We start from the raw sequence: 230,686 nt of genomic DNA on the forward strand, positions 1-230,686 counted from the left end.
TAATTGTGTATCAGCATTAGTATTATTCCACCCTTGAAAACTACCTGCTATATACCATTTACTTTTTCCACCAGGTTGTGCTATAAGTTCATCTGCTTTAATAATTTCATCAACTTTAACAATTTTATTTACAAGATTAATTGTTTTAGTTAAAGTTTTATCCCCTTTTATTGCAGAAACTACAATTGGCAAACTTTTTATGCCCTCTGGTACTGCTGTAATCTTAGCTTTTAAAAGTCCACCTTCACTAATTTCAACTTTATCATTATTGTCAACTGTCCACTTAACATCCTGTGCTTCTTCTGTTTTTCCGTCATCTTTTAACATAACAGCTTTAAGTTGCAACGTTTGTCCAACTTCTAAATCTGAAGATATACTATCAATTTTATAATATCCAGGTGTTATAAGTACCGGGTTACCATTTGTTGCTTTTATAGTATTTAAAGAATCTCCCTTCCAAACTCCACTTTTATAAAAGGCATTAAATCCATATTCTTGAGACCCAACCTTACTTGGAGTTGGTAATGTAATAGACCATATATTTTTATCATTAACAATAGCATCTTTATCCGCCCAATCAGTAAATTCACCTTTAAGTATTACCTTATCTTCTGTACCATCTCCTTGATAATTAAAAGTAACAGTACCATCCGAATTAATTACTGGACTTTTTAATAAGCTTTCTGCACTAACTACTTTAGCTTTAATAGGTACTAAAGTTAGACAGAAGAATATTACAGTGAAAATACTTAATTGAGACCGGTACTTAATCACTCCTTTTCTCCTCATAAAATCCCCTCCTTTTTTATTTTAGGAAACGTTTCCATTTTAGTGCTTGCAGTTTTACTTAATCAACTTTAACAACTACTAATATTAGAACTTCCCCGTTATTATTATATATTATCCCCCATACGGTTGTATACATGTTTTGGTATCTTTGTATTTAATTACAATAAAGGTTTCTAAATTTGTAATTATTCAAATAAAAGTAACTCATTAGAATTATATCTTGTTTGAGTTAAATAAAAAAATACAATTTTCATTATAATCCTTCTAATATTACTTTTAAATTTTCTTTTACAGAATCTAAATTATTTTTATTCTCAAGTTCTTTACATGTCCATACAAATTTATCATCTATATATCTTGGGAATACATGCATATGATAATGTCCAAAATCAGTAAATATACCTCCATTTTGCATAATTGTATATCCATCAGGATTAAATGCTTTTTTTATAACTTTAATAAGTGTTATAGTTAGTTTTGTAATTCTTAGTAAAGTCTCATCATCTAACTCATCAACATCATGGTAGTGTTTTTAGGTACTATCAATACATGTCCTTCATTTATTGGGTCTATATCTAAAAAATAACAAACAAGTTCATCTTCATAAATAATGTTTGAAGGCGCTTCTTTATTTACTATTTTGCGAAACATACAGTCTTTATTTTCTATCCTTATTTCTCCCTTTTTGTACATACTCAATATAAAATTATTACAAATTAATTATAACATATTTTGTAAATATCACATTGTTGAATTTTTAAATACCATTTTATAGAGATAGTCTTAATAGTGTACCCTATCATTGAATTACGAACTAAAAAAATACCGCATATTCATTTTTGAATAATACGGTATTTTAATTTAATTATGCGCAGTTAATTTTTCATTTATTAAAATATGAATCTTCTACATCTTCTACATCTTCTACATCTTCTACATCTTCTACAACATCTATTACATCCAAAGTTGAATACGTCAAATCCAAAACACATATTAATCACCTTCTTCTTTTGTGTACTATAATATATTCATGAAATTACATAATTGTGCGTTAATATGCATTTATTTTTTATTACATTCCTATTTTAACTCCATGTAATTGTAATTACTTTTCGTACCGTACTATTCAATTTTCAAAAAACCTAATTTACTCTCTAATTCGCAATATCTACATACTCTTCATTTTCCTTGAATTGAGAAGGAAAAAACGCCTCATATTCATTTGAATAATACGGTATTTCTATAGGTATGTTTTTTCATTTTAAATTTTCACACTTTTCTTTTATAAATATTTTAAAACCATTAACTTTCCCTTCACCTAAGCAATTTTTAAATATAATAATAAACTGATTGGCTTTTGTAAAAATAACATATACATTAGGTGTCTCCACAAATCTTACAAATATATTATATTTCATATGGCCTTTTGCTGCTGTGTCTAAATTATTTACTATCGCACCTACCTCATCAAAATATACTTTGTACTTAGTTTCCATTTTACCAATAGTTTCTTCCATTCGGTGCATAACTGTTCTATAAAACTTATTGATAGCATAAAAATATTCTGCAATAAAAAATACCAGCTGCCAAAAAGAAAATAACGGCCGATACTATACTTATAAAAATATTTATTAATCCTAATAGAGCACATATAATAACCATTATTTTAATAAAACTCTTTAATTTAGATGGTACTAAATAATTTTTTAATTCCTTTAACAGTTCATCGTTGATTATTCCAGTAGTTTCAAACATATAAAATCCTCTCCTTTTTTAAAATTACTAATTAATTCATAATATAATGCAACTAAGGTTTATCAATATACAAATTATACCATTTTTTTGTAGTTAGTTAAATAATTCTATATACAGTATTATTCAGTTTTCAAAGAACAATTTTTCCATTTATTATTCTATCTCTCACTATAAAATATGCAGCAATTTAACTTTCTAAAAATTATTTAAAATTTATTTTCCTTATCAATTTATCTTTTTAAATTGATTTATTCTGTCTAAAAGACTATATATTTATATATATTAAATTATAAGTTGTATTATTATCCTTAAATCTTTCAACACACCTCCTTTTAACTCCCAACATACCCTATTACATAAAAAAACTATAACTCCTAGATGATAAGATAATTGTCGTAGGTGATAAGAATATTATTCTTCACCTTTATTTAACCTACCAAATCCTTAAGTTTTACTTTTTATAAAAATAGATATGGCAGTTACTATATTCAGTAACTGCCATATCTATTTGCTCTATCTAAATTCACTTTAATTAAACAATTAAAATAAATTTATTTATTAGCATATATCTTAACTATATTTAATATTACCTCAACTGCTTTTTCCATAGACTCTACTGGTATATATTCATATTTACCATGGAAGTTTTCTCCCCCAGTAAATATATTTGGTGTAGGTAATCCCATGTAAGAAAGTCTTGCTCCATCTGTTCCGCCTCTAATAGGTTTTATTTTAGGAACTACATCAGCATCTTCCATTGCTCTTTTAGCCACTTCAACTATATGCATAACTGGCTCAATTTTTTCTTTCATATTTTTATATTGTTCCTTTATGATTACATTAACAATTCCTACTCCGTACTTTTCATTTAATTGTTTTTCTATTTCTTTAAATTGAGATTTTCTTTTTTCAAATGTATCTTCAAAAAAGTCTCTAACTATAAAGTGTAGAGTAGTATTTTCTACTGATCCTTTTATATCTGAAAGATGTGAGAAACCTTCATATTTCTCTGTTTTCTCTGGCACTTCATTTATTGGAAGCATATTTATAAATTCATGAGCTACCATAATAGAGTTTATCATTTTATTTTTTGCATGACCCGGATGAACATTAACACCTTTAATTTCAATATTTACTCCAGCTGCATTGAAATTTTCATACTCAAGCTCTCCTACTTCTCCACCATCTAAAGTATATGCAAAGTCAGCACCAAATCCTTCAACATCAAAATGGTCTGCACCTTCTCCAATCTCCTCATCTGGTGTAAATCCAATTTTAATAGTTCCATGTTCTATTTCTGGATTATTAACTAAGTAATTAATAGCTGTCATAATTTCTGCTATTCCAGCTTTATCATCTGCACCTAAAAGAGTATTTCCATCTGTAGTTATAAGTGTCTTACCTATATATTTTTTTAATTCAGGTGAGAATTTTGATGATAATGTTACATTTTCATTTAATTTTATATCTTCACCATTATAGTTTTTAACTATTTGAGGGTTTACATTTGTTCCACAATAATCTGGTGCTGTATCCATATGTGCTATAAACCCTATAGTTGGTATTTCCTTATTACAATTTTTCTCTAAAGATGCATAAACATATCCATGTTCACTTATCTTTGCATTCTTAATACCCATTTCTTTAAGCTCATTGCAAAGTATTTCTGCTAATTTTAATTGTCCCTTTGTGCTAGGCGTTACCTTAGTATTTTCATCTGCTTTAGTATCAACCTTAATATATTCTAAAAATCTTTCTTCTACCTTTTTCATAATTTCACACTCCATTTTTAATATATTAAATTTACTGTAATATAACTATTTCTATTATACCCTAAATTTATGAAAAACTAAAAACACATATTCTAAAAAAGATAATTCTCCTTCACCCCTTATTATACTATTAAATTCATTTTTTAAATTAATATCTATAACAGCTATATATATTAATCTTTATAAACACCTTTTAACAATTTTATTTCCTCTGCATGACCTTCAACTTCATTTGGTGTTTCAAGGAAAAATGGTAAATGTCGTAGTTTAGGATGATTTATAATTCTAGTAATAGCTTCAATTCCAATAAATCCTTCTCCAATTATCTCATGTCTATCTTTATGACTTTCAAATGGATTTTTACTATCATTTAAATGTATTGCACGTAATTTATCTAGCCCAATTATTCTATCAAACTCGTCTAATACACCATCTAAATTGTTAACTATATCATATCCTGCATCATAAACATGACATGTATCAAGACATACTCCCATATGATCTTTTAGTTCCACTCTACTAATTATTTCTGCTATTTCTTCAAATTTTCTACCAACCTCTGTACCTTTACCTGCCATAGTTTCTAATAATATAGTTGTTGTTTGCTCTGCTTTAATAACAGTGTTAAGCATTTCTACAATATAGTTAATTCCAACTTCAACCCCTTGTTTAACATGACTACCTGGGTGAAAATTATAAAAACTATTTGGTAAATATTCCATTCTCACTAAATCATCAATCATCATTCCTAGTGCAAATTCCCTAGTTTTTTCATCTGCGGAACAACCGTTTAATGTATACGGTGCATGAGCTAATAATGTTGCAAAATTATTGTTTTTTGTTATTTCTAAAAGAGCTGCCACATCTTTTTCATCTATTGCCTTTGCTTTTCCACCTCTTGGATTACGTGTGAAGAATTGAAAAGTATTAGCACCAATTTTAAGTGCTTCCTTTCCCATATTTTCAAATCCCTTAGTTATTGATAAATGACATCCTATATTTAACATTATTGTATCCTCCAATTTGTATTAGGGCTTGTAAAATAAATAATATACCCATATACCCTAAATCTATTCTTAATTTATTATTCCTATTATTTTTTGATATAACTCTTAATTTTTGATATAATTCTTAATAGGTAATTAATTTGCATTTAATTAAAATAATACTATAATATAATTAGGTTATGCAATGAATAATTTTTATTATTTAAAAATTTTTATTATATTAAACTTTTAAAATAAGGAGCGATACATTATGGAAAATTTATTTGATAAACTACCAGAAGCTAAAGATTTATTAGTAAAAAGAAATGCTAATAAGGAATCTCAGATGACAGAGCAATCAGAATTAATTATGAAAGAAATAGGAACTCTTACTAGTGAAGATAGCCTAGTTCTAAACTTCCCTATAATTAGTGAATTAAGAAGTATGTTATATAAAAAAGGTTATACAGTTAGAGTCCATGGTAATGAAAGCACTATAACTATAAGAGATCCAAAGGAAGATATGAAGGATGAATGGGCTAGCTATGATTGTGGTAATTAGCCATTTTTAGACTGAATTTATAAATATAATTTTGAATTATAAAAGCCTTCACCGAAATGTGAAGGCTTTTATTTTTTATTCTTTTTTAATTTACTCAGAATAGCAAATAATAGGTATTCCATCCTCAATATTTTCAAATATCTTTTTTGCTAAATATTCTGGAGCATTTACACATCCATGAGTTCCACTTTCCTTATATATATTACCTCCAAAGGAATATCTCCAACTTGCATCATGAATACCAATATTGCCATTAAAAGGCATCCAATACTTAACTTTAGAGCTATAATTTTCACCTTCTAAAGTTGCATTTTTTTGTTTATAATTCAACATATAAGTACCCAAGCTCGTTTTAAATCCTTTACTTATATCGCCTGTAACAATATCTCCTTCAGCAACAATTTTGCCATTTTTATAAAACCATAAATATTGCCTATTTATACTAATTTCTACATAGGTATCTCCTATATCATTCTCGCCCTTAGATACTGCACTTTGTAAATATAATGGTTCTTTAGTTATCTCTTCTCCATTTCTTATATTTTCAATTAAGGCTTCAACTTCGGCTGGTGTATTAATCTTCCATCCGTAATAGCCCCCGTGTACTTGTATTTCATTTCCATAAGAAGTCTTAAAATCTCTAGTTTTACCAACTGTATTATATTTAGTAGCTAATGTACCTACATACTCCTTTACCTTTTTTTCATCAATCATTACATCTAAATCTTCATTAATATTAATCCAATTATTTATTGTAGAACTATCTACAATGTCCTCTTCTTCATCAAATGTGTATATAATTTCTGATGAGTTATATTTATCAAGTATCTCTTTAGCTTTTATGGCTTCTTTTGAACTAGAAATATATTTAGGGTTTTCATAGCAATTTATTGCTTCTAAATCAAGGATTATTTCCCCATAAGTAATTGCATTTTCTACATTCTTATATAAAACTTCTTCATTAATTTTGTTTCCATAAACTTCATCTATCATTGTATATGCCCCATCTCCATATTTAAAGCTTACACTTTTAGGATCAACTATATTTCCACCATTAATACAAGAAAGATTTAATAACTTCTCTCGTAATAGTTCTTCATCATACAAACTTATTTCTGGAACCTTATAATAAGTTTTAGTAACAAGTCCAAACATCCATTCAAATTCATTCTGTTTTTCTTTTATATGTTGAATTGTACTATCTGAATTGTATTTTAAACCAATATCATTTACTAAAATTTCTTCCGTAACACCTCCTCGTTCTTTTAACTCTAATTTATACCCATTAATTTCATTAGCTATTTTTTCACTTGCTTTGTTAATAGTTTTCCCAGAAACATTAACACCATTTATTATAGTTCCAAAATTGAAATGCTTTATAAAATATATTGATCCCCCCACATATACAAGTATTAAAACACAAATTACAATTATAATATCTCCAACAACTTTATTAGGTTTAATTTCTTTCATACTATTTTATTCCTTCCTCATAACTCTTCTTAGTAGCTAGTACTCTATCTATACTATGTAGCTAGATTAACATTTAAAACTTATACTAATGTTTTTTATAAAATTTATAGATATAAAAAATAAGCAAAATATCTACCTTAGTAAATTTCTTGCTTATTAAAATACTTTATGCCTAATAAAAATAACCTCCAATTTTACAATTGAAGGTTATACTGTACTGTTGAATTTTATTGATTACTATAATAGCAAAATCAAATTTGTCTATTATTTTTTTGAAAGCAACTTATATTAAGTTATCTTCTTTTAATAATTTAAATAGTGTTGGTTTTAAATTAAATTGATTCATTAAATTATTAACTTCTTCTAATGATTTTTTCTTTTGTTCTTTAGATATATTATCTTTTGATGCCCTAATTAATAGGTTTTTAGGTGAATGTGCTATATCTATAAATTCTAGAAGCTGAGTTTTATAGCCCATACTCTCTAAAAGGTTAGCTCTAACTGTATCTGTCATAAGTGCTGCAATTCTTTCTTTCACTATCCCATATTTAGTTAATATAGATAATGAATCTGTTTCTATTTGCTTATTAAATTCATGTTGACAACAAGGTACAGAGAAAATCATTTTACTATTCCATTTTATAGCATTATATAAAGCATAATCTGTAGCTGTATCACAAGCATGTAATGTAATTACCATGTCAACATTGTTATTATATTTAAATCCATTTATATCTCCAAGTTCAAAATGTAAATTTTCATACTTATAACGTTTTGCTATATCATTGCATTTTTTAATTACGTCTTCTTTAAGATCAAGCCCTATCATTTTAACCTTAAGCTTTTTAATTTCTACAAAATAATAATATAGAACAAATGTTAAATAAGACTTTCCACAACCAAAATCTAATATTGTAAGTTCTTCTAAACCACTTTTTTTAACTTCATCGTCAATCATTTCTACAAATCTATTTATTTGCTTATACTTATCATATTTTGAATTAATTATTTTTCCTTCCTTTGTAAAAACACCTAAATCTATAAGAGGTTGTATTATAGTACCCTCTTTAAGCATATAATTTTTTTCTTTATTATGTTCTTTATTAACAAGTTTTATATTATCTTCTTTTTTCTTACTTAAAAGAAGTTTACCTTTTTTAGATATCTTAACTTCAAATGTATCGCTCTTTGACCAAGCCGAAACCTGCTTATAATTTCCGCATACATATTCTAAAACTTTTTCTTCTAATTTATCTATATCTATATTTTCATGAAAAACCTGCTTCTCAGTATATTTTTCAACTTGATAATATTCTTTTTCCTTATTTTCTTTAAGTACAAAGGTTATTTTATTATATGTAACATCTTTATTCATTTTATTGCTAAGAACTATCTTTATAATATCTTCTTTTATAATTTCATTAATTACCTTTTTTAAATCTTCCATTTAAACACACCTTCTTATTTATTTTTACATTAGTTAATATCTTCATCATCTACTGATTTAGTATTATTAGTTATCCATTTTCTCTTTCCATATACCATTATAGCACTACTTTCATTAATATTTTTTTCGCTAGTAAAATCATCATCTATTTTCTTTTCTATATTGTTACTAATATTATATAATTCCACTAATTTCTCTTTATAATATACAGGGTAAATAATATTAGCCTGTATTACTATAGTATTTTTTTTAGGAGCTTTGAAACTATATGTATAATCGGATATATTATATTCAAATTTATATTTATCCTCATTAGGAAAATACGCCTTATTTTTTGCCGAATTATTTTCTACTATAATGGAATTATTATTATAAATAAATATATTATTACTATAATATATTGAATCATAAATCCCTATCATTATGCCTATTGCAATTATTGTCCAAAATATACAACCATATATTGATTTAAAATCCATTAAATTATTAATAGTCATAGGAATCAGATAGCTTCCACATATCCATGGTGATACATTTTGATTTCCTGCAAAAAACACTGTTTTATCCTTATTTAATGTTTCAATTAATTCTCTTAATAAAGGTTTATCGCCTTCTTTTACATTTACAAACCTGCATACTTTAACCTTTTTCCCATATAGTATTTTTATAGTATACTCATCATTCATATACGCTGCTCTAATTTTCTTTAATTCAAGAGTTCGCTTACCAAAAAATCTGTAAAATATAATTTTGTCCTCTGTTAATTCAATATACTTCTTATCGAAATGATTATTTATTACCATAAAATTTATCCTCCTACTCTTCCTAGTAATTACAGAAACTCATTGCCGCCTGTTATCACTCTGTTTCATGAATTTAACTTTTTATCATTTTCCCCATAGTTGTTTACATTTTAAAGAAACCTAAATCTTCTGTATTTTAGCTTACATATTGTTACTAATATTATATAATTCCACTAGTTTCTCTTTATAATATACAGGGTAAGTAATATTAAACGGTATTACTATAGTCTTATTTTTAGAAGGTTTGAAACTATATGTATAATTCGATATATTATATTCGAATTTATATTTATCCTTATTGGGATAATACTTCTTATTTTTTCCCAATCTATTTTCTACTATAATTGAATTATTATTATAAATGAATATATTATTACTATAATAAGTGTCATGATAAATGCTTATTATCATTCCTATTGCAATTATTATCCAAAATATACAACTATATATCGATCTAAAATCCATTAAATTATTAATAATCATAGGAATATAGCACACGAATATCCATGGTGATAAATTTTGATTTTCCGAAAAAAATACTGTTTTATCATTATTTAATATTTCAATTAACACTTTTAATAAAGGTTTATCCCCTTCGCTTATATTTACAACCCGATATGATTTAATCTTTTTTCCATATAATATTTTTATATTATACTTATCATCTATATAAGCACCTCTAATTTTTTTAATTCAAGAGTTCTCTTACCAAAGAATCTGTAAAATATAAGTTTGTCCTCTGTTAATTCAATATATTTCTTATCGAAATAATTATTTATTATCATAAAGCTTATTACCATAAAATTTATCCTCCTACTCTTCCGAGTAATTACAGAAACCCAATAACGCCTGTTATTACTCGGTTTCATTGATTTAACTTTTTATCATTTTCCCCATAGTTATTTACATTTTAAATAAGCCTAACTCTTCTGTGTTTTCGCTTCCACATTGTTACTAATATTATATAATTTGCTTAACTTCTGTCTATAGTACGCTGGATATATAATATTAGTCGGTATCATTACAGCCTTACTTTTATTAGCTTTGAAAACATATCTATCCCCTGATGTATTATATTCAAATTTATACTTACTTTCATTAGGAAAATATTCTTTAACTTTTTTAGAATTTCGCTCTAATATAATTGAATTATTAATACAATCATAAATAAATATTTTTTGATATTTTCCAATTATAATCATGGTTACACTAGATATTATAAAAAATGTTGAAAATACATAATCATGTATTGACCCACCATCTATTAAATTACTAATACCAAAAATCATATAAGCTACCCATATCCACCGTGGATAATATTGACTTGAAAAAACTAATTTTTCATCTTTATTTAATGTTTCAATTAATTCTCTTAATAAATTTTTATCCCCTTCTTTTATATTTGCAATCTCATATTGTCTAACCATTTTTCCATATAATATTCTTATAATATAATTATCATCCATATACGCGGCTCTAATTTTCTTTAATTCAAGAGTTCGCTTACCAAAAAATCTGTAAAATATAATTTTATCCTCGGTTAATTCAATATATTTTTTATCGAAATGATTATTTATTATCATAAATCCTATCCCCCTAGTTTTATAATTATGTATATTATACCATATTATTCATAACAAAAAAATTTGAGCTCAGAAGAGACTAACTTAAAAACCCCTTAAATTAAAAATAGAAAATGAATTGTTATTTCATTTTCTATTTAACACTATATATTTTTTATCCTTTTAATTCTTCTTGTCTTTCTTGATTCTCTAGCTCTTGATATTCTATTTCATAAACCTGATTTTCTAATTCTTTAATTTTATTATTTAACTCTTCAATTTTCATTCCACTATTCCAAGATTTAGTATCTTTTTCCCAAAGATATTTTTCCTTGTTGCGCTTTCTAATTTCACTTTTGATTTCACTTTTAATTTGTTCCATTAATAACGCCACCCTTAAAGTTGTATATTTTTTTGGTAAATCAAATTAGCATTTCCAATATATATCATATACATGATTAATTGTATTTATACTCAAAATAAGTTATCTATTCTTGTATATTTTAGTGTACATAATTATCACGACAAATTTTTAACGTGTTTATTAAGGGAAGCCAAATGACTTCCCTTAATATTTGCTATAATATCAACACTATTTTTAAATATAGCCTAAATGGAAAATATATTTTCAAAACTTTATCAATAATTATGATTCGCATTAGTTCCCTACTTTAATTTTTTTTATAAAATTTAGAGGCACTAAATTTTAGTGCCTCTAAATCTTTAATTAATTATATTATTATAGACAATAGTAAGTCCTGTATACTGACTTTTCCATATACTCACTATTAAAAGATTTTACTATGCCTAACTTATTCTTGTTAGTTTTAAAGTTTCTCTATTACCTATAACAACAGGAACTTTTTCTATCTCAACATTGCTTGTATCTATTCCAAACCATTTCGCTGGTGAAACAGTTAATTTCTTAATCGCTAATTTTGAGCTAATAATAAAACTGTCCCAAGCTGAAATTTCACTTTCATTAGAAAGTATTTCTTCTAATAATACAAATTTAAAATCTCCAACTGAACATGTTTCACTATTATTAATCATGTATTCCTTCGCAGTAGATTTTAATTCACCACTAGAAACAAGTTCCTTAATAATTTGACGTAAGAACACATTAATTCTTTGGTCAACACGGAATCCAAGATTAAATTGAATGCTAAAAGTTTCATTTGGAATAATAGTTTTAACTCTATAATTTGTTGTATATGGTTCATCTGTTACATTAACATTTATAAACCAATAATACTTAGCACGTTTAGGTTGCTTATTAAATATAGAAAAAGCTATCTTATTTTCAATTTTATTATAATTAGGTGATTGTGTTAAATATACAAGATTAGTAGAGTAAAGAGGAAGCTCTTTATCTTCCTTTATTTCCTTAAATTGAGAATGATAATCTGATAAATCAACATATTCATTAAGCCTTCGCTTTATAATTGAACCATAAATCCAAATATACATAATAAACATAATTGCCCCTGCAATTAGAACTGTTATGTATCCACCATTTAAAAATTTAAATAAGTTACCATATAAGAAACTTAATTCTAATATCATAAATACACCAAAAACTATATCTGCCATAACTCTTTTTTTCTTATTATATTTCAAATATTGAGTTAATAAAATAGTTGTCATAAGCATTGTTATTGTAATTGATAATCCATATGCTGCTTCCATATGTTCTGATTTTTTAAAATGAAGTACTAGTAATACACAGCCAATATAAAGTGCAAAATTTACTGCTGGTATATAAATTTGACCTTTTTCATCATTTGGATATCTAAATTGCAATTTTGGAAAAAGATTTAATTTAATAGCTTCTGCAACCAATGTAAATGATCCAGATATAAGTGCTTGGCTGGCAATTACGGCTGCAAAAGTAGCTATAATTGTCCCTGGTATAATAAACCAACTTGGCATAATTAAGAAGAATGGATTTTCTTGAATCACCATTCCTTGTCTTAACATAAGGTAAGCACCTTGGCCTAGATAGTTCATAACTAAACATATTTTTACAAATATCCATGTATAATGAATATTTTCCCTACCACAATGGCCAAGATCTGAATAAAGAGCTTCTGCCCCTGTAGTACAAAGAAATACTGCTCCTATTATGTAAACACCTTTAGGATTACTCATCAAAAGACTAATTCCATAATATGGATTAAACGCTTGAACTATTTGAGGATATTTAATAATTTGACTAAATCCTAAAATTGCTAGCATTGAAAACCATATAAACATCATTGGCCCAAACATTCGTCCTATTACTAATGTCCCAAACCTTTGGAGTAAAAATAATACAGTTATTATACTTAATACAATTATAACTATACTACTTGTATTAAGTGGAAAAACCATAGATAAACCTTCTATAGCTGATGTTACGGTCATTGGTGGTGTAATCATTCCATCTGCAAGCAATGCAGCTCCCCCAATAACAGCAGGCACAATTAACCATTTTGCCTGTTTCCTTACAAGAGTATATAGGGAGAATATTCCTCCTTCTCCATTATTATCAGCTTGAAGAGTTAGTATTACATATTTTATTGTTGTTTGAAGTGTTAATGTCCAAAACACAAGAGATACGCCACCTAAAATAAGGTCTTTAGATATATATCCGCCACTTGTTCCTAGTATTGCTTTCATAACATAAAGTGGAGAAGTTCCAATATCTCCGTAGACAATACCTAATGCCACTAAAATCGATGCTATACTAATTTTATTTTTAATGTTTTTCTTTATATTATTATCCATATCGTTGTTTAAGTCTCCCTTTAATTTTATATTGAAACGAACCATCAATCATTATAATCCTACAAATTTTTATTGTCTATCTCCTAAAAGGAACGATTCTGTCAATATTTGCTCAATATACATTGTTTAATAACATAGGAATCTATTTGCTCACTATATCATTGATAATATCTAGTTTTCTAGATAACACTATATATTGTACTCTTTATCAAGGAAATTATACAATATATTATAAATTAGGTATTTGATATAGAAACTCCACATATGATTTTTATAACATTGCAAAAGTGCTTGACACTTGAATAAAAATTATTTATAATTATGTAAAAAAATAACTAATTATACTTACTAGTTATTTTGCAATATTATTAATATAATAACTTCGTATAACTCCAATAATATGGTTTGGGGGTCTCTACCAGGTACCAATAAATCCCTGATTACGAAGAATATACACTATAGGTGCGTATTCTTCATAATCAGGGGTTTTTTTGCGAATTTTTTATCATCTAGTTTTTCAAAATAAAATATATTTATAAATTTAGGAGGATTATTATGAATTTTTTTAATTTACCAAAAATTGAACTTCACTGTCATTTAGATGGTAGTGTTAGGGCAGAAACAATAATTGATATAGCTAAAAAAGACGGAATCCCTATATCATCTTTTAATATTGATATAATAAAAAATCAGATTACTGCTCCATTAGAGTGTACATCTCTTGATGACTATTTAAAGAGTTTTTCATTACCAAATTTAGTAATGCAATCAAAAGAAAATATAAAAAGAATTACATTTGAGCTTTATGAGGATGCTGCAAAAGAAAATGTTAAGTATATGGAAGTTAGGTTTGCACCATTACTTCATACTGCTAAAGGTTTAACTATTGACGAGATAATAGAAAGCGTTATAGAAGGAATTAAGTATGCTGAAAATATATATGATATAAAAGGAAATATAATATTATCATGTATGAGAACTATGTCCTCAGCTAAGGCTCTAGAAGTAATTGAAAAAGGCAAGAAATTCCTTGGTAAAGGAGTTGTTGCTGTTGATTTAGCAGGGCCTGAAAAAGCAGGCTTTGCAGCTCAGTATATAGACGCTATAAAAGTAGCTAGAGATTATGGCTACAGAGTAACTATTCATGCTGGGGAAACTGGAATAGGTGAAAATGTTCTTGATGCCGTTGAACTTTTAGGGGCTGAGCGGATAGGACATGGAGTTTATATTAACGACTGTATCGAAGCCTATAATATTGTTAAAGCTAAAAATATTGTTTTAGAAATATGTCCAACTAGTAATGTTCAAACTAAAGCAGTACAAGAATATAAATCTCATCCAATTCATAAATTTTATAACGATGGAATAAAAACAACAATTAATACTGATAACAGAACAGTATCAGATACGAATATGACTAAGGAATGCCAATCTATATATGATGCTTTTAATATAACCCAAGAAGATTATAAACAAATTTATTTAAATAGTGTTAATGCAACATTTACTACTGAGGATGTTAAAGAATGGTTAAAGGACAAATTAACTGAAACTATAAAAAATAATAAGCCAACGTGCTAGTTATAACCTTTTATAGTGTACTAATAAAATTTATTTTTTAAAGATGAAACAGCTACATAGAATTCTATGTAGCTGTTTAGTTTATACATATTTTTTACTATTATACATAACCGGATCTCCAACCTTATAGTTTTCTAACTTTTTTCATTCAACTATATTGGAATTTAATGGTTTAAGTTTGTTTAGCCCTACTGGAGCTATTTTTGTACTATCTATAGAAACTCCATTTACAGATATATTATAAATGTTTTGCCCTTTAGAATTCCCTTCTAGACTACCTCCTATTACTACTGATTTTTTAGCATCTATAATATTATTCCATTGAGAACCCTCTATTCTATATCTATTATTTCCTAAAGAAGTTAGCTTTCCATCCCAAATAGAATTTATTTTTTTATCAAAGGAAAATTCTATATTCCATTCCTTTAAAGCCTTATTACTATTATTAGTTATAGTCAAATTAAAGTTAGCACCAGTCCCCCAATCAGAAATAATATCAAAGTTTGTATTTATTTCATTCCCAGGGTTTGGAGTTGGTGGTGTATTCTTTTCAACAACTACTTTTAATTTTGAAGCCAATGTCTGATTCCCATCACTAACCTCTACTAAATATATATATTCTCCCGGTGTCTTACCCTTTATTTCTTTATTTATTTTAACATCACTATTTGAACTATCTATTTTTTGATCTAATATAACTTTATCATTCTCTATAAGTCTTACTGTTTTAGCTGATGTTTTTCCTGGTACTAATATACTTAGATTGAAGTTCCCATCATTAACTTGATTGTCTATAGTTAATGTAGCTTCCTTTAATTTTAAGTTATCAGCTGGATTTTTGCCAGGATTTTCTCCTGGATTATTTCCTATACCAACATCGTAAAATCCTTTTCCCACAGCCCACTTTTCTTCTGCACCATATAATTGACTAGCTGATTTCTCTAAAGCCATTCTAGCATCTATAAATACAGACTTTCTATTCATATAGGTTGTTAATGCTCTATAATATATAGCTGAAGCTTTTTCTACGCCCACAGATGTCATAATATTATAAAAAGCTTTATTTGGTATTCCTGAATTTGTATGAACACCGCCATTATCTCGTGATGTTTGATAATAATCTTTCATATTAGCTGGTTGTTTATAAAGAGTTGGATCCTTTAAACTTCTTCTTAAATCAACCTTATTGTTTGGCAGCGCTACATCCTCTCCAATAATCCAATCATTTTTTTCTTCTATAATACAACCAAATACATCTGAAAATGATTCATTTAAAGCTCCACTTTCTCCTCTATATTCTAAATCAGCAGAATTTTTAGTTACTCCATGAGTAAATTCATGTGCTACTACATCATATGCTTTAGCAAAATTAGTAGCCATTACATTATCCCCATCACCAAAAAACAAGGTATCTCTTCCATTAAAATAAGCATTAACTTCATTGCTTCCATAATGTACTGATACTTTTAAAGTTCCTCCTAAGTTATCAAAACCTTTTCTATTAAAATTATTTTTAAAATAATCATTTGTTTTTACTACATAATAATGAGCATCAATAGCAGCTTTTTGTCTTTCCTCATTAAAATTTGGTGTATCTGATACAATTAATTTTCCTGGTAATGTATTAGCTAATTTTACATTACTAGCATTGTTAGCATCATAAGTTGATATCCTTCCTGTTGTAGAAATATCTTCAAGGTAATATTTATTTCCTTGCTTATTTACATTCAATTCTCTAGCTTTGCCATCTTGTCCCATACCACTACCATTAACATTTTCAGAATGCATGTTATTAATCATCTCTAGAGCTTGTCCATTAATACTATCTATAAATATATTATAGTTATAATCATCTCCAACAACATTAACTAAATAACAAGGCTGCCATTTTTCTTTATAATTATAAATCACTTTAGTTATATCGTTTTCTTTTAAGCTATCCCTATCTTTTTTTATAAAATTTAAAGCTTCATTTGTTAGATTATCGTTATTAAGTTTAAATTTTTTTGAATATTCTTCATTTGGTACGTCTGATTCTAAAAGCCCATTAATATCACACACAAAATTATTTTTATCTGTATGCAAAATTATATCTGATCCATATACTCTTATCCCCTCAATTTCATACTGATATTTATAGTGAGTATATCCTAATGAATCTTTTTCCACTTTTAATAACTTAAATGATCCAACGTTTAAATTAAAAGCATCCAAATTTTCTTCTAAATATTTTAGCGCCTCTTTCTCTGTACTTACTGGTTGTAAACTTAATTTCCCTTCAATAAACCTAGGAGTTTTTTCATCATTATCCCATTGTACTGATATATTATTATCTGATACATATGATTCTTTTTCTATAAGGCTTTTTAAATAACCCTTATTTTCATCAGCTTGTACACTAATAGGTGATATTACGGTTGTTAATATTACCGCTAGTAAAAGTGCTATTTTTTTCATTTTTACCCCTCCATTTTTATTTATTTAAAAGATATCTTTAGTAAATTATACAATTAATGTTATAAATTTACAATAGTTTTTTAAAAAATAAAAAGAGTTGAACTTAGAATATTACTAAGTTCAACTCTTTACAAAACTAATTATATTATAATTTATTTTTTTAAAAATTCATATTAAAATAAACCTTGTTTACTATTTACCTTGAGCAGCATTTACTCCTGAAATTCTACCAAATACTGTTATATCAGTAATAGCATTTCCTCCCAGTCTATTAGTTCCGTGAACTACTCCTGTTACTTCACCAGCTGCATATAATCCTGGTATTATTTTACCATCTTTATCTAAAACTCTTGTTTCTGTATCAATTACTAATCCACCCATTGTATGATGAACTGATGGAATTGCTTTTTGGATGTAGTATGGTCCTTCTTCAAGAGATACTAATTTACCTCTGTGCTTAAAGTCTTCATCCTTTCCATTTTTAGCGAATCCATTTACTCTTTCAGCTGTTTTCTTTAATTCATCTACTGGTATATTAAAGAATTTAGCAGCATCTTCTAATGTATCTGCCTTATATAATAATCCTTGTTTTATTAACATTTCATATTCAGACTTATGAACATCTATAGTATTAGATATTTCACCTATTTTTTCATTCCATAATAGATAAGTATGTTTACCTGTTTGATTCAATATTGCTTTAGAAATAACATCTCGTCTTTCAAGTTCTTCTACAAATCGCTTACCTTCTTGATTTACTAATATACCACCATCAAATCTTGAATCAGCTACTAGTGATATTACCCCTGTTTCTGGATTACAGATAGGATAAGTTTGAATATATTCCATATTCATTATGTTCGCACCAGCTTTTTCAGCCATAACTATACCATCTCCAGTAGTACCTGGAGTATCTGTTGACATATATTTTTCATCAAGCTCTGCATTATATTTTTTTCTCATTTCAACATTTGATCCAAAACCACCTGTTGCTACAATAACACCTTTTGTAGCCTTAAATGTTAAGTCTTGTCCAGCTAAATTTTTAGCCTTCACCCCAGTTACCTTTCCATTTTCAACTATAAGCTCTTTAACTTCAGTTTCAGTCTTTACTGGTATTTCTTTTTCGTCTGCCTTTATTTTAAGTTTACTAATCATTTCAGCACCAGTATGTCCTTCTGGAATAAGTGCTCTTTTAACTGAATGTCCACCAAATTGGAATAATTTATCGTCAATGAATTTAACATTAACTTCATCTCTTAACCACTCTGCTGCATCCTTTGCATTATCAGTTAATATTTTAACCATTTCTGGTAATCCTTTGTTGTCTCCGCCCTTTAATGTGTCATTATAAAATGTTTCTGCACTATCATTTTCTATGCCAACATTTTTTTGAACCCAAGTTTCAGGCGCATTCATTTCTCCACCTGATATTAATGTATTTCCACCTATTGAAGGCATCTTTTCTAATATAACCACCTTCGCCCCAGCCTTTTCCGCTTCTAAAGCTGCACTAAATCCGGCTCCACCAGACCCTATAACAACAACATCATATTCTTGTGTTGTTTCTTCTTCTTTTAGATGTTCTACTACTATTTTATCACCAACACTCTTAATTCCTGCTTTTTCTAAAGCATTTTGAACAGCCGCTATGTATCCTTTACTTGTTTCAGTAGATCCTGATATAGCATCTACATTAGAATTATTCTTCTCAACCATAACATCTTTGATTTTATTGAACACAGGTTCAGATAATACTACATTTTCACTACTTTCAATAACCTTAATATCTTGAATTTTTTCATCTTTAATTTTAACTTCTACTTTTATGGCACCATGTTTTCCATCAGCTTGTCCCGTAAAAGTTCCGTTAGATCCACAACCCACTAATGACGATAACGTTATCACCAAAGCTAAGGCTACTCCTAGTATTTTTTTCTTTTTCATTATTTTTCCTCCTTCATTTGTTGAAAAATCATTTCACTTAATAATACATTTAATATCCTTCATTGTAAAATTTTATACTCATTTTATTAATTTTATATAAATGCCAAATTCTTATAAGTCATTTCTTACTAAATTATCAACAAAATAATTTGTTTATTAATAATTTATCATGGTATTTTTTAACTTTTAGAAACTATTTTATGTTTGCACAAAAAAAGGAGCCCAAAAGGCTCCTTTTTATAAAATCTATTATTCTTCAAGTAAACTACGTATTACTTGTGTTGCATCCATATATTTTGAAATAGACTTTCCATAATTTAATCTATTTATGATTTTACCTAAGAACTCTGACATATCAACAGCCTTAAACCATTTAGCATCCTTTAATTCTTCGGATACATAAGTTAAATTAGTTGAGTAAACTTTAGTTATTATTCCATCTTCATATAATTTATTGAACTTTTGTAGCCCCTCTGTAAAGAAAGCAAATGTTGCTGCAACATATACATTTCTAGCATTTCTTGCTTTTAGCTCTAATGCAATATCTAAAACAGATTCTCCAGATGCTATCATGTCATCAACTATTAAAACATCTTTGCCTGCTACATCTTTACCCATATATTGATGTTCAACTATAGGATTTTTACCATTTACTATTAATGAATGATCTCGTCTTTTATAAAATAGACCAACATCTACCCCTAAAACACTAGAGTAATAAATTGCTCTATCCATAGCTCCAGTATCAGGACTAATTACAAGTAATTTTTCCATATTTAACTCTAATGTATCTTCATTAGATATAAGTGATTTTACTATGTTATATGTAGGATATATATTTTCAAATGATAATAAAGGAGTAGAATTTTGAACATTAGGGTCATGAACATCAAAAGTAATAATTTCATCAACGCCTAATCTCTCAAGCTCTTGAAGTGCTAATGCACAATCTAAAGATTCTCTTCCTTTACGTCTATGTTGTCTTGATTCATACAAAAGTGGCATAATTACAGTTATTCTTGTAGCCTTACCCTTTATAGCTGAAACAGTTCTCTTTATATCTTGGAAATGTTCATCTGGTCCTTTATGGTTTTCAAATCCAAACATTTTATATTTACAACTATAATTTCCAACGTCACATAAAATATAAATATCTTTACCTCTAACAGTCTCAGAAATTCTAACCTTTCCTTCACCATTTGAAAATCTTATTTCATCAATAGGTATTAAGAATGATTCAGTACAATTTCTTTTATCTTGGATGTACTTGTCTACAGCATTACCTAGTTCTTCACAACTCTCTAATACTATTAATCCAAGTTCATGATTTAATTCACTCATTTTCCACACTCCTTATTAGCTAAAGAATTTATTTTTATAAAATTCCTAACATATAACAGTATATATCAAAATCATGTATCTATAAATATATTTCAGCAATATTTTTTTCATCTTACTATTTATTTTTTAAATATCCCTTAAATTAATATTATTATTTTTTTATAGCATCCATTATTTCATCTAACATTTTATTTGTAGATATAAATCCTCCATCACTTAAATACCAAGAGTGAGTATCTAAATAAATAATTTTCCCTTCTTTAGCTACATTGGTATTATTTACCAATTCATTATTTAATATTTCTTTTGCTGGTTTTTGATTTCCTTCTTTAGCTATAACTGATTTATCAATTACAAACATATAATCTGGATTTTGGCTTGCAACATATTCAAAAGATATATCTTGTCCATGATTTGCAGCTTCTATATTCTCATCAGTATTTTTAAATCCAAGATTATTATATATTAACCCAAATCTTGATGTTTCTCCAAAAACACTTAACTTACCATCGCTAACCATTAATGTTGTTGCCTTATATGCATTTTTAGTTACCTCTTTATTTATCTCTTCTATCTTTTTATTTATTTTAGCTAATTCTTTTTCCACTACTTTATCTCTGTTAAATATTTTACCTAAAACCTCCATGTTGTGGGCAAATGACTCCATATATTTTCCATCTTCTTTACTTAAAGATATAGTCGGCGCTATTTCATTAAGCTTATCATAAAAACTATGCTGTCTTCCATTTATTATTATTAAGTCTGGTTTAAGTTCATTTATCTTTTCTAAATCTGGCTCTTTAAGAGCTCCAATGCTTGCATATTCATCACCATTATATTTTTTTAAATAATCAGGTATTGATGTGCCCTTAGGAACCCCTACAATACCTTCAACTTCTAATACATCCATGGCATCTAATGCAGCATAATCAAATACTACTATTTTTTTAGGATTAGATTTTACCTCTGTTGTTCCAAGAGAATGTTCTACTTTTATTATTTCTTCTGTGCTTTGTTTTGCATCACTTTTTTTTGAACTTAAAAATACTGTTCCTCCAATTAATCCTACTATTACTATCCCTACTATTAAAGCTATTTTTTTATTCATATTATAAATCTCCTTTTTAATAAATATTTTTAATTTCATCGATTCTCATTATCAGTAGTTTTTAAAATTTTTTTAGAAATAAATACATATCTTATCTCCATTTATTTCTCTAACATCAAATTTAATTTCATAGATTTCTTCTAATATTTCTTTTTTTATTATATCTTCTGTTTTTCCATACTTAACTAGTTTGCCATCCTTTAGTGCTGCTATATAATCTGTGTAACAAGATGTATAGTTTATATCATGCATAACTAAAACCACAGTTTTCCCAAGTTCATCACAAAGATTTCTAAGTATTTTCATCATTTCAACAGAATGTTTCATATCTAAATTATTAAGTGGTTCATCTAAAAACACATACTCTGTATTCTGTGCTATAACCATGGCTATATATGCCATCTGTTTTTGTCCCCCACTTAATTCATCTATATACTTATCTTCAATATCCTTAAGTTTCATATATTCTATAGCTCTATCTATATATTTATTATCTTCCTTTGTAATTCTTCCTTCACTATGTGGAAATCTTCCAAAAGTAACAAGTTCTCTTATAGTAAGCTTTAAATTTATGTTATTAGATTGTTTTAATATGGCTATTTTTTTAGAAAGTTCTTTTTTATCCCATTCTTCTAATTTTTTCCCTTCTATAATAACTTGTCCATTATCTTTTTTTATAAGTCTAGTTATTATAGATAATACTGTACTCTTTCCAGCTCCATTTGGCCCTATAAAAGAAGTTATTTTACCCTTTTCTATATTAACAGATACATTATCCACAACAGTTTTACTGGAATATTTTTTTATTATATTTTTCACTTCTATCATAACTATTTACTCTCCTTTAACAATAAATATATAAAGTATAATCCACCTATAAAGTTTATAATTACACTTAAAGTTGTATTAAAGCTAAACACTCTTTCAACTAATAACTGTCCGCCCACTAAAGTTACTATACTTATTAATATGGATGCTATTATTAAATAGCTATGTTTATAAGTTTTAAATAATTGTTTAGTTACATTAGTTACTAAAAGGCCTAAAAATGTTATAGGACCAACTAAAGCAGTTGATATTGATACTAATATAGCTACTATAACTATCATTTTTTTAACAACTTTATCATAATCTACACCTAAATTAATTGCCTGGTCTTTTCCAAGCCCTATTACATCTAAAGTTTTTATATCATCATATATAAAAGGTATAATTCCTATTATTATTACACTAGAAATTAATAAAATTTCTGTATTTACACTTGCGAAACTTGCATACAAACTATTTTGAAGTGCGGCATACTCATTTGGGTCTATTACTACTTGCATAAAAGTTGATATGCTTTTAAAAAGAGTTCCTGAAATAACACCTACAAGTAGTAAAAAGAATATGTTATTATTACTTTTTTCAAATAATATTTTATAAAGTAATACTGATGCAATAATCATTATAATTACCGCTAATAAAAAATTATTACTTTTACTTACAATAAATTTGCTATCAACAGAAGCAAAGAATACTATCATAGTTTGAACTAATATATATAATGAATCTAGCCCTAGTATACTAGGTGTTAATATATTATTATTTGTTATAGTTTGGAATATAATAGATGAAAAAGCTATACATCCACCAGTAATAATTATTGCTATTAACTTTGGTATTCTTTGACTCATGGCATAGTCTAAATGTTTGAAATTTATTCCTACTGTTAAAAACAGGAATGAGAATACAATTATCATCAAAGCTATTATGCAAATATTCTTTTTTAATTTACTTTCTTTTTTTAAATTATAATTGCTTTTTCTTTCAGAAATTCTTTTTATATTTGCACTAGCTTTCATATCGATTCCTCCTTAATATCATATAAAGGAAAATTATACTTCCTATAACCCCAACTGTTAGACCTATTGGAATTTCATAAGGATATATTATAATTCTTGAGAATATATCGCATACTAGTACAAATATCCCTCCAAATAATCCTGTGTGCCATATAGTATCCTTTAAATTGTCGCCCTTATAAATCGCAACTATATTAGGAACTATAAGTCCTATGAAAGGTATGTTTCCAACAGTTATAACAATACTAACTGTTACTATCGATATAATAATTAATCCTAAATTAATTGTTTTATTATAATCTAGACCTAAATTTGTGGCAAAATCTTCTCCCATTCCCGCAATAGTAAATTTGCTTGCATACATATAAGCAAGTATAATAAGCGGAATTGTTATATATAGCATTTCATAATTTCCTTTAAGTATCATAGAGAAATTACCTTGCATCCAAGCTGTAAGATCTTGCATAAGATTATATTTATACCCTATGAACGTTGTAACAGACCCTATAATATTTCCAAACATTATACCTACCAATGGAACAAACACTACATTTTTAAATTTTAATTTTTTTAACACTTTCATAAATATAAATGTTCCAACTAATGCAAATATAAAAGAAGTTACCATTTTCCCTACCATGCCCACACTGGGCATAATTAGCATTGCAAAAACCAGTCCAAGTTGTGCAGAATCTATTGTACCTCCTGTTGTTGGTGATACAAATTTATTCATACTTATTTGTTGCATTATAAGTCCACATATACTCATTCCTATTCCTGCAACTAATATACTTATTAATCTTGGTAATCTACTTATGAATAATATATCAATTTTTTCTTGATTTAAACTAAGTATGTCTACTATTCCTATATCCTTAACTCCTACAAATAAAGATATTAACGACAGTAATATTAATATTATTGATAAATATCGCTTTTTCATCTTTTATCCAACTTTCGAAACTATTGTTAATTGATAATCAATTTCATTTATCATTCTACTGATAATCATTCTCTTTGTCAAGCTTTTATTTATTATACCTCCTTGTATTTAGTTATTTAAAAAATATTCTTTATGTCTTTTTTTAAAAAGCGTAAAAAAAAGCACCATAAAATTTAATTTTATGGTGCTTTTTGCTGGTTTTATTATGCAAGGGCTGACTCAGAGTAGACTTGCATACTTACTATTTTTTCAAGCTAACTTATACATCAAACCACCCTTTACGTTTAAACCATGAAAACATCGTTATTGCAATAATAGCCATAATTAATAAAACTATAAAATAACCATATTTTGAGCTAAGTTCAGGCATGTTTTGAAAATTCATACCATAAACCCCTACTATAAATGTTAACGGTATAAATATAGTTGTTATAACAGTTAGAACCATTGTATGTTTATTCATACGAATTGAATTTATAGATAAATAATTATCCCGCATATCAGATGTTATTTCCCTATTAGAATCTACCATGTCCGAAAGTTTAACTAAGTGATAATAAATATCAGAAAAATATAATTTATGATCATGAAAGCCTTCAAGTCTAGTAGAGTTTAATATTCTATACAATAGATCACGCATAGAATTTACTGTTCTTCTTAACTTTAACAAATCACTTCTTATACTAAAAATTTCATCCATCAAATCATGAATTGGCTTTCTTTTAACATTACTTTCAATTTCATTTAATTTTTCTTCAAGTTTATAAATAGCAGGAAAAAAGTAATCAACTATATTATCTAATATTTGATGCACAATATAAGAAGGACCTTTTTCCCAACTTCTTTCACTTGTCTTTGCTAGTTCCCAAGCTTCATCTAGTTCATTTAATTGAGTATCATGATATGACACTATATAATTATTTGCTACAAAAAGAGAAACTTCTGTTGGTTCTAAATTATCTCCAGTTAAAGCATTAAGTATAAAAAAGTTATAATTATCATAATAATCTAACTTAGGTGTATTTAATGAGTTAATACAATCCTCTATAGCTAAATGATGAAAATGAAAATAATTGTCTAGCAAAGATTTTTCTTCTTGGCTAGGCGCATTAAAATCCATCCAATACCACAAAATATTTTCCTTTGCTAAATCCTCTAAAGGCAAATCATAAATTGGTTTTAAATCTTTTGTAATAGCTATAATACGAATCAAATAAATTCACCCTTTCTTCTCACAGTCTATTTCTAATATAACCACCTTATATATATTCAAGGATGTTCATTCATAATTATTATGAACAGTCTTAATATTAATTACTAAAATGATTTTCTATTGTATAATAGCCTTGGCCTTCATACCTATATACATTTAAATAGTATTTACCTGGCTTTAAATTCATTTTATTACACACTTTTTTTCCTTCTCTATGAGGATATGCTATATATTTATTAAAGTCCTTTTCAGAATGCAAAGTCCAAGCCACACCCAAACCTTCACTATCCGGTGTTAACGATATATCTACAGTTCCTTCTTCTGAAACTTCAAAACTATACATATCTAGGTTATCCTCTTGAGAAAAGCCGCCCTTAACTACACTATCATTAATATGAATAGTAGTTGCAGTATCGAAATCATTATTATTTTCCTTTTCCATTATAACATTATTATCAATTTCTTCAATTTTTCCTCCACCTATATTACCATCAATACTTAATGTATATTCTTCTTTAACTTGTGAAAATCCATAAACAACTATATAATATCTGCCCTTAGTAGCTTTATAAGTACCCTTATAATTATTTTCTTCCCTTTCATTTGCATATGCTATATAGTTCTCTGCATCAGAACTATCGTATAATACCCAAGTAATATTAGCCTCTCCTGATTTTTGCACATTTATATCTAACTCTGAATCTGATAATACATCAAAATAGAAAGTATCGCTATCTCCATTTTCCATATTACCTTTAACTAAAGTATCATTTAATATAGGTCCATTAGCCTTTTCAATAGAATCATTAACTTCAAATTCATTTAAAGTTTTAGGTTTTATTACTGACATATTCTCAACTTTTATTTTAATTGATTTATTATCTGAAAGACCTTCACTATCTTTAACCTTTAAAGTTACTGTATAATCACCTATTTTTTCATATTTATGACTTGGATTAGCTTCACTACTAGTATTCCCATCACCAAAATCCCATAAATACTCAATAATCTTATTATTATTATCCATAGTTACATTACTAGTAAATTTAATTTCTTTATTCTTATATACCTTATCTGGTACATTTATATTTACCACAGGTTTTTCAGATGGTTCTTCTGTTATTCCCTCTTTTAATATTCCATTGAACACTAACTCCCAAGTAACATTACTATTTCTATCAACATTATAATTAACCATATAAGCTGTAACAGTCTTATATCCTGACCATGAATATCCATCTAGTGTATTTAATATTTCATTAAGATTATTATTCATTTTATTATAATCATTTTCTTTGCCTTCTGATTTTCCTGCATCATAAGTACCTCTTAAAACAAAGCTATCAAAAAATTGTGATTTCTTATTTTCTGTTTTAACATTTGTAACTCTTGCAGCATTAGTTATATCATCATAAATTTCTTTAGAATCTTTAGTTTTATGCTTAATAGCATAATCAGCTGCTACTAAAGGTGTAGTTAGCTTATCATAGTCTTTAATTAGACTATCCATATAGTTTTGATAAGATTCTTCTAAATTAGAGTTACTACTATAATTTTTTATTAATTCATCATATTTAGCTATATCATTAGACTTAACAGCTTCAAAAATAGCATTTAGTTTTCCTAAATCTTTATTATACATATAGCTTTGTAATGCAAAACTATAATGATAAAAATCAAAGCTTCCATATTTTGAATGCATTGTCTTATCTACAGTATATCTATCTGATTTTTCTGTACGAACTATATTACTTACTACTGACTTTCTAGGCATTATATTTTCGGTTCTAGTAGCTCCAGCAAAAAGCTCTGCACCACCTTCTTCAAGCCAAGTAAGTCTATTTCCTTCATAAATCCCACCTGAACCCCACATACCAGGAACTAAATATCTACCTTGTAGATAATGAGTAAATTCATGTCTAAATAACTCTTCTAAAGTATATATGCTCTCATCAGAAGTCCTTTCATAAGTATAAAATGTTCCATCTCCTTCTATATACATACCACCATTTTCAACATCTAAACCATTTATTAATCTATTAAGCTTGTACTCTTTAGGGCTATTATATATTACTATAGTTAATACATCATCTTTATTTCCATTCTCTAAAGCTTTATCCGTACCTAAAACTCTAAAAAATTGTGCTTGAACCTCTTTAGATGCCCAATATACACTATTTATTTTTTCTTCAGTAACTTTATCTCCAGCCTTTATTACTACTTGTCCATCATCAAACTTATAAGTTTTAGATAAATATTTTTCTCTTGCTTCAGCTTTTACTTTATCATAATCAATTTCTTTTCCGGTATCATCAGTAGAATTATAATTATCTGCTATTGAAGATACAACTTGAAGATATTGTTCACTTAAATAAGGGTATATTTCCATACACCTAGTTAAAACGCTTAAGCCTTCCTTTGGGTTACTATGAACTGGACTAAGTTTAGCTATAGAATACAATCCATTATTTATTAGCCAGGCATTATCTTCTGTTAACTCCCCTTTCAAAGCTAAATAAGATATAAAATCTATAAAGCCATCTATTTTTCCTGTCCAAGAAGATTTACTATAGTCATTACTATTTTCATACCCATATACAGTTATGCTATATTGTACCCCTGTAATTATATTATATATAGCTTTTCCTTTAAGTGGATCTTTTATAAATTCATCAAAATTTTCTTTATATTGGTTTAAAATTGGCACAAAATTATTAACAATATCTGCATTTGATGTTGTATTATTTATTAATACTCCTAATGTACTTAGAATATTATCCTGTGCGTCTGTACCAAACTTAAAATTCGGATTACTTTGAATTGCTAATATAGCCGGAATACATTTTTTATGGCCTTCTTTACTTTTTAGCTCTGGTATTCCATTATTATAATATGCTAAATAGTATCCAGCTCTTATAACTTCTATTAAAGTAGGTATCCCTAAGTCATCCTCTGGGGTAAACTCTTTCCCTCTTCTACTTAAATCATTTAATAAATATTCCATACGATTTGTATCACTATAAAATTCTACAGCATCTTCATTGTACTCAAATAAATCAGTTATATTATTCCAAGGAATAACAGAAATTTTTCCAACTAATTCTTCATACGATAAAGCGTTTAAATCCTTCATAGAATATTCTTCATTTGACTTTTCATTAGCAACTATTACATTTATATCATCTGGTATCTTAGGCTTTACACTTCTAACCTCAGCTTCACTATTTGCATGTTTTACCTCTTCTATATTTTCCTTAACTTGTCCCCCAATTTGTTTATCTTGTTGTTCATAAGAGCTATTACTTTGTTGAGCTTCCACATTTTTGTCTAAAGCAAACACCCTTTGAGTAGATAAAGTAGTACTAATTATTGTAACAGCTAAAAAGCTTGCTACTCCCCTTATTCTTTTATTCATTTTTTCCTCCTAAATGTTAATATTTTTATATAATTATTCAATATCATCTATTATTTTACATCTATTCGCGAATTTTGTAAACAATATTTGATAAAAATATAGTTGTATTAACTTTTTGATTAAAGTTAACACTTTCACTTCGATCTATATATATTCATTTGAAAATTTTATCAATTAAGGTTATAATTTAAAGTGAATATTTTATATTTAACTATAAAAGGGGTGGATTTATGATTAAGGTTGAAAATTTAACTAAGGAATTTAAAACAAACAAAAAATTCCCTGGATTTAAAGGAGCTATTAAATCCTTTTTTTCTAATGAATATACTAGTAAAGTTGCTGTGGACAATATAAGTTTTGAAATTAAAAAAGGAGAAATAGTTGGATATATCGGTGCTAATGGAGCTGGTAAATCTACAACAATAAAAATGATGACTGGTATTCTTACTCCCAGTTCTGGAACCGTTTCCGTTAATGGTCTTATTCCTTATGAAAAAAGGGAAGATAATGCTAAAAATATAGGTGTAGTCTTTGGTCAAAAGACTCAGTTATGGTGGGATCTACCTATTTCAGAGACATTTACATTACTTAAGGATATTTACAATGTGAGTGATGATGATTTTGAAAAAAGAATGGCTTTCCTAAATGAGGTTTTAGACTTACAACCTTTTTACTTAAGCCCAGTTAGAACATTATCTTTAGGACAAAGAATGAGAGCTGATTTAGCAGCTGCATTAATCCATAATCCAAAAATTTTATATCTTGATGAACCAACCATAGGGCTTGATGTTGTAGTAAAAGAAAAGGTTAGAAAAGCTATTAAACTTATTAATGATGAGTTTAATACAACAATTATATTAACAACTCACGATTTAATTGATATAGAGGAGTTATGTAGCAGAATTATTATTATTGACAATGGACAGAAAATTTATGACGGTAAAATTAATGATATAAAAACTCTTTATGGCTATTTAACAACTATAGAAATTCAGTTTAAAGAAGATATAAAATTAGAGGATTTAAATCTTACTAATGAAATTGAACTACATGATGATGAATTTAAGATAGAAGTCATTGAAAATAAGTTTATGATAACCTTTAATAAAAATAAAACAACGGTAGCTGAAATTATGTCCAAGGTTATGAAACAATTTACTGTTTTAGATTTTTCAATTAAGGATACAAGCATTGAGGATATTATTAAAAAGATGTACCGAAGAGGGGTGTAGGTTATGAAATGCTTAAAAAATTTAAAACCCTATTTACCATTTGCCACTAATACATTCCAAAGACTTATATCTTATAAAGCAAATGTACTTATATTTATATTTGGTGAATCACTAATGCTTGCAGTAACCTATTATTTATGGAAAGCAATATATGGCAGCACTGAAGGTGCTTCTATACATGGTTTTAGCTTTAATGAAATGATAATATATGTATTTATTTCCTTTTTGACAAGCTTAATAATAGCTGTTGATATTTCTTATGATATTGCAAGAGAAGTTAAGGATGGTTCTATTGCGATTAATTTAATTAGACCAATTAGCTATGAAAAAAGAATGTTTTTCCAAAGCCTAGGAACTGTATTTTACTATTTTATCTTTATATTTATAGGTACATTCGCAGTTACAACAACCATGTTTTATAATTTTTTTGGGTATGTAGATATAGCAAATATTTTATTATATTTATTTAGTATAACGCTTGGAATACTTCTTAATTTTTATTTTAGTTATATTTTCGGATTATTATCTTTTAAAATAACTAATATGTGGGGTTTAACTCAAATAACACAAGCTATAGTTCAACTTTTATCTGGAATTATGATACCAATTGCTTTTTTCCCAGTATGGGCACAACCTATATTTAAATTTTTACCTTTTAGCTCTATGGTTTACACCCCTACTATGATATACCTTGGAAAATTAAATAATACTGAAATATTAAAGGCACTACTAATTCAAGTTATATGGATAGTAATATTGATGACAATAGCAAAAATTATGTGGAAAAAGTTAATTAAAACTTTAACCATTTTAGGAGGTTAAATATATGAAGAGATATATGAAATTATATTTAAAATTTCTACAACAATATATTAAAACCTTAATTGAATATAGAGCAGATTTTATTTTAGGATTAGTAGGTTTTGTGTTAGTACAATTTGTTGGGGTAATTTTTATTCAATTAATATTTAATTCTATTCCAAGTCTTCAAGGATGGAGTTTCTACGAAATATTATTTATATATGGATTTGCACAAATTCCTAGAGGAATAGACCATGTTTTTACAGACTATTTGTGGATATTTAGTTGGAAAACCATAGTTCAAGGGGAATTTGATAAATATTTAGTTAGGCCTCTTAATCCATTGTTTCAAGTTATTTCAGAAAGATTTCAGCCAGATGGCTTTGGTGAAATAATTATAGGCACTACCCTTCTTATCGTATCTTGGATTAAACTTGGAATTGAAGTAACTATAAGTAAATTACTTATACTAATAATTGTAATTTTATTTGCAACACTAATATATACAGCTATAAAGCTTGCAGTTACATCCTTAGCTTTTTGGGTTAAGTTTGCACAAAGCTATATGTTTATGGCTTATCAATTAAGTAGTTTTGTTAAATATCCTATTACTATATATCCTACTGCTATAAGATTTATAATAACCTTTTTAATTCCATTTGCATTCACAGGATATTATCCTGCAGCATATTTCTTAGGAAGAGAAGGCTTTATAAAAGGAATATTGTTAACTTGTATTATTGCAATAGTATCTTTTATAATCGCTTATAGAATATGGGTTATAGGTATTAGTAAATATGAAAGTACTGGTAGTTAATTGCTATTTCCTCAGCAATTCTATATTTAGATATTAATAAAGGGTATCTATTAATGATTTTACCATCACTAATAGATACCCTACTCATATCTTTAATTTTAAAATACATAAGTCATATTTTGCGGTTCATAAAATGATAATCCATGCTTTTTTGCTAATACTTGAACTAGCTCATAAAAAAATTCTGCATTATCTGAATCGCATCCTATTACTACAAAACCTTTACCTTTACTTGCATTAATCTTTTGATTTTTTAATATTAGCTCATCATAAAACTCATCAATTCTATCTATATCTTCTACTAGAGGCGACTCCCCTTCACATATCTTTTCATATAAAAATTGTGCTCCCATTTCATTACTAACTTTATCACTATTCCAAACTGCACAATACCAATCCATATTATTCATCCTTTCTTAATTACTAATTTCTTTTTTGTTGATAGAAATATGTAATACTAACTATAATAACATTAATCCCCGTCATACACCCAATTGGAATAATTACATATAATACAGCCTCTATTTTGGTTATATACCAACTAAAACAACCTATAAAAAAAAGAATACATAATAAATACTGGCTAATTGTAAATGCTGCTGAAGAGGATTTTAGTTCTATTAAATACTTTCTTTCATCATCTTCTTGTATATCTTTTTTTGTATCTTTAAGGTTAATGCTTCTAGAAATGTCACTTATCCCGATTAAAAGGAGAAATAGCGTTATAAAAAATCCTTTTAAATCAAAGCTTTTTGGTTTTAAAAATAAAATCACTATACTCATAAGAACTAAACTAAGAGATAAAACACCACTCCAAAACTTCTTTTTATTATAAATTTTTATATCTTTTATCATATTATTCATTCCCCGCCCTTAAATTTTCTTCAAGGCAATATAATTCTTCTATTGTTGTGTTAAAAACACATGCTATTTTATAAGCCAATAAAATTGATGGATTATACTGACCTTTCTCCAGTGATATTATTGTTCTAGAGGAAACAGAAACTAAATCAGATAATTGTTCTTGAGTCATCTTTAAATCTGTACGTAACTCTTTGACTCTATTTTTCAATAGAATTCCTCCATTCATATTAATATATATATGAAGTTACCTTCACATGAAGCTTGCTTCATATTATATTAACCTATAAAAATATTTATGTCAATAATATACATTATTAACAATTTCCCAAATTTTTCAACTCATTTAATATACTAATAAACTCCTTATTTTCTCTTATCACATCATAGATTGGATTTTCGAATATTTTGAAAATATTTTCATATAAGTTTAATGTTAATGTCTTTTCTCCAATTATTAATTTGTCAAAGCACCAAATATTATTAATATTTTCCCTAAGATCATTAATATCATTTCGGCTAATGTCATTTACCATTAATCTCAAGTTTTCTATCGCTTTATCACTTTTATTTTTCCTAATATACATTTCTATTAATGTAAGATATTCTGACATTAATATTAAACTTCCATCCTCACCTTTTGATATTGTTTTTTTAATGTTCAAAGCTAAATTATGATATTTTTCTGCCATATTATAATCTTTCTCATGTTTTTTATAAGACGCAGCTAATCCCATGCAAACCATGGATATCTCATGAATACACTTATATAATTTACCTTGCATCAGTTCTCTTGCTTCCTTATAATTTCCTTGATGTAAGTATATAGTTGAAAGTATATCATTTGGATCACATTGATTTTTATGAATTTTATTCAAAGCCTCTATAGCCTTGTCATATTCCTTGAGTTCTGCATAAATACCACCTAACTGAAACAATGCTGCCTCTACTAATTCACTCTTATTACAATTTACAGACACATCTTCTAGAAGTTTAATAGCATACCGACTCATCTCCTTATCCTTTTCCTCATCATCAGCTTTCCATGAATATGCAAAAAATAAGAAGCCTATTCTAAGTTTTAAAAGATAGTTATTTGGATGTTTAAATAACTTATTTTTGCTTGTTTCAATAGCTATTTCCAAATTATCTTTACTACTAAAAACAGCTTCACACTCACTATAAATTTTCATAACTTCTTCATCTGACAATTCAATTTTAAAATTTAGCAATCTATCAATAGTTACATTAAAAAATGTAGCTATTATTGTTAATAAAGTTATATCTGGATATGAACTTCCACCTTCCCACTTTGAAACAGCAGCTGCAGAAATTCCTATAAACTCTGCCAATTCTCCTTGTGTGACACCTTTTTCTTTTCTTAAACTATATATAACTTTCCCTACTTGCAATTTTTCCAACTCAATCACTCCATAATTGTTTTTATAAAATCTTACATATTAATTATATCTTAATTTACTTTCCTTACCAATGGATGTCTGGTTGAAAATACCAAGATAAACTTAACCTACACTCCTTAATTAAATGATTTATAGAACTCTCCATTTTTATTTATCATACCTTTTATTTCATCAAAATTAATTTTAAAGGTAATGAAACCAGCTGAGTATGGTCCTATTTCATAAGGTGGATAATAAATATATAAATTATCCTTATCTACATAAAAATCTTGTTTTTCTGTTATTCCTTTAAATGCATCTTTAAATACATACTCATATTGTGGATCTGTTTCTATCATATTATTAATTATTTTATTTAACTCTCCTGTATAGTGAACTCCACCCATAAATAAATCTCCTAATGAATAGAATTTACCTGTAACTAAATTTATACAAGGCGTTTTTTTACTCGGCATTCCATGGGCTGCTCCTATTGGATAATAATATCCCGAAAGATTTAGAACTAATAAATCCTTTTTATAAAATTCTATTGTAAAATTTCCATAATAACTATAATCTAAAACATCATCTTTAGTTATAACACTATTCTTATTTTTTCCCTCTTCTGCATAAGGTGTAAAGTATGACATATCCCATAGTTTCTTATTTATTTCAATATTGATTTTTTTATTATATACTCCAATAATTACAGGATAATAAATTAAATAATTAATATTTGGTTTATACTTTTCCTTTATAATAGAGTATTTATCAGATAATATAATTTTTTTATTGGGTTTATAAATAACACTTCCATCTTTATTTAAATAGTATGGCTCATAATCTATATCCGCGTAAACTATACCATCTTTTATTTCTAAAGTTCCACTGCCCTTTACTTTAGGGAGGTCTTTAATTGGCTTACCTGATTTATCTATAAAAAAAGTGTATTCTTCATTTGATCCATAAGATAATCCATTATTGTAATTCCCAACTACTAAGAATTTAAAATCAGTGAATATATCCCCTCTATTGTTCCCTATTGCATAAATACTTGTAAGATTAATTTCACCTTCACCTATGGGCATCCCCAAAGAGACTAGGTCCTCACCTAATAAGTTTATATTGCTATAAATTGGCGAATAAATATATTTACCTTTATTATTTATAACTCCATTTGGACCATTATAACCTTCATCAACACTTACTATAGCCATTCCATCTTTAAAACCAGTTGCTGTAAAATAAGTAGGTTCTATAACTATTTCACCAGCTACATTAATATACCCATATTTTTCACCAAATCCATTTGAGAAAAACATTAAGCCTTCACCATAGCCACCTACATATTGATAGTTATATTTATTAATTAATTTTCCAGTTAAATCTATTAATGCAAATTCACCATCTCTTATTTTTACTACTGCATAGCCACCATTAAAATCATTAGCTTGTTTATATTTTGTAGGTATTACTTCTACGCCATCCTTATTAATATAACCATACTTATAATCATCACTTCCATCACTTTCACCAACTAACGCCATGCCATTACTATAATCATTAATAAAGTTATAATTTTTTTTAGTAATGCTATTCCCTAACTTATCCATTACCCCCATTTTATCATTTAAAGTATACACAGCTAAGCCTTCCTTAAATGGTGATATACTACTATAAATAAGATTTACTTTTAAATTACCCTCTGTATCAATTAATCCATATTTATCATCCTTGCTAACTATAGCTCTATTGGAATCATTAAAATCATATGCCATTGTAAATTGTGGAGTTATTTTGAAAATGCCTTTTCTATTTATATACCCATAATTTGCTCCATCCTTTGTATTTACTAATGCTGGATATAAATAATACTTTGTTTTTAAACTCATATATTACCTCTCTATTTATTACTTATAATAAATAGTATAGTTATATATATAATGTTTCGCTTCTAACCTTAGAAATTTTCATTTAAGATAAGATATTTTCATATAACTTGCTATCAAAATGTATAAAATTTAATCATTACAGTTAAAATACTATTGAAGCAAAATTAAGGAGATGATAAAAATGGACATTAAAGATAAGGACACGGTTAGCAATCAGGCTAAACAAATGTTAATTCAAGGCGAATCTTGGGATACAATTATGAATGCAACAGGTTTAAGATTAAAAGATTTAAAAAGAATTCAAAAAGATGAAATAAGCAGTCATTTCTAATATTAAAATAACAGATGAAATCTTCTCTACTAGTCCAAAATTTATAATATTTATTAGTGTATATAACCATACAAAGAAACAGGGGCAAAATGCCACTGTTTCTTTGTTTTTTTAAATTCATATCTATCTTTAAAGATTTGAAAAATATAATGTATGCCTTATTAATATTATTTTTTCAATTGTTCACTATATATCATTTTTGATATTTTAGCTATTTTTTCATTAGCTTCATCTATTCCTTCAGAGTAAGCTACAATAATATAAGGTTTATCAGTAAATATAATTGCAATATCATTAATTGATTCTTCATAATTCCCTATTTTATGAGCAACTATCTCATAAGGAAGATATTTATCTAACCTATCATGAAATTCCGTTTCTTTCATAATATTTAAAAGATGTGTGTAATATATATTATCTCTATTTTTATATAAATTTTCAAGTAATTTAAATTGAATTTCTGGTGTAGTTTTATTACTATCTGTATCACAACTTAATTCAGCCATCTCATTTATCCTTTCTCTAGTCTCTTTGTCTCCACCTAATGTTCTCTTTAACATTTTAGATGCAATATTATCCGACTCAATAATTGATAAATCTAATAATTTTTGCAATAAAACTGGCTTTGTTAATGTTGTGTCTATTTCATTCTTAAGTATTCCTGTTCCATCTTCAAAATCTTTATCATCATCATATATAATCCCTTGATTTATTTCTAATACACCATTTATAATATCTTCATATACAAGCATGTTTAATCCTACCTTATATGTACTTGCTGCTATAAAGACTTTATTTTCATTAATCACTATCTTTTCCTTTGTAGTTAAATCATAATAAATAAATCCAAAATCTTTTATACCTCCCTCTAAATATAGTTCTATTCTTTGCTCTATGGAAATATTAGTTTCTAAAGCTTCCTCCTTACCACTTAAACTTAATAATTGATGATTCTTAAGTTTATCCTCAGCCATACCTATTTCTTTTTCTAAATTACCTGTTTTTACATTTGCAAAAGTTTTATAACAAATTAAATTAAATGTTAACAACAATAATGTAATACTAACCGTTACTCCCCTTACCTTTCTAAAAGCACTTTTTATCATAAATTTATCCATAATAAAAAACAACCTCCAATCTTATAATTGAAGGTTGTACAATAATATTGAATTTTATACACATTGTAACCTTTTACACTTCTGACTAGATTCTTTCTTTGAAATAAAATTCATCCAACAAGATCCATTAAAGTATTATTTCATTGGTTTCCATACGCCATCATTAGTACCTGGTGTAATACCGACAACCCACCAACCTTGTGATTTATATTCTTTTCCATTGTATATTACTATATCACCAAAAGTATATGGGTGCACTGAATCATAATTATCTACACTTGGTTTTGGTTTTTCATTTGGATCTTTAACCGTAACTACTAATTCGCTAGATGTAACAGCTTGTCCTTTTTCATCTGTTAGCACTACTGTGTACTTATAACTTCCAATCTGCTTATTTATTATTTTATTTGTTATTACTTGAGCTTCTGTTAAAGAAGGCTTCAATGTTCCTGATGCAATTGCAGTTATTCCTTCTATAACTTTATAGCTTGTTGCTGTATTTCTTGAAGGAATATTTACTGTTAATTCATAATTTCCATTAACCACATCACTTGAGCTTATTGATGCTTTCTTTAGTGCATCATTTAATTTAGGTAATGCATCAAAATATGGTCTATAATTATTTATAAACTCTGAATTATATTTAACATCCCAGTTAATTGACCATGTCATCATACCCCTTAACTCTGGATAACCATTTCCCTCCATTTTATATTGTCCACCAAAGCTTTGACCTTTTATTAAATAATCTAATGCCTTTTTCATCTCAGCTGGAGCTGTATATCCACTTCCTGCTGACGGTGTTGACGATGGTACTCCAATTACAATTTGATTTTGTCTAAGTGGAGGAAACATATTATTTTTATTCCCCCCTATTGGGAACCCTTTTAATAACATATCTATCATTGATACATGAAAATCTGCTGTACCTTCTTTATAAGTATTTCCATCTAAACATAAATTTCCACCACTATTGTAATGTTGAACTTGAAGATAATCTAATTGATCACGAACTCCATGAATTAATGGTAAATATGCTCCCCAATTGTTTGCATATGCTATTATGCCACCTTGAACATATGATAATTCTGGAGCCATACTTATTATAAAGTTACTTCCATACTTTTTATCAAGTTCTTTAATACTTTTAATGAAGTTAACAATTTGTGGAGTAGTTGGATTTCTAAAATCAGTATCTCCGGATTGAAGAATCATACCACTTCCACCTTCTAAGTCAATGTCAATCCCATCAAATCCATATTTTTCAATTAAACCTACAACAGATGTCATAAATTTTTGTCTATCTGATTCTGTAGAAATTTTTATAGCGCCTTCAGCTCCCCCTAAAGATAAAACAACTTTTTTCCCCTTAAGTTGAAGATTTTTAATGTCCTTAATGAATTCAACTTCATCATAAACTGGATGAAGTTCAACTACTGCCTTATCCCCAAATGTTTCTCCAAATGAAACATTTATAACATCCCAGCTATTTGAAACCTCACTTAATTTAATAACACCAGCACCATTTATGAAATTGTGCCAATATCCAACTAATAATCTATCCCCTAAATTAGTGGCTGCCTTTGTTTTTATACTTGGTACAAATAATATGGATAACATTGCTACTATCACTAGTGATAAAATTTTATTGAATTTCTTACTCATTATATCCCTCCTTACAATCTTCTATTTTAAACGTTGACTTAACAATACTTCAATTCTTAAATCCATTGTACATAATTGTATGCATAGGATGTCCTGCCTTAATATTATCTCCGCTTGCATCCCAAACTATTAATCCACCATAGTTGTTTTTATTAACATAGCTTACTCTCTCTGTTAATGATTGTTCATCTTCATAAGTTATAAATTGCTTTTTAGATTTATTGTAAAGATAAGGTGTTCTAGCTATTGGATCTCTAAATTTTTGCCATTCTGATGATTTCTCCATAGCAGGTATATCATACCAAGAGTATTGACCACCTTCACCAAGATTACCTTTAAAACTTGATTTGCCTGGTTGGAATAATCCATCACCATTTGGGCCCGGTTCAACCCCACCCCATCCTCTTGAATATAGTGGTGTTCCTGCTAAAAGTTTATCTGCTGGAACCTTATATTCATCTTTAAAAATTTTCATTGCGTCATCCATATTAAACTTAGGTCTTATCTTATCTGCTGGATTTTGATATAAACCTGCCAAATTACCTGTGACATTATCCCAACTACCTGCAAAATCATAAGTCATTACACCAATATAATCTACATATTTGGCATACTTATCTGGTTCAGTCATTTTTATTTTTGCTTCTCCTGCTGAAACTGCTACAGTTAAAAGCTTTTCAGACATTCCATTTGCATTAAATGTTTCTCTAATATCTTTTAATAAAAGCGTGAAATTTTCCTTATCCTCTGGTCCACCAACGCATCCCCTATCATATTGATCCTCTGAAGCTCTAGTAATCCCTGGATATTCCCAATCTATATCCATACCATCAATAAAAGGATACTTTTTCATAAAGTTAACCATACTCATTGCAAGGGTTTTCCTATGTGTAGGACTCTTAGCTAATTCGTGGAATTTATCACTTCTTGTCCATCCTCCAACTTATATTAACAACTTAACATCTGGATATTTTTCCTTATAGTATTTATATTCCCCAAAATGCCCATATACGGTCCCAGCTGGCACCCCTGTTATAGGATATTTATCCCAATCCTGCTTCGGACCATGTCCAAATCCCTCATTTTCATAATCTGCATATGAATCTGTAGTTTGAATTTTGTAATCATTTGTAATTTCAAAAAAACCATGATTAACATGTGTTACTTTATCCCAAGCTATATTCGATACAGTAATGTTTTGTTGTCCCGCCTGATAAGTTCCCCAACTTGGAAAATATGTCACTATCCTTTTTTTACTTGTTGCTTTTGCTTCTAGTTTCGTATTAGTCATTGTTTCTGCTTTTACCGATATACCATTTGGCACAATTAAACTTGCACAAAAAAGTACTGGTATGATAGATTTTAAAATTTTATTCATCTTCTTACCTCCCTTAAATTTTTTACATATTTTTTAACAATAAAAATATGTATACTTAAAGCTTATACCATCACCATAAAAAGTCAATACATGTAAACAATGTAAATAATTTATAATACCTCAATTTTTTTGTTAAAATTTTACTTTTCATCTTTTTATCACAAATAATATTTTTTCCTTATTGACTCATTTAAGGTAAATGATTACAATTATATTATAAAAGAAAAGGAGGTATAATAATGAACAATTCTAAGTTAACCGCTATTAGTTTATCAACCGTAATTCTATTAGGTTATACTCAACCGGTACAAGCCCTAAATACTACTTCGGAAGCAACTATTTCATCTGGATCTATAGCAGAAAATTTAAATGACAAGGGAAAAATTACTGTCTCAAAGGATACTACAGCTCCTGCACAGTTCCAAATTACTAAAAATAATTGGGATGGAGCACCAAACTACATTATTTCCATGCAATTATGGTATGGAACCAATGGAGATGTATGGAAATTATATGAAAATGGCGCATTACTATCTGAAATCCCCCTAGTTAACAATTCGCCAAATGCTCAGAGTGCACAATATACATTTACTGATAAGCCTAATGACACTTACGTTTATACAGCAGAGCTTGTAAATTCAGTAGGCGTTACAAAAGGCAAAACCTCTGTAACTCACGAAGTTACTAAAAATGAAAAACCTATTAATATCGAATTGCCTACTTCAGCTTCTGGTGAACCTGCTGTAGGATATAAAATTCTACAAGAAACCGATTCCACATTTGAATGGGCAGTTTTTATTGCAAATCCAAATAAAGGTTATATTTGGGAAGGTAAAGAATTTTCTGCTTGGGGATTAAATTTTGATACTGACCATGAAATAACTTCTGTCTCAAACTGTTCTTCTTTCAAACAAGAAGGTAAAAAGGTGACTATTGACTTAAAACAAGACGAAAGATTATTCCCTTATTCGACTACAAGAGTATTTAAAGTTAAAGGAAATAAGAAAAATATAACTAATCCTACTAACTTTAAGCCTAATATATTTAGAGGAAATCTAACCTATCCTAAATATCAAGGATTACCTGCTAGCTGGGAAAAGACTAAATCTAACTTAAATGAAAATGATCTTATTGCAAACAAGGCAGATTACTATAAAACTACTGTTGAAGGTAAAACAGGCAACATGTTAATGTATTCAAAACCTGCACATGCAACTCAAATTCAACTTGGTTTACCTAATAAAATGCCAGTACCTGTTAATGGTGTAAAAGGGTTAAAGATTTGGATGCCTTCTGAGTATTTAGCTATGGGTATTGGAACTGGAACTGAGTTCTTTGGATTAAACCCTAATTTTATGATTGGTTTATCTATAAAAGAAAACTTCACTTGTGGATTAGCTCCTATTGAGTCAGGATACAATGAAAATATAACTACTATCGATGGTAAAAATTGGTCTTGGCCTATTCAAAAGAAACATACAGATGGCCCTTTCCAACAAGAAAAGGGTAACTTTAACGAAATTAAAAAACAATATCCAGATTACTTAGCTGATACTGCTGAACATGAAAAATATGTTACATTAAAAACTGGTGATCCAGATGATCCATCTTATGTACATTCTGCTATGTCTTCATATATGAGTTTAACTATGACAAGAGAACTTTTATATGCAATTCCAAATAACAAATTTGATGAATTTTTAGCTGGTTCTAAAGATCCATGGGCAGAATTTGTTCTTGTAGATAATGCTTATAACAGAGGTGTCTACGGATTATTACAAAGAAACTTATTCACAACTCATAGAAATCAAGCTATGAACACCACGGATTTAAATAAAGAATTTGATTTAGGTGGGTTCGCAAGTCACATTGAAACTATTAAAAGTGTAATAACTGAAATGGACAATGAGACAAATACAGTTTATGATGCGAAAATTACTTGGCCTATGATGGAAAATTACTTGAATGAGTTAAGGCTTTATTATGGCAACGGAACTCCTTCCGATCCTGAATGGGCTTCCATGAAGACTGATGTTAAAAGATCATTTGATATTTTATCAAAGCATTGGGGAAGTGATACTATTTCTTATAGATATGATTTCTTAACTTTATTAAGAGTTGCTGAAGAATATTTACCTAAGAACAAGCAACCTGCACCTTCAAGTTCATCTTGGATTGAGCAAATAAACTCAGCAAATAATCAGGCTGCTACTTCACCTAAATAAAGAATAGTGAATGTGCCCTTAAAGGTAGAGTCTTAAAAAAGAGACTCCACCTTTTTTATATAATATACTTTATTTCACTATCTGGAAAAACCTCTTTTATACTATGTTCAAAAAATTCTTTTATTTCCAAAATATTTTCTTTTGTGTACACAAATTTTCCATAACCAAATTGTCCATACTTGTATGTTCTTTCACTATCATTCATAGGCAATGTATTATTTGGAAACACTTGTGTTATTACATTTTTTGCTCTTGTTGTATAACGATGAGATATTACCTCAAAAGTTATTGGATAAGCTAAGTTTTTAGGTAATCTTTTATTTAAATCAATGAGCAACTTCATATAATCCTGTTTCCATCCATCATAAATAAATATAGGTGCAATTATGTACCCAAGAGGATACCCAGCTTCAGCAACTTTTACACTTGCATCGATTCTATTATTAATGGAAGCAGTTCTTTTTTCATAATCACTAATAACTTTATCAGTATTTAGTGTAAATCTAATTTCTGTTTTACCATTATGTTTAATATTTAATAGTCCATCAATATCATTATATTTTGTAACAAATCTAAACTTACCATATTCACTATTAGCAAAGAATTCAACGGTTTTTTTTAACAATTCAGTATATGGTTCTACCGGTACCGGATCTGATGTGGCAGCACCTTCAAATATTGTAATTTTAGGTATTCTTTCATTTATATATTTTTGAGCTTGGCTTAGAATATCCTCTACGTTTGCATTTACCTTAATGTAAGGTTTATCTCCTAAGTTTGTGTTTAGGTAGCAATATTGGCAATTTCCAACACACCCACTAATTAAAGGTAATTGATAATGCGCTGACGGCTTACAGGATTGAAATTTAAAACCCTTTTTAATTCCTACAACTAGAGTATTCTTACCTTCTCTATAATACTCATATATCTCTTCTCCGGGGATATGTTGTTTCACTCTATTAGATGTTAAATTAATAATTTCAACATTCTCATTATCCTTAAACTTGTTATATATATTTTTGCCTACATCATATTTCAAAGTTTCTTTTTCAAATAATATCCTTTGAGGCACAAACATAATATCACTCTCCTTTAAGCATCTTCAAAAACAACCTATCATACTTACTTGTTATTTTTTCAGATTCCTTATATTATATTTTGCCTTTTATCTAAAATATAATACTATCTAACTTAAGAAAATACCCTTATTAAATTATGAGTATACTATATTTTAAAGGACCCAACATCATTTATAAGACATTTTTTAAGATGCCTTATAGATGATGTTGGGTCTCTTTTTCATATTTCTAATATTTAATTCCGCTCCAATAAACATTTTCTTTTAAAATAGCAATATCTGAAAGCTTAACACCCTCTAATGCCCATTTCTTAAACTCCATAAATCCAGTTCTGTCAACAATATATCCTATATGTTCTTTTCCACCTGGAGCTCCTCTATCAATATATTGTTCTACATATTTATAAGTGTTTAAAATAATTTTTATAATACTTTCTTCATCTGCCCATATTATAAAATCTTCACCAAGTCTTGGGTTTTTCTTACCTGTTCTACCCATTATTGCTAATCTATAGTATTTTTCCTTACTTCTTGTCCATGCACCTGTTGGACAATTAATTACACATTCTCCACAACCAATACATTTGCTATGATCTCTTATAACTGCATAATTCTCTGCATGTAATGCTTCTGTAGATTTTCTCTTACACATCTTTATACAAGCTCCACAAGATACACATTTATCTACATCATATTGTGGATGTGTCATTCCTATAATACCAAAATCATGCATTCTTGCTTTTATGCAATCATTTGGACAACCTGTTAATGCAACCTTAAAATGTAAATCATTTGGGAAAATAGCTTTTTCTATTTTCTTAGCAAAATTCGTTGTATTGTAATTTGCAAACTGACAAACATTATTTCCTATACAAGCTGATACATTTCTAGTTCCAGCTGACGTGTATCCCTTGCCAGGTATTTCTTGATTTACTTCAAGTCCAGCTATTATCGGCTGAAGAAGTTCATTTACTTTTTCTATATCTTTCATATCTATTCCTATAATTTCAAAGCCTTGTCTTGTAGTTATATGAACAGTTCCATCACCATATTTAGTTGCTATTTCTTGAATAAGACCTAGGTATTCTGCCTTTATAAGACCACCAGGAACTCTCACTCTAGAAGCTGTTATCCCTCTATTTTTTGAAACTCTAAAAGCATTCTTTTTAAGCTTTTTGATATTTATATCCATTTGAAATTCCTCCTAATCTATTAATGACTTACCTATTGAATAATTAAATACTGGTCCATCTAAACATATATAAGTATCATCTATTCTACAATGTCCACATTTTCCTAAACCACAACACATTTTTCTTTCTTGTGATATCCAAATGTTTTCTTCTTTTATTCCAAGTTTAAGGAATTCTAAAACTGTAAATTTCATCATCATTGGAGGTCCAACTACAACTACTTGCACTGTGTCTATATCCTTAATTTCAAGTTCTGGAACATATTTGGTTACAAGACCTACTTTGCCAGTGTATCCTTCTTCTGCTCCATCTACTGATACTATTAAATTTATATTTTTTTCCCAGCATTTCATATCTTCTTTAAAAAGTATGTCTACTGGCGACTTAAATCCTGCAATTAATGTACATGTAGTAGCATCACTTTGGTTTGCTGAGAAATAATCAACTATCCCCTTTACTGGTGACAATCCTGTTCCCCCAGCAACTACTATAACTTCTTTATTTTTATAATTTTCTATATCAAAACCATTTCCGTATGGTCCTCTTAAAAATAGCTTATCACCTACATAGTTATTAAAGATTTCGTCAGTTACAACCCCAACTTTTCTTATTGTTAAATCTACGTAATCCACACCTATTCCACTTACCGATATTGGTGCTTCACCATACTTTGGTATTGAAACTTCAAAGAACTGTCCAGGTTTAACTTCACCTTTAAATGCCATTCTGAAAGTGTATTCTATTTCCGTATGTTTTATAACTTCTAAAATTTTTGATATAAAAGGTATATATTCATTCTTCATTTATTTCACCTCTTCCATAGCATCTTCTAATTTATTTATACAATTTGAGAAAGATATATATTCAGGACAGATATCATCACATCTACCACATCCAACACACATGTTATATCCCCATCTCTTTTTGTAATCATAAACTTTGTGAAGCACTTTATATCTCATTCTTTGACCTTTATCGTTTCTAAAACTATGACCACCAGCCATTACTGTATATCCATCAACTTGGCATGAAGACCAAACTCTTCTTCTTTCTCCAGCCTTTTTATTATCTTTATAGAAAATATCTTGCATATTAAAGCATGTACATGTTGGACACACAAAGTTACATCTTCCACAAGCTATACATCTTTCTGAATACTCAGCCCACATTTTAGAATTCATAACCTTAAGCTCTAAGTTTTCTGGAATATTAACCTTAACTTCATTTTCTTCTACAAAATCAGGCGTAACTTCCACTTCTTCTTTAGTTAATGATGCAAATACTTCTAATAATGAACTGTCTTTGATATCTACAAAAGCATAATTTCCAGAAACTTTAAGATATGCATCATGCTCGTCTGTTTTATTTGTTCCCATATTTACACAAAAACAAGAATCAAAACTTTCTTCACATCCAATTAAAACAAATTTAGCTTTTTCTCTTAACTTTTTATAATATATATCTTCAAATCCATTTCTTAAATACATATCATCAATTCTCTTTAATGCATTCATATCGCAACTTCTTAAAAATATTAAGGCAGCCTTTTCTTCAACTTCTGCTTCTTTAATTTGATCTTCAGTAAAGAAAAATAAAGTTTGTCTTATTGGAAGTAATACTTCTTTATACGAGAATTGAGATTTTTTATTAAACTCTATTTCTTGTACTGTCTCAATTTCTCCATATCTAACTATGTCTGTATCTGAAAAAGTCCCTTCTCCACTTAAAACCTTAGGAGCGAATATTCTATATTCCTTTGAAAGTTCTTTTAATGCAATATTTAAGTTTTCTAAGTTAAGTTTATATCCCATTTAAAACACCTCTTACTTTATTTTATTTTTTCTTGAAATTAAGTAGTAAGGAATCGCCATAAACACTATTCCACCAACCATATTACCTAATGTAACAAATAACATATTGTACATGTAACCAATAACACTAACTTGTGCTGCATTTGGTGCAAATAAAGCAATAGCCATTAATGTCATGTTTGCTACGCTATGTTCAAATCCCGCTGTAATGAATATGAATAAACACCAGAATATCATTATTAATTTTGCCGTATCTTCTTTACATTTAAATGTACACCATACAGCTAAACAAACTAACATATTACATAGTATTCCTCTAAAGAATAATTCTGAAGCTGGTACGTTCATTTTTACCTGTGTTGTATTTGCTATAAACTCTCCAATTGCTCCTTTTGCAAGCCCTGCATAAAAAAACATATATGCAACAAGTATTGAACCTGCTAAATTCCCTATAAAGCTTACTACCCAAACTTTACATGTATCCATCCATGATACTGTTTTATTTAACAAACCCACTGTCATTATAAAATTATTTCCTGTAAATAATTCCGAACCTGCAAATACGACTAAGCTTAAAGCTCCCCCAAATGATAATCCCATAACAATTTTAGTAGCTGGTGAACCTGCTGAATTTAATAATCCACCAATACTGAAAATCAACATAATAGCAAGACCCACAAAAGCTCCTGCCATCATAGAACTAATAAAATATCCAATTCTATTATTTTTTAACAATCCAACTTTTGCTTTTGCTGCACCTGCAACCTTTTCAAATTCTTCACTAAACATAAGTAAATCCTCCTGTTTATTGTTATTTCATTAACAACCTTTATACACTTATTATATCGAGGATATAACTAAAAGACCGTGATAATTATCACAGTCTTTTGGTTTTAAAATACTATTTTTAAAATTTATCTTTCATTTATCTTCTTTTTTCTAGTAGTTTCCTTGAAAAATTTTGAAAGTTTATCTTTGTTAATCACTACAATCTGTTTAGATCTCCAAATTATCAAACCTTCATTTTGCAATATTTTTAAAGCTCTTGATATTGTTTCTCTAGGTGTTCCAAACATATCCGCTAAATAAGTTACGCTTATATTTAAGTCTATTAATGTTCCCTCTTTATTTTCTACTCCATAATCTTTAGATAATTTCCAAAGTTTAGCTGCAACCCTTTTTTCTACTTTTATTGGAGTTGTATTTTTCATTTGCCTATACATTCGCCTAACCTTTAGTGCTAAAGAATTCATTACTACTGTAGTTAGTTCAAAATCAGTCTTCATAACCTCTATAAATTTTCCTCTTTCAAAACATAATATTTCTGCATCTTCAAATATTTCACAGTTAATAGATGCCGGTAACGTATCTAATATAACTGCATTTATTATATCTCCCTTACCTAATATGAATATAATCTTTTTCTGAGCTGACTCATTTAATTTGTACAAGGCTACTTTTCCACTAGCTACTATATATATAGTATTAACGTTATCCTTATCTCTAAATAAATGCATTCCCTTTTTAATCTTTTTATTTTCCCCAAAATCTTCTAACTCTTTTTTAGATTTCTCTAATATATTATTAAATATTTCCAAGCTGTCCAATTCTCTATTTTTCATAATATCTCCTAGCATAAGGCATCTTTAATTTTTATTATATACTATTGGATAACTTTTCACATAACTATTTTGTTCAGATATAGTTATGTGATATCTAAAATAAAATAACAAGTCAAAGATGCCCCTAAAATTTCACACCTTGACTTGTTATTATTTTATATATTCATTAGTCTAACTACATTCTCTACTGCAAGCTCTAAGTTTTCTTTTCCATCTTTTAGAGCATTATCTAAATTTGATACACCTTGCATTATGCTAAATATCGAAGTTATTCCTATTGCATAAAGATTATCTACGCCCTCTCCAACTTTACCTGCAAATGCAATTGTTTTGACTCCTTGCTCTTTTGCCACCTTCGCCACGCCCATTGGTGTCTTTCCATAAATAGTTTGGTTATCAATAGCACCTTCTCCTGTAAATACAAAATCTGCACCCTTAATTTTTTCTTTAAGCTCTGTATGATTTATTATAAGGTCTATTCCTCTTTTAAGCTCTGCATTTAAGAATGATAACAATGCTGCTCCAAGGCCACCTGCAGCCCCTGCACCTTCAATATAGGCTACATCTTTTCCTAATGTTTCTTTTATAATTCTTGAAAAATGAAGAAGGTTATTATCTAGTTCTTTAACCATTTCTTCTGTTGCACCCTTTTGAGGCCCAAACACTGCTGATGCTCCTGTTTCTCCAACTAATGGATTTGTTACATCACATGCAACTTCTATAACTGTATCTTTAAGTCTTAAATCTAATTCACTTATATCTATTCTATCTAAGTTTCCTAAAGCTCCACCACCAAATGATATTTCCTCTCCCTTTCTATCTAAGAGCTTACCGCCTAAAGCTTGTATCATTCCTGCACCACCATCATTTGTAGCACTTCCACCAATTCCTACAACTATATGTTTAACACCTAAATCTAAGGCTGCTTTAATAAGTTGTCCTGTTCCAAAAGTTGTTGTTATAAGTGGATTTCTTTCTTCTCTCTTAACAAGTTGTATTCCACTTGCACTTGCCATTTCTATAACTGCAGTCTTTTTATTTCCTAATATTCCAAATACAGCTTCTACTTTATTTCCTAAAGGAGCTATAACATTTACCTTATGAAAAGTTCCATTTGTCGCTCCTATTAAAGCCTCAACTGTTCCTTCTCCACCATCTGCCATTGGTACCTTTATACATTCTGCCTCTGGTATTATCTTTTTTATTCCTCTTTCCATTGCATCGCAAGCCTCTTTTGAAGACATACTTTCCTTGAAAGAATCTGGTGCTAATATAAATTTCATATATTCCAACTCCTTTTTAAAATTAAAGTATGAATCCAAATATTATTACTGATACTATTGTCATTGTTAAACCAATTAATGATTCATATGGTATAAGTTTTAATCTCTCATTCATTTCCATATTTATGCTACCACCTGTTGCATGGAAGAAACTTCCGTGTGGAAGATGATCTAAAACTGTTGCTCCAGCATGTATCATTGCAGCTGTTGCTATTGATGATATTCCCATTCCAGTTATAGTAGGTCCAAACACTGAAGTTGCTACTGCTGTACCTGATGTTGTTGACGCTGTTGCAGCTCCCATTAACATACCTGATACTGGTGCTAATGCAAAATCTGGTAATCCTAAAGTATTTATCCCCTGAATTATTACATCTTTTAAACCTGAATTGGCTATTATTCCAGCTAAGGTACCTGTTCCAATTAATAATATTGCAACCCCAGTCATTTTTCCTAAACCATATGTTGCATACTCATTAATATGCTTAGCTTTGCCCATTACTATTACCCCACAAATTCCTCCTAATGGAAGTGCTATTAATGGGTCTATACTAATTCCAGCTATTGGTCTTAACATTAGTATTACTATTGCCACTAATGGTCCAAAAATTGCAGCAAAGAAACTTGGCATGTTTTTAATTTCTTTACTTTCTACATTTTTTTCGACAAAGCTTCCTTTATTTTTAAGATGTTTCGCTACTATACAAGTAACAATCACTCCAAATATAGCTGGTATTATACCTGCAATCATTAAGCTTGTTAATGAAATATTTAAATTTTCTGCAGCTGCTATAGTGTTTGGATTAGGTGACATTAAGTTACCAGCCTTTCCTCCACCTATCATTGCTAAAAGTATTGCTGTTTTTGTAAATCCTGATTTATTCGCTATCGCTATTGCTATTGGTGCAACTGTTATTACCGCTACATCTACGAAAACTCCAACACTTGTTAAAACCATAGTTGCTATTGTTAATGCTATTAATGCTTTTGATTCACCAATTTTACTTACTATTGTTTCTGCTATTTTCGCAGCTGCACCAGATTGTATAAGTGCTCCGGCTAAAACCCCTGCTGTAATTATTCTTAAAATAGCTGGCATCATTCCTTTTGCCCCAGTAATCATCAAATCAACAGTTCCAACTATTCCAGCTCCACCTACCAGTCCTCCTACTAATGCTCCAATTATTAATCCATAAGCTGGATGCACCTTTTTTATTATTAGTGTTATTGCAACTATTAATGCAACTATTGCGCCTAATGCTGTAACTGTAATATTCATCGTCATTATCCTCCTTAAATTATATCTTTTTACAAACGTTTTCTTAATTTACTATAATCTTATAGTAAATGTTTTCTTACATAAATTCATTAGGATACTGACTAAATATACAAAGTTTTTTTATGCATATGCACATAACCATATTAATTGCTTTTGAACCTACTAAATACTAAAGCTTTATTTTGTAACTTATATAAGCTGAAAGTAATTGAAAAAAATCTAAATAATTTTCAAATTTAAGTCCTGTCAATTTCTCTATTTTTTCTATTCTATAATGCAATGTGTTTCTATGAATATGTAGCGCATTAGCCACCCCTTGTTTTTCTCCATTCATTTGCATATATATTAAAAAGCTTTGTAATAATTCTTTATCTTTTCCATCATTACTTATTTTCAAGATTATATTTTCACATTCATAATTACTAAATATATTTTCCATTTTATGAAACAATTTTATTTTATTATATGTATTGCAAAAATTATCCTCGTATAACTTCATGCCTATATATAAAGCCTCTAAAGCTTCAAGTAATGAATTTAGTAGTAAATCATGTACCGTTCCTACGCCTATTTTTACTAATGTATCTTTATTTTTCTCTTCAATGCTTTTAATTCTTCCTAAAATATACTTACTATTTTCTAATATTAAAGCTATTCTGTCTTCTGTTAAATTCACCGTATACTCATTTTCTTTTATAAATTTACTAATTTCTTTACTATATTTTTTATTACCTTGTATAACTATAACTATTCTATCTAGTTTTACATCTATATCTAGCGCTTTTCCTCTTCTAATAAAATCATTATCATATTCTACCTTAGAATAGATCCACTCATATATGAATTCTTCTTTTAACTTTTGCTTTGTTATATATTGATTTAAACTATATTCTTGGCTTATTAGCAATTCTGCTGTAACGCTAACTAATTTAGCAAATTGACTAACATCATTTGGCTTACCCGTTATTCCTATTACTCCAATAATTTTTTCTTTAAATATAATTGGAATATTAACTCCTAGTTTAACTTTATTTATCTCTTCATATACTTTAACTATTTGCTTATTTCTTAATGCCTCTACTGCCCCACTATGGACATGTCCAACCCTCTCATAATTTCCACTACCTATTATAACCCCATTATTATCCATAATATTCACATTGTATGGGATTACTTCCATCATTTTATTAACAATTTCCTGTGCTAATTGTTTACTTATCATACATACTCCAAACTATTTATTTTAATATAAATTATTTTTTTAATCTCCATAAGGAGTCTCCAAAAAGTTAATTATAGCATAATCCAATTACTCTTTTAATATCATAGACTTATTTATATATTTATACTCTATTTTTTTTAATATTCAATCTAGGATATATAAAATCCTTGTAGTAATTTACTACAAGGATAAATCTAATATTTCATTTTTTATGAATATGCTAAAGCAATAAAACTAATGACATGTTTAATAATAAATTTATTCTCGATCCCTAAGATATTTTTGTATAAATATTTTATGGGCAAATGACCTTGCAGCGGATCTAATTATTTCACTTTCATAAGCGTTCTTTATAGATGCGCTAGATGCTGAAAATTTCCGTGTTATAAAAACAGACCTCAATGAAGTTTCTAACTCTATGCAAAAACAATCATAGGCTTGCTCAATGGGACAAGTTGCTATTTGAATTTTAATTAGTTCACAAATTTCTGTTAAAGTATAAACTTGTTTTAAAATACAAACCACAATTAAATAGGCTAAATGTTTTTCATTATATTTCTTGTCTTTAGGAGGATATACAACCTTTTGTTTAACATAATTATTAAGCATAGTTGGTGTTAAAAACTTCTCCTCTGAATTAACATTTATAATATTCAAAGCATTCTCTATATACATTATAACTTGATCTTTATATAGAGGAACCTTTGGCAGATCATTAAACCTTGGGCAATGAAACTCTAAAATTTCTTCTATATTATCCATTCTTTTCTCCTAATCTATATTTTAGCCTAATATACTATGTTTCTTTATTACTTGTATAGCAATACATCCAGGTCCCCCTTGAGTTGTAAATACTGGTCCTAATTTTTTAATTTCTACCTCTAAACCTTCAATAGATTCTAGTATAATCTCTTTAGCTTTATTTGCCAAATCTTCTCTACATGCATGTGCGACATATATCTTATAATTACTATCTACCAAAGATTTAATTAAGTCTTCGCAAATTTTTTTAATTGCATTAGGAAAAGTTCTTTTAGTTGTGAATTTCTCTAACCTTGTCCTATCCTCTGAAAGCCTAATCACAGGTACTAGTTTTATCAAGCTACCTATTTTACCTGCAAGTGAAGATAATCTTCCACCTCTAACTAAATAGTCAAAATCATTTGGTATAAGATACGATTGAGATGTTTCTATCAGATCATTTATTTCTTTTAATATTTCATCCTTAGATTTGTCCATCTCAGCAAGTTTAACAGCTACATCTACTATATATCTATGTGGTCCACAAAGAGTTTTAGAGTTTATTACTTCTATACCTTCTGGATTATCTGCTAGTCCCTTAGCTGCACACGCTGAGTTATATGTACCTGAAAGTCCATCTGCCATTGATATGTTAATTATTTCGTCATGTGGATATTTGTTATATATATTTATAACTTCTCCAATAGCTGGTTGAGATGATATTGGTATATGCCCTTCATTAATTATATCTATAAATTCTTCAGTATCTATTTCTTCATATTCCTTATATGTAACCCCATTTATGGTAACTGCAAGTGGTGCAATATCAATATTATTATTCTTTGCACCTTGAATTGAATAAAGTGTGGATGAGTCTGATACAATCTTAACCATAATTATTATCCCCCTGAATATTTATTTTTTGCTTTGTTTTGCAATCTAAATTATCTAGTCTTTAAGACTAGATAATTTAGATTACCACGCTAGATATTCTTTGTCAATAATTAGTCTAAATTCTTAATTCTCAGTTTCAAACTTCACTTTTTTTTATATTTTCACTTTGACTTTTACTTTGAGATTTTATAACTTACTTAAAATCCATGCAACCTAATAAAAAAACATAGTTAATTTTTTCCTCATTTTAATTATTAATACTAAAAGTCACTATTGTACCTTTTTCTTTATAACTTCTAACTTCAATATTTCCCTTATGCATCTCTATAATATATTTAGCAATAGATAATCCAAGACCTGAACCTGGTATATTTTGATTTCTATGTTTTTCTCCTCTATAAAACTTATTAAAAACAAAGGGAAGTTCTTCTGATGCAATACCTACCCCATCATCATTAAGGCTTACCTCTAATCCATCCTTAAGTTTTTTAAAGCTTATAGTTATAATTCCTTTATCTGAAGTATATTTTATAGAATTAGAAATAATATTATTTAATACCTGTCCTATTCTATCTCCATCTAAATTAATTAATAAATTAGGTACTTCTCTATTTATAATAAATTCTCTTCCACTAGAAATTACATCCATAGATATTTCATCTAATAGTCCCTTGAAAAATTCCATTGAATAAACCTCTTGCTTTTTTATGCTCATTTGATTTATTTCAGCTTTTGAAAATTCAAGCATATCATCTAAGAGCTTTGTTAATACCTTTGATTTTTTCAATATAATTCCTGCATACCTTTTTATTTGATTTTCTTCTTTTACAACACCATCTAATATTCCCTCGCAGTATCCTGAAATATTACTTATAGGAGTTTTTAAATCATGTGAGATGCATGCTAGCAATTCCTTTTCAGCTTTCTTTAAAGTTTCCTCCCTTTCCCTTGAAACCTTTAAACTATCTCTCATTCTTTCAAAGTCATGAGAAAACTCTCCTATTTCTCCCTGATAATCATATTTTATTTTTTCAAAGTAATTTCCTTTTAATATTTCTATTGCAGAATTATGCATTTCATTAATTGGAACTAAAATATCAACATTAATAATTCTATAAATTTTATGTATTATAAACATAATAGCTAGAAAAATTACTATTGAGGGAATATACCAAATAAAGCCTCTTCCATCTCCTCTAATCTTTAATATATCATCCTTAGGAATTGTAAAAATTACTATTTCTTTAATTTCTCCTTCTCTAATTAATGGTGCTGAATATCTAACTACCTGTTTATTATTTACTTCATACCAATTATCAAATGAAAGTTCATTTAAAGGAATATAATCTCGTTTTTCATCCTCAATGGTTTTTATAATTTTCCCATCTAAATTTACAATAGTATATGTATAAATTGTTTCTACATTAGTTTCCTCATGGTCTTCATAAGCCTTAGAAATATTAATTAAATCCTCTGAAACTATTACTCTACAACTATTTACTATATCCTTAAAATAATCATCCTTAAATATAATAAATAAACTTCCTACAAGAACTACAATTAAAGTTATTAATAAAATTAGAAGCTTAGTTACTGTATTCTTTACATGCTTATTCATTAGTATATTCCCACTTATAACCTATACCCCATACTGTTTTAATTGATTTTTGTCCTATTATACCAAGTTTTTCTCTTAATCTCTTTACATATACTGCTATTGTATTTTCATCCATAAATTCGCTTTGTCCCCACACATTTTCATATAGCTGTTCCTTTGAAAATACCTGTCCTGCATTTTTAGTAAAAAAATCTAACACTTGAAATTCCCTTGTAGTTAAAGTTAATTCCTTTTCATCTAATATAACCTTATAGCTTTTAGGATAAATTTTTAATGGGCCATAACTTATTATATTATCATCTAAGGTATGTCTTTCCGTAAAGTTCTCTCTTCTTAAATGTGCCTTTACCCTTGCTATTAACTCCATAGGTGAAAATGGTTTTGTCATATAATCATCTGCTCCAACTCCTAGTGATAATATTTTATCCATTTCCCCTGATTTTGCTGACAACATAATAATAGGAATATGAGATGTTTCTCTAATATTTCTGCATACTGTTATGCCATCTACAAATGGCAACATTATATCTAATATTACTAATGAAAACTCCTCATTTTTAGCTAGTTCAATAGCTTTTTTTCCATCCTCTGCAATTATGCCAATATATCCATCAATACTTAAATAATCCTTTATAAGATTTGCTAAATCATTATCATCTTCAACAATTAATATTTTTTCCTTACCCATGTTTCCCCCTAAAAGTTAAGCCCAGTAAAAGTTACCCCTTACTGAGCTAATTATATAATTATTCTACCTTTTATAGTTTATTATATCAATGTTTACCATGATTTTTCCTCTAAAAATCTTTTAATTTTTTCTTTTCTCATTTTAACATCTTCATTGCTATATTTTTCTAAATTTAACTCACCGTCTATTTTTCCATCATTAATATATAATATTCTATTTCCTCTTAAAGCTGATTTTATATCATGAGTAACCATTACTATTGATTGTCTTTTTTTATTTAAATCTGTTAATATATCTAATACCTTTTCACCCATTGATGAATTTAATGCTCCTGTTGGTTCATCTCCAAATATTACTTTTGGGTTATTTATTATTGCTCTTCCAATTGCTGCTCTTTGTTGCATTCCCCCAGAAATTTCTGCCGGGTATTTTTCTTTGTCATCATATAATCCTAATTCCTTTAAAATTTCATTTGCTCTAATTTGAATTTTTTCTTTATTTTTTTTATCAATAAATGCTGCATAAGTTATATTTTCATAAATTGTTAAATCTGGTAGCAAGTTTATTCCTTGAAATATAAAACTAATATCCTTATTTCTAATTTTACTTGCCTCTTCTTCATTTATTTTTGATATATCATGTCCAAGTAAAGTTACCTTTCCTGAAGTTGGATTATCCATTGTACTTAATGAATATAAAAGGGTAGATTTTCCTGACCCTGAGCTTCCCATTATTACTGTGAAATCTTCCTTATATATTTCTATATCAAGATTCTTTAATACATGAACCCCTGTTTTACCTATTATAAATGATTTACATAAACCTTCTGTTTTTATTAATACCTCACTCATTTAAAACTCCCCCTACTCCATTATTAATTCAACTGTTGATATTTTTTTAATTCCTCTATTGCAAATATAAATTATTAAAAGCACTAATAATAAGGTTGCTATAATAAATGCTATTATAATTTTAAAACTAAAGCTATATAAATCTAATTCCCCTAATGCTAACTTAAATAGATATCTTGCTGTTAACATATTAATAGATAGACCAATGATTGATCCTAAAATTGTTAAACTCATTATTCTATATGTTATTCTTCTTCTTATATATTTTGAAGAAAATCCAATACCCTTCATTATGCCATAATTTTTTCTATTATCTAGGTTTGTTGATAGTATAATGCTCATAATATTTATTATTGCAAATGCTAATATTCCAACTAATAATATTATTGAAACGGGAACAAATATCTCTACAATCGAGGATGTTGTATCTTTTAGTGGAATATATGTTTTATCAACTGAAACCCCTTTGAATTCATCTAAAATATCTTCTTTTAAAGTATTATAATCATCTTTATTTCTTAATTTTACAAAGGCGATATTACCATTAGAACCTCCAGATAAAACCTTATTAGTTAATCTTAAATTCTGTTGATTTCCCATCATTGAAGCATAACTACCTGTAATTAAAAACTCCTTATTTGTATTTTCTACATTTATTGTAATATAATCTCCAACACTTAATTTATTATTATCCATTATTGATTTACTTAACGATACCTCATTTTCATTTTTAGGATTTCTCCCTTCATATATACTAAAGTCTTCATCATTAAATTTATCAAAAGTCATTGCCATAAGTGCTGTACTATCTAACTTATATTTTAAATTATCCATAGTAATTTTACTTTGTCCTATACCATTCCAAAGATAATATTCCTCTGCTCTTTCATCTTTCTCTAAATATTCCTTTACTTCTTTTATTGAATCTTCCTTATCTGCTTGGGCTGTCACAACTAATTGTGATTTTGGCGTACCAAACAATTTATCTAAATTATCTTCTATTGTTAACATTGAATATGATAAATTAAGAAATAAAATTGAAATATAAAATGTTAAAGTAAATATTATTAAAATAGTAACGTTGCTTTTTTTATATTTAAATATATCATTAATAGCCATAGGAAAAGCTGAACTATTGTTTTTAATTATAGACTTTTTTAGTTTCTCTTTTGATGAAGTTAATCCAATATTAATTGCATTAATTGGCTTTATTTTATTTACTGCCTTTAGTACCCCTCTGACGTTCAAATATACTAGGCAATTAAATAATATAAATATTATAGAAACTACACCCAGTGATATTAAACCAAAAGTGTACACACCTAAATATTTAAACATTATATTACACATATAGTTTGAGATTGGAACGCTAATTAATATTCCAATTATTGATGCAATTATTGATACTAAAGCATATCCATATAAATAAATTCTTCTTATTTTCTTTGAGGAATATCCCATAGATTTATAAATACCTATGGACTTGTATTCCTTTAATATATTATTTTTAATATTTGATCTTAAAATTATCAGTAGAACTCCTATAAGTATTACTGATGCCATTAACCCTAGTCCCCCAGCTAAAATTGGTGTAATGGTTGCACTCATAATATATACACTTTTATCTAAAACCACCCCACCTAAGGGCTCATTTATATAACTAATTAAATCTTTTGATTCATTATCTGACCCTTTATTTGTGTTCATTGTTACAAGTTTTACCTCTGGCAACATTTTTAGTAATTCTCTATCTTTTTCATTTATATAGGTATAAAGAATACCTATCGTGGTTGATGGTTGATTTGAATCATTAATAATTGCTGAAACTTTAAATTCTATTGTTTCGCCATTGCCATCAATTATTTTAGCAATATCCCCCATTTTTAAATCTTTACTCTCAGCGACTGTTGAAGGTATCCATATTTCTCCTTCTAAAGGAGCCTTTTGCTTACTATTACCTTCAATTACTTCAATCTTAAAAGTTAAATTTTCTAAATTATCTATTGGCATTACGAGTCCCATAAAAATACCTAAATCCTTATTGTTTACAGTAAAATTAGTTGAAATAGAATAATTGTCATACTTTCTATAATTTCTAACCTCATTTCCCTTTGATTCATACCAATCTTTACTTTTTTCAACTACAGCGGGCTTCGTAGTAATAACTGTTAAATCTGCTGTACTATCACCTTTGTAATATTCGGCTCCAAAAGTATTTGCCACAACTGTAATTATTGTACTTAGTGATATCAGTGCTATAGCTATAGTGAAAATTATTCCTAGTAAAATATATTGAGTTTTTTTCTTCTTTAATTTAGATAACCACAATTTTCATCTCTCCCTTATTCATTAAGACACCTTAATATTAAATTTCTATACTCTTAATACTATAGGATAATTATAAACCACTTATTTTCTATTTCTTAACAAAATCTTACATCAATATCATTAATATTTTTAAACATATTTATTTTGGTTAAATTTGTTAACATAATTTTAAATTTAATACATGTTTTTTGTTTTTATTGGAATACCGCCCTATCTATATAAAAACACTATCTTTTATGATATTATTAATCAATATTTTAAGATATGAGGTGAATGTTAAATGTTGAATTACAATGAGGAAGTTATAATCCAGGGGCTTCCGTTTAAAATAAAAAGGAGCTTTGTTGAAGGAGTTAAAAACAAGTATTTTTCAGAAAATATTCTTATATTATTAGTTAAGACATTATTATTTTTAATGCTTATTTCTGATGATAATGCAAATGGAGTAAATTTTAAACAGGTCTTTTATTCAATGCCACCAATATTAGTTTGGGTTACTGTTCAATCAGCATTTTTATCTTTAGGACTTTTCTTTAAGGGTAATGGACAGAAATGGGCCTTTTTTGGGCTTAATTTATTCTTTACTATAATAATAATAGGTGATATGTGGTACTTTAGAAGTAATGCAGTTTTCTTAAATTATCATATGTTTGGAATGGCAAGCAACTTAGAAAATCTAGGAAGTTCAATAATATCTATGTTTAGAATAGTAGATCTTTTATTTATTATAGACTTAGTAATTATTGCTTTTAGAAACATAAAGTTCACAAAAACTTATAATAAGTATAATAGAAATGCACTAGGTGGACTAGCTATATTATTTATATCACTACTTTATCTTGGATATGCTCATATAAAAGTAGATAAGAAAAATCTAGGATTTGAAAACCAGTTTATTTTTAGAACTTGTTGGTCACCAAATCAAACTATGTCTAACCTAACACCTATTGGTTATCATATATACGACGCCTTCGATTTCTATAAGCAATCTAAACCTTATGTTTTTGACGAAAATGAAAAAGAATCTGTCAAGGACACATTAACAAGCTTAAAAGAAAATAATCCTAATAATGAATACGCAGGAATGATGAATGGTAAAAACTTATTAGTGATTCAGTGGGAATCATTAGAGACTTTTGTAGTAAATCAAAAAATTGATGGACAAGAAATAACTCCAAATTTGAATAAGATACTAAATAACTCATTATATTTTGATAATTTTTATGAACAAACATATGGTGGGACAAGTTCAGATGCAGAGCTTCTTACAAATACATCAACTTTTCCAGTAAGAGAAGGTGCAACCTTCTTTAGATATCCAAATAACACCTATGATTATTCACTCCCTAATTTATTTAATGATATGGGTTATACTACTTTAGCATCCCATCCAGATAAGGGATCTTATTGGAACTGGTTAGCTAATCTTAAATCAATTGGATACACTACATTATTAGATTCAACAGATTATGATACAACAGAAAGAATTAATCTTGGAATATCAGATAAGAGTTATTTTACACAATTAGCTGATGTTATAAAAGAAGTAAAGGAACCATATTTGGGATATACTATTACTTTAACAAGCCATAGTCCTTTTGAAATGCCAGAAAATGAAAAAACACTTAAGTTACCATCAAATTTAGAAGGAACAAAGCTAGGTGGATATTTTCATTCTATTCATTATACTGATAAATATTTAGGTGAATTTTTAAAACAATTAAAGACAAATGGAATTTTAAATAATACTGCAATTGCAATTTATGGAGATCATGAAGGTGTTCATAAATTTTATCCAGATGAAATCGCAAGTATAAATGACTTAGAGCCTTGGATGAAGGAAAATAATAGAAAGATTCCATTAGTTATTTATAACAATGAATTAGAAGGCAAAACTTTTTCAATGTACGGTGGTCAAGTAGATACATTGCCAACCTTAGCTTATTTATTTGGAGTTCCAAAAGAGAACTACTCTAGTTCCTTAACACTTGGAAGAAATCTTTTAAATACAAACAAGAGTTACGTACTACTTTCAAATAGAGAATTACTTCAAACTGGATTAACTGATGAAGAACAGATTAAAATAAAAAGTCTTATTGATATAAGTGATAAGATGATTCGGGGAAATTACTATAGAAATGAGGCTGGTATTAATGAATAAAAAAATTATATTACATATTATAATAGGATTAATCTTTTTAATGCCTATTATCTCAATTGAAGCTCTTACGCCTTGGGTAGTTGCCTTATTTTTTATTCATAAATCTATAAAAGAGTTTAAGGCAAAAGAAACACTTAACCCAATATGTTTTAATATGATTTATTGTGGTGGAATAATATTAATGTACAATATTATTGCTAGATATATAGAATATATATTAATTAAGGCATGGCTTTAAAAGAATCAAGCGTTACAATGAGCCTGCAAATAATTTTGTGTAAACTTAATAAAAAGACTTCTCCTTTTAATAATTAATATATTAATTATCTAAAAGAAGGAGTCTTTTCTATGGGGTATTTATCTTTGCCTTAATTTATTTATTTCCTTAATTATTTTTTCATATTCAACTTCTAACTTTTGCTTATCAACTATATTTCCACCTATAGATAAAATAGAAATAATTTCTGAAAGTTTATTTTGCAAAAGCATTAATTTTTCTTTATTTTCTTTCTCCTTATTATTTACCTTCGGCTTATTCTTCTCCCTGATATATTCACTATAACCACCATTAAATTGCTTCACCATATTATTTTCTATTTCAATAATATAATCACATACATTAGCAATAAATTTTCTATCATGAGACACCATAATAACTGTTTTATCCATATTAATTAACGCTTCTTCAAGAGCTTCCATAGACTTAATATCTAAGTAGTTTGTTGGTTCATCTAGAATTAAAACATTATTATCACTTAATAGAATCTTACATAACGCTACCTTAACTTTTTCTCCTCCACTTAATGAATTTACCATCTTTAATACTGTATCCCCTTTAAACCCAAATCCATCAAGGTTAATTCTTATAAAGCTTTGGTCATAGGATGAGTCTTCCATAATATTTTCTAGTATAGTTTTATTATCTTTCAATATACTTTGATTTTGGTCAAAATATCCAATAACAACTCTATTATTTATTTTTATTGCTTCATTATCATACTTTAATATTGCCTTTAATAATGTAGTTTTACCACAACCATTTTCCCCTAAAAGAGCTATCTTTTTTCCTCTCTTTATTCTAAATGTAGCTTCTTTTATTAATATCCTTTTCCCTATAATTACGTTAAATTCATTTATTTCAATTGGATTCTTTGATATTATCTCTAAACCTTCTTGTATCCGTATCTTTATTTCACTTGTTGCTTTTGGCTTTTCTTTAACATCAAGATGCTCAATCCTACTTATTACAGCCTTAATATTCTTATCAATTTTTTGCTTTCCTTTTTGTCCTCCCATTTTATGAAGCCTAGCCTCTGAATTCCCCATTCTTTTTGGTGTCTTTCTAATACTATCTCCCAAGCCTCTCTTTTCTAAAATAATACCATTTAATCTTTCTTTTTCTTTTATATAATCCGTATATTCAACTGCTTCTCTTTTTATTTCTTCCTTTTTAATCTTTATATATTTAGAATAATTACCTTTATAAAACTTTAATTTCCCATTCTCTATTTCTACAATAATATTACATAATGAATCTAAAAACTCCCTATCATGAGATACAAGTAACATAGCCCCATTATAAGATTTTAACATTTTCTCAAGAATACTAACGCTACTACTATCCAAGTTTGAAGTTGGTTCATCTGCTATAATAATGCTTCTATTTTCACTTAAAGCCTTTGAAATTTTAAGTTTAACTTTTTCACCACCAGATAAGTAATCCTTATATTGATCTGGTGCATTAAATAAACTCTTAGCCTTACTTAAAATACACTCGCCCTTGTAATCTTCTTTTTGACTTATATATGCATGGCTATCTGTTAAAAATACATTTCCTTCTTCCACATTAATTTCTCCAAGTAAAACCTTTATTAAAGTTGTCTTTCCTTCTCCATTTTCTCCAACTAACCCTATTCTATCTTCTTTAAATATTTCAAACTTTTCAATATCTAATATTAATCTATCTCCATAATATTTCTTTACTTTATCTAACATTGCTAATGACATAAAAAAATCCCTCCCTAAAATATAGGAGAGATTATAGAACTATTCCGTAAAAGGTAAAAGTTACTATACTTCAAGCCTATAATCTACTCTCATTAAAATTAAGCACACCAATTAAACCTATCTTCTAGGTTCTTTAAAACTTATTGATTATGCATTTAAAATTAGAAATTAAATTATATTCTCATAGTTGAAACTACCTTTACCTTTCTTTAATTTAATAATATTATACATCATATGTAATATAATTTCAACACGTTATTTTTCCATCTTTTCCCTAAGCCACAGTTACCCTTAATATGTTTTTGATATATAATTAAAATAACATCTCTTAGTTAATCTAAGGATATTAATAACTTTCTTTAGAAAATCTTTAGATTTATATACAGTTTTTCTTTAAAAACTATAGTTAATATAAAGGTATGAAAGAACTTAAGGAGATGATAATAATGATAAGTTATAAAGGACGGGATAGTAATGGAGAAATATAATATTTTAGTAGTAGAAGATGAAATTGAAATAGCAGGTGCCATTGAAGCTTATTTAATTAATCAAGGGTATAAGGTTTTTAAAGCAATTGATGGATTTGGTGGCCTTTCTATATTAGAATCAGAAAAAATCCATCTTGCTATAGTTGATGTAATGATGCCAAGAATGGATGGTATTACCTTTACAATGAAACTTAGAGAAAATCATGATTTCCCAGTAATATTTCTTTCAGCTAAATCAGAAGAGGTAGATAAGATAATGGGTTTAAACATAGGAGCAGACGATTATGTAACTAAACCTTTTAGACCACTTGAACTATTAGCTAGAGTAAACTCTCAATTAAGAAGATATAGTAAATTTATTTCTTTAGTTAAAACAGAAAATGAAGTTATAAATACTTTTTCTAGTGGTGGTCTGGAGTTAAATACAGATACAAAAGAAGTTTTAATAGATGGTATTAATGTACGGGTTACCCCAAGTGAATATAAAATTATAAAGTTACTTATAAAAAATCAAGGCAAAGTATTCTCCGCAGATGAGATATATGAAAGAGTATGGAACGAGGTAGCTATTAATTCAGATACTATTATGGTACATGTTAGAAATATTAGAGAAAAAATAGAGGTTAATCCTAAGAATCCAAAATATTTAAAGGTGGTGTGGGGTGTTGGATATAAAATCGAAAAGCAATAATATATTTATTAACACATTTCTTCTAATAGCAATATTTGTTACAATATCAGCAAGCTTACTTGCAGGTTTTCCAAACATTGAAGAAAATAAAAGAGCTCGAATTTCAGAAGAATTAAGTAAATCAAATGTTAGTGAGTTAATATTTGAAAGTTCTTATGGAATTTATTATGACATGTTAAAAACTTATAACGAAAAAGATCCTATTGATACAATGTTAGACTTTAATGCAGATTATGTTGATAAGTCCAACTTAAAGGAAAATGCAAATGGCATTATCTCTAATTACAATACAGTTCTTAAAGAGAGCAAGATAATAGAATATTATGCAATTAATGAAAAAGGAGATTCATTAAGTAGATATAATAAAAATAGGAATATACAAGCTTTCCTTAGTGATGACAAAGACATTTTAAAAAATATTTCAAAAGAATATCTTTTCTACATGGTTTTAAGTTATGATGAAAATGGAGATCTTGAAATAATAAACTCGAGTAATAGAAAAGAACATACTAATACTACTTTTATAAAAAATAGATCAAAATATATAGAAGCTAATAGTTCTAGCGAAAAAATAGAGTTAAATAAAATAAAAAATATGACTTATATTTTTGCTATACCCTCTAATATTACAGAAGTTAATTACGGAAAATATGATAGTTATGTAAATAATTATATTGTCACTACAGCAGTGAATGAAATGAATAATTTTTCTATTAAAGACTTAGGTCCTTATTCTGTAATCTCCCTTTTAATAGTCTTCCTATTAGCTTTAGTAATTCCTTATAAAGTAGAAAGTAATATATTTGGAGTAAAAAGTATTTTAAAAATACCACTAGAATTTTTATCCTTTATTTTACTTATAGCTTTTTCTATGATCCCAATTATTATAATGCACCTTCTGCAAACTTATAATATTTATGACGAGCAAAGATTACTCTCAGCCTTACTACTAATAAGTATACTTACGCTTTTATTTATTCTTATTTTTATAAGTGTACTACTAATAAAATATATATTTAAAACTGGTCTTTGGTCTTACTTAAAGAAACATTCAATTATAATCAGAATTCTTATTTATATAATAAAAAAATCTGCTAGCTTATATAAAATAGTAACAACCTTTGATATTAAAAAGGGCGTTAATAAGAAATTACTTATATTAATGGGAATAAACTTTATTATTATTTCACTTATATCGATTTTTTGGTTCTTTGGAATAGTTTTATCTCTAGTTTACTCAATCACATTGTTTATCTTAATAAAGAAAAAAACAAATAAAATTACTAGTGATTATAATAATTTATTTGAAGAAACAAAGAAAATAGCTAATGGAAATTTAGGAGCTATAACTGATGAAAACCTTGGATTATTTAATGATATAAAAAATGAATTAAGTGATATTGGAATAGGTTTTAGAAATGCTGTTAATGAAGAAGTTAAAAGTCAAAGGATGAAAACCGAACTTATTTCTAATGTATCTCATGACTTAAAAACTCCATTAACTTCAATAATTTCTTATGTAGATCTTCTAAAAGGTAAAAATCTAAGTGAAGAAAAACGCCTTGATTATTTAGATATTCTAGATAGAAAATCTCAAAGGCTTCAAGTATTAATAGAAGATTTATTTGAAGTAAGTAAAGCCACTAGTGGTAATATTACTTTAAATATAATAGATGTAGATGTAGTTTCTGTTATGAAAGAAACCTTAGTTGAATTAGAAGATAGAATAAAAGAAGCTAATTTAGATATAAGAACTAGATTTTCTAATGGAAAAATCGTATTACCTTTAGATAGCCAAAGAATTTATAGAGTTTTTGAAAATCTAGTAGTTAATATAACAAAGTATGCTATGAAAGGTAGCAGAGCCTATATTGATATATTTGAAGTAGAAAATAAGGTTATTATTGAACTTAAAAATATGTCTCAAGAAGAAATCACCTTTAGTGTAGATGAAATAGTAGAAAGATTTATACGTGGGGACAAATCAAGAAATACAGAAGGCAGTGGTGTTGGCTTAGCCTTAGCTAAAACCTTTGTAGATCTTCAAGGAGGAACCTTTGAAGTTATGTTAGATGGAGATTTATTTAAGGTAATTATAACATTTAAGAATTCTTTTAAGGAAAAACTAATTAATACTTAATCAAATTAAAATATTCCCTCCAACATTGCTTTCACTCTTATTATGGAGTGAAAGCTTCTTTTATGTCATACTCTATCTTTATGTACCCTTTTAGGTATCTCCAAAAAATAACTAGTCATATATTTATCTATCTTCAGATTAAATCTTTTATACTAAATATAACATTTTAGTAATATATTTATAACAACTATGTTATGGAGATGATTAAGTGGGCAAAAACAAAAGAATACCAAATGATATTCTTAATGCAAAAAAAGTAGTAATTGAAGAAAATATTCAAAAAGAAGAAGCACTAAGTAATCTAACCGGTCTTAATTGTATTGGTTCAAATTCATCTTCTAATAATTGCATTGGGTGCACTGGATGTAATTCTCCTGAAAATTCCACATTAAACCAAACCATTACAAAAATCGCAGCCTTAACAGTTGCATTAGAAGCAGCTCAACAAAATATAGGTTCATTGACAACAGGCGGAGAGGATGAAAAATTCTTCTACGATAGAAAAGTTAGTCCTTTAATAGATATGATATATTTTTTAACTCAATCAGCTCAAGGTGCTTCTATAACTGCGCAAAACATGCAAGCTAATGCATATTCAAAAAAGAAACAAATAAGACTTCCAATAGATTTATCTTATGAAATAATAAAAGAAGCATACTGTGTTTTTGAAACTTTTAAAAGAAGAAATGCTATATATAGGCATATGGTAGAAAATGATATTAAGCATAGTGGTTGCATAAATGAAAAATGTTATAAATCTAGTTTTTCTGATTTAGAGGAAGAATATTTTGAAGAATTACATCATTCTTATAACAAAATTTATAATGACGATACTTAAAACTATTTATATACATAACAATAAATTCACTAGAAATTACTCTCTAGTGAATTTATTTTTTTATTTTTTTCTATTACAGGTACCCGCTGAAGGGCAACCTGCACAACTACTTTTACCATTTTTAGTTCTTTTAAATTGCCTTACTACTACTAAAGACATTAGCCCTAATATAGTAATTGCTAATATAATTGTTGCTAACATAAATATCACTTCCTTAATTATCTATATTATTTTCATCCCCCTAAGTCTGCACCAACTTTATTTTGCACTGAACGCTTAGAAGATGTTAAAACTAGTGATACTATTCCAACTACTATTAACCCAGAGCTTACTGCTCCTATAACACTTCCATCATAAAAGATTGCGCTACCAATTTGGTTAATAAGAAGAGCAACCATATAAGCTGTACATGTTTGGAATCCAATTGTAATCCAAGTCAATTTCCATGAACCCATTTCTCTTTTAATTGCACCTATCGCTGCAAAGCAAGGAGCACAAAGCATGTTAAATGCTATGAATGAGAATGCACTAACTGTAGTAAACATGCCTGCAACATTTTCCTTTGCAACAAGACCAGTAACTGTTGCAACTGCTGATTGCCAGTTACCAAAACCAAGAGGCGCAAATATAGGTGAAAGTATATTACCAATACTAGCTAATATACTTTCACCAGCATCTACCATATCTAGTGACCAATTAAATGATTGTAAGAACCATATTACACCACAAGCAACAAAAATAATTGTACCTGCTTTTATTATAAACGCTTTTCCTCTCTCCCACATATGAATCAAAACACCTTTAAAGCTTGGAATATGATATTGTGGAAATTCCATAACAAATGGTGAAGGTTCCCCAGCGAATAACTTAGTTTTCTTTAAAATAATACCGCAAATAATTATCATTATAATACTTAAGAAATATACTGATGGTGCTACCCAAGATGATCCACCAAAAATTGCTCCACCAAACAATGCTATAATCGGAATTTTAGCACTACATGGAATAAATGTAGTTAACATAATTGTCACCTTTCTATCCCTGTCATTTTCCATAGTACGAGTTGCCATAATACCAGGAACACCGCAGCCTGAACTAATAATCATAGGTATAAACGCCTTACCTGAAAGCCCAACTTTACGGAAAATTCTATCCATAACAAAGGCAACACGAGCCATATAACCACAATCTTCAATTATAGCTAATAAGAAGAATAAAATCATAATCTGTGGAACGAAACCAAGAACTGCACCAACACCACCAATTACTCCATCAATAATCAACCCTTGTAACCAACCAGCCACACCAGCTATTTCAAGCCAACTACTAACATTACCACTAACAATTTCACCAAACAATCTATCGTTTGTCCAATCAGTTGCTATTGCACCAAGTGAACTTACTGCTATGAAGTATATACCCCTCATACTTGGTAATTCGTAGCGCCGCTTGATTTATTCCCCCTAATCTTCTGGATGCTAAACCTTATTTTCTATTTTAATTCTTATAAACTGAAAATGTTTAGAAATATTAAAATGATAATAAGTTTAATAGTATTTATAATTTTATTGAAAAAGCATAAAAAAAATAGTAATATGATAGGGAATGATAAAGAATATTAAAAAAAAATAGGTTTTTATAATATATGGACAAGTTATAAAACAACTTCATTAGGTATTAATCTATATTATTAAAATTCAATAAAAATAAGGAGATGGATAAAATGGATATTTTTCTAATTATCGGTATGATAATAGGCCTACTTACTATTGTTACAGGAATGGGATTAAACGGGACTAATCTTATGGTGCTATTAAATCCAGAGGCTGCAATCATTATTCTTATTGGAACTTCGGCGGCAGTTATGAATTCATTCCCCAAAAAAGAGTTTCTTAATATCCCTAAAGTTTTAGGAGCTTTGTTTAGAGAGAATAAAGATGTAGGTCCATCAGAAGCAATTAGTCAATTGGTAGAAATGTCGCAATTATCTAGGAAAAATGGTTTATTGGCATTAGAGCCACAAGTTTCTACTATGTCTAATAAATTTATGAAAAAGGGACTATCAATGGTTATAGATGGAACCGAACCAGCCTATGTAAGGGAAGTGTTAGAGATTGAAATTAATGCCACAGAGGAAAGACATCGTCTTGGAGCACAAGTTTTTACAACAGCAGGAGGATCTTCACCTACATTAGGTGTTTTAGGAGCTGTTATTGGTTTAATAGGCGCTCTTGGAAATTTAGAGGATACTGGTGCGCTTGGTGAGAAGATAGCCGGGGCTTTTGTAGCTACTCTCTATGGTATTTTTTTTGGGTATGTAATTTTACATCCTTTTGCATCTAGACTTAAACGAAAATCTCTTGAGGAAATAAACACTATGTATATTCTGTTAGAAGGGATTTTAGCATTGCAAGCTGGTGAAAATCCAAAAAGTATTCAAAATAAGCTTATGGGTATGCTAGAACCAAAGGAACAAATTAAAATGCAATCAGAATTAGATAAAGAAAGTTAATTCTAGGGAGGATAATTATGGCTAAGAAAAAAGAGCATCACGAAGAACATGTAGACGAAACATGGCTTATTCCATATTCAGATATGCTTACATTATTATTAGCACTTTTTATAGTTATGTTTGCTATGAGTAAGGTTGATGCAGAAAAATTTGCTAAGGTTAGTGCCAGCTTAAATAGTGCCTTTGTGGGAGGAACCTCTGTCTTGGAAAAAGGTGATAGTGGTACTTCAACAGACGGTACCCCATCAATTGTTGAGGAATTAACTAATGGGCAAATAGAGCAAGAAAGTATGAATCAAGCTAAATCTGAAATTGAACAAGGGATTAATACTGCGGGCTATTCCGATAAAATTGAAGTTTCAGTTAACGAATTTGGTTTAGCTATTAATATAAAAGATACTGTTCTTTTTGATTCTGCAAAAGCAGATGTAAAAGAAGAGAGTAATCCTTTGTTAATGCAGATTTCACAATCGTTGAAAGGGTTCGATAACGACATAAAGGTAATAGGTTACACAGATAATAGGCCAATAAACAATGGAGAATTTCGTTCAAACTGGGATCTAAGTGCAATACGTGCAATAAATACAATGCAATTTTTGAGTCAGTACGGGGGATTACCAGAAGATAAATTATCAATTGAAGCTTATGGAGAGCATAAGGCAAAATATGATAACTCAACAGAAGAAGGACAATCAGGTAATAGAAGAGTAGAAATTAGTATCCTTAGAAAATATCCTGTTGAAGATCCTGTAAGTACAGATATTAATCAATAGTCTAATCATAAAGAAAAAAAAGTATCAGTCCTGATAGATTGATACTTTTTTCTTTAATATTATTTTATTAAATACATCTCTTCTTAGCTTTCTTGACAACTTACTTAAAAATATTTAACAGATTAAATTATTTTTATGAGAATTAAAAGTTTCTTGCAATTTGTTGCGCTTCTTCTATAGATTTATTAATTTTACCTTCAACATCCGCACCAATAACATCTACATTTTCTATTGCAATTGTTTCTACTTCTCCAATTCCAAAGAATCCAAGTATTGTTCTTAAATATTTATCTCCCATTTCATATGGAGCATTAACATATTCTCCACCTCTTGATACTATGTGTACAGCTTTTCTATCTTTTAAAAGCCCTACTGGCCCTTGTGCTGTATATGTAAATGTAATTCCAGTTACACTTATATAATCTATATAAGCTTTTAATATTGCAGGAATGCTTAAGTTCCACATTGGTGCTGCAATTACATACTTATCTGCTTCTGCAAATTGATAGGCATACTTTAAGATTGGATTATTTTTACTTTCTTCATTCTTAGGTCCAAATATTTTCTCTAAATCATCTGGTCTTAAAAAATCTATCTTTTCTTCATATAAATCTAATGTAACAACTTCATCATTTGGATTAGACTTTTTATATTCTTCTATAAACCTATCCGCCACCTTAAAAGTTCTTGATTGTCCCTCTTTTTTAATGTTTGCTTTAATATATAATACTTTATTCATAATTTTCTCCTTCTTTGTTTCAATATTATTTATAATTGATAATGAAAATTTCTACATAACTATCCATAACGCCTTAAGCTTATCACTAATTAGTAATAAAAATTTAAAAAATTTTAAATTTCTTTAAATTTTTTTAATATTTTTTTTAATGTAAGCTTTTCTTCATCAGTTAAAATATCAAATATTTTACTAATATTAATAATATGTTCCGGTAAAATATTCGATATAATGTCTTTCCCCTTATCTGTTAGTGATATAATAGTAGACCTCTTATCTTGTGGGTCCGAATATTTTTTAACTAAACCGTCCTTTTCTAAATTTTTTATTACTACGGTCATATTCCCAGAGGTAGTTAATATTTTTTCTATTATCTCACATATCTTTAAATCACCTTTTGTATATAAAGCTTCTAACACACCAAATTGAGCACCAGTTAAACGATTTTTTTTAATAGTTTTATATTCTATTTTATGAATTTTATGCTCTGCTCTAGTAAAAACAACTAATGTAGATAAATTTAATTTATTATTTTTAATTAGTTCATTTATATTATCCATGAATATAATTTATCACTAATTAGTTACATTGTCAATATACCTTTGTTTTATACTGACTAATCTTTACATCTTTTATAATCATTTAATAATCTTATAAAATGATTAGATTCCCTTAATACATGATCAGCAAGAAGTGGTAAGAATATAGCTTTTATTTTACATTCATCAATCCCCTTTGTTCCTGCTTGTTTAAACTCATTAAGTTTTATAGTCTCATTTAAAGTTTCTAATGTAATACTAGATATTGTTTCATCTGTCATAGTTTTTGCTTTTTCAATTAAAGCAGCATATTCCTTAGCAAATTTATCTGAAGCCTCAATTAATTTATTTTCAGAAGGATCAAGTAGACCCCTAATAAATAATGCATGTTCCATCATAATTTGATCCCAAAATAGTTCACTTTGTTTAATATTTTTCTTTTCAATATCCTCTCCATTTTCAAGATCTACAATGTAAGCTCTATATAATTTAGCTTCCCTAATTATATGTTCAATAAGTAAAGGGTAATTTACTGTGAAAATTTCGCAAGATAGCATACCATTTAATACTCTCACTTTTAAATCTATAAGTCCATCAAGTAATTTTATAGCTTTTTTATTAATCTTTTTTATAATATTTATCATCTCAGGTTTGATATTGGGATTTATTCCATAATCTAACTTTGATTCAAGCATAGTTATCTTTTTATTTATAGGTATACCCGTAAAATATTCTGTTTTTTTCTCAGTGCTTAAAGTGTACTCAGTAATAATTTCACCAGAATCTAATATGCTTTCTCTAACAATTCCATTACTTAATTTCACTGTATCTAATAAAAGTTTTTCAAATTCTACTTTAAAAGAATCCGCTTCCTTAGAAAGCTTAGTATTTTTAGGTGTAAAACCTGCCTCTAAAAAAAGAGAATGTTCTTTCATAATTCTCGCGAAAAATAGGTGTTGTTCAAGTGATAAAATAACATACTTATTATCATTTAACATCATTGTCCTCCAAAAAAAAATTATATACTATTATATTCTTAAGTTTACGTTTCGTTCATATTATTTTCTAAAAGTAATACTTATTTACTTCTTTTACTTAAATGTTAGACACTATTCAAATAATTTTGTTTAAACCAAATAAAAAGTACTCCTTCTTATAATTAAGATAACAATTAATTATAAGAAGGAGTACTTTTTTATATCAAATCTATCTATTTTGTATTCTCTAATCATCTAACAACTTGAAAAAATTAGTTGCTATTTCAATTTTAATATCCTATATCATATATCTTTTTATTAAACTTTTTCAATAAATCCCTTTTCATACATCTTTTCCGCATTTTGAAAATATGCCATACCAGTCTTCATCTTTTTAAAATTTAATTTATTGTAAAAGCTCTCTTTTCCTGGAGAAGCATATAATATTGTGTTACATTGTGGAATTGATTCTAAAATATTATTAATAATTATTCTTCCAATCCCACTTCCTTGATAACTTGGTAATACAGCCACATCATATATAGCTGCTTGATATACTCCATCTGAAATAGATCTTCCAAACCCAATCAACTCATTACCATCATATATAAATACTGTACTATAACTATTTTCAAAAGCTTTTTTATGTGTATCTTCATCAAAATAACTCATACCAGCTGCTTTTAATATTTCTTTTATATTATTCCAATCTATATTAGAACAATCATTTTCCACTCTTATATCCATGATTTCACCTCTTTTTACTTATTCAAGTATATTTCATTGATTATTTTATATAACATAATCTTGTTATGCATTTATTCACATTGGTATAATTCTAACGGAAGGTTATCAGGATCTTCAAAGAATGTAAACTTCCTACCTGTAAACTCATCCACTCTGATAGGTTCTGTTTCTATCCCTTTACTATTTAGTTCTCTTACTGATTCTTCAATATTTTCTACCTCTAAGGCAAGATGTCTTAATCCACAGCCCTCTGGATAACTTTGCCTCTTTGGTGGATTCGAAAATGAAAATAACTCTATTTGGTTATCTCCTAATCTTAAATCCAATTTATATGAATCTCTCTCTTTTCTGTATACTTCTCTTATTATTTCAAGACCTAATTTTTCTACATAAAATTCTTTTGACCTATTATAATCCGAAGAAATAATAGCTACATGATGTATCTTATTAAATTTCATCTCTTACCCTCCTATGACTTTTAAGGAAATAAAGTTACCATCTTTCTAATTTTCTTTAAATAGCTTATGATAACTTTTTATTTCTTTCATCTATTATTCTCTAATTAATTTTTTCTAAGATATTGTAAAATTAATTGCCATTGTATTATCTAAAATCAAAATATATATTTTCTCAAAGGATTCAATTTCATCATTCTTAAACTTATATGCCTTATATGTATTAATTAATTCATTAACACCTTTATTCGATTTACATAATTCATCAAATTCACTACTATTTTTATATAAATTTAACACATCCTCAATTATATCCATATATTGTTCTTTAATATAAACTATCTTTTTAACATTTTTATTTTGATCCATAAACTTATTCAGTCTCTCCGAATTTATACTCTTTGATAATAACTTCTTATTCTTTGTATGAGTTTCAGCTACTAATTTGGGTTTTACCTGATACTTTTTATTCCATTTTTTCGAATTAACTATACAACCTATTTCATATAAATCTTTTATCAACTCTAAATCCTTTTTACTTACTTCACTAAATCTATATCCAGCAACATTTGACCCAAATTCTTCTAAAACATGATACTTACCATCTATATATTTTGCCAGCATCCAATAATTTTCTATTAAATCTTCTGTATAATCTAAAACACAATGCCTACTCCCATTAGATTTAAAATTCCAATGATCTGATATTCTTAAACTTCCCTCTGGTTTATAGTCCCAAGTAATTCCTGGTACATTATAATAAGTTTTGCTATATGGACTTTTATTAATATAATCAAATTTACTAATTTTCTCTAATACGTTCTTTGGTGTTATCATTGCTTTTTGTGGTAATAATATTTTTTTCATAATTTTTCTCCTAACTACTTTATCTAAATAGTATGTGTAAATTATAAAAATTTAATTGTGAAATTGTATTACTTTCAAATTTTATTATTTATTACCCCATTTTTAGTTTCCTAATTAAAATCCACTTATAAAGCTTAATGCTATTAAGCCTTGTCCTACATAATAAAATATTAAGTTTATATTTGATATATAAGGTTTACAGTCATCATAAAACAAGTAAAAACATAAAAGTGCATCTGATATAAAAAATAATACTGTTCCTGTTATTAATAATATTGTACCTACTGGATTTGAGTTTGCTATAGAAATAATTGATATTGATTTAGTAAGCATAGCACTTAGTATAATCCCATACACAATCACAAAGGGAAAAAGATTTTCAAAATTAAATTTTTTGATTTTTGTAAGAAATATAATTGCTATTATCAAAAGAATAACAAATATTATTAAGTCCATAACTTTTAAAGGTACTAAAGCAATAAATCCTAAGGTATAAAAAACATGTGCAACTGAAAAACTTAAAAGTCCCAAAATAAACATATTCCTAGTATTTATATCCTTGCTATTATGAAAAACAAGAAATACATCTCCTAGCATTGAGAAAATCAAAGCTATTAAAATTAATATAAAGTATTCAGATTTTTCTTGCCATGGATATGCACTAGCTATACATGTTCCAATAAATAAAAAGCTAGTACTTGTTTTAAATATTTTTTTATATACCTCATTTGGATTTAAATTAAAAATAATTAACATTGTTAATGAAATAATCATTAAGAAAAACATTACAAATGGAATCATTATTAAATCTCCTTTCACACTAAAATATTATATATTTAACTAGATAATATATATATTTTATCCCTTCTAAATTTATTCTATATATATGTATATTTCATTAACTTCATCCTTATATTCATTAATAATAATTTGATCATATTGCTCAATATAGCTCACATCGTTGGCTACAAAGGATAATAATTCTGCTAAATCATTTTCTTTAATTAGCATATTTGCATAATACTCAGTAGTATTCCATTTTTTCTCCACAAACTCATCTTTTAATTCCTTATAACTTTAACTCTCCATTCTTCCCAACCATTATATACAGATTTATCTCCTTTTTTCAATAATTTATTGAAAGACTTAGTTTTATCTTTATTGTCAAAGTCATCAGTATTAATACATATTTCTCTCCTTTTTCAGTTCCTATTAATAATATTAAGCTAAATCGCTTTACTATGTAGTGTTATTTTATACTTATATTATAACAATTAAAATATTTTTTTTAAACTTATTCGCCTTAAATTTTCAATTATTCTCTAATATTTATATATAGCTATTCCACAATTCGCCACATTCTTTGCACTAGACATACCATTCTGTTAATCGATCTGACACAGGCAAACCAAGAGGTTAATTTTCAGTATAGATAATCATACTTCTTGTACCAATATAATCCTTATTAACCTAGCAAAAAAATAAAACAACCTACACAGCCTGTCGAGATTGTACTTCGACAAGTTTATTTTCGATTTTCAACATTAATTTAAAACATATAGAATTATTTTAGTAAATTGTTTTAAAATCACAAATTGTCTAATATTATATACTAGCTAATATAAATTTTATATTTTAATTATTATTTTAAAGGAGGAATAATTATAAAATAATATAAAATTTAACAAACCTTATATAACCTAATTTAATGAAATGGGGGATTTAAAAGTGAAAAAAGTTTTTAATTCAATTCTATCTTTATTTATGGCTTTTGCTTTATTTTTAGCTCCAGTAAAAGTAAATGCTGCAACTGGCAGTGATTTATTAAAGGTTCATTATATCGATGTGGGACAAGGTGATTCTATCTATATTCAATACAAAGATTATGATATTTTAATAGATGCTGGTGATAATAATATGGGGGATAGAGTTGTAAATTATTTAAAACCACTAATCAAAGGAAATTTAGAGCTTGTTATTGCTACTCATCCGGATGCTGACCATATAGGTGGAATGGATACAGTTTTAAAAAGTTTCAAAGCAAATAAAATTATAGATAGCGGAATGTCTGGTACCTCAATAACTTATTCAGATTATCTAAAACAAGTTAATGCACAAGTTAAAAATGGCGCTGTTTATTCTGGCGATTCTGATATGACTATAAATATTAGTAATGGCGTTAAACTTGATATTATAGAAACTGGTGATAATAACGGAAGTACTAATAATAATTCTGTTGTTGCAAAATTAACTTATGAAAAAATCAAATATCTTTTTACAGGAGATATGGAACAAAAAGTAGAGAAAAAAATACTGAACAGAGATCTTAAAGCAGATGTATTAAAAGCTGGACATCATGGTTCTAAAACTGCTACAAGTCCTGAATTTTTACAAAAAGTAAATCCTAAATATACAATAATAAGTGCAGGACCAAATAATAAATTTGGACATCCTCATGCTGAAACAATAAATACATTGAATTCATTTAATATACCTTATTATATTACAAAAGACTTAGGAAATATTATAGTTTCAACAAATGGAACATCTTTAAGTATAAATGATGATGAAGTTAATGTTTCACCTAATGAAAACTATGTCAACTTAGGTGATGATACAAAGTCCGAAAATCCAGAAAATCCTGGAGATAATCCAACTCCTGATTCAACTACTAACTCAGATATCTATATAAAAAATATAGATTCTAAAAGTGAAATTGTTATAATTGAAAACAATTCAGATAAATCAATTGATATGAGCGGTTGGTATATGATTTCAACTACTGGAAATCAAATATTTAATTTTCCTGATAGTTTTGAATTAAAGGCAGGAAGCACTATAAATCTTATTTCAGGGAGAGGTTCAAATTCAGACGGAGTTTCTAGCTTAAAATGGTCCAATTCTTATATTTGGTCCGATACCTATGACCCTGGTGAATTATATGATTCATCAAATACTTTAATCTCAAGTTTTGGCAAATAGTTCCCTTAAATTATTATTATTAAATTTAACTGCTGTTTTAAAAATGTTTTCATTCTAAATATTAGGGATGTCCTAATAAATAGGACATCCCTTTTGCCTTGCTTATTTTATGTTATTTATAAATACAAATAACATTTCTATTTTCTTATAAAATACTTTTATTCAATATATATAAATATTGCTTCAATAGATGCAGTTATTTTATTTTGCCCAGCTTCAATAGGTGTACTTGCATCTGCGGCTTTAAATGTTATTGGTGTTAAAGAATCTCCTCTACCTCCACCTTGCTCAACTATTTGAATTGGCACAATATTCACTTTTACTTTAAGTTTATTTGCTATAATTAAGGCTTTATCTTGAGCATCCTCAATAGCTAATTTTAATGCTTCATTATAATACTTTGATCTATCCGAAACTATAAAACTTATATTATTTACAACATTTGTCCCATTACTTACCGCAGTATCAATTATTTCTCCCACATCATTTATATTTCTAACTACTACTTGCAAATAATTAGCAACTTCATAACCTGTAAATACCTGTCTTCCATCAGTAAAATCATATTTTGTTCTAATGTTATAATTTTGGGTTTGTATATCTTTTGCTAATACTCCCATACTTTTTATACTATCTATTACCTGCTGAGTTATTTCTGCATTTTCTTTTTGTGCTAATTCCAATTGTTTGTTTTCTGTTATAACACCAATTGCGATTTCTGCTATGTCTGGCTTTACATTTACTACTCCCACTCCGAAGACTTTCAATCTATTAGCATTTCTAAGAGTTTCCTCTTCTCTTCGATTATAACAATTGTAATTATTCGGAAATACCTCGCTATATCCTTGTTGATACATATATTTCATCCCTTTAAAATAATTAATTACTTTATACTATGATTGCTTTGAATAAATATATACTAAATTATATAAACTAAACTCTTTATTGTTTCTAAACCTATCACATTCAATAAAAACATTCTAAATTCAAAAAATTAGAAACATTTTTTCTTCCTACCAATAATTCTATATAATCAAAAAAGAGCCTAATTGGCTCTTTTTTGTTAATTATAATAATATACTATACTTTTTTTCTTCCTGAAATCATATCTACTATGAATGCTATTACAGCTATTGCAAGTAACCAATGAATCATAAGACCTCCAATACTAAATATAATTCCCAAAATCCAAAAACATACTATTATCGCACCAATCCAACTTAAAAAACCCATTTAAAACACTACCTTTCATATATATTTATTTAATAAATCTCCCTTAACATTATAATGACCAAAATTCTATTATCTATACCCATTCTATTTATAATCAAAGCTTAATTAATCTCTTTGATTTTTTTAGATACATCAAGAGCATACTCATACCTTATAGATCGCTCATTATAGGTAAATGTTAATCCTATATTATCTTTTATATCTAGTGATATCTTTGCCATATCTTCTGTTGAGACAAACTTACTTTCTGCTTTATACTGTTAAATATTATAATTTCGACAAGATGAACATTTAAAATTACACAAAGCTTCTTTACTCATCATTATCTAGCTCCTTAAATCTTTCAACTTTAAAGCGTTCTAATGTGTAGGTGTCTGACAGAGATATATTTCCTTTGCTCATGGCAATTTCTACTTGTTGCTCCTTTGTATCAATCCCTTCTATATTTGGCAAAAGTAGTCCTCTTTTATCTCCAGATGTTACTATTACTCCATAATCTAAAGGATCTAACTTATCAAATAGAGTAGGTTCTGGTGGATATAGTAAGTCCACTGAAATATCTATATCAATTAGTTCATCCTTCTTAAGTGGTTGAAATCTTGGATCATCCAATGCTGCACTTAGTGAATTTCTAATAATTTCTTCTCCAACACAACTAGTTGTAGGTTGAATAGTTCCTATGCATCCTCTAAGTTCCCCATTTATCTTTAACGAAACGAATACTCCCTTTTCATGATCTAAAAGAGAATTATCAGTTAACTCATCAATTGTAATTAGTCTTCCTTCATTAAAATATCTATCTAAATTAGTTCTTGCTAGTTTAGTGTATTGATTTCCTTCTGAAAGCCTTCTTTTATGTTCATTTTTTTTATCTTTTATAATATCTTCATAAAGATTTCCCTCTCCTTCTTTAAACTCTAAAGTTCCATATCCAACTCCAAGAGGTCCCTCATAGCTAAGTAGTTTAGATTTTATAATTGTTGTATTTATTGCACCTGCTAATATATATAATGACCTTAAACCACATTCTCCAGCTTCATTAATTAGCCTTTTTTCTATATTAAAAAGATCTTTTAAATTTCCTGATAATAATATATCTATCAAAGTATTATCGAAGGTTGCACCAAGAGGTGTATAGTCATAAGGACCATTTCTAGTCAATCTGTGTGATAAATCTCCAGATGCTATTAATACTGCTTTTTTATTTGTTTCTTTTACAGCTCTTTTTATGGCTAATCCAAACTTCAAAAGCTCAATTGGTGAAAGCAACCCATAAGTAATATGAACTAATTTATAATTTTTGCTTTTATCTGCATAATATAAGGGCACTATTGCTCCATGATCTAGCTCTAGAGGCACATTATATCTAGGAGTAGTTTTTTCATCTAAATTAGCCACTAAAACATTACTTTCTTTTGCACAATCAATTATTTTATTAGTTAATTCCAAATCAATTTCATAATTAAAACTAATTTCTTCTGCGCCAAACTTCCCTAAATCACCCTTAATATAATTAGAAGTAACAATAGCAATAGCATCTCTAAATACAACTCCATGTGGAGAAATAATAATTATAGTTTCTGCATCTAAATTATCTATCTTTTCGCCTACGGCCTTGCATGCATTAACTGTTTTTATAACTTTATCTTCTTCACCTCTGCCAACCTCAGGGATAATAATAGGTGGATGTGGCATTAAAAAATAATTCAGCATATTTTCACCTCCCATATAATTTACTATTATATTGTTCCCTAACATGAGAATTTTATCATTAACAATCATCTATATTTATTATAAATAAATATAGTATAAAAGTTAAAACGTAATACTTAACAAAAATAAATAAACAAGACTAAACTAATAACGATAATTTTTCTTCTAATTTCCAGTATATATTAAATATAAATGGTTAACATAATAACATAGGGTGCATAACAGTCGAGTCAAGATTTATATATGCTTTTTTAAAAGGTGTATGTAGTTCGGTCAAAGATTATATGTAGGTTAAAGACATTAGAAACCTTTAGTTTATATATACTCAGCGAGAAGATTTTATATTGTTAGGAAAAGCTTTTATATAGTCGATTTATTTGATTATATATAGGTTCCAACTTATGATATAAGGTCGAGCTAAGATTATATCTAGTATTGAGTGATTCTAAAAATCCAATGGTTATATCTAGCCGAAAGGTTATTTATAGTTATGTAAATATTTTATATAGTTGAGCAAACCATCTTCATAGGTAAATAGTTGCTATTTAATAGTCGCAAGATTATTATTTGGTGACATTCATTATCTATTAATGATAATTTTTTACTTATGTTTGTGCAAGTTAAGATTGTTATGTGCTCTATTTAATTAAAACAGCAACACAATTTATTATTATTAATAAATTGGTTGTTGTTTTTTTGTTAGGGAGCTGAAAGAAAATAACGAGTCAAAGATTCTATCTTTACTTCATAAACTGATAAATTTTTAATCTAACCTATGTCTGATTTTATATATTCTTTGTAGATTTATTTTAATTGAAGTATATTATCAATAAATTAAAAAAGAAGGAGTATCCTTTAGATATACACCTTCTTTTTTATTATTTTAAACTCTCATATTATACATAACTTATCGCTCATATTTATTTACTTCTTTAATAAAATTTATATATAAATTATACCGCAATAAAAACTACATAAATTTTTCTTATTACTATGGCATCATTACAGTATCTATTACATGTATAACTCCATTTTTTGCTATAATATCTTTAACTATTACTTTAGCCCCATCAATAAATACTTCATTATTCTTAACTTCTATTTTTGCTTTAGCTCCATTTACCATTGTTATTTCCTTACCATCTAATTTAATTAAATCTGCAGCAAGGATTTTGCCTGGAGTAACATGATAAGTTAGAATATTTACAAGATTCTTCTTGTTTTCTGCTTTTAAAAGATCACTAATTGTGTTTGCTGGAAGTTTTGCAAATGCATCATCTATAGGTGCAAATACTGTAAATGGTCCATTACCTTTAAGTGTATTAACTAAGTCAGCAGACTTTAAAGCATCTACTAAAGTTTTGAATCTACCATCACTTATAGCTATGTCAACTATATCACTAGAATTTTTCGCGTCATCTTTATCTAATAAATTTGTAACTTGAATTTCAGCAAAACATTTTACCGGAATAAACTGAGTAAGCAACGCCACCATAACCAATGTTATAGCAATACTAAATTTTTTTTTCATAATAAAACTCCTCTTCTATTTATTATTTTTTCGACTCAATTCTAGTATGTCCCTATAATTACTTTTATATTTATTGTTTTTCATCATTATTCATTTTTATTAATTCATCTTTATTGCTTCTTATTACATCTAACTCACTTATTATCCTATATTTTAGTTATATACTTAAGGTGTGCAGATAAATATCCTAAAAATTAAATTTCTAGAATAATAACCTCTATAGAATTCTTTTTATAAGTTATGTTATAATTTAGACTGCTTACTTATAAATTATTTATAAAATAATTTAACACTATTGTTAGAACTAAAGGAGATTTAATATGAGAATAATATTAGAAAACAACTTATGTGTAAATAGATCCTACATTAATTTAAAGAAATTACCAATAAAAACCTCATTAAGAAGAGGTACAGTTAATGACGCTGGCTTTAAGAGCATTTATATAATAGATCAATCTACACAAGATTTATGTAAAGATAATAATTACACAATAGAATTTAGTAAAGGAATTGAGAAAATAACATTTGATAGAGAGCAGTTAAATGAAATGTTGCTCGTTGAAATTAATTATTCATCTAGAAGTGGCTTCAAATCTGCTAAATTCAAGGTTTTTGTTGTTTTAGGAAAGATTAAATATGCTATACCTTTTAATTCATTTGAAGATGTTTATAATAATTGCATGGATATATTAGCAAGAGAACTTCATGGAACAGAAGAATTAACTTACATAAAAGAAAGCTTTAATAATTTAGAAAGCGAAGAAATATTAGTAGATATTAACTTAAACTTAGAAAGATTAGCAGAATTTAAAGACAAGGTAAACTATAAAAGAAATATTTATTATTTTGTAGTAAATAATGTAGATTCATGTACTTCAAAGTATGATATAAATAATAAAACTAATGAAATAGAAATAACTGATAGTGTAAAAGTACTAAGATATAACTATAACACTAGGCTTTATACCTTAGTAAAACCTAGTAATAGTGTAACTATACTAAAATTAGTAGAAACTAATATTGTTTGTGATTTAGGTGATGCTACAGATAAAAATAGTTTCCCTACAGTTAGTATATATACTGAATACGGCCTAGGAAAATTATTAGATATTAAAAATAATGTTATACCAACAAGTACTACATTATCATTATTTGCTAATATATTAGACTTAGGATTAGAAGTTCTGAATTAGTATTAGGCCCCTCTAAATAAAAAAGAGTTAGTGTAAAAGCTAACTCTTACATAACCCACATTTTATTTATTATATAATTAAACATCATCACTATACAAGTTGTAATAACAATTGCTACTACTTTATTCATATTTATTATATTAAAACCATACTATTTTTCTTCTGAATTTATAATAAATTGATCAATTATATACTTAGGTCTTGATTTAACTTCAATATATATTTTACCTACATATTCCCCTATTACCCCTAGACATAGAAGTTGTATTCCACCTAGCATCCATATAGATGCAACTACTGTAGTCCAACCTTGAACCGTATATCCATTTATCCATGTTACTAAGAAGTAAGCTAATGCTGTAAGACTTGAAAAAAACATTATTATGCCCATAACTAATACTAATCTAATTGGCTTAACACTAAAAGATGTTATTCCTTCAAATGCAAATGAAATCATCTTTTTCAAAGGATATTTAGACTCGCCTGCAAAACGTTCATTTCTTTCATATGAAACAATATCAGATTTAAATCCTACAAGAGGTACTATTCCTCTTAAAAATAAATTTACTTCTTTAAATTCAGCTAATGAATCTAAGGCTTTTCTACTCATCAATCTATAATCTGCATGATTGTAGATTATATCAACTCCTAAGAATTTTATAACCTTATAAAATCCTTGTGCTGTACTTCTTTTAAAGAATGTATCGCTTTTTCTATCGCTCCGTACTCCGTAAACAACCTCACAGCCTTCATAAAACTTTTCAATAAATTTATCTATTACATTTATATCATCTTGTAGATCTGCATCTAAAGATATTACAGCATCACATTCATCCTTTACAGTCATTAACCCTGCTAATAAAGCATTTTGATGTCCTCTATTTCTTGAAAGTTTAATACCACCAAATAATTCATTATTATTTTTAAGTTCTTCTATAATACTCCAAGTTTTATCTTTACTTCCATCGTCAACAAATATTACTCTGCTATACTCATTGATATCTTTATTATCAATTAATGTTTTCATTTTTAGTTCTAATCTTTTTGCTGTTTCGCACAGTACTTCTTCCTCGTTATAACAAGGTACTACTAAATATAATTTTTTCAACGTATTATTCTCCTTACTAATAATTATTTTAATATATATTAACCTGATATAGCTTTTCTACCTCTATCCTTAAACAACATTTCTAAAAACTCTGCTTGTATTATGAATATTATTGGTATTGCAAAGTATCTATATCTTGGTTGTACTTCTATTAATAGATGTGCTAAAAAATATCCTATAAATATTATTAAGTATAGATGAGTATTTTTAAAACCATCTTTTCTTCTTATTGTTATAATAATACTTCCTAAAAACATAATCATTAAAATCATATATTGTATCTTTTCTATTTTTATAAGTATATCTAGGTATTTATTATTTTGAACTTCATCTGTTAACGATAAATTCATTGATGTATCGTTTGCGCCCCACATAATTGCTGTTTTGTACGACATTGTTTTTACTAATGCTTTAGGATTTGATAATCTATCCTTTATTAATCCTAATTCTGCCTTTGTTCTTCCTTCTCTAGTCCCATATCCACTTAGATAAATATCATCATCTTCACTATATGACCCTTTTGTATCTGGATTTAACCCACAAACAAATTTCCATAATGGATCTTTATTTATTAATGGATCATTACTTATTCCCTCTTTCATAACTGCAAATGATGCAGCTTGAGAAACTAGTATAATTACCATTATTATTCCTAAAAACTCTGCTAAGCTTTTCCCTATTTCTTTATAATCTAATAAATTTTTAAATATTATAAATAATATTATTGCAATTATTACTATAGAGCCTTCTGGTCTAACTATATCTCCAATTCCTATTGAAAGACCTATAAGTATCCATTTATATTTTTTATTAACATTACTAATTAACAAATATATTCCTGTATAAAATAGAAGTGTAGCTAAATGTTGATTAGTAAGTACTGATGTACTTACTATACTTGATATATAAAAACAATATCCTAATGATACTACTTTAGCTCCCTTATTTGAGCCCATTTTTTTACCTGTTAAATAAATTATAACAGGTATTAATGAAACTATTAATACATTAAATACCTTTATTATTAATAATGAATCTCCAAAAAACTTTATAATTCCAACTAGATACATAGTAAACCCTAATTGGTAAACCCATGTTTTAAAATATCCACTATTTAATATATAATCATAATTTCCACCAGCAATATTTTGAGCACCTTCATACATAAAAGCAAAATCTGAAATTGGCTCTGTTTTTATTGATAATACCCATACTAATCTTATAATAAATGATGTAGAAAATAGAACTATTAAAAACTTTTTATTATCTTCTATTTTACAACCCCACCAAATTAATATACCTATAGCTACTATAGCCAAAATTATAACTAAAATATCACTATATTTATTAAATGAAAATAAACTATTCAAACTTATACCTAAAACTAAATTAATAAAAACTATTGATGCTGCAAATATACTGGCTAAATAAAGCACAACATTTGAAGACATACTCTTTAAACACTTTCTAATCTGAATTCCCTCATTTCTTATATATTTTTAAGCACTTTAGAATTTATTTATTTACTTATACTCTACACTGTTATAAGCCTTTATTCTAATGAATAAATAAATTTATGCATTTTATTTGTAGTTGCTTCCCTATTTATACGCATTCTATAATATCCATTTTCAAATCCACTTGTTAAGTCTTCATCTTCTGGGAACCTAGCTTGTTGTATTGTTTTATTTTTAATTCCTAATACTTTAGTACTAATTGATAGTATTTCTGTATTTGTTAAGTTAGTTTTTACTAAAGGTAATAACTCTGTAATTACCCCCGGAACTTCTGTTATACTAACATCCTTAAACTTTTCAAATAAAGCTGATAAGACATCTCTTTGTCTTTCTGTTCTTTTAAAATCTCTCCCTGATGTATATCTTATTCTACAGTAAGCTGCTGCTTGTGTACCATTAAGATTATGTATTCCTGCTGATGTTATAGGACTAGTATTACTTCCATTCATCTTATCTAATCCTGCTATATAAGAATTTATAAATTGAATTTCTTCATTAGTAACCTCTATTTCAACTCCACCAAGTTTATCTATAACAATTGGTAAGTTACCCAAATTAACTTGTATAAACTTATCAATTTGAAGGTTAAAATTTGTATTTATAGCCTTAATTGATAGTGCTGGTCCGCCAAGCATAATTACATCATTTATATTTTGCTCACCATATCCTTGAACTTCCATTGTAGTATCTCTCATAATCGAGCTTAACTTTAGTTCCCCTTTAACATGATTTATAGTTGCTATCATAATTGAATCAGATGCCGTACTGTCTGTCCCACTTTTATCTGTCCCAAATAAAGCAATATTTGTAATATCAGCTTCTTCCTTAGCAGGTTCTTGTCCATTATCTTTTATATCTTCCCTATTAATTTCTACTCTATCAACCTTAGATGATAAATTAACTACATAGATTCCCCCTATAGAAATAATAAGTGCAAAAATACTAATTATTGATATTAAAATAGCTTTCTTTTTTGATATTTTTTTTGATGTCTCTTTTCTTAATTTTTTACTCATATTTATCCCCTTACCTTATTAAGCCCTCGAAAAAAATAATAGATCTAAGTGCGATGTATGGCTCAAAGCAGACTAGCAAATTGGTCTATTTTTTTTAAAGTGCCTATATATTTTTGTACAATATTTGCATTATACCATATATATGCCTATAATTTCTTCTGTTTTCTTTTTAACCATTCTATTACTTTTTTAATGCTAGCCCTAATTTTTTTAAACTAGCCTTCTGTAGTAACTATTTTACTATCATAAATCTAACAAAATTATCAGATGGATTATTTAATAAATCATAACAATTACCTATTAATAAGCATAATATATTTAGAGGTTACTATTTAAACTATTTACTAAGGAGGAAATTATAGATGAGTAATGAAATGTGTAATGAATGCAATCATTGTATAACTTCAAGAGAGGCAGAACTATCTAGCCCCCAATTGCAAAATGTATTTGCAGGAAATCCATTATATTTGGGGTTAGCTATAGTAGGAGGACAAGGTCCTAGTATAATCTATGATGTTACAGGCAATTTGTTTTTAAATAGAGGCTTATATCTAGTATCTTATAGCACATCAGCAGTATGGACAACAACACCATATGGAACAAACGAAGCAATTATTGGGTTAACACTTAATAATGTACTTCTTGCAGATTCAGTATCACAGGTTGAAATTCCACCACAAACAACCGATGTGGGACCAGTTCCTTTTAAACTAAATTTAGCTAAAACAATACTTGTTAGAGTAACTTCAAACTATTCACGTTTAAAATTAGTTAATGAAAGTAACCAAGTCATGGGATTCGTCAATACAGTATTAACACTGGTAAAATTAGACTAACTGTAGATACGGAAGACGTATTCTTTTGTCTTTAAAATAAATATTTCTAAATAGCAGCTTATGTAAATATGCTGCTATTTTTCTACTCCTTCTTAATTTTTTCAAGAATCCTAAATATAAGTTAGTCTTTAATCTTACCTCTAATTATACTTGTAAATATAGACATTTTTAAAGCCAAAGGTATTACCTACAAAGAATATAGATAATGGAAAAGCAAACATTCTAGGCATTTCTAAAATACATATGTATTTTACATCATCTATCATTACAATAGGCATCATATTTTCTTTGTACATAGTTAACTCTTTTTTCTCTTTTAGACAGTATTCAATTAACTCATCTGTAAATTCCCTAGGTTTAGTTATTGGTTTATTTGGTTCAAACCACATAACATGTTTTTCAGGAATATATCCTTTCACCTTAGTTATAAAATCATTAGCTATACTCGTAAATGTAACTCCCCTAGATTCTAAATTTTCTATCTTTTCTAAATATTCATCAGTATTTAATTCAGTTAATGATTTCTCTTGCTGTTTAATTTCTTCACATATTTCTATAGCTTGTTCCATCTTTTTAACTTTACTACTCATATCAGTTACATATTTACTCATACAAGTTTCTAGAGTTAATGAACCTTTCTGGATAAGAGAGATATCTTCAATAGATATTCCAAGCTTTCTTAATAGTTTAATTTCTTTTAAGATTTTAACATCTTCCTCTAAATAATCTCTATACTGGTTATCTTCATTACGAGTAGGATTTAATAATTCTACCTTTTCATAAAATCTAATATTCCTTTTTGTTATACCAGTTATTAATTCAACTTCACCAATTTTCATAAATATAACCTCCCTTTGTTATTATCTTAAAGCTTCCACTAGGTGGAGTGTCAATACTTATCTTCAAAAATAATATTTTTAATATAAATATTATTATTTATGATAATATTATAATATTTAATTTAAATAAAAAACTACGATAAACCATTTAATTCTATCGTAGTTTCAATTCTATATATATAAGTTACATAATACTTATTCCTTATTTAAGGTATAAGTATTTAATTCACCTTCTGGTGTACCATTAAAATAACTTGTTCCATTAACATCATATCTAATGGCATATGTTATCCCCCCACCACCATCTCTTATTCCTTTTATTTGAACTTCTCCTACTGCCGGAGCAATAATTTCTTTTGCCTTATGTTTAATCATAAAAGCTTCTCCTACTGGTGCACCATTTACAATTACTTGCACATAATCTCCATCTTCAGCAGCATAATCCCACACCCAAATTTTAGTATCTTTAATCTCTGATTTATGTGTAATTGTATAATCCTTAGCCTGCGCATTTTCATCTTTTGATAATAAAATAGTTCCAGCCGAAAGAGCAGTAGATACTTTATTTTCCAATGCATTTTTAGCTGATTGAGAAGTATCTACTTTTGATCCCCCCATAGCAATAAATGGAACTATTGAAACTGCTATACATATTACTCCGAATATTTTAAGAGGTTTTTCAATCTGTTTTCTCCTAGCCTTTTCATTAATATCTCTTTTCTCTTCTTCTATTATGTGATTTTCTTCACTTGTGCCATTTTCTTCATAATTAACATCAAATTGTGGCTCATCACTCTGATTTTGATAAATATTAAATTGTTCATTTGTATCTTCATTTATATTTATAGGAGTTTTCTTGGCTTTATTAATACTATTTTTTAAATTATGTTGTTCATTACTCATAAATTCACCTCTCCTCAATATACTTTACTGGCTTTAGCTTAAAGTAAATACACATTGCTATTCTACAAACCACTATTTGCACTATCATTAAAATAAAAAACTTAGCATGACGAGCATCATCTTTTACTTGATAACCCATGTTTAATATTATAAGCCCAACACTAAGAATTATTAGGTTTACATAGAAAATTTTTATAAGCGAATATAACCAAGGTAATTTTTTATACATTTTCCTCAATGGAGGTATAAGAAGAGATCCCCCAATAAAAAGTCCACATATACCTATAAGTGCTCCCCCCATATTTTGTCCAGCAAATCCAGAATTTCTCACCGAACTAACTGATGTAAAAAAACTAATTGGCATAAACACTAACAGCAATAATACAAAACACATTGGGAAAATAAAATAAATAACAGCCATAGTATTTCCCAGTAAATCTTTCATTTTTTTCAACTCATCACACCCTTTCTATGTCAGTATCAATTATTGTAATTAAATCTTCTTTTGTTAAATCTATATCTGAACTTAAGCGCATTGCTTGATTATTCACCGCTTTTTCATATAAATTACGTACATATCTTCCATTACCAAATTGTGGTTCAAGTCTTACAATATTAAATATATCTTCGATCTTATTTTTAGCTAATGAGCCAATTTCATATCCCTTGCTATTAAATAACATTTCAGATATTTCCATTAACTGCTTTGCAGAATAATCTTCAAAATTTATTATATTTGCAAACCTTGACTTTAGTCCAGCATTTACAGAAACAAACTGTTCCATATCATCACTATACCCTGCTAATATAACAACTAATTTATCTCTATTATCATCCATAAGTTTTACTAATGTATCTATTGCTTCTTTACCAAAATCATTCTCTCCACCTTGTGAAAGAGAATATGCTTCATCAATAAATAATACACCATCCATTGCTTCCATAATTTTTTCTCTTGTTTTAATTGCAGTTTGTCCAACGTAACCTGCAACAAGACCTGCTCTATCTGTTTCTACCAGTTTGTTTGTTTTAATTATACCGATATTATATAAAACCTCCGCCACTGTTCTTGCCATCATAGTCTTCCCCGTTCCTGGATTGCCCTTAAAAATCATATGAAGTGTCTGTGTGCTATCAACATTAATTCCAAGTTTTTTACGTTCGTTTTTCATTCTAAGCCTTGCACTTAAACTACGTATATAATCTTTAACTTCTTCAAGCCCTATTATTTTAGACAATTCATTTTCTAAATTAAAGTTAGATATTAAATTCTCTTTAATCTCTATATCTTTACTTGTAATGACATTCATATCATTTATAGATACATCATTCATTGCAATTCTACCTGATTGCTTTCTCATTATATCTTCAAGATAATTTCTCACCATACGCCCATTTCCCGAATCTGCATTAGATTGTTCATGCAATAAGCAAACCTGCTCTTTCATAAGGTTGTCTACTCCAGCATCTAATGAAAATCCTTTTTCCCCAATCATCTTTAAACTTATTTTAAATAAATCATCTGCTGAGTAATCAAGAAACTCAATTTTAAGAGGAAATCTAGATTCAAGCCCTGAATTACTTTTTGAAAAACTCTCCATCTCTTTTTTGTAACCAGCAAGGATAACAATTATTTCTCCTCTATAATCCTCTATAAGTTTAACAAGTGTATCTATTGCTTCTTTTCCAAAGCCACCACTATCACTAGACAATGCATATGCTTCATCAATAAATAAAACACCACCTAAGGCAGACCTAAATACTTCTTCTGTTTTCTTAGCTGTTTGTCCTACATACCCAGCTACCAGACCACCACGATCAGTTTCTATTAAATGACCAGATTTTAACATTCCCATTTCTTTGAACATATCTGCAACAAGCCTTGCTATTGTTGTTTTACCTGTTCCTGGATTACCACTAAAAATCATATTTAAAGCCTGTGATGTATCCACCTTCATTCCTGCTTTCCTTCTCTTTTCTTGTGCGATTAATAACTTATATTGAGTTCTAACAAAGTCCTTAACATTTTCAAGCCCAATAATCTTAGAGAGACTCTTTTCCAAATCAAAATTAGCTACCTCTTCAAATTTAAAGTCATCATATTTTAATAAATCCATTTGTTCAGTATCCTCTAGTATTAATCGTTTAGATTGATTAAGTATAGAACTTTCTATAACATTTCTAACAAGCCTACCATTTCCACTATCATTTTTGCCTTTAATTTGTTTTTTATCAAACAGTTTTATAAGTGGTTCTTTGCAATCTTCAAAAATTTTGTATCCTTTTGACTTTGCTGTAATAAGTGAAATCTTATACATTTCTTCTGATGTATAATCTTCAAAATCAATTATATTTGGGAAACGCGATTTCAAACCAGAATTAGTTTTTAAAAACTCTCCCATTTCATCCTTGTATCCAGCCAAAATAACAACTAAATTTTCTCTATTATCTTCAATACCTTTAACTAATGTATCTATTGCCTCAAGTCCAAAAGTATCATTTTTGTCTCTACAAAGTGCATAAGCTTCATCAATAAATAGAACTCCTCCTAATGCAGATTTTATAACATCATTAGTTATCTTCGCTGTATGTCCCAAATATTGCCCAACAAGATCTGCTCTTGTAACTTCTCTTAATTGACCTTCTGATAACACCCCAAGTGCTTTTAGATATTTAGCAACTATACGTGCAATTGTGGTTTTACCCGTCCCTGGATTCCCTGTAAATATCATATGCATTGAAACATTAGCAGTCTTAAAACCAGCATTTTCCCGTATTTTTTGGATTTTTAAATTATCTTCAAGACTTAGAATATATTCTTTTACAGATTCAATTCCTACAATATCATCTAATTCTTTTTTAATATCCTCAATTCCAGATACCTTATTTTGTGGAATAATATCCTCTAATTTTATAAACTTATCACCAATTTGTGCTACTAATTTACCATCTACAGCAGATAAGCTTACAAGTTGATTATTACTAATACTATTTTTAAGTTTAAACTCTGCCAATGGTTTGTATATATCCAAATCAACAAATTTTTCCATACCATTCACTCCAGATACACTTTTATAATTTGATACAATTATCTGTGAAACAGTTTCATCATAGCTTATATTAATTGAAATATTTTGAATACATTTGCTTTTTAAATTTTCAATGATCCTTATTGATATTTCATTCAATTCATCATAATTAAAGTGTTCCATATGAAGCATATCACCTACACAAGCCATAAACTTTGTTCCAAAAATATTTACAACATCCTTTTCGGACTTTTCTGATGTGAAAACAAAATACTTACCATTTGAGCTTATCTCACTTATAGAATCTTTCAAAAGCATTCCATTTGCTTCAATAAGATTATTATTTTGAAATATATATCTTGAACCAAGAGTATATCTACCAGTAGTCATTAATGTTTCTATTATATCAATAACACTGTAATGGCACTTATCAAAATTATCAAACATCACAATATCAGATTGACCATACAAGCATTTGTATAAATCTGATAAAAAGACTCCCACTTCTGAAACTGTAGCATATAAGGACAAATCAATTGTTAATATTTCATTACTGCTAACTAATTTCTTTTGTTTAAGAAGACCTGCAATAGAATATATACTACTATGTTTACCGGTGCTTTTATTTCCAATAATAATAACAACATTTTTAGGTTTCAATTTATCATAGCCTGTTATAAAAGGACGTTTAAACGCTATACAAAGGCTATCTAAATAATTCGTTTGCCCTATAATTAAGTTTCCTAAATCTTCTCTAATACTAGTAAATATATCTGAAATATTGTTATTATTTACTTTTGAAGTATCTTTATGTTGATATGTTGCTGTATTTCCATTCTGAATTATATTTGCTTTATTAACTGGAATCTGTTGAGTTGGCTTATTCATCTCCTTAAAATTACTTTTGGAATAAGCCTTTCCTTCACTGTATACTTCGCCCATATTTTTAGTTTGATTTTGACTAATATTTTTATTTGCTCTTGATATAAAGCCATATTGCTTTACAGCTTCAACTATCTGCAATTCTGGGAAAAGAAATTCAACCATATCTTTCACGTTAAAATTCACTTATTCAACCTCCTATTTATAAGAAACATCAAAAAATATTTTTACATATTTATAAATATTATACCACTTTTTTCTTATTATTCCATTCATTAGTTTTCATATTTTATATGTAAATATCAACTACCAATTCAAGCCTAAACAAAAAAAACTGCAATAAAGTTTTTAGCTCCATCACAGTCTGTAATTAATTATAAATTTTTTAAAGTGCCTTAATATTAAAACTTCAACATAATCCTAGCTAACATATATATTGATGGAGATAAAAACACTGTTATTAATCCTGCTATTCCTATTGATAGGGAGCTCATAGCCCCTTGTACTTCACCCATTTCAAAAGCTTTGCTGGTTCCTACAGCATGAGATGCCGCTCCAATTCCTATTCCAATTGCAACTTCGCTTTTAATTTTTAAAACTTTACTTACAATTGGTGCAATTATTGCTCCAACAATACCAGTTAGTACAATAGATACTATAGTTATTGATTTGACTCCACCTAATGAATTAGAAATTTCCACACCTATAGGTGTAGTTACTGATTTGGGAACAAGCGATGCAATTAATGATTCATCTAAACCAAAAGCTTTACCTAAAATTATTACACATACAATAGAAGTTAAGGACCCAACAAATAATCCAATAAGTACTGGCCACAAGTTCTTCTTTAAAGCATTTAATTGTTTATATAATGGTACTGCAAGTACTACTGTTGCAGGTCCTAAAAAGCTATTTATAAACTTTCCTCCCAAATTATATATTTCATAATCTATATTAAAAATTACAAGCACACCAATTACCAAAACTATTGCAATAAGTAATGGATTAAAAAGTGGAAACTTTGTCTTTTTATAAATAACTATACCTATTTCAAAAGCTGCTAAGGTTATCAATATCCAAAATAAAGGATTATTTATTATCTCTTTCATAATTTAATTCTCCTCTTTTTTTCTTTTAATTAATCCATCAACAGTTAATGATGTTATTCCCATAACTATAAATGTAGATATAATACAAATGCTTATTAGCTTAATAGAATTTCCCTTAAGCAACTCTACAGCTGTAAGTAACCCAACTCCCGCTGGTACAAACAAGAAAGCTAAATTATCTAAGAAAAATTTAGAAACATTTTCGATTGCCTCTAGCTCTATTACCTTTGTACAAAGCATAACTAATAAAATTATCATGCCTAATATATTTCCAGGTATAAATGTAATAATTGTTTTTGATAATAATTCACCTAAAAAATATATAGCAATTATTATCATACTTTCCCTTAAAACCCTCATATAATAACACACCTCTTCTCAATATTATCTTATACAGTTATTAATTGTATTTAGCTACATATTTTACCTGGATTTAAAATATTTTTTGGATCAAAAGCATGTTTAATATTTTTTATCAGTAGAGAATTTACTTCTCCTATTTGGTCATTTAAATATTTTTTCTTTGCAAAGCCTATTCCATGTTCCCCTGAAACTTGACCTTTTAATTCTCTAGCTTTTTTATACATACATTCAAATACCTCTGATAACTTTTTGTCCCACATTTCTTGATTAAGTTTATCTCTTAACACATATACATGAAGATTTCCATCTCCTGCATGTCCAAAATTCTTTATTCTTATATTAAATTTTTCTTGTAATTCATAAGTATAATTTATAAATTCTGCTACTTTATTTCTTGGTACACAAACATCACACTCATCCATTTCTGTAGTAGATGCTTTAATTGATTCAAGGAAAGCTCCTCTTGCTGACCAAATAGCTTCTTTTCTTTCATCAGTATCAGCAATGAAAATATCTATAGCCCCTTCCTTAAGCACTATATTAGCTACATTTTCATACTCTTTCTCTATACTTTCAATATCATTTCCATCAAAACTTAATAAAAGATATGCATTTGCTGAGCTATCTGGAAATTTCTTTCCTAGGAACTCCTCTGAAGCTAGGATAACATCTCTTTCCATAAATTCTATGGATGTTGGAATACTCTTTGATTTAATGATCTTTGGAACTGTTCCTATTGCTTTACTTAGATTATCAAAGGGTATAAGTAGACTTATTGTTTTCTTTGGCAATGGTAATAATTTCAATATTGCTTTTGTAATTATTGCTAAGGTTCCCTCTGAGCCACATATTAAATCTTTAATACTATAACCCGAACTATTTTTAACAATCTTTCCTCCAACTTCAATAACTTCTCCTGTTGGAAGCACTAATTCAAGTCCTCTTACATAATCCCTTGTAACTCCATATTTAACAGCTCTCATTCCACCAGCATTAGTATTTATATTACCACCTATAGTTGCTGTCTTTTCTCCTGGATCTGGTGGATAAAACAAATCATGCTCTTGTACAAAGTTCCCTATATCCATTAATAATACCCCTGGCTCTACTGTTAATGTTAGGTTATCCTCATCTATTTCTAATATCTTATTCATCTTGCTTAAGTTAATCATTATTCCACCATGCACTGCAACTGATGCGCCAACAAGACCTGTCCCAGATCCTCTTGGAACTACAACAATATTATTTTCATAAGCATAGCTAACTATTTTAGCAACCTCTTCTGTTGATAATACTTCAACTAAAACTTCTGGCATTTTGCTTATACCACCAAGTTCATCATGGCTAAAATCTTCACTTATTTTATCACCTACAAAAACTCTATTACTTCCACAAACAGATAATAAAAATTCAATATCATTTTTATTTACACTTTTATATGAGTTCATCTAAAATACCTCCTAACAATATACCACTTGATTATTATTTTTAATATTACTCATTAACATTGGTAATATTTCATACAGATCTCCTACTAATCCATAATGTGCAACATCAAATATTTGAGCATTAGGATCATTATTTATAGCTATAATACACTCTGAATTATTCATACCTGCGGTAAATTGAACTGCCCCTGAAATTCCAATTGCAAATATCAATTTAGGTTTAACAGTTCTTCCACTTAATCCAATTTGATATTTAGCATCTATCCATCCATTCTCAACCATAGGTCTTGTCCCTGCTAAATGTGCTCCAAGTCTTTCTGCAATTTCTCTTACAAGGTCCATATCCTTCTCAGATTTTATACCTCTTCCTATTGCAACTATTATCTCCGCATCTGCTATGCTAGCTTCCATTTCCTTTTTAATTATTTTCAAAACATCTATATTAGATTTTAACTTTTCACTAGATATACTTCTAAGTGTTATCTCCCCGCACTTATTTTCATTTCTTACTGGGGCATCCATAACCTTATATCTTACTGTTGCAAGCTGTGGCCTATGGTTTGGATTTACTATCTGAGCCATAATATTTCCACCAAATGCTGGTCTTATTTGTATCAAATCCGTATTTTTCTTCATATCAAGTATTGTACAATCCGCTGTCAATCCTGTTCTAAACCTAGCAGCTACCCTAGGAGCTAAAGATCTTCCAATTGTAGTTGCTCCAACTAATATACTAGATGGTTTATAAATATTAATAAATTTTTCAAAGGCCGCTGTGTATGGCTCTATCCTAAAATCCCTAAGTTCATATTCATCATATACAATCACCTCATCAACACCATAATGCAATAGTTCTTCTGCTTTTTCTTTTATGTCGTATCCAATAAATACTGCATAGACCTTATGATCAATTACCTTAGCTAGTTCTATTGCTTTTCCAATTAACTCATAGGTAACAGGATGTATTTCTCCATTTACATGATCAACATATACTGCAACACCAGTCCAAAGATCTTTATTAATTTTAGGTTTTTCCTCTTCTATAAATTCCATAACTCCACTTGGACCTTTTTTAACACATATCTTACACATCTTGCATGCTGCTGAAACCTGAACTGTATCATTTATCTTTTCAATAGCTCCAAATGGACATATTTTTATTAATTCATTTATATTCTCTGAATTTATCTTTTCTTTATTAACAATAAGTTTACCCATAACTAATATTCCTCCTTTCATAAATCTTTAACTAAATATACTTTAACTCTTTTAGTTTATTGAATAATCTTTCTGAAAGTTCTTCACCATTGCCATCCCATACTTCTTTACTCTCATTACAAGCCGGTGGGAATATCCTCTCAACTTGAGTTGGTGATCCATTTAAACCATATTTATTTTCATCTTTATCTTCAAAATCCTTTAATCCATAAACATCTATTTCCTTGTTTTTTATTTCTAATTTCTTTTTATAGGATGGTAACCTTGGTTCAAATATCCCTTTGTCAACGGTTACAAGGCAAGGAAATTTAACCTCTACTACTTCTATTGTATTTGGCATGTCCATTTCTAAAATAATTGACTTATCCTTTATTTCCAATATTTTTCTAGCATTTGCAATATGGGGTATATTTAAATATTCTGCAATTTCTGGTCCAACCTGTGCAGTATCCCCATCTGTAGTTTGTTTTCCACATAAAATCAAATCAAAGTTATCTATCTTTTTTATACCTTGAGATATTGTATAAGAGGTAGCTAACACATCAGACCCTGCAAACTTCCTATCAGATAGTAAAATCCCATGATCTGCTCCCATCATATAAGCTTCCTTTATTATTGCTTGTGCCTGTGGTGGCCCCATACTAATTACATTAATATTTCCACCCTTTTTTTCCTTTATTCTTAAAGCTGTTTCTAAAGCATATAAATCAAATGGATTAATCTTTGAATCTATACCTTCTCTTTTTAAAACCCCTGTTTTTTCATCTACCTCAACTTTTGATGTACCTGGTACCTGTTTTATGCACACTACTATTTCCATACAACACCCTCCCATTTATATATTACTTATAAAGATAAATTTTATACTGGCATACTGGTATTACCACTTGCTATTATAATATCATATTAACATTAAAATTTCCATATATTTTCACAAAATAAAAAAAGAGCCAATTTAGCTCTTTATGTTTATTTCATATTATAAATATATTTCTCTATAAAATCCAAATGTCTTCTCATCGCCTTTGATGCACTAGAACTATCATGATTACTTATGGCATCAACTATATCCTTATGTTGCTTTAATAAGCATTCTCTATTTTCTTCTTTACTTAATATTTTCCCCCTAGCTTCACTTATAAAAATATCCATTAAAGATGAATTTACATTTAACAAATTTACTATTAAAATATTTTTTGATGCTTTTGCAATTAAATAATGTAATTCTTTATCTAACTTCACCTTAACTTCTTCACATTCTGCATTATCTAATCTATGTAGTATATCTTTTAAAATAACAATTTCATCATCTTGAATTTTATTTGCTGCAAGCGCTGCTGTCTCTATTTCTATACCTTTTCTAAACTCTAATATTTCGTGAAACTTACCACCATTAAGCATAAATATTAATAGAAATGGATCTTTTAAACTATCCTCAAGATTATCTTTAATATAGTTTCCTTCTCCATGCCTTGATTCTACGAGTCCAATCATTTGAAGTGCACTTAATGCTTCTCTTATACCAGTCCTACTTACACCTAATTGGCTTACAAGTTCTCTCTCTGATGGAAGCTTGTCACCTTTTTTAAGTAGACCTTTCGCAATCATATCTTTAAACTGATTAATTATTTGTTCATAAACCTTCATGTTTTTAACTTCCGTAAACAAATATAAGCCTCCTTATCATACATCAAATAATACAAATTCTTATATTATTTCTCCTAAATTCAATATAATTATATCATATCTCAAGATTGGTAAATATAAAATATAAAAGTCTTTACTATATTTTTATATTTTTTTAAATTAATTGACATTTTTATTTAAATTAGCATATAATACAATTATAACAAAACATATATGTTTACTATTATTAATTAAATATTAAAATGCAATGAAAAAGGAAAGTATCATTTAGGAAGGTTACAGAGAGGAATACACTGCTGAGAGTATTCTATCTAGACTCTATGTGAAGTGCCCTTTGGAGCAGTAGTTCGAAATAAGTTATCTTGAAAAAAACTATCATATTTACTATTTATTTTTTAAGATACCTAAAAGTAGTTCTAGCCGGGTTCACCCGTTATAGTGATATAGCATTTATGTGCTTGAGAAATTTAAGTGTGGATATTTTATATCCAAATTAGAGTGGGCCCGCGGATTAACTTCGTCTCTATATATATGAGATGAGGTTTTTTTTATTTACCATAAAATATTTTAAGAGGAGTGATTATTATGAGTTCATTAAATTATTTTAATAGCATAGCAAAGGATTGGAATAAAATAAGGGTTAGTTACTTTAAAGACGAACTAAGAGAATTAGCTATTAATTCAGTAAATATAAAAGATAAAACCATATTAGATTTAGGTTCTGGTACTGGTTTTATATCCTTACGAGTTGCAAAGGAAAGTAATATAGTATTTCCTCTAGATGCTTCAACTAATATGTTAAAAGAACTTTATGCCTCTGCAAAAAAAGAAAATCTAACAAATATTTATCCTATTAAAGGTGTAGCTGAGGATCTTCCTGTATTTGATGAATCCATAGATATTATCTTTATGAATATGGCTCTTCATCATGTTGCTAATCCTGATAAAGCAATAAAGGAAATGTTTAGAGTTCTTAAAATTGGCGGCACTGTTGTTATTACTGATGTTGAAGAACACAGCGGGGAGTGGGCTAAAGAAGAAATGTTTGACCTTTGGCTTGGTTTTAGTCATAAGCAATTAACTATTTGGTATGAAGAAGCTGGCTTTAAAAATTTAGATATAAGAAGTACTGGATTAAAATGCCAGGGATCTTCCTCAAAAGGAGAGTTTGTAAATCCAGATATATTTATTGCTATAGGCGAGAAATAGTAATGTAACCTTATTAAATAGGTTGATAAATTTAATAATAATATAATCCATGTAGCTTATATTACATGAGATATCCGAAGGAGATAAAAATTATGAATATAGAATCATTACTAATCCACGGTGGTATTGAGGGAGACGAAAGAACAGGAGCTGTAAATATACCCATTTATCAAACTTCTACGTATAAACAATCCGAATTTGGTAAACATGCTGATTACGAATATTCAAGAACAGGTAACCCTACAAGGGAAGCTGTTGAAAAATTAATTTCTGATATAGAGGGTGGTACTCGAGGTTTTGCTTTTGCCTCAGGACTAGCAGCTATAACTGCTGTATTAACTCTTTTTAAATCAGGAGATAAAATACTAATAACTAACAATCTTTATGGTGGTACTTTTAGAGTATTAGATAAAGTTTTCAAAAATTTTGGTATTAACTATGATATTATAGATAACTTTGATTCTATTGACAATCACATTGATGAAAACACTAAGGCTATATTTATAGAATCACCAACTAACCCTCTTTTAGATGTGGTCGATATAAAAAAAGTTTCAGAAAAATCTAAAAAACATGGTTTGTTAACCATAGTAGACAATACCTTTATGACACCTTACTTTCAAACCCCACTTGCCCTAGGTGCTGATATTATCGTCCACTCTGGAACTAAATATCTTGGAGGTCATAGTGATTTAGTTGCTGGTTTAGTAGTTGTTAATGATGATGCGTTAGGTGAAAGAATTCACTTTATACAAAATGCTACCGGTGGAATACTTCAGCCTTTTGATAGTTTCCTTTTAATAAGAGGAATTAAAACCTTATCTGTTAGAATGGATAGACATGAAGAAAATGTGGTTTATATAGCAAATAAACTTTCATCAAACAAATCTATAAGTAAAGTTTACTATCCGGGGCTAGATAGTCATCCTGGGCATTTAATACAAAAAAGCCAAGCAAGAGGATTTGGTGGGGTAATAACCTTTAGGCTAAATGAAGATGTTGATTATATTAAATTTATAAATAATTTAGATTTAATTACTTTTGGTGAAAGCTTAGGCGGTGTAGAATCTCTACTTTGCCATCCAGCCACTATGACACATGCCGCTCTTCCTGTTGATCTTCGAAATCGCCTTGGTATAACTGAGCGACTTATACGATTATCTGTAGGTATAGAAAATAAAGAAGATATATTAAAAGATGTTGAAAATGCACTTATAATAGCAATAAAAAAAGTAGGTGAATAAAATGAACTACTATAATGATATACAATCTTTAATAGGTAAAACCCCACTCTTAAAGCTTAATCATTTAGGGCTAAAAAAAGGTGTTAATATTTTTGCAAAACTTGAGAATTTTAATCCTGGAGGTAGTTGTAAAGATAGAATTGGTATTTATATGATAAATGAAGCTGAAGAACAAGGCATTCTAAAATATGGTTCCACTATTATAGAAGCTACTGCTGGAAATACAGGCATAGGAGTTGCTCTCGCAGCTATAGATAAAGGATATAAAGTAATATTTGTAGTACCAACTAAGTTCTCCATAGAGAAACAAAAATTAATGAAGGCTCTAGGAGGGGAAATTATAAATACCCCACAGGAGAAAGGAATGCAAGGAGCTGTAGATGTGGCTGAAAATTTGCTTAAATCCACACCTAACTCCATATCACTAAGGCAATTTGATAATTTAGCAAATCCGCTAGCCCACTATGAGACAACAGGAAAAGAAATCTATGAAGATCTAGATGGAGAAATAGATTGTTTTGTAGGTGGTGCTGGCAGTGGTGGCACCTTCTCTGGAATTGTAAAATATTTAAAAGAACGTATTCCTAATGTTATAGGAATCTTAGCAGATCCTGAAGGCTCTACTATGGGCGGTGGCCAGGAAGGTTGCTACAAAGTTGAAGGTATAGGCAATAATTTCATTCCAAATACTATGAATATGTCTTTAGTAGATAAAGTAATTAAAACTACTGATGATGAAGCCTTTAAATTGGTAACACTACTTGCTCAAAAAGAAGGTGTTATAGTAGGCTCATCCTCTGGTGCTGCTCTATCTGCTTCATTAAAATTTGCAAGTACTATAGAGAAAGGAAATATTGTAGTAGTGTTCCCGGATAGAGGTGAGCGATATTTCAGTACAGGATTATTCTAACCAACCCCAAAAGGACTCTACTCTATAGATTCTCTTTACCCCTTAATAAAATATTAAATTCATAAATGAAAGGTGGAAATTAACATGATAAAAGTAGAAAGTTTTCAATTAGATCACACAAAGGTTAAAGCTCCTTATGTAAGAAAGGTAGAAGTAAAATATGGTCTTAAAGGGGATTCTATATCAAAATTTGATTTAAGATTTACTCAACCAAATAAAGAAATTTTATCTGAAACTGGAATTCATTCTTTAGAACATTTATTAGCAGGATATATGAGGGAATTACTTCCAAACATTATAGATATATCTCCAATGGGTTGCAAAACAGGTTTCTATTTAACAAGTTGGGGTGACGTTTCAATTAACGAAGTTATTAAAGCTTTAGAATACTCATTAAACAAAGTTTTAGATGCAACAGAAGTTCCAGCTGCTAACGAATTACAATGTGGTACAGCTTCATTACATTCACTAGAACTAGCAAAATTTCATGCTAAAGCTGTTTTAGACAATGGAATTAGCGATAAATATTATATATAATATTTATATCTGTAATATGTCATATAGTAGTGCCTTTAGGATAAAAAAATATACGTTAAGTTCACATTTTACCAGGTATTCTTGCAAGATATATTCATAAAAAAATACCTTATCAGAAAATAATCAATATATTTTCTAATAAGGTATTTTTATTAAATTTATATTTCTAATGACTTTATTAAATCTTCTACTATATCATCAACATTTTCAATTCCTACTGATATTCTTATTAAATTATCAGTTATGCCTATTGCTTGTCTCATTTCATATGGAATTGCGGCATGTGTCATAGTCGCAGGATGGCAAATTAATGACTCCACCCCTCCTAAGCTTTCTCCAAAAGTTATTAACTCTAAGCTCTCTAAGAATTTTTTATAATCATAACCTTCTTTAAGAACAAAAGAAATGATACCTCCATAGCCCTTAGCTTGCTTTGTTTGTATTTCATGTCCTGGATGATCAACAAAACCTGGATAATATACTTTTTCTACTTCTTTTCTATCTCTTAAAAACTTTGCAACAACCGTTGTGTTTGAGTTTTGTCTATCCATTCTTAATGCTAAAGTTTTAATCCCTTTTATCAATAAGAAAGAATCAAATGGAGATAAAACTCCTCCTGTTGAATTTTGTATGAAATGTATTCTTTCAGCTAATTCATTATTATTAACTACCACAAGCCCTGCAACTAAATCACTGTGTCCGCCTAAATATTTTGTAGCACTGTGAATAACTATATCAGCTCCAAGTGTAATTGGTTTTTGTAGATAAGGTGTCATAAAAGTATTATCAACAATGGAAATTATATTATTTTCCTTTGCTATTTTTGCAACCTCTTCAATATCTGTAATACCCATTAATGGGTTAGTTGGAGTTTCTATAAAAATGGCCTTTACACTGTCATCAATATTATTTTTTAACTCGTCTATATTTGATGAATCAAATACACTATAATTTAAACCAAAGTTTTTAAAATACTTGTCTAAAACTCTAAATGTTCCACCATAAACATTATTTGATATAAGAATTTTATCTCCTGTTTTAAATAGTGATAGTGCCGCTGTTGTAGCCGCCATACCTGAAGCAAAGGCAAACCCTGCATAACCTTCCTCAAGTTCTGTAATAAGTTTTTCTAATGCTGCTCTTGTAGGATTTCCTGTTCTTGAATACTCGTAAACATTATCTTTAGTATTCTCAAATTCACTTTTTTTAAAGGTAGATGTCTGATAAATAGGTACATTTACTGCCCCAGTAGTAGCATCACCGTCTATTCCACCATGTATTAATAATGATTCAAATTTCATATTTTTTCCTCCTCAAATAATTTATTTGGATATTACTTGTCTAATCTGAAACTAAATTTAAAAATTGTTTTACTCTTGGGTTTGTAGTATTACATAATAATTGCTCAGGTGTCCCTTTATCAGCAATTATTCCATTATCCATAAATATTATATTGTCTCCAACTTCTCTTGCAAAACTCATGTTATGAGTAACAACCACCATTGTCATTCCTTCAAGAGATAGTTCCTTAATAACTTTAAAAACTTCGGCTGAAAGTTCTGGATCTAGTGCTGATGTTGGTTCATCAAATAACAAAACTAGTGGCTCTATGGCCATAGCCCTTGCTATTGCAACCCTTTGTTGTTGTCCCCCTGATAGTTCATGAGGATAGTTGCTACGTTTTTCTGAAAGTCCAACCTTCTCTAAAAGTACAAGTGCTTTATCACGAGCTACCTTCTTAGATTGCTTAAATACAGTAACAAGCCCCTCCATAATGTTTTCCTCAACAGTCATGTGCGGAAATAAATGAAAGCCTTGAAATACCATACCTGTATTTCTACGAAGTTTTAATATTTCTTTTTCAGTTGGTTTTTTATTTTCAGAAACAGTAAGTTCACTATCCCCAACGCTTACTGTTCCACTGTTAGGAATTTCTAATAAATTCATACACCTAAGAAGTGTGGTTTTTCCTGACCCTGAAGGGCCTATTATAATTGTTGTTTCACCTTTTGCAATTTCTAAATTTATATCTTTTAAAATTTCCTTATCTCCAAATTTTTTGTGTAAATTTTTTATATTAATCATAAATTTCCTCCAATTAACTAGCTACATATCTTTCAAGTTTTTTCTCTATCTTATTTTGAAATATAGAGAGTATAGTACAAAACATTAGATATATAAATGCCACTTCACAGTACATCACAAGTGGCTCATATGTTGCAGCAGTTATTCTTTGGGCAATCTGAAACATTTCAGTTAAAGTAATTGAAGCCGCAAGTGATGTATCTTTAACAAGACTTATAAATGAATTTGACAGTGGTGGTACAGACACCCTAGCTGCCTGTGGCAAAATTACTCGTATCAATGATTGAGTATTAGTCATACCAATTGAAGAGGCTGCCTCCCACTGTCCCTTAGGTATAGATAAAATCCCGGCTCTAATTACTTCCGAATTATAAGCTCCAACATTTAAAGTGAACCCTATAATTGCTGCAGTTAGTGGTCCCATTGTTATACCAGCCATTGGTAACCCGTAAAATATTATAAATAGCTGTACTAATAATGGAGTTCCTCTTATTATCCAAACATAAAAACTTGATATTGAAACCAATAATTTATATTTTGATATACGAGCAAGAGCTGTTCCCATAGCAACAATTGAACCAAGTATGAATGAACCTACCGCTACTGGAATTGTAAACTTAAGCCCTGCCATTAATAAAGGTAAAAAAGAATCTTTAATTATATTTAATATTCTTAGTGTTTGCTCATCAAAATTCATCTTCTCACCCTCTTATTTTGATACATCTGTACCAAACCATTTATCTGAAATTTTTAAATAAGTACCATCTTCTTTCATATCAGCAAATGCTTTATTAACTGCATCTACTAGTTCTTTATTTCCTTGATTAAACATAATTCCACTTGGTTGTGCATTACCTTCCTCATCAACAACTTTTATAGCAATATCTGGCTTTTGCTTTTTAAGGTCAAGATAAGATAGGCTATCATTAACTGTGGCATCTACTCTTTTAGAAACTAAAAGATCAATTGATTGATTAAAGCTATCAACTGGTTCAAGTATCGCACCATTAGTTTCTGCAATTTGAGCTAAGTTACTAGTTAATGATTGCGCCGATTTCTTTCCCTTTAAATCTTCAAAACTTTTGATAGTATTATCATCAGAATTTACTATAAGTACTGCTTTTGAAACTATATATGGATCTGAAAAATCATATTTTTCTTCTCTTTCCGGTTTGATTCCAACTTGATTCACTATCATATCAAATCTCTTTGCATCAAGTCCTGCTAAAAGACCATCCCACTTTGTTTCCACAAATTCTGGTTTTACTCCAAGACGATTAGATACTTCCTCTGCAATTTCAACATCAAAGCCAGTTAACTTTCCTGATTTGTCATGGAATGTATATGGTGCATAAGTCCCCTCAGTACCAATACGTAATTTACCTTCACTTTTTATTTTTGATAATAAATCATTTGATTCAGTGTTTTTACTACTACTTGTTCCACATCCTACAAGACCTACAGATGCTATTAATAAAGTACTGATTAATACAGCTAATTTCTTCATATTTATTCCTCCTAGTATTCATATACGTTTAGTATGTTATTGATTGTTATAATACCATAGCCCTTCTTTTATTGCAATATATATTTTCAATATTAATATGTAGCTTAATTTTAATAGAATGTAATAATTCTACTAGTGATACTATTGATAAAGATATTAATTTTGAGGAAAACGTGGCTAATGATACAAATGAAAATCAATGTAAAAATTCTACTGATGAGAACGTAGTAAAAGGGCAGATATTATCCACCCCTCTACTTAATTATATTTTAAAATGAAAATTTTTAGACAATAGCCATTCCACCATCAACAAGGATATGTTGAGAAGTTACGTAGCTAGATGCATCGGAAGAAAGGTAAAGTATTGTACCGTTAAGCTCACCCTTTTTCCCTGGTCTGCCTGCCGGAGACATTGTATTATAGGCATTCATAAATGCATCATGCTTAAATAATGTACCTGCTGTCATTTCAGATTCAAAAAGACCAGGTCCAATGGAGTTAACTGTAATGCCATTTTCCATATAGGTCGCTGCCATCCCCATAGTTAATCCTCTTACTGCCGCCTTAGAAGCATTATATGAATGACGAACAAGAGCTAATCCCTTATTTGCAACCACTGCATTTATGGATGCAATATTAACAATTTTTCCATAATTTCTTTCAGTCATATGAGGTATAACATATTTACACATTAAGAATATTCCTTTTACGTTAATATCCATAACCTTGTCCCAAGTTTCAACTGTCATAGTTTCCACTGATCCAACAGTTGCAACCCCAGCGTTATTAAGAAGGATATCAACTCTGCCAAAGTTATTAATAACCTCTTGCACAGCTAATTTTACACTCTCTTCATCAGCAACATCGCACTGCACTGCAATTGCTCTTCTGCCAGTAGCTTCAATTTCTTTTGCAAGTTCTTCAAGTTTATCTTTCCTTCTTGCAAGTAGTGCAACATCTGCCCCTTGCTCTGCATAAGCTCTTGCGGCATCTGCACCTAGTCCACTAGAAGCTCCAGTAATAATTGCAACTTTTCCGGTAAGATCAAATAAATTACTCATAAATATCATTCCTTTCTAGTAACTATTCAGCTACTAATATTAATTGTAAAATATATCTAATTGAATAACAATACCTTATCAGAAAATAATTTATATATTTTCTGATAAGGTATATCTTATTATTATACTTTTATGTTTCTTTATCTAATTAAATTAACTATCTTTTCTCCATCTTCCAATAATGAATTATAATTATTGGCATTCTCAATTTCTTTTATTTTTTCATCTATAATATAACTATTATCAACTGAAAAATATTTTTTTATTATTTCATATTGAGTTTTCCCATCTTTATCTTCGCTATCTTCTATATCTGATTTCCAATTAATATTTGTTTTATCCATAATCAATCCAAGGGATGCTCCAGTTTCATATCTCATTGGTCTTTCTAAATAAGTTGGTGATTCGGCTTGATCATTAGCTATAAATTTATAGGCGTCCATAAATGTAATATAATATGGTTCTTCTTTCTTAGGTATTACCCTCAAATTTCCACCTATTAATTTACTATATTTATACTCCATATAACGAGCAGTTCCTTCTATTGCTTCTGTTTTTGTTTCTCCTATTAGTTGTGGCCACTTTTTATATCTATACTCTCTTACAGTAACCCATTCTTTAAGAGATTCTTTTACTATATTAATATCATCACTTTCCATACATTTATCTAGAAGTGAAAATTCTAACCCCATTAATGCATAATTTTCTTTATTTGCTGGATAATTGGGTATATTTTCAGCATCATTTTTATCATATCTCCATTTTTTTTGTTTATATGTATGGAATGATTCGTGCAATAAAAACGAAGAAAAATCTAAATTTATTTTAGGGTTTTCCATCATTCCAGTATAATATTTAAAATAAAAAACATCTTCATTATCCACTTGCACAGTTCCAAAATTACCCAAAATGCACTTTAAGATTATATTTGTATTAAATTTACTTAATCTATATACATCTGGTAATTTTGATGTACTTCCCATATCTATTTTTTTTGAAAATAAATTATTTTGATTTTTTTTCATATTAATAGCATATGCATACTGGTTTATTACACCATTATCCTTATTAGTTCTAATTACAATTATTGGCTTTTCATTTAATCTATATGTATCATCCCATAATTCATTAGGATTCTCTTGGAAATTTTTGTACATCAATGATAACTCTTTAAACATCTTTTGATCTATTTGATTCAAAGAATCATATTTGATTTTATATGTTTTGTTTAATACTACATCCCCTAATATAATTAATAATAAAATCACACAAAAAATAGTTAATGTTTTAAAATATTTTTTCATTAATAAAATAACTCCTTATGCCTAAAATTTTAAAATTATTATATAGATATCTATTATCTATATCTGTGTTAGTTTTCCTATTGGAAATATAATATTAACCTTAGTTCCTTCGTTTATATTAGATTCAATATTGATTCCTAATCCTAATTTTTTACATAGTTTTTTACTTAAATAAAGTCCCATCCCTGTAGATTTAATAAATTTCCTACCATTTTCTCCAGTAAAACTTTTTTCAAAAACTCTCTCTATTTCTTTCTTCGATATACCTATCCCATTATCTTCTATAGTGAATATTATACAGTTCTCTTTTTCAATTGTATAAATTTTTATTTTTGGATCTTCATCTTTTGAGTATTTAATTGCATTACTTATTATTTGATTTACTATAAACTCAATCCATTTTATATCACTATTTACACTTTTATCAATGTTTTTAATTTCTAGTTTAATTTTCTTATTAATAAAATCAATAGAATTTCTTCTTAAAACATTATTTATTGCAGTATCTAACTTCAACTTACTTATAATATAATCCTTACTTACATTATTACTTCTAGAATAATATAGTACTTGCTCTACAAAGTCTTCTATTCTATTTAACTGGCTATTTATCTTTAAATTTATTGGTGTTTCGCAGTTTTCTAATATAAGTTTACTTGATGCTACTGGTGTTTTTATTTCATGAACCCAGGTTTCGATATATTCTCTATAATCGTTTTGAATATCTCTATAATATTTAACATTTTCATGCATATCCTTACTTATTTCATTTATTATATTATAAAAAATCTTACCTTCCATAAATTCTGGTTCCTTTATAATATCTGGCAACATATATTTTTTTTCTAAATTTTTTAAAATATCTATTACTTCATTATAATAAATTTTATTTCTTATGAATTCCATTACAATAGATGATAATAATGGCATAAACCAAATAAAAAACATAAAAAAAATTATAATTAATCGAACCTCTACTAATGCCATAATTGAAGCAATTATTATAAATAAAAATATATTTATAAATAAAAATATAAATCTATCTTTTAAAAATTGTACCAAACTCACCTTTTCACCTCTTTTTAAATCTTATTGAATTATATAACCTAAACCTCTTTTAGTATGTATAGTATCTTTCATTCCTATCTCTGTAAGCTTTTTTCTTAAACGAGCTATATTTACGGTAAGAGTGTTATCATCTACAAAAGAGTTATCATTCCATAAATAAGTCATAAGCGACTCTCTAGAAACTATATTTCCACTTTTCTTAATTAAATAATTCAATATTTTCATTTCATTTTTAGTTATATCTAACAATTTATCTTCTAATGATATTGTTGCATCCGAGAGGTTTAACCTTAAATTTTTATATGTAACAATTTCTTGAGCTGTTGTATTCCCATAAGTTCTTTTTATTATTGATTGTATACGTGCAAGCAATATTTGAGTATTATATGGTTTAGTTATAAAATCATCTGCCCCACTATTCATGCTTATAAGCTCATCAACCTGTGTATTTCTACTTGTTACAACTATTATAGGTATATAGCTTTCCTTTCTTATTTCTTTACATATATAAAAACCATCATAAATAGGCAAGTTAATATCTAATAATATTATATTAGGCTGTTTTTTCAATACATATTCAACTATATTTTCAAACTCTTCTGGTGCGTCTACCTCATATCCATATTTACTTAAAAAACACTTTAACTCTTGACGTATTATTTCATCATCTTCAATAATCATTAGTTTCATAAATTTATCACCTTCAATATTTTATTTAATTGCAAAAGTGTATAAAATCTAACACCTTTTCAATACTTATACCTCTTCTCTACTTATCTAAAGAACTGTTTACAATATTTTTATAGCCAACATAAGTTGCATAAAAATAAGCTATATACAACATTAAAAATATAAGTACGGTCATCATTGATGCAACCCCTATACCTGGTTTATTATATAATTCTATAAAATTATTAATAGCTTTTATTCCTACTATAGAATGAATTAATGCCAAAAATATTGGCAATGAGAAATATATTAATGTTTGATGGAATATACTTTTTTCTATACTTTTTTTACTAACTCCAATTTTTCTTAAAGCTTTATATCTCTCTATGCTATCACTAGCTTCAGATAATTGTTGAAGTGCAAGAACTGTCATACTTGATATTAAAAATATTATCCCAATATATATACCTACAAATAGCATTATATTAGTTAATCCAATAGTTGACGTACACATATCCTCTTTTGTTTCGCCAGTTATAAAATTTTCTATACCATTTCCAAATCTCCCAGCACTATATCCTTCAAATAAATTTTTATACTTTTCTTCACTTGTAATTTTATTGTTAATTCCATAATTCACATTAAAATTAGATTGTAAAACTTCTAATTCTTTTATGTCTTCATCATTTATTATTATTGTAAAGGGATTATCTTTTACTAAACTTGTACTAAATTGTACATTCACAGCTTTATCATTTTTTATTTTGTATTCTTTATTGTTAATAACTATTTTTTTATTTTTTTCCAAAAATTCATTTATAGGAATTTCAACATTTTTATAATTTGAAGTTATAATAATTTCATCTTTATTTAGTTCTAATTCTTCTTTATCTCTTAATTTTAATATATCATTATAATCTGACAATTTAATTATTTCCACTTTACTATTAGGTTCTTTTGATAAAAGTTTTATGTTTTTTTTACTTATATTATCACTTAACACCTCATAAATTCTAGTATTCCCTTCATATATATCATAAAAAACATATTCATCATCATTATCAAATTTAAAACCAACATTATTTAATGATTCCTCAATACTTTTTATCTTATCATCTGAACTAATATGCATAATACCACTTACATCAAAGGGTGTTGTTTCTTTAAGTCCAGATTGAAAAGCATCTTTAAAGCTTAATCCTATTGACAATACTTCTATAGTTACAAATAGCATTAAACATATTACTGACATTGATATAAAGTTTGTTTTTATTTTACTATTTAATTGTTTCACCGTAAATATATTTATATTTTTAAAATATATTTTTTTGTTTTTCTTAACTATATATAATCCAGCTCCACATAAACTAAAGAAAAATAGAACTGTACCTACTGTTCCTAAAATCAAAGATAAAGTAAATCTCTTATCTCTGATATTAAATCCTGATTGTAAAATGAAATTGTATGCAATAATAATACATAAGAAGCTTAATATAAAAGTTATTACATATACAAATGAACTTTTAAAATTCATTTTTTCATTTTTCTTATCTGATTTTAATAAATCTATTATTTTATATTTAGAAATAATAGATGTATTAAATATCATTGTAAGTAAGTTGATTATTCCAAAATATATTATAGTTTTACATATAGCAATAATTGAAATTACAAATCTATATTCACTCATTTTTATCTCAAATAATTTAGAAGTAAATATAGATAACCCTTGTGATTCAATAATTCCTAGTAAAAGACCTAACCCCAATGATATTACTCCTACTATAGAAATTTCCATAACTAATATTTTAGATATCTTATTTTTATTCATCCCCAATATCATGTATATACCTAATTCTTTTTTACGTTTCTTTATTAAAAAATTATTTGCATAAACAATCAATCCAACTAATATTATTGATACAAATACTGACACATATCCTATAACTTTATTTAAAATTTTTATAACCTCATTATTATTTCCCTGTAACTGCGTAAATGCTTTTTGTGATTCTATTGAATTAAAACTATAAAATATACTAACTGCTAATGTAAGTGTTAAAAAATAAATTGCATACTCTTTAAAACTTTTCTTTACATTTCCTAAAGCTATCTTAAAATACATTATTGTCGTCACCTCCAAGAAGCGTTACTACATCTATTATTTTATTAAAAAATTCTTTTCTTGTATCATCACCTCTTATAACTTCAGTAAATATTTTTCCATCTTTTATAAAAAGAATTCTATTAGCATAGCTTGCAGTAAACGCATCATGTGTAACCATAAGAATTGTTGCCTTTATATCATTATTTAAACTTTCAAATCTTTCAAGTAATAATCTAGCAGCCTTGGAATCTAATGCTCCTGTTGGTTCATCAGCAAGTATTAATGAAGGCTTTGTAACCAATGCTCTTGCAGATGCTACTCTTTGCTTTTGCCCCCCTGACATTTCATAAGGATATTTTTCTAAAGCATCCTCTATTTCTAAATACTTAGCTATTGATTCTACCTTTTCATTTATATTAGATATTTTTTCACCTTTTACAGTTAACGCTAATGCTATATTTTCATAGGCAGTTAATGTATCTAACAAATTAAAATCTTGAAATATAAATCCAAGTTCATTTCTTCTGAAATTCTCTAGATCTTTTTGATTGAACCTTGTAATATCGTTACCATTTATAATTATATTTCCAGTACTTACAGTATCTATTGTTGATATACAATTTAATAATGTAGTCTTTCCACTAGCTGAAGGGCCCATAATACCTACAAATTCTCCCTCATTAACTTTAAAACTAATATTATCAATTGCCTTTGTTATATTACCTTTGTTTCCATAATATTTTTCTACTTTATATAACTTTAATATGTTTTTCATGTTAATAGTCTCCCTTATATTTAAATTAATATACTTTTCTCATAAACATTCATTTTCTTTAACCATTGTTAATTATAAGCTAATTATACCTATTATCTAATTCTTATACCTTAGATTTATATTTCATTAACCTTACATTTTTGTCACACACTATTTCATTAACTATACCTGACTTATCCCTAATAATGATATAAAACCTTCATCAGAGTATTCTTTTCTCTTTAAAAATTTCTTACCTATTTCGCCTAACGCTATTATCTTCTTTTTCGACTTATCTAGTGCTTCATTTTCCTACATATAATTTAAAATCGTACTTTCTATTACTTGATTCAAACGCTAGTATAGGCTAAAACAACTCAATATTAAAAATAAGAAGTGAATATTCCTCTAAAAAGAATCTTCACTTCTTGTTTTTTCTATATAAACTTTATTTTAATCAACAACCCATCAGTTGCTTTTAGCAATTTAGTTCTATTAAAAACCAGGATTCTCCCATAGGTACTTCCAAGAGATTCTTCCACACTGCAATTGCTACTTACATAAATAAGTTCTTTTCATTTTCCAACAAATTTTCAACTGGATACTTATTATCTAGTAATATTACCACTACCTGCTACTACTGATGTTCATAGCTTGCAAGCAGAGGGTATCTACAATGCTCCATATAGGATTTTTGACCTAGATGATTTAATAAAATATTTTCCAAAATATCAATTAAAAGATTCATTTAAAAATTATATAAAAAAGAGTATATCTATTAATGATACTAATATCATTTAAATAGATATACTCTTTTTTTATTTCATCCCTGTGGTGTAGTTAATTGAATAAATGGTAAACATTACACCCCCTGGCTGAAATAAAATTCCCTGCCTTTATTCACATTGATAAACTAAATTATATTCCTCTTCTTTTATCTCATAAATCTTCTCTAAATCCTCTGATAGTATTTCATCAATATTTTCATTCATATAAAATCTGACTCCAATTCCACAACTTGAGGACAATTTTCTTGGTATTGGGGAAGTTTCAGTTTTTATATCCTTCCCTCTTAAAAATCTATTATACTTAATCGCTCCAGAATGAGTGAAAAATAAAGCTATATAATTCATTTAAATTAACCTCGCCTACTTTCTTATCTTAAGTAAAATATCCTCATCTTTTGATTCTATTGTTACCTTATAACCAACACCTTCACAATAACGTATTATATTCTGCTTAGCAGTATTACAATCAACTAATATGTCTATTCCTTTCTTGTCTTCTACTAATCCTTTTTTTGTTAACACTACAGGTTGCGGACAAGATAAACCCCTTCCATCAATTAATATCAACTTTTACATCCCCTTTCTTTTTGAAACTCAATTTTAAATCACTATTAATAATAGATATTCCTACTATTACTACAATTCCTATTATTACTGCAACTCTACCATTGAAAGTAGTTCCCTTTGCACTAGATGCTAATCCAAAGTTATGAACAAATGCAGCTCCAACAGCTAACCCTATAATAGTTATAACCGAATCTATATTTCCTTCTCCAGCTAATATTAACTGTCTTAACGGACAACCACCTAAAAGCACTGAAGCATAACCTACAAGTACCATTCCAAGAAAATTCCACATTCCATCTGTATGAGCAATTGCCTGTGCTTCAAATCCAAGTTTAAAAGATCCCAAAAACAAGTTTCCTATTAATACTGTTACTATTATAGCTACAAAACCTGATAATAAATACCAATCCTTAAATAGAACCACATCTCTTATTCCACCAACAGTACATAATCTAGTTCTTTGTGCTAAAGCTCCTACTATTAATCCCGCTGATAATGCTAACCATATAGGTGCATGTAAGCTTCCCGGACCTTCTTTGCTAAACAATATAAAAGCTGGTGCACATAAAAGTAATGATAATAATATAACGTTTACTATTGGAAACATAGTTCCCTCTAATTTAGTTAATTTGTAACTTCTCTTAAGGGTAAATCCATTGTTAAGAAAATATACTCCTACTAAAATACCAACTATGAACCCAACTAGTCCAACTACTGCATTTAAGTCTCCGCCTGCTATTCTAAGCATCATTCTTAGTGGGCATCCCAAAAACATTAACGCCCCTATCATTACAAAAAAACCTAGAATAAATCTGATAAATGGTGATGAACCACCTCGTACATTAAACTCTTTTTTAGTAATAGCTAATATAAATGCTCCTAAAACCATCCCTATTACTTCCGGTCTAATATATTGAACTACCTCTGCTCTATGCAGACCTAATGCTCCTGCTGTGTCTCTTATAAAACAAGCAACACAAATCCCCATATTCACTGGATTACCTAGCTTAACCAATGCTACCGCTAAAATTCCAATTATAATTCCCGCAAGAATTATACCTTTCTTGTTTTTCATTTTTACTCCCCCTTTATAAACAATTCCAAACATATTATAACATAATATACATTTTTTTATAATAAAATTCTTGTATATTTGTTTATTTTTAACTATATCTTTCTTTGTATAAAATTTATTGTATAATATTTATGGGTGATAATATGAAAAAAATTTATTTAGATAATGCAGCCACTAGTTTTCCAAAAGCTTTAGGTATGAGTGCCACTATAGCTAATTTTATTGATAATATTGGTACTAGCGTTAATAGAGGCGCTTACACTTGTGCCTACCAAGCAGAGGATATGGTTTTTGATACACGTAAACTAATAGGCGAATTATTCAATTTTTCAAATCCTGAAAATGTAGTATTTACAAAAAACATAACTGAAAGTCTTAACGTATTACTAAATGGATTACTTAAAAAAGGTGATCACGTACTTGTATCTTCTATGGAGCATAATGCTGTAATGAGACCTTTAAATGCTTTAAAAGAATCTAATATATCCTTCAGTAAAATACCTTGTAATAGGCAGGGTGAACTTATTATCAGTGAAATAGAGCCTTTAATTAAGCCTAACACTAAAGCTATAATTATGTTACATGCCTCAAATGTTTCAGGCACTATAATGCCCTTAAAACAAGTAGGACAACTATGTAAAAAACATAATTTATTTTTCATTGTAGATGCTGCTCAAAGTGCCGGGATTTTAGATATAGATATGTTGGATCTAAATGCTGATGCCATAGCCTTTACTGGTCATAAAGGACTACTTGGACCTCAAGGTATAGGTGGATTTATAATCTCTGATAATTTAAATGATAATATTAAGCCATTAATTTATGGTGGTACTGGGAGTTTATCTGATTTAGAAGTTCAACCCTCTTATATGCCTGATAAATTTGAAGCTGGTACATTAAATGTTCCTGCTATTTATGGTTTAAATCATTCTATTAAATATTTACTTAAAGAAGGAATAAACACAATATCTGAGAAAGAGTTATTTTTAACAGATTTATTTATAAATGATGTTCTTAATATAAATAATATTAATTTAGTAGGAAACCCCTCTATAGATAACAGAACCGCAGTAGTATCACTTTATACAGACTTCTATGATATGGGTGAAATAGGCTATTTACTAGATAGAGATTTCAATATAATGATTAGAATAGGATTACATTGTGCACCTTCTGCTCATAAAACTCTTAATACTTATCCGAGTGGAACTATGCGTTTTAGTTTTAGTCATTTTAATACTATTGATGATGTAAAATACACCATAAACTCTATTAATAAAATATTAAAAAGGTCTAATATCCGGGGGTGACACATGGATTTTAGAGAAGATAACTCCTGTTCAATACAGAAATTATCTTCTTAATACATCCTAGTTTTTTTAATGTCCCACTTAAATTTTTCAATATTTTACAATTAATCACCTAAATATATTTACATATATCTTTTTAAGTGTAATTTAATTAGTTTAAATATTTTCTACTCATTTCTATACTATAATGCTTCTATATTTAATCTTATTTCATTATAATTCTACTTAATATTATTATTCCGTATATAATATTACATTAAATATTTCATAGAAAATCAACTCAAACACACGAGGGTCTTACGCCTTATCTCAGTTTGCGAATGGAAAAATGCGTTGCTAAGTTTATGATTTTCAATAAAAGTTATATAAAATTAAAAATAGGGAGATGCTATTATAACACCTCCCTATTTTTTATACTTATTAATAATTTTATTTAAGACTAGTTTTTAATGAATTTATAGTTGTAGGTGATATTCCGCCACCAGCTTGTATGATAATTCTTGCTTTTTTTTGATTTAACACATTTCTTTGTACTGTTGTTAAATCATCACTACATAACACAACTGGCGCTCCATTTAAGGCTGCTATTGGTCCTGCAGTTAATGAATCTACTAATTCATATCCCTTTGAAGCATAAACCTTATCTAAAGTATTCCCATAAAACCGTTCTATAACCATTGCATTTGTTGCATATCTATCTGCTCCACCTAATCTATTTTGACTTATATCTTGTACTGTAATATCATTCATGCTATTTAAAATTTTATTTTCTAAAACACTAGTTCCGCCCACTATATAAGCATTATCAAGGGCTTCTCCACTTAACCAGTTGTATATATCTCCATTAAATGTATTTTTTCCTGTTAAAATAATTGGCATATTATCTCTTCCAGCTACGGATGCTATAGATAAAGCATCCGGCTCTCCATAACCATTGCTAACTACTACATTTTTAACATCATAAAGATTTGCATCTATATACTTAGCTATTTCTAATGAAGTTAAATATCTATCTAATCCGCCTAATCTTTTAATAGTTTTAATACCTAAACTACTTAGTTGATTTTCTACATCTTTAGATACTACAGCATCACCACCAACTATTATAGCATTTGTAGCTGATAATCTTTTTATTTCATTCCTACTTTGCGGTGGAATCTCTGAAGCTTGAGTTAATAATATCGGGGCTTTTAAATTAGTTGCTAATGGTGTTGCAGCTAATCCATCTGCTAAAGCCACTCCATTTACTATAATTACTGTATCCGCTTTATTATATTGACTTTGACTAAGCTTTGATGCAGTATCATATCTGTCACTTCCTATTAAGGAATCCACTGGGACCATTTGTAAATTAGTTATTTTAGTTCTTACACCCTCAACATTGTTTTTTATATCACTATAAGTGTAATATATACTTCCTTTAACATTAGAATATTGTCTATTAAGATTTACCTGACTTTCTATTTCTCTAGCTACCGTTGGTTTATATATGCCTTGTCCAATGTATAATTTTACATTAGTTCCATTAACCTCATTTGCCCACCAAGGTATTAGCTTAGCGTAATCTGCTGGGTTACTTCCTATTTCCCAGTATATTTGAGGTGCAACATAATCTATCCAATTGTTTTTTATCCAAGCTCTAGTATCTCCATATATATCAAAGTAACTTTGACCTGATCCATTTGTTTGAGATCCAGTTGAATCACTTGATTCATTTTTCCATACACCTCTTGGACTTATTCCAAATTCTACATTGCTTTTTATGCTTTTAATTCTGCCATGTACGGCTTGTACCATTTCATTTACGCTACGTCTTCTGAAATCACCTCTATCAAGGCCTTTTGAATATTGTGAATAAGCATTATCATCATTTATATTTTGTCCTGGATAAAAATAATCATCAAAATGTATTCCATCTACATTATAATTTCTTACTATTTCATCTACAGTATCAACAATATGTTGTCTAACCTCTGGTAATCCAGGGTTGTAATATAAACCTTTTCCATTACTAATAACTGTTTGCGGATTTTTTCTTGCAAAATGATTACTAGATAATACATTTGTATCTGTTCCACTTGTAGTTATTCTATAAGGGTTAAGCCATGCATGTACCTTTATTCCCCTATTATGTGCTTCCTCAACTATAAAGCTAAGTGGATCATATCCTGGATCCTTACCTTGTACCCCAGTTAATACCTTCGCCCAGGGATTTATGTTTGATTTATATAAAGCATCTCCCTCTGGTCTAACTTGTACAACTACAGTATTTAATCCAATTGCTTTTACATTATTTAAAATATCTATAAATTCTTGTTTTTGCAATTGAACATTATTTCTTGAACCAACACTAGGCCAATCTTTATTATATACAGTTGTTATCCAAACCCCCTGCATATCTTCATTTAACATAGCCTTTGCTTCTTTGCCCTGAATGCCTATTACTAAAATAATAGCCATACATAGTATTTTTGAAATAATCTTTTTCATATGTCCCCCTTATTTACTTTTATTATAAAATATTACAACTTGTATCATTGCGATTACATTTTACCCCTTTTTATTCCTTTTTTCAATAGAAAACCTAGGATCTAGACTATGTTTTTATCTTTTTAATCAAAGTTATCCTCATATTCATTACATTCCTGCTCAGAAAATAGACTAGATTATGTTGTCTATAATTGTGTTATACTCATTTCTTTTCCTTGATATTAATCTATTTAAATCTTTTTTTTGGTTCATTAAATTATTTATTATTCCTTCTACTTTTCCTTTTAATGTTACTACATTATTTAATGACTTGTTAATCTTACTTTGAACAGAAAAATCAGTAAAAATATTATCAAAAAATATATCAAAGGCTATTGTAGTTCCTGACATTGTAATACCTTCACAACTTACATCTCCAAGTTCTTTATTAAATCTTGTAATTAAACTAGTGATATTTCTAAAGCTACTTTCTGCCTCATTTATTTTATCATGCTTTATCATGGAAGAAATTAAATCACCACCAACTATATCGTATATTCCCCAGTTACTCGCACTATTTAATGATTTTTCTGCATTGCTTACTTCTTTAAGTAAACTTCTACCTGCTAATTCTGCCTCTTCTATCTCTTTTTTATTCCTTAAGTCTCTATCAATTTCATGTTCTAATTCTTCTAATTTATTCTTATTATAATTATCGCCAAAGTTTTTAATTAATTCTATTTTTTTTCTTAGTAATTCTTTATATTCTATGTGGCAGTTCCTTAAAGATAATAATCTAGCTTTTATATTTTCTATATTTTCTTTAAATAAGGTTACTTTATTAGTGTGTTCATCATATTTAACTTTAGCCATTAAATATTCACGTTGTTCATTTTCTAACTTTACCTCTTTATTTTTCATAAGTGTAGAAATTAAATTAACAAGTGAAAGCTTTTCTAATTTTTCTACATCCTTATACTCTTTTTTCATACTTATTCCTAATTCTCTTAACTTATTTTCATCAGCCTCAATTTGCACCTTATAGTTCTCAAGTTTCTTTTCTAAAATTTCCTTTGATGCTAAATCATCTTTGACCTTATTTATTTTTTCATTTAATTCTCTTAACATTCTGATTCCCCCTTAACCCATATTAATACAATTATACCCTAATAAAATATATAAGTCATATTATATATTTCATTAAATATATCTATATTTACCAAATAACCCATTAAATATTTATATTCCACAATTAGAATATTAATAACTACAATAAAAATTTTAGCAATAAAAAAAAAAGTATTAGTCATAATTGATTAATACTTTTTCTCTTTAATATTTATTTACTAATGTGACACTTTTGATTAATTAAAATTTCTATTACGTAGATAATTTAGCTATTTGACTTCCATAATCTATACACTCTTTTATAGCCTCACCTTCAGGTGCATAATTTATTATTAATGGTTCTAGCAGAACTTGGATTCCCATGCTAGTCATGCTTTCTTCCCATATTCTCATCCATTCTCCATCACCCCATCCATATGATCCGAATAAAGCAACTTTTTTATTTTTTAAAGTATCTTGTAACTTCTCCAAAGCTGGTATAAATTCACTTTCTTCTAATTCCTCATTCCCCATAGCTGCACAACCTAGTACCACTACTTCTTCTTCAATATTATCTACTGAATTATTAGAAATGTTTATTAACTCAGCTTCTTTACCCCCGTCTTCAATCCCCTTAGCGATTAAATTTGCAATATCTTCAGTATTACCAGTTCCACTCCAATAAATTATTTTCATTTATTACACCCCTTTTAAATTGATATTGATTATCATTACCTTATAAATTAATGATATTATATTTTTCTTTTAATGTCAATATATAGTATATATATTAATCTTCTCTACATTCACCTTGCTCAATTAGTTAATGTATGCTTCAGGATATTTCCATTAGTTTATTATCTTTAGAAACCCATCTCTTAAGCGAACCCCTGAGAGAGGCTTGTAAAAAAGCCATTCTAGTTATGGAAAATGCATATACAGAAAAGTTAATTGAAAGTGCAATTACTGTATCTGTAGGCAACAGAGATGTTTCAGCACTTTTAGTAGTAAACACGCAAATAGAACTATTATTAAACAATTAAATTCTTATATCACATATTTTATACAAAGAGTTTTTCTCCGAAATATGTGATCTAGTGTAATTGTAACAAAGGAGAATATAATTTATGGAATATAACAAAAATAATTTTGAAGAAAACGAGAAATATAATGTAAAAGCTATTATGGCTGTATTTCTGTTTGGTGGCTTTTTATCCCTATTTAATGAAAGTATATTAAATGTAGCATTACCTGTCCTTATGGAAGAAATGCATGTAACTGTAACTACAATACAATGGCTTGCTACTGGTTATGTGCTAATAGTTGCTATTCTTATACCAATTACAGCTTTTCTTATTCATAGTTTCAATATAAACCCACCATTTTTAAACGCAATGGGGTTATACGTCTGAGCAATTTTAGTTGCCCCAGCATTAGGGCCAATAGTCTCCGGTACAATGTTACTGTTTTTTAATTGGCAATCTTTATTTATAATGATGATTCCTTTATCCCTTATATCAATAATTACTGGCGCAATATTTTTAGAAAATGTTACTGTATTAACAAAACCTAAAGTATATATATTTATATTGTTGAACAAACTAAAATAGAAATTCAATTATAAAAGGAGTGTATAATAATGAAGAAATTTTTAAAAACTTTATTAATACCATTATTTTTATTAACTTTAATACCATTTAAGGCTCAAGCCTTAGATCGTATAGCTTCTGAAGATATATCCTATAACAAATCCACCTGTAATTTAACAATGGCTGAGAGACAACTTTGGATAGATCATGTTTCATGGACTAGAAGTTTTATTATAAGTGATTTATCTTCACTTGAAGATAAAGGACCTGTATTAGAAAGACTTCTTAAAAATCAAGATGATATTGGAAATTCAATTAAACCTTATTACGGAGAAGAAGCTGGAAATAAACTTGCTGCTCTATTGAGAGAACATATCGGGATCGCTGGCCAAGTTACTGATGCGGCTAAAAATGGAAATAAAGATGATTTAGAAAAATATAATAAATTATGGTATGAAAATGCTGATAAAATAGCTGATTTTTTAAGTTCTGCTAACCCTAACTATTCAAATAAAGCTCTAAAAGATATGCTACATAAACATTTAGACTTTGTTACAGCTCAGGTTGTATCTAGATTAAATAAAGATTGGAAAGCAGATATTTCCTCATATGACAAAGGTGAAGCCCATATGATTATGTTCGCAGATATGCTTACCGATGGTATAATCAAACAGTTTCCTAAAAAATTTAAGTAATTAAATATTTAGGATGATTTATAAAAAAAACTTTTAATACCAACTAATAAAAAGAGTATTCAATAATTAAATTGAATACTCTTTTTTGCGCATATCCTCATTTATAATATATAATGGTATAGGTATTTAAATACAATTAGGGGGAGCAATAATGCGTAAAATTCTATTAACTATTTTATCTTTCACCTTGATTTTTTCTTTGGTTGGATGTGGACCTAAACCAGATGAATCAATTAAATCTTTCTTTGAATCTACTAAATCTTGTGATTTTGAAACTATGAGCAAGTATATTAAATCAGATACTGATAGTAGTATTATTACTGGTAAATTTGAATCAACTGAACAAGAAGATCTTATTAAATCATTATTCAAAAAAATAGATTATGATATTCTATCAACTACAGTTAATAAAGATGATGCTACTACTAAAGTAAAAATCACTTCTGTAGATATGCTTAGAGTATATAGTGACTCAATGAAACAAGTAATGGTGATATTACTTCCTCAAGCTTTTAGTGCAAATAAACCTAGTGATGATGAAATTCAAAAAATGACTTTTCAGTACATTACAAATGGAATTAATGATCCTGATGTAGCAAAAACTACAACTGAGGTAGATTTAAAACTGACTAAAGAAAAAGACAAGTGGGTTATTGAATCTAGCGATGAGTTAACAAATGCTATAACAGGTAATTTATCTAAAGTAGCAAATAAATAGATAGTATAAATAATTTTGTGTAAACTTAATAAACAAGGATTAATTTTTCTACAGTATTATAAAGTAAGAAGCACCACTTTTTAGTGATGCTTCTTATTTATGTGCAATTAAATTTTTATTTATCTATATCCATTTTCCTTATCTATAGCTTCCTCTTTAATTTCTTCCTTCATATTTTTAAGTGCTGATTCTCTTCTGTTATTTTTTTCTTCTAATGTCTGTTTCATTTTTTTATCATCTGTTTCTTCAATCATTTCATCTGCAAGCTGAAATGATTGAATAGTTTTATCAATATTATATTGAATTCTGTCCACATTATCTGTTCTATCATCTGGTTTATTTCTCATAGGTCTATATCTCCTTTCCCTAATATAATTTTTATCTAAAGATCTTCTTTTTTATTATGGATAAAATTTCAGTTATTATACTAAAAGAAATTAAAATGAACCCAAAAGTTATAGTCTTTCAAACCCAGTATCTCCATCTGACCTACTGACAATTAACTTATATTTTTTTATATTAAAGTATAATATTTAGTTTTTTAGTATTATGAAAATTTATTATTCGAGCTGTGAAAGACTTGATTTACGTGGAACTATTTTCAAAATTATTAATATCAACACGGCTTTCACTTATTAATCATATATTATAAGGATATTAAGCATAAAACATTTTAATTATTGTTTAAAAAGGAGATTTTATTATGTCTAAGACCACTACTATTTATGCTACTAAAGATACTTTTGTTTCTAACACTTTAGCTTCTAAAAACTTAAATTTCGGTAAACATCCTAGGTTAATTATACAAAGCCCCTTTAAACCTTTAATTTATTTTGATCTTTCATCAATACCCGCAAACGCTACAATTACTTCTGCAAAACTACATCTTTATTTATATAGAAAATATGTATCCAAGACTATTGATGTAGCTATTCGACAACTTAATAATAATTTTTGTGAATACACCGTAACTTCTGATACTTTACCAACTTCATCTAATCTTATTTCAGGAGATACTCCTCTTTATAATTTTAATGGTGATAATTTGGTTATTAACCGCATTCTTACTTTCGATAATTTAACAAACACAGTTGCTCACTGGTATGCTGATTCCACTTCCAATAACGGTTTTGAAATTTCTACCACTAGCAATTCACTTCTAAGTTTTTACAGTAGAGAATTTAGTGCTAATGATTTATGCCCAAGACTTGAAGTTGAATACACTATAGGTATATCGTCTATTAAAACTACTACATTCTCTCAATATCTTAACCTTAATAATGCACCTGTCGAAAGCACTATATATAATATTTCAAATGCTCTCTTCTTTACCTATTTTATTGATAACACTCAACCTACTGAAGTTGAAGCAGAACCTGACATTGTATATGTCTCTGTAAAAACTTGCGATACTAGAAATGGAGTTTTTAAAAATATAGATAATGTAATAGCAGTTGTTTCTGGTAAAACTCATTCTTTTGAAATATCACCAACAAATAAACATGTATGCCTATCTGTTAGTGGCACCCCAAATACCACTATAAATATATTAGCTATTTATAAAACCTTTTCAAATATGCTACCATCTAATGTAATACTTGGAGAAATAGTTAATGATAAAATAATATTAACTATGAGTAAACCCCTTACTAAAACAAATATATCTCCCACTTCTTTTACCATTACTCATCTTAATAAGCTTTAGATATAAAAATAATTCAAGTAACAATTTCAGGAAGATCAGTAACACTCACTTGTTCTGATACTACAATTTTTAAAAACAAGCTACCTTATTCACTATCTTATATAGCTCCAAGCAATTATTTTCTTACGGGTATAGATGGAGATGTGTTTTCTTTTACTAATCAACCATTGATATTAACATCCCCATAGGCGCAGCCATATCATTTAAAGTCTTAATTTATTATTTATTTTACTATGCCTTAATTAATTTTTTAAAAGGAGATTTTATTATGCCTAAAAGAACTATTATTTATCCTAGTAAAGATACTGTTATTTCTTCAGCTAACAATTGTAAGCATTTAAATTTTGGTAAATATTCTAGTTTATATATAAACACCGAGTATACTTCTTTACTTTTTTTTGATCTTTCATCAATACCTGAAAATGCTGTAATTACTTCCGCAAAACTAAATCTTTATTTATACAGATTTTATCCAAATAGCACTACAAATATAACTATTAAACAGCTAAATGATCCTTTTTATGAAAATATAGTAACATTTGTTACTAAACCAAGTTCATCTACTCTATTAGAGGAAGATACTAAGTTCAAAGAAATTGCTTTTAATGATATTGGTCAATTTATTACTTTTGTTAATTTAACAAACACAGTTTCCAGTTGGCATGCTAATAAAACTCCAAATTATGGTTTTGAACTTTCAGCCTCTACAGATTCCCTTCTAAGCTTTTTTAGTAAAGACTACACTGAAAATGAATTGCGACCAAACCTTGAAGTTGAATACACTATAGCTACGATACATCCTCTTAAGATTATTACAACTTCTCAGGGTATTAGTCCTAAAGATGATTCCTCTATTGAAACTAATATATTCAACATTTCCAATTCACTCTTCTTTAACTATTTAATTGATAATTCTATTATCAATCAAGATTCTAAAATTTGCGAATTTATATGCGTATCAGTAAAAGCTTGTGCTACTAAGAATGGTATATTTGAAAAAGTAGGTAATGAAATATTTATTTCTCCAAATACAATATATTCCCTACCTATATCACCAATAAATAAATTTATAAAATTATCTATTAACGGAAGTTCGTATACTAGTGTAAATGTAACCTCCATCCTAAAATTTTTTGACACCCCTGATTCACCGCCTAGGGTAAGCTATTCGAAAATAGTTGGTGATAAAATAATATTAACAATGACCAAACCTCTTATTGAATCAGCTGCCGACACAAACGCTTTCACTATTAATTCAGATTCTGAAATTACTGTAATAGATATATTAATTTTAGGAACTACAGTAACTTTAACCTGCTCAACTATTTCCGGAGATTGTAGATTTAATCAATCCGATCCCAATTTCCTGACCTATATAGCAAATAATAATACTAACCTTAGAAGTATAACTGCTGGAGACGTAGATGATTTTTACGATCAAATGTTAACCTTAGATACTCCAAATATTGAGATGTATCCAGAAAATTATGACTTATCTAGCTCAGAATTTGAAACTACTATATATAAGCTCTCAAAGTTTACCTCCTTACGATATGATATGAATTTTAGAAGTAGGCGCCGAGATGCTACTTGTAAAGTCACCATACAAGGTTCCCTTTTAAAAAACGGTCCTTTTTATAAAATAAATGAAACTACAATTTCAAATCGTGATTCCCTTAATGTGCCTCTAGAAACTAACTACAACTATGTATGCTTATTAATTAAAGAAGAAAAATTTAACCCAGGAGATGTCTTGTCTTTATCTCCATATGCCTCTGCTTATCCTAATGATGTACCATCTATATTAGAATCTATAAAATCTATAGATTCTGGTGCTAATATAAAGATATCATTAACCCAACCTGTAACTCTAGTAGATTCAACTGATACTATATTTGATGTAAGTGTATTCACTATTAATCCCAGTTCTTTAGCTATTAACGTTAAAGACGTAAACCTATTAGATAATATTATTACACTAATCTTAACCGATGCAATTGCACCTAATATATTAGCAACCTTAACCTATAAAGGAACTGACACTAGTTATATAACTAGTAAAAATGGTGATATATACAACTTCACTAATGTCAGTATTTTGACTCCTTAGTCCTATCCAAACAAATAACTATTTATCATCCTATTTTTTTTAATGAAAGCTAAGTTGAAATATTATTCTTTCATTTAGCTTTCCACCTATAATCTTATTTGAATCTATTTTGTAGTATTTGACCATACCTAGTTTTAAATACTTTAATTTCATCTTAGTATATTTATTATATATAGATTTCAAATTCATTCATTTTTTTTATTATTTTATTTGTCAGTCCATATATTGATAATATTTTTTCATCATGCTTTAAAACTTCATTTAATATTCTATACGCCGAGAACTCTGTATCTATATCTTTTAAATCCATATTTTCTATATATTTTAATTCAAAATCAAAATCAAAATTAAGTTTATTGCTAAATCTTATTGACCTTAGTATCTTGAAGCTGTCATAAATAAAAACTTCCTTATTACAAGGACTAATCCTTTTATCTTTCAAATCTTGAAAACTTTTAAGAAAACCAAATATTGTTTCATTTTTCCAATTATAATAAATACTATTAATAGTATTATCTCTACTTTTAAAATCCCCTTCGAAATCTTTAGTAAAGCTAATTGCGTAAATTTCATAATTACCATTCTCAACTATAAGTACATTTTTAAAGTCTTCAACATACCTTAACCCCTTAATTTTCGATTTAAAATATTCTTTAGTACACTTGTAAAAAATATCAAAATCATTATATTCTACGCCTACTAAATAGTCTCTCACACAACCACCAACAAAATAACTATTTATTCCATTAGCATCTAATATCCTAACAAAATCTAAATATTTATTTGGGATATCTATTTTAGCGCCGTTAATTTCATTAAACACCTAATAACCTCCATCAATAACCTAGTTTATACATTTAAAAACTAGGTTTGCTTACAATGTAACAAGCTATTCTTTTATCTTAGTAAAGCACTATTACTGAAATAAATTGAAAGAATTCAATTTAAATTTACCTTTAAAGCGTCTTCTCCTCAGCTGTTTTGGCTAACTAATTAACTTCCATATAAATTTAGGGACTTACAATTAAGTAAGTCCCTAAATTCATAGCAGTAATATGCAAAATAAACTATATCTTTGGCCAATATCCTATCTTCAAATCACATCACTACAATTTTAATTTGTAACATTACGCTACTATATCTCTTTTTGTAAAACCAATATATGAAATAACATTAAAAATTACAAAATAAACTATAAGCACAATAATTGAAAATTCTATAGTCATTCCTTTAACTAATGGCTCACCAGTACTATATCGAGTCAAATCTGTATTTGCGAATAAAATGTATTTTGACCAATTAAATCTACCAAGCAACATTGTTATGGTGTTCCCTACTGTTAAAAGAAAAACTCCAGTCCCTATAGCCATTGCACTATTACGGAAAACTGTAGAAATCATAAAGGCTAAAGTAACCATCATAACTAAATTTATACATTTAAGTCCACAAACCTGTATAATATGCACTATCATATTAACTTCATTAATTTCCCCATTAAGATTTGTAAGGAATGGTAAACCTGTCCCTTTGAAGCTAAACAATATCCCCCCTAGTAAAAATGACACTACTAAAAGTACCAAAACCATTAAAAGAGTATATATTATAACGGAAATGTATTTAGATACTAATATTTTCCAACGCTTTGAAGGTCTAATTAATAATAGTTTAATTGTGCCCCCCGAAAACTCATTCGCTACTATTCCACCGCCCATTACAATGGCAAAAAGGGAGATTAAACTTATTAGAGCACCTACTGCACCTTCTACAAACCCCCATAAAGATTTATCTTCTATAGGTTGAATATCATTTTTAAGACGATATTCATTAGTTTGCAACCTCTTTTCAAAGCTGTCCTTTTGTATTTGAGGTATTTCCTGACTAGCTAATTGTTCTTTAATAGACTCATTTTCGCTTGTTATATCTTGTTTCCAATCACTTTTAGGTGCTTCATTTATTCCAAATTTTAATATAAGCCCGGCTGCTACTATGCTAAGGATCAATATCCCCATCATTATCCATATACTAATACTATGCGAAAGCTTCATATTTTCATTACGAATTAAGTTAATCATCTTATTCAATTTCTTTTCCCTCCGTCATTTCCAAGAATTTGCCCTCTAAACTTTGTTGCACTTTACGAATTCCGTAAATTTTAATTCCTTGGTTCACAAGCTTTTCAACTAACTCAGGAACATTTTCTATATTTTCTATAATTTCAATTTCATTATTATTTATTTTCGAATTATATTCACTACTAAGACTTTCTAAATATACTTTTGCTTTTTCAATTGGTTCAACATATAAAGCTATAACTGAGTCTGAGTCATCCTCAAGCATTTCCTTCATATCTTGAATTCTAACCAATTTCCCATTTTGTATTATTCCTACTCTATCACACATAAGTTCCATTTCTGAAAGTAAATGACTTGATACAACTACTGCAATATTTTCTTCTTTTGCAAGAGTCCTCAAATGATTACGCAATTCATGAATACCAGCAGGATCTAGTCCATTGGTAGGTTCGTCTAGTACCAATACTTTTGGAGAATTAAGTAATGCTTGTGCAACCCCTAGTCTTTGACGCATACCTAGAGAATATGTCTTTATTTTGTCATGTATCCTTTTTTCAAGACCCACAATTTTTATAACCTCATCAATACGTCCCTTTTTTAAATCTGGGTACATTCTCCAAAAATGAACAAGATTTTGATATCCAGTTAAATATTTGTATAAATCTGGGTTTTCAATGATTCCTCCCACTTTGGCAACCGCCTTTTCAAAATCTTTCTCAACATTGAATCCATCAATATACATTTCTCCTTTAGTAATAGACATCAATCCTAAAAGCATTTTAATAGTAGTAGTTTTACCTGCTCCGTTTGGTCCGAGGAATCCAAAAACCTCCCCTGAAAACACATCAAAAGTAAGATCATCTATTATTACCTTTTTACCAATTTTCTTTGTGACATTCTTGATTTGTACTATAGCTTTCGCTTCCATATTGAACCTCCTTATAGTTTTTTTACTATTAATTTACCTTTTCTAAACTTTAAATTTATTATTACTATTTCTCAGCGATCACAGAATATATATTACCTCTTAATGTTTTATATTTATTCAAAATAACTTGTTCACAAAATTTATAAGCTTTCTGTATACTTATAACTCTCTTTTAGCTGTTTATATTTTAACATAGTTTTCCAACTTGTAAAAGAGTCTCTTCTCAATAATCCTTCATTTATGGTTTATCTCAATAATTTTATTTTCACCATTACTTATATTTTAAAATTAAAAAACCCATGAGGGCAGTTTAGTTGCCCCTCATGGGTTTTCTGATAGTGAAGATACTTTCTATATTCTAAAATTTATATCCATCAAAAACTTTTAATCCGTCTTCATTTAATGCACTTTCAACAACTATAGGTCTATTTGGACTCTTTTCAAAAACTTCCTTGCAAGATATCATAATATTACTTCCAGCTATTTGCGCAAGCTGATCATGCGATACACTATATACTAACTTATGTAAATTTGCCCACACCATAGCACCAGAGCACATTACACAGGGCTCACAACTAGTGTATAAAGTATATTCTTTTAAATTAAATATATTATTTTCTACGCAAAATTTTCTTATAAGTCCAATTTCTGCATGATGAGTAGGATCACATAAAGTATTAATTTGATTCTCTCCACTCATTACTATTTCATTATCTTTTACTAAAATTGCTCCGAAAGGTTCATTTCCTTCCTTTCTTGACTTCATAGCAAGTTCTATAGCTTTCCTCATAAAATCTTCATCGTTTTTTATCATAATGAAATCCACCTTTTATTAACCTATATTTTCAATTATTTTAGCTATCCATTTACAAAAATCCACAGATGCCTTTTGAGCTATGTCTACAACATTCTTATGTGAATGTTTTTGTTTTTGTATTCCTGTAGCCATATTTGTAATACAAGATATTCCAAGTACATCCATTCCTAAATAATTAGCAGCTATAGTTTCAGGAACTGTTGACATTCCAACAGCATCTGCCCCTTGATTTCTAATTGATCTTATTTCTGCTGCTGTTTCATAATAAGGACCCATAAAGCCTGCATAAACACCTTCTTTATACTCAATTCCAATTTCATTTGCTACTTTTTTTGCTTTATCTATTAATTCAATCTTAAAAGGTTCAGACATATCAGGGAACCTTGTGCCAAATCTTTCATCATTTACACCAATTAATGGATTATCTGAAACTAAATTAATAAAATCATTAATAATCATCAAAGTACCAGGCTTAAAGCTTGTATTTATGCCACCACAAGCATTAGTTATTATAAGTTTTTCAATTCCTAATTGCTTCATAACATATATTGGATATGCAACTTCCTTCATTGTATATCCCTCAAAATAATGAAATCTTCCTTGCATTGCCAAAACATCTATTCCTTTTATTTTTCCAAATACCAATCTCCCTTCATGTCCTTGAACTGTTGACGTAGGAAAATTAGGTATATCTCTATAATCAATGTATTGCTTATCCTCTATTGCATCAACCAAATCACCTAGTCCTGATCCTAAAATAACTGCAATCTTAGGCATTAAATTATTTTTACTTTGTATATAGTTTTTTGATTCTACCACTTTATCATACATATTATTCATATTACTTACCTCCTAATTTTTTTAAAACGTTAGAAACCGGTTTCCAATAATATAAAAAAATAAAATTTGTACTACTAAATTTTATTTTTTTTTGTACTATTCCTAATTATTAAATTATATCCCATAACTATACTTCTATTTTTCATTTTGTCATTATTAATTTTTTCTAATATTAAGCTTGCCGCATTTTTACCAGAATCATAATAATCATACTGTATAGTAGTTAAAGTTGGCTCAAACACAGATGACATATCCATATCGTCTATTCCTACAACAGATATCTGATTTGGAACTTCATAGGAAAATTCCCTTAAGTATTTTAATGCACCAAATGCTAACCTATCTATTGCGGCAAATATAGCAGTAGGAGTTTCTTTAGAATTGTTTATTATATTTTTCATTGCATTATATCCTGAAGATACATCAAAATTTCCTGATGATATATATTCTTCTTTAATATCAATTTTATTCTCTTTCAATACATATAGATATCCATTTTTTCGTAAGCTGGCTACTACTGATTTATTTTCTTCCAATCCAATATATGCAATTTTTTCATGACCCTGATTAATCAAATATGAAACGATTTCCTTAGCTGCATTAAAATCATCATATATTACACAAGAAGCATCTATTTTGCTATTTTCTTGTCCCATCATTACAATAGGTGTGTTAATTTCATCTAATAACCTTATATGTTCTTCTGTAATGCTAGTTGGGAAAAAAATAATTCCATCGACATGTTTCTTTTTGAAAATATCAAAATATTTCAATTCTTCATCTATTTTTTCCCTTGAATTAGCTAATAAAACATTATATCCATATTCATTTAATTTATCAATAATACCTTCAGTTATATTTGAAAAAGTATCAATACCAATTCTAGGAATTATTACACCTATTACTTTTGTTCTCTTAGTAACTAACTCTTGAGCCAATAAGTTAGGCGTATATCCTGTTTCTTTCAATATTTTTTCTACTTTTTCCTTTAATTCTGAACTTACATTTTGTGAATTATTAATTACTCTTGATACTGTAGCTTTGGAAACACCCGCTAATTTTGCGATATCTTTCATATTCATAAACTTTTTTCACCAAATTCTTTATATATTGGAAACCGGTTTCAAGTTTATTGTATAAGTTTCATTGTTAAAAGTCAAGTTTTTTTAAATAGTCAGCTTGTCTGACACGAAATTGCTATTATTTAACCTCAGGAACTTCTATAGTTACAGCTGAATTTTCAAGTTCTTTAGATGTTCTACTATCATAAACCTTAACTGTATATTTACTATGGCCTATATATTCTTGTGGTAATATTTTTTTGTTATGCTAGTAACATTCTCTGGATCAGAACTAGACCCCATGCTAGTGTTCCCCATCCATATTTGTTTTCCAGTTTCATCAAATATAGCATAATAATAAGGATCTTTTTCATCTCTCCTATGTTTTCCGAGTTCTCCTCTATTTTCTGAATGGAATATTGCTACAAAAGGTGAGAATACTATTTTATCTAAATATATACTGCCTTCATCAACTTTTATTTCTTTATCTAATCTAACTGTCTTTGCAATAGCATCATTAGACTTTCCAAACTCTACCTTAACCCTCTTTTTTTCTTTTTTTGAAGAGTTATGATTGGTAACAACTACTTCACCTTTGATTATATCCGGTAAATTCAATTCACTTACAGAATACCACATAACCAGAGAAAATTTATGATCATCTATTTTTTGTTCTATATTTGATCCACTATACGAATTCGTTATTTCCTTTGGTATACTTTCCTCAAAATCTAATTTAACATTAATTTTCATAGGTTCTAGATCTTCCATCTTACCACCATCTTTTCTTTCTATGCTATAAGCATAAACTATAAAGCTTCCATCATAGCCTATATTATTTACAGTTACATTATAATCTCCAATTTCTATATTAATAGCATCATCCTTAGTATATTTTGTATATAAATCAACAGTGTTTTTATCCTTAAAAATTTCTTTTACCCCAAAAACATTTTTTAATATCTCACTTCCATATGTTGTTGCTCCTGATGATATAACAATTGCTACTAAACTCGCTACTGCTATTTTTGCAAACTTTCTTTTTTTAAACTTCTTTTTATCTGGTAGCGAATTTAATGTATCCTCAAAAAAACTATGAAAGTCTTTATCTATCTCACTATTTCTCTCATTATTTAAAGCTTCTTCTAATCTTTTTTCATCCATTAATAACACGCCCCTCTTTATCAATAATTTTACTTAACTTTTCTTTTGCCCTTGATAACCTTGATTTAACTGTACCTTGTGATATTTTTAAGAGTGTACTTATCTCCTTATAACTTAAATCATTAAAATAATATAAAACAATAACTTTCTTATAATCCTCTGATAATCCCTCTAAACACTGTCTTATTTCTATTTCTTCATATCCATTTTCTATATGAACTTTTTCTATATACGTATCTAAATAAAGAATTTTCCTTTGTCTTTTTAATGTGTCCCTACATTTATTACCTAAAATCTTTAATAACCAAAACTTAAATGAATCTATATTTCTTAAATCGTCTATTTTTTCATAAACTGTCATTATTGTTTCCTGAACTGCATCTTTAATAAGTTCTTCATTAACTAACATGTGTTTGGCAAATAAATATATGTCCTTTTCATAAAGCTTCAATAATTCAACAAATGCCACCTTGTTTCCTTTTTTAGCTTTTTTAATTAACTCGCTTTCATTCATAATTCTCACCCTCCCTTTACACATACTAGACTATGTACTAATGTAATTTGTTCCATATTTTTTTTACTTCTATGACTATTTTATTATAATCTAAAACTTTATTAGTAAGTGCCTGCTAATCGTCAACCATAAATGATTTTATTTATGCATTTGCATCTTCCCTAGTTTCACAAATAGCAACTAAGGCTTAAACAAAAAACTGCAATAAAGTTTTAAACTGGTACCTATAGAATGGACAGTTAGAAAAAAAGTGCTAAACATTTATTTAACTGACTCTATTTTATAGGGTCTTTTTTTATTGTAAAATATTTTAAAGGAGGATTGTAGTTATGGGAAGAATCTATTTTACAGATGAACAATTGAAAGATTTATCAGTAAATCCATTTGTAAAAAAAGCTAGTAATAAAGCTATTACTTATACAGATGAATTTAAGGAGTATTATGTTTCTGAATATAATACCGGGAAAATGCCATTAGAAATACTACGGAATGCAGGATTTGATGTTAAGGCTTTAGGAAAACAGAGAGTTGATAATTTATCGCGCCGATTTCTAAGTATGGGAAAACGACAAGAAGGTTTTAGTGACTTAAGGAAGGAAACCTCTGGACGATTAGCTACAAAACATTTGACACCTGATGAACAAATTACACGTCTCAAACATCAAGTTAGATATCTAAAACAAGAAAATGAGTTTCTAAAAAAAATGAATTTTATAAATCGGGAGGCGCAATGGAAGTTCAAGCTAAAACAGAAGAAAAATTCAAAATAATTCAGCAAATGCTTTCACGGAATAATAATTTATTAAATATTAGTTGGCTCTGTGAATATGCAGGGGTATCTAGATCAGGTTATTATAATTGGTTATCTTCTAAAGATCATAGAAATAAAAAAGAGGAAGAAGATAGAAAAGATTTTGAGATTATATTAGCTGCTTATCAGTTTCGTGGATATGACAAAGGTAAACGTGGTATTTACATGAGGCTTCTAAATACTGGGGTACGTATGAACATCAAGAAAATAAGTAGATTGATGAAAAAATTTAATTTAACATGTCCTATTAGAAAAGCAAACCCGTACCGCCGAATGGCAAAGGCCCTAAAAACTAATAATGTTGCTGAAAATTTATTAAATAGAGAATTCACTAACTATGGGGCAAGAATGGTCTTATTAACAGACATTACATATATATCTTATGCCAATAGTCAAAGAGCATATCTTTCAACTATTCTGGATGCTTATACAAAGCAAATTCTAGCATATGTTCTAAGTGAATCTCTAGAAATAGATTTTGTATTAGAAACTGTACATATACTTATTCGTGAACATGGCATTTCTCTGACAAGCGAAACTCTAATTCACTCAGATCAAGGTTGCCATTATACTAGCGTTAAATTTCAAGAGATTATATCAAAGCAAGAAATTAGACAATCGATGTCTCGAAGAGGTAATTGTTGGGACAATGCCCCACAAGAATCCTTCTTCGGACATATGAAAGATGAAATTCACCTTGGAAAATGCAACACATTTAATCTACTGAAACAAGAAACTGATAATTATATTGATTATTACAATAACAATAGATATCAATGGAATTTGGCCAAGCTATCACCAAATAAATACTACGAATATCTAGAAACCGGTGAATATCCGATTAAAATCTAGCTAAACTAATTTTATATATTAATATAATTTAAAGCACTGGTAAATACCTACAAACGGTATAATACCAGTGCTTTCTTGTCATACATCTTCCATGAAAAATATTCCAATTGATTTTTTAGGCGTTTTTTTCTAACTGTCCTTGACATAGGGACCACTTTATTTTTAGCTCTATTACAGTTCAATTTTCAAATTATTTTATTTTAAATACCAATAAAGCATATTAATATTTTTTCATCTGAACCTAAAGAATTTTCTATTATCTGAAAATGTTTTACCCCTCAACTTTTTATCAGTTCCATTCCATAATTATTATCTATACAATATTGATATATATCATTTGGATTTCTTGAAATTGTTTTCCCTCATCATTTGAATTATCAACACTTGTACAATTATACAAGTAAAAATCCATGACAATCGTAGTGGATTTCATTCTGGATACTATGAGTTACCAAATTAAACCCTTGGAAGTTCCTATACTTACAAAAGGGTTTACGCAATAAAGGAAATACATTTGAAAATGTGTTTTTCTCTATAATAGAACATACGCTATTAGGTGTATTGGATCATTACGGGCGCACCGAGATACGAATTTAATACAACATTTGTAGTGTATTTTTTACAATTTGAATTTATCTACTTGCTTTATCATATCTTCAGACATACTTTTAAAGTTTTCAACAGCAGAGAATAGATTTTCAGCTGTTGACCCCATCTCTTCAGATGAAGCTGCTATTTCTTGAGATGAAGCTGATGTTTCTTCTGAAATTGCAGAAATATTTTCCACGCTTTCTAAAATATTATCTTTTTGCTTATTAATATTCTCAGCAGAAGAACTTACTTCATCAATCTCAGGTATTATATTTTCTATTTTATCAACAATTTCTTTAAAGCTATGTAATGTAAGATTTACTGCATTTAACTGATTAAGTAATTCAACATTCATAGTATCGCTGTTTTCTAAAATAACTTTTGTATCAATAGAAACATTACCTAGTAATCCACTAATCTCATCAGCAGATTTTTTGCTTTGCTCTGCCAATTTTCTTATTTGATCTGCAACTACAGCAAAACCCCTACCCGATTCTCCTGCTCTTGCCGCTTCAATTGCTGCATTTAATGCTAATAAGTTTGTTTGCTCTGAAATATTATCAATTAAGTTAGTGATTTCATTTATTTTATTAACATTTTTGCCTAGAAGATTAAGCTTGTACCCAAATTCCTTAAAGGTTTTCCCTACGTTTTCTACCGATTCAGCTAATCCACTCATATTGTCATTACTTTCGCTTGCTATATTATTAATATCTTTTGTTTTTTGCTGTATTTGTATTAATGTTTGGGTCATTGTCTGAATTGATTTACCGAATTCAGAAAGTATTCCTGTTACATCTACAAGCTCACTCGCCTGTTGTCCTGTTCCTTTTGCAACTTCTTGTACTGCATTTGCAATATCTCCAGATGAACTTGCTACAAATTCAGCAGCAGAATGTAAGTCTTCAGTCTTATTATCAAGGGCCTGAGAATTATCCTTTATTGATAATAACATCTCATTTAAAGAAGATTGCATTTTTTGAGTTGAGCGAACAATATCACCAACTTCATCATTAAGATTCATATATTTTGGATCTACCGCTACTGAAAAATCGCCTTTTCCCATGCGTTTTATATGATTAGCTATACTTATTATAGGATTCGTAATTTTTTTCGCTATTATCATTGTTATTATTATACTTATAACTGCAAATATAAAAGCAAATATAAGTACTATTGTCCCTATACTGTTAGCACTAGCTTTAAATTCACTTGTCTCAACAAAACATATATAAGTCCAATTTAAGTTTGAATCTTCACTTGATGGATTTTCAACAATTACAGAATACTTTTTCCCATCTGCCATTTTCGTTTCAAAGGAAGAATTAATATTTTTCAAATCACTTAATTCACTTATATTTAACTCAGATATATTTTGGGATACTAAGCTTGTATCCTTAGGGTTTGCTAAAATAGTATCGTTTTTGTCTACTAACATTATGTACCCACTATTCCCTATCTTAATGTCTTCAATCAATTGTGTAAGGGAATTAAGATCCATCCCCATATTTATAACGCCTTTTTTATTACCTTTGGCATCTTTTACTGTTGATAAAGAAATAAGAGATTTATGCCCATCTGAAGAAATGTATACATCACTTAAGGTTGGCTCATCTGGACTTGTAAGGGCAAGTTTGTACCAATCTCTTGTTCTTGCATCATATCCATTTTGTCTAGCTGTTGTTGGATACTGAACATATCCACCATTTGACTCAACACCAACTGAAACACTTTGTATTTCAGGATGAGTATCTGTGAAATTTTGAAAAATCTTATAAACTCCTGTTTCATATGGATCGTTTTTAAGTGGAGTCATTTCCGTTTTACCTGAAGCATCCTTTTTATCAACATATGAAGTAATTCTTGAGTCTGCTTCTCGTATAAGCTCATTTTGAGCAATCATACTAGTATTTTCTTGAATCAACTCAATATAATTTTCTATACCATCATTTACATGAACTATCTGTTTATGCAAAGAATCTACGTAATCATTTTCAGTTTGAATTACAACCTTTTGATAAATTATAAGACCCATTAGAAGTATGGAAACTACAGTTAAAGAAACAAAGCTAAACACTAACTTTTTCTTTAAACTACTTGTAAAGTTAAATTTTTTTTTCATTTGATTCTCTCCTCGTATAATCATTAGTTTTTAATATTTAGTTTTTAATTTCTGACCAATTATACCAGTTAATATTATGCAATTCAAGTAAAACATCTCAATAGTGTTAAATTATATTTTAAAATTCATATTTTGTAATTTTGTTAATTAACAATTTTGTGTCAGACAATCTGACTACTCAAAATACCCCTTAGTAGCAATGTCATCAAGCTAATAATACACAATTTAGAAACATTAAAAACTTGCTATTTAAAAGTATCCCTTATTTGTTTTAATCCTAACCCTTTAACTTTTCATAATTCCTATTTAAATAAAAAAATATCCAGTGAAATTTAATAATTACACTGAATATTAACATCATTTAAATTAATAAAATATATTATACTTCCTTTACATATTCCCATGTTATTCCTTTATCTTTTGATCTATATAATGCTTCACAATTCTTATTATAATCACCATCTGAGCCTTGCCCTACCATAGTATTAAGAGTTCCATTTTCATCATATGGCATACCTGGAAAATCAAAAGGATTATAAGTTTTTCCATCCTTTAATGGGATTTTAACTGCTGGAAAGTCTACCTTCTCATAAGATGACCCTCCATCTTCAGTACGGTATAAATCGGCATGGCTACCACCACTATGTGATAAAGCTAAAAATCCCAGTTTTTCATTTATAAAAGTAATACCCGAAGCTCCGCCACCACTTCCCAAAAATGGATTTTCATTTACAGTCTGCCATGTGATCCCCCCATCAAAAGTACCATAGAGCGAATAAAATCTACTACCTGCTGCTGCTCCAGTAATTTGTAGCCTATACCCAGTTTTATCTGATAAATAAAACTCCTCTTCAGTATTTCCACTAGGTTTCTTGCTCCCCTCACTTGACTTCTCTAAATTATTTTCTGTACGTTTTTTATCTAATGAATCCTCCTTAAAAATATTTTCTAAATCCTTCACTAAATTATATCTAACAGGCATATATATGTCCTCTTTTCCTGGTACAAATAGAGAAACAGTATACCCTATTATTTCTGAAGGTGCATCATTAGGAGCTTTTATATTTCCATTTAAATCAATATACATAATCCCGTTTGTATTATATCCCCAACTTCTCTTTCCACCATAAATAATACCATACTCATTTTCATCCCATTTATTTACCGTTTCTTTAAGTGGAATCACATTCATTGTAGTCATTAATGGATTTAAAAGCTTATCTTCATTGTAATCTGCATTTACATAATCATCTTGATATACTATGATTTTCTCTGACTTATTACTGTCATAAGTAATTAAAAAACTCTTTAATTTATCCTTATCATCTTTTCCATAAATAAATGTATCAAGAGAAGTTATTGTCCCATCATTAGTAAAAGTCAAATCAAAATTACCAGAAACATATAATTCTTTAGGGATATCAATTTTTTCATTAATATCTGTAAAAATCCCTTCTATTCCATCTTTAAATATATTATTATGTTCTAACTTTACAGTTCTTTTGTTTCTTAAATCTTCTAAAACCCACGCAAGTTTTCCATTATAATTTATTGCAGTATTGTAAATTTTGTATCCATAAAATGATGTTACAGCAACTATAATGACTATAGCTATATAAGTCCACATAGTCTTATATAATGATTTAACTTTTACAGTTGCATCTGAATCTGTATTCTCTTGTGATACATTTAATGGTATTTTTATACTTCTATCTATGAATACTATTAACCAAATAAGATAGAAGAACATACATATAGCTAAAACTATAATATTATGACCAGTTCTACCAAATCTACACAAAGTATATAGTTCGTACATTGAAATACAATATATAAATATAAATAAAGGATTCAGCAACATAGATATGAATATTTTTCTTCTTGTAATTTGTTTATATTTTTTCATTTCATCCCACTCCCTTTATAATTTATTTTACCACATGTTTCCAATACCTTTATAATTATTTTATACTCACCCTGTAAATAGTCCCTTCCTACCATGTAGTTGCTCTAGGGGCTTGTCAGCCAAGTTTTACTACCTACTTCTAATCCATATTATTTAATAACTATATAATAATCATAACTTTCTGATAAGCAGCCTCTATTCTATTTATACTTTAGTGTAAAATATAAATATTAATACCCTATGAAAGAATATCAAACATTAAAATAATTAAGAGGCTACTAATAATATCTCTTCTATCGACTCTTATATTTTTATCTATTGTATTCACCAACTAGACTTACGAGTAAGCAACACTTATCAGAACGTAAAGAAAAAAATAGTTTTTACAGTAAGAAGCCACAACAAAATTTTGTTGTGGCTTTAATTCTATAATCATACAATTTTATATACTCTATTACAATTCAATTTTTCAAACAACTTGTCTCTATATAACTTAATAACTTTGAATCACATCCAAAATTACCAATTTGTATATTAGGTTTATTCTTCCCATGAAAATCGCTACCACAAGTAATTTTTAAATTATTTTCAATAGCTTTATTATAAAAATAATCTATTTGAGAACTTGTATGGTATGTGCTAAATACTTCTATTCCATCTATCCCTTCAGATATTATTTCATCTATAATGCTTAAATCACTTTTTAAATTATTACCTGGGTGTGCTATTACTGCAACCCCACCATTATTATGAATAATATTTAAAGTTTCTTTTAAAGAAATAAATTTTATTGGGACATATGCAGGTTTTCCTTTAGAAAAGTAATCCCAATAAAAGTTTACATATGGCATATCACTTCGATTTCCTTCTTCCACATAAGGACTTAAAATAGTAGAATTTCTGTTAGTTTCATCTTCTAAAAGTATTTCTGCAATTAATTCTCCTGTTACAACTCCATTGTGAGCTCTTCTAATCACCTCTGATTTATCTAATTTTAGTCCTGTACACTGTATTATTTTTTCTATTTTTTTATTTGAGGCTTGTCTTTCTTGATTTAAGATATTAGATTCTAACTCGTGAAAACATAGATTTTTGTAATCTATATTGTAGCCTAATACATGAAGATTAATATCTTTAAAGGTGCAATCAATTTCTATCCCTGGAATTACCTCTATATTTTTATTTTCAGCATACTTTAATGCTGGTTCTACAGCCCTAGTAGAGTTATGATCAGTTATAGCAATAACATCTACATGGCTACATACAGCCATATCTATTATTTTTTCAACAGTTAACTCCCCATCATCACTAAACCATGAATGAATATGTAAATCTAATTTTTTCATAAACCTTACCTCCTATATATAATTGATACTATAATAACTTATACTCTCTAATTAAAAATAAATATAAATTATACTACCTTCTTTGCTTTCATAATTATATTAATTTTCTCTGAACATATAAGCATAATTACTATGAACACAAGTAAGAAAATTGGTAATACACCTATACCACTTTTTAATGCAATAAACCCTAAAAGTGGAGGCATAATAGTACTTCCTATATAAGCAAATGCCATCTGTACTCCCATAATAGATTGTGAAATATCTTTTCCAAAACGATTTGGTGTATCATGAAGCATTGATGGAAAAATTGGTGCACAACCTAGCCCTATAAGTATTAACCCTACCATTGAGAAATATGTTGCTAAAGGTAGCATTAACATAGTAACTCCTATAATACATATGGATTGTCCAATTCTAATTAAAATATTTGATTTCAGTTTCATAGCTACAAAGCCGCTAATTAACCTACCTACAGTAATGCCTCCAAAGAATAAAGCAAGCCACCTTGCAGCAACATCTGGTGAAATTCCTTTATGATTTACTAGGTAACTACTCCCCCATAAACCAACTGTAGATTCTGTGGCACAATAACAAAGGAATGATACTAAAACTAATTTTGCTCCAGGAAGTTTAAATATATTAACATTCTCACTCTTTTTAGTATCTTCAGCGCTTTCTGCTATATTATTATTCTCCATTTTTTTCCACATTGGTAGGGTGAAAATCAAAAGTAAAACTACCAAAAATTGAATTATTGAAATTGAAAAGTACCCCTTTTGCCAGTCATTATTATTAGCTATAAAGAATGACATAATAATAGGACTTGAAGTTGCTCCTACGCCCCAAAAACAATGAAGCCAACTCATATGTTTAGCCTTATAGTGTAGTGCTACAAAGTTATTTAAACTTGAATCTACTGCGCCCGCACCAAGACCTAATGGAATTGCTAATATACATAACCATATAAATGATTGCGATAGAGAAAATCCAAATAGTGCACCGGCTGTCATTGTCACACTTACAAAAGTAACTTTGCCAGTGCCAAAACGTCTTATTACCTTGCTACTTAAAATACTTGAAACAATAGTTCCGGAAGTAATTATCATTGAAACGATTCCAGCACTAGATAGCTCAACTCCTAAATCTCTATGCATTATTGGCCAAGCTGACCCAAGTAATGAATCAGGTAAACCTAAGCTTATGAATGTTATGTAAATAATTATTAAGAAAAAAGTTCCCATAATGTCCCCCATTTTTTTATTTATTTGGATATCTATTAATTAAAACTAATGTTTTTTCTAATAGGTCTAAAGTAGATTTACTTATACCATTTTCAAAATCAGAGTTAAAATCTTCTGTTTTAGAAATTACTGGTAATGTAGTCTCTATTAATGTATATTTACAAGTTGTAATTATATTCTTTAAATAATCCTCATTAATAAATCTACCATAAAGAATAATTTGTTCTGGATCAAGTAGATATACTATTGATATAATTAACTTTGCTATAGCATTTGAAACCTCCTTAATGGAATTGTAATTAATATTTTCCCACTCAATTCCTAAAGGCATATTTTTTACTTCTCCAGCAAAATTTTTAAACCCAGTATAAATCTTTCCATTTATATAAATACCAACTCCTGGACTATATTTTTCTGGAAAATATACATATACTATAGCTGCATCACTTTTTATTTCCTCTTCATGCATATTGCAATACCCAATAACAGCAGCATTTACATCATTTTCAAACTTAACAGGAATGTTGTAACGATTTCTATAATACTCTGAAAAACGTACACCATTTAGATTTTTATAATCATTAGTAATAATGGTTCCATTATGTTCCGCACCAGGCAATCCAAATCCAATAGCCTTTATGGTTTGATACTTATGTATTAATTTATCTATTATTGGTTCAAAACTTTCTAAAACAATATGTTCTAGACTAAAATTTTCCTTATGAATACACTCTCCAAAAAGGTTTACTACGCTAGCATGTATCCTATCCTTTTCATTATCCTCATCTGTATATATAATAAGAACATGACTATATTCCCCATTGTAGCAATACCTATGAGCAGGGCGTCCACCATTTGATGGAATTACATCATCTTTAAACACTTGCTTTCCTTCTATAAGTTTTTGAAGAATAGAGCCTACAGTAACTGCGCTAAGACCAGTCACTTCTGATAATCTTTGTGTGGTTGCTTTTTTTTCATTTTTTAAATTTTTTAAAATAATGTTTGAATTCACTTCTTTCATTAATAATGAGTTTCCACTTAATGATTTCATATATAAATCCCTTTCTGTCATCTTAATTAAGATACTTAATTAAGTATCTTAATTAAGTGTAGCATCTATTTCTATCAATGTCAAAATATTATATAAACCTATATTCTCGTAAGTAAACATTTTATTAATTCATTTACCTTTCTTTAATTTTATACATCTGAAAATAATTTTCGACAAAAAAGAAACTGCAATAAAGTTTTAAACTGGTACCTATAGAATGGACAGTTAGAAAAAAAGTGCTAAACATTTATTTAACTGACTCTATTTTATAGGGTCTTTTTTTATTGTAAAATATTTTAAAGGAGGATTGTAGTTATGGGAAGAATCTATTTTACAGATGAACAATTGAAAGATTTATCAGTAAATCCATTTGTAAAAAAAGCTAGTAATAAAGCTATTACTTATACAGATGAATTTAAGGAGTATTATGTTTCTGAATATAATACCGGGAAAATGCCATTAGAAATACTACGGAATGCAGGATTTGATGTTAAGGCTTTAGGAAAACAGAGAGTTGATAATTTATCGCGCCGATTTCTAAGTATGGGAAAACGACAAGAAGGTTTTAGTGACTTAAGGAAGGAAACCTCTGGACGATTAGCTACAAAACATTTGACACCTGATGAACAAATTACACGTCTCAAACATCAAGTTAGATATCTAAAACAAGAAAATGAGTTTCTAAAAAAAATGAATTTTATAAATCGGGAGGCGCAATGGAAGTTCAAGCTAAAACAGAAGAAAAATTCAAAATAATTCAGCAAATGCTTTCACGGAATAATAATTTATTAAATATTAGTTGGCTCTGTGAATATGCAGGGGTATCTAGATCAGGTTATTATAATTGGTTATCTTCTAAAGATCATAGAAATAAAAAAGAGGAAGAAGATAGAAAAGATTTTGAGATTATATTAGCTGCTTATCAGTTTCGTGGATATGACAAAGGTAAACGTGGTATTTACATGAGGCTTCTAAATACTGGGGTACGTATGAACATCAAGAAAATAAGTAGATTGATGAAAAAATTTAATTTAACATGTCCTATTAGAAAAGCAAACCCGTACCGCCGAATGGCAAAGGCCCTAAAAACTAATAATGTTGCTGAAAATTTATTAAATAGAGAATTCACTAACTATGGGGCAAGAATGGTCTTATTAACAGACATTACATATATATCTTATGCCAATAGTCAAAGAGCATATCTTTCAACTATTCTGGATGCTTATACAAAGCAAATTCTAGCATATGTTCTAAGTGAATCTCTAGAAATAGATTTTGTATTAGAAACTGTACATATACTTATTCGTGAACATGGCATTTCTCTGACAAGCGAAACTCTAATTCACTCAGATCAAGGTTGCCATTATACTAGCGTTAAATTTCAAGAGATTATATCAAAGCAAGAAATTAGACAATCGATGTCTCGAAGAGGTAATTGTTGGGACAATGCCCCACAAGAATCCTTCTTCGGACATATGAAAGATGAAATTCACCTTGGAAAATGCAACACATTTAATCTACTGAAACAAGAAACTGATAATTATATTGATTATTACAATAACAATAGATATCAATGGAATTTGGCCAAGCTATCACCAAATAAATACTACGAATATCTAGAAACCGGTGAATATCCGATTAAAATCTAGCTAAACTAATTTTATATATTAATATAATTTAAAGCACTGGTAAATACCTACAAACGGTATAATACCAGTGCTTTCTTGTCATACATCTTCCATAAAAAATATTCCAATTCATTTTTTAGGCGTTTTTTTCTAACTGTCCTTGACATAGGGACCACTTTATTTTTAACTCTATTACAGTTTAATTGATCAAATAATTTTGTTTTCACCATTACTTGTACTTAGAAATGTTAAAAACCTATTTGGATCTTAGCCACTTGGGGGCTACTCCCCCAAGGAATTACTATTAATATACTCCCATATCTATAGAATATAAATTCAACTAAATATGACAGTATATTAATTATTTATTATATTGAGGTTCTTCTTGTTTTACAAAATCAAGTCTTGATTGAATAGATTGTTCTACAGTTCCCATTGTAGTTGCAAGTTCATTAAACATTTGTTTTGCTTGTTCATTATCTGTATCTAAAGAAAATGTCTTCATATCCGCACCTAATCCTTTAGCACTAGCTAATGCTGTTTCAAGTTTGTTTCCTGTTGGCATAAAAATCCCTCCTTTATAGTTTTCTACTACCCCTATATCTTGTTCATAATCAATTTTAATATTCATTTATTCATAATGAAATATATTCCTTTTAAAATCCAATCTATATTTATTAAACTTTAGAAATTTGTGTTTAATAATTGAAACAAATATATATATGTGTATATATGAATTAAAATTAAGCTTATTGGTTAAATTAAGTTAGGAAAGAATTTAATAAATATAAAGGAGGTTTTTACATGACTGCCATTTCAAAGGTAAAAGAAACATTGGCTACACTAAAGGGATCTGAGGCCACTTTAGGAATGTACTCATTACAAGAACGTGATAAAGAAGCCAGCACTATTTATAACCAGGCATCTAAAGAAATAAGTAAAATCAAAACAGATTTAGAAAAAAGAATAGGCGTTATGGAGTTTGAGGAACCCCAATACAAAGGCAACTAAGTGAGGTGGCATATGAATACTTGGTTAATACTATTATTTAATTCAATAGTTCTATTTATTTTAACATTTGTTATAACAAAATATATGAAGAAAAAGACATTAGCTAGGGCTACTCCCTTTGATTTTATTTCTTATGCCGTAATTGCGGTTATAATTACTTTAATTTCTTTAGATATAGTTGATAATATTTACTTTGGACTAGTTACACTGGCTGTTTGGGCAGTGATTCCTATTATCTTAGATTATGCTTCCATGAAAAGTAAATGGATTTATAATCTGATAAATGGTAAGGAAAGGGTACTAATTAAAAACGGTAAAATTATGGAAGATAACTTATCTAAAGTAAGAATTACAGGTCAAGAATTCCTACAAGAAATGCGTTCAAAGAAAGCATTTAACTTAGCCGATGTTGAATTTGCTGTAATGGAAACAACGGGTGATATAAATGTTAGTTTAAAAGCTGATAAGAAACCTGTTACCTCATATGATTTAGGAAAAAAAGTAGCACCTAAGACCGAACCACAAACAGTTATTTTAGATGGAAATATATTAAATGAAGGTCTTACTAATGCTGGATTAAATCGAGGTTGGCTTACAACTCAGCTAGAAATCAAAGGAGTTTCCATTGAAAATGTTTTTCTAGGTCAAGTAGATTCTTCTGGAGACTTATATGTAGATATTTTTGATGATATGATACAAGTTCCTAAAACACAGGTTAAAGAAATGCTCTATGCTAGCATTCAAAAAAGTCAAGCAGATTTTATGTCATTTTCTTTAGACTGTGACAATGAAGAGACAAAAACTATGTACTCACAAAGCGCTCAAAAATTAGAAGAAGTCATAAAAAAATTAGAACCATATTTATTACGTTAGAAGGTGAAATAAATGTCAAATATGAAAAAGAAAAGAATGACTACAACCCAGCTACAATATGATGAATTAGTAAATAGTATAGAACCTAAAAGACCTATTTTAACTAATTGTATTAGAGCCTTTCTGGTAGGTGGTACAATATGTACAATTGGTCAAGGCTTACAGTGGCTTTTTATTACCTATCTTAATTTTGATGAAAAGACATCAGTAGGTCCTACTTCAGTAGTTTTAATCTTTTTTGCAGCTTTATTTACTGGTCTTGGAATTTATGATCACCTTAGTCAATGGGCTGGATGTGGAACTGCTGTTCCGATTACAGGCTTTGCTAATTCTATAGCTTCTGCTTCAATTGAACATCAAAGTGAAGGATTTGTACTTGGAGTAGCTGGAAATATGTTCCGTCTTGCAGGCGCCATTATTGTTTATGGAGTTTTTGCTGCTTTTGTAGTTGCTACAATAAAAATGACAATAATATGGCTAGGGGGAATGTAAATGCTTAAAGGACATCAATCTTGGATTTTCAATTCTAAACCTACGATATTAGCCTCTGCAGCAGTTGGTGGCCCTTTCGAAGGCAATGGTGCTTTAGCTGATGACTTTGATATACTTTATGAAGATTTATGGCTTGGTCAAGATAGCTATGAAAAGGCAGAGCATGCTCTACTTGAGCATGCTTGTGAAAGAGCAATACAAAAATCAAAGATACAAAAAGAAGATATCAACTTTTTTTTAAGTGGAGATTTAATGAATCAAATTACTTGTAGCAACTTTACTGCAAGAACACTCGGAATACCTTATTTGGGAATTTTCGGTGCTTGCTCTAGTTCCATGGAAGGTTTAGCATTAGCGGCTCAATTAATAGAAAGTAAAGCAGCTAAATATGTTATAGCCGCTGCAAGTAGTCATAATGCAGCTGCTGAAAAACAATTTAGATATCCTACAGAATATGGTGTACAAAGACCACCTAGTGCTCAGTGGACAGTAACTGGAGCTGGAGCTGTAGTCCTTGGGCCAAATGGAGATGGACCAAAAGTAACTTCTGCTACCATAGGAAGAGTAGTAGATATGGGGATTTCTGATCCCTATAACGTTGGAGCAGCTATGGCACCAGCAGCAGTAGATACTATTGAAGCCCATTTTAGAGATTTGAATATCGATGCTTCTTATTATGATCTTATTGCTACTGGTGATTTAGGAAAAGTTGGTCATGAACTTGCTAATGCTTTATTAAAAAAACATGGCATAGATATGCCAACGGATATATTTACAGATTGCGGTCTTTTAATATATACAAAAGACCAACCAAGCTTTTCTGGTGGCAGTGGCTGTGGTTGTTCTGCTACTGTAACTTATGGGCATTTACTTAATCGTATGCGAAGAGGAGAATTAAAGAAAATATTAATTGTTGCAACAGGTGCCTTAATGTCTCCTATCTCCTTTCAACAAAAGGAAAGCATACCTAGCATTGCCCATGCTGTTTCTATAGAAATGTAAAAAAGAAGGTGTGAGTTAATTTATGGAAAAATTTATTTTTGCATTTATAATAGGTGGTTTAATTTGTGTTATTGGGCAACTTATAATGGATACTTTAAAAATCACCCCGGCACATACAACTTGTACATTAGTTGTAATTGGTGCAATTTTAGGAGGGTTTGGTCTATATGATCCTTTGGTTGCCTTTGCAGGTGCAGGGGCATTTGTACCTATAAGTAGCTTTGGAAACGCTCTTGTAACAGCGGCGATAACTGAGGCTGAGCAAACTGGTTTTATAGGAATATTTACCGGTGTTTTAAAGCCAGTAAGTGCAGGTGTTTCCGCAGCAATAATCTTTGGATTTATTTCTGCCATGATATTTAAACCAAAAGGTTAATCATATGAAAAAACATACTACACTTTAAATTTCTTTCATATGCCTAGCTATATTAAATAAATTTAAACTCCTACAAACTAAAATAACCCACGACAACACTTACATTATTATTGTCGTGGGTTTTGATTATTAATGCAAGCTTGTCCGAGACAGGTATTTTCATTATTTTTTAATTTGATTATAAACTTTTCAATTTCATAATTATTTAAATAAACCTGCCCAATTAAACCATGATGCCTATGTGTTTTACTATCAGAATGAAAATCTGAACCGGCAGTATAAAACCATCCTTTTTCCCTAGCTATACCTTTATACAATTCATTTTGCTCAACAGTATTTTCGGGATAAAGGGCTTCAATTCCATCAAAATTCATTTCAAGAAGGGGGGCAAGCATTCCATCTTTTAATCTAATTGGATGAGCCAAAACTACACTCCCACCAAAGTATTTAAGTAAATCAATACCAGTTTGAGTAGTAATCTTATTTTTCTCCAAATCTTTTCTAACATCTACATAGGTACCTATGAGTGTTTCTAAAAGTTTACTATTATCCTTTTTTGCATATCTTAATGCACTAATAAAATCTTTATCCTTATATATTTCATTAGTGAAGTACCCTAAAATATGAACCTTTTTTCCATTAAACCTTGTAGATAATTCAATCCCAGGTATAACATTAACACCTAACCATTCCCCTGCTTTTATTGCTTCTTCTACTCCTGACATAGTTTTATGATCAGTTATAGATATAGTATCAACATTACTTTCTTTAGCAAACATTATAATCTCAGTAGGGGTATAATCACCATCAGATTTTGTTGTATGAATATGAAAATCGCCTTTTGTGTACATTTTTTATCTCCATAGTAGTATTATTGTATATAATATTCAGCTAGCTACTAAATTGCACCATATTGTTAATAAAAATTTTATTTTTCAATAACACCATAAGCTATAGATCCAAATTTACTATTTCCATAACATTTTTGAATTCCTAATCTTTCAAACTCACCACTGCCAACTCTTTCTTTAATAACAACACGGTTTTTACAAACACGTAGTGCCTCCATAAGTGTCTCTTTTTTTAATCCTTCTTGATGTGCAAATGGCCTTAAAGCATTTATTGATACCGATTTTTTATTTGGTATTTTAAACATAGGGTCAAAATAAACCACATCAAAACTATTATCTGGCATACTTAAAATATAGTCTTCATAAGATGAATTAATAACATCTATCATATCCATAAATATTTTAGTTTGCGCGTCAACATCTTCATAATCCTTTAATCCGTTTTTAGTTATACAAGCAATATACTTATTAACTTCTGTGCCAACAACCATGCCATTTTCACCAACAATAGATGCAAATACTATAGCATCTGTTGCAAGTCCTAAAGTACAGTCTAATACCCTATCCCCGGATTTTAAATCCATAGCTTCAACCATAGGTTGATTCAGACCTTCTTTTATTGCTTTCATCTTAATTTCCGATGTATTTGGATGCCAAAAAAATGCATTATCTTCTCCCTTTAAAACAATTTTATCTTTTTCTACAAAGAGAAAACATTCTATTTTATTCATTTCACTAATTTTGTTTATACTATAATTTCCTCTTTTTACATATGGTATATCTAATTCTTTAGATATACCATATGCTTTATTTATTAAACTTTCATCGGGGTTTCTTGTGGTTGTAATTGCAATATTCATATTATTTACCATCCTAGCTTTTGTTTTTTTACTGTAAAACATATATTGTCATTATTAAATTCTATAAAGTAACTGCTTTATCAGCTCATCATTTCTTAAAAGAGATAAAGTATCTTCTATAATTTCGCAAGCAAGATATTCAATTCTTGAGAACATTAGAAAAATCTAAGAAGAACTCCTTTGATTGGTATAAGAAGGTCATTTGCTCTAATGGAGAAGAACTCTATATAAAGTAAAAAGCACCCTATAGAATAGACGATTTGAAAAAAGTCTATCTATAGGGCTTTTATCTATATTACAGTTCAATTGTTTAAATTATTTTGTTTTCAATAATACTTGTACCTAGAAATATTAAAAACCAGTGTGGGACCTTGTCCTGTGTTAATTTGCTAAGGTCTATGAGACTGCTATCATTTATAGCAACTTGTCTTTCTTCATCTCTAATTCATTAGAGTAACTAACACGTCTTCAAGACTAAATACTTCATTAGTTTCAAATACTTCTTCTAAGGTTTCAATATTCTCTTCTAAATGCTCTACATCCTTAGAATATGTATGAGCAATATCCACCATATCTTCTTCAGTAAATTCCTTATTTTCTAAATACCTTATTACCGCTAATTCTTTAATCATTAAACAGCTTACTAACGCAATTTTTATTTTTGCTAAAACATCATAATCAAAAACAGCCTTCATAAAGTATTTGAATACAAAATAAACTAAAATCTGTTCAAAGTGATAGCTTTTATCCTTATAATAATCTTCAAATTTTTTATGAATATCTAAATAAAGTTCCTCATCATCTTCACTTTGCCAAAAATATCTTAATGCATCCTCGAGTCCTAAAGGATCATTAGGATTTATGTGCTTTAAATCTCTAAAGACTTTAAAAACTTCATTTATATTATTATATTTTCCACTTCCTTTTCCTTTTCCTTTATATTCTTCAATACTTTTAATAGTCTCATCAATAAAGCTTTGGTCTGAATATTTATTTTTCACTTTTTTTATATCTTCTATCTCATTTGAATCTATCTTTTCTTGAATTTCGCCTGCAAAAATAAGGACTAAAGCTCCTCTAACCTTCAAATCTAAATTTCTATTTTGTAGAATATCAAAAACTACTTTTCTACATTTCATAAGATTAATATAAATCATTTGATTTATATCATTGCAACTATTAACTTCTTCATCATTTTCTGTTAATTCAAATTCTACTTTTTTAGATGACCCGAGTATTATTCTTGCAGCTTCAGGACAAGATAAAGATATTCCTACTTCACGCAGGTTACCAAAATCTTCTAAATACCTTGGATATTCTCTGCATGTATAACAAAGACTATCTGCTCCCAGCTCCTTATATATATCGCATAACTTATTTTCATTTAAAAATGTACAGTTATTACCTTTTAACAGGAAAATATTTTCCTCTCCTTCAATAACTATTTCATTTCTTAATCTCTCTCCAAATTCACTAGCTACAGTTAAATACTGCTTATGTGTTTCATCATCAATTACTATTCCCCATCCAGCACAACAGGTGTCTTCACATTCAGACGCTATACATTTAAATTCATCCAAATAATCTGGTTTTGTTATCTTCATTTTCAACCTCACATCATATATCTATATTTACTATATCCTTTTATATCGCCTTCTGGTAATATATATAGCATTAATTATTCTTCTTTGTATTTCTTTAAGCTTCATATCTAATGATTCATATTCTTTCCACATTTCTAAATTAGATAACAATACAACTTCCTTATCCATACCTTCTAATTTATAGTTTAATAAATCATCTATCATATCTACATTGTTTATATTATGGTGATCTAAATCTATATTATAATTATAGCATAAGGCAATACCACTTTTAATAGGATTTCTTAATAATATCTATCATTAACCAAATGTCCAATGTAATTATATTTATTAATTATTATCTTAAACTTATTTTTATAGACAAAAAACTGCAATAAAGTTTTTAACTCTATTGCAGTAGAATCTCTTAAATTATTTTATTTTCAATACTACTTTCACCTTCTAATTTAATAACCTCCATGATAATTTTTTCATACTTAAATAACTATCCATGAAAATAACCGGTTCTCGATGAAACTACAACATAAGGTACTTCGGAACCATCTTTTACAATATATGCTTGGTATAGATTATCTTTCAAAGGTTCTAATCTAACAACTTTTTCCCCATATGCATCATATAAATCTTTTTTAAATAGATCTTCCCAGCCACTGGAAATAGGCGCGTTTAGATTTATATAGTTTGCAAAGCTCTCTAAGTCGTCAGTTTTACCCGCATTAGCTATATATTTCTTATATAAACTTTCAATATCAACTTGATCTAGGAATGTTTTACTCCATTTTATTTTTTGTGCTTCTGGTTTGTTTTCTTGATCATTAATAATATAATTTTTAATTTTTTCAGTGATATTGTTTTCTGAATAAACTTTTTCTTTTATGTTATCGTTAGACGGCAATGGTTTTTCTTGAGAAGCATCACCATCGTTTTTGGTAGAATCTTGACTTGATTTATTATTATCTTCTAATTTATTAGTACTATTAGCTGCTGGTTTATTATCATCTGCATTTTGCTTTTTCTCTTCAGCAATAACATCATTAGTATCTTTATCTACCTTCTCTGTATTATCATTTTTATCGTCATTAATTGTAGAACATCCCATTATTCCTATAGTCATTGAAGATACTAACATTGCTGCTAGTATTATTTTTTTCACATTCACTTATAACCCCACCTTTTTTTTGTTAAGAATTTTTAAAAATAACAGACAATTTTTAAGTACATTAATATAATTTATGAGTATATCATGTAATTGTACTACTTTCTCAGTAATTATTTTAATGAGTTTCCCAAAATAACTAGCCTATTTTACGCTGCGGCTCTTCGACTAGCACAAAATATTCTCAGAATCTTTGACTTGTTATTTTCTTTCAGTTCCCTTAGGATACTGCAATTCTAAACTCTCTAGAATTCTATTTTCGACGTTTTTTACCATATTTGTCTACCATTACAAATATATTTTACTACTTTTAGAGAAGTATTTCAATATGTTTAACTCATATAAAAAAGTTAGAAGTACCAGAAGAATATTCGAGAGAGGATAAAAATACTAATGGAATATCAGACCCAATTGATTTAAACAACTTAAAAGGAAAGGAGATGTCTAAAACATCTCCTTTCCTCATAAATATATAAAATATGACGCTAAGCATTATCTTATTACGCTAAATTATATCGTCTTCAGCTTTTCTCATTGTTGACTATTGTTTATTATTATCTCTTATTTATTCTTATTCTACTCTACTTGAAACTTTTTTTCAAGATATTTTGTAAATTAATATAATAATGTTATAATATTAATCAACAACAATACTAAATGATAATAATTAATGGAGTGATTAAATGTTTACTGAAGAAAGGCTAGAACATATCTTAAGTATTCTTAGTGAAACTGGTAGAATAAAGGTAAAAGAATTAAGTGAAAGGTTTAATGTTTCAGAAGGTATGATAAGAAAGGATCTGCAAAAACTAGAAAAAGCCGAGGCTCTTCAACGAACCTATGGTGGAGCTATATTAAATAGAAAAGTTTCTAAATCTAGCCATATAGCTACTAGAATGAGCGTGAATTTAAGTAGTAAGGAGATTATATCTGAAAAAGCTTTTTCCCTTATAGATAATGGAGATGTAATTTTTTTAGATACCTCAAGTATTAATTTTCTATTAGCTAAATTAATAGCTAATAGTACTAAGCAAATAACTTTAATAACTAATATGCCCTTAATACCACCTCTTTTTAATAATAATGAAACTACTAAGCTAATATGCATAGGTGGCGTATATGATAATAAATCTGGTGCAGTTCTTGGGTCTGAAGTAATTAATAGCATATCTAAATATACTTTTAACAAAGGTTTTGTCGGGAGTTCAGGAGTTAATTTAACTACAAACAGCGTAGGAACTGTTACACTAGAAGATGGTAATGTTAAGGAAATTATAGTTTCTAATAGTAAAGAGGTATTTTTACTTGTAGAAAAAGAAAAGTTTAATGTAGATGGTACTTATAGATTTTCTACTTTAGATGATTTAGATGTTATAATTACTGATTCAGACCTTACAGATGATGTTAGAGAAAAACTTGAAAAATTAGCTGTAAAGTTAATTTAATGTAATAGAAAGGATAGGAACATGTACTGGTTATAATAAAATATTACCTGTATATGTCCCTTATTATCTTGTTGCTGCATTTGCCTCTTCTCTAGTTTCACAAATGGCAACTAAATATTAAATAAAAAGCTGAAATAAAGTTAAAATATCTGTATTTTTTACAATTCAGATTTCTCAAATTTATACTCCATAAAATGGGTTATTTTATAGAATGGTTTTTTTAATATCGAAAGAACTATGAATATTATACAGTATATTATAAGTACTACAATACTTATATTTACTGTTTTCCAAAATGGACCTGCAATTGCCTCTCTAAAACCATTTATAGCATACGTAAATGGCCATAATGGATATAACACTCCAAAAACTTGTGGATTAGTTTGTATTGGATATATACCTCCTGCACCCGCTATTTGAAAAACCATTATGATAACAGCAATAGCTTTACCTACATTGCCCAATATTGATACTAAAGTAAAGATTATTATTGTAAAAGTAATTGATGTTAAAATAGCAAATATAAATAATAAAGGTAAGTTATAAACCTGTATCCCTAGTATTAACCAATCCCCCAATGTAACTATAATAGCTTGAATTAAGCTTAAACTAATAAAAATCATCATTTTCCCAAAATGTCTTTGCAACATATTAGGCTGCGGTCCCACCTCAAAATCTTCGCAAGTTGTTGTTAATAAAGCTCCTGCCAAAAGTGCTCCTACCCATATAGCAAGCACTGTATAAAACGGAGTTAATCCTATACCAAATACACCTGTGCCATATACATCAACTTCTTTTACTTCTATGGGAGAAGCTATAAAGCTAGCTACTTCCTCTGGATTTTTTCCCATTATATCAATAATATTATTTAAACTATTTTCATTCAACCCGTTTAATTTATTATTTAAGTCTGTTACCTCAGTTTGTATTAATGTTATTTTACTATTTAACTCATTTGCAGCCTTTACAGCTTCATTACTAGATGCTATACCATAATTAGCCAAAGCATTTAATTGTGGCACTATAATTTTTGTTGTTTCTAATATTAAATTCAGCTCATCTAAGCTGGAATTAGTAATACTTGCAATATTATTAATTGTAGCTGTCCCACTCTTATAAAATTCATTAGATACCTTTGATATTCTATTTATTAATTCATCATTAATTTTCATCACTGAATCTATATCCCTAGACTTCTTATCACTTATTTCGCCTTTATTAAATTCATCTTTTAAATTATTTAAGGCAATTTCCTCTTGTGCCAGCTCTTCTTTAATGTTATTAAGTGATGCTACTAGTGAATTTAAGTGTTCATTATCAATAGTTGAGTTAATTCCTTGCACCTCTTTAATTGTAGAATCCACTAAATTTTCTAGGGTTTCTTTATAACTTTCTAATTGCTTAATACTTTTATTAATTTCATATTCTGGAGTTAATGGATTCTTAATATTCTTAAGCAAAGTATCTACTTTCTGTGATACTACTTGTAATTGCATAATATCCCCATTAATATTACCATTAACGGTAGCCAAATTACTTTTGGTTTCAGTCACTAACTTTTTACTTGCTTCTGTTACATTTTGCAAATTATTTATTTGATCTGTAATAAGTGGTAAATCATTTTTAATACTTGCTATATACTTACTTAAATCTTGAGCATTTTTAGAAGAACTATCTATATACCCTTTAATATTTATCAAATTTTCATTAGCTGTATCTACTACATTTTTAAGTCCTAGCACCTTTACACTAGTATTATCTAAATGCAATCCTACCTTGTTTAATTCATCAAAAGTTTTTTCATTAACGGTTTTTACAAAGTTTAATTTTATTTCTTTAGTTAACTTATCCTTAGCTACAGTAGTAATTTTAGTAGCAATTGCATTAGTCTTTTCATTTGCTTTATAAATTATATTGGGCTTTTTAGGATTACTTGTAGTTAAACTTACTAACCCACTTGAAAAATTTTGTGGAATTTCTATAATAGCATAATATTTTCCTTCATTTAAATCATTATTAGCTTGCCACTCATCTATTACTTCCCACTTTATTGATTTATTTTTTTTAAGGTTTTCTATTACTTGATCTCCAACATTTACTTCTGTTGAATTTATTAGTGTCCCATCATCTTTATTTATTACTGCTACTGGTAAATCACCGGTATTTGCATAGGGGTCCCAACAGGCTGCAATATTTATCCAAGCATATAGTGATGGTATAATACAAAGTCCAATTATTACTATCACAGCTGCATAATTTTTTTTAATTTTTATTAAATCTCTTTTGAATATTTTAAATAACATTTTCATGATTTCACCTCAATTATTCGCCTATACCTGATTGATGGAATTTCTTTTCAAACACTTTTACAATACTATGCAGACGTGGTTTAAAAATAAAACCTAATATAATATATAATGCACAGAATAATAATAACATTACTATATCTAAAACAACGCTACTGCTTAAAGGACCTGCAATAGCCTCTCTAAATCCTCCTACTGAGTAGGTAAATGGAAATAGTGGTTGTAATATTCTAAATATAAGTGGATCTAACTGTATAGGGTAACTACCGCCACAACCCGCTAATTGTATAATCATAAATACTATATTAATAGCTTTACCTACATTTCCAACTAAAGATACATTTGTGAATATTATGATTGAAAATGTTATAGATGATAATATTGAGAATATCACCATTAAGAATGGATTAACTGAATACACTTTAAGTAAAAATATATTTCCTAAAGCTATTATTATCCCCTGTATTATACCTAAAGTTACGAAGATAAGCATTTTCCCAAAATACTTATTTCTTATTGTGAGATTCTCCGTACCTTTAAATTTTGGTGCTTCAGTTTTTAATACTGACGTTAAAATTAAACCACCAACCCAAAGGGCTAGTACTGAATATACTGGTGTCATTGCAGAGCCGTAGTTTGGAACAGAATAGACTTTAACCTCTTTTATATTAAATGGATTTGATATAAATTCACCCATTAAATCCGGATTACTTTGAAGTATTGCAAATATGGTATTTAAATCATTATCATTTATTTTTGATAATTGATTACCCAAATATTTTATTTCATCTTTATACTGTTTTAACTGTTCTAAAAGATCTCCAGAAACCTTCGTTGTAAGCTGGCTTCCATCTGTAGCTGAAGTTATTAAAGTATTAACTCCTTCAACTGCCCCATTTGAACTTTTTAAAAGTTGTGATGCATCCTTTGTTGCATTTGTTAAGTAAGAAGCTATTTCATTTAAAGCGGGCATTGTATTATTTTCAAACTGATTTGTTGTCTTTGTTATGTCTTCTGATATTTTCTGCAAATCACTCTTTAATTGTTTCATAACCTCATCATTATCTTTTTTCCCATTTAAATAATCATTTGAAATTGATGTTACTAAAGAAGCGCGATCATTTAAATTGCTTTGTAATAACTTTAAACTAACTATAGTTTGAGATATTGCTTCATTTGTATTTACCTTATTAATAGCTTCAAGGTATTGTATACTAGAATTTATATTATCATTTATAAGATTTATATTGTTATTTACAGTATTTAATTGATTGTTTACTTCCGTTGTGTTTTCATTGTTATTTATTGTATCTAAAATAGCTGTTATTTTATCAATGCTTATCTTCATCTCCGTTAAATTTTGTTTCAAAGTTTTAAAAGATGTATTTAAGCTATCATTAGTTGTTTTTATTAAATTTTCTGTATTTTGAGTTGTTGTTTGTCCTATTGCTATACCACCTGTTAAAGCTGGCATTGTATCTTTAACCACTTTTAAATAAGTGTTTAAATTACCAGAGTTCGCATTTACATTCTCTAAAACAGCTACTATAGTATCCATATCGCTTCCTGCTGTTATAATTGAATTTTTAAGTTTTATTATATCATCACGATTTTTATTTATATCCTCTTTATATCCTTTAACCTTTTGGAAAGCTTTTTTATTAACAGTTGATATAAAATTCGAAGTAATTTGATCTATTAAAGTTCCCTCTGCTACTCCTGCTATTTTTCCTGCTACAGGGTTTGCCTTCGTGTCAACCTTATAAATTATCTGGGCTTTTTTACTCTTATCGGTTACTATACTAGTCAAATCTTCCGAAAAACTTTCTGGTATTTCTATGGTTGCAAAATAAGTTCCATCAACAATTCCCATATCTGCATCTTCCCTAGAAACAAATTTCCAACCTATATTTTTATTGCTTTTAAGTTCCTCTACTACTTCCCCTCCTACATTTATATTTTCTCCCACCATATTAGCGCCCTTATCATTATTTATTACCGCTATTGGCATAGTGCTTGTATTTCCATAAGGATCCCAGCAAGCTTTTATATTAACCCAGGCATATAAAGCTGGTATAACACATATTCCAAAAACAATAATTAGTGCTACTGGATTTTTAAAAATGCTTTTTAAATCTCTCTTAAATACGATCATTAGCTTTTTCATATTATTTACTTTACCTCTACCTTTCTTTCTTAATTTTCTTTTAGCTTGCATAACAGTAGTATAATTTACCTCTATCCATTGTACCATATTTATTTGAATTTTTGGGTTTTTTTAACTTTAGATATATCCATTATAAGAATATATAAATGGTATGTTACCTAGTGAACGATTTATAAAGTAAGTGTAATATATTAAAAACAAGTGAATATTACTACTTTCAAAAGGAAAAGATAATATTTGAAGAGGAGTGATTATTAATGTTTAAAGGTAATAGTAAAGAAAAAAACAAACAAAATGTTAATGTTGGCACTAAAAGAACAGAGAATAGTGAACATCAAGAAAAAGTTACAAATAGCAAAAAGAATTAATACATAAAAAAGGCACTTTGGAAAATTTAATCCAAAGTGCTTTTTTGTTATAGCTATATAAATCTCCATATTTGAGTTACAACAAAACAAGTTACCACACCACATATTGTTGGTATTATGAATGCTAAAAATGTCCACTTAAAGCTCTTTGTTTCTTTCTTTATGGTTATTAAAGTTGTTGCGCAAGGATAGTGCATTAAGCTTAACAACATAACGTTTATAGCTGTTAATAACGTCCACCCATTTGCAATTAATAACTCTCTAAGCTGAATTCCACTATCTAGTTCTAACATTGTTGATGATCTTAAATAACTCATTATTATTATAGGCAATACTATTTCATTTGCTGGTAGCCCTAATATAAATGCCATTAATATATATCCATCTACTCCTATTAAATTAGCAAATGGATTTAAAAATTCTGCACAAGTACATAATAAAGAATTATTTCCTACAGAAATATTTGCAAATATCCAAATAACTATTCCAGCTGGTGCTGCAACTACAAGTGCCCTTCCTAATACATATAATGTTCTATCTAAAATTGATCTTACTAAAACTTTTCCAATTTGTGGCCTTCTATATGGAGGTAATTCTAAAACAAAATTAGAAGGCATCCCCTTCAAAAAGGTTTTAGATAATATTTTAGATACTAAGAGTGTCATAAACACACCTAAAACTATTATAGCTGTTACACTTGCTGCAGCTATAATATTTCCAGAAACACTTCCTATACCTCCAACTGTTGCTCCAATAAATATTGTGGCAATTGTAATTAATGTTGGAAATCTACCATTACACGGCATAAAATTATTTGTTATTATTGCCATTAATCTCTCTCTAGGTGAGTTTATTATCCTACAACCAATTACACCTACAGCATTACACCCAAGGCCCATACACATTGTTAGTGCTTGTTTTCCACATGAACAACATCTTTTAAAACACTTATCTAAGTTGAATGCTATTCTTGGTAAATATCCTAAATCTTCTAATAATGTAAACATAGGAAAAAAAATCGCCATTGGTGGTAACATAACCGACGTTACCCAAGCTATTGTTGTGTACATTCCATCTATTAATACACCCGTTAACCAGCTTGGTGCAGCAATATAGATAAAGAATTCTCTTAATTTAATCTCTATTGCTGCAAACATCCTAGATAAAATTTCTGAGGGAATATTTGCAAGGGTTATTGTTATCCATAATATTACTCCTAAAAGCAAAATCATTATTGGGATTCCAGTTAATTTAGATGTCAATATTTTATCTATTCTTTGATCCCTTAATGTATATTGTTCAGGCGCACATACAACCTTTTTACAAATCTCTTCAGATTTTTTAATAATTGTTCCTACTATTATATCACTTATAGAACCTTCACCTAGCTCTTCTTTAACCTTTTCTCTTATATTGTGTATTTCAAAAACTATGTCTTCTGTTATTTTAAATCTTTTAATTAGAGACTCACATAAAACCCTGTCGCCTTCTATTAATCTTAGTGCTAGCCACCGCTTCTTTTTATCACTTATTTCTATAGTCAACAAATCACTTATTTTTGTAATTGCATCTTCTATTTCTTTATTATATTGAACTTTAAATCCTTGCTGATTTTTTTCTTTTACTATTTTGGATATTTCTTCTTTAAATTGTTCAATTCCAACACCTTGTCTAGCTGCAGCTTTAACAACTTTACATTTTAATTCTTTTTCTAATTCTTCAAAGTTAATTTCTATACCTTTTTTCTCAGATTCATCAATAAGGTTCACACACAACATAGCGTTATCAGATATTTCCAAAACCTGAAGAAACAAATTTAAATTTCTTTCTAATGAAGTAGCATCTGCTATTACTGCAATTGCATCATATTCTGAAAAGCATATATAATCTCTTGCGATTTCCTCTTCTTCAGAATTTGATAATAAAGAATAGGTTCCTGGTAAATCAACTACTTTATATCCACATTCTCTATATCCATATACACCTTCTGCATTAGCTACTGTTTTACCCGGCCAATTACCAGTATGCTGATTTAACCCAGTTAATTCATTAAACACTGTACTCTTTCCTACATTTGGATTTCCAGCTAATCCTATTGTATAATTAATATCCTTAATGCTAATTTTCTTTACTTTAGACATAATATTTAAGCCTGTAGAACTCTTTGTTAACCCCATTATCCTGCCCCTTTCTTAATAAGCTTTATTTAGCAATTTGTTACTTGAATAAATCTTGCTTCATCTTCCCTTATTGCAATTACAGTACCTCTAATTAAATAAGCTGTTGGGTCTCCTAATGGACTTGCATATAAAGGTCTGATTTCAGTTCCATTTATTATTCCTAAATCAAGGAATCTTCTTCTTAGCTCTCCATCTACTATTAAAGCTGTAACCTTCGCAGTATCATTCAATTTAATTGAATTAAGTGTTCTATTTGCTCTTATCATCGTTGCCCCTTACCCCTTTACAAAAGGTTTTTCTTTTTGTAAGAAATTGTTATTATTTATACTAATAAGATATGATACTTATTTTAATAAGTTCTAAATTAACACAAAAAGTAAACGCATTTCATTTGAAATGCGTTTAGGGAATCCCTAACTTCCCACTAAAATTATTTTTATTTACTATTTTCCTCAATTAACAATTACTCCAATGAATAAACTACAGTTCTTTAACTAATCATAATAAATGTTGGACAATAATTATATGCGAGGTATGTAACTATGAAAAAATCTATTAAAATCTGCTCATTTATACTTTTAACACTATTATATTCTTTTTCCCCCATTCTATCTTATTCAGAAACTCTTTCAGATACAAATCTTATGAAAAAGCCTTCTAATTGTAATGTTTACTCATCATTCTTTAAAGATCATATATTAGATATCAATGATTCATATATTAAAAATTCTATAATTCCAAAACATCTATATGTTATCTCAGAAAATGGTATGAGTAATGAAGAAAAAACCATGATATCTACCCTTCAAGGTTTAGTCGCAACTAAATCGGATGATCAGATTTATATACTTAGTTCTAATGAACCTGACTACCAAATTTGGCTTAAAGATTTAAATGATAGTCATAATGTTAAATATACAAATATTCAAGATCCTTGGCAATTATTAAGTAAATTTAAAAACTATATAAATGGATATATATTATATAGTAACTTAAAAGGTCCATCTATAAATAATGCTTGCTCTCTTGCGAGCTTAGAAGATTCAATAGTAATTGAAGAATCCTTAGAATCTAAAATTAAAAGTGCTGGAGTAAGCAATTTAATTAAAGATTGTAGAGATACAGATAAATATTGGGCATATAATAATCTTTGGAACTTGGGCCTAAATCATTCTACTGTTATAGAACTATCTCCTAGTAAATATATAGCTTTAAGAGATTATTCAATAATGTCAAAATCTCTAATATTTTATGAAGATGATGTAAATGATAATTCTTTAAGAGATACTATATTTAAATCTATGGATAACACTTCACGTTGTTTGGGTTGGGGGCCTGATGAACATACTAATGTGAATATAGCTTCAAAATTTGGAGTAGATGTAATTGCTTCTGATTGGTCTTATAATTTATCTGTGTTAAGTTCCTATCCACTAGCTACACATAATCAAAAATCTAATAATAAAATCCCTAAAGAAGATGGTGTTCATTATATAACATTTATTATGTCTGATGGTGATAATCAACAATGGTTTCTTGGAAGTAACTACAGTTCAAAAAGCTGGTACGGTTCCCAAAGTAGAGGCAATTTCAATTTAGGTTGGTCTATAAGTCCATCACTTTATTACTTAGCCCCTACAGTTTTTAGTAAATACTATGAAAGTGCTAGTTCTCCAAAACACAATGATAATTATGTAGTTCCGCCCTCTGGAAATGGTTATATGTATCCTAGTAAATTTCCTATAAATAAGCTAGGTACTTATACCAAAAGATTAAATGAGTATATGAAAAAAGTTGATCAAAAGAATGTACTAATACTTGATGATGAAGCTTTCTACAGAAAAGATCTATGGGATAACTATACTTGTCACTCTAATATAAATGGTCTTTTTTATCTTAACTATGAAAAAAATAGTACCTATGATGGAAAAATAATTTGGTCAAATAATAAGCCTATAGTATCTTGTCGTGATTTGCTTTGGGAAGGTCTAGAAAATGAGGCGCAACTAATTAATAATGTTAATAATAGGATTAATTTAGGCTATACAGATATTAAAAGTGCTGATTCATATACTTTTGTTTACGTTCATGTATGGAGTAAAACTATGGATAATGTTCAATATGTAGTAACTAAATTAAATGAAAATTCTAAAGTAAGAATTGTTACACCTGATACCTTTATGAAATTAATTCAAAAAAACATAACTCCTACTATATAAAAGGTATCCTTCGTAAATGACAATCAAAAAAACTATGCTGCATTGAGAAGATAATTTCTGTACTGAACAGGCGTAATCTTCTCTAAATTCCATTGATAATGTCAATGTCAAGCCAGAATTACTATTCCTTACAGGTGAATAAGCATTGATAAAATAATTCCAATTATTCCACAGGCTATCCATTCAATAATTTTTCTACTTAGTTTGTTTTGGCTTCTGTATCGTTGTATAGTATCTTCTAATGTAATTGTAAGCTGTGAAATTTGCTGAGCCATTTCACCAACAGTATCTTTAATTTCATCTTTGGTAACTGCATTTAACTGTTTTCTCTTTATTTCTTCTGTTACCATGATTTCTTCAGAATTGTTAATTCTTTTAAATACGCCTAAACTAGATGAAATTATTTTCTGATTTTTTTCTATAGAAATAATCGCCAGTACCTTTTTATCTATTTCAATAAATTCTATTGAAACAATAGGACATGGTATCAATTTCTCTTTAGATTTATTAAAGGTATCCATTACATCATCTTTTTTACAACCAACGATTTTGCCCTTATTATTTACCCCTAAAATCAATTTGCCACCTGATGCATTTGCAAAAGATGAGATAATCTTACCTAATAAATTTGGACCACCACTATGATGCCTAAATTCTATTCTATCATTATCTCCTTGACTAATAAGATTAACTATTTCCTCTTTTAAATTATTATCTTTATTTGACAAAAGTTACACCCCATCTTTATATTATCGTTCTCAATATCTATTAGCATATTGGGAATTTAGTTATTCATAGTAACAAAAACCGTTCCAGCTTTTAGAATGGCTCTCCAAATATAATTTTATTATACAAAAGCATTACTTATATGCCTATTATATCATACGATAATCCTTTTACTCTAATTATTGGCTTCTAATGAATCGTATTAAATATTTGTGGGAATAACAATTAAACCATCTCTATTTTCACTTTATATTCTATCCCATAATCTATTTTTGTTAAACAAAAAAAACTGTAATAAAATTTTTACCTCTATTACAGTTCAATTCTTAAAATTATTCTATTTTCACCTAGAAATATACTCCTCTACCATAGGTTATTGCCCTAAAGGCTTGTGACCGCATGCCAAAAGAGGCTTGCAGACGTTGCTAATTGGTAGAAAACTATTGCTCTTAGGTTCTAATTCTAGAAACTCTATTTTTTAATTCTCTATTTTATCCAAGATATATAAAAACTTCTTCTTTTTTATATAACTTTAATACTTTTTCAAATAATATTAATGATATTATTGCTACTACTGTAGGAATAATAAACCATATACATACTGCAGCAAATACATTTAATCCTGCATCAATAGATGCTAATGGTCCAACTAACCCAACCAATCCGAAGCCGGCTGAAGAAGGTGTTCCCATAACATTAAACATGGCAACTGGTATAGCAGATATTGCAGAAGTAAATAAAATAGGTACTAAGATAATTGGATAACGGAATAAGTTTGGCATCATCATCTTCATTGCACCTAATCCCACTGCCATTGTAACACCTGACTTGTTTACTTTCCAAGAGTGAACAACTAATACTATAGTTGTTGCAGCAACTCCTACAGCAGCAGAACCTGCTGATATACCATTTAATTGAATAGCCATACCAATAGCAACTGTTGATATTGGTGAAATAATTAATACAGCAAATGAACAAGCTATCAAAATACTCATTACTACAGGTTGCAAATTGGTAAATGAATTAATTCCAGTACCAATCATAGCTGTTAAACCTTTTACATGAGGAAGCATAAGTAGCCCTATTAATCCTGAACCACCACCGATAACTATAGGTGAAAGTATTATACTTACTGATCCAAACTTCTCTCCAATTAATAATACTAAAATAACTGCTACTGATGCAGTAAGCATAGTATTTATTATATCACCTGTTCCAGCACTAACATACGCTCCCATTGCATTATTTACCATATTTTGCATTTGTGGATTAAAGGTAGTAACGCCAGAACCTACAAAAGCAGCTCCTGCAACAACAGCCATTTTCATTGGATTAAATCCAAACTGTAATGCAATAAGCGCTCCAATTAATAATGGAGTAGCTAATTGAAACATATAAACAGTACGAGTTAACATTACTACAATATCTGTTTGTTCAAATAACTTTAAAATGGATGCTAAAACAGCATTTGGAATAAGACCTACAATTATTCCCAGCGCTGTTCCGGCTAGGACTTTGTTAATAAAATCTTTAATGGTAATTTTATTATTATTCGACATCTTCAAATTTCTCCTTTATTATTGTGCTATTAAAATCTCTTCTTTTGCATGAACTAATTCAGTTAAAAGCTGACAATAAGGTGTTTGAATATTATATTTTGCACCCTTTTTACATACAGCCCCGTTAATATAATCTATTTCTGTTAATCTATTGTTTTTTATTAAATCTTGGTGCATCGATGGATGGTGTTTACCTACTCCATTTGGATTAAATGTAGATTTAACATGATTTACAATTTCTTCACTATCAAGATTAATACCTTCTTTTGCAGCTACCGCAGCAAACTCATTAATAATTGTTCTAATAATTTTATCAGTTACACTTGTTGCTCCAAAACTAGCAATATTTGCATCTAAAATAGTGCATGTTCCATTTAAAGTACCATTTACACAAGCTTTTCTCCATATAGAATACATTACATTTTCACTATATATTCCATTTAATCCAGCCTCATTAAGTACCTTTACAACTTCTAATGCAGCTTCTTTTCCACCGGGATATACATTTTGAAGTTCAACTTCTCCATTTCCAAAAAGTTTTACTTCGCCAGGTCCTATTAATCCAGCTGTCCACATAGTGTTTCCAAGTAATATATTTTCTTTATCAACGTACTTTTCAACAGTATCTTCATGACCTAATCCATTTAATAAACATAATACTTTAGTGTCTTTTGATAATATTGGTTTAATTGATTGTAACATATCATCTAATTGCATAGCTTTTGTAAATAATATTACAGTATCAATAACTCCTTTATACCCTTCCATTTCACTTGGGAAAAATGCTGGTATTTTTTCAACCACATCTTCACCATTATAATTTACTCTTAATCCTGATTTATTAATTGCATTAACATGATCAGCCCACTTATCAAGTAGTATAACCTCATTACCTGCTTTATGTAACATAAGTCCGAATCTGCTTCCCATAGCTCCTGCTCCAGCTATTGCTATCCTCATTCATATCACTCCTTTTTATTTATATAATTATAATATCATTATAATATCATTTATAATATCATGTTTTTTTCGCAAAAACCATTCTATTAAAAGCTAAAATTGTCGTTTTTTGCTTATTGTTATTGTTTTAACTTAGCTTTTCTAGAATTATCTACATAAATGTATTTAAATATTACTTTTATTATTTTCTAAAATCTAATACGTTATACATAAATTTTTTCATATAACTCCTAAATAAAATAAATCTGTACTTTTTATAATATCACTTAGATTTTAATGTGCATTCTTACTAACCTTCTTATCCAATCGGAATCAGCTATTTAAGTCCTCGCAATATAAAAACAGCAAAAAATCAAAGTAAAAAAGTTTTTTTTGATTTATATTAATAAAATTTCAAATAAAAAAACTGCAATAAAGTTTTTATCTCTATTACAGTTCAAGTCTTAAAATTATTTTATTTTCAATAATGCCTGTAAAATTTTTCCTTACATATGAAGTATTTTATGTGGATGAAATGGATATCTTGTTATTACACTTCCCCATAAATGCCTCCTAATTTTCTAATAATTTACCTAATCAATTTAATTTTTTCTATACTTATACTGGGGTCTACCTACTTTCCCATATTCTATTAACTTTTCTATTTTTTTATCCTTATCCATGTATTCTAAATATCTTCTAACTGTTACTCTTGCTATTCCTAGTTTTTCTGACAGATCTTCTGCAGTAAAATATTTATAATCACTTTTTTCTACTTCATCCCATATTGACTTATAAGTATATTTATTTAGTCCTTTTGTATAACTTTCTTCATCCTGTGAACTGTTTGTATTTATAATTAATCTATCCAATTCATCTTGTTCTATAACCTTACTTTTTTTAAATTTATAGTGCCTCTCTTTAAATTGGTGAAGTGCTTCTTTTAATCTTTCAAAACTAAATGGTTTTATAAGATAATCCAGCGCTCCATATCTAAAAGCCTCTTGTACTCTTTCTATTGTTTTATCTGCAGTAATTAAAATTACATCTACTTCAATTTCTTCACTTCTAAGCCACTTTAAAAAATCAATACCATTTTCCTTAGGTAGAAAAACATCCAGTAAAATTAAATCAGGTTTTTTTATTAATAAAAATTCTTTAGCATCAGTAAGATTAGAAACGGATTTATACAAATTGAACCCATCAACTTTTTTTAAAAACTTAGAATTTATTTCTCTTACCATAGGATCATCCTCAATAATCATTACTTCAATCAAATTTTTCACCCCTTATCATAGGTATAGTTATACTCCAAAGAACACCTTTATCCACCTTAAATTCTATTGTTCCCTTAGCCTCATCTATTATTTTCTTTACAATATACATCCCATGACCTCGTTGCCCATCTTTTGTTGAGAATCCTTGATTATAAATTTTATCCCAATACTCCTTTGGAATTCCAGGTCCATTATCTTTAACTTTTATATACAGCATTTCTTCTTTTTCAATTATTTTTATGTATATTTCTCCAGTACCATCATTTTTAACTTCATCTAAAGAATTTTCTATCAAATTTCCTACTAATGATCCTATTTCCTCTGAAGTTATGTACTCAGGTAACTTTATTAATTTTGAATCTTCATCTATTTTTAATTTAACTCTACATTCCTCAGCCTTATTATACTTTGAAAGCAATATTGCTGATAAAGAAATATCTTTTATATTTTCAGTTAATATACGGCTTATGTTATTTCTTATCTTAGCCACATCTGATATAAATTGAAGAGCTTCTTTATATTCTTCAAGCTGAATAAGTCCTGCAATAGTATGAAGCTTATTCATAAATTCATGATTCTGTGCCCTTAATGACCATGCCATTTTTTTTATACCTGTAAGCTCTTCTGCCATTCTGGTCACCTCTGTTTTATCTCTAAAGCTAGAAATGGCTCCTACAACCTTCCCTCTATTCATTATAGGAATTCTATTAGTCATTATTATAGTATTATTTATCCTCTGCTCTTTTTCAAATTCAGATTCCCCTGTTTCTAATACATTAATCATACGGGTATTAGGAATAACCTCTTCTATGTTCTGCCCTATAATATGCTCTTTATTAACATTATTTTCAAAGTGTAATATATTTAAGGCCGAATCATTTATAAGAGTAATTCTACCGCTATTATCAACAGCTACTAACCCTTCATGAATAGCATCAAGAATTCCCATCTTTTCATTATAAAGCTTTGTTATTTCCTCAGGCTCAAGTCCTAGCAAAGTGTTCTTTATGTTATTTGCTAATAAAAATGCCCCTATTATACCTGCCGTCAATCCACCAAGCGCAATTAAAATTATATATAAAATGGCTGTATGCTTGGCGGTTTCAACACTGTGGGTAAGTGTACCTACAGAAACAAACCCTATCTCTCTCTTATTTTCTGCATCATATATTGGAGTAAAAGCTCTCAAGGATTTTCCAAGAGTCCCCGTAGCCTCTGAAATATAGGTTTCTCCTCTTTGAGCTACTCTATACTCATCTCCCCCCTCAAAATTTTTCCCTATCATTTCAGGGTTTGGATGAGAATATCTAACGCCCTCCATGTCCGCTACAATTATATATTCAACCTGTTCTAAATTCTTAAGTTGCATATTAACATAAGGTCCAATCTGACCGCTCGGATCCTTAGCCTCCAACTCATCTACTATTTCTCTAGAATGTGCTACCATAGCCGCTACATTCATAATATTAGTTCTAGCCTTGCTTTCAATATTTCCAGTCATCCATGAGGCGACAAAAAAAATTATTATAGATATAGAAACAAACACTACTGTGATAATCAATAATGTAAGCTTTGTTTGCAACTTCATTGCTTTTTTCATATTTATCACCTTAACCTTAATATATCCCAATTTAATTTTTATAATTAAAAACCTTTAAAAACACGGAACCATAGAAGACCATGCATGCAGATAGAAGGATTAATATAGGAATAGATACTTCAATCCTATTATATATCACTTCGTTCATTATTGTCTTCCATTTTTCCGTGTTTAATTTAACAGCTATCTAAATATCTTATTTACCGCTTATTTATGAAATAATTATTTTTTTATCCTGAGCTGCTTCCTCATCTAATTTTTTCATTTTATTTTTTCTAAGCAATTTAAATGCATAAGAAACAATAAATGGACAAACAATAGCAGATACTACACATGCCGCTGCAACTTGTGCAGTAGCTATTGTTGCTATAGCAGCTAATGTTGGATCTGCAGCTGCAACAACAGCTGGTGTCGCTACAGCATTCCCTGCAGTTGACCCTGTTGCTAAACCAATTATAGGCTCTTCTTTAAATAATTTCAGAAGTATATAAGCTCCTATTCCAGTAAAGGCAGCTATTATTCCTAATAATATACCAGGACCTCCAGCCTTTACAATAGTTCCAAGATTCATTCCTGCACCTAATGGAAATGAAAAGAATGGGATTAATAATAATTTACTGCTTCCAAGGAATTTTCTCATATCAGGATCAATATTTCCTAAAATCATTCCTATTCCTATTGGAATTAATACTGCTACAAGTGACATAATAGGAACTTGAGCAAGTCCTGATGCACCTAATGCAACTAATGTAAAAAATGGACCATCTTTTAAAGACAATAACGCATAAGCACCTACATCAGTTTCATCACCATATTGTGAAGCAAGCGATGCATATAACCCACCATTACAATTTGTTAATGCCGCAAGGATCGCTAATGGTGATAAACCTAATACTCCCGTAGGCCCAAAAACTTTTCCTACAAATATACCAATTCCAGCACCTACTATAAATTTTCCTGTTATTAATAGTGCACCTTTTTTTAATGCCTTTGGCGCTAATGTGAAATTAATTTGTGAACCAATTAAAAACATAAAACAAGCCAATATTGTTGTTGATGCAGTTGAGCTGAATAATGCGGTTGTAAAGCCACCAATTTTTAGAAATTGTGGGCAAAATGTATTAACTAATACCCCTAAAAAAAGTGGAACAACCATCATACCGCCTGGAATTTTATCAAGTGTTCTCTTAATTGGAATTTTCATTATTATATACCTCCTTGTATATATTATTTAATCTATATTCTCGCTACTCCTGATTCTCTAGCAGCTTTTGCTATTGCATCTGAAACTGTTTTTGATACCTTTTTATCTAAAGCACTAGGGATAATATAATTTTCATTTAACTCATCTTCTTTAATATAGTTAGCTATTGCATACGCTGCTGCAATTTTCATTTCTTCATTAATTTCCCTAGCTCTAACATCTAATGCTCCTCTGAATATTCCTGGGAATGCAAGTACATTGTTAACTTGATTTGGGTAATCTGAACGTCCTGTACCTATTATTCTCGCACCTGCTGCTTTTGCTTCATCAGGCATTATTTCAGGTGTTGGGTTTGCCATTGCAAATAGTATAGAATCCTTATTCATTGACCTCACCATGTCTTGATTTACTACTCCAGGAGCAGAAACCCCTACAAATACATCTGCACCTACTAAAGCATCAGCTAAAGATCCCTTAATGTTATCTGGATTTGTTCTTTCTGCTAAATCTGTTTTAGCATCGTCAATTTTTTCCATACCTCTATATAGAATCCCAACCTTATCACAAGCAATTAAATTCTTCACACCTGATAAAAGTAATAGATTTGAAATAGCAGTTCCTGCAGATCCAGCTCCATTTACAACTACTTTTATATCTCCAATTTTCTTTCCAACCACTTTTAATGCGTTAATCATCCCTGCAAGCACTACTATAGCTGTTCCATGTTGGTCATCATGAAATACTGGTATATCAAGTTCTTTTTTAAGTCTAGCTTCTACTTCAAAGCATCTTGGAGCACTAATATCTTCTAAATTAATTCCTCCGAAGCCAGGTGATATAAGTTTTACAGTTCTAACTATTTCATCAACATTTTTTGTATCTAAGCATATTGGAAATGCATCTACATTTGCAAATTCTTTAAACAATATTGCCTTACCTTCCATAACCGGTAACCCAGCCTTAGGACCTATGTCTCCTAACCCTAAAACTGCTGTTCCATCTGTAACTACAGCTACTAAATTTCCTTTCGAAGTGTATTTGTACACGTTTTCCTCATCCTCATAAATTTTCCTACATGGTTCAGCAACCCCTGGAGTATATGCTAAACTTAAATCATCTTTTGTTATAATTGCTACCTTTGACACTACCTCTATTTTACCTACCTTTTGTTCATGTAATTTTAAGCTTTCTTCATAATAATTCATAATGATTCATCCTCCATTTATATATTTTTTTGTAATCGTTTGCCTCAACTAGATAATAGCATCAATATTAAAATTTAAAAATATTATATAAATTAAAAATTAATTATGGTCATAAACAATACTTTGTTATATTATTAACACCCCTAAATACCATAATTACTCAAAGAACTGTACTTGTCCTCCTTCTTTATATCTACGAATCTTTGAATTTCAGGTATCCAATTCAACTTAAATACACCAGTTTTCCCATTTCTGTTTTGACCCTGCCCGCCTTTGGTGTACCTATTATCACTTCACAAATACCTTTTCGGGTGGCTATCTCTTCTGGTGAAAAAGTCTGTTCTGTAGGTGGCCTATTGATATTTGGTAAGATGCCGAGTAATAGCTTACCTCAAAATGGCATTAGTTTTGCTCATTTTAATGGAAATGACATTTCAGATGAGTTAATCGATAAAAAAGTGATTGAAGGAAGAATTCAAGAAATAGCTGAAAGTACACTTACTATTATAAAAAATAATATATTAACCCCATCAACTATAAAAGATCTTAAGAGAACTGAAAAAGAGGATTATCCTCTAATAGTTTTAAGAGAGGCTCTAGTAAATACATTAGTTCATAGAAATTATAGTATTTATGGATCTAAAATTAGAATTTTCATGTTTAATGATAGAATAGAATTTAGAAGTCCAGGAAGATTACCAAACACTGTAACTACAGAAAAGATGAAAGTTGGTGTGTCCTTTGCTAGAAATCCATTTCTTGTTAAATATATGGAGAATATGAGGTTTATAGATCAGCTTGGGAGAGGTATTCCAATGATAATTAAAAATATGATGTCAATATCCAACATAGAGCCAAAACTTCAAGAGTTAGGTGAGGAATTTATACTAACAATATATAAATCAAAAAGTAAATTTTAATAACTATATTTTAAAAGCCCCTAGGTATTGATTCAAAATATGAATTAACACCTAGGGGTATTTTAATATAGAACATTCTCTAAAGTTAAAGTCTTCAATATTTTCAAGCACTACTTGTACCTTTATAAGTTACTAAATAATAAATAAGTCTATCAAAGTTCTATATATTATTTAGTAGAATTAAACCAATCTTCCTCCAATATGGAATATTGGTAGGCATCATGCCATATTGCCTTCCCATCAATTGTTTTTTTGAAATAAGCTGGTTTTCTAAAATGTCCCTCTCTTATCATTAAAAGTCGTTCCAACAACCTCGATGATGGCGTATTTTCGGGGTTACACTTACCAATAACTCTATGAACAGTAAATAGCTTCTGCCTTACTTGCATCTTCATTATAAACATCATATGGTTCATATTTAACAACCTATTTTTGAGAAAGGTATTCATATAAATCTTTTCTAATATATCTTTTTCTTTCCTAGTTTACTTGATTTTAATTCTTGATATTTTAGCTCTTTTTGAAGTTTTCTGTAGTTTTCCAAGCGTTGCTCATCAATATCACCATTCTCTATTGCTGCTCTAACAGCACATCTTGGTTCACTTTCATGATTACAATCAGAAAATTTACATTTTAAAGCTAGGTTTTCAATATCCGAAAAAGTCTTATTAAAATCAGCACTAGAAATTTGTAACTCCCTCATTCCTGGAGTATCAATAACTACTCCTCCATTAGGTAGAATCACAAGTTGTCTATAAGTAGTAGTATGTCTACCCTTACCATCATTTCTTAACCCACCAGTAGCCAAAACTTCTTCATTCATCAATCCATTAACTATTGTAGATTTCCCAATACCTGATGAACCAATAAATGCTACTGTCTTATTTTCCATTATATATGATTTTATTGAATCATATCCGTCCTCATTAATACTACTTGTTACTGAAACATCTACCCCTATAGCTACTGTTTCAACCTCTAATAATTTTTCCTGAACATCATCGCAAAGGTCTGATTTGGTTAATACTATTACTGGGGTAGCCATGCTATCCCAGGCAATAGATAAATATCTTTCTAATCTACGAATGTTAAAGTCATCATTCAGTGCCATACAGATAAACACTATATCAATATTAGTAGCAACTATTTGTATATCGCTTCTATTTCCTGCAACCGTTCTCTCAAAGCTGCTTTTTCTTCTTAAAACATGATGAATAATTGCATTACCACTATCATCACTTATCCTATCAACCATAACCCAATCGCCTACTGCCGGAAAGCTTTCTGTTCCAAAGGCTTTAAATTTAAACTTACCTGAAACCTCCGCCCATAATTCTCCATATTCAGTAATTACTTTATACTTGTCTTTATGTTGAACAGATACTCTTGCTAAATATAAGCTCTCTTCATACATAGTTGACTCTTGTTTAAACCTTTCTGTTAATCCAATATTATACAAATTAATTTTATTCATTTTTTCTCCTCCTACATTGTGGTTCTAAATTAAAACTTACTATGCCAGGAGGTATTTAGTATTTAATATCTATTAATTAATACATACCTCCTGCGTTAATACACTATTTATTATAAATCCTCTATATATCTTAATCATAAACCATCACTCCTTTTTAAGTATTGACTTCGAATAAATTACAGTATTTATTCATTATTTAATCATTTTCTATTTTATCATATTTTTGTAATTTTAGTAACTATTCACTATATTAATCAAATTTATTTTTGGTGAATGGAACATACCTCTTACTTCACACTTTTCTTACTGTTATTCCTCAACATAAGAATGTTGCGTACCATTAGAAATCAACTTACCCTAGCAACCACTACTTCAGTAAGTAGACTAGGTGAGTGGGCCTACATGTGCTAATTATTGTATAGAGCCTGGTCAGTCCTTCGCTGGATACTAGCTCTATTTTTTTGTTTTTTATTTAAATTAACTGTTTCTTATCCTTAATCAGTAATAAGAATATGCAAAATACTGTTATTTCTGATGCTACTATACTTAACCAGATACCTTTCACCCCTAATATCATTGGCAATATATTTATGAATATTAATATAAATATTAACCCTCTACATAAAGATAACCAAGTTGCCCTTTTTCCTCTTCCTGTTCCTTGCAAGTAACTTATTTGTATTAAGTTTAGTCCCATAATAGGAAAAGCTAAAAAGTATAAACTAATTCCTTCTTTAGTTACATCTAATATGTCACTCCAATCTTTAGTGAATATAGAAGAAATTTTATCGGGGAACAAATATCCTACTGTTATAAATAATAGCCCTATTCCTACTGCCAGTATTCTTCCAACCTTAACTATATTCTTAATGTCTTCATGCTTTCCTGATCCATAGTCATGGCTTATACTAGGTAATATTCCTTGACATATCCCTGTAAATATCGCTACCATCATTAATGAAATATTAGAAATTATACTATATGAAGATACTCCAATTTCACCTATTGTCTCTAACAACTTTCTATTAAATAAAAAAATTGCTACTCCTGATGACATTTCTATAATAAAACTCCCAACTCCAATTACAACTATTGCTTTAAAAATAATTTTATCAAACCTAAACTTTTTAAAATCTACTTTAATTTCTCTATTCTTAAAATGTGTTAATAAAATTAATAATGATACAACTGATGATATTCCAGTTGCTATACCTGCACCTTTCATTCCCATCCCTAATGGAAATACAAATATATAATCTAAAATAACATTTGTTATTCCACCAGCTCCCATTGCTATCATACTTAACTTTGCTCTATTTTCATGTTTTACTAAAATTGAAATATTATATACCATTAAAAAGCTAGGAATAAATATAATTATACTTCCTAAATACTCCTTAACTAACATTATATTATTATCATTTGCTCCTAAAAACATTGCTATGTTTTCTAAAAATAAAAGACCTATTATAGTATATATAATACCAATAGTTACTCCAATCACTAATGAATGCAGAACAGATTTTTCACCCTCTTCTATATTATTTCTTCCTCTACTCATTGACATATAGGCACCTGAACCCGTACCTAAAAGTATTCCGGTCCCAAATATTAAATTATAAATAGGTAACCCAATATTAAGTGCTGCTAATCCCTCTTTACCAATCCCTTGTCCTACTATAATAGTATCAAAAAGAATATATAGGGAAACCATCATCATTCCCCCAACACTTGGTAATACATTTTTAATAATTAAATTTCCTATTTTTTTATCTTTCATTTAAAATTCCTCCTCGACTTACTTTTTTAACATAGAAAAAGCCCGAGAAGATATGATTAACACATCCTCCCGGGCTTTTATCCCTCCGTGGCCACAAAAATATTGTGGGTTTTCTCTCGGACCAGTCCAATTATCTTAATAAGCTATTTGCTTTAATTAAATATATTACTCCATATTAACATTAGAATAAATTATCTAAAAACATAACTATCAAATAAATTGCGGAACCCTAGAAAACTATTTAAAATCTTAAATTTTCACGACTTTAACTATACTTAACATTATACACTATCAAATTTATATTTTCAATAAAGTCTTATTAATAATGTCTCCAGTATCATTAACTTCAATTACCTTTTCTAAATTTCCCTTTGCCATTTCTTCATTGAACAATTCTTATTATTTTTCATATGTTCCATTTCTTTTGAACAATGCTATAGTTCTTTTTGACATTTTACCATTATAAATTTAAATGGAGGTTTATTTGGCATATTTTTATGTGGCTCAACAACTTCTGAAACTTCTACGAGTCCATATTTTCCAAATTCTTCTTTTACCGAGTCTGAGTCATAAAAGAACATTTTTACACCTTCCATTATCTCGAAATAGTCTTTGCCAAGTTGTTTGCCCTTTCCAAACATTGGGGCTTCTTTTGAAATAGTAGTAAAAATCATATATCCGTTTGGCTTTAACTGATTATAGCAATCTTTAATAAACTTCTTTCTCTCACTATTACTTAATAAGTGAATAAGTGCATAACTAAATATACCGTCATAAAGTTTGTTATCAAAAGGCATATCAGCTACTGAACCATTAAAAATATTAATATCAATTCCATTCTGCCTTGCCAAATCAATGGCTGTTTTTGAAATCTCAATCCCTGTTATATTTATTCCGTTGTCAATAAAAATCTTTGCGTTTCTACCATATCCAATACCAGGTATCAATATATCCCGAGCTTCCTTTTCAATAAAAAAATCCTTTGTAACCATTGCTGAGTCTGAGGGTTCAAATCCCCACATAATTTGATTTTCTATAAAAGTTGCTTCCCAAAATTCTGTCATATCTATTTCTCCTTCGTATTTTATTTTAATAATATACTAACTTCTTCAAGATAATTTAATAATGTTCTTCATCTCCATTAGTTTTATCAGCCTTACTATTAGCACTTAGCATAGTATGGAATTTTTCTAATCCATAAATCATTTTTTCTATATCTTTAATGTCTGTATTTTTAATAGTATCTAAAATACAATTTTTTTTAATATAAGTACTATCCGTATCTTTAATAAATTCAGGTGAAAGCGATAGTCTAACTGTGCGACGATTATCCTCAGGTATTTCTCTCACTACTACACATTGTTTTTCAAGACGGTCAACAATTCCTGACACAGTACTTTTTGATAAACTTAAGTCCTCACTTAATTCCTTTAAAGTTATATAACTGGTACGTTTAAGTTGACGTACTGCCATTGCTTGAGGTGCTGTAAACTTATATTTTTTAAATTGTGCAAATGAAATCTTATGAAAATCATCCCAAAGTAAATTATAAAGATCTATTATTTCATCTGCATAATCTGCTGAATTTTTATTCATAATAAACAACTCCTTTATATTGAACGTTTTTAAGAACTGTTCGTGTATAAGTTCTTTTAACAATATTATCTTTTTTTATTATTGTCAACAATTATTAAAAAATAATAAAGGAGCTAAAATAGAAGATGGCGTAAGCTTTTACTCTAATATAGTTGATATTAATATCCTCATCTATAAATCTAAATAAATCCATACTTTTAAAACCTATATCTGCAAGTAATGTAACTCCGTACCCCTAGGGCGTTATAATTTTATGTAGGATTTAAGTCCTTGTTTTACATTCTTAAAATCTTTGTTTCCGTCTTCTTTATATAAATATTGTTCGAGTTATTTTTATAGGTTTTAAGGAATTTATAAATATAAAACTCATATAATTTTTTCGGACGTGGTGATGATAAAATCACCATCTTCTATAGTGTTTTTTTCAATTTTGAAATAATATATTCTTGATTGTTGATAATATAAACCACCTTTCTTATGTTGAGTTTGTTCTTCAAACCAATTTCACATTAGAATAGGTGGTTTTTTTGTTTTTCAGAATAGTAAATTTATTAAATTACTTATTTCCAATTATATGGTTACTAACTGTCCGTAGGTCAGATTCTGGAGCTAGTAAACACAGAATAAATCTTAGATTTTAGCCATCCATTTATTCAAAAAAATAGAATTTAATATTAGTCTAAATTTAATTATACTAACCTTAAATTCTACTAAGTTGATGACATTGGCCCCTGAGGGTACTTTTGAGTCGTCAGCTTGTCCGACTCAAAAGTAATAATTGTTTTGTTAATTTATTGTTATACTTGAACTAGCAAAACCTGTAATTGTAGTTGCTATTGTTCCTCTAATAGAGAATACTAATAATAAACGTGTTTCAGCTGATACACTTACATTAAGTGATGCTATTCCATGATATACTGTTCCTGCTAAAACATTTCCAGATACAACTGGAGATAGAGCTATAGTAGCTCCTGAAATAGGGCTAAATATATTGCTAGTTACTGAAGAAGCACTGTATAGTGTTGCAGTAATAGCTACAGGAGTTGCTAATGTTAAAGCTGAAGTATTACTAAAATATGCAGCTATTGATGTTATCGTACTATTTCTTGAAACTGGGAACGCCATATTATAAGCTAACGCTGTGGCTGGTGATAAGTTTATTGTTCCTCCTGAAAGTACACTTCCTGAAAATGAATTTCCAAAACCTAGTAAAGCTACTGAACCAACTGTTCCTCCTGCCAAGGTAGATAAAGTTACAGCACTACCTGATGCAAAAGCTATCATAGCTCCTGGGCCTGCTGCTCCTGTTTCTCCTGTCGGTCCTTGTGGTCCTATTGGTCCTTGTGGTCCTATAGGCCCTTGTGGTCCTATTGGCCCTTGTGCTCCTGCTATTCCTTGTGGGCCTTGTGGACCTACTAGTCCTTGTGCTCCTGGTAATCCTTGTGCACCTGTTGGTCCCGCTATACCTTGTGCTCCTTGCGGTCCTTGTTCTCCTTGTTCTCCTTGTTGTCCTGTTGGTCCTATTGCTCCTGCCGGCCCTTGTTCTCCTAGTGGACCTTGTAACCCTATTGGTCCTTGTGGTCCTTGTTGGCCTGCTGGACCTACTAACCCTTGTGGTCCCTGTGGTCCTACTGGTCCTGCTGGTCCTGATGGTCCTGATGGTCCTGATGGTCCTGCTGGTCCTACTGGTCCTGCTGGGCCTCTATCTCCTTTTTCTCCCTTTGGCCCTTGTGGTCCTCTTGGTCCCGGACATCCTTGTTCGCCTCTTGGTCCTGGGCATCCTTGTTCTCCTCTTGGTCCTCTTGGTCCTGGAGGGCATACTGGTTTAGGTTTGCATTTATGGTGTTCTTGTTTTTCTTCTTTACACTCTTTTGTTTCGCATTCATATTTACGATCAAGTTCTTCTAAATATTTATCTATATTCATTGTTTTCCTCCTCGATAATCCTTATATTTTTCATATATTACATCCTATTCTACTAACATATAAATGTTCTCTTATATTTATAAAAACTCTTAAACTTAGAAAAAATAGGGGTTCCAACTGGTAAATCGCAAGCTAGAAAGAACCCCTTGCCTTTAGGCTTGGGAGTTTCAGCTTTCACTTAGCTTACATTTCTGTAAAATATATAAATTCAATACTTCATATCAAAAAAGCAGATAATGATTACTCACTATCTGCTAAAAAATCACTCGCCATCAAAATATTTAGGCAACCTAATAATAAATCTAGTCCCCTTCCCTACACAACTTTCTATCTCAATTTCTCCCCTGCATATCTCTATTATTCTCTTTACAATTGCTAACCCCAAACCATTACCCACCTTAGAGTGGGATGTTTCTCCTTGATAAAATCTTTCAAATACTCTTTCTTTACTTTCTTCAGATATTCCTATACCAGTATCTGAAACTTTTACAACTACATCCTCTTCCAAATTTTTTAATTCTACAGATATTTTCCCTCCATCTTCAGAAAATTTAATTGCGTTTTCTATTAGATTTATCCATACCTGCTCTATTAAATCTTCATCACCTTTAAACACTACACTTTCTAAATTTATATCTAACTCTAAATTCTTTTTATCCCATCTATCTTCTAATAATAATATAACTTTTCTAATTTTCTCATCTAAAGAGAATTCTGTTATTTTGTTTGGAATACTTTGATTATCTAATCTAGATATTCTAAGCATGTTAGAGGACAAATTGCTTAACCGCTCTGTTTCTTCAATGATTATATCTATATATGCATCTCTTTTCTCTTCTGGTAAATCTTTGTTTTTTATCATTTCTACAAAGCCCTGAATAGATGAGATTGGAGTCTTAAATTCATGGGATACATTACTTATAAAATCCTTACGTAAATACTCCATATTTTTCAATTCAACTATCATTAGATTGAAATTTTTAGCTAATGTTCCTATTTCATCCGTGCTTTCATAATCTATGGATATATCAAAATTACCCTTTGATACTTCCTTTGTTATATTACTTATATATTTTATAGGTTTTGATATAGTCTTTGTTGCAAAAAACATTAATATAGATCCAATAATTACACATATAATCAAGGTACTCATAATCAATATTGACCTTTGATGTATTTGATTAACTTGTTCATTTGTATAATTCGAACTAATATCTGATATAATAGACTTCATAAAATCACTTTGAAATAAATACATTAATCCAAATGACGCAATACAAGAAAAAGAGAGAATCCCAATAAAAGTCAATGTAAACTTAGCTCTTATAGATTTTTTAAACTTATTTATCATACATACCTCTCCACTTTATATCCTAATCCCCTAATAGTTACTATTTTAAATTCTTCTCTCTCACTAAATTTTCTGCGAAGCTTTTTAATATGTGAATCTACAGTTCTTTCATCCACTTCTGTGTCCATTCCCCAAATATCATCTAATAATTGTTGACGAGTAAATATCTTTTTAGGATAACTTAATAGCTTATATAATAAATAGAATTCTTTTTTAGGAAGTTCATAAACCTCTTCTCCTGTATCTACTGTTAATGTGTCAGAATTTAATATTATATCTCCAATTTTCAATATATTTTCATTTATTATTTGGGCACGTCTTAATAGAGCTGAAACTCTTAATATCATTTCATTTATGTTAATTGGCTTTACCATATAATCATCTGTACCTAATCTAAATCCCATCTCTTTATCTTCAAAGCTATCCTTTGCTGTTACCATTAATACAGGCACATTATATCCTGATTTTCTTAATATATCTATTAACTCATAGCCATCCATAGTTGGCATCATAATATCGGTTATCAATAAATCTATTTTATTACTTTCTAATACTTCAAGTGCCTTTTCTCCATTTTCAGATTGAAAAATCTTATATCCTTCCATTTCTAATCTATCATACATTAATATTCTTAGATTTTTATTATCTTCTACCACTAGTATTGATACCATTTAGCTACTCCTTTTCTATTTATAAATCTTTATTGTATAATTAATAATTCTTTTCTTCTTCATAACTACATTTTTTATAATTATATACTACTTCAACTTTCTTTTCACTAATTCTATTGTACTTGCTATAGTATTTCTTTAAATTTCTAGGTAATAATAAAAAGGGCTGTTACACAATTAACTCTAGCTGTGCAACAACCTGATTTTCACTTATTTATAATAGTTTTTTATCTTTAATTAAAATTGTTTTCTATAAATCTTCCTTAAAACACCTTTGATATGTGTTATTATTTACACACTTGAATTTTACCATTCTCTATTCTATAAATAATATCTACCAAATCTAATATTCTTTCATCATGAGTTACCATGATTGCAGCCTTATTTCGCTTCTTAACCTCTTTTCTAATCATCTCCACTACTTGTCTACCTCGAGCTCCATCTAAACTTGCTGTTGGCTCGTCTGCTAAAATAACATCTGGCTGATTCATAAAGGCTCTTGCAATTGCAACACGTTGTTTTTCTCCACCTGATAATTTATTCGGATATTTATTTTTACTATCTAATAATCCTAAATCTTCTAATAGCTCATCTGCATATACTTCAAATTCCTTTTTATTTTTCTTTTTAGAAATTTTAGCTATTAGATTTAACTGATCCCCTACATTTAAATAAGGTATTAGTTGATGAGATTGAAAAATAAATCCAATTTTTTCTCTTCTCACAAGGTTCCAGTTTTTCTTATTGTTATCAAGCAATGTATCTCCAATTATTACTTCACCTTTTGTATTTGAAAGTAATGCACCTGCAATAGATAACATTGTACTTTTACCTGAACCAGATGGCCCAACAATAGCTACAAATTCTCCTGGTTTTACTTTTAATGATATATTATCTAATACAGTATTTTCATTTTCTCCATCTTGATATACTTTTGAAACATTATTTAATTGTAATGCATATTTTGTCATTATTCATGTCCTCCAATTGTCATTAATGGATCTACCTTTCCAACAGTTCTTAAAGAAACCAAACTAACTAATATAGAAATTATTAAAAAGGCTATTGAAATTATCACTGCTGATTCTACCTGTAGCGAAAATGGCATACTACTTGGTAAGAAAGTTGACATAGTAAATGTTAAAATATTGCCAAGCAACATACTTCCACCTGCTAATATAAGCACTTGGCTAATAATCATTGCAGCTAGTGTTTTCATCTCCATTCCTAATGCCTTCATTACACCAAATTCCGTTAATTTTTGAGTTGTAATAATATAGAAGAATACTCCTAAAATAACTGCAGAAACTACTAAAAGCACCCATAAAATCATATTAATAGACATCTGTTCCTCTGCATATCCTGGTATATTTTTTATAATAGTATCTTTTGATAGAGCTTGTGTATTTGCTATCTCAATATTTGCTATCTCCTCTCCCTTAATAGCAATGGCATTATAAACTATTTCATAATTTTTATTAATTTGTGTTCTTATATTTTTAAATGTGTTTAAAGACATAATACCTACGGAAGAATGTCCAAACATTTCATCTTTCACAAATCCTGTAACTTTCATTTCAATACCAGAGCCTGAGTCTATTATAGTATCTCCTATAGATATTTCTTCCTCTAAGAAAGAATTATTTAATAGGATGGTATTTTCCTCATCTGATATTTCACTTCCATTAATTATTGATGGCATCATGAAACTCTCTTTATCTACGGCTAAATAAGTAACATCTAACTTTTTTTGAGAATCTTTCTTGTACATATTCATTCTCATTAAATTGATTGGTGTTACCTCACTACTTGTCATACCACTCACTTCTTTAAATTGCTTTTCTGTTAATGTTGATCTAGTAATAATTGAATCAGCATCATCACTTATTATATAATGATTTGCTTCTGCATTTTTAATAGATGCACTAGTTGCTAAAGATAATCCATTTGCTAGTCCTGATAAAAATAAAACCATAAAGGTTAATAATATCAACATAGATACCACTAAAGAATATTTTGATTTATTGTACTTTAAATCTTTCATTGCTAAAAACATACTTTTTTCTCCTTACTTATGTATTTTCTTTTGTTCCTTATAAATATACATCAGTTATGTGACCTCAATATGACCAATCAAAAAAACATTCTTTCTCATATAAAATAATCATATTTTCATAAATCATCTTACAAATAAAAAATATTTCAAATTCATTAATGTTCCTTTCATATATAACTCAATCTAATAAAAGTTTCTTTTTGACATGCTTCTATATTTCTCATAAAATGCCAACATAATATGATATAATATATTAAAATATATTACATATAAAGGAGGATAATAAAAATGAAATATTTTGTTATTGAAGGTACATTAAAAAATTCAGATTCAATAGATGAAACTACTATGAATGAGCATATAGCTTATTCTCAAAAAGCAGCAAATGCAGGTTTAATACTAGTTTCAGGACTTAAAGGAGATTTTAGTGGTGGCCTATCTATTATGAAAGGTAACTCAATTGAAGAAGTTGAAGCTTATCTGTCTGCTGACCCACTTAAAATTTCTGGTACACAAGACTATCGTGTTATAGAATTCGAAGCTCATTTCATTCAGCCAACAGTTAGTGAATGGTTTAAAAAATAATTCATTGGTAAACTTGAATGAATAGCTAAAAATATAAAAAAAATTATGAACATTTTAAGGAAACTATTAGTTCCCCCTAAAATGTTCATAATTTAAGAGCCTATAAACTCATTGTAGAAGCATTTGAGTTTTCTCCGGGATTATCATATACATCAATTTTCTTTATATTTTCAACCTTCGGAAAAATCATGATACATCTTTTCAAAATTTTTATCCCTCCATATTATATTTATCTTAGTCAAATCTATCTATTTTTATTAATCTAGTAGAATTATTAGACTAAAGTATATTCTGCACACTCTATTACCATTTACCTATCAAATTCATAACATATGCATTCAGTTACTGGCTCTAATATGGATGATTTTCTTTTCCTAATTTATTAACCATGTCACGGTTTAATTTTTCACGAAAGTTATCTGTCCATTTCTTCGTGTCGCTTAAAAACTCATCACAAAAGCCAACAACATCTTCGCCAGTCACTTCCAGAACATGCTTGCCATTGGCTACGCTATCTTCAAAAAACTCTATTAATTCTTGCTGAGCTTTCAACATATCAGAGCCGTCTCCGCCCGCTAAACTCCACATGTATTCATGAATTTTACTAAATACGAACCTATAGTCTTCTGGCAGCGCTTCTACCCTTGCCATTTGCTCCCTATACTCTTTTTTGTCCCTAATCATTTTTTTAATAAGCTTAAGCATTGTTATCTCCCCTCTTTGTTAAATTTTTCTGCAACCTCTTTATTTAGTTTTTCTCGTAGCGTTTCAGTATTTGTAATTGACACTTGCATAAACTCATCACAAAACTTGCCCACATCACTGCCTATAACCTCAAGAACCTGTCTGCCCTCTGCCGCGCTTGATTCAAATAAATCCACTAAGTCAGTAAATATTATCATGTCACCATTAAGGGGTCCAATGCTATACATATAATGTTGAATTTTACCAAACGCAAACTTATACTCTTTTGGCAGGGCATCAACCCTCTTCATCATTTGTTTATATTCTCGCTTCTCTTCCACATCGCCTATTACCAATTTTATAATATAATCAAACATAGTTTCTCTCCTCCTTTAATTGGTTGATTTTTGCCGCAACAAACCCCCATTTTTCCCAGAACTTACTTAATGCTTCACGTCCAGCATCATTGAGCGCGAAAAACTTTCGTGGTGGTCCCATATCTGATGGCTTTTTCGTAGTTTCCACAAGCTTGTTTTTCTCAAGTCTCACCAGAATGGTATAAACTGTCCCATCTACGACATCCGAGAACCCTAGCGCATTAAGCCTCCTAGTAATCTCGTAACCATATATTTCTTCATGGCTGATAATTTCAAGAACACAGCCTTCCAGTACACCTTTTAGCATTTCTGTAATATTATCCAATTGAATCACCTCTTTATTATCTAGTAATACATGTATTCTGTATTACTTACTACCACTATACAGTATCACTTAGTAGTGGTGATGTCAATATTAAAAACAATACTTTTACCCCTCTAAATATATGTTTTAAAATAATTTTAAAAATATACTCCGGGTGTTATGTCTCCCTTTATATAACTACCATCAATTAATCTTGTATAGCTTGTCTTTACATCATGTCTATATGAAATTTAATTAATTACAGCTTCATTCTTTTCATTTTTAACTCCTATCTTACCTACGCTTCCACTAATTTCAATTTGCTCTTTTTCATTTTTAACATCTATAATTCTTAGATTGTCACTTTCCTTACTAGATTTTTCAAATGTTAACTTTAAATCCTTAGACTTTACTCCTTTTAAATCATAAAATCCACCATTAATTTTACTTAGGACTCCTCATATTTAGATAATGAAGATAATGTTTATTACTTTTTTGATAGTATAATTTAAATATATTAAACAACAGCATCAATCACCACTTAAAGCTTCTTTTATAACTACTTTAACTAAAATAAAAAACTGCAATAAAGTTATTATCTCTATTACAGTTCACTTAGGCATATAACTTCTATTTGTTCATCAAAAGGTTCATATTTAAACCCATTAAGAAACATATCAAGCTTTGATAATATATTACTAACCTCTATTGAATATTAAAAAACTAAATCCTTTAATACATCATTTAAGCTTTCTAATACTTTTGGTACAACTCTTAAAATACTAGGTAAGAAGAATGACACTATTACTGCTACAACTACAGCTAATAATAATTTTTCATCCATTACTTGTCCAAGATTTATTTGATATAAATGTATAGCTCCTATCCCTATAGCTCCAACTATAATAACCTTAGATGCTATCCATGAAACTATATTTATCATTTTACATAATAATATTATTACTGATAATATAGCTATTATAGGTAATGCTAATATCTTTAATGGCAATATAAGTATCTTCATTATTGTACTAGCTGTACTATTTTTACTTTCTCTAGCTACTCTTTGTTTATTATTTTTTTCATTTCTTCTCTCTTTGTTCTTCTTTTCTTTATCTTCATCTTCTGAATAGTCTTTTTTACTATTTGATTTCTTCTGGCTACTAGTATTACTACTTTTTCTTGCAGATTTTTTTTTAGTTTCTGAGTTCACACTTCCACTACTAACACTTCTTTGTTTTTGTTTTTCTTGTTGTATTTCTTGTGGTTTCATAATCACTGTTCTATTTTCATCTACTTCTATAGTACTTATTGGACTTTGCTTTGCTTGTCCACTTGTTTCTAATTTCATTAAAGCTTCATAAGCTTCATCAAATGCCTTTATAAATAATTTAGCTCTTTTCTCATTTGGTACTTCCTCTTTAATTTTTTTAACATTATTTTCATAGGCTGCTTTTATTTCTTCCTTTGATGCATTTTCTTTCACACCTAATATATTATAATAATCCATATTTTATCGTCTCCATTATTTGTTTTTCTATATTATTCTTTATTATACCAAACTATTTTATAAGTATAAACAAACAATTAATGGGCAATATCTAATGTATAGAAATCAAAGAACTTACTTTTATCTAACACGTTTTATCTCCTACGACAACTATCTTACCACCTAGGGTACCTAGGTATACTTTTGAGTCGTTAGATTATCTGATAGGATCTTGCTACCAAATTAATTTTCAACAAAAAAGAAACTGCAATAAAGTTTTAAAATGGTACCTATAGAATGGACAGTTAGAAAAAAAGTGCTAAGCATTTATTTAACTGACTCTATTTTATAGGGTCTTTTTTTATTGTAAAATATTTTAAAGGAGGATTGTAGGTATTGGAAGAAACTATTTTACAGATGAACAATTGAAAGATTTACCACTAAATCCATTTGTTAAAAAAGCTAGTAATAAAGCCATCACTTATACAGATGAATTTAAGGAGTATTATGTTTCTGAATATAATACCGGGAAAATGCCATTAGAAATACTACGGAATGCAGGATTTGATGTTAAGGCTTTAGGCAAACAGAGAGTTGATAATTTATCGCGCCGATTTTTGAGTATGGCTATATTAAATTTGATTAATTACAGCTTCATTCTTTTCATTTACAACTCTTATCTTACCTAGCTTCCACTAATTTCAATTTGCTCTTTTTCATTTTTAACCTCTATAATTCTTAGATTGTCACTTTCCTTAATAGACTTTTCAAATGTTAACTTTAAATTCTTAGAGTTTATTCCTTTTAAATCATAAAATCCACCATTAATTTTACTTAGGACTTCTCATATTTATATAATATTTTGTTTGGGATATTCCTTAAAGGAAATTGCTAACAATCATTTTAAACTCAAAAATGCTAGCGAACCTTTAGTTACACCAGCGTTTTTTATATGCACTTTAATTGCTCCATATGGTTATAATTAATATATCAAATTATAACATGAGAAAATCCTACTTTTGCTGTTTCTTAATTATTTCCTTAAACTTATTTTTATAAACCCAAAAACTGCAATAAAGTTTTTATCTCTATTACAGTTCATCATTAAAATTATTTTATTTTAGGCACTACTTGCACCTGGAAAATCTTTACTCACCCAAGGGTGTTTTTGAGTCGTCAGCTTGTCTGCCAAGAAATTGCTACATGCTACCGAGGAAATTCATAGTCCCTAACCTTAGGTTGCTACTAAGCTATATTGAATTTATAGCTATTTCCCATTAGGCATTATTCCTTTTCCCACTAACTCACTTATTTTTTCAATTAGTTTTGGTAATTCTTTAATAGTTCTTATTGTAAAATCTGCTCCGACTTCCATAAATCCTGTTTCTATTTTTGTTATTAGTTTTTCTTTTTTATTATCTGAAATATGGTCAAATCCTTCTTTACTTAACCCCATATTTGAGCTTCCAACAACTACACCCACTGACCAAACTCCAGCGTTTAAACCTTCTTTAATATCTGAGTTAGTGTCTCCAACCTTAATAATCTTATAAGCTTCTTGAAGGTTAAGTACTTGCATATTTTTATTAATCATATGTGGATGTGGTCTTCCCTTTGCGTTAGTTGAATCTGGTGTAACAATACAATCTGGTTCATATCCTCTTTTTTTTGCACCTTTACTTACTATTTTTATCATCTTATCGGTATATCCTGTTGTTGATCCTATCTTAATTCCTTTTGCTCTTAAATCTTCAACTACATCTATTACTCCATCTATTGGTTCTGTATAATTTTCTAAAACCTCTAACAGTTTAGGTTCAAATCTGGCATACAGAGCTTCAACATCTTCTTCACTATAGTTTTTCCCATATTTTTCTTTCCAAAGCAAACTTATTCTTGGCATTTCTAGCATTGTTCTTATATGATCTATTTTTAACATTCCCATAGGCCCTCTAGCTTCATCCATAGTTACTTCTATACCAGCAGTTTCAAATATTTCAATAAATACATTTACCGGTGCAAAGCATCCAAAGTCAACAGTTGTTCCCGCCCAATCAAATATTACGCCTTCAATATTATTCATAATTTATTTTCCTCCCTCAATGTATTCTTCTATTATTTTACAAAGTTCATTTATATCTTTTAAATATATTTCTCCAATATTACCAACTCTAAAAGTATCTATATTAGTTAACTTACCTGGGTATATTACAAATCCTCTCTCTTTTATAAAATTATAGAATTTTATAAAGTCAAATTCCTTATTTGGAAATTCAAATGTAGTTATTATTGGTGATTGTTTTTCTTTACTTATATACGGTTGTATTCCTAGTTCTCCTAGCTTTTGTCTAAGCAAATTATTATTTTCACTATATCTTTTATATCTTGCTTCAACTCCGCCTTCTTCTAACAATTCTTCTATTGCCTTTAAGAATGCTGCAACTACATGAGTTGGTGAAGTATATCTCCACTTACCATCCTTATCCATAGCTTCCCATTGATCATATAAATCTAATGATAAACTCTTTGATACACCCTTACATTTTAATAATTCAGACTTTTTAGCTATAATAAATGCAAATCCTGGAACTCCTTGAATGCACTTATTAGCACTACTAACTAAATAATCAATTTCTAGTTTTTTAACATTAATTGGAATACCACCAAAACTACTCATTGCATCAATAATTAATATTTTTCCGTATTCCTTAGAAAGTACCGCTAATTCCTCAAGAGGATTTAATATACCTGTTGTAGTTTCACAATGTACCATAGCTATATGAGTTATAGATTTATCCTCTTCAAGCATCCCTTTAATTTCATTCATATTAGGATAATTATTATATTCACTTCTGATAACTACACAATTTATCCCCATACATTTAGCCATGCTTATCATTCTTTCTGCATAAGCACCATTCCCTATAACAAGAAGTTTATCTTTATTTTTAATAGTTGTCCCAAGCACTGCTTCCACTGCAAAACTTCCACTTCCTTGTATTAATACTGATGTATATTCTTCTGAAGAAACTTGTGCAATATCTAGTAAGTGACTTCTAATACTTTGAGTAATGTTCTTATATTCATCATCCCAAGTACAACGATCAAAAAGCATCTCTTCCTTCACTGTTTTGGTTGTAGTTAATGGCCCTGGTGTTAAAAGTTTATAATTTTTCATTTTAATCTCCCCCTTCTTATTAATTATTTATTTAAAGCTAACCTTGCTTTCTTAAAAAATTCTTGATGCTCCTCTAACAATTTAACTTTTAAAGGTTCCTTAAATTCTTTTGAATTAATTGCTTTATATTCCTGGCTAATATCTTCACCTTCATATAAAATAACTGGATAATTTTTTATTAAATCTTTTCTTGCCTCTTTAATTATTACTTCTGCCATTTCCATGGCTATCTTTGTCTTATTATCATCTTTTTTAACAACTGCAATAGATTCAGTTAATGAAAAGTTACCTTCATTTGGATCAATATAATCTATAGGTTTTCCTTCTAGCTTATCGTTAATAGCTTGATGCCTCAGTCCAAAACCTATTGCTACTTCTCCAGACCTTACCTTTTTAATTGGAGCAGAACCTGAAGATTCAATATGCGGTCCACAATTTTCTATTAATCCTTTTAATACAATTCCACCTTCTTCCATTCCATATTCAGAGATTATTGCTTGAGTAAGCAACCATCCAGTTGATGAATCCAATATGTTAGGAATAGATACTAAATTTTTATATTCTATCTTTGTTAAATCCTTTATTGATGTAGGTATTGGTAAACTTTTTTCTTTTATTACTTCAGTATTTATAAATAATGCTCCTGTTATAGCTAAAATAGGAGCATAATAAGATTGATATTTTTTTAATGAGTTTGTTTCAAATGTAATATCCTCAAACATATTATGCTTTTCTTGAGCACTTTCAATGAAATATGAACTCATTGTTACAAGATCAGCCTCTATTTCACTACCTTCTGTCATAAGCTTTCCTCCAAGCTCCGAAGTTCCAAAGGATTGTAGGATATATTGGTTTTCATACCCATTTTTATTCAAAGTATTTTGAATTACCTCAATAGCTTCCTCATCAGAGTTAGTATAAATAACTACTTTATCTGGTTCCTTGCTAGCACATGCCTGTAATATAGTAATGATAGTAATTAGAAGTAATGTTACTGCCGTTGATTTAAACACCTTTTTCATGTTAATTTCCCCCTGTTAAATTTATTTTTAATAATTTTTTCAGTAGTAATTCTTTTCTTAAGGTAGTCACAACTAAGTTTAACTATTATGTTAGTTAAAAATATTATTATTGATAACACAAAAATCTCATTAAATTTTGCATAATGCTGAAATTCTTTTATCTTAGTAGTAATAACTGTAGTTCTAGATCCTACTAAGAAAATAATTGCACTTATTGTAACCATAGAATTTATAAAATAGTAGCTAACCATATCAATAATTGTTGTTATTGAATTAGGAATAACAACTCTGAAAATTGTCTTAATCCAACTATCTCCCATTAACTCCCCTGTAGTTTCCCATGATGGATTCATTTTTGATAGAGCATTTTTTCCCATTAAATATGGTGTTGTAAAAAAGTGAACAATATTTGAAATAATTATGATAATAAAAGTTCCCTTTAAATCACTTTTATTAAATAACATTAAATAAGCTAAACCTAACACCATTCCTGGCACAGTATTTGTTACCATGGATATTATATCTATATTAAGCTTGGCCCTTTTACTTATTGATGTCCGTGAATTTATCATGGCTAAAGCATAGGCTACTATAGTTCCTATTATTGCTGAGAAAGTAGCTACAATAATTGAATTTTTATATACTTGTAAAATATTATTTGTATGAAGTGTATTAATAAAATACTTCAGTGTAAAACTCATATCATACGGAAAATTTTTCATAAACGGTGTTATAAACATTACTATGAAAATTGATAATATTCCTAATATAATCCCCATTGAAATTGTTCCCAAAATTATGTCTCTTAGTTTATTTATTTCAACCTCTACTTTTGTAAATTTATCATAATTAAAATTAAATCTTTCAACATATTGCAATATTAAAACTCCTACTACTGCCGGTAATAGCATTAATACTGCAATTACAGCTCCTAAGTTGAAATTAGGTATAGCTCCAAGCATAGTTTGATAAAGATAAGTTGCAACAACATTATAATTGCCACCAACAGATGCTGGAATACCAAAATCCGTAAAGCTTAATATGAATGCTAATACAAATGCCCCTGCAATACTTCCTATAAGCGGTCTTAATATTGTATTTATAAACCTTCTTATAGAGTTATCTCCCATTAATTTTGAAACAACAATAAATTTTTTATCTACATACTTAAATGAATTATTTATTATTAAAAAAGCTGATGGTAATGTGTATATAACATATCCTATCAAAAGCCCATTAAAACCATAAATTTCAAATAACTCTCGTCCAAATATCTTAGTTAATAATCCTTGCTTGCCAAAAGAATATATTATGGCAAATCCATATGCAATTGATGGTAATAGCATAGGTATTGCAATTCCTGTATTAATAATCTTCTTTAATGGTTTAAAAACCCTAGTAGAATTTAATACATAAGCAAGTATAAAGCTTATAAGTGTTGTAATTACAGCTGTGCATAATGATATAAATATACTATTTTTTATTGACGCTATTAGCTCTACATCTTTTAGAACTTTAATATAATTAAATATCCCTATCCCGTCTTCAACTTGAAAAGATTTAAATAATAATACTATTAATGGAATTATTAAAAATATAATAAAGAATACTATTAATGCTTTATACACTATTTTTATTTCTAACTTCGTCTTACTCATAACACTCTCCAAACAAGTTATAAATATTTTTTCTTTTTATTCTAAGCTGATTTAGTATAAACTCATCTACAAATTTATTTTTAGGGTTAGTCATTATCTCCTTTGGACTTCCAAATTGTGATATATTACCTTCATCTATTATCAATACCTTATCTGATAAAGTTAAGGCTTCTTCTGGGTCATGGGTTACAATAATTGTAGTAAGATTAAACTGTCTTGAAATAGATTTTATTTTTTCTTTAATAGATTCCTTAATTACTCCGTCAAGTGCACTTAGAGGTTCATCTAAAAGTAAAACCTTAGGCTTTATAACTAATGTTCTAGCTAATGCCACCCTTTGCTTTTGTCCACCTGAAAGTTCATCTATCTTTTTCTCTAAATGAGGTCTTAACCCTAAAAATTCTATAATTTCCTCGACTTCTTCTTTAGTAGATATATTAGGATTGTTTTTCAAGCCATATATTATATTTTGATAAGCATTCAAATTTGGGAAAAGCGCATAATCCTGAAATACAATATTAAATCCTCTTTCTCTCATTGATAATTTAGTAATGTCTTCTCCATTAAATATTAATTTACCATTATCTATATCTGTTAAACCTAATATAATGTTTAATAATGTAGTTTTTCCACTTCCACTTTGCCCCAATAACGAAACAATCTCTCCATTTTTTATGCTTAGATTAATTCCATCTAAAACAACCTTCCCATTAAACTGTTTCTTTATATCTTTCAATTCCAACAATTTTCCCACCTCCATATTACAACCAACTATAACTTGCTTTTGTAAATTTCATATTGTCTTTAAGTTAACAAAATGTAAAATCTTACTACCTTATTACCACTTCCTTATCACTTGTTGATAAGATATTTTTTTTAATAGACTACATATTAACACTCTGTAAGTTAGAGTATAATTTTAGTAGGCAGACATAGTATAAAAAACTATAAAAGAAAAAGGAGATGCAAAAACATCTCCCCATTACAAATACATATTTATCAAGTTACTTGTCTTGCAACCTCATATCTATCATTTACTAATACCATTATAGCCTTATCAATATATTTTTCTTTTACAAGTATATAATCTGTATCATAGGTAGATATTGCAAATATACTTATACTATTTTTAGCCATTAAGTTACTTATTGCTGCAAGTATACCTACTAATGAAAAATCTAATGGACCTTCTATTTTCAATACTCTCCATTCTTTTTCACATTGTATTTTTTCAGGAATATTATCTTCTAAACACACAATTGATAATTCATCTTCTGTTTTCGTTATAGAATAAAATTCTCCATCTATTCCCCAATTTGGAATAGGTTCTTTTTTATCTAATCTACAAACCCCATATTTCTCTTTTAACAATTTCATGTTCAACTTTTTTTCTAACACACTCTTCAATCCCTTCTTAATTTTAATATATTAAATTATATATTCTCTATAAATAAAATAAACACCTTCATTTATATAGCCGTTTTTTGCTGCATTACTACATATATCATAATCTTATCTATTCTCTTAAACTTAAATTATATTATTTTTTTAAAAACCAATATGTATGAAATCCGTAATTTTGAACTAATGCATTTTTAGGCACCTGCTTAATTGTTAAATAGAAATTTAAATAATCTCCTATACCAGATATAATATTCATCATAGCAAAAATAATTATTGCATGTGAAACTAATGGATTAAAGTCAAAAACACCCTGAATCCACAATACATATGGTATAAAGCCTAAAACTACATTTGGACAAAGCACAATCCATATAAATTTTTTTTTTGAAACTGGTGCATTACAATAAACAAATGCTGCTAGCTCATCTGGCTTAACCCATATTTCTTTAACAACATTTTTGGGATAAGAAAAAGCATGTAAAAATTCATGAACAATAAGAGAAACTATTGATAAAACAATAGCAATCATAGTGCTTATTAATAAATTCTCGGCGTTAATATTTTCAAACGATATATTCCCAACTTGTATCTTAATAATAATTAATACTATTAAAATTATTATTATTGGCAAAGAAATTAACCCACCCATCAAAAAAACACTAGTAATATTATTTGGTTCTTTATATTGTATAGCTTGTTTTGGTAACTGTCCATTTAATATCTGTGATTCACCTTTGTATTTCCCCATATATTTTATATTATACACATTTTCCCTCCTTCTATAATAAACCGAGTAATATTTTCATTATAATATCCTCTTTTCTTTTTTAAATTTATTACAGTTTCATCACCCAATTAAATATGATCTTTGAAAAATATCTATTTATTAAATGTTCTTTATATATATCAATTTGCTATTATTTTTCACAATACTCCGCTAAAATAGCTTGAACCTCATAAATATTACTTCCAGAGCCAAAGGTCTTTTGTATTGGTGTACTACTTCCTGAAATAAATATTTTAAGTTCTGCATCTAAATCAAAGTGACCAGCTGTTTCTACCTTGAAATTTGTAATAGCCCTATATGGTACTGAATGGTACTCAACCTTTTTTCCAGTTAAGCCCTGTTTATCTATAACTATTAATCTCTTATTAGTAAAAATAATCATGTCTCTTATTAATTTATAAGCCTTTTCTATTTGTTCATTAGAACCAAGTAATTTCCCATAATCCTGTGTAACCTTTTCTAAGTTTGCTTCTGATGCATTTCCTATAACACCACTAAATAATCCCATAAAACACACTCCTATCTATTTTGATTATTACATTAATTTTTTCATTAATTATCTATATCCCTATTATAGCTTAATTTAATTGAATTATCCAAATTTCAATATAATTTAAGCAACATATTAATTAAATCTATTCCATTCTTTATAATATACATTTTATAACATCAATCCTCAATAAAAAAACTGCAATAAAGTTTTAACTTTATTGCAGTTTCCTAACTCAAATTGTTTTATTTAAAAGGTACTTGTACCTTAAATATTAAAAAACCTCCAGTGGCCTTTACTCCACCTTAGGAGCTTTTGCTAATTATTCTGTAATTGGAAACCAACCTGGTGTATTTATAATAACATTCCAAAGTGGTTCTGGTATTTCTAATGAATCTTTATCACTTTTACTTAAAGTAGTACGTATCTCTGAAACTTTTCCCATTTCAACTTTACTTACCCAATCTGGCTCCATAATTATTTCTCTTCCAAGAGCTATAAATTGTGCACCAGATTCTAACACCTTTATAGCTTCTTCTGGTGTATGTATAGATCCAACACCAATAAAAGGTACTCTACCATTGATTTTATCCAGTATTTTAGTAATAATAGGTTTTGTATTTGTTTTATCTCTCATAGATCCCTGCCAAAAATCTAATATAGAAACATGTAAGTAACTTAATCCTTTATTTGATAATACATCTATGAATGAAAGAGTATCCTCTAATGTTATCCCTGGGTTCTCCACTTCTTCTGGTGAGAATCTATATCCTACTATAAAGTTTTCTCCAGCTTTTTCTTTTGCTACTTTTTTTACTTCTTCTATAACCGCCATAGGGAAATTCATTCGTTTCTCTACGCTTCCACCCCAATTATCTTCTCTACGATTAGAGTGAGGTGATAAAAATTGTTGCAGTAAATAAGTATTAGCACCATGAATTTCTACACCGTCAAAACCCGCCTTTATAGCTAATCTTGCTGTGTTTCCAAAGGCTTTAATAGTATCTTCAATTTCTGTTTCTGTCATTTCTTTTGGTATCATGGATCCCGGCCTCACAGGTGCCACTGCACTTGCGCTAATAGTTTGTCCAGAAGGTATTTCATCTGGACGTGCCATTCTACCTCCATGAAACATTTGTAAAATTGCTAAAGCACCTTCGCCTTTTATAGTTTCAGCTAACTTTTTTAGCCCTGGTAAAAAGCTGTCGTCGCAGGCTGAAAATTGACCTTTAAAGCCCTTCCCTGATGGGCTTACATAAGTTGTAGCAGTAATAACCATACCTACACCTTTTGACCTTACTTTATAATAACTTAATTCTTCCTTAGATACTGTTCCATCAGCATTTCCAGCAAAAGTAGTCATTGGTGCCATAACTATAGCATTTTTTATATTTACCTTTGAATTTAGTATTCTTTTTTCTAATAATTTATTAACTCTTAACTCCATTTTAATCTCTTCCTTCCAAATTAACTCTCTTTATTTATCTCTTCACGTTTTTACGTCTTTACTTCTTTACCTCGCTTGAGTTTTTTGCTATCATTTCAAGAAAAGCTGATTTTGGCAATTCAATTCCTATTGTCTCTTTTATAACATCTTCAACAGTTTCAACAAGGATGAATTCTAATTCCTTTTGTACATCTTTTGGAATGTCTGTTATATCCTTTTCGTTGTCCCTTGGAAGTATTATTCTCTTAATTCCTGAACGGTGGGCCGCTAGTACTTTTTCTTTAACTCCACCTACTGGTAGAACCGCACCTCTTAAAGATATTTCACCTGTCATTGCTAATTTAGAATCTACTGAATGTCCAGTTACTAATGATGCTATGGTTGTAAATAATGATACTCCTGCAGATGGTCCATCCTTTCTAATTGCCCCAGATGGTACATGAATATGCAAATCATATTTATTAAATTCAAGCCCCTTTTGGTTAAATACCAATCTTGATCTAACTAAGCTTTGGGCAATCTGAGCTGATTCCTTCATTACATCTCCAAGTTGTCCTGTTAATATCAATCTCCCATTTCCTGGCATCATTGCACCTTCAATAAACAGTATATCTCCGCCTACTGGTGTCCAAGCTAAACCTGTTACAACACCTGGTGGGTTAATTTTGTTTACTCTATCGTAATTAGCAATTTCATGACCTAAAACATCAAATAGCATATCTTCTTTTACAATGTAAGGTAATTCTACATCACCCTCAACTACTTTTTCTGAGGCTACTCTTGCCGCTGTAGATAGTTGCCTTTTTAATCCTCTTACCCCAGCTTCTCTTGTATATTTTTCTATTATTACTTTTAAAGTTTCATCTTCAAATTGTAACTGTTCTTTATTTAAACCATTTTCCTCTAATACAGAAGAAACTATATGATTTTTTGCAATGTGGAATTTTTCATGACTTGTGTAACTACTAATATCTATAACTTCCATACGATCTACAAGTGCTTCTGGAATATTTCTTAAGGAGTTTGCTGTTGCAATAAATAGTACATCTGATAAATCATAAGGTACTTCTAAATAGTGATCTGCAAAGGTACTGTTTTGTTCTGGATCTAAAACTTCTAGTAACGCACTAGTTGGATCTCCATTTGACGATGACATTAGTTTATCCACTTCATCTAATATAAATACAGGATTCTTTTCACCTGATTTTTTCATACCTTGAATTATTTTTCCTGGTAGTGCTCCTATATAAGTCCTTCTATGGCCTCTAATCTCAGCCTCATCCCGTACTCCACCAAGACTTATCCTAACATACTTACGCCCTAAAGCCTCTGCTATACTTTTACCTAAACTAGTTTTACCGGTTCCTGGGGGGCCCACTAATAACAAAATTGAACCTTGCTTATTTTGTTTTAATTTCATTACTGTTAGATGTTGAATTATACGTCTTTTTACTTTTTCAAGTCCATAATGTCCCTTATCTAATAGTTCCCTTGCACTCTTAATATCAACATCTTTAATATCACTATGTCCCCAAGGTAAACTTGTTAATAGGTCTAAGTAATTTTGAATTATATTACCTTCTGAGCTGTTTGGACTTTGACGCTCTAATTTATCTAATTCATCTAAAGCCACCTCTTTTACATCATCTGGCATATTTGAATCTTTTATTAATTCACTATAATCCTTTTTCTTTTTCCCCTTACCTCTATCTGTTTCATTTAACTCTACTTTAATAGCTTCTAGCTGCATTTTTAGCATTTTTTCTCTATAATTTTTATTTACACCTTCAGTGAATTTTGATGCCATTTCAACTTGAAATTCTATTGATTCTCTATGTTCTATTAAAAGGTCTAAAAATCTTGAACTCCTATTTTTTAATGAACGTATTTCAAAAAATTCTTGTTTTTCCTTATGTGTTAAATTTACATAAGGAACTAAAGTTGCAATAATACTTGTTATATTATTTATTTTCCTTATATTCTCAACAAAATCCTCAGATCCTCTAAAGTTTTTACTTATTTCAGTTGTTAAATCTTTTATATAATCTAACATTTGTATATTACTTTTCTCATCTAAGTCCATAATGTCAGGAATAAAGTTATATATAGCCCTAAAATGAGTTCCATCTAAGATAAATTCTTCTACCTCAACTCTTTCTATAAGCTCCATACTGTATTCATAATAATCATTTTTCTTTTTTCTATCCTTTATTCTTATTAATGTTCCAACTCTATAAAAGTCATTTTCTTCATAAGTTATTTCATTTTTATCACCTTTAACTGTTAAAGCTATGGCATAAAAATCTTCTTCCTTAATTTTGTCGTAATATTCACTGTCAAACTTTTTGCTTAATTTTACTGTAATGTCTCCTCCGTGAAAGAAAACCAAATTTGGTATATCAACTACAATTAATTCTTTGCTTATATTTAATTCTTTCATATTTTTTCCTCCTAAATACTTTCTTACTAATTTTTACTTCTACATATTTTTATAATAAATTTAATTAGTTTGTGTTAACCTAACTTTTTTTCAAAATAAATCTATTCTTTAATTTTTAATAAAATATTTATTAAAACGTTAATCTCATTTTCATCAAGACTTTTAATCATTTTATCCACTAAGCTTTTAGTCTTCAAATCTTCAAAACTAGCTATACTTTTCCCTCTTTCTGTAAGGAATATATATTGTACCCGTCCATCCTCTTTACATTGTCTTTTATAAACACAATCTAATTTTATAAACTTTTTAACCATTTCTGTAATGGATGGTTTAGATAACTTTAAAATTTCTGCTAGTCTGCTAATTGTAATATACTCATACTTTCCAATCCTTTTTATATACTCAATTTGTCTTAATGTGAGTTCTGACATATTAAGTTCATCAATTAACTTGCAGCCACACTGTCCCTTTATTTTCATAAGCCCACTGTAAGTTTCATATAATTTATTTTCATTATCCAACTCATCACCGCTTTCATTTTTTAGTTAGCCACTACCTAACTATATCTTAAATCCTATTCTGTAATTTGTCAATAGAAATATTATAAGGCTTTATGTATTTCCCCATTGATTTATTGATACTCCTGTTAGCAAAATCATATAAGGCATCCCCCCTTAATTTAAAACATAAAAAGTAAATAAAAGACCATTATCCTTTATTTTGCTCTTTTATTTACTTTATAATTACTTATGACTCTATATAGTATTCTTTCTTAGTTTATCTAAGTTAGTACCTACTACACCTATTATAATAACCACCATACCTATTATGTGATAGTAATAAAGTGTTTCACTTAAGAATAGTACTCCTGCAAGTACAGTAACTAAAGTAGACAAGTTATTGAAGACACTTATTTTAGGTGCTGATATTATAGACAAAGCATAGTTTGTTAAAAGTGATGTTACCACAGATGATAAAATACCTAAATATATAATTGATATTAAAAAATCTTGACTGCTAAATGCTGTGAAATATGTGTTTAGACTTCCCTTGTAGATTCTATCCGTTACAGATAAAATATTAAAGCTTATAAATCCTATAAAAATCATTACATATGTTACATCAATAAATCTATATTTTCTAACTATTTTTCTTGCTAAAATATTATACCCAGATAAAGAAACTGCAGATAAAAGAATTAATACAATTCCGATAAAACTAGATGATTTAAAATCAATGCCCTTCATTAGAAAAATATATGCTACTCCTCCTACTGATAAAAACACTGATATTTTCTCTAATAAAGTAGTTCTTTCTTTTAATACAAATGTTGCTAGTATTAATGTCATAATTGGTACAGTTGCATTAATTATACCTGCTTCTGATGAAGATATATATGCTAATCCAAATGATTGAAATGTAAAAAATAATGTTGGGTAAAATATTGAAAGTGGAAGTATTTTTTTCATATCACCCCAGCTTATGTTTAACTTTACCCATCCAAATAACACTGGTATAGAAATAGTAATAAAAGAAATTGTAAATCTATGAGCTAATATATTTAATGGATCTGTGTAATTAAGAGAAATTTTCATAAATATAAAAGAGAGCCCAACAATTATAGAATTTACAATTGCTGATATATATGCAGTTTTTATTTTTTTCATAAAATTTCGTCCTCCTTATGCTAGTTGTTTATATTTCTATTTAATCATCTTATTCTATATGTTACAATTAAAATAAAGAGCAACTGTACTAAGTGGCCTATGAGAATTGGAGAAAAAACATATTATATACTCAGTTCCACAAAGCGGATACTATGGTATACTAAAAAAAGATGTTTTAAATGAGAAAGTACAACCTCCAATCTTATAATTGGAGGTTGTACTTTATTATTGATTTTTATACATGAAAATTTATTGATTAATTAAACAGTAAAACCTATAGATAGACTTTTTTCAAATTGTCTATCTATAGGGTACAGTTTACTTTCTCAAATTATTATAAACACTACATATAATTTAGTAACTATAATGTTATTTTATCTCCTACAGATTGTTGTAATGCTTTTTCATATATACGTCTTGCAGTAACAACATCCAATACACCACTACCTACAGTCTTGAAAATAGTGATTTCATCATCACTTTCACGACCACTAACTTTATTTAAAATTACCTCGCCTAATTCTCCAGTAACTTTATCAAATGAGTACATACCCTTATTAACTGGTATTATTAAATCTCCACTTTCATTGAAAACTCCAGTTTTTGTATCTACATATACTTTATCTGCATTACATATTGAATATTCATCTATTTCTTGCATATCAGGAGTATATGAACCCACTCCATTAATATGTGCACCCTTCTTTACTAATTTCCCATCAAATACTGGTTTCTTTGATGTTGTAACAACAGTTATTATATCTGCATTTTCTATAGTTTCTTCGGAAGTTTTCGCTGCTTTTATTTCTACAGAGAATTTTTCTGAAAATCTTTCAGTCATTCTTTTTGCAAAGTCTTCAGCACGTTCAATACTTATATCAAATACCTTAACCAATTCTATATCTCTAACTGTTAATACAGCTTCCAGTTGTTGTTCCGCTTGTCCACCTGTTCCAAATAAACCAAATACCTTTGAATCTTTCCTAGCTAAAATATCCGTAGCTGCACCTGATACTGCTCCCGTTCTTATTCTTGTTAAAAAAGTTCCATCCATTAATGAACATACTTCACCTGTTTTTTCATTAAGTAATACCATAGTTGCAGGTACCGATGTAAGCCCCTTATCAATATTTTTAGGGTAAACTGAAACTATTTTTATTCCTAATGCATTTGCCTCTGCCGCATAACCTGGCATATATAAACTTTCTCCTTCATTTTCTGGAATACCTATCTTTACTCTTAAAGGAATATTAGTTGCTCCTTTTGAATACATTTCAAGAGCATCTTTATCAGCTTGAATTGCATCTGACATTGTAAATATATCTTTCATATCTTTTTCTTTTAATATAATAATATCCATTAAAATCACCTCACTATGTAGATTACTTAAATACTATTGATTTAAGCTACTTTATTTTTATTTTTTACTAATTCACTTATCATTGTGTATGCACTATATAATAGTACTACAATTACAACCCCTTGTAACATTGAAACATTTAAACTCTTAACTGGGTCTATTATATCATTTTCTATTTGCCAATTCTATACGTCTAATCTTTGACGCTTACCTAATATTGATGCTTCAATACCTTATAATTTGCCTATATATAACGAAAAATAAGATGCCTCTTCATTAAAGGCATCTTCTTTGCAATTCTTCTTTACTAAAAATATTTAAGAAATCATCTTCTTTGTGCTTAGCACTCTTTTTTATACTGTCCTTGACATAGATGTCAGATTACTTATGCTCATATATTGCTATTTTATAGCACCTTTAGCAATCCCACTTATAATCCACTTCTGCGCTACTAAATAGAATACTAATATTGGTAGTAATCCTAATAAGTATGATGCAAACGCTAAGTTATAATTTGTTCCAAATTGTGATTGAAATATAAATTGAACTAATGGAATTGTTGTAAACTCTGGATCACTTAATATAATAAGAGGTAGCATTACATCATTCCAACACCATAAGGTAGTAATAATTGCTACTGTTGCATGTATCGGTTTGCACATTGGAAATATTATTTTATAATATACTTGCCAAGTACTTGCTCCATCAATTCTGGCTGCATCTTCTAATTCCTTTGGTATTGCTTTTAAAAACCCAACATATAAAAATACATTAGTTGATAATCCATAAACCACATATAATACTATTAATCCTATAATATTATCCATATTCCAAGCACTTACCTGCTTTACAAGTGCAAGCATAATAATTGGAAATGGTACAAACATTGCACTTATAAAATAATAGTACATAGATTTATAGCACTTCTTATGAATATTTCTTGAAATAACATATCCAACCATACAGCTAGTAAAAATAGTGAACACAACTGCTACACTAGTTATAAACAAACTATTTTTTAATGCTTTAAAGAAATTAGTCATTTCTATTGCTCTAGTAAAGTTTTCAAAGTGAAATACCTTTGGAATAGATAAAACCCCATTCATCATATCTTCTGGTGATTTTAAAGCTATAAGTATAGTTATAATTAATGGAAAAATAACAGTAGTAGTTCCTAACATCATTAAAATTGTTATAGGCCAATTTATTTTTCCTATTTTCCTCTTTTTTGATTTATTTAATCCTTCTAACATTATAACTTCATCTCCCTTCTTTCAAGTATTTTAAGTTGCACTAATGATATTACTACTATTACTATAAAGTAAATAACCGAATTCGCAGATTGATATCCAAACTGACTTCCCTCAAATCCTGCTTTATATATTAATAGGGCTATTGATTCTGTTGAACTAGCTGGCCCTCCACCTGTTAATGATATTATCTGATCAAATACATTTAAGAATCCTTTCATAGCTAATAACATATTTATAGTAAATAAAGGCGCTATTAAAGGAAATGTTATCTTCCAAAATTGAGCCCATTTATTTGCTCCATCAATTGCACTGACTTGATAAACATCCTCTGGTATAGTTTGCCATGAGGCTACTATAACTATTCCAATCCAAGCTAAATTAGGATTTTCGTTGAACAAGTACCCCTAAGAGAAATCAAAAGAACTAGCTAGAAATTTAAGATATAAAGAAAAGTCTCATTAGCTGAAACAGCAGCTTTATTAGTACTAAAAAAAGTTAATTATGCAAATAAAAATACTACCATAAAATAATTAATTATGTGGTAGTATTTTTTATGTAAATATATTTATTTTACTATGCATTATATTTTATCAACTATTTTTCTGTACTCCATAGGGGTACATCCTTTTAACTGTTTAAATACTCTATTAAATGTCTTTATACTATTGAATCCTGTTTTAAATGATACCTCTGTAATAGAGCAGTCCTCATTTATAAGCGTCCATTCTGCCATAGATATTCTAAAGTTATTCAAATAATCAATAAATGTCATCCCTGTATTTTCTTTAAAGAATCTTGCAAAGTGAAATTTACTAAATCCAGCTACATTAGCGATTTCATCTAATACTATCTTATCACTATAATTTTTTTCTACATATCGCATAACATTATCAAGCTTACCAAGTCGTTCTTTTTGTTTATCGTAATTTATGTCTTCACAATCTTTTGGCATATATCTCATTAAAATACCTGCTAAATCATATAATCTCGCCTTTAGAAATATCTTATACCCATTATCTTTCTGCTCATATTCTTTAATAATACTCTTTATTTCATTTCTCATTAATTCATAAAATTCATCACCTTCAGATAAAAATCTGCATTTATTGAACATTGGCTTTATAGCTACCCTATCCTTATTCCCGGTTAGAAACGTATCATATATAGCCATTCTAAATTGTATAACCGCTCTTTCACTATAGTCCATTTCTTTTAAAAAGTAGTGGACTCCTCCTGGTGGAATAATAAGAATATCGTCTTTCTTTAAATTATATAACTCGTTATTTACACCAGCTTTAACATCACCCTCAATCAAATATATAATTTCAATATCCTCATGCCAATGATGTGGTGTAATTACATAACCATCGTTAAAGAATAATCTAAAAGGAAAATCCTGTTCTAGAACTGTTTTTTCATGATATCCGTTCATAATTCCCTCCAATTATAAGTATTCATGAGCATTAATTTAACACTATTACCAATTATAACAAAATTATTAACATAATGAAATAGATATAGTGATAATCAACATTACCACTATATCTATTTTGATATAACTTATGGATTAAATACAATCCTATATTTAATTAAAACTTAATAACTACACCTTTTTTACCTGAATCATATATGCTACATATCATTTTTTGAGTTTTCAATGCTTCCTCTCCATTTATATGAGGTTGTATCCCTTTTTCAAGAGCATTATAAAAGTTATTTATTTGCTTTTTATGGCTAGTCCCCCAATATCCTTTTACCCCATTACCATAGTCAAAAGTTTCATTTGGATCATTATCTGCGATTAGCTCTCTTCCATCATTAAATTTAATGTGAGCTTTATCTCCTATCATATTTATTAACCCATTTTCACAATGAATTTCAATTTTAACCGGAGCATCATAAGTATAATAATTTATTGCATGGAAAGCTGTAATTGCTCCATTTTTATATTTTATAACACCCTCTGCACTATCTTCAACTTCAATTACTTCATGAGTTCTATTACTTATATTAGCATTAATATACTCTATTTCATCATCAACAAACCATCTCATTAAATCCATAGTATGAATAGCTTGGTCTATAATTACTCCGCCACCTTCTTTATCCCAGGTACCCTTCCAATCACTTTTAGTATAATACTCATCTGAACGGTCCCATGTTACCTCAAGTTTTCCGGCCTTAATTATGCCAAGTAATCCTGACTTTAGAGTTTCTTTTATAAGAACTGATCCTGCATTATATCTATTTTGGAATATAACACCTAATGTAACATTGTTATCTTTAGCTGCTTTAACCATATTTTCACCGTCTTCAATAGAAATAGACATAGGTTTTTCTGTTAAAACATGTTTTCCTAAATTCGAAGCATATATTGCAACTTCTGCATGAAGATAATGTGGTAAACAAATATGAATTACATCTATTTTTTCTTTTTCAAGCATCTCTTTATAATCAACATAATAATTGCAGTTATATTGAATCGCTTTTTCCTTAGCCCTTTCTTCATTTATATCACAAACAGCTACTATTTCAGCATTTGCAATTTCTTTTATAGATTGACCATGCATTGCAAATATATTCCCGCATCCTATAATTGCCACTTCAATTTTTTTCATCTTTTACACCTCATTTTACTATAAGGCATATATACTAATATCTGCCTTATAGTTTATTTTATATTTATTAATACCTATTATATTAATTTACCTAAATATTCAATACCAAGCTTTAATCCTTCTTTTACCTTCTCATCAGTTCCTTCATAAACTGGATCCTCATGCTCTATACTAAGAACACCCTCATATCCAACTTCTTTAAGCTTTTCTATGAATCCCCTCCAGTTTATATCCCCAAGACCTGGCATTCTATATCTCCAATACCCTGAACCTTCTGTAGTGCTTAATTGTTTATCCCACTTTCCATACATCTTTAATTTATCCTCAAATATTTCTGTATCTTTAGCATGAGTATGGAATATTCTATCCTTAAATTCATTAATTGGAGCTATATAATCAATTAGCAGATGATGTAAATGTGATGGATCATAGTTAAGCCCAAAGTTTTTATTTGGAACTCTTCTAAACATTTCTCTCCATAATTCTGGTGTAAAAGTAATAGTTCCTGGCTCACCCTTCCTATGCCATCCATTCATATCACAATTTTCAATAACTACCTTTATTCCTTTTTCTTCTGCATACCCAACTAATTCTGTAAATACTTCTTCAAACTCAATAAAATTTTCTTCAATATTTTTATTTACATTTCTTCCAACAAAAGTTCCAACTGATGGCACTTCTAACATTACTGCTGCATCAACACATTTTTTAAAATGATTATTTACATATGTTCTTCTTTCTAAATCACAATCTAAATTATTATCATAATAAGCTAGTGATGTAATCTTTAACCCATATTCCTTAAAATATGCTTTTATTTCATTAGCTTCCCCTTGTGTAAGATTAGCTACATCTATATCACTTCCTGAATAATCTCTTGCATTATTTCTTGGCCAACAAGCAATTTCTAATGCTTTAAACCCATAATCCCTTGCTATTTCAGCCTTTTCCTTTAATGGCATAGCCCCAAGACAACCTGTTAAATACCCTAAATACATATTAATTTCCTCCATTTCTAATATAATTAAAACTCCAATTATTTTTTCACTTTATTATTTATAATGTCTTACTTTAATAATTTATTTTATACTTCATTATTTATTAACTTTACTTAGATTCCTTTAAAAACACTGGTTTCCCTATTCTAGATGACTCATAAATTGCTTCTAATATTTCAGTCACAACTAACGCTTCTTCTGGTTTAACTACTGGCTCTGTATCATTTATCACACAATTTATCCATGATTTCGCTTCAGCTTCCCCTGGATTAGATGATTCACCTTCATAAAAATCAACTCCACCAGCTTCTATATTAATTTTTGATTCGTATAATCTACCATACTTCTCTCCATTTAAAGTTAATCCACCTTTCATATCTGCTCCGCCTTCTGTTCCACAAAGAGTTGTTTTAGCTTCATCAACATCAAGAGAATTTAATGCCCAACTAGATTCAAGAGTTACTGTAGCTCCATTTTCCATTGTAATAAATCCAAAAGCTGAATCTTCTACAGTGAATTTCTTAGAATCCCATGCTCCCCATGCATTTGCTGCACTCTCTTTTTGTCCAAGCTTATGATAAACATTACCTACAACATACTTTGGCTTATGATTATTCATCATCCATAATGTTAAATCTAATGCATGAGTTCCAATATCTATTAACGGTCCGCCACCTTGCTCAAATTCATTTAAAAACACACCCCAAGTTGGAACAGCTCTTCTTCTTATAGCGTGTCCTTTAGCAAAATATATTTCTCCAAGGTCTCCATTTTCGCATGCTTTATGAAGATATAATGAATCTACTCTAAAACGATTTTGATATCCAATAGTAAGTTTCTTCCCCGTGCGCTTAGCCGCTTCAATCATTTGTCTACCTTCTTCTGAAGTCTTTGCCATTGGCTTTTCGCACATAACATGTTTTCCAGCTTCAAGTGCATCTATTGATATGACACTATGTGATCTATTTGGTGTACATACATGAATTACTTCAATTGTTTTATCTGCTAACAATTCTTTATAATTTATATAGACCTTTGCATTTTCTATTCCATATTCTTTAGCTGATTTTTCAGCTTTTTCAATTTCGAGGTCACAAAAAGCTACTATTTCAACTTCCTTAACCTTAGCTAATGAAGGCAGATGTTTTCCCCCTGCGATTCCACCACAACCTATAATCCCAACTCTAACTTTTCTTTCCATAAATTAAGCTTATTTTAAAACTCCAATAATATTATTGTTTTAAAACAATGCCTTCTCACTCCCCTCGTTTTTAATAATTAATTTAGTTTTTTAAGTATCTACAAGTACTATTCTATAGTAAAACTTTATTAAATACTCCCCAATAATTGCTTACTTATTCTCATATATTGCTATTTCACCTAACTTACGGACAGTTAGATTACATTTTTTAATATAAACCACCTTACTTATGTTGAGTTTGTTCTTCAAACCAATTTTACATTAGAATAAGTGGTTTTTTATGTTTTTCAGAATAAATGACCGAACTTCTTATATTCTTTAGGAAGTTGGATATCTTAACATAAATCAGCAAAAAAACCTCACAAGTATAAACCTATACTTGTGAGGTTTCTATATTTTACGTAATTTTAAAAATCAACTATTCATTTTTACTTATATAGTATGTAAATGTAAATCCTATAATTCCAAGTATTATACCTACTACACTACTAAATCCATGGTATCCTGGAAAAACAGAAATAACTGACCCTAATATAAATCCAAATATTAAGATATAACTTTGCTCTGGAAACTTTTGCAATAGCATTTCAATTATTCTTGCTGTAGCTAAAGTACCAACTAGTGCTCCAAATAACAATGGTATTAAAATTATAATATTACGATCTACAACCGCTGTCATAACTGTGTTATATAATCCTAAAATAAGTAACATAAAAGAACCACTTATTCCTGGTAAAATTAATGCTACTGCAACTACAACTCCACCAACAAATAGCCATATAAAATTAACTATACTTAATGATGTTATAATATCTGATGCATCATTACTTGGTTTTCCCATTAGTAATACAATTATTACACCTACTATTAAATATAAAACACTACTTTTATTAAACCCTTTTACTGTTGCTTTTCTAAACATCAAAGGTGCTCCACCTAAAATAACACCTATAAATAAATATCCAATTTGTATAGGATATTTATCAAATAAATTCTTAACTATGTTACTAAATAAAACTATACCTGCTACTACACCTATACCAACTTCCATCAATATCTTATATTGATTTTTAAAATCTTTTAAAATATTATTAACTGCGTGAAGCAGCTTATCATATATTCCAAGAATTATAGCAATAGTTCCACCACTAACTCCAGGAACAATTTGAGATATACTAATTGCTACCCCTTTTAAAAAGTTCTTAAAAAAATTCATCCTTACGTCTCTCCTATAAACAATATTATTTAAATCACTTCATTTATTTATTTGTTAACCTTATTATATATCCATACCTCTTCTTTTTCATATATATATCATTATAATTACATTAAAATTTTTTAATCTAACTTTCCTTCTTTTCTAATATTGTCTTTATTTTCTCTAGTGAAAATATAAAAACTCCACCAGCTATAAAGTACATTACACTAAAACTGCATAAAATCATTGGTTTTAATGATGCTTCTAAACTTGTTGGTCCCCTTACTATTGCATATACTGAAGCAATCATAAGTCCAAATATTAGATATATTATTTCTGATCTATTTTTTTCTAAGAAATATTTAATAACTCTTATTGTGCAGTCAATTCCTGTTAACACTCCAAGACCAAAAACAATAAGCATTGGTAATGCACTAAAGTTTAATGTTAGAAAGTGCTTGCCCTGGCAATCACTTTCTCGGTAAATAGGCTAGGCAATTACTCGCCTAGCCCCTCATAGAACCGTACTCGCGGATTTCCACCTGCTATATAGTAATAATAAAAGCTACACCTTCATTATCTGTTACACCCTTGCTTGGCGTACCCAGGGAACTTTTGAGTCGTCAGCTTGTTCTGATACGAAATTTATATTACTGACGCAGTATAGTTCGAGAGAAGCAAGAACACTGGTCTGTTATTTATTTTGATATGCCTAAATAGTCTTAATTAAGCTCTAACTTTATCATGTCATCTGTTAAAACCTTAAAATCTGTTTCTTCATCATCCACAGGAACTCTTATATAATAGTTTTCATTAGGATCTAGCTTATCAAATACATACGTTACTTCCATATCTAAAATTCCTAATACTTTTTTATCTTTCTCATATGCAGGTTTAAAGTAGCTATATTCTTTATCACTAATTAAATTAAAATACGCTCTTGATTGATATCCAGTTGTTCTAACTTTCATTAATGTTTCATGACCTTCATTAACTATATCTATTATTTCTGTAGTTCCATAATCTCCAAAGTCATATTTTTTACCATTTTCAAGCAAATGATTTTCAGTTCTATATGATGCAATGTCAAAGCCTTCATAAGCAGAATTCACATATGGAATAATAGATACATCTCCATCTTCACTTGGCAATCTATATTGCATTGTCATAGTTCCATCTTCTTCAAAATGATAGGTTATGGATTCTAATTCTCCTTTTTTACTATCCCATAAAATATAATCTAAATTATGATTTACTGGCATTTTTGTTATTCCTGGTCTATTAAGAAATAACCCCGTTGGAGACTTTTTGGCACTATTTATATCAATTTTAACATCTTCAAATGCTATTTCCTTATTTATAGCATATTCATTAATTATAATATTACTACTATCTAAAGATAATACCATAGGTTCAGACTCAACTAATACACTTGTCGGATTTGAATCTTTATTTACATTGATTCTCTTGATATTATTTATATCAAGCATCGCATCAAACACTTCTGGTATCACACCACCATTATAAGGATCCAAATAAAATGTAGCCATACCTGCATAAGTATTATCATTGATAAGAGCTCCATCGCCTGACCCACCACCTAACTCAACTCCTACTAATATAGATTCATCAAATTCTATATCTGCGTCTAACCAATATTTACTTGATTTATCTAACGGATTTTCTCCAGTAATATTATAAAATACCGAAATTTCTATTCCATCATAATATACATCTTCTATGTTTACTGTATATTCTCCAGCCTTCACAGAATATATAACTTCAGTTGAATTACTCTCGTATCCATCTAATTCAAATCTACCATTTAAAAAGTTTATTGCTTGTTTTATCACCGGAATATTTTCGGCATAGGTAGGAAAACATATTCCTAGTGCTAATACACAAGCTATGGATGCCGCTACTGTTGCAATCCATTTTCTAACTGGCTTCTTCTTTCTTTTTAAGTTTTTACAAGTCTTTGAAACACTTTCCTTTAATTTGTCACTTTCTCTCACTTTAGATTTACTAGCCATTTCTTTAAGCTCTTTATCAAAATCTTTATTCATAATCTCCCCCCTCTAACTTTTATCCTTAAGAATTTGATATAATTTTTCTCTACTTCTAAATAACCTTGATTTAACAGTCCCTTCTGCAACTTCTAGTACTTTAGATATTTCTTTATATGTTAAATCCTCAAAATAATATAATATTGTAGCAACTTTAAATTCATCAGAAAGCTTACTTATTGCATCATACAAATCCATATTTTCTGATTTATCTACGGTGTAAGATTCCTCTCCACTTTCTATAACATCTCGTTTGTTATAGTTATAAATCTTATTACATTCGTTTATTAATATCCTTATTAGCCAAGTTTTAAAATACTTATCTTCTCTTAAGTATTTCAACTTATCAAAAGCTGTTAATATAGTGTTTTGAATTGCATCTTCTATGTCTTCTTCACTTTTTAAAATACCTCTTCCAACTCTATATAAAGCTGTTAACTGCTCATTAATTAAAACCTCAAATGCTTCATTATCACCTGCTTTAGCTAATTTAATATTACTCTTCTTTTTAAATATACTTTTACTTGAAAATTGTATTAACTCCAATTGCCCTCCCCCTTTCTTCTCTATTAGATATATGTACACACCTAAATGTTCCCTAGTAATTATAAAATGTATAAATTTCTAATATAAACTAATTTTCCCTATAAAAAAAATAGCCTCTTATTCCAAATAATAGGCTATTCCACATTTATTAAGTTCTTTAATATTCATTTTAACATTTCTAATATACATTTTACACTTATTTTAAATCAATTTTTATTGCTTGATTTTTAAGTAATTTATAATCATCTTGCTTAACGGCACCTATTTTCTTAATCTTAGAAATATCTATGTTATCATTTGTAAATTTAAATATTTCACTATATATACCATTTTCTCTATCAATTTTACTAGATAAATATACATGTCCAAAATCAATTTCGTTTCCATTTTCATCATAAAAATAAAATGGTGAGGCAAAAAACACTAATCCTTCTTTTTTATAATCTATCTTTAATGCATTATTTTCAAATTGCATATCTTGAATAATTAATTTTCCATCTTCATTTGTATCTAAATTCACTGGAAAACTATTTATATCTTTACTAATTTTAACTGTTTCTTGATATTTATCTTCCCAATCTATAGGTACTAATGTAATATACTTCATATCTTTATTTGCTTTTATAAATTCATAAGAATTTGTAACCTTCCCAGAAGAGCTTCCATGTAAATCCGTACTAAGTACATCTAGTGAATTTCCCTTATCATCATATAATGCAAAGTTTGAAAAAAATCTATCTTCAGGAGGTTCTTCAGATATCACTATTTGATTTCCAAATGGTGATAATGTAACCTTTTCGATATTTATATCATGCTTAAAATCGTTTAGGTTAATAGTTGCTTTCTGATTAGGATTAACTGAAATAGTTTCTACTTTAGCATCTTTTTTACTAACCTTAGTATTTATTATCCAGTTACCCTTCTCCCCAAATATTTCATCACTAGTTATTCTCAAATCAAAAGTATCATCAACATTTACTTGAGAAATATTCTGTCTTTGCATTATTTTCAGTACTTTTTCAGACTGAAAATATGCATCTCTATCATTATTATTTCCAACAAAATTCTCATCACCATTTATAGTTAATCTTAAAAACGGTGATGTAAATAAAGCTGTCCAACCAGTATCTTCTTGAACTCTTTTTATAGGTTCTGTACTTTCTATTGTATAAAAAGCATTTAAAAAATTATCATCAACTGCAATATTATCAAGGGTTACCTTTATCCCTTTATCTTCTACTGAAATGCCTGTTGCTACATTAAATTTATCAAAATTATTCTTATTTGATATATATGATTGGCCATATTGTCCGTTAAAAAACTCAACAACACCTTTTATCATCTCTTTTCCCTGGGGTGTCATTGCAAAAACTGTTGTAACATTAACAACAGTAATCATAGCTACTATAGCTATTATCTTACGGGGCGTAATCTTTTTTATTTTTCTATTTTCTAACCCATCTAATGAAGTCTTTATTGTATTATCAAAAGCTATTGATGTTTTCCATTTTTCGTTTTTTATCTTTGATTTAACTAACTTATCAAAATCATCCATTTATATTCCACCCTCACTTTCTTCTAATATAGTCTTAAGTTTAGCTTTAGCCCTACTTAATCTAGATTTCACTGTCCCCTGAGAAATGCTTAATACTTCACTTATGGACTTTATACTCATATCTTCATAATAAAAAAGTATCAAAACAGTTCGAAAGTCTAATTCTAATTTTTTAATCTCACTCATAAGTTCATATGAATCACTTTCTTTATAACATATATTATAAACAGCCATATTTTCTTCAAGTTTAATTTTCTTTTTTCTATTTAATAGTGTATAACATTCATTAACAAGAATTCTCATAAGCCATGATTTGAAACTTTCTCTACTTTTAAGCCTCTCCAAATTCTCATAAGCTTTTACTATAGCTTCATTAACCACATCTTGTACATCATGTTCATTTTTAACTATACTTTTTGCAAGTCTATATAATGGTAATTTATTCTCTTCAATGAGCTTAATAAATTGTGTCTTGTCTATTTTCTTAATTGTATCTTCTTCTATTTTGCATTTATTAAAGCTATAAAAGTTTAAAACTTTAGTACCGATACTCATCCTTTCACCCCCTACACTATTATGATAAATATCTATGCTAAAAAGTTCCCTTAATATATTTTTTTGTTATATATTAAAAATTTATCTAAATATATAATACACTTTTTCAGTCTTCGAACAAAGTTTTCTAATTGAAAAATCTCATAGTATAAAGCTATACTATGAGATAATTGATTCACTAAAAGCATCTTCATCTTATTATATAATAGACCCAGTAATAAGCATAATTGCCAACAATAAAACTATATAATAAAGAAAAAGCTACTTTGAAAAATAAAATTCCATCGTAGCTTTCTCTAATTCAAGTTTAATATTTTTGCATTTTCCAAGTTATCGTTATTCTAAGCCTATCACCTATTAGCTCAGCCTTTATTTCATGCCCCATCTGCTGAACTAACTCTTTTGTTATAGCAAGCCCAAGTCCTGTACTTTTCCCTGTTCTAGATCTATCCGCTGTGAAAAATCTTTCAAATAGTTTTTCTACATCTTCCTTTGCAATTTTTTCTGCTTTATTTTCAAAAATAGTTACTACATAATCTCCATTTCTTTTTAATGAAAAAATTACATCGCCTTCTCCATATTTAATAATGTTTTGTACTAAGTTTGTTATAACTCTTTTAATAGCTATATTATCACCTAATATAAAATAAGGAGCTTCGTCTACCTCTACTATTGATTTTATATTAGACTTTAATAACTCCTTATAAAAACCACCTAAAACCTCGCACATTATATTATTTATATTTATAGAAGTCATTTCAAACTTATATTCATTACCTTCTAACCTAGATAAGTCATAAAAGCTAGTTATAAGTTCTTCTAAATCTCTAGTTCTATTTTTTATTACATCTAAACATTCACTGCGTTCCTCTTTTTCTAAGTTTTCATCTTCTATTAAATGAATATACCCCATTACAGATGTTAACGGAGTTCTTAAATCATGAGAAATATTAGCTATAGACTGCCTTATTCCTAAATCTAGCCTTTTATAAATAGCTTCGCTCTTTTGGTTTTCTTCTATATTTTTATTTACTTCTATTATAAGCTTTCTAAGCTCCTTATTTGAACTTGTTAATAATATTTTCGAGTTAGTTTTTGTTTCATTTATTTTTTTTAACTGAGTATTTATATTTTTAAGTTCACTAGTATAAAAAATATAAAGGGCAATAAATATACCTATAATAACTAGTAACAAAATAATAATAATTCCTTGCATAAATATTCCCCCTCCATTATTTAGTCATCTCCAAAAAAATCTAAGAACCTTTGGTCCATTATTTATTTTACTATGCCTTATTTAATTTCTTTTTTATTAATAAAAACTACAGATAATGCTGTAAACAACACAATATATATAACACCTAAGACAATTGCACTTAATGGCTCAGCTTGACCAGTTGTAACCTCTTCTATTTTATAACCGATAAGAATATCATTTAAAATACTAAGCTTGCTCCAAACAAATGTCGCTAATATTTTAACAACTAATCCATCTAATAAAATTATTCCTACATATATCATACAAGAAACATTGTTATTTTTAACTACAATAGAAATACTAGTTGCCATACATATACAAGCAATCCATAATGGCATTACTACCAATATATTTCTTAATAAGTCATAAAACATTACTACCATTTCATCATTCAAACCTATTAAAGTTGCGTAAGCAATAATAAATACGGATATTGAAACAATAGCTACTATAATAGCAAGTAAAGTACTTGTTATTATCTTTCCTAAAACTAATTTTGTCCTAGATAAACCAAAGGTTATAACGTTTTTAACAGTATCAAATTTATATTCTTCTGCTGTAACACAATCTACAAAAAAAGCAACTATAAATATTGGCATTGTAAGAACCATATTGAATAACATAGCTAATGCTTTATTTGAAGTTTCAATATCCATATCAGTTTTCACTTTTAAAAGCGCCACATTACCAAGTATAGCTAATATGCTAATAATTACTGTAGCTATCCATAAATATTTTCTATTAAAGTTTTTATAAAGTTCTGCTTTTATATAATTAATCATTCTTCTCTCCTCCTATTAACTTCATAAAATAATCCTCTAAAGTTATGTTATTTTGATTTAGTGAATATAGGAGAATATCATTCTTTATTAAAATTTCCGCTACTTTTTCTGGCACATCTACCTTATCATAAATTGTAATTTCATTATCATTTAAAACTTCATATTCTTTAAGATTTAAATTTTTTTCAAGAGCAACAACTGCTTTTTTTGTATCATTTACTTTTACAGATAAATAATGCTTGCATTTTTCATTTAACTCCTTTGCAGATACTTGTTCTAAAAATTCACCATTATTTATAAATCCATATTCTGTTGCTATATGCTCTAGCTCACTTAATATATGACTAGAAATAATTATTGTAGTATTTTTTTCTCTATTAAGTCTTAAAAGTATTTCTCTTAATTCTATTATCCCTGAAGGATCAAGCCCATTTATAGGCTCATCTAAAATTAATAAATCTGGGCTCATCATTATAGCAAGTGCTAAGCCAAGCCTTTGCTTCATACCCAGTGAAAAATTTTTGAATTTCTTAGTTCCAACTTTTTCAAGCCCAACTATCTTTAATACTTGTTCCACACAATCCTTTTCAACTATGCCTCTTTGTATTCTGTAATATTCTAGATTTTTCCTTGCTGATAAATATGGATAAAAACTTGGTGTTTCTATAATGCAACCTATTCTAGACCTAGACTTATTCAAGCCATCCTTAGAACTTTCACCAAAAAGTTCCAATTCTCCGACTGACGGTACTGTTAACCCACCTATCATTCTAAGTATAGTTGTTTTACCTGCTCCATTTTTACCTACAAGTCCATATATACTGCCCTTTTTGATTTGTAAATTCACACTATTTACAGCAGTATTTTTCCCATATTTTTTAGTTAACCCTTTAGTTTTTAATACTATGCTCTCCACTTAAATACCCCTCCCCTGAATTTTCTCTACACTCATATATTAAATGAAAATATGTAAGATACTATAATAAATCCCTTAAGAATTCCTTAAGATTAGTCACCACTTAGCTTATACCCAATCCCCCATACAGTATGAATATATTCATTCTCTTTATCTAACTTAGCTACCTTAGAACGTAAATTACTTACATGTACATTAACTGTATTATCATCACCTAAAAATTCAGTCTTCCACACGGCTTTAAATAAATTAGCCTTTGTAAATACTTTGCTCGGATAACTTATAAATACTTCTAATATGGATAATTCAATAGCTGTAAGATTTAAAGTGATCCCTTTAACTGTTGCTTGTAAAAGCTCTTTGTCAAAAACTAAGTTCTTATATTTTAATATCTTATTTTTATTAATATTCTTTGAAAACACCATATATCTTCTTAATTGTGCCTCAATCCTAGCTAAAACCTCTTGTGGATCAAAAGGCTTGGCTATAAAATCATCTGCACCTAACCTTAAAACTTCTATCTTTGTATTTTGCATTGCCTTTGCTGATATTACTATTATTGGCATAGTTTTAAAAGCTCTTATCTTTTCTATAAGTTCTTCTCCAGTTACACCTGGCAGCATTAAGTCAAGTAAAACAAGATGAAAATCATAATGTTCAAGACACATTTTACCTTCTGAGCCCGAATAAGCTTGTCTAACATTATAGCCTTCCTTTGTTAGGATTTTACAAAGCAAGTTGTTTATATCAGAATCATCTTCAACTACTAATATATTTATATTTTCCCTATTATTACACATATCCAACACTTCCTTTAGTATATTTTACCATACTCAAAAGAAAGGTGTTTCAAAATTAAACGGATCTTTTCCATATTTTAATGGTTTTAATAATTTTATTTATATGATGCACCTTCATACCACGACCTCTTAGGCGTAGTCATTATTTCACCTCACTGTATAAATAACTTTCTCTTAATTATTTCCTTAAACTTATTTTTATAAACAAAAAACTGCAATAAAGTTTTAAACTGGTACCTATAGAATGGACAGTTAGAAAAAAAGTGCTAAACATTTATTTAACTGACTCTATTTTATAGGGTCTTTTTTTATTGTAAAATATTTTAAAGGAGGATTGTAGTTATGGGAAGAATCTATTTTACAGATGAACAATTGAAAGATTTATCAGTAAATCCATTTGTAAAAAAAGCTAGTAATAAAGCTATTACTTATACAGATGAATTTAAGGAGTATTATGTTTCTGAATATAATACCGGGAAAATGCCATTAGAAATACTACGGAATGCAGGATTTGATGTTAAGGCTTTAGGAAAACAGAGAGTTGATAATTTATCGCGCCGATTTCTAAGTATGGGAAAACGACAAGAAGGTTTTAGTGACTTAAGGAAGGAAACCTCTGGACGATTAGCTACAAAACATTTGACACCTGATGAACAAATTACACGTCTCAAACATCAAGTTAGATATCTAAAACAAGAAAATGAGTTTCTAAAAAAAATGAATTTTATAAATCGGGAGGCGCAATGGAAGTTCAAGCTAAAACAGAAGAAAAATTCAAAATAATTCAGCAAATGCTTTCACGGAATAATAATTTATTAAATATTAGTTGGCTCTGTGAATATGCAGGGGTATCTAGATCAGGTTATTATAATTGGTTATCTTCTAAAGATCATAGAAATAAAAAAGAGGAAGAAGATAGAAAAGATTTTGAGATTATATTAGCTGCTTATCAGTTTCGTGGATATGACAAAGGTAAACGTGGTATTTACATGAGGCTTCTAAATACTGGGGTACGTATGAACATCAAGAAAATAAGTAGATTGATGAAAAAATTTAATTTAACATGTCCTATTAGAAAAGCAAACCCGTACCGCCGAATGGCAAAGGCCCTAAAAACTAATAATGTTGCTGAAAATTTATTAAATAGAGAATTCACTAACTATGGGGCAAGAATGGTCTTATTAACAGACATTACATATATATCTTATGCCAATAGTCAAAGAGCATATCTTTCAACTATTCTGGATGCTTATACAAAGCAAATTCTAGCATATGTTCTAAGTGAATCTCTAGAAATAGATTTTGTATTAGAAACTGTACATATACTTATTCGTGAACATGGCATTTCTCTGACAAGCGAAACTCTAATTCACTCAGATCAAGGTTGCCATTATACTAGCGTTAAATTTCAAGAGATTATATCAAAGCAAGAAATTAGACAATCGATGTCTCGAAGAGGTAATTGTTGGGACAATGCCCCACAAGAATCCTTCTTCGGACATATGAAAGATGAAATTCACCTTGGAAAATGCAACACATTTAATCTACTGAAACAAGAAACTGATAATTATATTGATTATTACAATAACAATAGATATCAATGGAATTTGGCCAAGCTATCACCAAATAAATACTACGAATATCTAGAAACCGGTGAATATCCGATTAAAATCTAGCTAAACTAATTTTATATATTAATATAATTTAAAGCACTGGTAAATACCTACAAACGGTATAATACCAGTGCTTTCTTGTCATACATCTTCCATGAAAAATATTCCAATTCATTTTTTAGGCGTTTTTTTCTAACTGTCCTTGACATAGGGACCACTTTATTTCTATCTCTATTACAGTTCATCATTAAAATTATTTTATTTTAAGCACTACTTGTACCTGGAAAATCCTGATTCCCCCCAGGGGAATTTTTGAGTCGTCAGCTTGTCTGACACGAAATTGCTACAAATGTATTTGATACAGATTTTAGCGTCCAATATTTTAAAGAATTGTACTTTAAATGTCGGGGTATTGAGGTAAAATATAATAAAAGAAATTTCTAGCAATGTTATTCCAATTAGACCAGGTAGGAAATATCCTAGACGGATAACATTGAGAGTAAATAAAAACTCTTTAAACAATAAAAAGGCACCATATAACGCATTAATATCAGAATATAAAATAGACCTTTAAATTTTTTAAAAAAACTAAAGGTCTATTAATTTTACAATAAAGTATTCTATCAATAGATAGTATTATAATTTGAATAGCGTATATATACATTTGTGTCCTTATATATACATTAATGTCCTTAAATTGTATATATTCCAATATTAGCTTGATGCCACTTAGTCCAAGGTGTATAATTTACTTAGATGAATTTTAATTATTCTATCAATAAATATTACAAAAGGGGAATAGTATAATGAACGATTATAACGCAGTATTAGCAAGAAATACGAAAAATGCTTCAAAAGGTATAGGTCCATATTCACAAACTGTAGCTTTCTCTCATTACAATAATCTTTCAGCTCAATTACCTATCGATCCAAAATCTGGTGAGTTGGTAGCTGGTGGCGTAAAAGAGCAGGCTGAACAATGCTTTAAAAATATTAAGGCAATTGTAGAGAGCATCGACCATGTTATGAGCGATGTTGTTAGAATCACTGTATTCGTTAAAAATATCAAAGATATTGACTCTGTAGACGAAGTTTATAAAACATTCTTCACAAGCTATGTTCCTACACGAACGATAGTTGCAGTTGCAGCTTTGCCTATGGATGCTTTGGTGCAAATTGAAGCACTTGTTTCAAACGGTGAAGGTACAATTCCAAACGCACCACAAGCAGGCGACATCATAAAGCTTACAAATAACACGGCAAATGCGCCAATAAGTGCACTATCTACGCAAGCTGTAGCTTTTTCTCATTACAATAATATTTCAGCTCAATTACCTATCGATCCGAAATCTGGTAGAGTGGTAGCCGGTGGTGTAAAAGAGCAGGCTGGACAGTGCTTAAAGAATATCAAGGCAATTTTAGAAAGTATAGACGTTCCTTTTGACGATATCGTTAAAATTAACATATTCCTTAAAAACATCTCGGATATTGAAGCCGTAGACGAAGTTTATACAACATTTTTCCCAGACTCAGCTATCGCCAGGTCCGTAGCCTATGTCCCAGCACGGACAATAGTTGCGGCTTCAGCTTTACCTATGGATGCTTTGGTACAAATTGAAGCTGTAGTGTCACACGGAGATGGTACCCCACCACAAGTTATTGAAGACAGGCATGGGCTCATCATAGTAGCAAACAATACAGAAAATGCACCAAAAAGTTCTCTATATACACAAACTGTAGCTTTCTCTCATTATAATCATATTTCAGCGCAATTACCTTTAGATCCAAAAACTGGTAATATGGTGGCTGGTGGTGTAAAAGAGCAGGTTGGACAGTGCTTAAAAAATATCAAGGCAATTCTAGAAAGTGTCGACCACGTTATGGACGATGTAGTTAAAGTGAATATCTTCCTTAAAAATATCGCAGATATTGATGCTGTAGACGAAGTTTACACAACATTCTTCCCAAGCGGTGTTCCTGCACGAAGAACAGTTGGCGTAGCAGCTTTACTTAAAGATGCTTTAGTCCAAATAGATGTAGTTGTATCAAATGCTGAAGGAACACCTCCAAAAGTATAACAGGCATTTGTTTGTAAATAACAAACGCTCCTAATGGCCGTAACGACCTCTCTCGTATAAGTTTGAAAATCTTTGATTTGCTAGAGTATTCTTAAAAACACTCTAGCATTTATAATATATATAGTTAATTTTATTCTCAAGAAAGCTATTATAATGTTTTTAACGCTATCCTAGTTTAATTACTCAATTTATTATACTAATTCTAACTATAATAGTTCCACTCCCTGTTAGTAGTTCTTCTGTAGTCATGTCCTACAAGTAATCGTAAAAAAGAGTATTGATTTTAAAATCAATACTCTTTCACATTATTTTGAAGGATTACAGCTTTTACTAGGACATTCTTTACTATGTGGGCATCCTATGCACTTTACACCCTTTCGTTTATCTGAAACTACTTTGGTAACTGATATGGCTAATATAACTATAATTATTAATACTACAACTATATTCCCCATGCTTTTACCTCGTTTCTAGATATACTTTTGCTTTTTTCACTACCTTTTTTCATAAGGTATGCTACAGTTACTATCATAGCTGTTACTGCAACTAATCCTGGTATAAATCCAGCCCCTACTGATCCTGTAGTAATTAAAGTTCCTATTTGATAAGTTAAGAATGCAATCGTGTATCCAGTACCAAACTGGAATGCTATTCCGCCCCACAACCATTTTTTATCTTCCATTTCTGAATTCATAGCTCCAATAGCTGCAAAACAAGGAGGCGTAAATAAATTGAACATTAAGTATGCAAGTGCTGCTACCGTAGTAAGTCCCATCATTTGTCCTATCTCTGTTCCTCCAGATAATAAAGTAAACTCCTCTGTATCTATAAAGTTTGTTATTGAATAAACAACTGCTAAAGTTCCAACAACATTTTCTTTAGCTATAAAACCTGTAATTGCAGCTGCTGCCAATTGCCATACTCCAAATCCTAATGGAATTAATACAAATGCAAATGGTGATGCTATTGTAGCTAGTATGCTTGTATTTTGAGCCCCTTCTGCAACTACTTCAAACTTCCAATTGAAAGTTTGCATAATTTGAATAACTGTATTGCATAGTAATATAATTGTTCCTGCCTTAACTATAAAAGCCTTTCCTCTTGAGAACATTGAAATAGTCGCTCTCTTTAAACTTGGAACTTTATACTGTGGCAATTCCATAATAAAGAATGTTTTTGCATTAGTTTCACCTGTTATTCTAACTATAATTAATGCACCAACAATTATAAGTAATATCCCAATAAAATACATTGATGTTCCAACCCATGCTGAATCATTAAAGAATACTCCTGAAAATAGAGCAATTACAGGTAATTTGGCTCCACATGGTATAAAAGGTGTTAACATAGCTGTTGTTCTTCTTTGTCTTTCATTTTTTATTGTTCTTGTTGCCATTATTCCCGGTATAGCACACCCTGTCCCAATGATCATAGGAATAATACTTTTTCCGCTAAGTCCGATACGCTTGAATAACCCGTCCATTATAACTGCTATTCTAGCCATATAACCACAATCTTCTAATAGAGCAATTAAGAAAAATAAAATCATAATTAAAGGTAGGAATCCAACAACGGCTCCAACTCCACCAATAATTCCATCTAATAATAACGAGCTAAGTACTGGCGAAACACCCTCGCCAAGAACTCCTTCTACAACTACACCAAATTTATCAATCCACCCTACAAGAGTATCTGCTAAAAATGGTCCTAAATATGTTTGTGATATTGAAAATACTCCCAACATAACAAGGACAAATATAGGTAACCCAAACCATTTATGTGCAAGTATCCTATCTGCTTTATCCTGCATTGTTGCTTTGTTACTTTGTACTTTTCTATTTTCAACTTTTCCTACAACTGTTTTAACAAAGTCATATCTCTTTTTATCGTTTCCTTCTACTTCTTTTGCATTTGATAAATCAACACGGTCCCCTTTAAATGGTGATTTTTGTTTTAATCCTTTAACTTCTATAGCTTTATCAATTAATTTATCTATCCCATTTTCACTATTAGATATTGAAACAGTTTCAATAATAGGACATCCTAGTATATTCTCTAGCTCTTTAATATTAATTGTTATGCCTTGTTTTCTATTTAAATCGCTTTTGTTTAATGCAACTACAACTGGTATATCAAGTTCTAATAGCTGAGTAGTAAAAAATAAACTTCTACTAAGATTTGTTGCATCTACTATATTTATAATAACATCTGGATTTTCATTTTTAATAAAATCCCTAGTTATATTTTCTTCGCTTGTAAATGGCGACATAGAATATGCCCCTGGTAAATCTATAACCTTCATTGATGTACCTTTTTTATTTAGAGACTTTCTAACATCCCCTTCTTTTTTACTAACTGTTACTCCAGCCCAGTTTCCTACCTTCTCACTTTTCCCAGTTATAAGATTAAATAAAGTTGTTTTCCCACTATTAGGATTACCTGTTAATGCTACTTTCATAATTATCCCCCCATCAAATTTAACTAAACTATAATATCTCTATTTCCCTTCTATTTTTATTGCACTTGCTAAATCCTTATCTATACTGTATCTTGCATCCTTAATGTTTATAATATAGTTACCACCTAAGATGGAAATTAGTGTAATCATTTCCCCTTCATAACATCCAAGGGAGAATAAAAAATTATCTAGTTCCTCATCATGACTTTTTATTTCTGTAATTCTGTAATCTTTATTAATTTTTCCTTTACTAAGATTATCAATTGAAGAATTTTTTTTAGTACTCGCCTTTAGTCTTGAAAAAAATCCCTTCTTTAAAGTTCCTTCCATTTTAAGTCCCCTCCAAGCAATTTAATAAAATTCATTCCTTGATTTAATAACTTTTCTTAACTGATAACGAATTTCATTTCCATAATTTAATAATAACGGATTGTTTTATTTTTGTCAATACATTTCTAGCAACAATTATCATCACCTTTTTACGTTATTAATCATCTCTCTTAAATAAAACTTAATACTTCTTTTAATCCAATCATTTTTCATAATCTGCTACTAATCATTCTTTATTAAATACACTTTCATCAATAAGAATATCACCTATTCCTAATTACTTGAATAAACGAAAAAGAGTCAGCTTTTACGCTAACTCTTAAATTTCTAATATAATCGTTATAGAAACCTATTCCAAAACATAGTATTAAGTAGTAATCTTATTTAGTAAGAAAACATCTAAATTATATTTTTTACAAAATGGCTATAAAAAATTTAAGGAGTGATTATAGTGAGCTTAAAACAACCTGAGATAATATGCCCACTTTGCGGACAGGATAACAATTGTAAACACGGTCAAAAGGAATGTTGGTGTAATACAGTTACCTTTCCTAAGCATATTTTAGATATGGTTCCAGATGATAAAAAAAGAAAGGCCTGCATATGTAAATCTTGTTTTGAAAAGTACAATAAATAAAAGTTTTGAGCATCCTCAAAACTTTTATTTTAAATAGCTTATATAAATTTTAAAATACTATCATTCAGATCATTAATATAAATATCTACAAGTTGACTAAGAAGTGTTTTACTTATATAAAACCTCAAACTCTTGCATACAACTAACATATCTTCTGAAAACTTCATATCTAATCCTTCTAATACTCTATTAAAAAATTTAATATGTTCTTCTCTTTCCCAATCATACCAACGTATCTCTTTTAATTTTTCAATTTCATCAATTGAGAACCTTTTTTTGACTTCTTTTGCTGGATTACCACATACTATGCTATACGGTTCAACATCTTTAGTTACAACCGATCTAGCACCTATAATTGCTCCATCCCCTATATTTACACCAGGCATAATCATAGCCTCCATACCAATCCAAACATCATTTCCAATAATAGTATTACCTTTAGGTTTATATGAAATAGCTATATGCTTTTCAAAAGGATAAACTGTAATCCAATCAGGATTGTGATTATGATTTCCGCCCATCAATATAATTACTCCACTGGCTATACAAACATATTTTCCAATTATCAGCTTATCTATTTGCCAATTGTTACTTTCAATCGGATTAAATAATTTTCTAGATTTCTCATCTCCCCATAAATATCTAACACAACCATCTTCAAAATTTTGGTTTTCATAATATCCAGAGTAATAAGAATAATCTCCAACTTCAATAAGTAGATTTGTTATAATATCTTTTAAATATTTTATTTCAGACCAATGTTTATACTGTTCATTTTTCATTTAATTTACCTCGCTTCTAAGTATATTTATCTTTACCTAGAAGCAAACTACGGTAGCTACATTCCTCATTTTTTTTAATCTTTTAGCCATGTATATCATTCCTTATTTATTATTATATTTTTCTAATTAGTATATTTAAATTTTATAATATTTGTCAAGATTTAAACTTAAAATGCAATATACTCTAAACGTATATTTAAATAATGGTTATTAAAAAAGGTAAGATTAATTTTAAAGATAGCAAGTGCTTGCCCCTGGCAATCACTACCTCCCCCGGGGGCAATGTCATCAACTTAAGAAAAAAGGTTCTTTTAAATCCATAGTAATTAAGTTCTGAATCTTCAATAAAAGCAAGTTTTTCATTAAAATCATTGTATTATATTCTGTAGATAAATATAACTACCAACGAAAGAGGAATAAATATTATGGGATATGATAGAATAAGGATGGCGTTTAAAGATATTAAAACACCTGATATGAAAAATATTGCAAGAAAAATGAGTTATGAAGATTTTATGCTTGTTTTATTGTCAAGGAGAGGAACCACAACTACTATGGAATTAAATAATTTTTTTAAAGAACAAGATAGGCGAGAAAATATTGTAAGCAAGCAGGCTTTTTCAAAGCAACGATGTAATCTTAATCCAGGTGTATTTATAGCTTTAAATAATAATTATGTAGAGCGTATTTATCAGGATAAGACAATTGTTAAACATAAGGGTTACATAATAACTGCTATAGATGGAAGTGCTATAGAAATTCCTAACACTAAAGGTCTTCAAGAGGAATATAAGTGTAAATCTACAGGTCAATTTAAGCATAGAA

Annotated in this window: 211 protein-coding genes, 4 pseudogenes, 2 riboswitches and 1 other annotated feature (2 of these 218 running past the window's edge); of the genes and pseudogenes, 47 read left to right on the forward strand and 168 right to left on the reverse strand. The window is 28.7% G+C overall.

Annotated features, from left to right (window positions below):
• The 6 genes and pseudogenes from J1C67_RS18050 to J1C67_RS18075 all read right to left on the reverse strand — a co-directional run.
• Positions 1–789 carry the 5' end (the start) of an Ig-like domain-containing protein gene (locus J1C67_RS18050; protein WP_167865434.1) on the reverse strand. Its footprint begins 6,099 nt before the window's first position, so the window shows 789 of its 6,888 coding nt (coding positions 1–789); it begins with the start codon at positions 787–789; the stop codon falls past the left edge of the window.
• Between the two features lie 253 nt (positions 790–1,042).
• A pseudogene (locus J1C67_RS19945) lies at positions 1,043–1,482 on the reverse strand (HIT family protein).
• 563 nt (positions 1,483–2,045) lie between these two features.
• Positions 2,046–2,306: a YcxB family protein gene (locus J1C67_RS18060; protein WP_167865431.1), complete on the reverse strand. Its 261-nt coding sequence runs from the start codon at positions 2,304–2,306 to the stop codon at positions 2,046–2,048.
• Positions 2,307–2,331: 25 nt separating this feature from the next.
• Positions 2,332–2,544, reverse strand: a complete 213-nt coding sequence (locus J1C67_RS18065) for a hypothetical protein (protein ID WP_167865430.1) — start codon at positions 2,542–2,544, stop codon at positions 2,332–2,334.
• 551 nt (positions 2,545–3,095) lie between these two features.
• On the reverse strand, positions 3,096–4,316 hold the full coding sequence (gene pepT / locus J1C67_RS18070) for a peptidase T (RefSeq protein WP_167865429.1): 1,221 nt from the start codon (positions 4,314–4,316) through the stop codon (positions 3,096–3,098).
• A gap of 173 nt (positions 4,317–4,489) precedes the next feature.
• Positions 4,490–5,323 carry a deoxyribonuclease IV gene (locus J1C67_RS18075; RefSeq protein WP_167865428.1) on the reverse strand — a complete coding sequence of 278 codons (834 nt, stop codon included), beginning with the start codon at positions 5,321–5,323 and terminating at the stop codon, positions 4,490–4,492.
• A 250-nt stretch (positions 5,324–5,573) separates the two neighbouring features.
• Here J1C67_RS18075 and J1C67_RS18080 point away from each other — a divergent pair, with 250 nt between their 5' ends.
• Entirely contained in the window at positions 5,574–5,864 is a 291-nt protein-coding gene (locus J1C67_RS18080; RefSeq protein WP_089971660.1) for a hypothetical protein, read from the forward strand.
• A 90-nt stretch (positions 5,865–5,954) separates the two neighbouring features.
• Here J1C67_RS18080 and J1C67_RS18085 read toward each other — a convergent pair whose 3' ends face one another.
• The 8 genes from J1C67_RS18085 to J1C67_RS18115 all read right to left on the reverse strand — a co-directional run bounded on the left by J1C67_RS18085 (position 5,955) and on the right by J1C67_RS18115 (position 13,918).
• Positions 5,955–7,337, reverse strand: a complete 1,383-nt coding sequence (locus J1C67_RS18085; RefSeq protein ID WP_167865427.1) for a L,D-transpeptidase family protein — start codon at positions 7,335–7,337, stop codon at positions 5,955–5,957.
• 283 nt (positions 7,338–7,620) lie between these two features.
• A complete protein-coding gene (locus J1C67_RS18090) occupies positions 7,621–8,784 on the reverse strand; it encodes a class I SAM-dependent methyltransferase (protein WP_167865426.1) in 1,164 nt (387 codons plus the stop codon).
• Positions 8,785–8,813: 29 nt separating this feature from the next.
• Positions 8,814–9,587 (reverse strand): hypothetical protein, encoded by a 774-nt coding sequence (locus J1C67_RS18095; RefSeq protein ID WP_167865425.1) that lies wholly within the window; start codon positions 9,585–9,587, stop codon positions 8,814–8,816.
• A 141-nt stretch (positions 9,588–9,728) separates the two neighbouring features.
• A complete protein-coding gene (locus J1C67_RS18100) occupies positions 9,729–10,160 on the reverse strand; it encodes a hypothetical protein (protein WP_207253537.1) in 432 nt (143 codons plus the stop codon).
• A gap of 92 nt (positions 10,161–10,252) precedes the next feature.
• Positions 10,253–10,387, reverse strand: coding sequence for a hypothetical protein (locus J1C67_RS19750; RefSeq protein ID WP_279286157.1), 135 nt, complete (start codon positions 10,385–10,387; stop codon positions 10,253–10,255).
• Positions 10,388–10,507: 120 nt separating this feature from the next.
• Positions 10,508–11,170 carry a hypothetical protein gene (locus J1C67_RS18105; protein ID WP_167865424.1) on the reverse strand — a complete coding sequence of 221 codons (663 nt, stop codon included), beginning with the start codon at positions 11,168–11,170 and terminating at the stop codon, positions 10,508–10,510.
• Positions 11,171–11,324: 154 nt separating this feature from the next.
• Positions 11,325–11,531 carry a hypothetical protein gene (locus tag J1C67_RS18110; protein ID WP_167865423.1) on the reverse strand — a complete coding sequence of 69 codons (207 nt, stop codon included), beginning with the start codon at positions 11,529–11,531 and terminating at the stop codon, positions 11,325–11,327.
• A gap of 425 nt (positions 11,532–11,956) precedes the next feature.
• The gene (locus tag J1C67_RS18115; RefSeq protein WP_167865589.1) at positions 11,957–13,918 is read right to left on the reverse strand and encodes a KUP/HAK/KT family potassium transporter; all 1,962 of its coding nucleotides are present in this window, start codon (positions 13,916–13,918) and stop codon (positions 11,957–11,959) included.
• A gap of 362 nt (positions 13,919–14,280) precedes the next feature.
• Positions 14,281–14,381, forward strand: a riboswitch (purine riboswitch).
• A 92-nt stretch (positions 14,382–14,473) separates the two neighbouring features.
• Here J1C67_RS18115 and add point away from each other — a divergent pair.
• Positions 14,474–15,499, forward strand: coding sequence for an adenosine deaminase (gene add, locus J1C67_RS18120; protein WP_167865422.1), 1,026 nt, complete (start codon positions 14,474–14,476; stop codon positions 15,497–15,499).
• Positions 15,500–15,643: 144 nt separating this feature from the next.
• Here the strand turns inward: add and J1C67_RS18125 are convergent, their stop codons facing one another.
• The 9 genes from J1C67_RS18125 to J1C67_RS18165 all read right to left on the reverse strand — a co-directional run bounded on the left by J1C67_RS18125 (position 15,644) and on the right by J1C67_RS18165 (position 29,767).
• The gene (locus J1C67_RS18125; protein ID WP_167865421.1) at positions 15,644–17,956 is read right to left on the reverse strand and encodes a M4 family metallopeptidase; all 2,313 of its coding nucleotides are present in this window, start codon (positions 17,954–17,956) and stop codon (positions 15,644–15,646) included.
• Positions 17,957–18,148: 192 nt separating this feature from the next.
• A complete protein-coding gene (locus tag J1C67_RS18130) occupies positions 18,149–19,903 on the reverse strand; it encodes a flavocytochrome c (RefSeq protein WP_167865420.1) in 1,755 nt (584 codons plus the stop codon).
• A 249-nt stretch (positions 19,904–20,152) separates the two neighbouring features.
• Positions 20,153–21,244, reverse strand: a complete 1,092-nt coding sequence (locus tag J1C67_RS18135; protein WP_167865419.1) for a ribose-phosphate pyrophosphokinase — start codon at positions 21,242–21,244, stop codon at positions 20,153–20,155.
• Positions 21,245–21,395: 151 nt separating this feature from the next.
• The gene (locus J1C67_RS18140) at positions 21,396–22,352 is read right to left on the reverse strand and encodes a siderophore ABC transporter substrate-binding protein (RefSeq protein ID WP_167865418.1); all 957 of its coding nucleotides are present in this window, start codon (positions 22,350–22,352) and stop codon (positions 21,396–21,398) included.
• A 72-nt stretch (positions 22,353–22,424) separates the two neighbouring features.
• On the reverse strand, positions 22,425–23,180 hold the full coding sequence (locus tag J1C67_RS18145; protein ID WP_167865417.1) for an iron ABC transporter ATP-binding protein: 756 nt from the start codon (positions 23,178–23,180) through the stop codon (positions 22,425–22,427).
• Positions 23,181–23,182: 2 nt separating this feature from the next.
• The gene (locus J1C67_RS18150; RefSeq protein ID WP_207253609.1) at positions 23,183–24,094 is read right to left on the reverse strand and encodes an iron chelate uptake ABC transporter family permease subunit; all 912 of its coding nucleotides are present in this window, start codon (positions 24,092–24,094) and stop codon (positions 23,183–23,185) included.
• Positions 24,095–24,185: 91 nt separating this feature from the next.
• Entirely contained in the window at positions 24,186–25,139 is a 954-nt protein-coding gene (locus tag J1C67_RS18155) for an ABC transporter permease (protein WP_167865415.1), read from the reverse strand.
• Between the two features lie 259 nt (positions 25,140–25,398).
• A complete protein-coding gene (gene corA, locus J1C67_RS18160; protein ID WP_167865414.1) occupies positions 25,399–26,352 on the reverse strand; it encodes a magnesium/cobalt transporter CorA in 954 nt (317 codons plus the stop codon).
• A 97-nt stretch (positions 26,353–26,449) separates the two neighbouring features.
• On the reverse strand, positions 26,450–29,767 hold the full coding sequence (locus J1C67_RS18165) for a collagenase (protein ID WP_167865413.1): 3,318 nt from the start codon (positions 29,765–29,767) through the stop codon (positions 26,450–26,452).
• Positions 29,768–29,997: 230 nt separating this feature from the next.
• On the opposite strand from J1C67_RS18165, the gene J1C67_RS18170 reads away from it, so the two are divergent.
• From J1C67_RS18170 to J1C67_RS18180, 3 genes are read left to right on the forward strand one after another with little or no spacing between them, the layout of a single operon-like run.
• Positions 29,998–30,999, forward strand: coding sequence for an ABC transporter ATP-binding protein (locus J1C67_RS18170; protein ID WP_167865412.1), 1,002 nt, complete (start codon positions 29,998–30,000; stop codon positions 30,997–30,999).
• A gap of 3 nt (positions 31,000–31,002) precedes the next feature.
• Entirely contained in the window at positions 31,003–31,821 is an 819-nt protein-coding gene (locus J1C67_RS18175) for an ABC transporter permease (protein WP_167865411.1), read from the forward strand.
• Positions 31,822–31,825: 4 nt separating this feature from the next.
• On the forward strand, positions 31,826–32,617 hold the full coding sequence (locus J1C67_RS18180; RefSeq protein ID WP_167865410.1) for an ABC transporter permease: 792 nt from the start codon (positions 31,826–31,828) through the stop codon (positions 32,615–32,617).
• Between the two features lie 98 nt (positions 32,618–32,715).
• Here J1C67_RS18180 and J1C67_RS18185 read toward each other — a convergent pair whose 3' ends face one another.
• The 5 genes from J1C67_RS18185 to J1C67_RS18205 all read right to left on the reverse strand — a co-directional run bounded on the left by J1C67_RS18185 (position 32,716) and on the right by J1C67_RS18205 (position 36,770).
• Positions 32,716–33,018, reverse strand: coding sequence for a hypothetical protein (locus tag J1C67_RS18185; protein WP_167865409.1), 303 nt, complete (start codon positions 33,016–33,018; stop codon positions 32,716–32,718).
• A gap of 22 nt (positions 33,019–33,040) precedes the next feature.
• The gene (locus tag J1C67_RS18190; protein ID WP_167865408.1) at positions 33,041–33,472 is read right to left on the reverse strand and encodes a hypothetical protein; all 432 of its coding nucleotides are present in this window, start codon (positions 33,470–33,472) and stop codon (positions 33,041–33,043) included.
• Between the two features lies 1 nt (position 33,473).
• A complete protein-coding gene (locus J1C67_RS18195) occupies positions 33,474–33,689 on the reverse strand; it encodes a helix-turn-helix transcriptional regulator (RefSeq protein WP_167865407.1) in 216 nt (71 codons plus the stop codon).
• A 106-nt stretch (positions 33,690–33,795) separates the two neighbouring features.
• Entirely contained in the window at positions 33,796–34,899 is a 1,104-nt protein-coding gene (locus J1C67_RS18200) for a helix-turn-helix domain-containing protein (protein ID WP_167865406.1), read from the reverse strand.
• A gap of 116 nt (positions 34,900–35,015) precedes the next feature.
• Positions 35,016–36,770, reverse strand: a complete 1,755-nt coding sequence (locus tag J1C67_RS18205) for a WG repeat-containing protein (RefSeq protein WP_167865405.1) — start codon at positions 36,768–36,770, stop codon at positions 35,016–35,018.
• A gap of 181 nt (positions 36,771–36,951) precedes the next feature.
• On the opposite strand from J1C67_RS18205, the gene J1C67_RS18210 reads away from it, so the two are divergent.
• Complete coding sequence (locus tag J1C67_RS18210) at positions 36,952–37,101, forward strand: hypothetical protein (RefSeq protein WP_167865404.1); 150 nt, start codon at positions 36,952–36,954, stop codon at positions 37,099–37,101.
• A gap of 167 nt (positions 37,102–37,268) precedes the next feature.
• On the opposite strand, the gene J1C67_RS18215 is transcribed toward J1C67_RS18210, so the two are convergent.
• The 3 genes and pseudogenes from J1C67_RS18215 to J1C67_RS18225 all read right to left on the reverse strand — a co-directional run bounded on the left by J1C67_RS18215 (position 37,269) and on the right by J1C67_RS18225 (position 41,262).
• A complete protein-coding gene (locus J1C67_RS18215) occupies positions 37,269–38,219 on the reverse strand; it encodes a serine hydrolase (RefSeq protein ID WP_167865403.1) in 951 nt (316 codons plus the stop codon).
• A gap of 135 nt (positions 38,220–38,354) precedes the next feature.
• On the reverse strand, positions 38,355–39,884 hold the full coding sequence (locus tag J1C67_RS18220; RefSeq protein WP_167865402.1) for a glycosyl hydrolase family 18 protein: 1,530 nt from the start codon (positions 39,882–39,884) through the stop codon (positions 38,355–38,357).
• 49 nt (positions 39,885–39,933) lie between these two features.
• Positions 39,934–41,262: pseudogene (locus tag J1C67_RS18225) on the reverse strand (glycoside hydrolase family 18 protein).
• 239 nt (positions 41,263–41,501) lie between these two features.
• On the opposite strand from J1C67_RS18225, the gene J1C67_RS18235 reads away from it, so the two are divergent.
• On the forward strand, positions 41,502–43,487 hold the full coding sequence (locus J1C67_RS18235; protein WP_167865400.1) for an early set domain-containing protein: 1,986 nt from the start codon (positions 41,502–41,504) through the stop codon (positions 43,485–43,487).
• A gap of 55 nt (positions 43,488–43,542) precedes the next feature.
• Here the strand turns inward: J1C67_RS18235 and splB are convergent, their stop codons facing one another.
• From splB to J1C67_RS18310, 15 genes are all read right to left on the reverse strand, one after another.
• Entirely contained in the window at positions 43,543–44,565 is a 1,023-nt protein-coding gene (gene splB / locus J1C67_RS18240) for a spore photoproduct lyase (protein ID WP_167865399.1), read from the reverse strand.
• A 229-nt stretch (positions 44,566–44,794) separates the two neighbouring features.
• The gene (asrC, locus tag J1C67_RS18245) at positions 44,795–45,757 is read right to left on the reverse strand and encodes a sulfite reductase subunit C (protein WP_089971586.1); all 963 of its coding nucleotides are present in this window, start codon (positions 45,755–45,757) and stop codon (positions 44,795–44,797) included.
• Positions 45,758–45,769: 12 nt separating this feature from the next.
• Entirely contained in the window at positions 45,770–46,561 is a 792-nt protein-coding gene (gene asrB, locus J1C67_RS18250) for an anaerobic sulfite reductase subunit AsrB (RefSeq protein ID WP_089971583.1), read from the reverse strand.
• Positions 46,562–47,569 (reverse strand): anaerobic sulfite reductase subunit AsrA, encoded by a 1,008-nt coding sequence (asrA, locus tag J1C67_RS18255; RefSeq protein ID WP_089971580.1) that lies wholly within the window; start codon positions 47,567–47,569, stop codon positions 46,562–46,564.
• Between the two features lie 12 nt (positions 47,570–47,581).
• A complete protein-coding gene (locus tag J1C67_RS18260; protein ID WP_167865398.1) occupies positions 47,582–48,358 on the reverse strand; it encodes a formate/nitrite transporter family protein in 777 nt (258 codons plus the stop codon).
• Between the two features lie 125 nt (positions 48,359–48,483).
• Positions 48,484–49,191 carry a Crp/Fnr family transcriptional regulator gene (locus J1C67_RS18265; protein WP_089971576.1) on the reverse strand — a complete coding sequence of 236 codons (708 nt, stop codon included), beginning with the start codon at positions 49,189–49,191 and terminating at the stop codon, positions 48,484–48,486.
• A 155-nt stretch (positions 49,192–49,346) separates the two neighbouring features.
• A complete protein-coding gene (locus tag J1C67_RS18270) occupies positions 49,347–50,474 on the reverse strand; it encodes a glycerate kinase family protein (RefSeq protein WP_167865397.1) in 1,128 nt (375 codons plus the stop codon).
• Positions 50,475–50,496: 22 nt separating this feature from the next.
• Entirely contained in the window at positions 50,497–51,753 is a 1,257-nt protein-coding gene (locus J1C67_RS18275; RefSeq protein ID WP_089971573.1) for a GntP family permease, read from the reverse strand.
• A gap of 169 nt (positions 51,754–51,922) precedes the next feature.
• A complete protein-coding gene (locus tag J1C67_RS18280; protein WP_167865396.1) occupies positions 51,923–52,975 on the reverse strand; it encodes a CdaR family transcriptional regulator in 1,053 nt (350 codons plus the stop codon).
• Positions 52,976–53,233: 258 nt separating this feature from the next.
• Positions 53,234–53,737: a DUF1836 domain-containing protein gene (locus J1C67_RS18285; RefSeq protein WP_167865395.1), complete on the reverse strand. Its 504-nt coding sequence runs from the start codon at positions 53,735–53,737 to the stop codon at positions 53,234–53,236.
• Between the two features lie 21 nt (positions 53,738–53,758).
• Positions 53,759–54,610, reverse strand: coding sequence for a DegV family protein (locus J1C67_RS18290; RefSeq protein WP_089971565.1), 852 nt, complete (start codon positions 54,608–54,610; stop codon positions 53,759–53,761).
• A gap of 247 nt (positions 54,611–54,857) precedes the next feature.
• Entirely contained in the window at positions 54,858–56,228 is a 1,371-nt protein-coding gene (locus tag J1C67_RS18295) for a sensor histidine kinase (protein WP_167865394.1), read from the reverse strand.
• A complete protein-coding gene (locus J1C67_RS18300; RefSeq protein WP_167865393.1) occupies positions 56,221–56,916 on the reverse strand; it encodes a response regulator transcription factor in 696 nt (231 codons plus the stop codon). The genes J1C67_RS18295 and J1C67_RS18300 overlap by 8 nt, the downstream gene beginning before the upstream one ends.
• Positions 56,917–57,008: 92 nt before the next feature.
• Complete coding sequence (locus J1C67_RS18305) at positions 57,009–57,767, reverse strand: ABC transporter ATP-binding protein (RefSeq protein WP_167865392.1); 759 nt, start codon at positions 57,765–57,767, stop codon at positions 57,009–57,011.
• Positions 57,768–57,779: 12 nt separating this feature from the next.
• A complete protein-coding gene (locus J1C67_RS18310) occupies positions 57,780–60,095 on the reverse strand; it encodes an ABC transporter permease (protein ID WP_167865391.1) in 2,316 nt (771 codons plus the stop codon).
• Between the two features lie 280 nt (positions 60,096–60,375).
• Between J1C67_RS18310 and J1C67_RS18315 the strand changes: the two genes are divergently transcribed.
• A complete protein-coding gene (locus J1C67_RS18315; protein ID WP_167865390.1) occupies positions 60,376–62,256 on the forward strand; it encodes an LTA synthase family protein in 1,881 nt (626 codons plus the stop codon).
• Positions 62,249–62,494, forward strand: a complete 246-nt coding sequence (locus J1C67_RS18320; protein WP_167865389.1) for a hypothetical protein — start codon at positions 62,249–62,251, stop codon at positions 62,492–62,494. The genes J1C67_RS18315 and J1C67_RS18320 overlap by 8 nt, the downstream gene beginning before the upstream one ends.
• A 119-nt stretch (positions 62,495–62,613) precedes the next feature.
• On the opposite strand, the gene cplR is transcribed toward J1C67_RS18320, so the two are convergent.
• The gene (gene cplR, locus J1C67_RS18325; RefSeq protein ID WP_167865388.1) at positions 62,614–64,263 is read right to left on the reverse strand and encodes an ABC-F type ribosomal protection protein CplR; all 1,650 of its coding nucleotides are present in this window, start codon (positions 64,261–64,263) and stop codon (positions 62,614–62,616) included.
• 474 nt (positions 64,264–64,737) lie between these two features.
• On the opposite strand from cplR, the gene J1C67_RS18330 reads away from it, so the two are divergent.
• The 3 genes from J1C67_RS18330 (at position 64,738) to J1C67_RS18340 (ending at position 68,420) form a co-directional block, all read left to right on the forward strand.
• Entirely contained in the window at positions 64,738–65,442 is a 705-nt protein-coding gene (locus tag J1C67_RS18330) for a response regulator transcription factor (RefSeq protein WP_167865387.1), read from the forward strand.
• The gene (locus J1C67_RS18335; RefSeq protein WP_167865386.1) at positions 65,414–67,582 is read left to right on the forward strand and encodes a sensor histidine kinase; all 2,169 of its coding nucleotides are present in this window, start codon (positions 65,414–65,416) and stop codon (positions 67,580–67,582) included. The genes J1C67_RS18330 and J1C67_RS18335 overlap by 29 nt, the downstream gene beginning before the upstream one ends.
• Positions 67,583–67,790: 208 nt before the next feature.
• Positions 67,791–68,420: a hypothetical protein gene (locus J1C67_RS18340; protein ID WP_089971537.1), complete on the forward strand. Its 630-nt coding sequence runs from the start codon at positions 67,791–67,793 to the stop codon at positions 68,418–68,420.
• A gap of 60 nt (positions 68,421–68,480) precedes the next feature.
• Here the strand turns inward: J1C67_RS18340 and J1C67_RS18345 are convergent, their stop codons facing one another.
• Entirely contained in the window at positions 68,481–68,621 is a 141-nt protein-coding gene (locus tag J1C67_RS18345) for a FeoB-associated Cys-rich membrane protein (RefSeq protein ID WP_089971534.1), read from the reverse strand.
• Positions 68,622–68,653: 32 nt separating this feature from the next.
• A pseudogene (gene feoB / locus J1C67_RS18350) lies at positions 68,654–69,847 on the reverse strand (ferrous iron transporter B); the annotation flags it as partial.
• Between the two features lie 296 nt (positions 69,848–70,143).
• Here feoB (J1C67_RS18350) and motA point away from each other — a divergent pair.
• On the forward strand, positions 70,144–70,932 hold the full coding sequence (gene motA, locus J1C67_RS18355) for a flagellar motor stator protein MotA (RefSeq protein WP_167865385.1): 789 nt from the start codon (positions 70,144–70,146) through the stop codon (positions 70,930–70,932).
• A gap of 17 nt (positions 70,933–70,949) precedes the next feature.
• Positions 70,950–71,705, forward strand: a complete 756-nt coding sequence (locus J1C67_RS18360) for a flagellar motor protein MotB (RefSeq protein WP_167865384.1) — start codon at positions 70,950–70,952, stop codon at positions 71,703–71,705.
• 142 nt (positions 71,706–71,847) lie between these two features.
• Here J1C67_RS18360 and J1C67_RS18365 read toward each other — a convergent pair whose 3' ends face one another.
• The 8 genes from J1C67_RS18365 to J1C67_RS18400 all read right to left on the reverse strand — a co-directional run bounded on the left by J1C67_RS18365 (position 71,848) and on the right by J1C67_RS18400 (position 77,076).
• Complete coding sequence (locus J1C67_RS18365; protein WP_167865383.1) at positions 71,848–72,444, reverse strand: FMN-dependent NADH-azoreductase; 597 nt, start codon at positions 72,442–72,444, stop codon at positions 71,848–71,850.
• 113 nt (positions 72,445–72,557) lie between these two features.
• Positions 72,558–73,001, reverse strand: a complete 444-nt coding sequence (locus J1C67_RS18370) for a MarR family winged helix-turn-helix transcriptional regulator (protein WP_167865382.1) — start codon at positions 72,999–73,001, stop codon at positions 72,558–72,560.
• A gap of 56 nt (positions 73,002–73,057) precedes the next feature.
• The gene (locus tag J1C67_RS18375; protein ID WP_167865381.1) at positions 73,058–73,978 is read right to left on the reverse strand and encodes a DUF2935 domain-containing protein; all 921 of its coding nucleotides are present in this window, start codon (positions 73,976–73,978) and stop codon (positions 73,058–73,060) included.
• 297 nt (positions 73,979–74,275) lie between these two features.
• Entirely contained in the window at positions 74,276–74,704 is a 429-nt protein-coding gene (locus tag J1C67_RS18380) for a GNAT family N-acetyltransferase (protein ID WP_089971518.1), read from the reverse strand.
• Between the two features lie 71 nt (positions 74,705–74,775).
• Complete coding sequence (gene gloA2 / locus J1C67_RS18385) at positions 74,776–75,162, reverse strand: SMU1112c/YaeR family gloxylase I-like metalloprotein (protein WP_089971516.1); 387 nt, start codon at positions 75,160–75,162, stop codon at positions 74,776–74,778.
• 114 nt (positions 75,163–75,276) lie between these two features.
• A complete protein-coding gene (locus tag J1C67_RS18390; RefSeq protein ID WP_167865380.1) occupies positions 75,277–76,026 on the reverse strand; it encodes a hypothetical protein in 750 nt (249 codons plus the stop codon).
• Positions 76,027–76,140: 114 nt separating this feature from the next.
• The gene (locus J1C67_RS18395) at positions 76,141–76,827 is read right to left on the reverse strand and encodes a lysoplasmalogenase (RefSeq protein WP_089971510.1); all 687 of its coding nucleotides are present in this window, start codon (positions 76,825–76,827) and stop codon (positions 76,141–76,143) included.
• Positions 76,828–76,899: 72 nt separating this feature from the next.
• Positions 76,900–77,076, reverse strand: coding sequence for a hypothetical protein (locus J1C67_RS18400; RefSeq protein ID WP_167865379.1), 177 nt, complete (start codon positions 77,074–77,076; stop codon positions 76,900–76,902).
• Between the two features lie 678 nt (positions 77,077–77,754).
• Here J1C67_RS18400 and J1C67_RS18405 point away from each other — a divergent pair.
• Entirely contained in the window at positions 77,755–79,008 is a 1,254-nt protein-coding gene (locus tag J1C67_RS18405) for an MBL fold metallo-hydrolase (protein WP_167865378.1), read from the forward strand.
• Positions 79,009–79,166: 158 nt separating this feature from the next.
• Here J1C67_RS18405 and J1C67_RS18410 read toward each other — a convergent pair whose 3' ends face one another.
• The 4 genes from J1C67_RS18410 to J1C67_RS18425 form a co-directional block, all read right to left on the reverse strand.
• A complete protein-coding gene (locus J1C67_RS18410) occupies positions 79,167–79,865 on the reverse strand; it encodes an SIMPL domain-containing protein (RefSeq protein WP_167865588.1) in 699 nt (232 codons plus the stop codon).
• Between the two features lie 223 nt (positions 79,866–80,088).
• Positions 80,089–80,241 (reverse strand): lmo0937 family membrane protein, encoded by a 153-nt coding sequence (locus tag J1C67_RS18415; protein WP_139164849.1) that lies wholly within the window; start codon positions 80,239–80,241, stop codon positions 80,089–80,091.
• Between the two features lie 312 nt (positions 80,242–80,553).
• Positions 80,554–81,954 carry an AmmeMemoRadiSam system protein A gene (gene amrA, locus J1C67_RS18420; protein WP_167865377.1) on the reverse strand — a complete coding sequence of 467 codons (1,401 nt, stop codon included), beginning with the start codon at positions 81,952–81,954 and terminating at the stop codon, positions 80,554–80,556.
• 991 nt (positions 81,955–82,945) lie between these two features.
• On the reverse strand, positions 82,946–83,485 hold the full coding sequence (locus J1C67_RS18425; RefSeq protein WP_089971498.1) for a fasciclin domain-containing protein: 540 nt from the start codon (positions 83,483–83,485) through the stop codon (positions 82,946–82,948).
• Positions 83,486–83,805: 320 nt separating this feature from the next.
• Between J1C67_RS18425 and J1C67_RS18430 the strand changes: the two genes are divergently transcribed.
• Positions 83,806–84,678, forward strand: a complete 873-nt coding sequence (locus J1C67_RS18430; RefSeq protein ID WP_167865376.1) for a hypothetical protein — start codon at positions 83,806–83,808, stop codon at positions 84,676–84,678.
• A 151-nt stretch (positions 84,679–84,829) separates the two neighbouring features.
• On the opposite strand, the gene J1C67_RS18435 is transcribed toward J1C67_RS18430, so the two are convergent.
• The 3 genes from J1C67_RS18435 to J1C67_RS18445 all read right to left on the reverse strand — a co-directional run bounded on the left by J1C67_RS18435 (position 84,830) and on the right by J1C67_RS18445 (position 88,319).
• Positions 84,830–85,786 (reverse strand): glycosyltransferase family 2 protein, encoded by a 957-nt coding sequence (locus J1C67_RS18435; RefSeq protein WP_167865375.1) that lies wholly within the window; start codon positions 85,784–85,786, stop codon positions 84,830–84,832.
• Positions 85,787–85,824: 38 nt separating this feature from the next.
• A complete protein-coding gene (locus tag J1C67_RS18440) occupies positions 85,825–87,237 on the reverse strand; it encodes a glycosyltransferase family 39 protein (protein WP_089971489.1) in 1,413 nt (470 codons plus the stop codon).
• 101 nt (positions 87,238–87,338) lie between these two features.
• Positions 87,339–88,319, reverse strand: coding sequence for an LCP family protein (locus tag J1C67_RS18445; RefSeq protein WP_167865374.1), 981 nt, complete (start codon positions 88,317–88,319; stop codon positions 87,339–87,341).
• Between the two features lie 362 nt (positions 88,320–88,681).
• Here J1C67_RS18445 and J1C67_RS18450 point away from each other — a divergent pair, with 362 nt between their 5' ends.
• On the forward strand, positions 88,682–89,155 hold the full coding sequence (locus J1C67_RS18450) for a hypothetical protein (protein WP_089971485.1): 474 nt from the start codon (positions 88,682–88,684) through the stop codon (positions 89,153–89,155).
• 140 nt (positions 89,156–89,295) lie between these two features.
• On the opposite strand, the gene J1C67_RS18455 is transcribed toward J1C67_RS18450, so the two are convergent.
• The 10 genes from J1C67_RS18455 to J1C67_RS18500 form a co-directional block, all read right to left on the reverse strand.
• Complete coding sequence (locus J1C67_RS18455) at positions 89,296–89,994, reverse strand: MerR family transcriptional regulator (protein WP_167865373.1); 699 nt, start codon at positions 89,992–89,994, stop codon at positions 89,296–89,298.
• Positions 89,995–90,189: 195 nt separating this feature from the next.
• The gene (locus J1C67_RS18460) at positions 90,190–90,897 is read right to left on the reverse strand and encodes a hypothetical protein (protein WP_167865372.1); all 708 of its coding nucleotides are present in this window, start codon (positions 90,895–90,897) and stop codon (positions 90,190–90,192) included.
• A gap of 4 nt (positions 90,898–90,901) precedes the next feature.
• Positions 90,902–91,342, reverse strand: a complete 441-nt coding sequence (locus J1C67_RS18465; protein WP_243176670.1) for a hypothetical protein — start codon at positions 91,340–91,342, stop codon at positions 90,902–90,904.
• Between the two features lie 13 nt (positions 91,343–91,355).
• The gene (locus J1C67_RS18470; protein WP_244980257.1) at positions 91,356–94,994 is read right to left on the reverse strand and encodes an AAA family ATPase; all 3,639 of its coding nucleotides are present in this window, start codon (positions 94,992–94,994) and stop codon (positions 91,356–91,358) included.
• Between the two features lie 215 nt (positions 94,995–95,209).
• Positions 95,210–95,917: an LrgB family protein gene (locus J1C67_RS18475; RefSeq protein WP_167865370.1), complete on the reverse strand. Its 708-nt coding sequence runs from the start codon at positions 95,915–95,917 to the stop codon at positions 95,210–95,212.
• 3 nt (positions 95,918–95,920) lie between these two features.
• Positions 95,921–96,277: a CidA/LrgA family protein gene (locus tag J1C67_RS18480; RefSeq protein WP_167865369.1), complete on the reverse strand. Its 357-nt coding sequence runs from the start codon at positions 96,275–96,277 to the stop codon at positions 95,921–95,923.
• Positions 96,278–96,327: 50 nt separating this feature from the next.
• Positions 96,328–97,728 (reverse strand): FAD-binding oxidoreductase, encoded by a 1,401-nt coding sequence (locus tag J1C67_RS18485; protein WP_167865368.1) that lies wholly within the window; start codon positions 97,726–97,728, stop codon positions 96,328–96,330.
• Positions 97,729–97,740: 12 nt separating this feature from the next.
• Positions 97,741–98,946, reverse strand: a complete 1,206-nt coding sequence (locus J1C67_RS18490) for an electron transfer flavoprotein subunit alpha (RefSeq protein WP_167865367.1) — start codon at positions 98,944–98,946, stop codon at positions 97,741–97,743.
• 31 nt (positions 98,947–98,977) lie between these two features.
• The gene (locus tag J1C67_RS18495; RefSeq protein ID WP_167865366.1) at positions 98,978–99,766 is read right to left on the reverse strand and encodes an electron transfer flavoprotein subunit beta/FixA family protein; all 789 of its coding nucleotides are present in this window, start codon (positions 99,764–99,766) and stop codon (positions 98,978–98,980) included.
• Between the two features lie 149 nt (positions 99,767–99,915).
• Complete coding sequence (locus J1C67_RS18500; RefSeq protein WP_167865365.1) at positions 99,916–100,614, reverse strand: FadR/GntR family transcriptional regulator; 699 nt, start codon at positions 100,612–100,614, stop codon at positions 99,916–99,918.
• Between the two features lie 217 nt (positions 100,615–100,831).
• Positions 100,832–101,121 (forward strand) — a binding site (T-box leader).
• A gap of 57 nt (positions 101,122–101,178) precedes the next feature.
• Here J1C67_RS18500 and J1C67_RS18505 point away from each other — a divergent pair.
• The 4 genes from J1C67_RS18505 (at position 101,179) to J1C67_RS18520 (ending at position 104,493) form a co-directional block, all read left to right on the forward strand.
• Entirely contained in the window at positions 101,179–101,802 is a 624-nt protein-coding gene (locus tag J1C67_RS18505) for a class I SAM-dependent methyltransferase (RefSeq protein ID WP_167865364.1), read from the forward strand.
• A gap of 92 nt (positions 101,803–101,894) precedes the next feature.
• A complete protein-coding gene (locus tag J1C67_RS18510) occupies positions 101,895–103,046 on the forward strand; it encodes a trans-sulfuration enzyme family protein (protein ID WP_167865363.1) in 1,152 nt (383 codons plus the stop codon).
• 1 nt (position 103,047) lies between these two features.
• Positions 103,048–103,956: a PLP-dependent cysteine synthase family protein gene (locus J1C67_RS18515; RefSeq protein WP_167865362.1), complete on the forward strand. Its 909-nt coding sequence runs from the start codon at positions 103,048–103,050 to the stop codon at positions 103,954–103,956.
• 84 nt (positions 103,957–104,040) lie between these two features.
• A complete protein-coding gene (locus J1C67_RS18520; RefSeq protein WP_167865361.1) occupies positions 104,041–104,493 on the forward strand; it encodes an S-ribosylhomocysteine lyase in 453 nt (150 codons plus the stop codon).
• Between the two features lie 158 nt (positions 104,494–104,651).
• On the opposite strand, the gene J1C67_RS18525 is transcribed toward J1C67_RS18520, so the two are convergent.
• The 13 genes from J1C67_RS18525 to yedE form a co-directional block, all read right to left on the reverse strand.
• Positions 104,652–105,794: a trans-sulfuration enzyme family protein gene (locus J1C67_RS18525; protein ID WP_167865360.1), complete on the reverse strand. Its 1,143-nt coding sequence runs from the start codon at positions 105,792–105,794 to the stop codon at positions 104,652–104,654.
• 40 nt (positions 105,795–105,834) lie between these two features.
• Positions 105,835–106,578, reverse strand: a complete 744-nt coding sequence (locus J1C67_RS18530; RefSeq protein WP_167865359.1) for an amino acid ABC transporter ATP-binding protein — start codon at positions 106,576–106,578, stop codon at positions 105,835–105,837.
• 13 nt (positions 106,579–106,591) lie between these two features.
• Entirely contained in the window at positions 106,592–107,275 is a 684-nt protein-coding gene (locus J1C67_RS18535) for an amino acid ABC transporter permease (RefSeq protein WP_167865358.1), read from the reverse strand.
• Positions 107,276–107,287: 12 nt separating this feature from the next.
• Positions 107,288–108,085 carry an amino acid ABC transporter substrate-binding protein gene (locus J1C67_RS18540; protein ID WP_167865357.1) on the reverse strand — a complete coding sequence of 266 codons (798 nt, stop codon included), beginning with the start codon at positions 108,083–108,085 and terminating at the stop codon, positions 107,288–107,290.
• Between the two features lie 284 nt (positions 108,086–108,369).
• Entirely contained in the window at positions 108,370–109,146 is a 777-nt protein-coding gene (locus J1C67_RS18545; protein ID WP_167865356.1) for an SDR family NAD(P)-dependent oxidoreductase, read from the reverse strand.
• Between the two features lie 140 nt (positions 109,147–109,286).
• On the reverse strand, positions 109,287–110,450 hold the full coding sequence (locus J1C67_RS18550) for a hypothetical protein (RefSeq protein WP_167865355.1): 1,164 nt from the start codon (positions 110,448–110,450) through the stop codon (positions 109,287–109,289).
• A gap of 57 nt (positions 110,451–110,507) precedes the next feature.
• Positions 110,508–111,518 carry an ATP-binding protein gene (locus J1C67_RS18555; protein ID WP_167865354.1) on the reverse strand — a complete coding sequence of 337 codons (1,011 nt, stop codon included), beginning with the start codon at positions 111,516–111,518 and terminating at the stop codon, positions 110,508–110,510.
• Between the two features lie 21 nt (positions 111,519–111,539).
• Entirely contained in the window at positions 111,540–112,208 is a 669-nt protein-coding gene (locus J1C67_RS18560; protein WP_167865353.1) for a response regulator transcription factor, read from the reverse strand.
• Between the two features lie 79 nt (positions 112,209–112,287).
• On the reverse strand, positions 112,288–114,312 hold the full coding sequence (locus J1C67_RS18565; RefSeq protein ID WP_167865352.1) for an ABC transporter permease: 2,025 nt from the start codon (positions 114,310–114,312) through the stop codon (positions 112,288–112,290).
• Positions 114,302–115,069, reverse strand: coding sequence for an ABC transporter ATP-binding protein (locus J1C67_RS18570; protein ID WP_167865351.1), 768 nt, complete (start codon positions 115,067–115,069; stop codon positions 114,302–114,304). The genes J1C67_RS18565 and J1C67_RS18570 overlap by 11 nt, the downstream gene beginning before the upstream one ends.
• A gap of 875 nt (positions 115,070–115,944) precedes the next feature.
• Positions 115,945–116,181 carry a putative Se/S carrier protein gene (locus tag J1C67_RS18575; RefSeq protein ID WP_167865350.1) on the reverse strand — a complete coding sequence of 79 codons (237 nt, stop codon included), beginning with the start codon at positions 116,179–116,181 and terminating at the stop codon, positions 115,945–115,947.
• 15 nt (positions 116,182–116,196) lie between these two features.
• Entirely contained in the window at positions 116,197–116,403 is a 207-nt protein-coding gene (locus J1C67_RS18580) for a sulfurtransferase TusA family protein (protein WP_089973494.1), read from the reverse strand.
• On the reverse strand, positions 116,390–117,478 hold the full coding sequence (gene yedE, locus J1C67_RS18585) for a YedE family putative selenium transporter (protein WP_167865349.1): 1,089 nt from the start codon (positions 117,476–117,478) through the stop codon (positions 116,390–116,392). Before yedE ends, J1C67_RS18580 begins: the two co-directional genes overlap by 14 nt.
• Positions 117,479–117,621: 143 nt before the next feature.
• Between yedE and J1C67_RS18590 the strand changes: the two genes are divergently transcribed.
• Positions 117,622–118,788: an aminotransferase class V-fold PLP-dependent enzyme gene (locus J1C67_RS18590; protein ID WP_167865348.1), complete on the forward strand. Its 1,167-nt coding sequence runs from the start codon at positions 117,622–117,624 to the stop codon at positions 118,786–118,788.
• Positions 118,789–119,217: 429 nt separating this feature from the next.
• Here J1C67_RS18590 and J1C67_RS18595 read toward each other — a convergent pair whose 3' ends face one another.
• From J1C67_RS18595 to J1C67_RS18605, 3 genes are all read right to left on the reverse strand, one after another.
• Positions 119,218–121,278 carry a family 10 glycosylhydrolase gene (locus tag J1C67_RS18595; RefSeq protein ID WP_167865347.1) on the reverse strand — a complete coding sequence of 687 codons (2,061 nt, stop codon included), beginning with the start codon at positions 121,276–121,278 and terminating at the stop codon, positions 119,218–119,220.
• A 171-nt stretch (positions 121,279–121,449) separates the two neighbouring features.
• The gene (locus tag J1C67_RS18600) at positions 121,450–122,385 is read right to left on the reverse strand and encodes a GumC domain-containing protein (RefSeq protein WP_167865346.1); all 936 of its coding nucleotides are present in this window, start codon (positions 122,383–122,385) and stop codon (positions 121,450–121,452) included.
• A gap of 252 nt (positions 122,386–122,637) precedes the next feature.
• The gene (locus J1C67_RS18605; protein WP_167865345.1) at positions 122,638–123,060 is read right to left on the reverse strand and encodes a flavodoxin; all 423 of its coding nucleotides are present in this window, start codon (positions 123,058–123,060) and stop codon (positions 122,638–122,640) included.
• Between the two features lie 134 nt (positions 123,061–123,194).
• Between J1C67_RS18605 and J1C67_RS19950 the strand changes: the two genes are divergently transcribed.
• The 4 genes from J1C67_RS19950 to J1C67_RS18620 all read left to right on the forward strand — a co-directional run bounded on the left by J1C67_RS19950 (position 123,195) and on the right by J1C67_RS18620 (position 125,366).
• A complete protein-coding gene (locus tag J1C67_RS19950) occupies positions 123,195–123,407 on the forward strand; it encodes an LmrA/YxaF family transcription factor (protein ID WP_423738879.1) in 213 nt (70 codons plus the stop codon).
• 84 nt (positions 123,408–123,491) lie between these two features.
• On the forward strand, positions 123,492–123,776 hold the full coding sequence (locus J1C67_RS19585; protein WP_243176658.1) for an MFS transporter: 285 nt from the start codon (positions 123,492–123,494) through the stop codon (positions 123,774–123,776).
• Positions 123,777–124,003: 227 nt separating this feature from the next.
• Positions 124,004–124,648 carry a glycosyltransferase gene (locus J1C67_RS18615; RefSeq protein WP_167865344.1) on the forward strand — a complete coding sequence of 215 codons (645 nt, stop codon included), beginning with the start codon at positions 124,004–124,006 and terminating at the stop codon, positions 124,646–124,648.
• Positions 124,649–124,799: 151 nt separating this feature from the next.
• Positions 124,800–125,366, forward strand: coding sequence for a DUF4878 domain-containing protein (locus J1C67_RS18620; protein WP_167865343.1), 567 nt, complete (start codon positions 124,800–124,802; stop codon positions 125,364–125,366).
• A gap of 119 nt (positions 125,367–125,485) precedes the next feature.
• Here the strand turns inward: J1C67_RS18620 and tlp are convergent, their stop codons facing one another.
• Positions 125,486–125,713 carry a small acid-soluble spore protein Tlp gene (tlp, locus tag J1C67_RS18625; RefSeq protein ID WP_167865342.1) on the reverse strand — a complete coding sequence of 76 codons (228 nt, stop codon included), beginning with the start codon at positions 125,711–125,713 and terminating at the stop codon, positions 125,486–125,488.
• 356 nt (positions 125,714–126,069) lie between these two features.
• Here tlp and J1C67_RS18630 point away from each other — a divergent pair, with 356 nt between their 5' ends.
• Both J1C67_RS18630 and J1C67_RS18635 read left to right on the forward strand, forming a co-directional pair.
• Positions 126,070–127,071 (forward strand): DNRLRE domain-containing protein, encoded by a 1,002-nt coding sequence (locus J1C67_RS18630; protein ID WP_167865341.1) that lies wholly within the window; start codon positions 126,070–126,072, stop codon positions 127,069–127,071.
• A 268-nt stretch (positions 127,072–127,339) separates the two neighbouring features.
• The gene (locus J1C67_RS18635; RefSeq protein WP_167865340.1) at positions 127,340–129,181 is read left to right on the forward strand and encodes a DNRLRE domain-containing protein; all 1,842 of its coding nucleotides are present in this window, start codon (positions 127,340–127,342) and stop codon (positions 129,179–129,181) included.
• 166 nt (positions 129,182–129,347) lie between these two features.
• On the opposite strand, the gene J1C67_RS18640 is transcribed toward J1C67_RS18635, so the two are convergent.
• The 8 genes from J1C67_RS18640 to J1C67_RS18675 all read right to left on the reverse strand — a co-directional run bounded on the left by J1C67_RS18640 (position 129,348) and on the right by J1C67_RS18675 (position 136,577).
• Entirely contained in the window at positions 129,348–130,004 is a 657-nt protein-coding gene (locus J1C67_RS18640; protein WP_167865339.1) for a CCA tRNA nucleotidyltransferase, read from the reverse strand.
• A gap of 304 nt (positions 130,005–130,308) precedes the next feature.
• Positions 130,309–131,253 (reverse strand): ABC transporter permease, encoded by a 945-nt coding sequence (locus J1C67_RS18645; RefSeq protein ID WP_243176666.1) that lies wholly within the window; start codon positions 131,251–131,253, stop codon positions 130,309–130,311.
• A gap of 1 nt (position 131,254) precedes the next feature.
• Positions 131,255–132,181 (reverse strand): ABC transporter ATP-binding protein, encoded by a 927-nt coding sequence (locus tag J1C67_RS18650; protein ID WP_167865337.1) that lies wholly within the window; start codon positions 132,179–132,181, stop codon positions 131,255–131,257.
• Positions 132,182–132,539: 358 nt separating this feature from the next.
• Positions 132,540–132,995, reverse strand: coding sequence for a nucleoside deaminase (locus tag J1C67_RS18655; RefSeq protein WP_167865336.1), 456 nt, complete (start codon positions 132,993–132,995; stop codon positions 132,540–132,542).
• An 18-nt stretch (positions 132,996–133,013) separates the two neighbouring features.
• Positions 133,014–133,829: a purine-nucleoside phosphorylase gene (locus J1C67_RS18660; protein ID WP_167865586.1), complete on the reverse strand. Its 816-nt coding sequence runs from the start codon at positions 133,827–133,829 to the stop codon at positions 133,014–133,016.
• An 83-nt stretch (positions 133,830–133,912) separates the two neighbouring features.
• Positions 133,913–134,920 carry a LacI family DNA-binding transcriptional regulator gene (locus tag J1C67_RS18665; protein WP_167865335.1) on the reverse strand — a complete coding sequence of 336 codons (1,008 nt, stop codon included), beginning with the start codon at positions 134,918–134,920 and terminating at the stop codon, positions 133,913–133,915.
• Positions 134,921–135,133: 213 nt separating this feature from the next.
• Entirely contained in the window at positions 135,134–136,063 is a 930-nt protein-coding gene (locus tag J1C67_RS18670) for a DUF4179 domain-containing protein (RefSeq protein ID WP_167865334.1), read from the reverse strand.
• Positions 136,056–136,577 carry an RNA polymerase sigma factor gene (locus J1C67_RS18675; protein WP_167865333.1) on the reverse strand — a complete coding sequence of 174 codons (522 nt, stop codon included), beginning with the start codon at positions 136,575–136,577 and terminating at the stop codon, positions 136,056–136,058. Before J1C67_RS18675 ends, J1C67_RS18670 begins: the two co-directional genes overlap by 8 nt.
• Before the next feature lie 329 nt (positions 136,578–136,906).
• Between J1C67_RS18675 and J1C67_RS18680 the strand changes: the two genes are divergently transcribed.
• Positions 136,907–137,347: an HTH domain-containing protein gene (locus tag J1C67_RS18680; protein WP_167867717.1), complete on the forward strand. Its 441-nt coding sequence runs from the start codon at positions 136,907–136,909 to the stop codon at positions 137,345–137,347.
• Complete coding sequence (locus tag J1C67_RS18685) at positions 137,308–138,240, forward strand: IS3 family transposase (protein WP_207253499.1); 933 nt, start codon at positions 137,308–137,310, stop codon at positions 138,238–138,240. The genes J1C67_RS18680 and J1C67_RS18685 overlap by 40 nt, the downstream gene beginning before the upstream one ends.
• Before the next feature lie 619 nt (positions 138,241–138,859).
• Here J1C67_RS18685 and J1C67_RS18690 read toward each other — a convergent pair.
• From J1C67_RS18690 to J1C67_RS18710, 5 genes are all read right to left on the reverse strand, one after another.
• Positions 138,860–140,953: a methyl-accepting chemotaxis protein gene (locus J1C67_RS18690; protein WP_167867681.1), complete on the reverse strand. Its 2,094-nt coding sequence runs from the start codon at positions 140,951–140,953 to the stop codon at positions 138,860–138,862.
• A 379-nt stretch (positions 140,954–141,332) separates the two neighbouring features.
• The gene (locus J1C67_RS18695) at positions 141,333–142,859 is read right to left on the reverse strand and encodes a WD40/YVTN/BNR-like repeat-containing protein (RefSeq protein WP_167867680.1); all 1,527 of its coding nucleotides are present in this window, start codon (positions 142,857–142,859) and stop codon (positions 141,333–141,335) included.
• 461 nt (positions 142,860–143,320) lie between these two features.
• Entirely contained in the window at positions 143,321–144,205 is an 885-nt protein-coding gene (locus J1C67_RS18700) for a PHP domain-containing protein (RefSeq protein ID WP_167867679.1), read from the reverse strand.
• 68 nt (positions 144,206–144,273) lie between these two features.
• Positions 144,274–145,449: an MFS transporter gene (locus J1C67_RS18705; protein WP_167867678.1), complete on the reverse strand. Its 1,176-nt coding sequence runs from the start codon at positions 145,447–145,449 to the stop codon at positions 144,274–144,276.
• Positions 145,450–145,465: 16 nt separating this feature from the next.
• Positions 145,466–146,503: an ROK family protein gene (locus J1C67_RS18710; protein WP_167867677.1), complete on the reverse strand. Its 1,038-nt coding sequence runs from the start codon at positions 146,501–146,503 to the stop codon at positions 145,466–145,468.
• Positions 146,504–146,818: 315 nt separating this feature from the next.
• On the opposite strand from J1C67_RS18710, the gene J1C67_RS18715 reads away from it, so the two are divergent.
• Both J1C67_RS18715 and J1C67_RS18720 read left to right on the forward strand, forming a co-directional pair.
• Positions 146,819–147,259 (forward strand): HTH domain-containing protein, encoded by a 441-nt coding sequence (locus J1C67_RS18715; RefSeq protein WP_167867717.1) that lies wholly within the window; start codon positions 146,819–146,821, stop codon positions 147,257–147,259.
• Positions 147,220–148,152 (forward strand): IS3 family transposase, encoded by a 933-nt coding sequence (locus J1C67_RS18720; RefSeq protein WP_207253499.1) that lies wholly within the window; start codon positions 147,220–147,222, stop codon positions 148,150–148,152. Before J1C67_RS18715 ends, J1C67_RS18720 begins: the two co-directional genes overlap by 40 nt.
• Before the next feature lie 340 nt (positions 148,153–148,492).
• Here J1C67_RS18720 and J1C67_RS18725 read toward each other — a convergent pair whose 3' ends face one another.
• Positions 148,493–148,696: a DUF1657 domain-containing protein gene (locus J1C67_RS18725; protein ID WP_089973548.1), complete on the reverse strand. Its 204-nt coding sequence runs from the start codon at positions 148,694–148,696 to the stop codon at positions 148,493–148,495.
• A gap of 239 nt (positions 148,697–148,935) precedes the next feature.
• Here J1C67_RS18725 and J1C67_RS18730 point away from each other — a divergent pair, with 239 nt between their 5' ends.
• Genes J1C67_RS18730 through spoVAE form a run of 5 tightly spaced genes read left to right on the forward strand, consistent with a single transcriptional unit; the run spans position 148,936 to position 151,885 of the window.
• A complete protein-coding gene (locus tag J1C67_RS18730; RefSeq protein WP_089973545.1) occupies positions 148,936–149,142 on the forward strand; it encodes a DUF1657 domain-containing protein in 207 nt (68 codons plus the stop codon).
• 12 nt (positions 149,143–149,154) lie between these two features.
• On the forward strand, positions 149,155–150,015 hold the full coding sequence (locus J1C67_RS18735) for a DUF421 domain-containing protein (protein WP_167867396.1): 861 nt from the start codon (positions 149,155–149,157) through the stop codon (positions 150,013–150,015).
• A gap of 12 nt (positions 150,016–150,027) precedes the next feature.
• Complete coding sequence (gene spoVAC / locus J1C67_RS18740) at positions 150,028–150,507, forward strand: stage V sporulation protein AC (protein WP_089973540.1); 480 nt, start codon at positions 150,028–150,030, stop codon at positions 150,505–150,507.
• Positions 150,508–151,509: a stage V sporulation protein AD gene (spoVAD, locus tag J1C67_RS18745; protein ID WP_167867397.1), complete on the forward strand. Its 1,002-nt coding sequence runs from the start codon at positions 150,508–150,510 to the stop codon at positions 151,507–151,509.
• Positions 151,510–151,531: 22 nt separating this feature from the next.
• Complete coding sequence (gene spoVAE, locus J1C67_RS18750) at positions 151,532–151,885, forward strand: stage V sporulation protein AE (protein WP_089973535.1); 354 nt, start codon at positions 151,532–151,534, stop codon at positions 151,883–151,885.
• 107 nt (positions 151,886–151,992) lie between these two features.
• Here the strand turns inward: spoVAE and J1C67_RS18755 are convergent, their stop codons facing one another.
• The 5 genes from J1C67_RS18755 to J1C67_RS19590 all read right to left on the reverse strand — a co-directional run bounded on the left by J1C67_RS18755 (position 151,993) and on the right by J1C67_RS19590 (position 156,359).
• A complete protein-coding gene (locus tag J1C67_RS18755; RefSeq protein WP_089973532.1) occupies positions 151,993–152,736 on the reverse strand; it encodes a PHP domain-containing protein in 744 nt (247 codons plus the stop codon).
• A gap of 77 nt (positions 152,737–152,813) precedes the next feature.
• Positions 152,814–153,596: a class I SAM-dependent methyltransferase gene (locus tag J1C67_RS18760; RefSeq protein ID WP_167867398.1), complete on the reverse strand. Its 783-nt coding sequence runs from the start codon at positions 153,594–153,596 to the stop codon at positions 152,814–152,816.
• A gap of 440 nt (positions 153,597–154,036) precedes the next feature.
• Entirely contained in the window at positions 154,037–155,200 is a 1,164-nt protein-coding gene (fliB, locus tag J1C67_RS18765; RefSeq protein WP_167867399.1) for a flagellin lysine-N-methylase, read from the reverse strand.
• Between the two features lie 30 nt (positions 155,201–155,230).
• Positions 155,231–155,494 (reverse strand): DUF6718 family protein, encoded by a 264-nt coding sequence (locus J1C67_RS18770; RefSeq protein ID WP_423738897.1) that lies wholly within the window; start codon positions 155,492–155,494, stop codon positions 155,231–155,233.
• Positions 155,495–155,684: 190 nt separating this feature from the next.
• Entirely contained in the window at positions 155,685–156,359 is a 675-nt protein-coding gene (locus J1C67_RS19590) for a hypothetical protein (RefSeq protein ID WP_244980258.1), read from the reverse strand.
• Between the two features lie 680 nt (positions 156,360–157,039).
• On the opposite strand from J1C67_RS19590, the gene J1C67_RS18780 reads away from it, so the two are divergent.
• Complete coding sequence (locus tag J1C67_RS18780; protein WP_167867400.1) at positions 157,040–157,801, forward strand: DeoR/GlpR family DNA-binding transcription regulator; 762 nt, start codon at positions 157,040–157,042, stop codon at positions 157,799–157,801.
• A 158-nt stretch (positions 157,802–157,959) separates the two neighbouring features.
• Here J1C67_RS18780 and J1C67_RS18785 read toward each other — a convergent pair whose 3' ends face one another.
• The 4 genes from J1C67_RS18785 to J1C67_RS18800 form a co-directional block, all read right to left on the reverse strand.
• Entirely contained in the window at positions 157,960–160,110 is a 2,151-nt protein-coding gene (locus J1C67_RS18785) for a YhgE/Pip domain-containing protein (RefSeq protein WP_167867401.1), read from the reverse strand.
• Positions 160,111–160,123: 13 nt separating this feature from the next.
• Positions 160,124–162,325, reverse strand: coding sequence for a YhgE/Pip domain-containing protein (locus tag J1C67_RS18790; RefSeq protein WP_244980259.1), 2,202 nt, complete (start codon positions 162,323–162,325; stop codon positions 160,124–160,126).
• A gap of 370 nt (positions 162,326–162,695) precedes the next feature.
• On the reverse strand, positions 162,696–164,819 hold the full coding sequence (gene feoB / locus J1C67_RS18795; RefSeq protein WP_167867402.1) for a ferrous iron transport protein B: 2,124 nt from the start codon (positions 164,817–164,819) through the stop codon (positions 162,696–162,698).
• A 29-nt stretch (positions 164,820–164,848) separates the two neighbouring features.
• Positions 164,849–165,088, reverse strand: coding sequence for a FeoA family protein (locus tag J1C67_RS18800; RefSeq protein WP_089973518.1), 240 nt, complete (start codon positions 165,086–165,088; stop codon positions 164,849–164,851).
• Between the two features lie 276 nt (positions 165,089–165,364).
• On the opposite strand from J1C67_RS18800, the gene J1C67_RS18805 reads away from it, so the two are divergent.
• Positions 165,365–167,041, forward strand: coding sequence for a GxGYxYP domain-containing protein (locus tag J1C67_RS18805; RefSeq protein ID WP_167867403.1), 1,677 nt, complete (start codon positions 165,365–165,367; stop codon positions 167,039–167,041).
• A 128-nt stretch (positions 167,042–167,169) separates the two neighbouring features.
• On the opposite strand, the gene J1C67_RS18810 is transcribed toward J1C67_RS18805, so the two are convergent.
• The 7 genes from J1C67_RS18810 to J1C67_RS18840 form a co-directional block, all read right to left on the reverse strand.
• Entirely contained in the window at positions 167,170–167,769 is a 600-nt protein-coding gene (locus J1C67_RS18810) for an AlbA family DNA-binding domain-containing protein (protein WP_167867404.1), read from the reverse strand.
• A gap of 489 nt (positions 167,770–168,258) precedes the next feature.
• Entirely contained in the window at positions 168,259–169,326 is a 1,068-nt protein-coding gene (locus J1C67_RS18815; protein WP_167867405.1) for a PTS sugar transporter subunit IIC, read from the reverse strand.
• Between the two features lie 18 nt (positions 169,327–169,344).
• Complete coding sequence (locus J1C67_RS18820; protein ID WP_089973383.1) at positions 169,345–170,286, reverse strand: 2-dehydropantoate 2-reductase; 942 nt, start codon at positions 170,284–170,286, stop codon at positions 169,345–169,347.
• Positions 170,287–170,867: 581 nt separating this feature from the next.
• Entirely contained in the window at positions 170,868–171,542 is a 675-nt protein-coding gene (locus J1C67_RS18825) for a response regulator (RefSeq protein ID WP_089973380.1), read from the reverse strand.
• The gene (locus J1C67_RS18830) at positions 171,535–173,142 is read right to left on the reverse strand and encodes an ATP-binding protein (RefSeq protein ID WP_167867406.1); all 1,608 of its coding nucleotides are present in this window, start codon (positions 173,140–173,142) and stop codon (positions 171,535–171,537) included. The genes J1C67_RS18825 and J1C67_RS18830 overlap by 8 nt, the downstream gene beginning before the upstream one ends.
• A 211-nt stretch (positions 173,143–173,353) precedes the next feature.
• The gene (locus tag J1C67_RS18835; protein ID WP_167867407.1) at positions 173,354–174,346 is read right to left on the reverse strand and encodes a 2-keto-3-deoxygluconate permease; all 993 of its coding nucleotides are present in this window, start codon (positions 174,344–174,346) and stop codon (positions 173,354–173,356) included.
• Positions 174,347–174,378: 32 nt separating this feature from the next.
• Positions 174,379–175,551, reverse strand: a complete 1,173-nt coding sequence (locus J1C67_RS18840) for an NAD(P)-dependent malic enzyme (RefSeq protein ID WP_167867408.1) — start codon at positions 175,549–175,551, stop codon at positions 174,379–174,381.
• Positions 175,552–175,907: 356 nt separating this feature from the next.
• Here J1C67_RS18840 and J1C67_RS18845 point away from each other — a divergent pair, with 356 nt between their 5' ends.
• The gene (locus tag J1C67_RS18845; RefSeq protein ID WP_243176853.1) at positions 175,908–176,471 is read left to right on the forward strand and encodes an ATP-binding protein; all 564 of its coding nucleotides are present in this window, start codon (positions 175,908–175,910) and stop codon (positions 176,469–176,471) included.
• 167 nt (positions 176,472–176,638) lie between these two features.
• Here J1C67_RS18845 and J1C67_RS18850 read toward each other — a convergent pair whose 3' ends face one another.
• The 10 genes from J1C67_RS18850 to J1C67_RS18895 form a co-directional block, all read right to left on the reverse strand.
• Positions 176,639–176,920, reverse strand: coding sequence for a GNAT family N-acetyltransferase (locus J1C67_RS18850; RefSeq protein WP_243176855.1), 282 nt, complete (start codon positions 176,918–176,920; stop codon positions 176,639–176,641).
• Between the two features lie 11 nt (positions 176,921–176,931).
• The gene (gene rsgA / locus J1C67_RS18855; RefSeq protein WP_167867409.1) at positions 176,932–177,945 is read right to left on the reverse strand and encodes a ribosome small subunit-dependent GTPase A; all 1,014 of its coding nucleotides are present in this window, start codon (positions 177,943–177,945) and stop codon (positions 176,932–176,934) included.
• 472 nt (positions 177,946–178,417) lie between these two features.
• Entirely contained in the window at positions 178,418–179,725 is a 1,308-nt protein-coding gene (locus J1C67_RS18860) for an MATE family efflux transporter (protein WP_167867410.1), read from the reverse strand.
• A 64-nt stretch (positions 179,726–179,789) separates the two neighbouring features.
• A riboswitch (guanidine-I (ykkC/yxkD leader) is annotated at positions 179,790–179,969 on the reverse strand.
• A gap of 190 nt (positions 179,970–180,159) precedes the next feature.
• Positions 180,160–180,789: a class I SAM-dependent methyltransferase gene (locus tag J1C67_RS18865; protein WP_167867411.1), complete on the reverse strand. Its 630-nt coding sequence runs from the start codon at positions 180,787–180,789 to the stop codon at positions 180,160–180,162.
• 55 nt (positions 180,790–180,844) lie between these two features.
• Positions 180,845–181,321, reverse strand: coding sequence for a MarR family winged helix-turn-helix transcriptional regulator (locus J1C67_RS18870; RefSeq protein ID WP_167867412.1), 477 nt, complete (start codon positions 181,319–181,321; stop codon positions 180,845–180,847).
• A 786-nt stretch (positions 181,322–182,107) separates the two neighbouring features.
• Entirely contained in the window at positions 182,108–183,247 is a 1,140-nt protein-coding gene (locus J1C67_RS19755; protein WP_167867413.1) for an exosporium glycoprotein BclB-related protein, read from the reverse strand.
• 262 nt (positions 183,248–183,509) lie between these two features.
• On the reverse strand, positions 183,510–184,598 hold the full coding sequence (locus tag J1C67_RS18880) for a HAMP domain-containing sensor histidine kinase (protein WP_207253538.1): 1,089 nt from the start codon (positions 184,596–184,598) through the stop codon (positions 183,510–183,512).
• The gene (locus tag J1C67_RS18885) at positions 184,595–185,269 is read right to left on the reverse strand and encodes a response regulator transcription factor (protein ID WP_167867414.1); all 675 of its coding nucleotides are present in this window, start codon (positions 185,267–185,269) and stop codon (positions 184,595–184,597) included. The genes J1C67_RS18880 and J1C67_RS18885 overlap by 4 nt, the downstream gene beginning before the upstream one ends.
• Positions 185,270–185,556: 287 nt before the next feature.
• A complete protein-coding gene (locus J1C67_RS18890; protein WP_089973344.1) occupies positions 185,557–186,240 on the reverse strand; it encodes an ABC transporter ATP-binding protein in 684 nt (227 codons plus the stop codon).
• Positions 186,240–187,325, reverse strand: coding sequence for an ABC transporter permease (locus tag J1C67_RS18895; protein WP_167867415.1), 1,086 nt, complete (start codon positions 187,323–187,325; stop codon positions 186,240–186,242). Before J1C67_RS18895 ends, J1C67_RS18890 begins: the two co-directional genes overlap by 1 nt.
• Before the next feature lie 288 nt (positions 187,326–187,613).
• Here J1C67_RS18895 and J1C67_RS18900 point away from each other — a divergent pair, with 288 nt between their 5' ends.
• A complete protein-coding gene (locus J1C67_RS18900) occupies positions 187,614–187,910 on the forward strand; it encodes a YciI family protein (protein ID WP_167867416.1) in 297 nt (98 codons plus the stop codon).
• Between the two features lie 351 nt (positions 187,911–188,261).
• Here the strand turns inward: J1C67_RS18900 and J1C67_RS18905 are convergent, their stop codons facing one another.
• The 4 genes from J1C67_RS18905 to J1C67_RS18920 all read right to left on the reverse strand — a co-directional run bounded on the left by J1C67_RS18905 (position 188,262) and on the right by J1C67_RS18920 (position 190,785).
• Positions 188,262–188,615 (reverse strand): DUF1048 domain-containing protein, encoded by a 354-nt coding sequence (locus J1C67_RS18905; RefSeq protein WP_167867417.1) that lies wholly within the window; start codon positions 188,613–188,615, stop codon positions 188,262–188,264.
• 2 nt (positions 188,616–188,617) lie between these two features.
• The gene (locus J1C67_RS18910; protein ID WP_167867418.1) at positions 188,618–188,971 is read right to left on the reverse strand and encodes a DUF1048 domain-containing protein; all 354 of its coding nucleotides are present in this window, start codon (positions 188,969–188,971) and stop codon (positions 188,618–188,620) included.
• Positions 188,964–189,296 (reverse strand): PadR family transcriptional regulator, encoded by a 333-nt coding sequence (locus J1C67_RS18915; protein ID WP_167867419.1) that lies wholly within the window; start codon positions 189,294–189,296, stop codon positions 188,964–188,966. Before J1C67_RS18915 ends, J1C67_RS18910 begins: the two co-directional genes overlap by 8 nt.
• A 694-nt stretch (positions 189,297–189,990) precedes the next feature.
• Complete coding sequence (locus J1C67_RS18920) at positions 189,991–190,785, reverse strand: J domain-containing protein (protein ID WP_167867420.1); 795 nt, start codon at positions 190,783–190,785, stop codon at positions 189,991–189,993.
• A gap of 374 nt (positions 190,786–191,159) precedes the next feature.
• On the opposite strand from J1C67_RS18920, the gene J1C67_RS18925 reads away from it, so the two are divergent.
• Positions 191,160–191,453: an HTH domain-containing protein gene (locus J1C67_RS18925; protein ID WP_341479242.1), complete on the forward strand. Its 294-nt coding sequence runs from the start codon at positions 191,160–191,162 to the stop codon at positions 191,451–191,453.
• A 578-nt stretch (positions 191,454–192,031) separates the two neighbouring features.
• Here J1C67_RS18925 and phnX read toward each other — a convergent pair.
• The 29 genes and pseudogenes from phnX to J1C67_RS19065 form a co-directional block, all read right to left on the reverse strand.
• Positions 192,032–192,847: a phosphonoacetaldehyde hydrolase gene (phnX, locus tag J1C67_RS18930; RefSeq protein WP_167867422.1), complete on the reverse strand. Its 816-nt coding sequence runs from the start codon at positions 192,845–192,847 to the stop codon at positions 192,032–192,034.
• A 3-nt stretch (positions 192,848–192,850) separates the two neighbouring features.
• Positions 192,851–193,942, reverse strand: coding sequence for a 2-aminoethylphosphonate--pyruvate transaminase (gene phnW, locus J1C67_RS18935; RefSeq protein WP_167867423.1), 1,092 nt, complete (start codon positions 193,940–193,942; stop codon positions 192,851–192,853).
• Between the two features lie 23 nt (positions 193,943–193,965).
• Entirely contained in the window at positions 193,966–194,964 is a 999-nt protein-coding gene (locus tag J1C67_RS19600; RefSeq protein WP_167867424.1) for an extracellular solute-binding protein, read from the reverse strand.
• Positions 194,961–196,622 carry an ABC transporter permease subunit gene (locus tag J1C67_RS19605; protein WP_167867425.1) on the reverse strand — a complete coding sequence of 554 codons (1,662 nt, stop codon included), beginning with the start codon at positions 196,620–196,622 and terminating at the stop codon, positions 194,961–194,963. The genes J1C67_RS19600 and J1C67_RS19605 overlap by 4 nt, the downstream gene beginning before the upstream one ends.
• Entirely contained in the window at positions 196,615–197,367 is a 753-nt protein-coding gene (locus J1C67_RS18945; RefSeq protein WP_167867426.1) for an ABC transporter ATP-binding protein, read from the reverse strand. Before J1C67_RS18945 ends, J1C67_RS19605 begins: the two co-directional genes overlap by 8 nt.
• Positions 197,368–197,621: 254 nt before the next feature.
• Positions 197,622–198,020, reverse strand: a complete 399-nt coding sequence (locus tag J1C67_RS18950) for an ACT domain-containing protein (RefSeq protein WP_167867427.1) — start codon at positions 198,018–198,020, stop codon at positions 197,622–197,624.
• 142 nt (positions 198,021–198,162) lie between these two features.
• Positions 198,163–198,792 carry a DUF3267 domain-containing protein gene (locus tag J1C67_RS18955; protein ID WP_167867428.1) on the reverse strand — a complete coding sequence of 210 codons (630 nt, stop codon included), beginning with the start codon at positions 198,790–198,792 and terminating at the stop codon, positions 198,163–198,165.
• Positions 198,793–198,943: 151 nt separating this feature from the next.
• On the reverse strand, positions 198,944–199,321 hold the full coding sequence (locus tag J1C67_RS18960) for a PH domain-containing protein (RefSeq protein ID WP_167867429.1): 378 nt from the start codon (positions 199,319–199,321) through the stop codon (positions 198,944–198,946).
• 304 nt (positions 199,322–199,625) lie between these two features.
• Positions 199,626–200,750: an NADH-dependent flavin oxidoreductase gene (locus J1C67_RS18965; protein ID WP_167867430.1), complete on the reverse strand. Its 1,125-nt coding sequence runs from the start codon at positions 200,748–200,750 to the stop codon at positions 199,626–199,628.
• 58 nt (positions 200,751–200,808) lie between these two features.
• Positions 200,809–203,190 (reverse strand): endopeptidase La, encoded by a 2,382-nt coding sequence (gene lon / locus J1C67_RS18970; RefSeq protein WP_167867431.1) that lies wholly within the window; start codon positions 203,188–203,190, stop codon positions 200,809–200,811.
• A gap of 101 nt (positions 203,191–203,291) precedes the next feature.
• Complete coding sequence (locus J1C67_RS18975; protein WP_167867432.1) at positions 203,292–203,711, reverse strand: MarR family winged helix-turn-helix transcriptional regulator; 420 nt, start codon at positions 203,709–203,711, stop codon at positions 203,292–203,294.
• A 234-nt stretch (positions 203,712–203,945) separates the two neighbouring features.
• Positions 203,946–204,857 (reverse strand): DMT family transporter, encoded by a 912-nt coding sequence (locus J1C67_RS18980; protein WP_167867433.1) that lies wholly within the window; start codon positions 204,855–204,857, stop codon positions 203,946–203,948.
• A gap of 361 nt (positions 204,858–205,218) precedes the next feature.
• Complete coding sequence (locus J1C67_RS18985; protein WP_167867434.1) at positions 205,219–206,217, reverse strand: ornithine cyclodeaminase family protein; 999 nt, start codon at positions 206,215–206,217, stop codon at positions 205,219–205,221.
• A gap of 401 nt (positions 206,218–206,618) precedes the next feature.
• A complete protein-coding gene (locus J1C67_RS18990) occupies positions 206,619–207,470 on the reverse strand; it encodes a carbohydrate ABC transporter permease (RefSeq protein ID WP_167867435.1) in 852 nt (283 codons plus the stop codon).
• Positions 207,470–207,856 (reverse strand): annotated as a pseudogene (locus tag J1C67_RS18995) (carbohydrate ABC transporter permease); the annotation flags it as partial. The gene J1C67_RS18990 and the pseudogene J1C67_RS18995, both read right to left, overlap by 1 nt.
• A gap of 194 nt (positions 207,857–208,050) precedes the next feature.
• Positions 208,051–208,902, reverse strand: a complete 852-nt coding sequence (locus tag J1C67_RS19000; protein WP_167867436.1) for an AraC family transcriptional regulator — start codon at positions 208,900–208,902, stop codon at positions 208,051–208,053.
• A gap of 157 nt (positions 208,903–209,059) precedes the next feature.
• Complete coding sequence (locus J1C67_RS19005) at positions 209,060–210,088, reverse strand: Gfo/Idh/MocA family protein (RefSeq protein ID WP_167867437.1); 1,029 nt, start codon at positions 210,086–210,088, stop codon at positions 209,060–209,062.
• Between the two features lie 77 nt (positions 210,089–210,165).
• The gene (locus J1C67_RS19010; RefSeq protein WP_167867438.1) at positions 210,166–211,086 is read right to left on the reverse strand and encodes a sugar phosphate isomerase/epimerase family protein; all 921 of its coding nucleotides are present in this window, start codon (positions 211,084–211,086) and stop codon (positions 210,166–210,168) included.
• A gap of 109 nt (positions 211,087–211,195) precedes the next feature.
• Entirely contained in the window at positions 211,196–212,287 is a 1,092-nt protein-coding gene (locus J1C67_RS19015) for a Gfo/Idh/MocA family protein (RefSeq protein ID WP_167867439.1), read from the reverse strand.
• 418 nt (positions 212,288–212,705) lie between these two features.
• A complete protein-coding gene (locus tag J1C67_RS19020; protein ID WP_167867440.1) occupies positions 212,706–213,503 on the reverse strand; it encodes a DUF368 domain-containing protein in 798 nt (265 codons plus the stop codon).
• 127 nt (positions 213,504–213,630) lie between these two features.
• A complete protein-coding gene (locus tag J1C67_RS19025) occupies positions 213,631–213,909 on the reverse strand; it encodes an undecaprenyl phosphate translocase family protein (RefSeq protein ID WP_167867441.1) in 279 nt (92 codons plus the stop codon).
• 298 nt (positions 213,910–214,207) lie between these two features.
• Positions 214,208–215,551 carry a DUF4179 domain-containing protein gene (locus J1C67_RS19030; RefSeq protein WP_167867442.1) on the reverse strand — a complete coding sequence of 448 codons (1,344 nt, stop codon included), beginning with the start codon at positions 215,549–215,551 and terminating at the stop codon, positions 214,208–214,210.
• Between the two features lie 12 nt (positions 215,552–215,563).
• On the reverse strand, positions 215,564–216,097 hold the full coding sequence (locus J1C67_RS19035) for an RNA polymerase sigma factor (protein ID WP_167867443.1): 534 nt from the start codon (positions 216,095–216,097) through the stop codon (positions 215,564–215,566).
• A 196-nt stretch (positions 216,098–216,293) separates the two neighbouring features.
• On the reverse strand, positions 216,294–217,652 hold the full coding sequence (locus J1C67_RS19040) for a DUF4179 domain-containing protein (RefSeq protein ID WP_167867444.1): 1,359 nt from the start codon (positions 217,650–217,652) through the stop codon (positions 216,294–216,296).
• Positions 217,653–218,207, reverse strand: a complete 555-nt coding sequence (locus J1C67_RS19045) for an RNA polymerase sigma factor (RefSeq protein WP_167867445.1) — start codon at positions 218,205–218,207, stop codon at positions 217,653–217,655.
• Positions 218,208–218,514: 307 nt separating this feature from the next.
• Complete coding sequence (locus tag J1C67_RS19050; protein ID WP_167867446.1) at positions 218,515–219,423, reverse strand: sensor histidine kinase; 909 nt, start codon at positions 219,421–219,423, stop codon at positions 218,515–218,517.
• Between the two features lie 77 nt (positions 219,424–219,500).
• Positions 219,501–220,247 carry an ABC transporter permease gene (locus J1C67_RS19055; RefSeq protein ID WP_167867447.1) on the reverse strand — a complete coding sequence of 249 codons (747 nt, stop codon included), beginning with the start codon at positions 220,245–220,247 and terminating at the stop codon, positions 219,501–219,503.
• A complete protein-coding gene (locus J1C67_RS19060; RefSeq protein WP_167867448.1) occupies positions 220,240–221,163 on the reverse strand; it encodes an ATP-binding cassette domain-containing protein in 924 nt (307 codons plus the stop codon). The genes J1C67_RS19055 and J1C67_RS19060 overlap by 8 nt, the downstream gene beginning before the upstream one ends.
• Positions 221,164–221,255: 92 nt before the next feature.
• Positions 221,256–221,963 carry a response regulator transcription factor gene (locus tag J1C67_RS19065; protein WP_167867449.1) on the reverse strand — a complete coding sequence of 236 codons (708 nt, stop codon included), beginning with the start codon at positions 221,961–221,963 and terminating at the stop codon, positions 221,256–221,258.
• 342 nt (positions 221,964–222,305) lie between these two features.
• Here J1C67_RS19065 and J1C67_RS19070 point away from each other — a divergent pair, with 342 nt between their 5' ends.
• The 3 genes from J1C67_RS19070 to J1C67_RS19080 all read left to right on the forward strand — a co-directional run bounded on the left by J1C67_RS19070 (position 222,306) and on the right by J1C67_RS19080 (position 225,654).
• Positions 222,306–222,746 carry an HTH domain-containing protein gene (locus tag J1C67_RS19070; protein WP_167867717.1) on the forward strand — a complete coding sequence of 147 codons (441 nt, stop codon included), beginning with the start codon at positions 222,306–222,308 and terminating at the stop codon, positions 222,744–222,746.
• Positions 222,707–223,639: an IS3 family transposase gene (locus tag J1C67_RS19075; protein ID WP_207253499.1), complete on the forward strand. Its 933-nt coding sequence runs from the start codon at positions 222,707–222,709 to the stop codon at positions 223,637–223,639. The genes J1C67_RS19070 and J1C67_RS19075 overlap by 40 nt, the downstream gene beginning before the upstream one ends.
• A 743-nt stretch (positions 223,640–224,382) precedes the next feature.
• On the forward strand, positions 224,383–225,654 hold the full coding sequence (locus tag J1C67_RS19080; RefSeq protein WP_167867629.1) for a RidA family protein: 1,272 nt from the start codon (positions 224,383–224,385) through the stop codon (positions 225,652–225,654).
• A gap of 305 nt (positions 225,655–225,959) precedes the next feature.
• Here J1C67_RS19080 and J1C67_RS19085 read toward each other — a convergent pair whose 3' ends face one another.
• Genes J1C67_RS19085 through J1C67_RS19095 form a run of 3 tightly spaced genes read right to left on the reverse strand, consistent with a single transcriptional unit; the run spans position 225,960 to position 228,442 of the window.
• A complete protein-coding gene (locus J1C67_RS19085) occupies positions 225,960–226,109 on the reverse strand; it encodes a FeoB-associated Cys-rich membrane protein (RefSeq protein ID WP_167867628.1) in 150 nt (49 codons plus the stop codon).
• Positions 226,097–228,112, reverse strand: coding sequence for a ferrous iron transporter B (gene feoB / locus J1C67_RS19090; RefSeq protein WP_167867627.1), 2,016 nt, complete (start codon positions 228,110–228,112; stop codon positions 226,097–226,099). The genes J1C67_RS19085 and feoB (J1C67_RS19090) overlap by 13 nt, the downstream gene beginning before the upstream one ends.
• Before the next feature lie 39 nt (positions 228,113–228,151).
• The gene (locus J1C67_RS19095; RefSeq protein ID WP_167867626.1) at positions 228,152–228,442 is read right to left on the reverse strand and encodes a FeoA family protein; all 291 of its coding nucleotides are present in this window, start codon (positions 228,440–228,442) and stop codon (positions 228,152–228,154) included.
• A 451-nt stretch (positions 228,443–228,893) separates the two neighbouring features.
• Here J1C67_RS19095 and J1C67_RS19100 point away from each other — a divergent pair, with 451 nt between their 5' ends.
• Positions 228,894–229,079, forward strand: coding sequence for a cysteine-rich CWC family protein (locus tag J1C67_RS19100; RefSeq protein WP_167867625.1), 186 nt, complete (start codon positions 228,894–228,896; stop codon positions 229,077–229,079).
• A 38-nt stretch (positions 229,080–229,117) separates the two neighbouring features.
• On the opposite strand, the gene J1C67_RS19105 is transcribed toward J1C67_RS19100, so the two are convergent.
• On the reverse strand, positions 229,118–229,861 hold the full coding sequence (locus J1C67_RS19105) for a DapH/DapD/GlmU-related protein (RefSeq protein WP_167867624.1): 744 nt from the start codon (positions 229,859–229,861) through the stop codon (positions 229,118–229,120).
• A gap of 425 nt (positions 229,862–230,286) precedes the next feature.
• On the opposite strand from J1C67_RS19105, the gene J1C67_RS19110 reads away from it, so the two are divergent.
• Positions 230,287–230,686, forward strand: partial view of an IS4 family transposase gene (locus J1C67_RS19110; protein ID WP_167867623.1) — the 5' end (the start) only. 593 nt of this gene lie beyond the right edge of the window; 400 of the gene's 993 nt are visible here — the first part of the coding sequence; the start codon lies at positions 230,287–230,289; its stop codon lies off the right edge, out of view.

Origin of the sequence: Clostridium gasigenes (assembly GCF_017348895.1) — a bacterium.
Classification (GTDB): Bacteria; Bacillota; Clostridia; order Clostridiales; family Clostridiaceae; genus Clostridium; species Clostridium gasigenes.

Coding starts and splice junctions, on each gene's coding strand:
- J1C67_RS18080 (WP_089971660.1), top strand. CDS start 5,574: ATGGAAAATTTATTTGATAAACTACCAGAAGCTAAAGATTTATTAGTA.
- J1C67_RS19040 (WP_167867444.1), bottom strand. CDS start 217,652: ATGGATGATTTTGATAAGTTAGTTAAATCAAAGATAAAAAACGAAAAA.
- J1C67_RS18330 (WP_167865387.1), top strand. CDS start 64,738: ATGGAGAAATATAATATTTTAGTAGTAGAAGATGAAATTGAAATAGCA.
- J1C67_RS19600 (WP_167867424.1), bottom strand. CDS start 194,964: ATGAAAAAGGTGTTTAAATCAACGGCAGTAACATTACTTCTAATTACT.
- J1C67_RS18205 (WP_167865405.1), bottom strand. CDS start 36,770: ATGAGTTTAAAAACAAAGTATTATTTATATCCAGCATTAGTAAATACA.
- J1C67_RS19105 (WP_167867624.1), bottom strand. CDS start 229,861: ATGAAAAATGAACAGTATAAACATTGGTCTGAAATAAAATATTTAAAA.
- J1C67_RS19055 (WP_167867447.1), bottom strand. CDS start 220,247: ATGATTAATTATATAAAAGCAGAACTTTATAAAAACTTTAATAGAAAA.
- J1C67_RS18485 (WP_167865368.1), bottom strand. CDS start 97,728: ATGAACTCATATAAAAGTGTAAATAAAAATGATATTGAATTTTTATTA.
- J1C67_RS18695 (WP_167867680.1), bottom strand. CDS start 142,859: ATGAAAAAATATAAACAAATTACAAGAAGAAAAATATTCATATCTATG.
- J1C67_RS18630 (WP_167865341.1), top strand. CDS start 126,070: ATGTCTAAGACCACTACTATTTATGCTACTAAAGATACTTTTGTTTCT.
- J1C67_RS19015 (WP_167867439.1), bottom strand. CDS start 212,287: ATGGAAAGAAAAGTTAGAGTTGGGATTATAGGTTGTGGTGGAATCGCA.
- J1C67_RS18885 (WP_167867414.1), bottom strand. CDS start 185,269: ATGGTATCAATACTAGTGGTAGAAGATAATAAAAATCTAAGAATATTA.
- asrA (WP_089971580.1), bottom strand. CDS start 47,569: ATGGGATATAAACTTAACTTAGAAAACTTAAATATTGCATTAAAAGAA.
- J1C67_RS18395 (WP_089971510.1), bottom strand. CDS start 76,827: ATGATTCCATTTGTAATGTTTTTCTTAATGATTATTTCATTAACAATG.
- J1C67_RS18560 (WP_167865353.1), bottom strand. CDS start 112,208: ATGAAACTAATGATTATTGAAGATGATGAAATAATACGTCAAGAGTTA.
- J1C67_RS18150 (WP_207253609.1), bottom strand. CDS start 24,094: ATGATAATTGTATTCTCATTCCTGTTTTTAACAGTAGGAATAAATTTC.
- J1C67_RS18985 (WP_167867434.1), bottom strand. CDS start 206,217: ATGGATATTATTATATTAAAAGAAAAAGATATGAAAGATATATTTACA.
- J1C67_RS18960 (WP_167867429.1), bottom strand. CDS start 199,321: ATGGGATTATTTAGTGGTGTTATAGGAAATGCATCAGAAGCAAACTTA.
- J1C67_RS18305 (WP_167865392.1), bottom strand. CDS start 57,767: ATGAGTGAGGTATTAATAAAAACAGAAGGTTTATGTAAATCATTTATA.
- J1C67_RS18360 (WP_167865384.1), top strand. CDS start 70,950: ATGGCTAAGAAAAAAGAGCATCACGAAGAACATGTAGACGAAACATGG.
- J1C67_RS18890 (WP_089973344.1), bottom strand. CDS start 186,240: ATGACAAAATATGCATTACAATTAAATAATGTTTCAAAAGTATATCAA.
- J1C67_RS18805 (WP_167867403.1), top strand. CDS start 165,365: ATGAAAAAATCTATTAAAATCTGCTCATTTATACTTTTAACACTATTA.
- J1C67_RS18635 (WP_167865340.1), top strand. CDS start 127,340: ATGCCTAAAAGAACTATTATTTATCCTAGTAAAGATACTGTTATTTCT.
- J1C67_RS18705 (WP_167867678.1), bottom strand. CDS start 145,449: ATGGGAACTTTTTTCTTAATAATTATTTACATAACATTCATAAGCTTA.
- J1C67_RS18865 (WP_167867411.1), bottom strand. CDS start 180,789: ATGACAGAATTTTGGGAAGCAACTTTTATAGAAAATCAAATTATGTGG.
- J1C67_RS18095 (WP_167865425.1), bottom strand. CDS start 9,587: ATGGTAATAAATAATCATTTCGATAAGAAGTATATTGAATTAACAGAG.
- J1C67_RS18680 (WP_167867717.1), top strand. CDS start 136,907: ATGGGAAGAATCTATTTTACAGATGAACAATTGAAAGATTTATCAGTA.
- J1C67_RS18720 (WP_207253499.1), top strand. CDS start 147,220: ATGGAAGTTCAAGCTAAAACAGAAGAAAAATTCAAAATAATTCAGCAA.
- J1C67_RS19010 (WP_167867438.1), bottom strand. CDS start 211,086: ATGTATTTAGGGTATTTAACAGGTTGTCTTGGGGCTATGCCATTAAAG.
- J1C67_RS18895 (WP_167867415.1), bottom strand. CDS start 187,325: ATGTTTTTAGCAATGAAAGATTTAAAGTACAATAAATCAAAATATTCT.
- J1C67_RS18700 (WP_167867679.1), bottom strand. CDS start 144,205: ATGAAAAAATTAGATTTACATATTCATTCATGGTTTAGTGATGATGGG.
- J1C67_RS18425 (WP_089971498.1), bottom strand. CDS start 83,485: ATGAAAAAAAAATTTAGTATTGCTATAACATTGGTTATGGTGGCGTTG.
- J1C67_RS18475 (WP_167865370.1), bottom strand. CDS start 95,917: ATGAAAGAGATAATAAATAATCCTTTATTTTGGATATTGATAACCTTA.
- J1C67_RS18965 (WP_167867430.1), bottom strand. CDS start 200,750: ATGGAGTTAAGAGTTAATAAATTATTAGAAAAAAGAATACTAAATTCA.
- J1C67_RS18280 (WP_167865396.1), bottom strand. CDS start 52,975: ATGATAAGTAAACAATTAGCACAGGAAATTGTTAATAAAATGATGGAA.
- J1C67_RS18295 (WP_167865394.1), bottom strand. CDS start 56,228: ATGAATAAGCATGTAAAGAATACAGTAACTAAGCTTCTAATTTTATTA.
- J1C67_RS18320 (WP_167865389.1), top strand. CDS start 62,249: ATGAATAAAAAAATTATATTACATATTATAATAGGATTAATCTTTTTA.
- J1C67_RS18835 (WP_167867407.1), bottom strand. CDS start 174,346: ATGAAAATTCCAATTAAGAGAACACTTGATAAAATTCCAGGCGGTATG.
- J1C67_RS18170 (WP_167865412.1), top strand. CDS start 29,998: ATGATTAAGGTTGAAAATTTAACTAAGGAATTTAAAACAAACAAAAAA.
- J1C67_RS18605 (WP_167865345.1), bottom strand. CDS start 123,060: ATGAAAATAATTTATTGGAGTGGAACTGGTAATACTGAAGATATTGCA.
- J1C67_RS18725 (WP_089973548.1), bottom strand. CDS start 148,696: ATGCCAACAGGAAACAAACTTGAAACAGCATTAGCTAGTGCTAAAGGA.
- J1C67_RS19030 (WP_167867442.1), bottom strand. CDS start 215,551: ATGAATAAAGATTTTGATAAAGAGCTTAAAGAAATGGCTAGTAAATCT.
- J1C67_RS18465 (WP_243176670.1), bottom strand. CDS start 91,342: ATGAAAGATTTACTGGGAAATACTATGGCTGTTATTTATTTTATTTTC.
- J1C67_RS18565 (WP_167865352.1), bottom strand. CDS start 114,312: ATGTATTTTAAGATAGCTTTAGGAAATGTAAAGAAAAGTTTTAAAGAG.
- J1C67_RS19000 (WP_167867436.1), bottom strand. CDS start 208,902: ATGAACGGATATCATGAAAAAACAGTTCTAGAACAGGATTTTCCTTTT.
- J1C67_RS18260 (WP_167865398.1), bottom strand. CDS start 48,358: ATGTTTAGTGAAGAATTTGAAAAGGTTGCAGGTGCAGCAAAAGCAAAA.
- J1C67_RS18910 (WP_167867418.1), bottom strand. CDS start 188,971: ATGTTTGATTATATTATAAAATTGGTAATAGGCGATGTGGAAGAGAAG.
- J1C67_RS18685 (WP_207253499.1), top strand. CDS start 137,308: ATGGAAGTTCAAGCTAAAACAGAAGAAAAATTCAAAATAATTCAGCAA.
- J1C67_RS18290 (WP_089971565.1), bottom strand. CDS start 54,610: ATGGTTAAGATTGTATCAGACTCATCCACACTTTATTCAATTCAAGGT.
- J1C67_RS18520 (WP_167865361.1), top strand. CDS start 104,041: ATGATAAAAGTAGAAAGTTTTCAATTAGATCACACAAAGGTTAAAGCT.
- J1C67_RS18800 (WP_089973518.1), bottom strand. CDS start 165,088: ATGATAAGAGCAAATAGAACACTTAATTCAATTAAATTGAATGATACT.
- pepT (WP_167865429.1), bottom strand. CDS start 4,316: ATGAAAAAGGTAGAAGAAAGATTTTTAGAATATATTAAGGTTGATACT.
- J1C67_RS18450 (WP_089971485.1), top strand. CDS start 88,682: ATGAGTAATGAAATGTGTAATGAATGCAATCATTGTATAACTTCAAGA.
- rsgA (WP_167867409.1), bottom strand. CDS start 177,945: ATGAATAAAATTAATTTGTATAATATTGGATTAACAGAAAGGTTTAAA.
- J1C67_RS18415 (WP_139164849.1), bottom strand. CDS start 80,241: ATGGGTTTTTTAAGTTGGATTGGTGCGATAATAGTATGTTTTTGGATT.
- J1C67_RS18665 (WP_167865335.1), bottom strand. CDS start 134,920: ATGAATATGAAAGATATCGCAAAATTAGCGGGTGTTTCCAAAGCTACA.
- J1C67_RS18830 (WP_167867406.1), bottom strand. CDS start 173,142: ATGAAAAAAGCAATGAAGTTGCAAACAAAGCTTACATTATTGATTATC.
- lon (WP_167867431.1), bottom strand. CDS start 203,190: ATGAAAGAATTAAATATAAGCAAAGAATTAATTGTAGTTGATATACCA.
- J1C67_RS18375 (WP_167865381.1), bottom strand. CDS start 73,978: ATGTTAAATGATAATAAGTATGTTATTTTATCACTTGAACAACACCTA.
- J1C67_RS18790 (WP_244980259.1), bottom strand. CDS start 162,325: ATGCAAGCTAAAAGAAAATTAAGAAAGAAAGGTAGAGGTAAAGTAAAT.
- J1C67_RS19020 (WP_167867440.1), bottom strand. CDS start 213,503: ATGAATTTTTTTAAGAACTTTTTAAAAGGGGTAGCAATTAGTATATCT.
- J1C67_RS19095 (WP_167867626.1), bottom strand. CDS start 228,442: ATGGAAGGAACTTTAAAGAAGGGATTTTTTTCAAGACTAAAGGCGAGT.
- J1C67_RS18600 (WP_167865346.1), bottom strand. CDS start 122,385: ATGTTAAGAGAATTAAATGAAAAAATAAATAAGGTCAAAGATGATTTA.
- J1C67_RS18105 (WP_167865424.1), bottom strand. CDS start 11,170: ATGATAATAAATAATCATTTCGATAAAAAATATATTGAATTAACCGAG.
- J1C67_RS18525 (WP_167865360.1), bottom strand. CDS start 105,794: ATGAAATTTGAATCATTATTAATACATGGTGGAATAGACGGTGATGCT.
- gloA2 (WP_089971516.1), bottom strand. CDS start 75,162: ATGAAATTTAATAAGATACATCATGTAGCTATTATTTCTTCGGATTAT.
- J1C67_RS18595 (WP_167865347.1), bottom strand. CDS start 121,278: ATGAAAAAGATTATTTCAAAAATACTATGTATGGCTATTATTTTAGTA.
- J1C67_RS18905 (WP_167867417.1), bottom strand. CDS start 188,615: ATGCTTAAGCTTATTAAAAAAATGATTAGGGACAAAAAAGAGTATAGG.
- J1C67_RS18710 (WP_167867677.1), bottom strand. CDS start 146,503: ATGAAATCATTAAGTGGAAACTCATTATTAATGAAAGAAGTGAATTCA.
- J1C67_RS18495 (WP_167865366.1), bottom strand. CDS start 99,766: ATGGAAATAGTAGTGTGCATAAAACAGGTACCAGGTACATCAAAAGTT.
- J1C67_RS18390 (WP_167865380.1), bottom strand. CDS start 76,026: ATGAAAAAAATATTATTACCACAAAAAGCAATGATAACACCAAAGAAC.
- J1C67_RS18140 (WP_167865418.1), bottom strand. CDS start 22,352: ATGAATAAAAAAATAGCTTTAATAGTAGGGATAGTAATAGTAGGATTA.
- J1C67_RS18060 (WP_167865431.1), bottom strand. CDS start 2,306: ATGGAAGAAACTATTGGTAAAATGGAAACTAAGTACAAAGTATATTTT.
- J1C67_RS18730 (WP_089973545.1), top strand. CDS start 148,936: ATGACTGCCATTTCAAAGGTAAAAGAAACATTGGCTACACTAAAGGGA.
- J1C67_RS18190 (WP_167865408.1), bottom strand. CDS start 33,472: ATGATAAAAGATATAAAAATTTATAATAAAAAGAAGTTTTGGAGTGGT.
- J1C67_RS18900 (WP_167867416.1), top strand. CDS start 187,614: ATGAAATATTTTGTTATTGAAGGTACATTAAAAAATTCAGATTCAATA.
- yedE (WP_167865349.1), bottom strand. CDS start 117,478: ATGAAAAACAAGAAAGGTATAATTCTTGCGGGAATTATAATTGGAATT.
- J1C67_RS18480 (WP_167865369.1), bottom strand. CDS start 96,277: ATGAGGGTTTTAAGGGAAAGTATGATAATAATTGCTATATATTTTTTA.
- J1C67_RS19065 (WP_167867449.1), bottom strand. CDS start 221,963: ATGTGTAATAATAGGGAAAATATAAATATATTAGTAGTTGAAGATGAT.
- J1C67_RS18185 (WP_167865409.1), bottom strand. CDS start 33,018: ATGGATTGGTATTGTGCAGTTTGGAATAGTGATAAAGTTAGTAATGAA.
- J1C67_RS19605 (WP_167867425.1), bottom strand. CDS start 196,622: ATGAGTAAGACGAAGTTAGAAATAAAAATAGTGTATAAAGCATTAATA.
- J1C67_RS18670 (WP_167865334.1), bottom strand. CDS start 136,063: ATGGATGAAAAAAGATTAGAAGAAGCTTTAAATAATGAGAGAAATAGT.
- fliB (WP_167867399.1), bottom strand. CDS start 155,200: ATGAAGATAACAAAACCAGATTATTTGGATGAATTTAAATGTATAGCG.
- J1C67_RS19005 (WP_167867437.1), bottom strand. CDS start 210,088: ATGAAAAAAATTGAAGTGGCAATTATAGGATGCGGGAATATATTTGCA.
- J1C67_RS18065 (WP_167865430.1), bottom strand. CDS start 2,544: ATGTTTGAAACTACTGGAATAATCAACGATGAACTGTTAAAGGAATTA.
- J1C67_RS18455 (WP_167865373.1), bottom strand. CDS start 89,994: ATGAAAATTGGTGAAGTTGAATTAATAACTGGTATAACAAAAAGGAAT.
- J1C67_RS18275 (WP_089971573.1), bottom strand. CDS start 51,753: ATGAATATTACAGTTACAGCATTAGGCGCAATAGTTGCATTAATAGTT.
- J1C67_RS18715 (WP_167867717.1), top strand. CDS start 146,819: ATGGGAAGAATCTATTTTACAGATGAACAATTGAAAGATTTATCAGTA.
- J1C67_RS18780 (WP_167867400.1), top strand. CDS start 157,040: ATGTTTACTGAAGAAAGGCTAGAACATATCTTAAGTATTCTTAGTGAA.
- J1C67_RS19050 (WP_167867446.1), bottom strand. CDS start 219,423: ATGCAAGGAATTATTATTATTTTGTTACTAGTTATTATAGGTATATTT.
- spoVAD (WP_167867397.1), top strand. CDS start 150,508: ATGCTTAAAGGACATCAATCTTGGATTTTCAATTCTAAACCTACGATA.
- asrB (WP_089971583.1), bottom strand. CDS start 46,561: ATGAAGAATGAATATATACCTTTTATATCAAAAATTTTAGAAGTTATA.
- J1C67_RS18510 (WP_167865363.1), top strand. CDS start 101,895: ATGAATATAGAATCATTACTAATCCACGGTGGTATTGAGGGAGACGAA.
- J1C67_RS18370 (WP_167865382.1), bottom strand. CDS start 73,001: ATGGATAATATAAATGAACTAATTAAAAATAATAAATTAAATTTATCT.
- J1C67_RS18590 (WP_167865348.1), top strand. CDS start 117,622: ATGAAAAAAATTTATTTAGATAATGCAGCCACTAGTTTTCCAAAAGCT.
- J1C67_RS18550 (WP_167865355.1), bottom strand. CDS start 110,450: ATGAAAAAATATTTTAAAACATTAACTATTTTTTGTGTGATTTTATTA.
- add (WP_167865422.1), top strand. CDS start 14,474: ATGAATTTTTTTAATTTACCAAAAATTGAACTTCACTGTCATTTAGAT.
- J1C67_RS18620 (WP_167865343.1), top strand. CDS start 124,800: ATGCGTAAAATTCTATTAACTATTTTATCTTTCACCTTGATTTTTTCT.
- J1C67_RS18090 (WP_167865426.1), bottom strand. CDS start 8,784: ATGGAAGATTTAAAAAAGGTAATTAATGAAATTATAAAAGAAGATATT.
- J1C67_RS18675 (WP_167865333.1), bottom strand. CDS start 136,577: ATGAATGAAAGCGAGTTAATTAAAAAAGCTAAAAAAGGAAACAAGGTG.
- J1C67_RS18650 (WP_167865337.1), bottom strand. CDS start 132,181: ATGGAAGCGAAAGCTATAGTACAAATCAAGAATGTCACAAAGAAAATT.
- J1C67_RS18515 (WP_167865362.1), top strand. CDS start 103,048: ATGAACTACTATAATGATATACAATCTTTAATAGGTAAAACCCCACTC.
- J1C67_RS18840 (WP_167867408.1), bottom strand. CDS start 175,551: ATGAATTATTATGAAGAAAGCTTAAAATTACATGAACAAAAGGTAGGT.
- J1C67_RS18235 (WP_167865400.1), top strand. CDS start 41,502: ATGAACAATTCTAAGTTAACCGCTATTAGTTTATCAACCGTAATTCTA.
- J1C67_RS18655 (WP_167865336.1), bottom strand. CDS start 132,995: ATGATAAAAAACGATGAAGATTTTATGAGGAAAGCTATAGAACTTGCT.
- feoB (WP_167867402.1), bottom strand. CDS start 164,819: ATGGGGTTAACAAAGAGTTCTACAGGCTTAAATATTATGTCTAAAGTA.
- J1C67_RS18115 (WP_167865589.1), bottom strand. CDS start 13,918: ATGGATAATAATATAAAGAAAAACATTAAAAATAAAATTAGTATAGCA.
- J1C67_RS18785 (WP_167867401.1), bottom strand. CDS start 160,110: ATGAAAATGTTATTTAAAATATTCAAAAGAGATTTAATAAAAATTAAA.
- J1C67_RS19080 (WP_167867629.1), top strand. CDS start 224,383: ATGAACGATTATAACGCAGTATTAGCAAGAAATACGAAAAATGCTTCA.
- J1C67_RS18880 (WP_207253538.1), bottom strand. CDS start 184,598: ATGATAAATAAGTTTAAAAAATCTATAAGAGCTAAGTTTACATTGACT.
- J1C67_RS18990 (WP_167867435.1), bottom strand. CDS start 207,470: ATGTTAGAAGGATTAAATAAATCAAAAAAGAGGAAAATAGGAAAAATA.
- J1C67_RS18545 (WP_167865356.1), bottom strand. CDS start 109,146: ATGAGTAATTTATTTGATCTTACCGGAAAAGTTGCAATTATTACTGGA.
- J1C67_RS18445 (WP_167865374.1), bottom strand. CDS start 88,319: ATGAGTAAAAAATTAAGAAAAGAGACATCAAAAAAAATATCAAAAAAG.
- J1C67_RS18220 (WP_167865402.1), bottom strand. CDS start 39,884: ATGAGTAAGAAATTCAATAAAATTTTATCACTAGTGATAGTAGCAATG.
- J1C67_RS18110 (WP_167865423.1), bottom strand. CDS start 11,531: ATGGAACAAATTAAAAGTGAAATCAAAAGTGAAATTAGAAAGCGCAAC.
- J1C67_RS18165 (WP_167865413.1), bottom strand. CDS start 29,767: ATGAATAAAAGAATAAGGGGAGTAGCAAGCTTTTTAGCTGTTACAATA.
- J1C67_RS18690 (WP_167867681.1), bottom strand. CDS start 140,953: ATGAAAAAAAAATTTAACTTTACAAGTAGTTTAAAGAAAAAGTTAGTG.
- J1C67_RS19025 (WP_167867441.1), bottom strand. CDS start 213,909: ATGCTTATTGTTTTTGGTCTTGGAGTGTTAACAGGAATTGACTGCACA.
- J1C67_RS18145 (WP_167865417.1), bottom strand. CDS start 23,180: ATGATAGAAGTGAAAAATATAATAAAAAAATATTCCAGTAAAACTGTT.
- J1C67_RS18735 (WP_167867396.1), top strand. CDS start 149,155: ATGAATACTTGGTTAATACTATTATTTAATTCAATAGTTCTATTTATT.
- J1C67_RS18645 (WP_243176666.1), bottom strand. CDS start 131,253: ATGATTAACTTAATTCGTAATGAAAATATGAAGCTTTCGCATAGTATT.
- J1C67_RS18285 (WP_167865395.1), bottom strand. CDS start 53,737: ATGGATAATATAGAAGAAATTTTAGAGTTTCATTGCCCAAGGTTTAAT.
- J1C67_RS18615 (WP_167865344.1), top strand. CDS start 124,004: ATGAAGAAATTTTTAAAAACTTTATTAATACCATTATTTTTATTAACT.
- J1C67_RS18315 (WP_167865390.1), top strand. CDS start 60,376: ATGTTGAATTACAATGAGGAAGTTATAATCCAGGGGCTTCCGTTTAAA.
- J1C67_RS18270 (WP_167865397.1), bottom strand. CDS start 50,474: ATGAAATTTATATTAGCACCAGATTCTTTCAAGGAAAGTATGTCTTCA.
- J1C67_RS19755 (WP_167867413.1), bottom strand. CDS start 183,247: ATGAATATAGATAAATATTTAGAAGAACTTGATCGTAAATATGAATGC.
- amrA (WP_167865377.1), bottom strand. CDS start 81,954: ATGCTGAATTATTTTTTAATGCCACATCCACCTATTATTATCCCTGAG.
- J1C67_RS18210 (WP_167865404.1), top strand. CDS start 36,952: ATGGACATTAAAGATAAGGACACGGTTAGCAATCAGGCTAAACAAATG.
- splB (WP_167865399.1), bottom strand. CDS start 44,565: ATGTTTGTGCCTCAAAGGATATTATTTGAAAAAGAAACTTTGAAATAT.
- asrC (WP_089971586.1), bottom strand. CDS start 45,757: ATGGATATAAATATCAAAAAGCTTAAAAAGAATGCTTTTAGAGTTTCA.
- tlp (WP_167865342.1), bottom strand. CDS start 125,713: ATGAGAAATAAACCAGATGATAGAACAGATAATGTGGACAGAATTCAA.
- J1C67_RS19070 (WP_167867717.1), top strand. CDS start 222,306: ATGGGAAGAATCTATTTTACAGATGAACAATTGAAAGATTTATCAGTA.
- J1C67_RS18410 (WP_167865588.1), bottom strand. CDS start 79,865: ATGTATCAACAAGGATATAGCGAGGTATTTCCGAATAATTACAATTGT.
- J1C67_RS18215 (WP_167865403.1), bottom strand. CDS start 38,219: ATGGATAAATTTATGATAAAAAGTGCTTTTAGAAAGGTAAGGGGAGTA.
- J1C67_RS18850 (WP_243176855.1), bottom strand. CDS start 176,920: ATGAATACCTTTCTCAAAAATAGGTTGTTAAATATGAACCATATGATG.
- J1C67_RS18380 (WP_089971518.1), bottom strand. CDS start 74,704: ATGGATATAAGAGTGGAAAATGATTGTTCTAATATAGATTGGAATAAT.
- J1C67_RS18125 (WP_167865421.1), bottom strand. CDS start 17,956: ATGAAAAAAATAGCACTTTTACTAGCGGTAATATTAACAACCGTAATA.
- J1C67_RS19085 (WP_167867628.1), bottom strand. CDS start 226,109: ATGGGGAATATAGTTGTAGTATTAATAATTATAGTTATATTAGCCATA.
- J1C67_RS18570 (WP_167865351.1), bottom strand. CDS start 115,069: ATGAAAAACATATTAAAGTTATATAAAGTAGAAAAATATTATGGAAAC.
- J1C67_RS19585 (WP_243176658.1), top strand. CDS start 123,492: ATGGAATATAACAAAAATAATTTTGAAGAAAACGAGAAATATAATGTA.
- J1C67_RS18180 (WP_167865410.1), top strand. CDS start 31,826: ATGAAGAGATATATGAAATTATATTTAAAATTTCTACAACAATATATT.
- J1C67_RS19950 (WP_423738879.1), top strand. CDS start 123,195: ATGCTTCAGGATATTTCCATTAGTTTATTATCTTTAGAAACCCATCTC.
- phnX (WP_167867422.1), bottom strand. CDS start 192,847: ATGAATAATATTGAAGGCGTAATATTTGATTGGGCGGGAACAACTGTT.
- cplR (WP_167865388.1), bottom strand. CDS start 64,263: ATGTCATTAGCAATGTTAGATAAAGTAAAGAAATATTATGGAGATAGA.
- J1C67_RS19750 (WP_279286157.1), bottom strand. CDS start 10,387: ATGGTAATAAGCTTTATGATAATAAATAATTATTTCGATAAGAAATAT.
- J1C67_RS18860 (WP_167867410.1), bottom strand. CDS start 179,725: ATGAAAGATAAAAAAATAGGAAATTTAATTATTAAAAATGTATTACCA.
- spoVAC (WP_089973540.1), top strand. CDS start 150,028: ATGTCAAATATGAAAAAGAAAAGAATGACTACAACCCAGCTACAATAT.
- J1C67_RS18430 (WP_167865376.1), top strand. CDS start 83,806: ATGAGAATAATATTAGAAAACAACTTATGTGTAAATAGATCCTACATT.
- J1C67_RS19045 (WP_167867445.1), bottom strand. CDS start 218,207: ATGAGTATCGGTACTAAAGTTTTAAACTTTTATAGCTTTAATAAATGC.
- J1C67_RS18440 (WP_089971489.1), bottom strand. CDS start 87,237: ATGTCTTCAAATGTTGTGCTTTATTTAGCCAGTATATTTGCAGCATCA.
- J1C67_RS18870 (WP_167867412.1), bottom strand. CDS start 181,321: ATGAATAAAAATTCAGCAGATTATGCAGATGAAATAATAGATCTTTAT.
- J1C67_RS19075 (WP_207253499.1), top strand. CDS start 222,707: ATGGAAGTTCAAGCTAAAACAGAAGAAAAATTCAAAATAATTCAGCAA.
- J1C67_RS18265 (WP_089971576.1), bottom strand. CDS start 49,191: ATGAAAAATAGAGAATTGGACAGCTTGGAAATATTTAATAATATATTA.
- J1C67_RS18175 (WP_167865411.1), top strand. CDS start 31,003: ATGAAATGCTTAAAAAATTTAAAACCCTATTTACCATTTGCCACTAAT.
- J1C67_RS18490 (WP_167865367.1), bottom strand. CDS start 98,946: ATGGGTAAACTTATTGTTAATAAAGAAAAGATAAATTCAGAGAATATA.
- J1C67_RS18130 (WP_167865420.1), bottom strand. CDS start 19,903: ATGAAAAAGAAAAAAATACTAGGAGTAGCCTTAGCTTTGGTGATAACG.
- J1C67_RS18155 (WP_167865415.1), bottom strand. CDS start 25,139: ATGAAAAAGCGATATTTATCAATAATATTAATATTACTGTCGTTAATA.
- J1C67_RS18755 (WP_089973532.1), bottom strand. CDS start 152,736: ATGTACACAAAAGGCGATTTTCATATTCATACAACAAAATCTGATGGT.
- spoVAE (WP_089973535.1), top strand. CDS start 151,532: ATGGAAAAATTTATTTTTGCATTTATAATAGGTGGTTTAATTTGTGTT.
- J1C67_RS18530 (WP_167865359.1), bottom strand. CDS start 106,578: ATGATTAATATAAAAAATTTACACAAAAAATTTGGAGATAAGGAAATT.
- J1C67_RS18575 (WP_167865350.1), bottom strand. CDS start 116,181: ATGAATTATATAGCTTTATTTTTCACTCATTCTGGAGCGATTAAGTAT.
- J1C67_RS18345 (WP_089971534.1), bottom strand. CDS start 68,621: ATGTTAGCAACAATTATATTAGCAATTACTATATTAGGGCTAATGTCT.
- feoB (WP_167867627.1), bottom strand. CDS start 228,112: ATGAAAGTAGCATTAACAGGTAATCCTAATAGTGGGAAAACAACTTTA.
- J1C67_RS18460 (WP_167865372.1), bottom strand. CDS start 90,897: ATGAGTAATGAACAACATAATTTAAAAAATAGTATTAATAAAGCCAAG.
- J1C67_RS18820 (WP_089973383.1), bottom strand. CDS start 170,286: ATGAGGATAGCAATAGCTGGAGCAGGAGCTATGGGAAGCAGATTCGGA.
- J1C67_RS18365 (WP_167865383.1), bottom strand. CDS start 72,444: ATGAATAAAGTATTATATATTAAAGCAAACATTAAAAAAGAGGGACAA.
- J1C67_RS18540 (WP_167865357.1), bottom strand. CDS start 108,085: ATGAAGAAATTAGCTGTATTAATCAGTACTTTATTAATAGCATCTGTA.
- J1C67_RS18505 (WP_167865364.1), top strand. CDS start 101,179: ATGAGTTCATTAAATTATTTTAATAGCATAGCAAAGGATTGGAATAAA.
- J1C67_RS18535 (WP_167865358.1), bottom strand. CDS start 107,275: ATGAATTTTGATGAGCAAACACTAAGAATATTAAATATAATTAAAGAT.
- J1C67_RS18300 (WP_167865393.1), bottom strand. CDS start 56,916: ATGGGTAAGGAAAAAATATTAATTGTTGAAGATGATAATGATTTAGCA.
- J1C67_RS18815 (WP_167867405.1), bottom strand. CDS start 169,326: ATGTCGAATAATAATAAAATTACCATTAAAGATTTTATTAACAAAGTC.
- J1C67_RS18135 (WP_167865419.1), bottom strand. CDS start 21,244: ATGAGTGAATTAAATCATGAACTTGGATTAATAGTATTAGAGAGTTGT.
- J1C67_RS18660 (WP_167865586.1), bottom strand. CDS start 133,829: ATGTATGATAAAGTGGTAGAATCAAAAAACTATATACAAAGTAAAAAT.
- J1C67_RS18085 (WP_167865427.1), bottom strand. CDS start 7,337: ATGAAAGAAATTAAACCTAATAAAGTTGTTGGAGATATTATAATTGTA.
- motA (WP_167865385.1), top strand. CDS start 70,144: ATGGATATTTTTCTAATTATCGGTATGATAATAGGCCTACTTACTATT.
- phnW (WP_167867423.1), bottom strand. CDS start 193,942: ATGAAAAATTATAAACTTTTAACACCAGGGCCATTAACTACAACCAAA.
- J1C67_RS18980 (WP_167867433.1), bottom strand. CDS start 204,857: ATGAAAAAAATAAAAACTGCATATATATCAGCAATTGTAAATTCTATA.
- J1C67_RS18760 (WP_167867398.1), bottom strand. CDS start 153,596: ATGAATATTGCAATTACAACCACAAGAAACCCCGATGAAAGTTTAATA.
- J1C67_RS18920 (WP_167867420.1), bottom strand. CDS start 190,785: ATGGATTATTATAATATATTAGGTGTGAAAGAAAATGCATCAAAGGAA.
- J1C67_RS18075 (WP_167865428.1), bottom strand. CDS start 5,323: ATGTTAAATATAGGATGTCATTTATCAATAACTAAGGGATTTGAAAAT.